Origin of the sequence: Streptomyces sp. NPDC018964 (assembly GCF_044390325.1) — a bacterium.
In the GTDB taxonomy this organism is placed as follows: domain Bacteria; phylum Actinomycetota; class Actinomycetes; order Streptomycetales; family Streptomycetaceae; genus Streptomyces.
In genome coordinates this window covers 168,775-399,460 of record NZ_JBIRYZ010000003.1, presented here as the reverse complement: position 1 = coordinate 399,460, position 230,686 = coordinate 168,775, and the positions used below count along the sequence as shown (strand labels likewise).

Annotated in this window: 195 protein-coding genes, 7 pseudogenes and 1 riboswitch (1 of these 203 cut by a window edge); of the genes and pseudogenes, 118 read left to right on the top strand and 84 right to left on the bottom strand. The window is 72.8% G+C overall.

The genetic code is table 11. From position 1 onward, the window contains the following. The 4 genes in view from ACH5AO_RS07205 to ACH5AO_RS07190 are tightly spaced (at most 54 nt apart) and all read left to right on the top strand, a layout consistent with a single transcriptional unit that may run on beyond the window. Positions 1–2,796, top strand: the 3' portion of a protein-coding gene (locus tag ACH5AO_RS07205; protein ID WP_398922676.1) for a sigma-70 family RNA polymerase sigma factor. The gene continues 981 nt to the left of window position 1, outside the view; 2,796 of the gene's 3,777 nt are visible here — the last part of the coding sequence; its start codon lies off the left edge, out of view; the stop codon is at positions 2,794–2,796. 54 nt (positions 2,797–2,850) lie between these two features. Beyond that, positions 2,851–5,979: a helicase-related protein gene (locus ACH5AO_RS07200; protein WP_398922674.1), complete on the top strand. Its 3,129-nt coding sequence runs from the start codon at positions 2,851–2,853 to the stop codon at positions 5,977–5,979. Further along, entirely contained in the window at positions 5,976–7,835 is a 1,860-nt protein-coding gene (gene drmB / locus ACH5AO_RS07195; RefSeq protein WP_398922672.1) for a DrmB family protein, read from the top strand. Before ACH5AO_RS07200 ends, drmB begins: the two co-directional genes overlap by 4 nt. Continuing rightward, positions 7,832–8,917 carry an AAA family ATPase gene (locus ACH5AO_RS07190; protein ID WP_398922669.1) on the top strand — a complete coding sequence of 362 codons (1,086 nt, stop codon included), beginning with the start codon at positions 7,832–7,834 and terminating at the stop codon, positions 8,915–8,917. The genes drmB and ACH5AO_RS07190 overlap by 4 nt, the downstream gene beginning before the upstream one ends. A gap of 241 nt (positions 8,918–9,158) precedes the next feature. On the opposite strand, the gene ACH5AO_RS07185 is transcribed toward ACH5AO_RS07190, so the two are convergent. Beyond that, the gene (locus tag ACH5AO_RS07185) at positions 9,159–10,130 is read right to left on the bottom strand and encodes a helix-turn-helix transcriptional regulator (RefSeq protein ID WP_398922667.1); all 972 of its coding nucleotides are present in this window, start codon (positions 10,128–10,130) and stop codon (positions 9,159–9,161) included. 132 nt (positions 10,131–10,262) lie between these two features. Here ACH5AO_RS07185 and ACH5AO_RS07180 point away from each other — a divergent pair, with 132 nt between their 5' ends. Then, positions 10,263–10,658: a RidA family protein gene (locus tag ACH5AO_RS07180; RefSeq protein WP_398922884.1), complete on the top strand. Its 396-nt coding sequence runs from the start codon at positions 10,263–10,265 to the stop codon at positions 10,656–10,658. A gap of 73 nt (positions 10,659–10,731) precedes the next feature. Here ACH5AO_RS07180 and ACH5AO_RS07175 read toward each other — a convergent pair whose 3' ends face one another. Then, a complete protein-coding gene (locus ACH5AO_RS07175; RefSeq protein WP_398922666.1) occupies positions 10,732–13,509 on the bottom strand; it encodes a glycosyl hydrolase in 2,778 nt (925 codons plus the stop codon). Between the two features lie 732 nt (positions 13,510–14,241). Here ACH5AO_RS07175 and ACH5AO_RS07170 point away from each other — a divergent pair. Beyond that, the gene (locus tag ACH5AO_RS07170) at positions 14,242–14,580 is read left to right on the top strand and encodes a hypothetical protein (RefSeq protein ID WP_398922663.1); all 339 of its coding nucleotides are present in this window, start codon (positions 14,242–14,244) and stop codon (positions 14,578–14,580) included. Positions 14,581–14,643: 63 nt separating this feature from the next. Here the strand turns inward: ACH5AO_RS07170 and ACH5AO_RS07165 are convergent, their stop codons facing one another. Then, complete coding sequence (locus ACH5AO_RS07165) at positions 14,644–15,696, bottom strand: CBS domain-containing protein (RefSeq protein WP_398922661.1); 1,053 nt, start codon at positions 15,694–15,696, stop codon at positions 14,644–14,646. Next, positions 15,693–17,510 (bottom strand): DUF262 domain-containing protein, encoded by a 1,818-nt coding sequence (locus tag ACH5AO_RS07160; RefSeq protein WP_398922659.1) that lies wholly within the window; start codon positions 17,508–17,510, stop codon positions 15,693–15,695. The genes ACH5AO_RS07165 and ACH5AO_RS07160 overlap by 4 nt, the downstream gene beginning before the upstream one ends. Positions 17,511–17,808: 298 nt before the next feature. On the opposite strand from ACH5AO_RS07160, the gene ACH5AO_RS07155 reads away from it, so the two are divergent. The 4 genes and pseudogenes from ACH5AO_RS07155 (at position 17,809) to ACH5AO_RS07140 (ending at position 22,163) form a co-directional block, all read left to right on the top strand. Then, the gene (locus ACH5AO_RS07155) at positions 17,809–18,459 is read left to right on the top strand and encodes an alpha/beta hydrolase family protein (RefSeq protein WP_398922657.1); all 651 of its coding nucleotides are present in this window, start codon (positions 17,809–17,811) and stop codon (positions 18,457–18,459) included. 67 nt (positions 18,460–18,526) lie between these two features. Then, positions 18,527–18,712, top strand: a pseudogene (locus ACH5AO_RS07150) (hypothetical protein); the annotation flags it as partial. A gap of 190 nt (positions 18,713–18,902) precedes the next feature. Then, positions 18,903–21,701, top strand: a complete 2,799-nt coding sequence (locus ACH5AO_RS07145; protein WP_398922655.1) for a hypothetical protein — start codon at positions 18,903–18,905, stop codon at positions 21,699–21,701. A gap of 45 nt (positions 21,702–21,746) precedes the next feature. Further along, entirely contained in the window at positions 21,747–22,163 is a 417-nt protein-coding gene (locus ACH5AO_RS07140; RefSeq protein WP_398922653.1) for a hypothetical protein, read from the top strand. A gap of 51 nt (positions 22,164–22,214) precedes the next feature. Here ACH5AO_RS07140 and ACH5AO_RS07135 read toward each other — a convergent pair whose 3' ends face one another. From ACH5AO_RS07135 to ACH5AO_RS07115, 5 genes are all read right to left on the bottom strand, one after another. Beyond that, complete coding sequence (locus ACH5AO_RS07135) at positions 22,215–22,421, bottom strand: hypothetical protein (RefSeq protein WP_398922651.1); 207 nt, start codon at positions 22,419–22,421, stop codon at positions 22,215–22,217. Between the two features lie 53 nt (positions 22,422–22,474). Continuing rightward, a complete protein-coding gene (locus ACH5AO_RS07130) occupies positions 22,475–22,840 on the bottom strand; it encodes a hypothetical protein (RefSeq protein WP_398922649.1) in 366 nt (121 codons plus the stop codon). 30 nt (positions 22,841–22,870) lie between these two features. Continuing rightward, positions 22,871–23,761, bottom strand: a complete 891-nt coding sequence (locus tag ACH5AO_RS07125; protein ID WP_398922647.1) for a hypothetical protein — start codon at positions 23,759–23,761, stop codon at positions 22,871–22,873. Positions 23,762–23,967: 206 nt separating this feature from the next. Continuing rightward, a complete protein-coding gene (locus tag ACH5AO_RS07120) occupies positions 23,968–24,189 on the bottom strand; it encodes a hypothetical protein (protein ID WP_398922646.1) in 222 nt (73 codons plus the stop codon). Beyond that, positions 24,186–24,521, bottom strand: coding sequence for a hypothetical protein (locus ACH5AO_RS07115; protein WP_398922644.1), 336 nt, complete (start codon positions 24,519–24,521; stop codon positions 24,186–24,188). The genes ACH5AO_RS07120 and ACH5AO_RS07115 overlap by 4 nt, the downstream gene beginning before the upstream one ends. A gap of 92 nt (positions 24,522–24,613) precedes the next feature. Here ACH5AO_RS07115 and ACH5AO_RS07110 point away from each other — a divergent pair, with 92 nt between their 5' ends. Continuing rightward, positions 24,614–25,054: a hypothetical protein gene (locus tag ACH5AO_RS07110; RefSeq protein ID WP_398922642.1), complete on the top strand. Its 441-nt coding sequence runs from the start codon at positions 24,614–24,616 to the stop codon at positions 25,052–25,054. Between the two features lie 45 nt (positions 25,055–25,099). Here ACH5AO_RS07110 and ACH5AO_RS07105 read toward each other — a convergent pair whose 3' ends face one another. Both ACH5AO_RS07105 and ACH5AO_RS07100 read right to left on the bottom strand, forming a co-directional pair. After that, complete coding sequence (locus tag ACH5AO_RS07105; RefSeq protein WP_398922640.1) at positions 25,100–26,014, bottom strand: YceI family protein; 915 nt, start codon at positions 26,012–26,014, stop codon at positions 25,100–25,102. Positions 26,015–26,478: 464 nt separating this feature from the next. Beyond that, complete coding sequence (locus tag ACH5AO_RS07100; RefSeq protein ID WP_398922638.1) at positions 26,479–27,078, bottom strand: HD domain-containing protein; 600 nt, start codon at positions 27,076–27,078, stop codon at positions 26,479–26,481. A gap of 303 nt (positions 27,079–27,381) precedes the next feature. On the opposite strand from ACH5AO_RS07100, the pseudogene ACH5AO_RS07095 reads away from it, so the two are divergent. Further along, positions 27,382–27,922: pseudogene (locus tag ACH5AO_RS07095) on the top strand (hypothetical protein). A gap of 264 nt (positions 27,923–28,186) precedes the next feature. Here ACH5AO_RS07095 and ACH5AO_RS07090 read toward each other — a convergent pair. Further along, positions 28,187–28,951, bottom strand: coding sequence for a CDP-alcohol phosphatidyltransferase family protein (locus tag ACH5AO_RS07090; RefSeq protein WP_398922636.1), 765 nt, complete (start codon positions 28,949–28,951; stop codon positions 28,187–28,189). Positions 28,952–29,059: 108 nt separating this feature from the next. On the opposite strand from ACH5AO_RS07090, the gene ACH5AO_RS07085 reads away from it, so the two are divergent. The 5 genes and pseudogenes from ACH5AO_RS07085 to ACH5AO_RS07065 form a co-directional block, all read left to right on the top strand. Further along, positions 29,060–30,037 carry a zinc-binding alcohol dehydrogenase gene (locus ACH5AO_RS07085; protein ID WP_398922633.1) on the top strand — a complete coding sequence of 326 codons (978 nt, stop codon included), beginning with the start codon at positions 29,060–29,062 and terminating at the stop codon, positions 30,035–30,037. Between the two features lie 132 nt (positions 30,038–30,169). After that, positions 30,170–30,568 (top strand): 6-pyruvoyl trahydropterin synthase family protein, encoded by a 399-nt coding sequence (locus ACH5AO_RS07080; protein ID WP_398922631.1) that lies wholly within the window; start codon positions 30,170–30,172, stop codon positions 30,566–30,568. A gap of 11 nt (positions 30,569–30,579) precedes the next feature. Further along, on the top strand, positions 30,580–31,782 hold the full coding sequence (locus ACH5AO_RS07075; protein ID WP_398922881.1) for a glycosyltransferase family 4 protein: 1,203 nt from the start codon (positions 30,580–30,582) through the stop codon (positions 31,780–31,782). Further along, the gene (locus ACH5AO_RS07070; RefSeq protein ID WP_398922628.1) at positions 31,779–32,753 is read left to right on the top strand and encodes a class I SAM-dependent methyltransferase; all 975 of its coding nucleotides are present in this window, start codon (positions 31,779–31,781) and stop codon (positions 32,751–32,753) included. Before ACH5AO_RS07075 ends, ACH5AO_RS07070 begins: the two co-directional genes overlap by 4 nt. Then, a pseudogene (locus ACH5AO_RS07065) lies at positions 32,750–33,598 on the top strand (lysylphosphatidylglycerol synthase transmembrane domain-containing protein); the annotation flags it as partial. The gene ACH5AO_RS07070 and the pseudogene ACH5AO_RS07065, both read left to right, overlap by 4 nt. Before the next feature lie 314 nt (positions 33,599–33,912). Here ACH5AO_RS07065 and ACH5AO_RS07060 read toward each other — a convergent pair. After that, the gene (locus tag ACH5AO_RS07060; RefSeq protein WP_398922626.1) at positions 33,913–34,698 is read right to left on the bottom strand and encodes a creatininase family protein; all 786 of its coding nucleotides are present in this window, start codon (positions 34,696–34,698) and stop codon (positions 33,913–33,915) included. A 41-nt stretch (positions 34,699–34,739) separates the two neighbouring features. Here ACH5AO_RS07060 and ribA point away from each other — a divergent pair, with 41 nt between their 5' ends. Continuing rightward, a complete protein-coding gene (gene ribA / locus ACH5AO_RS07055; RefSeq protein ID WP_398922624.1) occupies positions 34,740–35,399 on the top strand; it encodes a GTP cyclohydrolase II in 660 nt (219 codons plus the stop codon). A 13-nt stretch (positions 35,400–35,412) separates the two neighbouring features. Here ribA and ACH5AO_RS07050 read toward each other — a convergent pair whose 3' ends face one another. Beyond that, complete coding sequence (locus ACH5AO_RS07050; RefSeq protein ID WP_398922621.1) at positions 35,413–36,642, bottom strand: serine hydrolase domain-containing protein; 1,230 nt, start codon at positions 36,640–36,642, stop codon at positions 35,413–35,415. Between the two features lie 57 nt (positions 36,643–36,699). Here ACH5AO_RS07050 and ACH5AO_RS07045 point away from each other — a divergent pair, with 57 nt between their 5' ends. Then, positions 36,700–37,146, top strand: coding sequence for a TIGR03618 family F420-dependent PPOX class oxidoreductase (locus tag ACH5AO_RS07045; protein WP_398922619.1), 447 nt, complete (start codon positions 36,700–36,702; stop codon positions 37,144–37,146). A gap of 33 nt (positions 37,147–37,179) precedes the next feature. On the opposite strand, the gene ACH5AO_RS07040 is transcribed toward ACH5AO_RS07045, so the two are convergent. From ACH5AO_RS07040 to ACH5AO_RS06980, 13 genes and pseudogenes are all read right to left on the bottom strand, one after another. Further along, the gene (locus ACH5AO_RS07040; RefSeq protein WP_398922617.1) at positions 37,180–39,567 is read right to left on the bottom strand and encodes an ATP-binding cassette domain-containing protein; all 2,388 of its coding nucleotides are present in this window, start codon (positions 39,565–39,567) and stop codon (positions 37,180–37,182) included. A 147-nt stretch (positions 39,568–39,714) separates the two neighbouring features. Then, positions 39,715–39,922: pseudogene (locus tag ACH5AO_RS07035) on the bottom strand (MFS transporter); the annotation flags it as partial. A gap of 295 nt (positions 39,923–40,217) precedes the next feature. Then, positions 40,218–40,802 carry a histidine phosphatase family protein gene (locus ACH5AO_RS07030; RefSeq protein WP_398922615.1) on the bottom strand — a complete coding sequence of 195 codons (585 nt, stop codon included), beginning with the start codon at positions 40,800–40,802 and terminating at the stop codon, positions 40,218–40,220. Positions 40,803–40,807: 5 nt separating this feature from the next. Further along, complete coding sequence (gene gnd / locus ACH5AO_RS07025) at positions 40,808–41,692, bottom strand: phosphogluconate dehydrogenase (NAD(+)-dependent, decarboxylating) (protein WP_398922613.1); 885 nt, start codon at positions 41,690–41,692, stop codon at positions 40,808–40,810. Positions 41,693–41,698: 6 nt separating this feature from the next. Further along, the gene (gene pgi, locus ACH5AO_RS07020; RefSeq protein WP_398922611.1) at positions 41,699–43,345 is read right to left on the bottom strand and encodes a glucose-6-phosphate isomerase; all 1,647 of its coding nucleotides are present in this window, start codon (positions 43,343–43,345) and stop codon (positions 41,699–41,701) included. Then, a complete protein-coding gene (gene opcA, locus ACH5AO_RS07015) occupies positions 43,338–44,273 on the bottom strand; it encodes a glucose-6-phosphate dehydrogenase assembly protein OpcA (RefSeq protein ID WP_398922610.1) in 936 nt (311 codons plus the stop codon). The genes pgi and opcA overlap by 8 nt, the downstream gene beginning before the upstream one ends. Then, positions 44,270–45,886 (bottom strand): glucose-6-phosphate dehydrogenase, encoded by a 1,617-nt coding sequence (gene zwf / locus ACH5AO_RS07010; RefSeq protein ID WP_398922608.1) that lies wholly within the window; start codon positions 45,884–45,886, stop codon positions 44,270–44,272. The genes opcA and zwf overlap by 4 nt, the downstream gene beginning before the upstream one ends. Further along, entirely contained in the window at positions 45,883–46,071 is a 189-nt protein-coding gene (locus tag ACH5AO_RS07005) for a hypothetical protein (RefSeq protein WP_398922606.1), read from the bottom strand. Before ACH5AO_RS07005 ends, zwf begins: the two co-directional genes overlap by 4 nt. A 1,009-nt stretch (positions 46,072–47,080) precedes the next feature. Continuing rightward, positions 47,081–47,653, bottom strand: a pseudogene (locus tag ACH5AO_RS07000) (SDR family NAD(P)-dependent oxidoreductase); the annotation flags it as partial. A gap of 612 nt (positions 47,654–48,265) precedes the next feature. Beyond that, entirely contained in the window at positions 48,266–49,630 is a 1,365-nt protein-coding gene (locus ACH5AO_RS06995; protein ID WP_398922603.1) for a condensation domain-containing protein, read from the bottom strand. A 14-nt stretch (positions 49,631–49,644) separates the two neighbouring features. Further along, a complete protein-coding gene (locus ACH5AO_RS06990; RefSeq protein ID WP_398922879.1) occupies positions 49,645–50,853 on the bottom strand; it encodes an MFS transporter in 1,209 nt (402 codons plus the stop codon). 130 nt (positions 50,854–50,983) lie between these two features. Further along, complete coding sequence (locus ACH5AO_RS06985) at positions 50,984–51,412, bottom strand: hypothetical protein (RefSeq protein WP_398922602.1); 429 nt, start codon at positions 51,410–51,412, stop codon at positions 50,984–50,986. A 232-nt stretch (positions 51,413–51,644) separates the two neighbouring features. Then, positions 51,645–52,415 (bottom strand): IclR family transcriptional regulator, encoded by a 771-nt coding sequence (locus ACH5AO_RS06980; RefSeq protein WP_398922600.1) that lies wholly within the window; start codon positions 52,413–52,415, stop codon positions 51,645–51,647. 99 nt (positions 52,416–52,514) lie between these two features. Between ACH5AO_RS06980 and ACH5AO_RS06975 the strand changes: the two genes are divergently transcribed. Further along, complete coding sequence (locus ACH5AO_RS06975) at positions 52,515–53,852, top strand: 6-phospho-beta-glucosidase (protein WP_398922598.1); 1,338 nt, start codon at positions 52,515–52,517, stop codon at positions 53,850–53,852. A 174-nt stretch (positions 53,853–54,026) separates the two neighbouring features. Here ACH5AO_RS06975 and ACH5AO_RS06970 read toward each other — a convergent pair whose 3' ends face one another. After that, positions 54,027–55,154, bottom strand: coding sequence for an ATP-grasp domain-containing protein (locus tag ACH5AO_RS06970; RefSeq protein ID WP_398922596.1), 1,128 nt, complete (start codon positions 55,152–55,154; stop codon positions 54,027–54,029). A 232-nt stretch (positions 55,155–55,386) separates the two neighbouring features. Between ACH5AO_RS06970 and ACH5AO_RS06965 the strand changes: the two genes are divergently transcribed. Next, complete coding sequence (locus tag ACH5AO_RS06965; protein WP_398922594.1) at positions 55,387–56,247, top strand: metallophosphoesterase family protein; 861 nt, start codon at positions 55,387–55,389, stop codon at positions 56,245–56,247. After that, complete coding sequence (locus tag ACH5AO_RS06960) at positions 56,244–56,921, top strand: 4'-phosphopantetheinyl transferase (RefSeq protein ID WP_398922592.1); 678 nt, start codon at positions 56,244–56,246, stop codon at positions 56,919–56,921. Before ACH5AO_RS06965 ends, ACH5AO_RS06960 begins: the two co-directional genes overlap by 4 nt. A 34-nt stretch (positions 56,922–56,955) precedes the next feature. Here ACH5AO_RS06960 and ACH5AO_RS06955 read toward each other — a convergent pair whose 3' ends face one another. Both ACH5AO_RS06955 and ACH5AO_RS06950 read right to left on the bottom strand, forming a co-directional pair. Continuing rightward, a complete protein-coding gene (locus ACH5AO_RS06955) occupies positions 56,956–57,192 on the bottom strand; it encodes a hypothetical protein (protein WP_398922590.1) in 237 nt (78 codons plus the stop codon). A gap of 658 nt (positions 57,193–57,850) precedes the next feature. Continuing rightward, positions 57,851–58,501, bottom strand: a complete 651-nt coding sequence (locus ACH5AO_RS06950; RefSeq protein ID WP_398922588.1) for a helix-turn-helix domain-containing protein — start codon at positions 58,499–58,501, stop codon at positions 57,851–57,853. A 223-nt stretch (positions 58,502–58,724) separates the two neighbouring features. Between ACH5AO_RS06950 and ACH5AO_RS06945 the strand changes: the two genes are divergently transcribed. The 12 genes from ACH5AO_RS06945 (at position 58,725) to ACH5AO_RS06890 (ending at position 70,998) form a co-directional block, all read left to right on the top strand. Then, positions 58,725–59,384 carry a hypothetical protein gene (locus ACH5AO_RS06945; RefSeq protein ID WP_398922585.1) on the top strand — a complete coding sequence of 220 codons (660 nt, stop codon included), beginning with the start codon at positions 58,725–58,727 and terminating at the stop codon, positions 59,382–59,384. Between the two features lie 65 nt (positions 59,385–59,449). Further along, positions 59,450–60,613 (top strand): NAD(P)/FAD-dependent oxidoreductase, encoded by a 1,164-nt coding sequence (locus tag ACH5AO_RS06940; protein WP_398922583.1) that lies wholly within the window; start codon positions 59,450–59,452, stop codon positions 60,611–60,613. Beyond that, on the top strand, positions 60,610–60,909 hold the full coding sequence (locus tag ACH5AO_RS06935; protein ID WP_398922581.1) for a (2Fe-2S)-binding protein: 300 nt from the start codon (positions 60,610–60,612) through the stop codon (positions 60,907–60,909). The genes ACH5AO_RS06940 and ACH5AO_RS06935 overlap by 4 nt, the downstream gene beginning before the upstream one ends. Further along, the gene (locus ACH5AO_RS06930; protein WP_398922579.1) at positions 60,899–62,467 is read left to right on the top strand and encodes an FAD-dependent oxidoreductase; all 1,569 of its coding nucleotides are present in this window, start codon (positions 60,899–60,901) and stop codon (positions 62,465–62,467) included. Before ACH5AO_RS06935 ends, ACH5AO_RS06930 begins: the two co-directional genes overlap by 11 nt. Then, positions 62,464–63,354 carry a dihydrodipicolinate synthase family protein gene (locus tag ACH5AO_RS06925; RefSeq protein ID WP_398922577.1) on the top strand — a complete coding sequence of 297 codons (891 nt, stop codon included), beginning with the start codon at positions 62,464–62,466 and terminating at the stop codon, positions 63,352–63,354. The genes ACH5AO_RS06930 and ACH5AO_RS06925 overlap by 4 nt, the downstream gene beginning before the upstream one ends. Before the next feature lie 12 nt (positions 63,355–63,366). After that, the gene (locus ACH5AO_RS06920) at positions 63,367–64,368 is read left to right on the top strand and encodes a proline racemase family protein (RefSeq protein ID WP_398922575.1); all 1,002 of its coding nucleotides are present in this window, start codon (positions 63,367–63,369) and stop codon (positions 64,366–64,368) included. Beyond that, positions 64,365–65,024: a GntR family transcriptional regulator gene (locus ACH5AO_RS06915; RefSeq protein WP_398922573.1), complete on the top strand. Its 660-nt coding sequence runs from the start codon at positions 64,365–64,367 to the stop codon at positions 65,022–65,024. The genes ACH5AO_RS06920 and ACH5AO_RS06915 overlap by 4 nt, the downstream gene beginning before the upstream one ends. Positions 65,025–65,081: 57 nt before the next feature. Continuing rightward, a complete protein-coding gene (locus ACH5AO_RS06910) occupies positions 65,082–66,080 on the top strand; it encodes a LacI family DNA-binding transcriptional regulator (RefSeq protein ID WP_398922571.1) in 999 nt (332 codons plus the stop codon). A 136-nt stretch (positions 66,081–66,216) separates the two neighbouring features. Continuing rightward, complete coding sequence (locus ACH5AO_RS06905; protein ID WP_398922569.1) at positions 66,217–67,560, top strand: ABC transporter substrate-binding protein; 1,344 nt, start codon at positions 66,217–66,219, stop codon at positions 67,558–67,560. 3 nt (positions 67,561–67,563) lie between these two features. Beyond that, on the top strand, positions 67,564–68,517 hold the full coding sequence (locus ACH5AO_RS06900) for a carbohydrate ABC transporter permease (RefSeq protein WP_398922567.1): 954 nt from the start codon (positions 67,564–67,566) through the stop codon (positions 68,515–68,517). After that, complete coding sequence (locus ACH5AO_RS06895) at positions 68,514–69,380, top strand: carbohydrate ABC transporter permease (protein ID WP_398922565.1); 867 nt, start codon at positions 68,514–68,516, stop codon at positions 69,378–69,380. Before ACH5AO_RS06900 ends, ACH5AO_RS06895 begins: the two co-directional genes overlap by 4 nt. A 37-nt stretch (positions 69,381–69,417) precedes the next feature. Then, entirely contained in the window at positions 69,418–70,998 is a 1,581-nt protein-coding gene (locus ACH5AO_RS06890) for an alpha-amylase family glycosyl hydrolase (RefSeq protein WP_398922563.1), read from the top strand. Between the two features lie 31 nt (positions 70,999–71,029). Here ACH5AO_RS06890 and ACH5AO_RS06885 read toward each other — a convergent pair whose 3' ends face one another. The 15 genes and pseudogenes from ACH5AO_RS06885 to ACH5AO_RS06815 all read right to left on the bottom strand — a co-directional run bounded on the left by ACH5AO_RS06885 (position 71,030) and on the right by ACH5AO_RS06815 (position 84,386). Further along, positions 71,030–71,833, bottom strand: a complete 804-nt coding sequence (locus ACH5AO_RS06885) for an ABC transporter ATP-binding protein (protein WP_398922561.1) — start codon at positions 71,831–71,833, stop codon at positions 71,030–71,032. A 20-nt stretch (positions 71,834–71,853) separates the two neighbouring features. Next, positions 71,854–72,633: an ABC transporter permease gene (locus ACH5AO_RS06880; RefSeq protein ID WP_398922560.1), complete on the bottom strand. Its 780-nt coding sequence runs from the start codon at positions 72,631–72,633 to the stop codon at positions 71,854–71,856. Further along, a complete protein-coding gene (locus ACH5AO_RS06875) occupies positions 72,630–73,403 on the bottom strand; it encodes an ABC transporter permease (RefSeq protein WP_398922558.1) in 774 nt (257 codons plus the stop codon). Before ACH5AO_RS06875 ends, ACH5AO_RS06880 begins: the two co-directional genes overlap by 4 nt. Continuing rightward, a complete protein-coding gene (locus ACH5AO_RS06870) occupies positions 73,400–74,371 on the bottom strand; it encodes an ABC transporter substrate-binding protein (protein WP_398922556.1) in 972 nt (323 codons plus the stop codon). Before ACH5AO_RS06870 ends, ACH5AO_RS06875 begins: the two co-directional genes overlap by 4 nt. Before the next feature lie 144 nt (positions 74,372–74,515). Further along, positions 74,516–75,454: a PDR/VanB family oxidoreductase gene (locus tag ACH5AO_RS06865; RefSeq protein WP_398922554.1), complete on the bottom strand. Its 939-nt coding sequence runs from the start codon at positions 75,452–75,454 to the stop codon at positions 74,516–74,518. Continuing rightward, positions 75,451–75,624 (bottom strand): hypothetical protein, encoded by a 174-nt coding sequence (locus tag ACH5AO_RS06860; protein ID WP_398922552.1) that lies wholly within the window; start codon positions 75,622–75,624, stop codon positions 75,451–75,453. Before ACH5AO_RS06860 ends, ACH5AO_RS06865 begins: the two co-directional genes overlap by 4 nt. Beyond that, positions 75,621–76,691: a Rieske 2Fe-2S domain-containing protein gene (locus ACH5AO_RS06855; protein ID WP_398922549.1), complete on the bottom strand. Its 1,071-nt coding sequence runs from the start codon at positions 76,689–76,691 to the stop codon at positions 75,621–75,623. The genes ACH5AO_RS06860 and ACH5AO_RS06855 overlap by 4 nt, the downstream gene beginning before the upstream one ends. Positions 76,692–76,937: 246 nt before the next feature. Beyond that, positions 76,938–77,039, bottom strand: a pseudogene (locus ACH5AO_RS06850) (ABC transporter ATP-binding protein); the annotation flags it as partial. 51 nt (positions 77,040–77,090) lie between these two features. Beyond that, entirely contained in the window at positions 77,091–78,197 is a 1,107-nt protein-coding gene (locus tag ACH5AO_RS06845) for an ABC transporter substrate-binding protein (RefSeq protein ID WP_398922547.1), read from the bottom strand. A 178-nt stretch (positions 78,198–78,375) separates the two neighbouring features. Then, on the bottom strand, positions 78,376–78,477 hold the full coding sequence (locus ACH5AO_RS06840; protein WP_398922545.1) for a putative leader peptide: 102 nt from the start codon (positions 78,475–78,477) through the stop codon (positions 78,376–78,378). Positions 78,478–78,616: 139 nt separating this feature from the next. Continuing rightward, positions 78,617–79,075 (bottom strand): RrF2 family transcriptional regulator, encoded by a 459-nt coding sequence (locus tag ACH5AO_RS06835; RefSeq protein WP_398922543.1) that lies wholly within the window; start codon positions 79,073–79,075, stop codon positions 78,617–78,619. A gap of 264 nt (positions 79,076–79,339) precedes the next feature. Continuing rightward, positions 79,340–80,569, bottom strand: a complete 1,230-nt coding sequence (locus ACH5AO_RS06830) for an acyl-CoA dehydrogenase family protein (protein ID WP_398922541.1) — start codon at positions 80,567–80,569, stop codon at positions 79,340–79,342. Positions 80,570–80,582: 13 nt separating this feature from the next. Beyond that, positions 80,583–81,140, bottom strand: a complete 558-nt coding sequence (locus ACH5AO_RS06825) for a winged helix-turn-helix domain-containing protein (RefSeq protein ID WP_398922539.1) — start codon at positions 81,138–81,140, stop codon at positions 80,583–80,585. Positions 81,141–81,405: 265 nt separating this feature from the next. Then, entirely contained in the window at positions 81,406–83,382 is a 1,977-nt protein-coding gene (locus ACH5AO_RS06820) for an FAD/NAD(P)-binding protein (RefSeq protein ID WP_398922537.1), read from the bottom strand. Continuing rightward, positions 83,379–84,386, bottom strand: a complete 1,008-nt coding sequence (locus ACH5AO_RS06815) for an amino acid ABC transporter permease (RefSeq protein ID WP_398922535.1) — start codon at positions 84,384–84,386, stop codon at positions 83,379–83,381. Before ACH5AO_RS06815 ends, ACH5AO_RS06820 begins: the two co-directional genes overlap by 4 nt. Positions 84,387–84,979: 593 nt before the next feature. Here ACH5AO_RS06815 and ACH5AO_RS06810 point away from each other — a divergent pair. The 9 genes from ACH5AO_RS06810 (at position 84,980) to ACH5AO_RS06770 (ending at position 93,348) form a co-directional block, all read left to right on the top strand. Next, positions 84,980–85,156, top strand: coding sequence for a hypothetical protein (locus ACH5AO_RS06810; protein WP_398922533.1), 177 nt, complete (start codon positions 84,980–84,982; stop codon positions 85,154–85,156). Then, a complete protein-coding gene (locus ACH5AO_RS06805) occupies positions 85,153–85,674 on the top strand; it encodes a GNAT family N-acetyltransferase (RefSeq protein WP_398922531.1) in 522 nt (173 codons plus the stop codon). The genes ACH5AO_RS06810 and ACH5AO_RS06805 overlap by 4 nt, the downstream gene beginning before the upstream one ends. Further along, positions 85,671–86,630, top strand: coding sequence for an ABC transporter substrate-binding protein (locus tag ACH5AO_RS06800; RefSeq protein ID WP_398922529.1), 960 nt, complete (start codon positions 85,671–85,673; stop codon positions 86,628–86,630). The genes ACH5AO_RS06805 and ACH5AO_RS06800 overlap by 4 nt, the downstream gene beginning before the upstream one ends. A 21-nt stretch (positions 86,631–86,651) precedes the next feature. Next, entirely contained in the window at positions 86,652–87,674 is a 1,023-nt protein-coding gene (locus ACH5AO_RS06795; protein WP_398922527.1) for an amino acid ABC transporter permease, read from the top strand. Further along, a complete protein-coding gene (locus ACH5AO_RS06790; protein WP_398922525.1) occupies positions 87,671–88,435 on the top strand; it encodes an amino acid ABC transporter ATP-binding protein in 765 nt (254 codons plus the stop codon). Before ACH5AO_RS06795 ends, ACH5AO_RS06790 begins: the two co-directional genes overlap by 4 nt. Before the next feature lie 38 nt (positions 88,436–88,473). Next, a complete protein-coding gene (locus ACH5AO_RS06785) occupies positions 88,474–89,457 on the top strand; it encodes an ABC transporter substrate-binding protein (RefSeq protein ID WP_398922523.1) in 984 nt (327 codons plus the stop codon). Between the two features lie 145 nt (positions 89,458–89,602). Further along, entirely contained in the window at positions 89,603–90,811 is a 1,209-nt protein-coding gene (locus ACH5AO_RS06780) for an LLM class flavin-dependent oxidoreductase (protein ID WP_398922521.1), read from the top strand. A 21-nt stretch (positions 90,812–90,832) separates the two neighbouring features. Then, on the top strand, positions 90,833–92,206 hold the full coding sequence (locus ACH5AO_RS06775) for an NtaA/DmoA family FMN-dependent monooxygenase (RefSeq protein ID WP_398922519.1): 1,374 nt from the start codon (positions 90,833–90,835) through the stop codon (positions 92,204–92,206). Then, entirely contained in the window at positions 92,203–93,348 is a 1,146-nt protein-coding gene (locus ACH5AO_RS06770; protein ID WP_398922517.1) for an LLM class flavin-dependent oxidoreductase, read from the top strand. Before ACH5AO_RS06775 ends, ACH5AO_RS06770 begins: the two co-directional genes overlap by 4 nt. Before the next feature lie 168 nt (positions 93,349–93,516). Here the strand turns inward: ACH5AO_RS06770 and ACH5AO_RS06765 are convergent, their stop codons facing one another. Next, the gene (locus tag ACH5AO_RS06765) at positions 93,517–94,425 is read right to left on the bottom strand and encodes a LysR family transcriptional regulator (protein WP_398922514.1); all 909 of its coding nucleotides are present in this window, start codon (positions 94,423–94,425) and stop codon (positions 93,517–93,519) included. Positions 94,426–94,563: 138 nt separating this feature from the next. On the opposite strand from ACH5AO_RS06765, the gene ACH5AO_RS06760 reads away from it, so the two are divergent. From ACH5AO_RS06760 to ACH5AO_RS06735, 6 genes are all read left to right on the top strand, one after another. Further along, positions 94,564–94,644, top strand: a complete 81-nt coding sequence (locus tag ACH5AO_RS06760) for a putative leader peptide (RefSeq protein WP_398922877.1) — start codon at positions 94,564–94,566, stop codon at positions 94,642–94,644. Positions 94,645–94,832: 188 nt separating this feature from the next. Beyond that, a complete protein-coding gene (gene sfnG, locus ACH5AO_RS06755; RefSeq protein WP_398922511.1) occupies positions 94,833–95,960 on the top strand; it encodes a dimethylsulfone monooxygenase SfnG in 1,128 nt (375 codons plus the stop codon). 39 nt (positions 95,961–95,999) lie between these two features. Further along, positions 96,000–97,217 carry an acyl-CoA dehydrogenase family protein gene (locus ACH5AO_RS06750; protein WP_398922509.1) on the top strand — a complete coding sequence of 406 codons (1,218 nt, stop codon included), beginning with the start codon at positions 96,000–96,002 and terminating at the stop codon, positions 97,215–97,217. An 11-nt stretch (positions 97,218–97,228) separates the two neighbouring features. After that, positions 97,229–97,786 (top strand): NADPH-dependent FMN reductase, encoded by a 558-nt coding sequence (gene ssuE, locus ACH5AO_RS06745; RefSeq protein WP_398922507.1) that lies wholly within the window; start codon positions 97,229–97,231, stop codon positions 97,784–97,786. Beyond that, the gene (locus ACH5AO_RS06740; protein ID WP_398922505.1) at positions 97,783–98,970 is read left to right on the top strand and encodes an SfnB family sulfur acquisition oxidoreductase; all 1,188 of its coding nucleotides are present in this window, start codon (positions 97,783–97,785) and stop codon (positions 98,968–98,970) included. The genes ssuE and ACH5AO_RS06740 overlap by 4 nt, the downstream gene beginning before the upstream one ends. Positions 98,971–99,000: 30 nt before the next feature. Next, positions 99,001–100,173 carry an LLM class flavin-dependent oxidoreductase gene (locus ACH5AO_RS06735; protein WP_398922503.1) on the top strand — a complete coding sequence of 391 codons (1,173 nt, stop codon included), beginning with the start codon at positions 99,001–99,003 and terminating at the stop codon, positions 100,171–100,173. 59 nt (positions 100,174–100,232) lie between these two features. Here the strand turns inward: ACH5AO_RS06735 and ACH5AO_RS06730 are convergent, their stop codons facing one another. From ACH5AO_RS06730 to ACH5AO_RS06705, 6 genes are read right to left on the bottom strand one after another with little or no spacing between them, the layout of a single operon-like run. Continuing rightward, positions 100,233–102,956: a fumarate reductase/succinate dehydrogenase flavoprotein subunit gene (locus ACH5AO_RS06730; protein ID WP_398922875.1), complete on the bottom strand. Its 2,724-nt coding sequence runs from the start codon at positions 102,954–102,956 to the stop codon at positions 100,233–100,235. Positions 102,957–103,013: 57 nt separating this feature from the next. Continuing rightward, positions 103,014–103,781: an ABC transporter ATP-binding protein gene (locus tag ACH5AO_RS06725; RefSeq protein WP_398922501.1), complete on the bottom strand. Its 768-nt coding sequence runs from the start codon at positions 103,779–103,781 to the stop codon at positions 103,014–103,016. Next, the gene (locus ACH5AO_RS06720) at positions 103,765–104,628 is read right to left on the bottom strand and encodes an ABC transporter permease (RefSeq protein WP_398922499.1); all 864 of its coding nucleotides are present in this window, start codon (positions 104,626–104,628) and stop codon (positions 103,765–103,767) included. The genes ACH5AO_RS06725 and ACH5AO_RS06720 overlap by 17 nt, the downstream gene beginning before the upstream one ends. Continuing rightward, entirely contained in the window at positions 104,625–105,968 is a 1,344-nt protein-coding gene (locus ACH5AO_RS06715; protein ID WP_398922496.1) for an ABC transporter substrate-binding protein, read from the bottom strand. Before ACH5AO_RS06715 ends, ACH5AO_RS06720 begins: the two co-directional genes overlap by 4 nt. Positions 105,969–105,982: 14 nt before the next feature. Continuing rightward, complete coding sequence (locus ACH5AO_RS06710; RefSeq protein ID WP_003992261.1) at positions 105,983–106,210, bottom strand: ferredoxin family protein; 228 nt, start codon at positions 106,208–106,210, stop codon at positions 105,983–105,985. Between the two features lie 42 nt (positions 106,211–106,252). Continuing rightward, complete coding sequence (locus ACH5AO_RS06705; protein WP_398922494.1) at positions 106,253–107,041, bottom strand: GntR family transcriptional regulator; 789 nt, start codon at positions 107,039–107,041, stop codon at positions 106,253–106,255. Between the two features lie 352 nt (positions 107,042–107,393). Here ACH5AO_RS06705 and lanKC point away from each other — a divergent pair, with 352 nt between their 5' ends. The 4 genes from lanKC (at position 107,394) to ACH5AO_RS06685 (ending at position 114,121) form a co-directional block, all read left to right on the top strand. Next, positions 107,394–110,006, top strand: a complete 2,613-nt coding sequence (gene lanKC, locus ACH5AO_RS06700) for a class III lanthionine synthetase LanKC (protein WP_398922491.1) — start codon at positions 107,394–107,396, stop codon at positions 110,004–110,006. 37 nt (positions 110,007–110,043) lie between these two features. Further along, positions 110,044–110,172 carry a SapB/AmfS family lanthipeptide gene (locus ACH5AO_RS06695; RefSeq protein ID WP_030855946.1) on the top strand — a complete coding sequence of 43 codons (129 nt, stop codon included), beginning with the start codon at positions 110,044–110,046 and terminating at the stop codon, positions 110,170–110,172. Between the two features lie 165 nt (positions 110,173–110,337). Beyond that, a complete protein-coding gene (locus tag ACH5AO_RS06690; RefSeq protein ID WP_398922488.1) occupies positions 110,338–112,110 on the top strand; it encodes an ABC transporter transmembrane domain-containing protein in 1,773 nt (590 codons plus the stop codon). A 136-nt stretch (positions 112,111–112,246) separates the two neighbouring features. Next, positions 112,247–114,121: an ATP-binding cassette domain-containing protein gene (locus tag ACH5AO_RS06685; protein WP_398922485.1), complete on the top strand. Its 1,875-nt coding sequence runs from the start codon at positions 112,247–112,249 to the stop codon at positions 114,119–114,121. A gap of 42 nt (positions 114,122–114,163) precedes the next feature. On the opposite strand, the gene ACH5AO_RS06680 is transcribed toward ACH5AO_RS06685, so the two are convergent. Continuing rightward, on the bottom strand, positions 114,164–114,763 hold the full coding sequence (locus ACH5AO_RS06680; protein WP_398922483.1) for a LuxR C-terminal-related transcriptional regulator: 600 nt from the start codon (positions 114,761–114,763) through the stop codon (positions 114,164–114,166). Positions 114,764–115,347: 584 nt separating this feature from the next. On the opposite strand from ACH5AO_RS06680, the gene ACH5AO_RS06675 reads away from it, so the two are divergent. The 5 genes from ACH5AO_RS06675 to ACH5AO_RS06655 all read left to right on the top strand — a co-directional run bounded on the left by ACH5AO_RS06675 (position 115,348) and on the right by ACH5AO_RS06655 (position 129,366). After that, positions 115,348–116,217: a DUF4132 domain-containing protein gene (locus ACH5AO_RS06675; RefSeq protein WP_398922481.1), complete on the top strand. Its 870-nt coding sequence runs from the start codon at positions 115,348–115,350 to the stop codon at positions 116,215–116,217. 41 nt (positions 116,218–116,258) lie between these two features. Continuing rightward, the gene (locus ACH5AO_RS06670; protein ID WP_398922479.1) at positions 116,259–121,271 is read left to right on the top strand and encodes a DNA-binding protein; all 5,013 of its coding nucleotides are present in this window, start codon (positions 116,259–116,261) and stop codon (positions 121,269–121,271) included. A gap of 67 nt (positions 121,272–121,338) precedes the next feature. Beyond that, entirely contained in the window at positions 121,339–124,953 is a 3,615-nt protein-coding gene (locus ACH5AO_RS06665) for a DUF5682 family protein (protein WP_398922477.1), read from the top strand. Next, on the top strand, positions 124,950–127,160 hold the full coding sequence (locus ACH5AO_RS06660) for a hypothetical protein (RefSeq protein WP_398922475.1): 2,211 nt from the start codon (positions 124,950–124,952) through the stop codon (positions 127,158–127,160). The genes ACH5AO_RS06665 and ACH5AO_RS06660 overlap by 4 nt, the downstream gene beginning before the upstream one ends. 151 nt (positions 127,161–127,311) lie before the next feature. Next, positions 127,312–129,366, top strand: a complete 2,055-nt coding sequence (locus ACH5AO_RS06655) for a phosphocholine-specific phospholipase C (protein WP_398922472.1) — start codon at positions 127,312–127,314, stop codon at positions 129,364–129,366. A 27-nt stretch (positions 129,367–129,393) separates the two neighbouring features. Here the strand turns inward: ACH5AO_RS06655 and ACH5AO_RS06650 are convergent, their stop codons facing one another. Then, positions 129,394–130,374 (bottom strand): hypothetical protein, encoded by a 981-nt coding sequence (locus ACH5AO_RS06650; protein ID WP_398922469.1) that lies wholly within the window; start codon positions 130,372–130,374, stop codon positions 129,394–129,396. Beyond that, positions 130,371–131,174 carry a phosphatase PAP2 family protein gene (locus ACH5AO_RS06645; protein WP_398922467.1) on the bottom strand — a complete coding sequence of 268 codons (804 nt, stop codon included), beginning with the start codon at positions 131,172–131,174 and terminating at the stop codon, positions 130,371–130,373. The genes ACH5AO_RS06650 and ACH5AO_RS06645 overlap by 4 nt, the downstream gene beginning before the upstream one ends. A 176-nt stretch (positions 131,175–131,350) precedes the next feature. Between ACH5AO_RS06645 and ACH5AO_RS06640 the strand changes: the two genes are divergently transcribed. After that, positions 131,351–131,965, top strand: a complete 615-nt coding sequence (locus ACH5AO_RS06640) for a TetR/AcrR family transcriptional regulator (RefSeq protein ID WP_398922465.1) — start codon at positions 131,351–131,353, stop codon at positions 131,963–131,965. A 140-nt stretch (positions 131,966–132,105) separates the two neighbouring features. Here the strand turns inward: ACH5AO_RS06640 and ACH5AO_RS06635 are convergent, their stop codons facing one another. Then, positions 132,106–133,122: a DUF2510 domain-containing protein gene (locus tag ACH5AO_RS06635; protein ID WP_398922463.1), complete on the bottom strand. Its 1,017-nt coding sequence runs from the start codon at positions 133,120–133,122 to the stop codon at positions 132,106–132,108. Between the two features lie 264 nt (positions 133,123–133,386). On the opposite strand from ACH5AO_RS06635, the gene ACH5AO_RS06630 reads away from it, so the two are divergent. After that, complete coding sequence (locus ACH5AO_RS06630; protein ID WP_398922461.1) at positions 133,387–136,068, top strand: ATP-binding protein; 2,682 nt, start codon at positions 133,387–133,389, stop codon at positions 136,066–136,068. On the opposite strand, the gene pcaD is transcribed toward ACH5AO_RS06630, so the two are convergent. The 6 genes from pcaD to ACH5AO_RS06600 are packed head-to-tail and all read right to left on the bottom strand — an operon-like array spanning position 136,065 to position 141,328. Next, positions 136,065–137,216, bottom strand: coding sequence for a 3-oxoadipate enol-lactonase (pcaD, locus tag ACH5AO_RS06625; protein ID WP_398922459.1), 1,152 nt, complete (start codon positions 137,214–137,216; stop codon positions 136,065–136,067). The genes ACH5AO_RS06630 and pcaD overlap by 4 nt on opposite strands. Beyond that, entirely contained in the window at positions 137,213–138,544 is a 1,332-nt protein-coding gene (gene pcaB, locus ACH5AO_RS06620; protein ID WP_398922457.1) for a 3-carboxy-cis,cis-muconate cycloisomerase, read from the bottom strand. The genes pcaD and pcaB overlap by 4 nt, the downstream gene beginning before the upstream one ends. Continuing rightward, complete coding sequence (gene pcaG, locus ACH5AO_RS06615; protein ID WP_398922455.1) at positions 138,541–139,146, bottom strand: protocatechuate 3,4-dioxygenase subunit alpha; 606 nt, start codon at positions 139,144–139,146, stop codon at positions 138,541–138,543. Before pcaG ends, pcaB begins: the two co-directional genes overlap by 4 nt. Positions 139,147–139,152: 6 nt before the next feature. Beyond that, positions 139,153–139,932: a protocatechuate 3,4-dioxygenase subunit beta gene (gene pcaH, locus ACH5AO_RS06610; protein ID WP_398922453.1), complete on the bottom strand. Its 780-nt coding sequence runs from the start codon at positions 139,930–139,932 to the stop codon at positions 139,153–139,155. Continuing rightward, entirely contained in the window at positions 139,929–140,573 is a 645-nt protein-coding gene (locus ACH5AO_RS06605; RefSeq protein ID WP_398922452.1) for a CoA transferase subunit B, read from the bottom strand. Before ACH5AO_RS06605 ends, pcaH begins: the two co-directional genes overlap by 4 nt. Continuing rightward, positions 140,573–141,328, bottom strand: coding sequence for a CoA transferase subunit A (locus ACH5AO_RS06600; RefSeq protein ID WP_398922450.1), 756 nt, complete (start codon positions 141,326–141,328; stop codon positions 140,573–140,575). The genes ACH5AO_RS06605 and ACH5AO_RS06600 overlap by 1 nt, the downstream gene beginning before the upstream one ends. A gap of 207 nt (positions 141,329–141,535) precedes the next feature. On the opposite strand from ACH5AO_RS06600, the gene ACH5AO_RS06595 reads away from it, so the two are divergent. Beyond that, positions 141,536–142,000 carry a MarR family winged helix-turn-helix transcriptional regulator gene (locus ACH5AO_RS06595; RefSeq protein WP_398922448.1) on the top strand — a complete coding sequence of 155 codons (465 nt, stop codon included), beginning with the start codon at positions 141,536–141,538 and terminating at the stop codon, positions 141,998–142,000. Between the two features lie 3 nt (positions 142,001–142,003). Here the strand turns inward: ACH5AO_RS06595 and ACH5AO_RS06590 are convergent, their stop codons facing one another. Beyond that, positions 142,004–142,957 carry a DUF3048 domain-containing protein gene (locus ACH5AO_RS06590; protein WP_398922446.1) on the bottom strand — a complete coding sequence of 318 codons (954 nt, stop codon included), beginning with the start codon at positions 142,955–142,957 and terminating at the stop codon, positions 142,004–142,006. Between the two features lie 197 nt (positions 142,958–143,154). On the opposite strand from ACH5AO_RS06590, the gene ACH5AO_RS06585 reads away from it, so the two are divergent. Continuing rightward, positions 143,155–144,345: a zinc-dependent alcohol dehydrogenase gene (locus ACH5AO_RS06585; protein WP_398922444.1), complete on the top strand. Its 1,191-nt coding sequence runs from the start codon at positions 143,155–143,157 to the stop codon at positions 144,343–144,345. 104 nt (positions 144,346–144,449) lie between these two features. Here the strand turns inward: ACH5AO_RS06585 and ACH5AO_RS06580 are convergent, their stop codons facing one another. Together ACH5AO_RS06580 and ACH5AO_RS06575 are read right to left on the bottom strand one after the other, a co-directional pair. Further along, positions 144,450–146,642, bottom strand: coding sequence for an OmpL47-type beta-barrel domain-containing protein (locus tag ACH5AO_RS06580; protein ID WP_398922873.1), 2,193 nt, complete (start codon positions 146,640–146,642; stop codon positions 144,450–144,452). Between the two features lie 23 nt (positions 146,643–146,665). Beyond that, positions 146,666–149,095 (bottom strand): ThuA domain-containing protein, encoded by a 2,430-nt coding sequence (locus ACH5AO_RS06575; protein ID WP_398922442.1) that lies wholly within the window; start codon positions 149,093–149,095, stop codon positions 146,666–146,668. A 282-nt stretch (positions 149,096–149,377) separates the two neighbouring features. Here ACH5AO_RS06575 and ACH5AO_RS06570 point away from each other — a divergent pair, with 282 nt between their 5' ends. The 4 genes from ACH5AO_RS06570 to ACH5AO_RS06555 all read left to right on the top strand — a co-directional run bounded on the left by ACH5AO_RS06570 (position 149,378) and on the right by ACH5AO_RS06555 (position 152,846). Then, on the top strand, positions 149,378–150,370 hold the full coding sequence (locus ACH5AO_RS06570) for a multicopper oxidase domain-containing protein (protein WP_398922439.1): 993 nt from the start codon (positions 149,378–149,380) through the stop codon (positions 150,368–150,370). 86 nt (positions 150,371–150,456) lie between these two features. Further along, positions 150,457–151,488, top strand: a complete 1,032-nt coding sequence (locus tag ACH5AO_RS06565; protein ID WP_398922437.1) for a LacI family DNA-binding transcriptional regulator — start codon at positions 150,457–150,459, stop codon at positions 151,486–151,488. Positions 151,489–151,676: 188 nt separating this feature from the next. Further along, positions 151,677–152,471, top strand: a complete 795-nt coding sequence (locus ACH5AO_RS06560) for a VOC family protein (RefSeq protein ID WP_398922435.1) — start codon at positions 151,677–151,679, stop codon at positions 152,469–152,471. Positions 152,472–152,600: 129 nt separating this feature from the next. Beyond that, positions 152,601–152,846 (top strand): WhiB family transcriptional regulator, encoded by a 246-nt coding sequence (locus ACH5AO_RS06555; protein ID WP_398922433.1) that lies wholly within the window; start codon positions 152,601–152,603, stop codon positions 152,844–152,846. 60 nt (positions 152,847–152,906) lie between these two features. Here the strand turns inward: ACH5AO_RS06555 and ACH5AO_RS06550 are convergent, their stop codons facing one another. The 4 genes from ACH5AO_RS06550 to ACH5AO_RS06535 all read right to left on the bottom strand — a co-directional run bounded on the left by ACH5AO_RS06550 (position 152,907) and on the right by ACH5AO_RS06535 (position 158,917). Next, on the bottom strand, positions 152,907–153,884 hold the full coding sequence (locus tag ACH5AO_RS06550; protein WP_398922431.1) for an acyl-ACP desaturase: 978 nt from the start codon (positions 153,882–153,884) through the stop codon (positions 152,907–152,909). A 199-nt stretch (positions 153,885–154,083) separates the two neighbouring features. Beyond that, entirely contained in the window at positions 154,084–154,860 is a 777-nt protein-coding gene (gene ddaH / locus ACH5AO_RS06545) for a dimethylargininase (protein ID WP_398922429.1), read from the bottom strand. A 156-nt stretch (positions 154,861–155,016) separates the two neighbouring features. Then, entirely contained in the window at positions 155,017–157,281 is a 2,265-nt protein-coding gene (locus ACH5AO_RS06540) for an ATP-binding cassette domain-containing protein (RefSeq protein ID WP_398922426.1), read from the bottom strand. Between the two features lie 10 nt (positions 157,282–157,291). Then, positions 157,292–158,917 carry an ABC-F family ATP-binding cassette domain-containing protein gene (locus ACH5AO_RS06535; protein WP_398922425.1) on the bottom strand — a complete coding sequence of 542 codons (1,626 nt, stop codon included), beginning with the start codon at positions 158,915–158,917 and terminating at the stop codon, positions 157,292–157,294. Between the two features lie 314 nt (positions 158,918–159,231). Here ACH5AO_RS06535 and ACH5AO_RS06530 point away from each other — a divergent pair, with 314 nt between their 5' ends. Continuing rightward, positions 159,232–159,873: a GPP34 family phosphoprotein gene (locus ACH5AO_RS06530; RefSeq protein WP_398922422.1), complete on the top strand. Its 642-nt coding sequence runs from the start codon at positions 159,232–159,234 to the stop codon at positions 159,871–159,873. A gap of 329 nt (positions 159,874–160,202) precedes the next feature. On the opposite strand, the gene ACH5AO_RS06525 is transcribed toward ACH5AO_RS06530, so the two are convergent. After that, complete coding sequence (locus tag ACH5AO_RS06525) at positions 160,203–160,616, bottom strand: SsgA family sporulation/cell division regulator (RefSeq protein ID WP_085575809.1); 414 nt, start codon at positions 160,614–160,616, stop codon at positions 160,203–160,205. A 258-nt stretch (positions 160,617–160,874) separates the two neighbouring features. Between ACH5AO_RS06525 and ACH5AO_RS06520 the strand changes: the two genes are divergently transcribed. Together ACH5AO_RS06520 and ACH5AO_RS06515 are read left to right on the top strand one after the other, a co-directional pair. Continuing rightward, a complete protein-coding gene (locus ACH5AO_RS06520) occupies positions 160,875–161,198 on the top strand; it encodes a plasmid stabilization protein (protein WP_398922420.1) in 324 nt (107 codons plus the stop codon). Between the two features lie 68 nt (positions 161,199–161,266). Then, positions 161,267–162,010, top strand: a complete 744-nt coding sequence (locus ACH5AO_RS06515) for an endonuclease V (RefSeq protein ID WP_398922418.1) — start codon at positions 161,267–161,269, stop codon at positions 162,008–162,010. On the opposite strand, the gene ACH5AO_RS06510 is transcribed toward ACH5AO_RS06515, so the two are convergent. Continuing rightward, the gene (locus ACH5AO_RS06510) at positions 161,956–162,147 is read right to left on the bottom strand and encodes a hypothetical protein (protein ID WP_398922416.1); all 192 of its coding nucleotides are present in this window, start codon (positions 162,145–162,147) and stop codon (positions 161,956–161,958) included. The two genes, ACH5AO_RS06515 and ACH5AO_RS06510, sit on opposite strands and share 55 nt — an antisense overlap. Before the next feature lie 199 nt (positions 162,148–162,346). Between ACH5AO_RS06510 and mmpA the strand changes: the two genes are divergently transcribed. Next, positions 162,347–162,493, top strand: coding sequence for a morphogenic membrane protein MmpA (gene mmpA, locus ACH5AO_RS06505; RefSeq protein WP_398922414.1), 147 nt, complete (start codon positions 162,347–162,349; stop codon positions 162,491–162,493). A 15-nt stretch (positions 162,494–162,508) separates the two neighbouring features. On the opposite strand, the gene ACH5AO_RS06500 is transcribed toward mmpA, so the two are convergent. Then, positions 162,509–163,687, bottom strand: coding sequence for a saccharopine dehydrogenase family protein (locus ACH5AO_RS06500; protein ID WP_398922412.1), 1,179 nt, complete (start codon positions 163,685–163,687; stop codon positions 162,509–162,511). 274 nt (positions 163,688–163,961) lie between these two features. On the opposite strand from ACH5AO_RS06500, the gene ACH5AO_RS06495 reads away from it, so the two are divergent. The 3 genes from ACH5AO_RS06495 to ACH5AO_RS06485 are packed head-to-tail and all read left to right on the top strand — an operon-like array spanning position 163,962 to position 168,571. Next, a complete protein-coding gene (locus ACH5AO_RS06495) occupies positions 163,962–165,143 on the top strand; it encodes a CaiB/BaiF CoA transferase family protein (RefSeq protein ID WP_398922410.1) in 1,182 nt (393 codons plus the stop codon). After that, the gene (locus ACH5AO_RS06490) at positions 165,140–166,354 is read left to right on the top strand and encodes an acetyl-CoA C-acetyltransferase (RefSeq protein ID WP_398922408.1); all 1,215 of its coding nucleotides are present in this window, start codon (positions 165,140–165,142) and stop codon (positions 166,352–166,354) included. The genes ACH5AO_RS06495 and ACH5AO_RS06490 overlap by 4 nt, the downstream gene beginning before the upstream one ends. 39 nt (positions 166,355–166,393) lie before the next feature. Continuing rightward, complete coding sequence (locus ACH5AO_RS06485; RefSeq protein WP_398922407.1) at positions 166,394–168,571, top strand: 3-hydroxyacyl-CoA dehydrogenase NAD-binding domain-containing protein; 2,178 nt, start codon at positions 166,394–166,396, stop codon at positions 168,569–168,571. Positions 168,572–168,601: 30 nt separating this feature from the next. Here ACH5AO_RS06485 and ACH5AO_RS06480 read toward each other — a convergent pair whose 3' ends face one another. Continuing rightward, on the bottom strand, positions 168,602–169,297 hold the full coding sequence (locus ACH5AO_RS06480) for a MerR family transcriptional regulator (RefSeq protein ID WP_398922405.1): 696 nt from the start codon (positions 169,295–169,297) through the stop codon (positions 168,602–168,604). Between the two features lie 220 nt (positions 169,298–169,517). Between ACH5AO_RS06480 and ACH5AO_RS06475 the strand changes: the two genes are divergently transcribed. From ACH5AO_RS06475 to ACH5AO_RS06450, 6 genes are all read left to right on the top strand, one after another. After that, on the top strand, positions 169,518–170,984 hold the full coding sequence (locus ACH5AO_RS06475; protein ID WP_398922403.1) for an amino acid permease: 1,467 nt from the start codon (positions 169,518–169,520) through the stop codon (positions 170,982–170,984). 42 nt (positions 170,985–171,026) lie between these two features. Further along, positions 171,027–171,506, top strand: coding sequence for a macro domain-containing protein (locus tag ACH5AO_RS06470; protein ID WP_398922401.1), 480 nt, complete (start codon positions 171,027–171,029; stop codon positions 171,504–171,506). A 128-nt stretch (positions 171,507–171,634) separates the two neighbouring features. Further along, positions 171,635–173,602 carry a Xaa-Pro dipeptidyl-peptidase gene (locus ACH5AO_RS06465; RefSeq protein WP_398922399.1) on the top strand — a complete coding sequence of 656 codons (1,968 nt, stop codon included), beginning with the start codon at positions 171,635–171,637 and terminating at the stop codon, positions 173,600–173,602. 84 nt (positions 173,603–173,686) lie between these two features. Next, entirely contained in the window at positions 173,687–175,408 is a 1,722-nt protein-coding gene (locus ACH5AO_RS06460; RefSeq protein WP_398922397.1) for a BCCT family transporter, read from the top strand. A gap of 87 nt (positions 175,409–175,495) precedes the next feature. Further along, positions 175,496–176,518: an oxidoreductase gene (locus tag ACH5AO_RS06455; RefSeq protein ID WP_398922395.1), complete on the top strand. Its 1,023-nt coding sequence runs from the start codon at positions 175,496–175,498 to the stop codon at positions 176,516–176,518. Between the two features lie 48 nt (positions 176,519–176,566). Beyond that, on the top strand, positions 176,567–178,213 hold the full coding sequence (locus ACH5AO_RS06450) for an ABC-F family ATP-binding cassette domain-containing protein (RefSeq protein ID WP_398922393.1): 1,647 nt from the start codon (positions 176,567–176,569) through the stop codon (positions 178,211–178,213). Positions 178,214–178,420: 207 nt separating this feature from the next. On the opposite strand, the gene ACH5AO_RS06445 is transcribed toward ACH5AO_RS06450, so the two are convergent. Next, positions 178,421–180,784 (bottom strand): Tex family protein, encoded by a 2,364-nt coding sequence (locus tag ACH5AO_RS06445; protein ID WP_398922392.1) that lies wholly within the window; start codon positions 180,782–180,784, stop codon positions 178,421–178,423. A 105-nt stretch (positions 180,785–180,889) separates the two neighbouring features. Continuing rightward, complete coding sequence (locus tag ACH5AO_RS06440; protein ID WP_267883264.1) at positions 180,890–181,021, bottom strand: LPFR motif small protein; 132 nt, start codon at positions 181,019–181,021, stop codon at positions 180,890–180,892. Positions 181,022–181,113: 92 nt separating this feature from the next. On the opposite strand from ACH5AO_RS06440, the pseudogene ACH5AO_RS06435 reads away from it, so the two are divergent. After that, positions 181,114–181,434 (top strand): annotated as a pseudogene (locus ACH5AO_RS06435) (GlxA family transcriptional regulator); the annotation flags it as partial. 42 nt (positions 181,435–181,476) lie between these two features. Here the strand turns inward: ACH5AO_RS06435 and ACH5AO_RS06430 are convergent. Then, positions 181,477–182,232 (bottom strand): enoyl-CoA hydratase/isomerase family protein, encoded by a 756-nt coding sequence (locus ACH5AO_RS06430; RefSeq protein ID WP_398922389.1) that lies wholly within the window; start codon positions 182,230–182,232, stop codon positions 181,477–181,479. A 107-nt stretch (positions 182,233–182,339) separates the two neighbouring features. On the opposite strand from ACH5AO_RS06430, the gene ACH5AO_RS06425 reads away from it, so the two are divergent. Continuing rightward, positions 182,340–183,002, top strand: coding sequence for an HdeD family acid-resistance protein (locus tag ACH5AO_RS06425; protein WP_398922387.1), 663 nt, complete (start codon positions 182,340–182,342; stop codon positions 183,000–183,002). Positions 183,003–183,140: 138 nt separating this feature from the next. Then, a complete protein-coding gene (locus ACH5AO_RS06420; protein WP_398922385.1) occupies positions 183,141–183,602 on the top strand; it encodes an ATP-binding protein in 462 nt (153 codons plus the stop codon). A gap of 1 nt (position 183,603) precedes the next feature. On the opposite strand, the gene idi is transcribed toward ACH5AO_RS06420, so the two are convergent. The 3 genes from idi to galE form a co-directional block, all read right to left on the bottom strand. After that, complete coding sequence (idi, locus tag ACH5AO_RS06415) at positions 183,604–184,197, bottom strand: isopentenyl-diphosphate Delta-isomerase (RefSeq protein WP_398922382.1); 594 nt, start codon at positions 184,195–184,197, stop codon at positions 183,604–183,606. 157 nt (positions 184,198–184,354) lie between these two features. Beyond that, positions 184,355–185,293: a cation diffusion facilitator family transporter gene (locus tag ACH5AO_RS06410; protein WP_398922380.1), complete on the bottom strand. Its 939-nt coding sequence runs from the start codon at positions 185,291–185,293 to the stop codon at positions 184,355–184,357. Positions 185,294–185,439: 146 nt separating this feature from the next. Then, entirely contained in the window at positions 185,440–186,411 is a 972-nt protein-coding gene (gene galE, locus ACH5AO_RS06405; protein WP_398922378.1) for a UDP-glucose 4-epimerase GalE, read from the bottom strand. A 287-nt stretch (positions 186,412–186,698) separates the two neighbouring features. Here galE and ACH5AO_RS06400 point away from each other — a divergent pair, with 287 nt between their 5' ends. From ACH5AO_RS06400 to ACH5AO_RS06305, 20 genes are all read left to right on the top strand, one after another. Beyond that, positions 186,699–188,510 carry a DUF5941 domain-containing protein gene (locus ACH5AO_RS06400; protein WP_398922375.1) on the top strand — a complete coding sequence of 604 codons (1,812 nt, stop codon included), beginning with the start codon at positions 186,699–186,701 and terminating at the stop codon, positions 188,508–188,510. Continuing rightward, positions 188,507–189,259, top strand: coding sequence for a sugar phosphate nucleotidyltransferase (locus tag ACH5AO_RS06395; protein WP_398922373.1), 753 nt, complete (start codon positions 188,507–188,509; stop codon positions 189,257–189,259). Before ACH5AO_RS06400 ends, ACH5AO_RS06395 begins: the two co-directional genes overlap by 4 nt. Next, the gene (locus ACH5AO_RS06390; protein WP_398922371.1) at positions 189,247–190,308 is read left to right on the top strand and encodes an iron-containing alcohol dehydrogenase family protein; all 1,062 of its coding nucleotides are present in this window, start codon (positions 189,247–189,249) and stop codon (positions 190,306–190,308) included. Before ACH5AO_RS06395 ends, ACH5AO_RS06390 begins: the two co-directional genes overlap by 13 nt. Further along, a complete protein-coding gene (locus ACH5AO_RS06385; RefSeq protein WP_398922369.1) occupies positions 190,286–191,065 on the top strand; it encodes a CDP-alcohol phosphatidyltransferase family protein in 780 nt (259 codons plus the stop codon). The genes ACH5AO_RS06390 and ACH5AO_RS06385 overlap by 23 nt, the downstream gene beginning before the upstream one ends. An 8-nt stretch (positions 191,066–191,073) precedes the next feature. Next, positions 191,074–191,946: a glycosyltransferase family 2 protein gene (locus ACH5AO_RS06380; protein ID WP_398922871.1), complete on the top strand. Its 873-nt coding sequence runs from the start codon at positions 191,074–191,076 to the stop codon at positions 191,944–191,946. A 98-nt stretch (positions 191,947–192,044) separates the two neighbouring features. Further along, positions 192,045–192,980, top strand: a complete 936-nt coding sequence (locus tag ACH5AO_RS06375) for an ABC transporter permease (RefSeq protein WP_398922367.1) — start codon at positions 192,045–192,047, stop codon at positions 192,978–192,980. Further along, the gene (locus ACH5AO_RS06370; protein WP_398922365.1) at positions 192,973–193,749 is read left to right on the top strand and encodes an ABC transporter ATP-binding protein; all 777 of its coding nucleotides are present in this window, start codon (positions 192,973–192,975) and stop codon (positions 193,747–193,749) included. The genes ACH5AO_RS06375 and ACH5AO_RS06370 overlap by 8 nt, the downstream gene beginning before the upstream one ends. Before the next feature lie 359 nt (positions 193,750–194,108). Then, positions 194,109–195,020 carry a squalene synthase HpnC gene (hpnC, locus tag ACH5AO_RS06365; RefSeq protein ID WP_398922363.1) on the top strand — a complete coding sequence of 304 codons (912 nt, stop codon included), beginning with the start codon at positions 194,109–194,111 and terminating at the stop codon, positions 195,018–195,020. After that, on the top strand, positions 195,017–195,967 hold the full coding sequence (hpnD, locus tag ACH5AO_RS06360; RefSeq protein ID WP_398922361.1) for a presqualene diphosphate synthase HpnD: 951 nt from the start codon (positions 195,017–195,019) through the stop codon (positions 195,965–195,967). The genes hpnC and hpnD overlap by 4 nt, the downstream gene beginning before the upstream one ends. Then, positions 195,967–196,092 carry a DUF6380 family protein gene (locus ACH5AO_RS06355; RefSeq protein WP_384723679.1) on the top strand — a complete coding sequence of 42 codons (126 nt, stop codon included), beginning with the start codon at positions 195,967–195,969 and terminating at the stop codon, positions 196,090–196,092. The genes hpnD and ACH5AO_RS06355 overlap by 1 nt, the downstream gene beginning before the upstream one ends. Further along, positions 196,089–197,516: a hydroxysqualene dehydroxylase HpnE gene (hpnE, locus tag ACH5AO_RS06350; RefSeq protein WP_398922358.1), complete on the top strand. Its 1,428-nt coding sequence runs from the start codon at positions 196,089–196,091 to the stop codon at positions 197,514–197,516. Before ACH5AO_RS06355 ends, hpnE begins: the two co-directional genes overlap by 4 nt. Positions 197,517–197,587: 71 nt before the next feature. Beyond that, positions 197,588–198,652, top strand: a complete 1,065-nt coding sequence (locus tag ACH5AO_RS06345; protein ID WP_398922868.1) for a polyprenyl synthetase family protein — start codon at positions 197,588–197,590, stop codon at positions 198,650–198,652. A gap of 117 nt (positions 198,653–198,769) precedes the next feature. Beyond that, positions 198,770–200,815 (top strand): squalene--hopene cyclase, encoded by a 2,046-nt coding sequence (gene shc, locus ACH5AO_RS06340; protein WP_398922356.1) that lies wholly within the window; start codon positions 198,770–198,772, stop codon positions 200,813–200,815. Continuing rightward, positions 200,815–201,456: a 1-hydroxy-2-methyl-2-butenyl 4-diphosphate reductase gene (locus ACH5AO_RS06335; protein WP_398922354.1), complete on the top strand. Its 642-nt coding sequence runs from the start codon at positions 200,815–200,817 to the stop codon at positions 201,454–201,456. Before shc ends, ACH5AO_RS06335 begins: the two co-directional genes overlap by 1 nt. 5 nt (positions 201,457–201,461) lie before the next feature. Continuing rightward, positions 201,462–202,484 carry an adenosyl-hopene transferase HpnH gene (hpnH, locus tag ACH5AO_RS06330; protein ID WP_398922352.1) on the top strand — a complete coding sequence of 341 codons (1,023 nt, stop codon included), beginning with the start codon at positions 201,462–201,464 and terminating at the stop codon, positions 202,482–202,484. A gap of 4 nt (positions 202,485–202,488) precedes the next feature. Then, positions 202,489–203,646, top strand: coding sequence for a flavodoxin-dependent (E)-4-hydroxy-3-methylbut-2-enyl-diphosphate synthase (ispG, locus tag ACH5AO_RS06325; protein WP_398922350.1), 1,158 nt, complete (start codon positions 202,489–202,491; stop codon positions 203,644–203,646). 31 nt (positions 203,647–203,677) lie between these two features. Next, a complete protein-coding gene (gene dxs, locus ACH5AO_RS06320) occupies positions 203,678–205,591 on the top strand; it encodes a 1-deoxy-D-xylulose-5-phosphate synthase (RefSeq protein ID WP_398922348.1) in 1,914 nt (637 codons plus the stop codon). Continuing rightward, the gene (locus ACH5AO_RS06315) at positions 205,588–206,991 is read left to right on the top strand and encodes an aspartate aminotransferase family protein (protein WP_398922346.1); all 1,404 of its coding nucleotides are present in this window, start codon (positions 205,588–205,590) and stop codon (positions 206,989–206,991) included. The genes dxs and ACH5AO_RS06315 overlap by 4 nt, the downstream gene beginning before the upstream one ends. Before the next feature lie 75 nt (positions 206,992–207,066). Then, positions 207,067–207,690, top strand: coding sequence for a helix-turn-helix domain-containing protein (locus tag ACH5AO_RS06310; RefSeq protein WP_398922344.1), 624 nt, complete (start codon positions 207,067–207,069; stop codon positions 207,688–207,690). Beyond that, on the top strand, positions 207,687–207,815 hold the full coding sequence (locus ACH5AO_RS06305) for a DUF6126 family protein (RefSeq protein ID WP_391794542.1): 129 nt from the start codon (positions 207,687–207,689) through the stop codon (positions 207,813–207,815). The genes ACH5AO_RS06310 and ACH5AO_RS06305 overlap by 4 nt, the downstream gene beginning before the upstream one ends. Positions 207,816–207,834: 19 nt before the next feature. On the opposite strand, the gene ACH5AO_RS06300 is transcribed toward ACH5AO_RS06305, so the two are convergent. Then, positions 207,835–208,632, bottom strand: coding sequence for a tyrosine-protein phosphatase (locus tag ACH5AO_RS06300; RefSeq protein ID WP_398922342.1), 798 nt, complete (start codon positions 208,630–208,632; stop codon positions 207,835–207,837). A 171-nt stretch (positions 208,633–208,803) separates the two neighbouring features. Between ACH5AO_RS06300 and ACH5AO_RS06295 the strand changes: the two genes are divergently transcribed. The 5 genes from ACH5AO_RS06295 to ACH5AO_RS06275 all read left to right on the top strand — a co-directional run bounded on the left by ACH5AO_RS06295 (position 208,804) and on the right by ACH5AO_RS06275 (position 215,057). Beyond that, entirely contained in the window at positions 208,804–210,891 is a 2,088-nt protein-coding gene (locus ACH5AO_RS06295; RefSeq protein ID WP_398922340.1) for an alpha-galactosidase, read from the top strand. 320 nt (positions 210,892–211,211) lie between these two features. After that, a riboswitch (cyclic di-AMP (ydaO/yuaA leader) is annotated at positions 211,212–211,369 on the top strand. Between the two features lie 4 nt (positions 211,370–211,373). Next, a complete protein-coding gene (locus tag ACH5AO_RS06290; protein WP_398922338.1) occupies positions 211,374–212,315 on the top strand; it encodes a peptidoglycan DD-metalloendopeptidase family protein in 942 nt (313 codons plus the stop codon). 206 nt (positions 212,316–212,521) lie between these two features. Further along, positions 212,522–213,307, top strand: coding sequence for an SGNH/GDSL hydrolase family protein (locus ACH5AO_RS06285; RefSeq protein ID WP_398922866.1), 786 nt, complete (start codon positions 212,522–212,524; stop codon positions 213,305–213,307). Positions 213,308–213,332: 25 nt separating this feature from the next. Next, entirely contained in the window at positions 213,333–213,830 is a 498-nt protein-coding gene (locus ACH5AO_RS06280) for a GNAT family N-acetyltransferase (protein ID WP_398922336.1), read from the top strand. A 33-nt stretch (positions 213,831–213,863) separates the two neighbouring features. Beyond that, positions 213,864–215,057, top strand: coding sequence for an MBL fold metallo-hydrolase (locus ACH5AO_RS06275; protein ID WP_398922334.1), 1,194 nt, complete (start codon positions 213,864–213,866; stop codon positions 215,055–215,057). 75 nt (positions 215,058–215,132) lie between these two features. On the opposite strand, the gene ACH5AO_RS06270 is transcribed toward ACH5AO_RS06275, so the two are convergent. Further along, on the bottom strand, positions 215,133–216,098 hold the full coding sequence (locus tag ACH5AO_RS06270) for an NAD(P)-dependent alcohol dehydrogenase (RefSeq protein ID WP_398922332.1): 966 nt from the start codon (positions 216,096–216,098) through the stop codon (positions 215,133–215,135). A gap of 92 nt (positions 216,099–216,190) precedes the next feature. On the opposite strand from ACH5AO_RS06270, the gene ACH5AO_RS06265 reads away from it, so the two are divergent. Beyond that, positions 216,191–216,871, top strand: a complete 681-nt coding sequence (locus tag ACH5AO_RS06265; RefSeq protein WP_398922330.1) for a TetR/AcrR family transcriptional regulator — start codon at positions 216,191–216,193, stop codon at positions 216,869–216,871. A 411-nt stretch (positions 216,872–217,282) separates the two neighbouring features. Then, positions 217,283–218,284, top strand: a complete 1,002-nt coding sequence (locus ACH5AO_RS06260; RefSeq protein ID WP_398922328.1) for an NAD(P)H-dependent flavin oxidoreductase — start codon at positions 217,283–217,285, stop codon at positions 218,282–218,284. Between the two features lie 183 nt (positions 218,285–218,467). Here ACH5AO_RS06260 and ACH5AO_RS06255 read toward each other — a convergent pair whose 3' ends face one another. Then, on the bottom strand, positions 218,468–219,283 hold the full coding sequence (locus tag ACH5AO_RS06255; RefSeq protein WP_398922326.1) for a class I SAM-dependent methyltransferase: 816 nt from the start codon (positions 219,281–219,283) through the stop codon (positions 218,468–218,470). Positions 219,284–220,152: 869 nt separating this feature from the next. Between ACH5AO_RS06255 and ACH5AO_RS06250 the strand changes: the two genes are divergently transcribed. The 8 genes from ACH5AO_RS06250 to ACH5AO_RS06215 all read left to right on the top strand — a co-directional run bounded on the left by ACH5AO_RS06250 (position 220,153) and on the right by ACH5AO_RS06215 (position 227,497). Next, positions 220,153–221,994 (top strand): ATP-binding protein, encoded by a 1,842-nt coding sequence (locus tag ACH5AO_RS06250; protein ID WP_398922324.1) that lies wholly within the window; start codon positions 220,153–220,155, stop codon positions 221,992–221,994. A 56-nt stretch (positions 221,995–222,050) separates the two neighbouring features. Then, positions 222,051–222,485 (top strand): roadblock/LC7 domain-containing protein, encoded by a 435-nt coding sequence (locus ACH5AO_RS06245; protein WP_398922322.1) that lies wholly within the window; start codon positions 222,051–222,053, stop codon positions 222,483–222,485. Between the two features lie 2 nt (positions 222,486–222,487). Beyond that, the gene (locus ACH5AO_RS06240; protein ID WP_142191808.1) at positions 222,488–222,859 is read left to right on the top strand and encodes a DUF742 domain-containing protein; all 372 of its coding nucleotides are present in this window, start codon (positions 222,488–222,490) and stop codon (positions 222,857–222,859) included. Continuing rightward, entirely contained in the window at positions 222,837–223,466 is a 630-nt protein-coding gene (locus tag ACH5AO_RS06235) for a GTP-binding protein (RefSeq protein ID WP_398922320.1), read from the top strand. Before ACH5AO_RS06240 ends, ACH5AO_RS06235 begins: the two co-directional genes overlap by 23 nt. A 58-nt stretch (positions 223,467–223,524) precedes the next feature. Further along, positions 223,525–224,100 carry a GAF domain-containing protein gene (locus tag ACH5AO_RS06230; protein WP_398922318.1) on the top strand — a complete coding sequence of 192 codons (576 nt, stop codon included), beginning with the start codon at positions 223,525–223,527 and terminating at the stop codon, positions 224,098–224,100. Positions 224,101–224,268: 168 nt separating this feature from the next. Next, entirely contained in the window at positions 224,269–225,300 is a 1,032-nt protein-coding gene (gene tdh, locus ACH5AO_RS06225; protein WP_398922316.1) for an L-threonine 3-dehydrogenase, read from the top strand. 55 nt (positions 225,301–225,355) lie between these two features. Next, positions 225,356–226,555 (top strand): glycine C-acetyltransferase, encoded by a 1,200-nt coding sequence (locus ACH5AO_RS06220; protein ID WP_398922314.1) that lies wholly within the window; start codon positions 225,356–225,358, stop codon positions 226,553–226,555. A gap of 36 nt (positions 226,556–226,591) precedes the next feature. Then, complete coding sequence (locus ACH5AO_RS06215) at positions 226,592–227,497, top strand: LysR family transcriptional regulator (RefSeq protein WP_398922312.1); 906 nt, start codon at positions 226,592–226,594, stop codon at positions 227,495–227,497. A 360-nt stretch (positions 227,498–227,857) separates the two neighbouring features. Here the strand turns inward: ACH5AO_RS06215 and ACH5AO_RS06210 are convergent, their stop codons facing one another. After that, on the bottom strand, positions 227,858–229,027 hold the full coding sequence (locus ACH5AO_RS06210) for a 4-hydroxybenzoate 3-monooxygenase (RefSeq protein ID WP_398922310.1): 1,170 nt from the start codon (positions 229,025–229,027) through the stop codon (positions 227,858–227,860). A gap of 119 nt (positions 229,028–229,146) precedes the next feature. Continuing rightward, on the bottom strand, positions 229,147–229,902 hold the full coding sequence (locus tag ACH5AO_RS06205) for an IclR family transcriptional regulator (RefSeq protein WP_398922308.1): 756 nt from the start codon (positions 229,900–229,902) through the stop codon (positions 229,147–229,149). Between the two features lie 155 nt (positions 229,903–230,057). On the opposite strand from ACH5AO_RS06205, the gene ACH5AO_RS06200 reads away from it, so the two are divergent. Continuing rightward, positions 230,058–230,686 (top strand): TetR/AcrR family transcriptional regulator (locus tag ACH5AO_RS06200; protein WP_398922305.1); only part of this gene is annotated, 629 nt, incomplete at its 3' end.

Genomic DNA, 230,686 nt, shown 5'->3' with positions numbered 1-230,686 from the left:
CTCATCCGCGTCCCGGTGCACATGCACGAACAGATGCGGAAGGTGGCCAGGGCCGAACGCGCCCTCGCGGCCGAAGGGCGGCACGCGGGCGACGCCGACGTCGCGGTGAGGTGCGACATGACCCTGCAGAAGGTGCAGGAGATCCGGAAGCTCACCCGGCGCACCGATTCCCTGGACCGGGTCATCGGCGACGGTGCGACCCTGGCGGACTTCGTGGCGGAGACCCACGTCCTGCCGTCGGTGGAGCGGCAGGTGGTGGGCGCCCTGCACGCGGCGGAGATTCTGGCCGTGCTGGACACGTTCACCGAACGGGAGGCGCGCATCCTGGTGCGGCGGCTCGGACTCGACGGGGACGAACCCTCGACCCTGGACGAGCTCGGACGCGAGTTCGGCGTCACCCGGGAACGCATCCGGCAGATCGAGGGCAAGGTCCGGCCCGTACTGCGGGAGCGGGTGCGCGAGGCGGGACTGGTCGGCCTGGACGCCGTGTGCGAGAAGGCCGAGCGCGCGGCGGAACGCGCCGCCGAGGCCAAGCGGGCGGCCCGGATCGCCCGCGCCACCCACGCGGCCCGCACCGCCCGGGCCCGGATCGCCCTGCGCAAGGCCAGGGCGGAGCGCATCGCCCGGGCCGCCGGGGAGCGGGCGGCGGCTGTTGCGGCTGCGGCACCCGCCCCGGTGGTCGGGGAGACGGAGCCGAACGGCGACACGCCGACAGTCGAGGCGGGGAACGCGGTGCCCGCGATCCCCCGGGAAGACGCCCCCGCGGGAGAGCTCACGGACACCGGTGAGGCCGTGGACACCACGGCTCCGGACGCCGTCGCCGCCGACTGGGAGCGCGCCCGCCGGATGGCGGAGGAGCCCGTCGACCACCTCTGGTGGCTCGCCGACTACGCACGTACGGCACTGGGGGACGACGGCCTGACGGCGGTGCTGGGGCAGCCGGCCGCCGACGTGGTCGTGCGGGACGCCCACAGCGGCGGACGCCTCTCGCGTCCGGTGCTGACCGCACTGGAAGTGCTGCGCCGGGTCTTCGACGCCCTGGTGGCCGCCGGGCAGCGCCCGGAGGACTTCTTCGACCGCCCCGCCGAAGCGCTCGTCGGAGCGACGCCCCACGACTATCTCGTACGCAGACCCCTGGTCGAGCGCGAGTCGCGGCTGGCCGTACGGGACGCGCTGCGGGAGTTCCTCGCCGTGGTGACGAAACCGGCGGAGGCGGAGGGTGAGCGGGCAGCGGAGCCCGAGCGGGTACCGGAGGCCGAGAGTGAGCAGGCACCGGAACCTGAGAGCGAGCGGGTACCGGAACCCGAGGTCACACAGGTGCCCGACTCCGAACCGGCACCGGCACCGGAGACAGGGCGGTCGACGGAGACCACCGGCCCGGCCGATACGCCGCAGATCACCGCCGACTGGGACAAGGCCCTGACGCTGACGCGGTCGCCGATGGGTGGGGAAGTGGCCTGGCTCGCCGAGTACGCACTGCTGGCCCTGGGCCATCTGCAACTGTCCGTGCTGCTCGGCCCGTCCGCGGCGGACGCCGTGGTGCGCGCCGCGCGGGAACGGGGCATGCTCAACCGGCACGTCGTCCGGGCCCTGGAAGTACTCGAGAGCGTCTTCGACGCGCTCAGACGGTTGGAACTGCGCCCCGAGCACTTCTTCGAGTGGCCCGCCGGAGTGCTGGCCGGGGCGACTCCTTGCGCGTACCTGGCAGCGAAACCCCTGGTGGGCAATGATGCGCGCCTCGCTGTGCGGGACGCCCTGCGGGAGTTCGTCGCCGCGCACACCTCGCGCACCGAGCCCACGCCCGGAGACTTCGACGATGCCGCGAGCGAGCCGCCCGCACAGCCGCCGGTCGACACCGAGCGGCTCCTCGACGAGGCCCGGAAACGGTACGAGGCTGAGCTCGCCTCGCTGGAGCGAGAACACGAACGTCGGCTGAGCGAGGAGCGGAGCGCCGCCGACGAGCGTGTCGCGGCCGTCCGGGCCGAAGCCGAGCGACAGCTCGACGCGTGGGAAGAGGTGCTGCTGCACCGCGCGGACCGGTCCCGGGACCGGCGCGAGAAGCAGGTGCGGCGCCAGGCCGAGGAGCACCTCGCGCGTCTGAAGGAGCAGCACCGCGAGGCCTACGGGGCGGTGCTGCGCCGTGCCGAGCGTGCGGAGGAGGCCGCCCGGGAGACGGCCGGCACCGGGCAGCGGGCGGACGAGCTGGAGCAGAGGCTGCGCGACTACCGCGAAGGCGCCGAGGCACGCATCGGAGACCTCGAGGCACGACTGAGCGAGGCCCAGTCGGTGGCCGCCGAGCGTGAACGCGCCGCCGGGGCGTTGGTCGCCGAGCTGGAGACCCGTGCACGTAAGGCTGAGGCGACTGCCGCCGATCTGGAGGCCCGCGTACGGCAGGCCGAGACGACTGCCGCTGAACTGGAGGCCCGCGTACGGCAGGCCGAGACCACTGCCGCCGAGCGGGAGCGTGCCGCCGCCTCGGCGCGGGAGGAGTACCTCCAGGGTGCCCGACTGCGCGTCACCGAGGTGGAGGCACGTCTGCGGGAGGCCGAGGCGGCCGTCGCCCAGCGGGACCTGTTCGTCGAGGCGGCCCGGCGGCGCGCCGAGGAGGCCGAGCGGGAGGCGGCCCAGCGCATCGCCCGGAGCGAGCACGAGGCCTGGCTCCGCGTCACCGACCTGCAGACGCAACTCGGCGAGACACAGACGCGGCTCGGCGAAGCACAGGCGCAACTGGCCGCGGCCCAGGAAGCGGCCGACCGCGGTCGCGGCTCCCTCCGGGACCGCTGGCGCCGCTCCTGAGCCCACCGGCCACCCACCCGTCCCCTCCCCACCCCCATCAACACCAGGAATCCCATGGACCCCAGACAGGAACTCGTCTCCTACCTGCGGCGACAGCTCGTCGGTCCGGTCGGCGGCGACGACGAGACGCTCGACGCACCGCCCGACCGGCAGTACCTCATGGGCACCCTCTACCCGCAGGAAGCGGACTTGCAGGGGCAGTTGGACCTCGCCAAGGAGGAGTTCGACGGGGCCGGCACCGAGCGGGGGGCCGAGGACACCGCGCCGGCGGGCGACCCCGTGCCGGAGTCGAACTCCTGGCTGCCGTCGTCCCTCGGCTTCAGCTTCTACACCGACGCCGAGACCCTCGAGATCGAGTGCTCCGCCGCCCGTTACCGCACCCGGTCGCGCAGCGGTCAGCGCGGCCGGACGTGGCAGCGGATCGCGATACCGGCCGAGACGCACCTCCTCGGCCCGGACCGGGACCAGGTCCCCGTCCTGGACGCGCGAGCCGAACTGCGCGTCACGCGCCGCGACTTCGGCAACGGAAAGCTCGTCACCGTCGCCCTCGTCAACGCGGCCCGGTACGACTCCGCGCTCGGAAAAAGTGCCCACTGGGACGGAATGCTGTTCCAGGTGGAGCTGCGGGCCCGGCCCGCCGACGGGCAGGTGCTCCCGTACCCGAGCGTGCGCCTGGCCAGCAGGGACCCGGAGGAACAGGAACTGCGCCTGCAGTACCGGCACGTGCGCACCCACGCCGTCGGCCACGGGTGCGCCGTCGAGGAACTGTGGGACGGCGACGACCGGACGGTGACCGGACTCCGGGCGGCCGTCATGCCCGAGGCGGAGGTCACGGGCGTACGAGCCGCCGGACTCACCGACACCCCCGTGCTCAGCCTCACCCACCTCGCCGACCCGGCCGTCTCCACCGACCAACTCCGCGAAGAGCTCTTCGAGTTCGCCTCCGCCTACCGGGCCTGGTACGTCGGCCAGCTCAACACCGAGGTACCCGCATGGGGCCGTGAGGCGGCCGACCGCGTCCTCGGACGGATCGGCACCGCGGTCTCCCGCATCGAGTCCGGCGTCCGCACCCTCTGCGACCCCCGGCGCCCCGAACTGCTGCACGCCTTCCGGGCCGCCAACCACGCCATGGCGCTGCAGATGCGCCACTCCGCCGCCGACCTCGCCGGCACCCGGCGCCCCCGCCGCGACGACGGCGTACCGCCGGACCCGCGACCGTACGCGGACGCCACCTGGCGCCCCTTCCAGCTCGCGTTCTTCCTGCTGGCCGTCGACGGCGCCGTCGACCCCCGGCACCCGGACCGCGCCGTCACGGACCTCATCTGGTTCCCGACCGGTGGCGGCAAGACCGAGGCGTACCTGCTGCTGGCCGCGTTCGTGATGGTGCTGCGCCGGAGCGGACCCGACGGCGGGGGCACCGCCGTACTCAGCCGGTACACGCTCAGCCTGCTGACCACCCAGCAGTTCCAGCGCGCCGCGACGACCGTGTGCGCCCTGGAATCCATGCGCCGCGCCGACCCGGCCACCTACGGCGAGGAACCGTTCTCCATCGGGCTGTGGGTCGGTGAGACCACCACCGCGAACAGCTACGACAAGGCGCGCCGCGACTTCGAGGACGCGCGGGCGGCCGCCACCCCGGACGACGTGTTCATCCTGGACCGCTGCCCGTGGTGCGGCACCCGCGTCCTGCCCGCCCACAAGTCGCCCGACATCGGCGACTACGGGGTGCGGGCAGGCGCCGACTCCTTCGCCTTCTTCTGCCCCCGGGACGAGTGCCTCTTCCACGACGAGCTGCCCGTCGCCGTCGTGGACGACCACCTGTACGACCGTCCGCCCACCTTCGTCCTCGGCACCGTCGACAAGTTCGCCCGCCTCGCCTGGGAACCGCGTGCGGGACGGCTCTTCGGCGCCGGCACCGGGCACCGGCCGCCGTCCCTCGTCATCCAGGACGAACTGCACCTGCTCACCGGCCCGCTCGGCACCACCGTCGGCCTCTACGAGTCCGCCGTCCTCGGACTGTGCACCGGGCCGGACGGCACCGGGCCCAAGGTCGTGGCGTCCACCGCCACCATCCGCCGCTCCGGCGAGCAGGTCCGCGCCCTGTACGGGGGCGACGTCCAGCTCTTCCCGCCCGCCGGACTCGACGCCCGCCACTCCTACTTCGCCGAACCCGACACCTCCCGGCCGGGCCGCCGTTACGTCGGTGTCATGGCCCAGGGACACACCGCCGGCCGTGCCTCCGTCGCCACCGCCGCCGCCCTGCTCCAGGGCGCCTGGGAACTGCCCGAGGAACACCGGGACGCCTACTGGACGCTCGTCGCCTACCACCACAGCCTGCGCGAACTGGGCCGCACGGTCACCGCCGCCGCCGACGACATCCCCGCCCAGCTCGCCGGACTCGACTCCGGCAGCGGCGTACGCCCCCTGCCGGACCAGCAGGTCGAGGAACTCACCAGCAACCTGCCGCGCTCCGAGCAGCCCGTGCTCCTCGACCGGCTGGAGAAGAGCTGGGACGACACGGGATCGGTGTCCTTCCTGCCCTGCACCAACATGCTCTCCGTGGGCGTCGACGTGAAGCGGCTCGCCCTGATGCTGATGCAGGGACAACCGAAGACGACCGCCGAGTACATCCAGGCCACCAGCCGCGTCGGCCGCCACGCCGTGCCCGGACTCGTGGTGACCTTCTTCAACGCCACCCGCCCCAGGGACCGTTCGCACTACGAGACCTTCGACGTCTACCACCGCGCGCTCTACCGGCACGTCGAACCGACCAGCGTCACCCCCTGGTCCGTGCCCTCCCGCCGCCGCGCCCTGCACGCCGTGCTCGTCGTCCTCGTACGCCACCGGCTCGGGCTCGCGGCCGAGAACCAGGCCGGACTGATCCTCGACCGGATGCCCGAAGCGGAAGCGCTGGCCGAGGAGCTGGCACAGCGGGCGGAGACCGCCGAACCGGGGACCGGCGACGCGGTGCGCGAGGAACTCGACGGGCTGCTCGCCGAATGGGAGGACCTCGCGCGCCAGGCCCGCAAGGACGGACGCGAGCTGTACTACCGCAGCCAGGGCAAGGGCCAGTCCCACCTCATCAAGAGCTTCGAGCAGCTCCACGGCCTGTGGGAGACACCCAACTCGATGCGCAACGTCGACCGGGAATGCCAGGTGACAGTGAAGGGAGCCGACCTGTGAGCCGCACACTCCGGGTACGTCAGTCGCAGACCGTGGTGCCCTTCGGGGTCGGGGCCGTCTTCGACATCCAGGGCGAGTCGTTCGTCGCCACCGGCATCGGCGACTGGCCGGCCCGCGGCAGGCAGCCCGTCGACTCGCCCCGCCTCGCGGACCGCCTCGGCGTCTCCGGCTTCTACGCCGCGCCCGCCACCGCCAACGACCGCTTCGACGTCGCCGACGCGCCCGGAGCACCGTACATCCGCTTCCCCTCCTGGCTGTTCTGCGGCTCCTGCCGGCGGATGAAGCGGTGGCGGATCGCCGACGAGAAGCGCGGCCAGGCACCGCGCTGCCCCTCCTGCTCCCCGGCGCGGACGCTGGCGCCGATGCGGTTCGTGCAGATCTGCCAGGCCGGGCACCTCGGCGACGTCGACTGGTGGTTCTGGGCACACTCACGGCGCGACGGGGGCGAGCGGCGGCAGTGCGGGGAACGCGAGAAACTGCGCTTCCTCGTCTCCGAACGGGCCTCCGGCCTCGAAGCGCTCTCCGTCGCCTGCACCGCGAAGGGCTGCGGAGCCGTCCGGGACCTGCTCGACATCCTCGGCACCCACGGCATGCGCTGCCCGGGACGCAACCCCTGGCAGCGCGCAAGTGAAGCCGTCGAGTGCCCGCGCCCGGTGCAGATCGTGCAGCGGACCGCCGGCAACCTCTACTACCCGATCGTGCACTCCGCGCTCGACATCCCCGAGACCGACACCCCCGCCCACGCCGACGACGCGCTCGCGGACCAGGTGCGGGAACACCACCTGTGGGTGTCGCTGTGCCGCGACGCCTCCTCACCGCGTGCCGTCCTGTTCCGGCAGATGATCCAGGAGGACACGGGAGCCGACGACGGCCTGCTGGACGCACTCCTGGCCGAGGAGACGGGCGGCACGAGCCCGGACGCCACCACCGCCACCGCTGCCGCGTCCGACGGCCCCGCACGGCCCGACCTGAGCCGGGAGGAATGGGCAGCCTTCACGGCACCCGCCCCACCCGCCACCCGTGACTTCGCCCTGCGCGAGACCATGCTCGGCCTGGCCGGCGAGACCGCCGAACCCTGGGCCGGTCTCGCGAGCCGCTTCGGCCGCGTCGTCCTCGCCGACCGGCTCCGCGAGGTCCGCGCCCTGTCCGGCTTCACCCGGGTCTCCCCGGACGCCGCCGTCGTCCCCGCCGACACCTCGCGCCGGCTCAAGTGGCTGCCCGCCGTCGAGGTCTTCGGCGAGGGCATCCTCCTCACCCTCAACCACGGCGCGCTGAAGGACTGGGAGGAGGACCCGGACGTACGCGGACGCGTCGAGGGCATGCGGGCCGACCTCGACCGCTCCTTCCAGAAGGACCGCCTGCGGAACGTGACCGGTCCCGAACTCTCCCCGCGCTTCGTCCTGTTGCACACCCTGGCCCACCTCCTTATCCGCCAGCTGTCCTTCGAATCCGGCTACACCACGGCGAGCCTGCGCGAACGGATCTACGCCCGCCCCGAACAGGACCAGTACGGCATCCTCGTCTACACCGCCGCCGGGGACGCCGAAGGCACCCTCGGCGGACTCGTCCGCCAGGGCGAACCACCGCGGCTGGCCGAGACACTGCTGAGGATGACCGAGTCCGCCGCCTGGTGCTCCGCCGACCCGCTGTGCGCCGAACACCCCGGACAGGGCTTCGGCAACCTCAACCGGGCCGCCTGCCACGCCTGCGCCCTGCTCCCCGAGACCAGCTGCGAGACCGGCAACAGCCTCCTGGACCGGGCCCTCGTCGTCGGCGGCGAACGGGTCCCCGGCTACCTGCAGTCGATCATCACCGCGGCCCGCGCCGCCGCGGCGGGCGCCCTGGAGCAACAGTGACCGTCACCTACCTCGACCTCGACCCCGACCAGCGGTCCGGCGTCGACGGGCTCCCCTTCGACGGCAACCACCTGGTCAGCGGGCCCCCGGGCAGCGGCAAGAGCGTACTGGCCGCGCAGCGCGCCGCCATGCTCGCCCTCACCGGCACCCCGGTGGTCCTGCTGACCTACTCCAACCTGCTGCGCCAGTCGCTCGCCGGCACGGCGCACGCACTGGGCCCCGCGGACCGCTCGGTCCGCGTCATGACCGCACACCGCTGGCTCGCCGACTGGTACGGCACCACACCGCCCGGCGGCGGCGACGGCTGGTACGACTGGGACGCCCTCCACAACCGCGCCGCCGAGACCGCCCCGGCCGTCGGGCCCACCTTGGTCATCGACGAAGGCCAGGACCTGCCGCCCGAGTTCTACCTGCTCTGCCGCATGCTCAAGGCCCGTACGACCGTCTTCGCGGACCAGTGCCAGCGGCTCACCGACACCAACTCCACCCTCGACGAGATCGTCCGCAACCTCGGCCGGTGCACCCGGCACGAACTCGACGGCAACCACCGCAACACCGAGCAGATCGCGTCCTTCGCGGCCCACTTCCACACCGGTGCCGGCACGCCGGTCCTGCCCGGCCGCCAGGGACCGGTGCCGCGCCTGCACCGCTTCCACGAGCGGGGCGTCGTGGACCTGCTCGTCCTGCTCGCCGAGGCGCAGCCGGGGAAGAGCATCGGGGTGATCGCCGCCACCAAGCACACCCAGTTCTCCCTGCTCGGCAGCGTCCAGAACCGCGCGCCGCGCCTGAAGCCCCAGCTGTACACGTCCGAGTCCAAGGGCGGCCAGTACCGCAACCTCGACCTCGGCCGCCCCGGCATCGTGATCGTGCACCGCCGCAGCGCCAAGGGGCTGGGCTTCGACACCGTCGTCATCCCCGACACCCACGCGGACGCGGGCACGGACCCCACCTCCGCCGCACTGCGCATGTCGTACTACGTGATGGCCACGCGCGCCCGGCAGGAACTCCACCTCGGCTACGAAGGACAGTCGGAGCCGCCGCTCCTGGCCCCGATCGACCGCGGGGACCTGCAACGGGGCTGACATGCGGCGCGTGCGCCGTCACTCCTTTGACCGGGAAGAGCATCAGCAGCGAGGACGAGGACTTCGAGACCGTGGTGGAGCACGCGTCCACTCCGCCTCCCTGCCGCAGGCCTTGTCGCGCCCCGGAGGGCACGCCGTCGGCCGGCCGGTGAACGACCTGCCGGCGGCCGGTCGGAGCGGGCTCGAAGGCGGCGTGGCCGACGTCGCCGAGCCGGTTCCGGGCCGCGGACCCGGCCGACCCTCAGGACGAGTCCCCGTAGCGGGCGGCCAGCGCGGCGGCGCGGTCGCGCAGGGAGGCGCGCAACGACTCCGGGGCGAGGGCTTCCGCGTCCGTGCCGAGCTGCCACAGCGCCCACTCGGCGTGTCGCAGGTCCTGGAACGTCACCTCCAGACGCAGCCAGCCGTCCGCGTCCGGTTCCGCGGCGCGGACGGCCACCACGGTGCTCAGTAGGTCCTCCCGCCGCTCCGGGGTCACCCGTGCCAGCACGGTGATGTGGTCGCTGGACAGGAACCGCGCGCAGCGTTCCCGCCAGACCCGGTCCAGGTCGACCTGGTTCGGTCGCCGTGCCGGTTCGGGGAGTTCCTCGGCGGCCAGCACCCGCGACAGCCGGTAGGTGCGGTCCGCGCCAGATCTCGTGGCCAGCAGGTAGCCCCGGTCGCGTACGGTGACCAGGCCGATCGGGTCCACCGTGCGCCACCGCGGTGCCTGGTCCGTGGCCGCGTAGTGGATGCGCAGTCTGTGTCCGGTGAGCACCGCGCGCCGGATCTCGGTCATCGTCGTGCCGGACACCCCTTCGGTGACCGGCCGGCGGGGGAGCAGGTCGGTGTCGGGCTCGACGAGAATGCGCCGGGCCGCGTCGCTCGCGGTGGTCCGATGGTTCTCGGGCAGCGCGTCGACCACTTTGCGTACGGCCGAGGCGAGCGCCGGGCCGAGGCCGAACACCTGCTCGCCGCGCCCCGTTCCGGTGGTCAGCAGGGCGAGGGCCTCGTCGTGGTTCAGTCCGGTGAGCTCGGTCCGGAAGCCGGGCAGCAGCGCGAACCCGCCGTGTCGGCCGCGTTCGGCGTAGACCGGCACGCCGGCCGCGGACAGCGCCTCGACGTCGCGCAGCACGGTACGGGTGGACACCTCCAGCTCGCGGGCCAGTGTGTCCGCGGTCATCCGGCCGCGCTGACGCAGCAGCAGCACCAGCGAGACCAGCCGATCGGCGCGCATGCGGGAACCGTACCGAATACATGACCGAGGGTGTCGTGATTCGTTGGAAGGCTCGTGAGCAGCGACACCGACAGCGGTGGTCACCGCGCCGGTGGACGTGCTTCTCATGAACCGAAGGGAGCCGATGTGGCAGTGGAACGAACGGCGGTCAACCCCGTGACGTGGTCGGTGGAGATGGGGTTCAACCAGGGGGAGGTCGTCTCCGGGCACACCCGGACCCTGTACTGCTCCGGACAGACCGCGATGAGCGGCGACGGCGAGCCCCGGCACGACGGTGACATGGCCGCGCAGTTGGCGCTGAGCCTCGACAACCTGGAAGCCGTGCTCGGTGAGGCCGGCATGTCCCTCGCGAACCTCGTCCGGCTCAACGTCTACACCACCGACGTCGATCTGCTGTTCCCGCACTACGGGGTGCTGGCGTCGCGGCTGGGCGCCGCCGGGGTGGCGCCCACCACCACGATGCTCGGGGTGACACGGCTGGCGGTTCCCGGCCAGATGGTCGAGCTGGAGGGGACCGCCGTCGCGTGAGGCGATTCCGCCGCCTCCGCCGCTCGTGCCGGTCCGACCGGCACGAGCGGCGGGCGGAACGGCCTTCGCCGGTTCAGCCGTAGGGGATCACCAGCACGGACTTGTCCGTGCCCGTCTGGAGCTTCGCGGTGCCGTTGCCGATGGCGCTCCACACCTCGAGGCGTACGGTGCCGCCCTTGAGGTCACCCGGTGTGCCCGTGGTCGCCTTGAGGCCGCGTGCCTGCGAGTACTCCTCCCATCCGGCGACCGGGTCGGTCGCGAAGTAGTGGTACGTCTCGGTCCGGTCGAAGCTGCCGTCACCGGTGAGGTCGTAGCTGATCCGGGCCTGCTGGCCCAGCCCGACCGCGGTGCCCGCGTCCACCTGGAGCCGGAAGGCGGTCTGCGCGCCCGGGGCGAGCGTGCCGTTGACACCACGGACCTCGTAGACGAGGGGCCGGTACGGGGTGCCGTCGTGGTTGGCGCCGTCGGCGGAGGCGAGGGTGTCGCTGCCCGCCGTGCCACCGGTCGCCGTGGTCAGGGTGCCGCCGGAGCGCAGCTGGAAGGTGTTGCCGGTCGGCGGTTCCGGGTCGGGGTCGGGTTCTCCCGAACCGGTTCCGGTGCCGGTCGCGGTGGAACGGGCCGGCACGGACAGGGTCTTGCCGTCGGAGAAGGTCACGGTGCGGGCCGTGGAACCGTAGTTGTGGGCCGCGTAGGTGCGGGTCGTGCCCTTGGTGAAGACGGCGGAGGAGGGGATGTCACCGGTCACGGAGGCGTCCGGGGCGCCGAGGGTGTCGAGGGTGTTGATCCAGTGGTAGGTGTGCGCCTTCGACTCCCCCTGCTCGGGGGTGTAGCCGGCATGCCCCGCGTCCCACTTCGCCTTGGCCGTGCCCGGGTCGGCGAAGGACTGGAACTCCCAGAGGATGTCGCGCCATTCGACGGCCGGACCGCCGTTCTCCCGCTCCATCTCGGCGATGTTGCGCCGGATCGCGGCCTTCTCGCCGCCGAGGTGGAGCGAACCGCCGGTCACGGGCAGGACGTTGATGCCGTGGATCTCCTCCGGGTTGGCGGTCCACCAGGTGGAGTAGGCGGCGCCGCTGCCCCACACCATGCCGGCCGTGTCGTGGCCGAAGGAGGAGGGGAAGACCTGCTCGTCGGCGTCGAACCAGTACTGGGCGATCGACTCCGACTCGGTGGTCAGCAGGAAGGTGCCGAGGTCACGCAGCGAGGTGTCGCCGGTGGCGGAGCCCCACAGGACGAGGGCCGCGCTGAGGTTGGTGGACTCCGAGGAGGACTCCTGGTTGTTGCCGGCGGCGAAGCCCTGGTGGCCGGAGGCCCAGCTGTGGCCCGCGTAGACGTCGAAGCCGCGCAGGAAGGGGAAGGCGGAGTCGGTGCGGCTGGGGTTGGCGGTGTCCCGCACGAGCGTCTCGACCATGCCGCCCCAGGCGGAGTCGGCGGCCCACGCCGGGTCGTACTGGGCGACGATCGCCGCCGCGTAGACGTAGTAGCCGTAGTGGAAGTGGTGGTCGTTCAGCTCGGTGTCACTGCCGTAGGAGGCGGGGTAACCGGTGAGGGTCTTCCAGTCCTTGTCGTAGCTGAACTCGTTCGCGCCTCCCGCCGTGAACCAGTCCTGGAGCCTGCCCTTCATCAGGCCGAGCATCCGGTCGCGGGTGCCGGTCTCACCGATCTGGTCGGCCACCGGGACCAGCTGGGCGAGGCGGCCGAGGGCCTTGCCGGTCCAGTAGGTGTCGGAGGCCCCGGAGAAGGGGTCGGAGGCGTTCACGACCTCGTTCAGGTAGCCGCGCAGCCGGGCGGCGTCCACACCGCTCGACTTCGGCAGCGCGGGCAGCACCGCCGACGCCTTCTGGCTCGTGGTGAAGGAGGCCGACTCGCGGACCTTCATGGTGCCGCGCGGGGAGACGTAGGTGTAGGAAGTGAGGGGGTCCGTGGTGTGCAGCCACTGGTGGCGGTAGAGGGCCTGGAGCGTGCCGCGCTCGGTGCCCTCCTTCGCCTCGGTGGTGAGCGTGTAGGTGGCGCCGACGGTGCCCCCGCTGTAGTTCCAGGTGACCTTGGAACCGGTGACGAAGCTGTAGGCGTACTTCTTGAACGTCGCCAGCGCGCCGGTGGACGGCAGCACGGCGACGGAGAAGTAGTCCTTCGAGCCGAGGCCCGCGGTGACGGTGGAGCCGGAGACGTTCCAGTCGCTGCCGGTCGGGGCGAAGAGCGCGTAGTGGTGCCCGGCGACGGTGATGCCGAGGACGTTGCCCTGGTCGGCGAAGACGGCGGGCGCGCCGGCGGTGGTGATCTGGGCGTTGCCGCCGGAGCCCTTGGCGTAGACGAACGGGGAGCCGTGGCCGATGGTGGTGCGCAGGGTGCGGGTGCCGTCGGACCAGTAGGGGGTGACCGTCCAGTCGGACCAGTCGTCGGCCTTGGTGTCGGGGGAGTTGAGGCCGGTCAGCCCGATGGTGAGGTCGCGCTTGTGGGCGTACTCGTACTGGCGGCCGTCGCCGACGATCGAGGGGGTCGTCGGATAGCCGACGTCGAGCCCGCCGGCCGTGGCCTGGTAGGTGAGGGGGTGCCCGTACATGGGGGTCGAGTACGGGTTGTCGCCGTAGCGCTGGAAAGCGAGGGAGGACCACCAGTCGTTGGTGGGCACGGGCCGGTTCCTGGCGGCGGCGGTCACCTTGGGCGTGACCGGCGTTCCCGTGTTGGTGGTGGGGCTCGACGTGCCGGCGGGCCGGGTGTCGGAGTAACTGCCGGAGCCCACCGGGACGGTGGCGGCGGCCGCCGGCACGGCGGCCGGGCCCACGCCGACGGCGACGAGGGCTGAGGCCAGCAGCAGAACGGCTGCCGGTCTGGTGCGGGGGGATGGCATGTGACACCTCAAGTCATGACAGGAGGGGAGTCTGAGAGCGCTCTCAGGTGGCCGGAACGTAAAGCCTCTGTAATGCACGTGTCAATGCCTTGAACGCAGCGGATAGGTGTCGAGCCCGGGATCCGTCAGGTCTTCGCGTCGGCCGGTGACCACCGGGCGGCGTTGCGGAGGGCACTCCCGGCCGCGCGACGCACCGGCGGGGCCGTCCCCGTACGGCGCGGTTCGCGGCCCGTTCGGGGCCGGCGGTCGTCACCTCCTGGCGGTGCCGGCTCCCGCCCCGGCGGATCGGCCGCCCGGTCCCGGGGCCGACACCGCCGCCACGGTCAGGTGCGTCGGGGTGATGGCGGCCGTAGCACTCACGGCGGGACCGGAGCTGCCCGCACGGACGGACGGTGCGCTGGGGGATACGGCACGGGGCCGGTGGGAGTGCCGATGCAGGGCGCTGTGCGCAGGCCGTACGGGTGATGTTCGGTACGAGGGGGATGAAGAGTGCGGATGCCGCGAACCCGATCGACCTGAACCGGCCGACGCCGTGAGCGTCGTACCCGTCCGGTTGCCGTACGGCCGGATCCGTCCTGGTCACCGGCCGGGACAGCCGGTCCGCCGCCGCACCGGCCATCCGCACCCCTGAGCCCTGCCCCGCTCCTCGGACCGGCCCCGGGCCCCGGCGGCGGACCCGAAGCCCGGTTCACCGCTGTCGGCCGGGCCCTCGCGGCGGGTGACACGAGTGCGGTGGCGGACGCCGTCCGCCGCCTGGAGGACCACCGGCTCTCCGCCGAGCCGGAGGAGTCCGCCCGCATCGGACGCGCCCGCATGGGGCGGCGCCTCGCCCGCTGGCTGCCCACCGACCCGCCCACCGACGCCCCCACCGTCGCCGTACAGCGGCACGTCGCCGAGACCGGGTGGGCGGACCTCGCCCTGGGGCACATCGAGGCCGGACGGCCGCACCCTACGCCTCCACGAGGCACTGCTGAGCGAGCGGTTCGCCCTCGGAGCGGGATGAGGACACGGCCCGGGGTGCCTCAGACCTTGATCCCGAGGCACACCGAACGGTCCGTCGTCAGACGGTGATCTCACCCGCGCAGGCGGTGAACGCGGCCCACTGCTCCCGGGGACCGAACCTCCTCCGCCACGTCACGACGCGAACGCCCGCAGCACCTTCGCGAAGGTCGTCAGCTCGTCGATCATCTCCGGCGGGAGTGGCTTCTCGTCGAAGTGAGCGATCCGGTTGCGGATGTCCTTCACCCGCTTCAGCAGGCCGACGAACTGCTCCCGGGGCATGTTGGGCCACTTCAGCGCCTCCCAGTTGCGGTCGGCCCGCTCGGCGAAGGACTGCTTCGTCTGGTCGCCGTCCAGCAGCCTCAGGTAGTCGCCGAACATGAGGTCCGACACCTGGCCGGTGCGCTGCTCCGGCTTCTTGTTCGTCTGGACCGCCTTGATGGCCTCCGTGTCCAGGGCCGCGCCCAGGCAACGGCGCAGCAGCGACTCGATCTCGCCCACGATGAAGAAGGGGCGCGCCGCCCCCTCGAAGCGTTCCGTGACGTCCGCGGCGGTGACGAGGCCCGACAGGCAGCCGTCGTCGCCGCGGACGAGCAGGTAACCGTGCTCGCGGATGACCGGGAGGGCGGTGAAGAACTCCTGGCGGGCGTCGGCGACGGGCAGCGAGTCCTTCTCCATCGCGTTGTCGAGCGTGGCCTCCTTCCCCGCCTCGTACATCTTGGCCACGGACCCCCAGGTGACGACCCCGTGGACCTGCGCCATGCCGGTGGTCACCGGCACCTGGGAGAGGCCCTTCGTACGCATCAGGAAGGTCGTCTGGGACAGGGGCGTGCCGGGCCCCACGGACACCAGGCCGCGCCGCGCCGACGGCATGTCGCCGAGCAACAGCCGCTGCGGCAGGGCGTGCGAGGGCAAGGCCTCGTCCGCCTCATCGGCCTCACCCTCCGGTCCGGCGGGCGTGCGCTGTGCCGGAACGGCCGCCAGCGGCACGACGTCGACGGTGCTGCGCAGACCGCAGACGGCGAAGTCCGGCAGCGTGGTCAGCCCGGCGTCCGTGAACGCCTGCGAGATCCGGTGCACCGTCCGGTGGTCGCGGACCCTGACCTGGAACAGGTCGAGGATCTCCTGCACGGAAACGGTCCTGCCCTTGAGCGAGGTGACCTCCCGCTCGTGCGGCCTGGTCGTCATCGGGCGTCGCCCTCCGGCAGGTCACGGAGCATCGTCCTCTTGCCCATGGCGGAGTGCACCAGATCCTGCAACTGCTTGGAGCGGTCGCGGTAGAAGCGCTCGTAGTCGTTCTCGCGCAACGCGTCCGGATCGATCAGGTGGGTGGTCAGGAGGTCGTCGAACCACTCGGGACGCATGTCGGACGCGGCGATCATCGTGGACAGGTACGACGACGGCGCTCCCGTCATGTCCATCGACGCGCGGTAGGACAAGGGCGTCTTGTTCACGATCGAACTGGTGGGCAGACCGTTGCTGTTGCCCCGTCGGAACCACGTCTTGGGGAAGATCTGCCGCACGTCCACGCCGTACTCGTCCAGCCGGCCGGGACTGAGCGGGGTGCTCGTGTAGTGCCAGTCCACCGCGCCCTGCTTGATCAGCAGGGCGTAGATGCCCTTGTAGGCGGCGCTGTTGCGGGTGGTGAGGGTGTCGAGGCGGTCGGCGAAGAAGAACGCCTCCGTGACCGTCTCGGGCGCCCTCTCGTCCTGTGCGATCCAGGGGACGAGCTGCTCGACGTCCTTGGTGAAGCGTGTCTCCGTGGAGCCGCCGTACATCTCACCGAGCACCCCGCACCAGTACCACTGCTCGATCTTCTCCTCCGTCCCCGGACCGTCGGTCGCCGTGTCGAGGATGGCGCGAACGGCCGCGAGCGGGACGAGCTGCGTCTTGTACGGCAGATCGTTCGGGCGGACGATGCACTGCCGCTCCAGGAAGTCACCCACCCAGGCGAAGGCGTCGGCGAGCTTGGGCGCCAGGCGCACGAAGTCGGCCAGGGGGAGGTCCAGCAGGTCGCGGCGCTTGCAGGACACCGTGGTCCCGAGGCCCTCCTGCTTCCGCTCCCAGGTGCGCACCAGCGCGATGGCCTGCAGGAAGTCGATGCTGCTCAGCCCGTTCTCGAGGCCGCTCTCCAGACGGCCGAAGACCGGGTACTTGCCGGCCAGCTGCTGCTTGATCTCGCGCCAGACCTCGGGAAGCTGGTAGTAGTCCCCGGTCCGCTCCACGTAGTCGCGGTCCCCGGCGTAGGTCGCGGTGAGCAGCTCGAAGACGTTCAGGGGCACGCCGCCCGTGTTGACCCGCTCGAACACCGCGCAGACGGCGTCCATGGAGGTGGAGGCGGCCAGCCGGATCATCGGTACCTGGAAGGCGCGGACCTGCTGGAGGACCGCCTCGTCGAACTGGCCCCACAGGTCCCAGTTCCGGTCCTCGTCCGCCTTGATGTACGCCTTCTTCCACTCGTTGACGCGCTGGGCGTCGAAGACGAAGTGGAGGGGGAAGAGACCGGCCGCGCACTCGGCCTCGGTGGTGCTCAGGTCCAGCACCACGGTGCGGTTGAAGTCCGTCCGGAGCACCTTGTCGGCCGGGACGGACACGACGGCCTCGTCGCGGTCGGAGGACGGCCCGACGGCCTTCGCGATGTCGACGTAGTACCACCGCTGGATGGGCTTGCCCCGGGAGTCCGCCGTCTCCACCGGGGCGTCCAGCCACAAGGACTGGAAGAGCGAGGTGAGGCGCTGCTGCCCGTCCAGCAGCAGGAGGTCGGCCTCCGGGTCCCCGTCCGGCCGTGCGCCGGTGAGAGTCCGGGAACGGAACCGGGTGGCACCGCCGGTCTGCAGTGTCATCACGACGCCGAGCGGGTAGTCCAGCGTGACCGTCGCGATGATCGCCCGGATCCGGTCGTCGTCCCACTTCCAGTTCCGCTGGAAGTCGGGCAGTTGTAAGGAACCCGAGGCGACATCCGCCAGAACGTCCTTCAGCTTCACGTTGTCGAGCGCCGCCATGTGACTCCACTTCCCGCCCTGTTGTCTGTACGGAGAGTGATTCCAGCAGCGCTTTGTGGTGACGGTCAAGCCGGTTCGAAGATGAACGACACAACCCATAAGCGCCGGCCGACGGAGGAGGCGCATGGTGTCCCTGGCGGAGAAGGATGGCTACCGCCGCTTCAGAGGGCCTTGGCCCCTGCTGACGCAGGCGCCGTTCGGATGCCGCGATCTGCCGCGCGCTAACCTGAGGCCGTAAATGAGCGAGGCGTGACCCGCGGGCGGGTTTCGGGGAACGGCGCTGTGGTGAAGGAGCGAGATGCGGGCACTGACACTTGGTCCCACGAACCGTGAGCGTGTCGTGCTCTTCGCGACTGGAGCGGGCGGCGACCCGGAGCGTTACCGGCCCCTCCTGGAGCATCTGGCAGCCCATGACTGCCAGGTCATCGCGCCGTACTTCGAGCGTTTCGCCGCCCGGGAGGCGACCACCGCCGAGCTGCTCGCACGCCCGGCCGGGCTGGTCGAGGCCCTCCGCCGGTGGGCGTCCGAGGACGCGTCTGTCGTGGTGGTCGGCCACTCGATAGGTGGATGGGCCGGCCTCTGTCTCGCCGGTGCGACGCCCTGGGGGCGGGACGGCAGACCGCTGGATGTCCCACGCGAGCCACGTGTCGGCCGTCTCGTCCTGTACGCGCCCGCAGCCGGCTGGTTCGCCGCTCCGGGAGCCTTGGACGCGGTGAAAGCGCCGATGCTCGTTTACGCGGGAGAGACGGACACCATCACGCCCGTCGAGCAGGCCGTCCGTCTGAAGAGCGCATCGGCCCAGGTCGACCTTCGCGTCGTGCCGGGGGCCGGTCACTTCAGCTTCATGAACACCCCTCCGCCGGGCACGATCGAAAGCGAGGGCTTCGACCGTGCTCGGTTCCTCACCGACCTCGCGCAAGCGACCCTGGAGTTCGCCATCGTGCCCTGAGGAGACGTGACACGCCGTCCGGACGGCGCGATGGTGCCTGGCTGTGTGAGCGGCGGAACAAGCACAGGCCCGCGAGAACGTCGGCGAGAGCCTGGCCCTGCCCGACGTGGGCCCCCGGACCGTACGCGGCCTTAAGTTCTCCACCGCGCTCCCGGAACGCCTCGCCGTCGCCACGGTCGCGGTTCGCCTGGCCGACTTCGAGAGCGCCCGTGCGGTGCTCGACGGGCCCGTGCGCTTCCGGTACAGCGGCTGAACCGGACGATCCGGTGTGAACCGGGCCGTGACGCTGTGTCCACCGTGTACGCCCTCATGTACGGATGTGTTGCCCGTCACGGGCCATCGACATGATCCACGGATGGATGCGACACTTCGCCGCGAGTGGCCTCGAGGCGGTATCACCGCAGGTGGGAGGCTTCGCACGCGCAGCAAGGAGACGGCCTTCCATGACCCCGGCCATCCTGGGACTCGACGAAGAGGACACCCGCAAGGTCCAGACCGCCGTGCGGGGCGGCCCTGACGGCGACATCCCCGTGTTCCTTCCCTACGAGAAACAAGCCGCGAAACGACTCCGCGAGAACCACGGGCCCAACGCCTTCAGCTGCGGCGTCCTTCTCGGAGGGTGCGGCAAGCTGCTGACACTGCGTGCCTGCGATGACAAGAAGTCACACTTCGCCCACCGTCCACCCGTACGTTGCAACCGCATCGCGCGTGGCGAGAGCAGTGCCGACCACCTCTACATCGGTGAGGCCCTCAGCAGGTGGCTCCGCAAACAGGGGCAGCCGAACGTCGACGTGCAGTACGTCAAGCAGAGGAACGCCCCTAGCGACGCGATCGAGATCCGCTTCGGATCGAAGAAGAAGCGCCGCCTGATCCACGTGCAGATGGCCCGGCGATCGTTCAAGGAGTGGCAGGCGGACGGGGAACGGTTCGCCGCTTCGGCCGGGAAGCCGCCCACGGTCCGCATGTACGGTCCGGACAGCCAACTCGCCCCGTTCGAACTCGAAGTCACCGGGCACGCCCTGCGCTTCCGGTGCGAAACCGTGAACGGCACCCGCGTCGTGCACATCGGAACGCATCTTCCCGGCCACCAGGTCGAATGGACGACCCTCGACCAGTGCCGCCTCGTCCACGCCGGGATCGTCACTCCGTGGCTGCGGGAAACCCCACACGGGGTGCGGCCCAAGGGAATGGTGACGCCGCAGAGCTCCGCCCACTCCGCCACCGGCGAACGCAAACCGGCGTCGGCCAGTACCGCGCCCGCCCCGGCCGGGGACGTCGCCGGTCCGGCTCTTCCCCTCATGCCGGGGAAGGTCGCCTTCACCGGTGCCACGCCGTCGTCGGAGGAGAACGGCCGCCGCGTCTACGACGCGGACGCACAGCCCATCGGATCAGCCTTGTTCCGCGCCCGGATATCCCTGCCGGCCTCGGCCGCGGCCCCGGAACCCCACCATGTGTACGCACTGACCGAGCGGGCGGCAGTGCTCGGCGGCCCGCAGGGCACCGGTCCCGAGTCGCGGTGGACCCTGCGGGCCGAGGGGTTCATCCGCATCCCCGCCAAGAAGACGGCGGAGTGGGGGCTGCTCAAGCCGGCCGGCGTCGTGGCCGCACAGGACGGTTCACCGGCCGGTGAGGCCAGTGCTGCCTCACAGCGAAAGCCCGCACCGGCACCGGAGCCGGCCGTGGACGAACCACCGGCGGTATCCGATGCCGCATCCGCGGGCCCTGCAGCTTCCCCGGACGACCGTCTCGTCGCCGAACTGAACCGCGTCCTGCTGAAGACCGCCCGCGAAGGCGTCACCATCACCTGGCACGAGTTGCTCAAGCAGACCGGGACGCGTCCCCAGGACGTCAGCCCGGTGCGTCAGGTGCGTCTCCTCACCGCTGTCGACGCGCCCCACGCCAAGGCACGCAAGCCGCTGCTGTCCAGTCTGATCACCTCCTCCGGGCAGGCACAACCGAACGACGTACCGCCCCCTTTCTTCCGCCAGGTGCTCCTGGCTCTCGGCTGGCCCCATTGGACCGACGCGGTACGGGCGGCCGACATCTGGAGGGGGCACAGACAGCGTCTTCACCGGGCACACCGAGCCCTCCCCGCACAGCATGCGGAACCGGAGGGCAGGCCCGAGCCCATGGGGCCGCCGGAGGCACGAGCAGGAGAGAGGCCGCAAGCACGTCTCCTGGCCCTCCTCCGGCATCTCGACGAGGAGGGTGACGCACTCTCGTTCCTGGACCTCTACCGGGTTCTGGACGAGGCGGACGGTCTGGTGTCACGGATCGGGGAGCCCTTCCTGCCGGGTACGGCCAAGGAGCGGCTGTACCACTGGCGCACCGTCTTCCGCCGGCACAGGGGGACTCCACCCGTTCACGGGCAGGAGAACCAGGAGGGGGCCGAACCGACCGAGGCATCCGCCACCGCGGCACGCGAGGTCTTCGACCGGATGGCCGACGAGTTCCGTGCCGCCCGTGAGGCCGGTGACCTCGCGCGGGCGAAGCAGGTCCGGAGCGACATGGGACCCGTTTACGCCCTGCGCCTCTCGCCTCAGGACCGGGAGGCGGTCACCGGCCTGATGCGGGACTTCAAACAGTGGGTACGCGACCAGGAACCGAAGCCTTCGGTGGATCCCTTGCTGCGGGCCGTCCGGACCATCCTCCACGGCCTCGGAACACGCAGGGGCACAGTGGCCACGCCCGAACTCGCCTCCGCCCTCGCGGAGGCCGACCGACTGTGTCACCGCCTCTCCACCCCCTTGCCGGAGGCGGAGAGGAAAGCGCTGGAACGCTGGCGTGGAAACCTCCGAAGCCGACTGCGGACGGAGGGGAGCAGTGCCGCCGGTCTCCCGGCCGACAGCAAGCCCGCTTCCGCCGTTGACGCGGACCGGGCGACTGCTCGGCTGCCCATGGACGCCCTTCGTCCTCTCGCCGACCGGGTGCGCATCGTCCTCCAGGAGGTGGCACGTGCCGGGACCACGGTCACCTGGGGAGACCTGCGCCGTCGACTGGGCGGGAAACTGCCCTACCTTCATCCGGACGACCAGGGAGAGATCCTCGTGATGGTCGACGGCGACACCCCCGCGAACGAGCCGTTGCTGTCCGCGCTGGTCGCCGGTGCCGATCTGTCACCGCATGGCCTCTACCGGCACATCCGTCACAGCCTGGGCAGGGAGCGCGTGCCGGACGCGTCCCTCGAGATGCACTGGCGCATGGACGTCTTCCGGCTCCACCAGCTCTGGCGTCACCGCTGATCACGTATCCGCCGACAATCTCCGGTCCTCTGCGAGGAACTCATCGTGCCACCCCGCTTCGAGACAGTCCGCTTCCACGTCGAGTCCGGCCCCGACTCCCTCTTCACACGGGTCCGGCACATCCTGAGTGAACCGATGCGGCTGAAGGCCCACGGCACACACGTGACCGATCGACTGGAGCAGCGAGGTGCGCCCCTGGACACATTGACCCGCTTCGAACCGGAAAGCTGGGAGCTGGTCTCGGCCGAGGTGCGTACGGACACCGGGAAGTGGGTGAAGTCGACCTGGCGGGTATGGGCGGACGAGCGGTTCTGGTGGGTGGTGATCGGACTCGGTAACGCGCTCGTCACCGTGATCGACGTGGATCCGCGGCGTCGGGGCATGGGGGAGGGCATCGTCACCGGAGGGCCCCTGTACGCACGGGTCGATGCCGTCAACGCGGAACTCATGCGAACCGCATGACAGACGCCCGGAGAGACCTCCGTTCCCGCCCCCTTCGAAGGCGGGTGGAAATCAGAAGCGGACCTTGTGTTCGTCGCGCTCCAGGTGCTCCGTCACCGCCTGGTGCGCCCGCCACCCGTCCGGGGACTTCGGCGGTACGTCCAGGTGCACCGGGCCGCTGCGCGGGTGGCGGTCCAGCAGGTCGGTGATGCCGGCGCGGGCCATCACCACGTCGGCGAAGCGGTGGCGGGAGGGCAGGAGGCACAGGCGCTTCAGCAAGTGGCGGCTCCCGGTCGCCCGTCGGTTCCGAGAGGTGTCGCCGCCCACCTCGCTCAGGTCGTGAGGGTGGCCCCCACCACGGGGATGCCGAGCCGTTCACGGAGCAGCCGGATCGGTTCCGCGTAATCGCCCCACTTCACCAGTGTCTCGAACGTCTGCTCGCGCGCTGTGACGAAGGGGAACTGCCCGAAACGCGGTTCGTCCCCCGTGCGTTGGGCGAGTACGGCCTTGTCGACCCCGTCGGCGTCCAGCACGGCACGGCGGGAACGGGCCGGGTCGGCGGTGAGAGCGGTTGTTCCGCGCGCGGTGTACGGCTGAGGGGAGCGTGGTCCGCGCAGGGTGGCGAGTCGGCTGTCGGAGGGCTCAAGAGGGTGCTGCGGAGGCAGCTTCTCTTCTTGCCGGGTGGTGTGGCACGGCATGGTGCGGGGCGGGGCGGCCCCGGTCGCGCGTCAGCTGCTCGTACCGCCCGCGTCACGCGGTGCGTCGTGCGGCGGTGCGGCACCGAAAAGCCGCTGTACGTCGGTGAGCCGGGCCCGCGCACGGTCCGCGGCGGCACGTCGTTCGGCGGTGTCCGGCTCCTGGTGGACCGCCGCCTCGGCGCGGGCGGCGGAGATCACCCGGGCGGGATCGATGTCGTCGCTCTCGTACGCGCCGGGGATGTTGAGCGCGAAACGGCGCAGCAGTTGCCAGGCGGCGTCCGACGGGGGGTGGCCGGCCGTGGTGAGCCGCTGGATCTGCTCGGCGGTGCCGACGGCATGCGTGAGGAAGTCGGCGCGTGGGCTGAGCGGGGCGATGACGCGCCGCTCCAGCGGCCACACCGATACGGCCAGCAGGCCGCGCGCGGGCGTGAGCCGGTCGTGGGTGAGGGCCGCGCAGATGTAGTACGGGCGGGCGTACTCCTGCGCGCTGAACGAGCGTTCCTCGTCGCGGCGGAGCGAGGCCAGCTTGGTGGCGGCGAGCGGCTCGGCGAAGAAGGCCTCGTACACGGAGGAGATGAGCTTGGGGGCTGCCGGGGCGCCGAGCAGCGTGAGTGACTGATGGACCTGTTCCCGGACGGGGACGGCGCCTTGAGTGGAACGTTTCTTTCGTGAAGTCGACCGTGAGGGGCGCGCCGGAAGTGCCTCCTGGGGAGTGGTCACGTGGATCGGGGACCGCTGTTCGCCGGGGTCGGGCGCGGCTGCCTCCTCCTCGTCCAGTGCCCGTTCCCAAGCCTCCTCCACCACCCGCAGCTCACGTCGGAGGCCGGAAGCGGCCGAGGTGTCACGGGCGCGGCGTGCCTCACGCAGCCTGGCGCGCAACTCCGTCAGACGCTCCTCCAGTTCCTCCAGCGATGCGGTCACGCGGGCAGCGTATCGTCCCGGCCATTGAATTCCAAGGTGATCCAAACATTTCCAAGTTTATGGGCTGTGTTCGGTCCTGTATCACTGCCGAGGCGCCGGCTCGGCGTCAACGGGGGCGAAGCCGCCCACGCTGACGGGGGCGTCGTCACTGACGACGCCCCGGCCGGGATGACGGAAGGAACGGTGGTGATGCGGGCCGGCGTGCCTCAGCCGGTCCGCACCGCGATGTAGCGGACCGGCCGGTCCTCCACCTTCACCAGCAGGCCCTCGCTCGCGAGGTCGCGCAGGATCTGCCGGGTGTGCTTGTCCTGCGGGTCGTGCCCCGCGTCGCGCAGCGTGCGCAGGCCGCGTTCGGTGTCCCAGTGGCCGCCGTACGTGCGCACGGCCTTCTCGAGGTCGGCGCGCTGGCTGGAGTCCGGTCCGGTCAACGTCCTGCCTCCTGTGCCTGCTCGCCGGTGATGGCGGCGTGCGCCTTCTTCGTGTGGTGGGCGATGCTCGCCGGCGCGCCGACGTGGTCGCGGGCCGGGCACTTCCGCCGGACGCCCTCGGACACGGTACGCGCGCTCACCGAGCGTCCGGGGCCGTATCCGTGTCCGTGCGGCGACTGGGCGACGGAGGAGCCGTATTCGGCCGCGAGCAGCGCCGCCTCCGCCACCTTGTCGTGACCGGGAGCGAAGAACGATCCGGCTCCGACCTTCTTGGCGCAGCCGCACCAGCAGGTGCCGGTCGGGGTGAGATGGGGAAGGGACTTCGTCGTCATGAGGTCACGGTAGATCAACGGACGTGACGGTTCGGGGTCTTCGCCGGGTTGTGGGGAAGGGCACCGGTACCGGGACTCGTAGCCTTCGGATCATGGCCGACATCTACGAACTCCAGCTCACGCTCGACCTGCCGGGCTCGCTCCCGCCGCAGGACCTCGCCCTGCTCCGCTGGCACCTGGGAGAGGAGGGCGGCCGGCAGGACGACGGTTACGCGTACCCCCTCTGGGGAGACCGGGGGCCGGCGCTGCGGATCGGGGGCGCGCTGGTCGGGGAGCTGTGCTCCGACGGGCCTCAGTGGGCGCTGACCGTGCGGCAGGAGGCGCATCCCGACGAGTTCGACGACCTGCGCAGGATGGTGCTGTGGCTCGGCGCGCGCACGACGACCGTGGGCACCGTCGGGTACCTCCGCTTCTACGAGTCCCATGTCCCCGACGTGCTGGTCGCGGAGGCGGGAGCCGTCCGCAGCGCGGTGCTGCGGGTGGAGAAGGTCCTCGAGTCGGCGACCGAGGTGATCCCCGACCCCTGTGCGTGAATCGAGGGGCCGCCGCCCGCCGTCCGGCGGGCGGGCCGCGCCGGCCTACTCCGGGGGCGTGGGGGTCTCGGGGGTGCGGTACATCGCCTGGACGTCCAGCTCCAGTTGCACGGTCGGGCCGACGACCGCGATGCCGCGGGCCAGCATCGAGCGCCAGTTGAGGGTGAAGTCCTCGCGGTGCAGCTCAGCCTTGGCCAGGGCCGCGCAGCGCAGCTCCTGTTCGTAACCGCCGTTCACCGTGCCGAGGTACGTCGTGTCCAGCCCCACGGAGCGGCTGGTGCCGTGCATGGTGAGCGTGCCGTTCAGCGTCCACCGGGAGCCGCCCCGGTAGACGAACCGGGTGCTGGTGAAGTCGATGTACGGGTAGTGCTCGACGTCGAGGAAGTCGGCGGAACGCAGGTGGTTGTCACGGGTCCTGTTGCCCGTGGTGATGCTGGCGGCGTCGATGCGCACCGAGACCCGGGAGTCGCTCATGTCCGGCGTGATCTGGATGCCGCCGGTGAAGCGGGTGAAGCGCCCGTGGACGTGAGCCATGCCCACGTGCTTGGCGATGAAGCGGATCGCGGTGTGCGGCGGGTCGAACAGCCAGGTGCCGGGCGGCGGCAGTTCCAGCTGGCGCGCGGGCAGCAGCGCGACGCGTGCCGGGGGGAGGGCGGCACCGGCGGCTATGTCGACGTTGCTGCGGGCCGGGGTGAGGCCCTCCGCCGCGACCATCACGCTGTAGGAACCGGGCGGGAGCGCCGCCATGAACAGGCCGTACGGATCGGTGGTGCCGTGGGCGGCGACCCGGTGGCTGTCCAGGGCGGTCACCGTGACCTCGGCGCCGCCCAGGGGCTGTCCCATGGGGTCGACGACCTCGCAGCCGTACGCGCCGGCGCCGGCCGGCAGGGGCAGCGAGAGGTCCGGTGCGGCCCCGGGACCGTTGCGGGAACGTCGGCGCCGGAGCAGTCCGAGGGCCATGCGGTTCACCTTTCTTCCTGTGTGTCACCGCGGCGAGACTCGCACCGATGGATATGCCGGCGATCACCAGGAACCGTCGGAGAGGAGTTGCAAGCGCGATGAAGTCAACTATTAAACGATCATAGGGCAGGTGGGGTGGAGCGGTTCGCCATCGAGGGTGATGTGCGACGTGACTTGTGCGTGTGTTGAATTGATGTGAACCGCCGTCACTCCGGTCGTTCAGCGGGGTGTACCGGGTTCGTCGGTTGTGGTGCTTTGCTCCGGTGCTGTGGTGAACGCCACCCGGAGCCATGAAGGATTCACACGTGGCTCGCGGTCCCGTCACGTGGCCCACACATCGCGCGGGCCGCGCCGCCACGTCGGTCGGCTCCGTCCGTCCGCGCGGAAGGAGAAAGCCCGTACGCTGCGTGAGCGTACGGGCGAGGGCGAGGGCGACGTCGGTGTGGCCGTCGCCCGATGACGTTTCACGGGCGGACGGACGCGCCGCCCTCCGGTACCGGCCGGTCGAGGTCCGGGTCGCCGAACTCCGCGCGCAGGGCCTGGAAGGCGGTCACCTTCTCCTCGCCGAAGCGGCGGACGTGGGCGGCGTACGCGTCGGGGGAGAGGAACGCCGACGGCCGGGACTTGCTGTGGAACTTGTCCGCGTACATCACCAGCCGCTCCTCACGTGTCACCGCGAGGTAGTCGGCGGGCGGGATCGGAAGGCCCTGGCGCAGGACGTCGTCCTTCGTGACCCCCACCCCGGTGTGGTGGGAGCAGAACCGACACAGGGGCTCCGGAAGGCCCTCTCCGGCCAGGAGTTCGTGGCCGAGCAGGCCGTGGCGGACGTAGTTCGCGTGGTCCAGGCGGCCGCCGTCGCCGTAGAGGCGGTAGACGCCGATGTCGTGGAGGAGGCAGCCGGCGCGGACCAGTTCGGCGTCGACGTCGAGGCGCGAGGCCGAGATGAGCTGCTCGGCGACGCTCCAGACGATCTCGCAGTGTGTGTGGACGAGTTCGAACGCCTCGACGGTGGGCGCGTGCTTCTGGTGCAGCGCGCGGATCTCTTCGGGTCCCGGAATCCTCACTCAGGGAGCGTAACAACCGGTGCCCCGCCCACTCGATCGAGCATTCCCGCACGGTGGGCGGTTCGGTGCCGCCGGCGGTTCCGCTGCACAGGACCTCCGCCCTCGAGACGCCCTCGGCGGTTCCGCGGACGCACTCCGTGCCGCCGCCGGGCGCGGGACGCCGCTCGGTGTCGCCTTCGGTGGGCGGCGTCACACGATCGGGTGGTGCTGTGCGATGCGGGCACGTGTGGGGCGGGCGGTCCGTTCGATCCGGTGACGGGAACAACTCCCGTCCTCACACGACACGGACGACCGGAGCACATCATGAGCCTGCATCTCCACCGCAACCCCGACGGTACGACGACCGGGCGGAACGAGGCCACTGGCTTCACCGTGACACACATCGAAGAGGAGGAGGTGAAGCGGCAGTTGTACGAGGACGCGGGGTGGGCGTACACGCCGCCACCGCCTCCTGTCCCGCCGGGGTTCCACCGGTTCGCCCTGGTGCACGAAGAGTTCGAGCACACCGGGTTCGGGGACGAGCGGTACGCGGGGCTGAGGGCGCGTCCGCCGGAGGGGTGCGCGCCGGTCGACCGGGGTTGTTTCGCCCTGGAGTGCGAGCGGCCGGGGAAGACGCTGCTGGACGCGGTCGCCGGTACCGTCGCGGAGATCCGCCGTGAGCACGGGCTGGTGATGAACAGCCTGGGTGTCGAGAAGCCGGACGAGTGGTACGGGGTCGACCGGGACGGCCGTGCGGGGGTGGATCGCCGCTCACTTGATGCTGACGGCGATCCACCGGGCCCGTGTGCTCGGCTACGGGCGCAAGGACCTGGTCCGGCTCCTCGACGCGGCGGGTGTCGAGTAGCGAGCAGGCGGTGGGGTGAGGGGGCGGGGCTCCGAGGCCACACCGTGGGCTGCTGGGGATCCGGCCCGGCGACTCGGCTACCGGCGCCCTGCCGGACGCGGAGCGGCCGACCGCGGTGCGAGGCGGCAGCCGCCGGCCGGCTCGGGCCACCCGGTCGGCACGGAGGGCGGACCGGACCGCACCGCACCGCCACGGTCGCGCGGCACCCCCTCGTGGAGCGGAGCGCCCGCCCATGGAACACCGGGTCCGCACCCCGGCCGGCCGTCAGCTCGTGACCAGCTCCCGCCGTACCTCGGTCTCGGCGGGGGCCGTCTCCACCCGGGACGTCCGCCACAGCCACAGCACGTCCCGGCCGAACGACCACACCAGCAGCCCCAGCGCCAGCACCACCACACCGACATTGACCGCGTGCGGCAGCAGAGCCGCCCCGGCCAGCAGCAACAGCACGCCCTGGAGCGCGGCCACCGTCTTGCGGGCCGTGCTCGGCGGGAGCGGGGCGGTCAGCCAGGGCCAGACACGCGCGGCGGCCACGAAGACGTACCGCATGCCACCGATGAGGAGCACCCATGGACCCATCGCCATCGACACGTACACACTCAGCACCAGGATCAGGAACGCGTCCACCTCCATGTCGAAGCGGGCGCCCAGCGGAGTCGACGTCCCCGTCCTGCGGGCCACCTTGCCGTCCACACCGTCCAGGATCAGGGCCACGGAGGTCAGACCGACGAAGAGCGAGACGGGCGGTGAGTCCTGGAACGAGTCGGCTACCAGCGCGGTGACCCCGCCGACGAGGGTGGCGCGGCCGAGCGTGACCCGGTTGGCCGGGCCGAAGGAGCGGGGCCGGGACCGGTGCAGGGCCCGGGAGAGCACCGCCCAGGTGGCGATCGCGAACGCGAGGCCGGTCAGCCAGCCCGCGGGGCCCATGCCGATCGCCGTACCGATCAGGGCCAGCAACAGGACCTGCACGCCCGCCCCCACGGCGGTCTCCTGCTGTGCGGGCCTCGCGTCGTAACTGTTGTTCAGGGCCACCGAGCATCCTCCGGCCGTGTGACAGAGTCGATCAACGCCGCTACCTTGTGCGCGGCCTGTGCACCACTCGGTACGCGCGCGGCTTCCCGATCGTTCAGGAGGACTTCGATGAACCGCACCGCACGTGCGTTCTGGCTCGACTCGCCCGGCCGAGGGATGATCCGCGAGGCCGGCCTGCCCGCCCCCGGCGCGGACGAGGTGCTGGTGCGCTCGCTGTACTCCGGGGTGAGCAGGGGCACGGAGACGCTCGTCTTCCGTGGTGGAGTGCCGCAGAGCCAGCACGCCGTCATGCGGGCGCCGTTCCAGGAGGGCGACTTCCCGGCACCCGTGAAGTACGGCTACCTCAACGTGGGGGTGGTGGAGGAGGGACCGGGGGCGCTCGTCGGGCGGACCGTGTTCTGCCTGTACCCGCACCAGACGCGGTACGTCGTCCCGGCGAGCTCCGTCACACCCGTGCCCGACGGGGTGCCCGCAGGGCGGGCCGTGCTCGCCGGCACCGTGGAGACGGCCGTCAACGCGTTGTGGGACGCCGCGCCACTGGTCGGCGACCGGATAGCCGTCGTCGGCGGCGGGATGGTCGGCTGCTCGGTGGCCGCGCTGCTGGCCCGGTTCCCCGGCGTACGGGTACAGCTCGTCGACGCCGACCCGGCACGCGCGAAGACCGCGGCGGCGCTCGGCGTCGGGTTCGCGCTGCCCGGGGACGCGCTCGGCGAGTGCGACCTGGTCGTGCACGCCAGCGCCACCGAGCAGGGCCTCGGCCGGGCGCTCGAACTGCTCCGCCCCGAGGGCACCGTCGTCGAACTGAGCTGGTACGGCGACCGGAAGGTGAGCCTCCCGCTGGGGGAGGCCTTCCACTCCCGGCGGCTGACCGTCCGCGGCAGCCAGGTCGGCACCGTCTCCCCGGCCCGCGCGAACCGCAGCTACGCCGACCGGCTCGCCCTCGCCCTCGACCTGCTCGCCGACCCCGCCCTCGACGCCCTCGTCACCGGCGAGTCCGCCTTCGAGGAACTGCCCGACGTCATGCCCCGCCTCGCCTCCGGGGAGATCCCGGCCCTGTGCCACCGCGTGCGCTACGACACCCCGTAGCGGAACCGGCGCGCCTGACCTGAGAAAAGACGTGGCGGACGCTGAACAGGGGAAGGAGGTCGGCCGTACTACACGGCATCCCCGTCGGAGATCGGCCGGGGAGCAGACGCGCCGCACCTGGAGGGTCGTCCGTTGTTCAGCATCACCGTCCGCGATCACATCATGATCGCCCACAGCTTCCACGGCGAGGTCTTCGGACCGGCCCAGCGCCTGCACGGGGCCACGTTCCTCGTGGACGCCACCTTCCGGCGCGAACAGCTGGACGAGGACAACATCGTCGTCGACATCGGCCTGGCCACGCGGGAACTCGGAGCCGTCGTCGGCGAGCTGAACTACCGCAACCTCGACAACGAACCCGACTTCGCGGGGGTCAACACCTCCACGGAGTACCTGGCCAAGGTCATCGCCGACCGGATCGCCGAACGCATCCACAAAGGGGCGCTGGGCGAGGGCGCCAAGGGCATCGCGGGCATCACCGTCACCCTGCACGAGTCGCACATCGCCTGGGCGAGTTACGAGCGTGCGCTGTGACCGACACGACCATGGACGTGACCGGCACGGCCCCCGACCGGGCCGGCACCGCCCGCCTGGACTACGTCCCCCGGCAGGCGTCCTTCCCGAGGAACGGCGGGATCATCCCCATGTCCCTGCGCTCCGTGCACTTCGTGATGCCGGGCGGTGTCGACGACCCGGCCGCGCCCAGCGGCGGCAACGCCTACGACCGGCGCGTGTGCCTGGACCTGCCCGGCTTCGGCTGGCAGGTGCACCGGCACACCGTGGCCGGTGACTGGCCCCGGCCGGACGCCGCCGCCCGCGCCGAACTCGCCCGCACCCTGCGCGAACTGCCGGACGGCGCCGTCGTCCTGCTCGACGGGCTGGTCGCCTGCGGGGTGCCCGAGATCGTCGTCCCCCAGGCGGAGGAGGGCCGGCTGCGCATGGCCGTCCTCGTGCATCTGCCGCTCGGCGACGAGACCGGGCTCGACGCGGCCGTCGCCGCCGAACTGGACGCCCGCGAGCGCGCGGTCCTGCGGGCGGTACCCGCGGTGATCGCCACCAGCGACTGGGCCGTACGCCGTCTCGTCTCCCACCACGGCCTGGCCCCCGACCGGGTCCACGTCGCCGCCCCCGGCGCCGACATCGCGCCCCTCGCGCCCGGCACCGACGGCGTCTCCCGGCTGCTGTGCGTGGCCGCCGTGACCCCGCGCAAGGGACAGCACCGGCTCGTGGAGGCCCTGGCGGCGGTGGCCGACCTGCCATGGAGCTGCGCGCTCGTCGGCGGGCTCGGACACGACCCCGAGTACGTCACCCACCTGCGCGGACTCATCCGCGCACACGGCCTCGAGGACCGGCTGGAGCTGACCGGCCCGCAGGCCGGCGCCGCACTCGACGCCAGCTACGCCACCGCCGACCTCATGGTGCTCACCTCGTACGCGGAGACGTACGGCATGGCGGTCACCGAGGCGCTGGCGCGCGGCATCCCGGTGCTGGCGACCGACGTCGGCGGGCTGCCCGAGGCGGTCGGCCGCGCACCCGACGGGGGAGTGCCCGGCATCCTCGTCCCGCCGGAGAACCCCGCCGCCATCGCCGCCGAACTGCGCGGCTGGTTCGGCGAGGCGGACGTGAGGCGCCGGCTCAAGGCCGCCGCCCGCGGCCGGCGGGCCGCACTCGGCGGCTGGGCGAGCACCGCACAGAGCCTGGCGGCGGTACTGCGCCGGCTTCCCACCGAACCCCGGAGGGCCGCATGACCGAACAGGCGACCACCACCCCGTACGACGGGACGATCCCGGCCCCGCCCGGCACCCGGGAGGTCATCCCCGGGGCGGGCCCCGCACCCCGCCCCGCGGAGCGGGCCACCCTGCGACTGCGGGACACCGGCGACGACGAACCGGCCCGCTACGCGCCCGAGTGGCTGCGGCTGCGGGAACCCGCCGACGCCGCCGCCCGGTCGTACGACCTGCTGGATCCGCTGCGCATCCGGATCGCCAACCTGCCGCGCCGGGCGGACGGTCTCGTCATCCACGACATCGGCTGCGGCACCGGCTCGATGGGGCGCTGGCTCGCCCCCCGTCTCGACGGCGCCCAGCACTGGGTCCTGCACGACCGCGACCCCTACCTGCTGCACTTCGCCGCCGTCGCCTCCCCGCGCTCCGCAGCCGACGGCAGCCACGTCACCGTCGAGACCCGGCACGGTGACGTCGCCCGGCTCACCTCCGACGCGCTGGCCGGTGCCTCCCTGGTGACGGCGTCCGCGCTGCTCGACGTCCTCACCCGTGAGGACGTCGGCGCCCTCGCCGCCGCCTGCGCGGGAGCCGGCTGCCCGGCCCTGCTGACGTTGTCGGTGGCCGGACGGGTGGAGCTGACCGAGCCGCATCCGCTGGACCGGGAGATCACGGAGGCGTTCAACGCCCATCAGCGAAGGGGCGGGCTGCTTGGGCCGGACGCGGTCACGGCGGCCGCCGAGGCGTTCGCCGAGCACGGCGCGACGGTACGGATCACCCCGAGCCCCTGGCGGCTGGGCCCCGGAGAGGCCGCGCTGACCGAGCAGTGGCTGCGGGGGTGGGTCGGTGCGGCGGTGGAGGAGCGGCCGGAACTGGCGTCGCGCGCCGACGGTTATCTGGCCGAGCGGCTGGAGGCCTGTGCGGCGGGGGAGTTGCGGGTCGTCGTCCACCACAGTGATCTGCTCGCGCTGTGCCGGCCGGTGGACGGAGCGGCATGAGTGCCGGGTTCCGTGGCCTCGCGGCTCGGCTCAGCACCCCTGCCGTGCGCACCCGTCTCGGCACGCTCGGCGGTGTCGTGATCCTCGCGGTCCTGCTGTGGCGCGTCGACACAGGGGTCCTGATGGAGGGGCTGCGCCGCATCGACGGGCCGACGCTGCTCGCGGGGCTCGGGATCGGGCTGGTGACCACCGTGTTCAGCGCGTGGCGCTGGGCGCTGGTCGCCCGGGGCATCGGGATCCGGCTGCCGCTGGGGGCCGCCGTCGCCGATTACTACCGTGCCCTGTTCCTCAACGCGGCGCTGCCCGGGGGCGTGCTGGGCGACGTCCACCGGGCCGTGCGGCACGGGCAGGACGCCGGGGACATGGGGCGGGGGGTGCGGGCGGTGGTGCTGGAGCGGACCGCCGGGCAGCTCGCGCTGTTCGCCGTGGGGGCGGTGGTGCTGGTGAGCATGCCGTCGCCGGTGCTCGACGAAGTGCGGCAGGCCGCGCCGGTGGTGGGGCTCGGGGTGCTGGGGGCCTGCGCGGTGGTGCTGGCGGTGCGGATGAATCGGGCGCCGGGGCGGCGGAAGGGTGCTTCAGGGTTGCTCGCGGAGGCGCGCGAGGGGTTGTTCTCGCAGCGCAACGCGCCTGGTGTGCTTGTCTCCTCCGTCGTCGTACTGGCCGGGTACGTCGCCATGTTCGTCCTGGCCGCCGAGGTCGCCGGAGCGGACGCGTCCGTGGCGGAGCTGCTGCCGCTGGCCGTGCTGGCGTTGCTGGCGATGGGGCTGCCGCTGAACGTGGGCGGGTGGGGGCCCCGGGAGGGGGTCACCGCGTGGGCGTTCGGGGCGGCGGGGCTCGGGGCGGGGCGGGGGCTGACCGTCGCGGTCGTCTACGGGGTGCTCAGTCTGGTGGCCAGTCTGCCGGGTGCGGTGGTGCTGGTCGGCCGGTGGTACGCCGGGGTGCGGGGCGGTGGGCGTGGTGATGTCGCCCCCGCCGCCCCTTCCCTTCCCGTCCCCGGAGGCGCTGCCCCCGGACCCCCGGTCGGCCTTCGGCCTCGTCCTCAAACTCCCCCAGAGGGGGCACCCCCAGACGGGCTGGGACGTGTCCCTCGGCCTCGTCTTCAAACTCCCCCAGAGGGGGCACCTCCAGACGGGCTGGGACGTGTCCCTCGACCTCGTCCTCAAACTCCCCCGGACGGGCCGGGAGGTGACGTCAGCAGTGAGAAATACGCGGCGAACGAATCCGCCAGGCTTGCCAGGATTTCCCTGCCCTTTTCCGCAGTGCCCAGGGAAGGGCGGCCGATGACACCGGAATCGGTATAGGCGGACATGCCGGTGGTGAGGAGATGACGGCGGTCGTCCGCGATGTGATCGGAGGTCTCATAACCGGGGCGGAGCGATTCGGGATGCGTGTGGAGAAGAATGGAGGTCTCGATTTCGCCCGCGTGCATGTCGGTGAGGAGGGACGTGGCGACGCCGGCCCGCACCCGTGCCGTCTCCCAGTCCTCCGGGGCCGGGAACAGCGCCATCCGCTCACCGCGGGCGGAGGACTCCTGGACGACGTTGCCCAGGACGTAGTTCCCGCCGTGCCCGTTGACCAGCACCAGAGTGTCCGTGCCCGACCTGCGGAGCGAGTCGGCGATGTCCCGTATCACCGCGTGGAGCGTGACGGAGGAGAGGGAGACGGTCCCCGGCCAGGCCGCGTGCTCGTGGGAGCAGGAGATCGTCACCGGAGGGAGGAGGTGCACCGGAAAGGCGTCGGCGATCTCCCGCGCGATCGCACAGGCGACCAGCGTGTCGGTCGCCAACGGCAGGAACGGACCGTGCTGTTCGAAACTCCCGACCGGAAGTACCGCGATCTGCCGTGAGACGCCGGCTCCCCGCGTCCGTACATCCTCTGTAGTATCCGCCGGCAACAGACCGTGCACCGGGCCGTATGCCGCCGACCGCTTTTGTGAACCACCCATATCGTCACGGCCTTTCGTCTCTGCTTAGGAACTCGAGAATCATGACAGAAAAAGTAGGCGTACTCGGCAAGAAGTCCCCTCGGCGGACCGGCGTGGAACGCGTCGTGAACGCGCCGCTGCCCACCGTGTACGGCACGTTCCAGGCGGTCGGCTACCTGGACCACGACCGCGGTGACGAGCAGGTCGCCCTGGTGTACGGCGACATCGGCGCGGACGGAGTCCTCACCCGGCTGCACTCGGAGTGCCTGACCGGGGACGCCTTCGGCTCCCAGCACTGCGAGTGCGGCGACCAGCTCGCGTCGGCGCTGCGCGCGGTCGTCACCGAAGGGGCGGGCGTGGTCGTCTACTTGAGGGGCCACGAGGGCCGCGGCATCGGACTCCTCGGCAAGCTGCGGGCGATGGCCCTGCAGGCGGAGGGCCTGGACACCGTCGAGGCGAACCTGGCGCTCGGGTTCCCGGTGGACGCCCGCGACTACGGCGTAGCCGCCGGGATCCTCCAGGACCTGGGCGTGCGCTCGGTGCGGCTGATGTCCAACAACCCGCGCAAACGAGAGGCGTTGGTGCGGCACGGCGTCCAGGTCGCCGAACAGGTGCCGCTGCTGATACCACCGTGCGAGAACAACATCACCTATCTGCGCACCAAGCGGGAGCGGCTCGACCACCACCTGCCCCATCTGGACGCGGTGGCCCACCTGTCCTGACCCTGCCCCGCGGTCAGCCCGTCACCGCCTCGTGCACCAGCCGTTTGAGGTCCCGGAAAACGGTGTGGGACGACCTGGGCCGCACCTGCGTGTAGAACTGCACGGTCAGGTCACGGCCCGGGTCGACCCAGAACGTGGTCGTGGCCACCCCGCTCCAGCCGTAGCTGCCGAGGGCGGACGGGGCCTGCGTACGGGACGGGTCGACGACGACGGAGACGCCGAGGCCGAAGCCGACGCCCTCGTTGCCGGGCACGTCGTGTGCGGGACGGCTGCCGAAGGCGCGCAGGTCGGCGCCGCCGGGGAGGTGGTTGCGGGTCATCAGGTCCACGGTCGCCGGGGAGAGCAGGCGCACGCCGTCGAGTTCACCGCGGCGGCGCAACAGCTCCATGAAGCGGTGGAAGTCGTGGGCGGAGGCCACCATGCCGCCGCTGCCGGACAGGAACCGGGGCCGGCCCCGCAGCGGCAGCCCCTCGATCGGCTCGATGCCGCCGTCGTCGGACTCCCCGTACATCTCCGCGAGCCGCTCCGCCTGCGCGTCGGTGACCTCGAAACCGGCGTCCGTCATGCCGAGCGGCCGGAAGATCCGCTCGGCGAGGAACACGTCGAGCGGCCGGTCCGACACCACCTCGACGATCCGCCCCAGCACGTTCGAGGCGACCGAGTAGTTCCACTGCGTGCCCGGATCGAACTGCAGCGGCAGACGCGCGTACACCTCGGTCGTCCCCGCGAGGTCCGTCCCCGGCGCCACCGACGACTCCAGCCCGGCCTCGCGGTACAGCGCGTCGACGGGGTGGGAGTGGTAGAAGGCGAACGTCAGGCCGGCGGTGTGCGTCATCAGATGCCGTACGAGGAGGGGGCCGGCGGGAGGGCGGGTCCGCACCCCGTCACCCGACCCGCCCTCGTACACGCGCGGCCGCGCGAACGCCGGCAGATGGCGGCCGACCGGGTCGTCCAGCGACAGACGGCCCTCCTCCACCAGCATCAGCGCGGCGACGGCCGTCACCGGCTTGGTCATGGAGTAGATCCGCCACAGGGTGTCGCTCTCCACCGGCAGCCCCGCCGCGACGTCCCGCGCCCCGTACGCAGTGAGGTGGGCGACGCGCCCGCCCCGGGCGACGGCCACCAGGAACCCGGGCAGCCTCCCCTCGTCGACCCGGCGGGCGAAATGCCGGTCCAGGCGCTCCAGCGCCCCCGCGTCCAGCCCGGCCTCGGCGGGAGCGGCCTCTTGCCGCAGCACTGTCATCGTTCTCCTCGCTCCCCTCGGAGGAACACCGGCCCGGTGCGGGCCGTTGAACGAGTCATGACCCAGGACGCCGAACAGAACGCACTGCTCGCCCTGCTCTCCGAGCTGCACGACGGGGTGCTCGTCACCCTGAAACGCGACGGACGGCCCCAGCTGTCGAACGTCATGCACGCTTACTACCCCGACGAGCGGGTCATCCGCGTCTCGCTCACCGACGACCGGGCCAAGACCCGCAACCTGCGGCGCGACCTCCGCGCCTCCTACCACGTCACCACCGACGACCGGTGGGCCTACACGGTCGCCGAGGGCACCGCCGACCTGTCGCCCGTCGCCGGAAACCTCTACGACGAGACGGTGGAGGAACTGATCCGGCTGTACCGCGACGTCAACGGCGAGCACACCGACTGGGACGACTACCGCGCCGCGATGGTCCGCGACCGGCGCCTGGTGCTGCGCCTGCGCGTGGAACGGGCGTACGGCATCCCGCGCCGCGCCGGGGCGTGACCGAAGCACACCCCGGCGCGTACCGCGCGTGCCTCAGACGCCGACGTACTCCGCGAGGTGCTCGCCCGTGAGGCCGGCGCGGGCGGCGACCAGATCGGCGGGGGTGCCCTCGAAGACGATCCGGCCGCCGTTGTGACCGGCTCCGGGGCCGAGGTCGACGATCCAGTCGGCGTGCGCCATCACCGCCTGGTGGTGCTCGATGACGATGACCGACTTCCCGGAGTCCACGAGCCGGTCGAGCAGGCCGAGCAGCTGCTCCACGTCGGCCAGGTGCAGACCGGTGGTCGGCTCGTCGAGGACGTACACCCCGCCCTTGTCGGCCATGTGGACGGCGAGCTTCAGCCGCTGCCGCTCACCGCCGGAGAGCGTGGTGAGCGGTTGGCCGAGGGTGAGGTAGCCGAGCCCGACGTCCGCCATCCGCTCCACGATCCGGTGCGCGGCCGGGATGCGTGACGCGCCCTCGCGGAAGAACTCCTCGGCCTCGGTCACCGACATCGCGAGCACCTCGCTGATGTCCCGGCCGCCGAAGCGGTACTCGAGGACCGACGCGTCGAACCGCTTGCCCCCGCAGTCCTCGCAGGTCGTGGCCACGCTCTGCATGATCGCCAGGTCGGTGTAGATGACGCCGGCGCCGTTGCAGGTGGGGCAGGCGCCCTCGGAGTTGGCGCTGAACAGGGCCGGCTTGACGCCGTTGGCCTTGGCGAACGCCTTGCGGATCGGGTCGAGCAGCCCCGTGTACGTCGCCGGGTTGCTGCGGCGCGAGCCGCGGATCGGGGTCTGGTCCACCGAGACCACGCCCTCGGAGGCCGGTATGGAGCCGTGGACGAGGGAGCTCTTGCCGGAGCCGGCGACGCCGGTGACGACGCAGAGCACACCGAGCGGGATGTCGACGTCGACGTCCTGGAGGTTGTTGGCGTTCGCGCCGCGGATCTCCAGCGCGCCGGTGGCCTCGCGGACCTTCTCCTTCAGCCTGGCCCGGTCGTCGAGGTGGCGGCCGGTGACGGTGTCGCTCGCCCGCAGGCCGTCGACGGTGCCCTCGAAGCAGACGGTGCCGCCCGCCGTGCCGGCGCCGGGACCGAGGTCCACGACGTGGTCGGCGATGGCGATCGTCTCCGGCTTGTGCTCCACCACCAGTACCGTGTTGCCCTTGTCGCGCAGCCGCAGCAGCAGGTTGTTCATCCGCTGGATGTCGTGCGGGTGCAGGCCGATCGAGGGCTCGTCGAAGACGTAGGTGACGTCGGTGAGCGGGGAGCCGAGGTGGCGGATCATCTTGGTGCGCTGCGCCTCACCGCCGGAGAGCGTGCCCGAGGCGCGGTCGAGGGAGAGGTAGCCGAGGCCGATCTCCACGAACGAGTCGAGGGTGTGCTGGAGCTTGGCCAGCAGCGGCGCCACCGACGGCTCCGTCAGCCCGCGGACCCATGCGGCCAGGTCACGGATCTCCATGGCGCAGGCGTCGGCGATGTTGATCTCGCCGATCCTCGAGGAGCGGGCCAGTGCGCTGAGCCGGGTGCCGTCGCACTCGGGGCACTCGGTGAACGTGACCGCCCGGTCCACGAAGGCCCGGATGTGCGGCTGCATCGACTCGCGGTCCTTGGACAGGAACGACTTCTGCAGCTTCGGGATCAGTCCCTCGTAGGTGAGGTTGACCCCGTTGATCTTCACCTTGGTCGGCTCGCGGTACAGGAAGTCGTGCCGCTCCTTCTTGCCGTACTCGCGGATCGGCTTCTCCTTGTCGAAGAAGCCCGACTCGGCGATGACCCGCACCACCCAGCCGTCACCGGTGTAGCCGGGGATGGTGAAGGGGTCCTCGGAGAGCGACTTGGAGTCGTCGAACAGCTGTGTGAGGTCGATGTCGGAGACGGTGCCCCGGCCCTCGCAGCGCGTGCACATGCCGCCGGTGCGGCTGAAGCTGACCTTCTCGGTCTTCGTCTTCTCGGAACCGCGGTCCACGGTGAAACCGCCGGTCGCCGAGACCGAGGCGACGTTGAAGGAGTACGCGGCGGGCGGGCCGATGTGCGGCGTGCCGAGCCGGCTGAAGAGGATGCGCAGCATCGCGTTGGCGTCGGTGGCGGTGCCGACGGTGGAGCGGGGGTCGGAGCCCATCCGCTGCTGGTCGACGGTGATGGCGGTGGTCAGACCGTCGAGCACGTCGACCTCGGGGCGGGCCAGGTTCGGCATGAAACCCTGGAGGAAGGCGCTGTAGGTCTCGTTGATCAGCCGCTGCGACTCGGCGGCGATCGTGTCGAACACCAGGGAGCTCTTGCCCGAGCCCGAGACGCCGGTGAACACCGTCAGCCGGCGCTTGGGTATCTCGATGCTGACGTCCTTGAGGTTGTTCTCACGCGCCCCGTGCACGCGGATCAGATCGTGGCTGTCGGCGGCGTGCGGCCCGGCCGGCTGCTGCTCTGTCCTCGTGGTCATGCTCGTCGTTCCCCTCCGTCGGGCGGGGACCGCGTACGCGTTCCCCGCCGGCGTCCTCATCGCGGCAAGGCTAGGCTAGGCGGCCCGTTTCCACCTGCGCTTCTTGATTCCTGACCGGTCGGGGAACGCCTGTGACGCGGGTCGGACCGTCACCTTCGCGGGCCGCCCCGCGCCCTCCCCGGCGGCACGCCCGCCGAGCCGTCCGGTGGGGACGCGACGGATCTCGCGGGCCCGTGACCGCCGCGACGACCGGGGGCACGCGCGGGGCGGCCGTGAGGAGGGCCACCACGATCCGGTCGTCGCCGTGCGGCCCCGCGGCGAACGTGACCGCGAACCCGGCCACCGCGCTGCCGACGGCCCCGAGCGGACCGTCGGCAGCGTCTTCCTCGGACTCGTCCAGCGCGATGCCGGCCACGACGCCCCGGTCCGCCCGGCACGCGGCACGGACACGCGCGGGCGGCCGAGCGTCCGAGCTCCTACCGAGCCGTGGACGACCGCGGCACCGGTGTCCGCCACCGGCCGGCCTTCTCCCGGCCGCGACCGCCCGCACAGGCGACGGGCCGCACCCTGCCGGAGAACCGCCGGGTGGAACAGGGACCGGCCCCGGCCGCGACCGCCCAGGGCGGCCGCGGCCGGGGCCGGCCCGCGTATCACGGCCGCGTGTTCCACTCCGCGATCACCGGGCGGCCGTGCTCCAGCGACAGGCGGCTCAGGGTGCCCGTCTCCAGGCGGAACAGGCGTCCGGCGGACGGCGGCAGGCCCAGGCGGCGGGCCGTCAGCACGCGGAGCAGGTGACCGTGCGCCACCAGCATCACGTCCCCCTCCTCCAGCGCCCCGGCCACCCGGGACAGCACCCGGTCCGCGCGCTCACCGACCTGCTCCGGGGACTCACCGGGGAACTCCCGGCCGGACGGCACCCCGTCGGTCCACAGGTCCCAGCCGGGCCGGGTGCGGTGGATCTCCGCGGTGGTGATCCCCTCGTAGCCGCCGTAGTCCCACTCCCGCAGGTCCGGCTCCTCCACCACTCCGGTCAGCCCCGCCAGCTCGGCGGTGCGCCGGGCGCGGACCAGCGGACTGGCGAGGACCAGCCCGAAGGCCCGCCCCGCCAGCAGCGACGCGAGGGACTTGGCCTGGGCCTCGCCGGCCGGGGTCAGCGGAAGATCGGTCCGGCCGGTGTGCCGGCCCGCCCTGCTCCACTCCGTCTCACCGTGCCGCGCCAGCAGCAGATCCCCCACCGGCGTTACGCCTTCTCCGCCGACTCGACGGCATGGCCGCCGAACTGCTTGCGCAGCGCCGCGATCATCTTCATCTGCGGCGAGTCCTCCTGACGCGAGGTGAACCGCGCGAACAGCGACGCGGTGATCGCCGGCAGCGGCACCGCGTTGTCGATGGCCGCCTCCACGGTCCAGCGGCCCTCGCCCGAGTCCTCGGCGTACCCGCGCAGCCGCTCCAGGTGCTGGTCCTCGTCGAGGGCGTGCACCGCGAGGTCGAGCAGCCAGGAGCGGATGACGGTGCCCTCCTGCCAGGAGCGGAACACCTCGCGGACGTTGTCCACCGAGTCGACCTTCTCCAGGAGCTCCCAGCCCTCGGCGTAGGCCTGCATCATGGCGTACTCGATGCCGTTGTGGACCATCTTCGCGAAGTGCCCGGCGCCCACCTTGCCCGCGTGGACGTACCCGTACGGTCCCTCCGGCTTGAGCGCGTCGAAGATCGGCTTCAGCCGCTCCACGTGCTCCTCGTCGCCGCCGACCATCAGGGCGTAACCGTTCTTCAGGCCCCACACCCCGCCGGAGACACCCGCGTCGACGAAGCCGATGCCCCGGGCGCCCAGCTCCTTGGCGTGCTTCTCGTCGTCCGTCCAGCGGGAGTTGCCGCCGTCGACGACCGTGTCACCGGGTTTGAGCAGGCTTCCGAGCTGGTCGACGACCTGCTGGGTGATGGTGCCGGCCGGCACCATCACCCACACCGCGCGCGGCCTCTCGAGCCGGTCGACGAGGTCCGACAGGTGATCGACGTCGGAGAGCTCGGGATTGGTGTCGTACCCGATGACGGTGTGGCCGGCGTTGCGGAGGCGCTCGCGCATGTTGCCGCCCATCTTGCCGAGCCCAACAAGACCGATCTGCATGTCAGTTCACTTCCTGCGTTCGCGGTAGGCGGCCACCAGCGCGGCCGTGGACGGGTCGAGGCCGGGGACGTCCGCGCCTTCGGTGAGGGCGGGCTCGACGCGCTTGGCGAGCACCTTGCCGAGTTCGACGCCCCACTGGTCGAAGGAGTCGATGTCCCAGATCGCGCCCTGGACGAACACCTTGTGCTCGTACAGCGCGATCAGCTGACCGAGCACCGAGGGGGTCAGCTCGGTGGCCAGGATGGTGGTGGTGGGGTGGTTGCCCCGGAAGGTGCGGTGCGGCACCTGCTCCTCGGGCACCCCCTCCGCCCGCACCTCCTCGGCGGTCTTGCCGAACGCGAGGGCCTGGCCCTGCGCGAACAGGTTGGCCATCAACAGGTCATGCTGCGCCTCGAGTTCGCCGCTCAGCTCGGCGACCGGGCGGGCGAAGCCGATCAGGTCGGCCGGGACCAGCTTCGTCCCCTGGTGGATCAACTGGTAGTAGGCGTGCTGCCCGTTGGTGCCGGGCGTGCCCCACACCACCGGTCCCGTCTGCCAGCCGACGGGACGCCCCTGCCGGTCCACCGACTTGCCGTTGGACTCCATGTCGAGCTGCTGGAGGTAGGCGGTGAACTTCGACAGGTAGTGCGAGTACGGCAGCACCGCGTGCGACTGGGCGTCGAGGAAGTTGTTGTACCAGACGCCCAGCAGGCCCATCAGCAGCGGGGCGTTGGCCTCGGCGGGAGCGGTGCGGAAGTGCTCGTCGACGATCCGGAACCCGTCGAGCATCTCCCGGAAGCGGTCCGGGCCGATGGCGATCATCAGCGACAGGCCGATCGCGGAGTCGTAGGAGTAGCGTCCGCCGACCCAGTCCCAGAACTCGAACATGTTCGCCGTGTCGATGCCGAAGTCGGCGACCTTCCCGGCGTTGGTCGACAGCGCGACGAAATGCCGGGCCACCGCCTTCTCGTCGCCTCCCAGGCCGTTGAGCAGCCAGGTCCGGGCCGAGGTGGCGTTGGTGATCGTCTCGATCGTGGTGAAGGTCTTGGAGGCGACGATGAACAGCGTCTCCGCCGGGTCCAGGTCGCGGGTCGCCTCGTGCAGGTCGGCGCCGTCCACGTTCGACACGAACCGGAAGGTCAGCGAACGGTCGGTGTACGCGCGCAGTGCCTCGTACGCCATCGCCGGACCGAGGTCGGAGCCGCCGATGCCGATGTTGACGACGTTGCGGATGCGCTTGCCGGTGTGGCCCGTCCACTCGCCGGAGCGGACCCGGCCGGCGAAGTCGGCCATCCTGTCGAGCACGGCGTGCACGGCCGGGACCACGTTCTCCCCGTCGACCTCGATCACCGCGTCCCGCGGGGCGCGCAGCGCGGTGTGCAGCACGGCCCGGTCCTCGGTGACGTTGATCCGCTCACCGCGGAACATGGCGTCGCGCAGACCGGACACATCGGCGGCCTCGGCCAGTTCGCGCAGCAGGGCGAGCGTCTCGTCGTCGACCAGGTGCTTGGAGTAGTCGATGTGCAGGTCGCCCACGCGCACGACGTACCGCTGCGCGCGGGAGGGGTCGTCGGCGAACAGCGCGCGCAGGTCCGGCTGAGCCAGTACCTTCGCGCGGTGGTTCTCCAGGGCGGCCCACTGGGGGCGCCGGGTCGGCTCGGGGACGTCAGACATGGGCGGGGATCTCCTCGGTGGCCTCGCCGCGCAGGGCGACGGCGTACATCTCGTCCGCGTCGAGGCGCCTGAGCTCCTCGGCGATGAGTTCGGAGGTGGAACGGACCTTCAGCGCCAGCCGGCGCGGGGGCTGCCCCGGCAGGGTCAGCGTGGCCAGCGGGCCCTCGGGGCGGTCGATGACGACCTCGCCGTCCGCGGTGCCGAGGCGGACCGCCGTGACGACGGGCCCCGCGGTCACCACTCGGTCGACGGTCACCCGCAGCCGCGCCTCCAGCCAGCGCGCCAGCAGCTCGGCGGCCGGGTTGTCGGCCTCGGCCTCCACGGTCGCCGAGGTCACCGTCGCCCGCGCCTGGTCCAGCGCCGCCGCCAGCATGGAGCGCCACAGCGTCAGCCTGGTCCAGGCGAGGTCGGTGTCGCCGGGGGCGTAGGTGCGCCTGCGGGCCTCGAGCACCTCCATGGGGTTCTCGGCCGTGTACAGGTCGGTGATCCTGCGCTGGCCCAGCGCGCCCAGCGGGTCCTTCGCCGGGTTCTCGGGCGCGTCCGCCGGCCACCACACCACCACCGGCGCGTCCGGCAGCAGCAGCGGCAGCACCACCGAGTCGGCGTGCTCGGACACCTCGCCGTACGTCCGCAGCACCACCGTCTCCCCGGTGCCCGCCTCCGAGCCGACCCGGACCTCGGCGTCCAGCCGGGAGCGGGTGCGCTCGCGCGGGGTGCGGGTGTGCCGCTTGATCACGACCAGGGTGCGCGAGGGGTGCTCGTGCGAGGCCTCCTCGGCCGCCTTGATCGCGTCGTAGGCGTTCTCCTCGTCCGTGATGATCACCATCGTCAGGACCATGCCCACGGCCGGTGTGCCGATGGCGCGGCGGCCCTGCACCAGCGCCTTGTTGACCTTGCTTGCCGTGGTGTCGGTCAGGTCGATCTTCATGGCCTGCGCCAGCTCCGTCCGTCTCGTGCGAGCATCTCGTCGGCTTCCGCGGGTCCCCAGCTGCCCGAGGTGTACCGCGCCGGCCGGCCGTGCGACGCCCAGTACTCCTCGATCGGGTCGAGGATCTTCCAGGACTCTTCCACTTCCTGGTGACGGGGGAACAGGTTGGCGTCCCCCAGCAGCACGTCCAGGATGAGCCGCTCGTACGCCTCCGGGCTGGACTCGGTGAACGACTCGCCGTACGCGAAGTCCATGGTCACGTCCCGCAGCTCCATCGAGGTCCCCGGCACCTTGGAGCCGAACCGGACCGTCATGCCCTCGTCCGGCTGGACCCGGATGACGACCGCGTTCTGTCCCAGCTCCTCGGTGGCGGTGGCGTCGAAGGGGGAGTGCGGCGCGCGCTGGAACACCACCGCGATCTCGGTGACCCGGCGGCCCAGCCGCTTGCCGGTGCGCAGGTAGAAGGGGACGCCCGCCCAGCGCCGGTTGTCCACCCCGAGCTTGATCGCCGCGTAGGTATCGGTCTTCGAGGAGGGGTCGATGCCCTCCTCCTCCAGGTAGCCGCGCACCTTCGCGCCGCCCTGCCAGGCCCCCTCGTACTGCCCGCGCACCGTGTGCCGGCCCAGGTCGTCCGGGAGCTTCACGGCCCGGAACACCTTCAGCTTCTCGGTCAGCAGCGAGGCCGCGTCGAAGGAGACCGGTTCCTCCATCGCGGTGAGCGCCATGAGCTGGAGGAGGTGGTTCTGGATGACGTCACGGGCGGCGCCGATGCCGTCGTAGTAGCCCGCGCGGCCGCCGATGCCGATGTCCTCGGCCATGGTGATCTGCACGTGGTCCACGAAGGACCGGTTCCAGATCGGCTCGAACATCTGGTTGGCGAAGCGCAGCGCCAGGATGTTCTGGACGGTCTCCTTGCCGAGGTAGTGGTCGATCCGGAAGACCTGCTCCGGGTCGAACACCTCGTGGACGATCGCGTTCAGGTCCCGCGCCGACCTCAGGTCGTGCCCGAACGGCTTCTCGATCACCGCGCGCCGCCAGGACCCCTCGGGGGCGTCGGCCAGGCCGTGCTTCTTCAGCTGCTGGACGACCTTCGGGAAGAACTTCGGCGGTACGGAGAGGTAGAAGGCGTAGTTGCCGCTGGTGCCCCGGGAGGCGTCCAGCTCGTCGACGGCCTTGCGCAGCTGGTCGAACGCGTGGTCGTCGTCGAAGTCGCCCGGGACGAACCGCATGCCCTCGGCGAGCTGCTGCCAGACCTCCTCGCGGAACGGGGTGCGCGCGTGCTCCTTGACGGCGTCGTGCACGACCTGGGCGAAGTCCTGGTCCTCCCAGTCCCGGCGGGCGAACCCGAGCAGTGAGAAGCCCGGCGGCAGCAGACCCCGGTTGGCCAGGTCGTACACGGCTGGCATCAGCTTCTTGCGGGACAGGTCGCCGGTCACCCCGAAGATGACCAGGCCGGAGGGGCCCGCCACCCGGGGCAGACGCCGGTCCCGGGGGTCGCGCAGCGGGTTGGCCCAGTCGGCCGGGGGCGCGGGGAGGGCCGCGGGAGTCTCCTCCCGTTCCTCCGGCCGCTCCCGCGCGGCATCCGTCGTCGGTTCGGTCGTCTCGTCGGTCATTCCGCGTCAACTCCCTTGCGGTCGGGCGACTTCGTCACCGCGTCGCGCAGCGCCTGCCAGGCGTCCTCGGACTTCGCGACGCCCTCGTGGTCCAGGGTGTCCTTGTCCGCCGGGTCCTTCATCCCGGCGGAGGCCCGGCGCTCACCGGGAAAGACCCTCACGGCTGTTTCACTCACAGTGCTCATCTTCTTTCTCGCGATCATGGCAACCGTGTGGAGCGGTCGGTGATTCCCCGGCGGTCACGTCGCCGGGGGCGGGTAGTACGCCGTGTCACTTCAGGAAGTCCCCGGTTCAAGCAACATCGATGCCGTCATGTGTTCAAGTTTAAAAGTATGATCTTTTTGGTGGAGGTTTCCTTCCGGTCGGCGGGAAACTCTCGGTGTCGGCGGCCCTCCCCCGCTCCTCGTGCGGCGCCGGGTACCGCGGAACCGCCATGGCCATGCGGTCTCCGGCCGGAGGCATTCGGAAGAGGGCCTCGCGCGCACGCACGCGCGGGGCCCTCTTCCACTCCCGGCCGGGAGGGCCGGTGGGGATCGGTGGCCGAAGGTGAACCGGTTGACGTTCACGAAGTCCGACGGCCGGCCGCTTCCCACCCGAGCCGGATGAGCACACCACGCTCCTCGCGCACCGACTGCACGCACGCATCACCCACCCCGTCCACGCCGCAGCGCCGGCCCTGCGTATCCCCACCGGCCGCCCACAGGCTCAGCTGAACCATCCCGCCACGCCAGGGGCCGGCACCCGGCCATGGGACAGGCACACCGACGTGGGCCGCAGACCTCATCGAGGCAGGGGGCTGCTTCGGGAACCTGGACCGGCCGACCCGAGCCGGGGGCCGCTGCGTCTCAGCGGCTGAGGCCGGACGGCCGTGACCGAAGCAGCCCGCGCCTGTGCGCTGTACGAACTTCCGACGCCCGGCTCGCGGCGAGGGCGAACCTGCGGGCGGCTGGGCAGCACGCGGCCTGGCCGTTCCACCCCCCGCACCCCGCTGACCGGGACCAGGGAGCAGACGATGACCAAGCCGCCCCGCCGAACTCTTCGACGCGATCCGCCGAGATCACCACGCGGGCGAGGGACTGCCCAGGTCCCTGGCGGCCCGCCGCGGCGTCGACCACCGGACAGCCATGGAGGCGATCTCGACCGTACTGCCCATGGAGGCCGTCACCCGGCCGCAGCGCCGGCATCGCGATCACAGCGCGTGCCGTGCGGGGCGTAGTCGAGGGCGGCGGCGCGGGTCAGGCCGATCTGACCGTACTTCGCGACGGTCTACGCGGCGAGGCAGCGGTAACCGACCACGCCTGCCATAGAGGTCACGGTGACGCTGCCGGAGCGCTGGGAGATCATCGTGGGGATCACCTCGCGCAGGGCCCGCCACGACCCCGAAAGGTCGATGTCGAGCATCAAATCCCACTCCTCGTCGGCGATTTCGTGCACCGGGCGGCCCGAGGGAGCGGCGATGCCCGCGTTGTTGACCAGGACGTCGATGCCGCCGAAACGGTCGAGCGCGGTACGGGTCGCCGCCCGCAGCCGCTCACTGTCGCGTACGTCGCCGACGCACTCGGCCACGGACGCGCCGACCTCCCGGCATGAGTCGGCGGTCGCTGCCAACTGGCTTGTCGTGCCCAGGGGACAGGGGCAGCCCTTGATGTCGTCGGCCACGTCGAGGAGCACGAGGTCGGCGCCCTCCTTGGCGTAGGCGACGGCGATGGCGCGGCCGATGCCGCGCGCGGCGCCAGTGATCAGGGCTCGCTTGCCGGTCAGGCGCATGCGTACGTCTCTCTGTGTTCGGATCGGGATGGACGGCCGGAACCATGGGCGAAGTCCTCGCGGACAGCGCGGAACGTGGCCGACGGATCAGGGCAGTTCAGGCCGGCGCCCTCGGCGAGTGCATTCGCCGCGGACACCCTGACGGCCTCGCCCCGCGGCGAACATGATCGGGAACATCGGGTCCACCGGCGGTCTCCCGACCTCGCTCTGGACGTCCGACCCCATCGCGGGGCAGTGATATGCCTGGAAACCGAATGTCACGTCGAAGAGCGGCGTGCCCGCCCTTCCCGAGCCGGCCTCGGCGGCGACGCGCCCCACCGGCACGTCGCTCCGTATCGTCGCGTCCATGAGGGCCTGGGGTGTCTGGAGGGCCTGGGGTGTCTGACCGGTCATGCCGATCGGGTCGCCGGGGCGGGTGCGGCGGATTCGTACGCAGAGGGTGTTCATCAGCGGCGCACACACCGTCCGGGCGTGATCGTTGCGGAGGGACGGCATACGAGACGCCGACGGCCACGTCGTCCTGTCCGTTTCGGACGCGGAAGGCACCTGCGAGGGGACGTGGGCTTGCACCGCCCTCCGAAGGCCGCGCGCAGCCGGTCGAGCAGCGCAGGGTCAGTCATCCGCGTTCTCCTTGGCCCTCAGCGGGGAGTCGGGCCGGGTGGACAGACGCGTCAGCACGTCGGCCGTCGTGTGGGCGAGGCGTTCCGCGACCCGGCGGGGTACGCGCGCGGGGTCCAGATACATACGGCCCGTGACGGTGTCCCCGGCGAGCTCGGCCATGAGCGTCAGGTCGAAGCGCGCCGGCGGCAGGAACACCCAGGGATGCGGTGCCACTTCGGCGCCGTGCACGTCCCAGCGCTCATCGATCGCCTCCTCGACGGAGAACGCCACGTTGCACAGGGGTGGTGCCGCACCGCCGCCCCGGGCGGGGCCGAGCGCGCGTACCACGCGCTGGAAGGGGATCTCCTTGTTGACGAAGGCGTGCAGGGCCACGGTGCGTACGTGCTCGACGAACTCCCGGACGGTGGCGGACGGCTCGGGTGCGATCCGCAGCAGCACCGTGTTGTCGAAGGAGCCGATGACCCCCTCCAGGGCGGCCGTCGGCCGGTCGGTCACCGGAGTCCCGACGACGAACTCGTCCGTCCGCGCGACCTGGTACAGCGCCGCCGCGAACCCGGCGAGCACCACGACGAACGCCGTGGTCCCGTAAACGGGGCCGGCGTCACGAACCGCCTGGACGGCTGCGGGCGGCAGGGTGAACTCGACGACCTCGGTGGGCCGGGGCTCCGGCGCGGCGCCGGCTTCCGCCCGGAACGAGACGGTCTCCGGCGCCGGCGTCAGCCGCTCGCACCAGTATGAGAGCTGTTCCTCGGCCTCCTCGCTGTCCAGCCATGCCTGCTGCCACGCCACATAGTCGCCGTAGGCGGCGGTCAACTCCGGCAGCCGGGGCGTGCGGCCGCACGCGAAGGCGTCGTACAGCTCCCAGAACTCGCGCCGCAGGATCGCCCCCGACCAGCCGTCCACCGCCATGTGGTGCATCACGAGCAGCACCACGTACTGACTCCGCTTGCCTGACAGCCGGATGCTCGTCACCCGCAGCAGGGGCCCGTCCCACAGGTCGAACGGCCGCAGTGCGGCCGCCGTCAGGAGGTTCTCCAGCTCCTGTTCTCCGCGGGCCACGTGAGATGTGGCCTCGATCGACACCGCGTCAGGCGGCATGACCCGCCCCTGGGGCACCCCCGCCTCGTCGTCCACGCAGGTGCGCAGGGCGTCGTGCCGTGCCACCAGCGCCTGGGCGGCGCCGCGCAGTGCTGGTACGTCCAACGCCCCCGTCAGCCGGAAGCACTCGGTGACGTTGTAGGTGCCCTCGGGCACCATCTGGTCCAGGATCCACAGGCGCTCCTGTCCGGCGGACAGGGGCACCCGGTGGGCGGTGGGCTCGGTGGACGAGCCGGGCTGGGGCGGCAGGGGTGGCATGCGTCGTTTCCGTTCTAGGCCGGTTTCGGTGCCGGGTCGAGGCCGGTACGGGTGGTGCGCAGCGGGCGGGAGGCCAGGGCGAGCAGACCGGTCCCGGCAACCGCGACCGCGCATACGGTGACGGCGAGGGTGACGCCGGCCAGGCCTGAGAGATTGCCGAGGACGTTGTTCATGACCAGGAGCGGCAGGCTCTGCATGAGCGTCAACAGAGCCTGGATGCGGGAGAGATGGGACTCCGGTGTCACCGTCATGATCAGCGGGCCGATGTGCGAGGAGAACAGCCCGTTGCCGATCCCGACGACCAGTCCTGCCCCCAGTGCCGCGCCGATATGGGGTGCGAGGGCCAGCGCGAGCACGCCGAGCCCGGCCACCATCAGACCGCATGCGGCGAGCAGACCCGGCCGGCCCAGCGGACCGCGTCGTACGACACCGAGTGTGACGGCGACCATGCCGATGCCCTGGGCACCGACCACGAGGCCGGTGACGCCCGCGCTCCAGTGCTGGCCACGGGCGAGCAGGGGCAGCAGCAGCGGCATGACGGGCAACAGGAACCCGGCTGCCGCCCCCACGAGAAGCAGCGCCGGCCGCAGCACCGTGTGGCTGAAACCGACGCGTACGCCGTCGGCCGCCTCCCGCAGGACGTGCTGCTTGGCGCCGCCCGCCGACACCTCCTGACGTGGTTTGACCGCGATCAGGACGACGAGGACGAGAGCGAAGGTGACGGCGTCGACCAGCGCGGCCCCGGCCAGGCCCGCGAGTCCGACCAGGACACCGCCGAGCGGGCCGCCGCCCATCGTGATGAGCTGTGCTCCGATCTGGCGCAGCGCGAGCGCGCGAGGGAGGTGGTCCTTGCCGACGAGGCGGCGCGGCATCGATCCCGAGGCGGGCAGGTAGAAGGCGTCCACGACGCCGATCAGGACACCCGTGGTGATCAGCAACCAGGGCTCGGCGCCCAAGTGGTACGACAACGCGGCCAGCAGCAACGACACGACGAGCATCGCCGAGTCACCGGCGATCATCACGCGGCGCGCTCCGAGCCGATCACCGACCGCGCCGCCCACGAGGAGCAGTGCCACCCGGGGCAGGTTGACGGCGGTGAGCACCAGTCCCGCCACCGCGCCGCCGTGTGCGGTGGCGGCCCAGCCCAGCGCGAAGTACAGCATTGAGTCGCCGACGAGGGACGCGAGCGCGCCCGACAGCCAGACGAAATACGTGCGGGGCAGCCGGGGCGGCCCGGTCGAGACGTCGGAGCATGGCTCGGCGGTGGCCGCGGCCGAGCCCCCGCTTTCGTGTTCGGTGGTACTGATGGGACATCTCCGGTGGTCAGGACACGGACGCCAGGGCGCGCGCCGGTCAGGGGGCTGTCAGGGCGCGCGCGAGCTGGTGCACATGGGGCGCCCGGAGCATGGAGTAGTGCGTCCCGGCCACGGTAAGTATCCGGCTGCCCGCGGTACCGAATTCCGGCCAGGCGTCGAGCAGGGTGCCCGCGTCGGCCGCCCGGACCACGGTCAGCTCGCTGTCCACGCGTCGGGGCACGTATGTGTCGATCGCGCCCACGGTCGCCATGAAGACCGCCAGCCGATGCCGTACGTCGGCGATGTCGACGCCGTAGGGCAGCAGCCCGTACTCCTCGATCAGGGTGAGCAGGGACCCCTGGTCCCTCAGGCCGGGAGGGAGTCGGGGAGCGGCGCGTCCGGCGAGTCCGGCGAGGTCGTACGCGAACAGGTGGAGCATCCCCTCGGCGGTGACCGGATCGGCCCCGGGGAAGCTGCTGTCGAACATCACGACCGAGGGCACCTCGTGGCCCAGGCTACGAATCCGCCGTGCGCCGGCGGACGACGACCGGCGCGAAGGCGGACCGGAGGGACACGGGAAGCCCCTCGGGGCGGGGCCGTACCGGTACCACGAGGAGCCGGGAGCCCGGTCCTCACCGGTGCGGGGGATTTCACGGCGGCTGCGTGTCGGTGGTCCGCGGGCGGTGGGCCGGGCGTGGGGCGGGGAGGAAGCCGGCCCTTCAGGTGTCCCCGCCGTGCGACGGGGCGGCCGGCCGCCGGCCCAGGGCCCGGGAGATGCCGAGGGCCGCGAGGCGCAGGGCCGGGACCAGGGCGGGGATCCGCGCGTCGGAGCGGGGGACGACGACCGACACCGCGGCGGTCACCGTGCCGTCGGGGCCGCGCACGGGCGCCGCCACCGACAGCGCGTCCGGGGTGACCTGGCGGTCGCTCACCGCGACACCCGAGCGCCGCACCTCGGCCAGCACCCGCCGCAGCACCTCCGGTTCGGTGATCGTGTACGGGGTGAAGGCGGCGAGCGGGCCCGCGCAGTACTCCTCCTGGAAGCCGGAGCCGCTGTGCGCGAGCAGGACGAGACCGACCCCGGTGGCGTGCAGCGGCCAGCGGGCGCCGACCCGGATGCGCACACCGACCGCCGAGCGCCCCGACAGCCACTCGGTGTAGACGACCTCGCGCCCGTCGCGCACCGCCAGCTGCACGTTCTCGTGCGTCGCCTCGTACAGGTCCTCCAGGTACGGCAGGGCGACCTGCCGCAGCGCGAGCCCGCGCGGGGCCAGCGCGGCGACCTCCCACAGCCGCAGCCCCACGTGGTACGCCCCCGACGCGTCCCGCTCCAGCGCCCCCCACCGGGCGAGCTCGCCCACGAGCCGGTGCGCGGTGGTCAGCGGGAGCCCGGCCCGGCGGCTGATGTCCGTCAACGTCAGCGCCGGATGCGCGTGGTCGAAGGCGGCGAGCACGGACAGCAGACGGTCGGGCGCGGAGCGGCTGGTCATGGCCGGCTGTCCTCCAGCGGGTCGGGCGGCGGGGCGTACCCGGCGCGGTCGCGCCACGAGTAGGGTCGTCCCGGTACGTCGTGGCGGGAAGGTGCGGGTGTGAAGCTGACGATTCTGGGCGGTGGGGGATTCCGCGTGCCGCTGGTGTACGGGGCGCTGCTCGGGGACCGTGCCGAGGGCCGGGTGACCCGTGTCGTCCTGCACGACGTGGACGCCGGGCGGCTGCGCGCGATCGCCCGGGTGCTGGCCGAGCAGGCCGCCGGCGTGTCCGACGCGCCCGGGGTGACCGTCACCACCGACCTCGACGAGGCCCTGCGCGGCGCCGACTTCGTCTTCTCCGCGATCCGCGTCGGCGGCCTCGAGGGCAGGGCGCACGACGAACGGATCGCCCTCGCCGAGGGCGTGCTCGGCCAGGAGACGGTCGGCGCGGGCGGCATCGCCTACGGTCTGCGCACCGTGCCCGTCGCCGTCGACATCGCCCGGCGGGTGGCCCGCCTCGCCCCCGACGCCTGGGTCATCAACTTCACCAACCCCGCTGGCCTGGTCACCGAGGCCATGTCCCGCCACCTGGGCGACCGCGTCATCGGCATCTGCGACTCACCGGTCGGCCTCGGCCGCCGGGTCGCCCGGGCGCTCGGCGCGCGGCCGCGGGAGGCGTGGATCGACTACGTGGGCCTCAACCACCTCGGCTGGGTGCGCGGTCTGCGGATCGCCGGCCGCGACGAACTCCCGCGCCTGCTCGCCGACCCCGTCCTGCTCGGCTCCTTCGAGGAGGGCAGGCTCTTCGGCGCCGACTGGCTGCGGTCCCTGGGCGCGATCCCCAACGAGTACCTGCACTACTACTACTTCAACCGTGAGGCCGTACGCGCCTACCAGGAGGCGGAGCGGACCCGGGGCGCGTTCCTCCGCGACCAGCAGGCACGGTTCTACGCCGGGGTGGCCGACCCCGACGTCCCCGCCCTGGACCTGTGGAACCGCACCCGCGCCGAACGCGAGGCCACCTACATGGCCGAGAACCGGGAGGCGGCGGGCGCGGGCGAACGCGAGGCCGAGGACCTGTCCGGCGGCTACGAGGACGTGGCGCTCGCCCTGATGCGGGCGATCGCCCGCGACGAACGCGCCACCCTGATCCTCAACGTCCGCAACCGCGGCACCCTGTCCCCCCTGGACGCGGACGCCGTCATCGAGGTCCCCTGCCTGGTGGACGCCAGTGGCGCGCACCCCATCTCCGTCGACCCGCTGCCCGGCCACGCCACCGGTCTGGTCTGCGCCGTCAAGGCCGTCGAGCGCGAGGTGCTCGCCGCCGCCCGGTCGGGTTCCCGCGCGACGGCCGTCAAGGCGTTCGCGCTGCATCCGCTCGTGGACTCGGTGAACGTGGCCCGCCGTCTCGTCGACGGCTACACCGCCGTCCACCCCGGCCTCGCCTACCTCGGATAGCCGGCGGACACGGCTTCGGGTCGGCCGGTCGCCCCCCGTGACAGCGACCGACCGACCCGAGCCCCCCGTTCCCCCGTGCTTCCCCCCCGGCGGCTTCCCCAAGTCGCCGTCACCATCAAGAGCACGCGGACCGGCCCCTGATACACCCCCGGCGGAAGATTTCCCGGAAATTTTTTACGTGCGCGCTCCGGTCGCCGTCCGGGGCTCCACGGGCTGGGCCGGAGCCGGTACGGCCCCCAGCGCGGCCGCGGGCACGTCGGCGTGCTGCTGCGACAGCGTCACCGGCAGCAGCGGACGCGGACCCGACACCACCGTGTAGTCCTGGCCCAGGAACGGCGGCGTCAGCTCGCCCGGGTCCTCGCCGAGCGCCAGCCGCACGGCGGCCCACGGCACGTTCAGCCCGCACAGCGACAGTTGGTGCAGCCCGCCCGCCGGCCGGGTGTTGACGTCCATGAGCACGGGCCGCTCGCCCAGCATCCGGAACTGGATGTTGGACAGGTGGTGCAGTCCGAAGCCCTCCGCGATCCGCCGGGCCGGCTCCAGCCACTGCTCGTGCAGCGTGAAGCCCCTGCGCCGGCCGTTCTTGGTGCGTCCCACCGCCAGCCGGACCCGGTTGTCGGTCCCGGTGAGGCAGTCCACCGACACCTCGGGCTGCTCCAGCCGGGGCATCACCAGCCAGTCCACCGGCTCGTCGGCCTCCCGCAGGGCGTCCAGCACCAGGCCGAGCGGCACGTACGGGCTCGGGAAGCCGCTCAGCTGGGTGAGCGAGAAGGACGCGCGGGTGATCACGCGGAAGCCCACCCCGCCCGCGCCGGAGGCGGGCTTGAAACAGGCCCGGTACCCGCGCGCCTCCAACTCGTCCACCACCGCGACGAGTTCGTCCGCACCGCGGACCCGCCACCACGGCGGCACGGGCACCCCGATCGCCTGGACCGCCTCATAGGCGATCACCTTGTCGTGGAACACGGCCACCGCCTCGGGCGGCGGCGCCAGCAGCGCCGTACCGACCGCCTCGAACTCGGCGCGGTGCGCGACGATCGCCGCCTGGTGCAGCCGGGGCACGAACACGTCGATGCCGCGCCGCTCGCACTGGGCGAGCGCGTACTCGACGTACGCCGCCGGGGACAGCCCCTCGGGCTCCAGTTCGGCGGTGTCGGCGGCGGCCAGTACGGGGGAGTCGGGGTCGCCGTGGGTGGCGTGGATCTCGACGGCCCGGTCGCAGGGATTTCTCCGCAGCTGATCCATGAAGAACACGTTCTCCGCGTACGTGCGGTTGAGCCAGACGCGTACGCGAGAGATCATGCAGGCCGCCTTTCGGGGGTTGCGGGCAGGGCTCAGCGGCCCGTCGCCCGGGCAGGAGTGTGGAGGGTCACCAAACCGCCCTGTGCGAAGGGCGTTTCACGGCGGTGGTGTCGGGGCAGACTATACGGCTTCGGCGGCCGCTCCCGTACCACAGCCGGAGAGGGGGCGCGCTTGTCCCGGTGGCACGAATGTGATCTCGTGGTGGCGTTCGGGACGGCTGAAGGAGCGACGGGTGAGGTCGGGGACAGACGACGGCGGACAAGTGTGGGCCATCAGTGACCTGCACATCGGCTACGCCGAGAACCGCGAGCTGGTCGAAGGGATGCGACCCGAGTCGGACGAGGACTGGCTGCTCGTGGCCGGTGACGTCGCGGAGACCGTGGAGGACGTCCGCTGGGCCCTCAAGACCCTGGCCGGACGGTTCGCCAAGGTCGTCTGGGTGCCCGGCAACCACGAGCTGTGGACCCATCCGAGCGACCCGGTCACGCTGCGCGGCGTCGCCCGCTACGACCACCTGGTCGAACAGTGCCGCGACCTCGGGGTGATCACACCCGAGGACCCGTACCCCGTCTGGGACGGCCCCGGCGGCCCGGTCGCCGTCGCACCGTTGTTCCTGCTGTACGACTACTCGTTCCTGCCGCCCGGGTGCGCCACCAAGGCCGAGGGGCTGGAGTACGCGCACGGCACCGGGGTCGTCTGCACCGACGAGCAGCTGCTGCACCCCGACCCCTACCCGAGCCGGGAGGCCTGGTGCCGGGCCCGGGTCGCCGAGACCGAACGCAGGCTGGCCGAGGTGCCGGACGGGCTGCCGCTCGTCCTGGTCAACCACTGGCCGCTGCACCGCCATCCGACGGACGTCCTGTGGTACCCCGAGTTCGCCATGTGGTGCGGCACCGTGCTCACCGACGACTGGCACCGGCGGTTCCCCGTCCACACCATGGTCTACGGTCATCTGCACATCCCCCGGAGCACCCGGCAGGACGGGGTCCGCTTCGAGGAGGTGTCGGTGGGCTACCCGCGCGAATGGCGCAAGCGCCCACAGCCTCCGGGGCGACTGCGCCGGATCGTGCCGCGGACGGAGGAGGGGCGATGATCGAGGAGCTGCTGCCGCAGACGGTGGTCTCCGTCGAGGCCTACGGCGACGAGGGCGTCGACGCACCGCTGTATCCCGAGGAGGAGGCGCTGCTGGAGCGCGCCGTCCTCAAACGCCGCCGGGAGTTCACCGCCGTACGCGCCTGCGCCCGCCGCGCCATGGAGAAGCTGGGCGTGCCCGCGCGGCCGGTGCTCCCCGGCGAACGGGGCGCCCCCGTCTGGCCCGACGGGCTGACCGGCAGCATGACCCACTGCCAGGGCTACTGCGCCGCCGCCCTGGTCCGCGCCACCGACCTGGCGTCCCTCGGCATCGACGCGGAGCCCCACGCTCCGCTGCCCGAGGGTGTCCTGGCCTCCGTGGCGCTGCCGCAGGAGGTGGCGCGGATCGGCGCCCTGGCCGAGGAACTGCCCGCCGTGCACGGGGACCGGCTGCTGTTCAGCGCCAAGGAGTCCGTCTACAAGGCGTGGTTCCCGCTCACCGGGAAGTGGCTGGACTTCCTGGAGGCCGACCTCGACTTCTTCGCCGACCCCGGCGAGCACACCCGCGGCGGCTTCCGGGCCACCCTCCTCGTCCCCGGCCCGCGCGTGGGCACCCGAGTGGTCGACCACTTCACCGGCCGCTGGATCACCGGAGGAGGCCTGGTCGCGACGGCGGTCACCGTCCCGCACGGCTGAGCGGGACGGCGACCACCGCCCCCGGACCGGCCGGCTACGGTTCGGGGTGCCAGTCGCGCAGCATCCGGAAGAACACCTCCTCGTTGCCGGTCAGACCCGCCCGGGCCAGGGCGGTCTCCGCCTCGGCGAGCACGGAGGGCGGCACCATCGCGGGCCCCGCGGACCCCGGTGGACCCGGCCGGGTGTCGAGGGCGGCGCGCACCGTGTGCAGCAGTCGTAGGTAGGCCTGGACGGCGGTGCGCTCGCGGTCGGTCGGTACGGCGGTGGGCATCGCGCGGTTCTCCCCGTGTCGCGGTCGGTGACGATTCCCCTCCAGCTTGCCGCCCGCCACTGACAGCCGGGTCGCCCCGCGGCCCGGTTCCCCCACCCGGAGGGCTCGCGCGCCGGGGCGTGCCCGCTCGGCCCCGTGGCTTCGGGTGCCCCGGTGACGCCCCAGTCCGCCCTGTCGGCCGGTCCCGCTGTACCGGCCGGCCGGGTCCGGCACCTGCCGGTCGGCGGCAGGCCGAAGGCCCCGGTCTCCTTCTCCTCGGCCGGGTCGGACCGGGTGCGCGCGGCGACCTTCAGGACGGTCGCCCGCACGGTGCCCTCGTCGAGGGCGGGACCCGGCGGACGCGTAGCCACCTCGGCGTCCTGGACGGGAGGGCGACCGCGGTGCCCGCCCGCATGTGCCACGGCTCGTGACCCGGGACCACCAGCCGGTGGCCGGGCGCCGTGCGTGCGTTCCTCGGTCACGACGAGGTCCCGGTCCGCCCTGTCGGGCCGCGGCCCGCTCGCCGTCCCGGAAGGGAGGGGCGCCGTACGGAACAGCACGGGCCGGCCGCGGCGCCCGCCCATCGCCGCGTACGGACCGGCGGGGGAAGGGCGGCTCCACCGGCGACTCGCCGCACGGGCGGCGCGTTCCGCCGCCGGGGCCCGCGCTCCTCCCCGGCTCAGGCCTTGGGCCGCTGGACGCTCTCCAGGAGCATGTCCAGCCACTCCGCGACCTTGTCGCGGTGCTGGTCGGTGGGCAGCTGGGCGGCCCGCCAGGCGATCTGACGCACCCCGTGGTCCCGCAGCAGCCGCTCCAACGGGTCACCGGCCGCCGCCGCCCGCTCCTGGTCCGCGAGTTTCTGCAGCAGCTCCTGCTCGGTGTGCTGGAGCGCGCCCGCGAGCGCCTCGGGGTCCTCGGCGGTGAGAAAACCGGCGTGCACCCGGAAGAACCGCTGGATGGCGTCGCAGTGCTCCATGGTCGGACGCCGGTCGCCGTTGATCAGCGCGCCGGCCTGCTGCCGGGACATGCCCGCGCCGTCGGCGATCTCCTGCTGCGTGTACTTGCGGCCGTTCGGTTTCAGCCGGGTGCGGCGCAGCAGGTCCAGCCGCTGCACGAATCGCGCCTGCACATCGGGCTCGCCCGTGGACCGGCCGCTCAGCAGCGCCTTGACCACGGACTCCGGGACACCGGAGGCGGCGGACAGCCGGCCGGCGTCGAAGACCTCGGCGTGCGCCACACCGAGCCGGTCGGCGAGTGCGGTGACGCGGGCGACGACGGCCGGCAGCGCGGCCGTCGGCGTGGTGCCCGGACCCTCGAAGCCACCCGTCACCGAAAGATCTCCTACGTCTCTCACAGGCTTCTCACAAGCGATTGCCGTGAACCTCACGGAGACTAGCCGTTGTCTCGAACTCACATCCAGGTCTCGCCACGATTGTGGCCAATTTCAGCCGTCAATCGGCATGGAATGCCACGATAGTTGACATGCATCGCGTGCGGGCAGCAGGATCGGGGCGCCGCGTCAGGGCCGCACAGGCAAGAGGGGTGACCTCCCGATGGCACATCAGGCAGGAGGGCAGCGGCCGGCACCGCGGCCCGTCCCCGGGACTCCCGAGGCCCACGCCTATTTCCAGGACTACGCCGTACTCCTGGAGGCGACCGCCTTCCCCTCCTTGGTGGTCGACCACCGCTGGGACGTGCTGCTCACCAACGCCGCTTTCCGGACACTTTTCCAAAACGTCGAGCCGCACCCGACGGCCCTGCCCTCCGACAACTTCCTCCGGTTCGTCCTCTTCCACCCGGACGCGGCCACGGTGCTCGGCGACCACGAGTCGAGCTGGTGCCTGCCGATGCTGGCCCACTTCGCCGGGACCGTCGAGCGGTACGGCCACGACCACGGGCTGCAGGCCATCCGCCGCGACATCGCCCAGGACCCCATCATGGAGGCCGCCTATCGGCACGGACTGCCGCACTGGCTGCGGGCCGTCGGCGAGCAGGCCGCCGAACACGACGGCGCCGTACGGCCGCTGCTCCACCCCGACCCTCGCTGGGGCGCCACGGACTGCCGGATCGTCGCGGAGACGACCCCGGCCCTCCAGGACATGGACTGCACCCGGCTGACGCTGGTCCTGCGCGAGGTCCGCCGCACCCCGTCCGGGGACCGGGGCTCCCGCCGTGCCGCCTCCCACCTGAGAGTGGTCCGCTCCGCCGGCTGAGGCGGTCCTTCGCCGGCGACGTCCGCCCTCTTCCCCGCACCAGTGCTGTGTGACATATTACTGGCGTGAGCCAGCCGCTGACCTGCGATGTCGTGGTGGTGGGCGCCGGTATGACGGGCGCCGCCTGCGCCCTGTACGCGGCCCGGGCCGGCCTCGCCGTGACCGTGGTGGACCGGGGCTCCGTGGCCGGCGGCACGACCGGCGCGGGCGAGGGGAACCTCCTCGTCTCCGACAAGGCACCCGGCCCCGAACTCGAACTCGCCCTGCTGTCCCACCGGTTGTGGACGCGGGTGGCGCGGGAACTGGGCCGGCCGGTCGAGTACGAGGCCAAGGGCGGACTCGTCGTCGCCGAAACCCCCGAAACGCTCGACGGACTGCGGACGTTCGCGGACGGCCAGCGGGCCGCCGGGGTGACGGCCGACCCCGTCCCCGCCGACCGGCTCCACGACCTCGAACCGCGCCTGGCGCCCGGCCTCGCGGGCGGCGTGCGCTATTCGCAGGACGCCCAGGTGATGCCCGCCCTCGCCGCCGCCCACCTGCTGCGCGCCTCCGGGGCCCGGCTGATCACCGGCCGCGAGGTGACCCGGGTCCTGCGCGCCGCCGACGGCACGGTGCGCGGGGTGCGCACGGACCGCGGCGACCTCCACGCCCCCGCCGTCGTCAACGCGGCCGGCCCCTGGGGCGGCGAACTGGCCGCCCGCGCCGGGGTGTCCCTGCCCGTCCTGCCCCGCCGCGGCTTCGTCCTGGTCACCGAGCCGCTGCCGCCCCGCATCCGGCACAAGGTGTACGCCGCCGACTACGTCGCCGACGTCGCCAGCGACTCGGCGGCACTGCAGACCTCCCCGGTGGTGGAGGGAACGGCCGCCGGACCGGTGCTCATCGGCGCCAGCCGGGAACGGGTCGGCTTCGACCGGTCCCCGTCCCTCCCGGTGATGCGGGCCCTGGCGGCGGGAGCGACCCGCCTGTTCCCCTTCCTGACCGGCGTCCGGGCCCTGCGCGCGTACGCCGGCTTCCGGCCGTACCTGCCCGACCACCTGCCCGCGATCGGCCCCGACCCCCGGGCGCCCGGACTGTTCCACGCGTGCGGCCACGAGGGCGCGGGCATCGGACTGGCCACCGGCACCGGCCTGCTGATCGCCCGGGCCCTGACCGGAGGGACACCGGAACTGGACCTCACCCCGTTCCGGCCCGACCGCTTCCCCCCTACGGCGAAGGAGGCCGTGCGGTGAATCCGCTGGAGCTCGCCGGGGCACGCCCCGGATCCGCCTTCGAGGTCACCTTCGACGGACGGCGCATCGAGGCACTGCCCGGCCGGACGGTCGCCGCCGTGCTGTGGGCCGCGGGCGTCACCTCGTGGCGCACCACCCGCGGCGAGGGGCGCCCCCGCGGGGTGTTCTGCGGGATCGGGGTGTGCTTCGACTGCCTGGTCACCGTGAACGACCGCCCCGACCAGCGTGCCTGTCTGGTCCCGGCCCGGCCGGGCGACGTGATCCGCAGCCAGGAGGGGACGGGCCGTGCGGACTGACCTCGCGGTGATCGGCGCGGGACCGGCGGGACTCGCCGCGGCCCTCGCGGCAGACCGGCGCGGCCTGCGGGTCGCCCTGGTCGACGCGGCTCCCGAACCGGGCGGGCAGTTCTACCGGCAGCCCGCCGCCGGACTCCGCGCGGAACGCCCCCGGGTCCTGCACCACCGGTGGCGCACCTGGACCCGGCTGCGGGACCGGCTCGCCACGAGCTCCGTGCGCGTGCTGGGCGAACACCACGTGTGGTGCGTGGAACGGACGCCCGGCGGACCGACCGTGCACGCGCTGCTCGGACCGGAGCAGGAGGAGCCGGTGGAGGTGCGCGCCGACGCCGTGCTGCTGGCCACCGGCGGGTACGAGACGGTGCTGCCCTTCCCCGGCTGGACCCTCCCCGGGGTCGTCACCGCGGGCGGCGCCCAGGCCATGCTCAAGGGCGGGCTCGTCGTGCCGGGCCGGACCGCCGTCGTGGCCGGCACCGGTCCGCTGCTGCTGCCGGTGGCGGCCGGGCTCGCGGCGGCGGGCGTGCGGGTCGCCGCGCTGGTGGAGTCCGCGGACCCGGGCCGCCTGCCGCGGCACGCCGGAGCACTGGCCGGCAAGCTGCCCGAGGGCGCCGGGTACGCGGCCCGGCTGCTGCGCCACCGCGTGCCGTTCCTCGCCCGGCGCACCGTCGTCCGCGCCCACGGCGAGGACCGGCTGACCGGCGTCACCGTCGCCGCCCTCGACACGCACGGCCGTGTCCGGCCCGGCACCGAACGCCGGGTGCCCTGCGACACCCTCGCGGTGAGCCACGGCATGCTCCCGCACACCGACCTCGCCGAGAGCCTCGGCTGCCGCCTCGACGGACTCGCCGTGGCCGTCGACGCGGAACAGCGCACCGACGTCCCCGGTGTGTGGGCGGCGGGGGAGGCCACCGGCGTCGGCGGTGCCGCGCTCGCGCTCGCCGAGGGGCACATCGCCGGCCGCTCGATCGCCGCCCGGCTGCGGGGCACCGTGCCCGACCCCGGCGCATGGGCCCCGGTCGCCAGGGTCCGCGCCCGGCTGCGCGGATCCGCGGCCGCCCTCGACGCCGTGTACGCCCCGCCCGCCCACTGGGCCGACCGGGTCACCGACGACACCGTGGTCTGCCGCTGCGAGGAGGTCACGGCGGGCGAGGTCCGCGCGGGCCTCGCGCTCGGGGCCGGGGACGTCCGCACGGTCAAGCTGCTCACCCGGGCCGGCATGGGCTGGTGCCAGGGCCGGATGTGCGGACCGGCGGTGGCGGGTCTCGCCGGCTGCGAACCCGCCCCGTCCCGGCGGCCGTTCGCACGACCCGTACCCCTGGGCGTACTGGCCCGGCAGCACGAAGAGCACACCGGACCCGAACGACTCACCGAGCACGCCGGGCCCGAGCAGCCCGCGGGGTACGGCGGGTCCGGTCGGCTCGCTGGGACCGCCGGGCCTGAGCAGCCCGCTGAGCACGCCGGGCCTGAGCAGCTCGTTGGGACCGTTGGGCACGAACAGCCCGCGGCGACCGACGAACACCCACGGCACGACCCGCACCCCGAGAGAGGACCCTCATGACCGACCACCGTCCCTGGCGCGGCGTCCTCGTCGCCACCGCGCTCCCGCTCGACGACGACCTCTCCGTGGACCACGACCGCTACGCCGAGCACTGTGCCTGGCTCGTGGAGAACGGCTGCGACGGCGTCGTACCGAACGGATCCCTCGGCGAGTACCAGGTGCTCACCCCCGAGGAGCGCGCCCGGGTCGTCGAGACGGCCGTCGCCGCGGTCGGCGGGGAGCGCGTCATGCCCGGCGTCGCCGCCTACGGATCCGCCGAGGCCCGCCGCTGGACCGAGCAGGCCGCCGAGGCCGGCTGCCGGGCCGTGATGCTGCTGCCGCCCAACGGCTACCGCGCCGACGAGCGTTCCGTCCTCGCCCACTACGCCGAGGCCGCAGCCGCCGGGCTCCCCGTCGTCGCCTACAACAACCCCGTCGACACCAAGGTCGACCTGGTGCCGGAACTCCTCGCCCGGCTGCACGGCGAGGGGTACGTCCACGCCGTCAAGGAGTTCTCCGGGGACGTCCGCCGCGCCTACCGGATCGCCGAACTCGCCCCCGAACTGGACCTCCTGATCGGCGCGGACGACGTCCTGCTGGAACTCGCCGTCGCCGGCGCCAAGGGCTGGGTGGCCGGCTACCCGAACGCGCTGCCCCGCTCCTGCGTCGAGCTCTACCGCGCCGCCACCGGCGGCGACCTCGACACCGCGCTGCCGCTCTACCGGCAACTGCACCCCCTGCTCCGCTGGGACTCGCGGGTGGAGTTCGTGCAGGCCATCAAGCTCTCCATGGACCTCGTCGGCCGGCACGGCGGCCCCTGCCGCCCGCCCCGCGTACCGCTGGACCCCGCTCAGGAGGCGGCCGTCCGCGCGGCCACCGAGAAGGCCGTCGCGGCCGGACTCGCGTAGGGAGGGCCGGACATGCGCAGCGAACTCGTCCTGCACGCCGTCGACTCGCACACCGAGGGCATGCCCACCCGTGTGATCACCGGCGGCATCGGCACCATCCCCGGCGCGACGATGAACGAACGGCGCCTGCACTTCCGCGAACACCGCGACGACGTCAAGCGGTTGCTGATGAACGAGCCGCGCGGGCACTCCGCGATGAGCGGCGCGATCCTCCAGCCGCCCACCCGGCCCGACTGCGACTGGGGCGTCGTCTACATCGAGGTCTCCGGCTACCTCCCGATGTGCGGACACGGCACGATCGGTGTCGCGACGGTGCTCGTCGAGACCGGCATGGTCGAGGCCACCGAACCGGTCACCACCATCCGCCTGGACACCCCCGCCGGGGTCGTCGTCGCCGAGGTGGCGGTCGAGGACGGCGCCGCCACCGCCGTGACCCTGCGCAACGTGCCGTCCTTCGCCGTCGCCCTCGACCGGAAGGCCACCCTGCCCGACGGACGCACGGTGACGTACGACCTCGCCTTCGGCGGCAACTTCTACGCCATCCTGCCCCTGGACCGGCTCGGACTGCCCTTCGACCGGTCCCGCAAGGACGACATCCTCGCCGCCGGACTGTCCCTGATGGAGGCGATCAACGCCGAGGGGGAGCCCGTCCACCCCGAGGACCCGTCCATCCACGGCTGTCACCATGTGCAGGTGACCGCTCCCGACGCCACCGCCCGCCACTCCCGGCACGCCATGGTGATCCACCCCGGCTGGTTCGACCGCTCGCCCTGCGGCACCGGCACCAGCGCCCGCATGGCCCAGCTGCACGCGCGCGGCGAACTCCCGCTGCACACCGAGTTCGTGAACGAGTCCTTCATCGGCACCCGGTTCACCGGCAGGCTGCTCGGCACCACCGAGGTGGCCGGCCGCCCGGCGGTGCTGCCCAGCTTCACCGGCCGGGCCTGGATCACCGGCACCGCCCAGTACCTGCTGGACCCGCGCGACCCGTTCCCGGCGGGGTTCGTCCTGTGAACACCGCCCTCTCCGATCTGGGCGGCCGCAGGCCCAGCTACCGCGAACGGGTCGCGGACGCGCTGCGGGCCGCGCTGATCGCCGGGGAACTGCGCCCCGGAGAGGTGTACTCGGCCCCCGGCCTCGCCGCCCGCTTCGGGGTCTCCGCCACTCCCGTGCGCGAGGCCATGCTCGACCTCGCCAAGGAGGGGCTGGTCGACACCGTGCCCAACAAGGGCTTCCGGGTCACCGCCGTCTCCGACCGGCAGCTCGACGAGTACACCCACGTCCGCGCGCTCATCGAGATCCCCACGACGGCCCGCCTGGCCACCACCGCGGACCCGGTGGCCCTGGAGGCGCTGCGCCCGGTCGCCGAGGAGATCGTCACCGCCGCCGCGGCCGGCGACCTCATCGCGTACATCGAGGCCGACCAGCGCTTCCACCTGGGACTGCTGGCGCTCGCCGGCAACGGCCACCTGGTCGAGGTGGTCCGGGACCTGCGGCGGCGCGCCCGGCTGTACGGGCTGACCGCGCTGGTGGAGCAGGGGCGGCTGGAGGCGTCGGCCGAGGAGCACCTGGAGCTGCTCGACGCGCTGCTCGCCCGGGACACGGAGGCCGTACGGGCCGTGATGACCCGCCACCTCGGGCACGTCCGAGGGCTCTGGGCGGCGCCTTGACGACGAGTTTGCGCGGCGACGCAAGAGACTTGCGTTTCTTGCGTTATTCTTGCGCGCATGACACGACGACTTGCTGTGGTGGCGAAGAAGGTCGGGGTCAGCGAGGCCACGGTCAGCCGGGTGCTCAACGGCAAGCCGGGGGTCTCCGAGGCCACCCGGCAGGCCGTGCTCTCCGCCCTGGACGTGCTCGGCTACGAGCGGCCCACCCAGCTGCGCGGTGAGCGCGCCCGGCTGGTCGGCCTGGTCCTGCCCGAGCTGCAGAACCCGATCTTCCCGGCCTTCGCCGAGGTCATCGGCGGCGCGCTGGCCCAGCTCGGCCTCACGCCGGTGCTGTGCACCCAGACCCGCGGCGGCGTCTCCGAGGCGGACTACGTGGACCTGCTGCTCCAGCAGCAGGTCTCCGGCGTGGTGTTCGCCGGCGGCCTGTACGCCCAGGCCGACGCGCCCCACGACCACTACCGGCGGCTCGCCGAGCGCAACATCCCGGTCGTCCTCGTCAACGCGGCCATAGAACACCTCGGCTTCCCCGCCGTGTCGTGCGACGACGCCGTGGCCGTGGAGCAGGCCTGGCGGCACCTGGCTTCGCTCGGCCACGAGCGCATCGGGCTGGTGCTCGGCCCCGGCGACCACGTGCCCTCGGCCCGCAAGCTGGCCGCCGCCCGCGCGGTCGCCGGTGAGGTGCCCGAGGAGCACGTCGCCCGCGCCATGTTCTCCATCGAGGGCGGTCACGCCGCCGCCTCCCGGCTCATCGAGCGGGGCGTCACCGGCTTCATCTGCGCCAGTGACCCCCTCGCCCTCGGCGTCGTACGGGCCGCCCGCCGCAAGGGACTCGACGTCCCGGGACGGATATCCGTCGTCGGTTACGACGACTCGGCGCTGATGAACTGCACCGAGCCCCCGCTGACCACCGTCCGGCAGCCCATCGAGGCCATGGGCAAGGCGGTGGTGGAACTGCTGAACGCGCAGATCAGCGGCAGCGTGGTGGCCCCCGAGGAGTTGCTGTTCGAACCCGAGCTGGTGGTACGGGGGTCGACCGCCCAGGCGCCCCGTCCCTGAGCCCCGCTCCACTGTCGAATAATTTCAGATTCTGCGCGACATCTTGCGGACCGATGTCGTCGGTGCTTGAGTGTGCCCCGCCCACCGCTCCTGTTCCGAGGGGTTCACTCGCTCCTGTCCCGTAAGGGGTCCACCGATGAGAAGCACCGGGATCCGTCGTACCCTCGTCGCGCTAGGCGTCGGCGCGCTCACGCTCACCGCCTGCGGCTCGGACGGCGACGAAGCCGCCGGCGGCAAGACCCGCATCACGGTCAACTGCATGCCGCCCAAGAGCGCCAAGGTCGACCGCCAATTCTTCGAGGAGGACGTCGCCGCCTTCGAGAAGGAGAACCCGGACATCGACGTCGTCCCGCACGACGCGTTCCCCTGCCAGGACCCGAAGACGTTCGACGCCAAACTCGCCGGCGGACAGATGGAGGACGTCTTCTACACCTACTTCACCGACGCCAAGCACGTCGTCGACATCGACCAGGCCGCCGATCTCACCCCGTACGTCAAGGAGTTGAAGAGCTACGACACCATCCAGCAGCAGCTCCGCGACATCTACACCGTCGACGGCAAGGTCTACGGCATCCCGCGCACCGGTTACTCCATGGGCCTGATCTACAACCGGGAACTCTTCGAGAAGGCCGGCCTCGACCCGGACCGGCCGCCCACCACCTGGGCCGAGGTCCGCACCGCCGCCAAGAAGATCGCCGCACTCGGCGACGGCACCGTCGGCTACGCCGACTACAGCGCCCAGAACCAGGGCGGCTGGCACTTCACCGCCGAGCTCTACTCCCAGGGCGGCGACGTGGTCAGCGCCGACGGCGAGAAGGCCACCATCGACACCCCCGAGGGCCGTGCCGTGCTCCGAACCCTCCACGACATGCGGTGGAAGGACGAGTCGATGGGCAGCAAGCAACTGCTCGTCATCAACGACGTCCAGCAGATGATGGGCGCCGGCAAACTCGGCATGTACCTCGCAGCCCCCGACAACATCCCCATCCTCGTCAAGGAGAAGGGCGCCGCGTACGAGAACATCGCCCTCGCCCCCATGCCCGGCGGTGAAGGCACCCTCATCGGCGGCGACGGCTACATGTTCCACAAGAACGCCTCACCCGAACAGATCCGCGCCGGCCTCAAGTGGCTCGACCACATGTTCCTCACCCCCGGCGACGGATTCCTCGGCGACTACGCCCGCGCCAAGAAGAACGACGCCCCCGTCGGCCTGCCCGAACCCCGCCTCTTCACCGGCGCCGCCGACGAGAAGGACCAGCAGGTCAAGAAGGCCAACGCCAACGTCCCGGTGGAGAACTACCAGGCCTTCCTCGACGGCAACCAGCGGCTGGAGATGAAGATCGAGCCGCCGCACGCCCAGCAGCTCTACTCCATCCTCGACGGAGTCGTCTCCGCCGTCCTCACCCAGGAGGACGCGGACATCGACCGGCTCCTCAAGGACGCCTCCGGCAAGATCGACGGCATCCTGGCCCGGAGCTGACCGGTGACGAAGACGGTTGAACGGCCGCCCACGGCCCCGCGGACCCGACCGGTGAAGGCGCCGTCCCCGGCAGGGGACCGGAGACGGCGCCGCCTCACCGACCACCTGCGCGCCTACGGCTTCCTCGCCGGCGGACTCGTCTGCTTCGCCCTGTTCTCCTGGTACCCGGCGGTCCGCGCCGTCGTGATCGCCTTCCAGAAGTACACGCCGGGCTCCGACCCCGAATGGGTCGGCACCGCCAACTTCACCCGGGTCCTGAACGACCCCGAGTTCGGCGCCGCCTGGCGCAACACACTCACCTTCACCCTGCTCGCCCTGCTGATCGGCTTCGCGATCCCCTTCGTCCTCGCCCTCGTGCTCAACGAACTGCGGCACGCCAAGGCCTTCTTCCGGGTCGTCGTCTACCTGCCGGTGATGATCCCGCCGGTGGTCAGCGCCCTGCTGTGGAAGTGGTTCTACGACCCCGGCGCCGGCCTCGCCAACGAGGCGCTGCGCTTCCTCCACCTGCCCACCTCGAACTGGTCCAACGGCGCCGACACCGCACTGGTCTCCCTCGTCATCGTCGCCACCTGGGCCAACATGGGCGGCACCGTCCTCATCTACCTCGCCGCCCTGCAGTCCATCCCCGGCGAGCTGTACGAGGCCGCCGAACTCGACGGCGCGAACCTCCTCCAGCGCATCCGCCACGTGACGGTCCCGCAGACCAGGTTCGTCATCCTCATGCTGATACTGCTCCAGATCATCGCCACCATGCAGGTGTTCACCGAACCCTTCGTGATCACCGGCGGCGGCCCCGAGAACGCCACCGTGACCGTCCTCTACCTCATCTACAAGTACGCCTTCCTCTACAACGACTTCGGCGGCGCCTGCGCGCTGAGCGTGATGCTCCTCGCCCTGCTCGGGCTGTTCTCCGCCGTCTACCTCCGCCTCACCCGCTCCGGAGAGGAGGCCGCATGAGCAGCACCACCCGCACCCTCGTCTCCCCGGCCGTGCTGGCCCGCTCGCGCGGCAGGGCCGTCTACTGGACCGTGTTCACCGGCGTCGTCGTGCTGTTCGCGCTCGCCTTCCTCTTCCCCGTCTACTGGATGGCGAGCGGCGCGATGAAGTCACCGGACGAGGTGGCGCGCACCCCGCCCACCCTCGTCCCGGAGAGCTGGAGCACCAGCGGCTACACCGACGCCTGGGAGCTGATGGAGCTGCCCACCCACCTGTGGAACACGGTGGTGCAGGCGGCCGGCGCCTGGCTGTTCCAACTGGTGTTCTGCACGGCCGCCGCCTACGCCCTGTCCAAGCTCCGGCCCGCCTTCGGCACGCTGGTCCTCGGAGGCATCCTCGCCACCCTGATGGTCCCCGCCCAGGCCCTCGTCGTACCGAAGTACCTGACCGTGGCCGACCTCGGCCTGCTCAACGACCCCCTCGCCATCTGGCTGCCGGCCGTCGCCAACGCCTTCAACCTCTACCTGCTCAAGCGGTTCTTCGACCAACTGCCCAGGGACGTGCTCGAAGCCGCCGAGATGGACGGCGCCGGGAAGCTGCGCACCCTGTGGTCGGTCGTGCTGCCCATGTCACGGCCCGTGCTCGGCGTGGTGTCGATCTTCGCGCTGGTCGCCGTGTGGCAGGACTTCCTGTGGCCGCTGATGGTCTTCTCCGACACCGGCAAGCAGCCGATCAGCGTGGCCCTCGTGCAGTTGTCGCAGAACATCCAGCTCACCGTGCTCATCGCCGCGATGGTGATCGCCAGCATCCCCATGGTCGCGCTGTTCCTCGTCTTCCAGCGGCACATCATCGCCGGAATCAGCGCGGGCAGCACCAAGGGCTGACACCGCACATCGTCCACAGAAGAGAAAGGCACGCACCGTGGGACAGCCCACCCCCGCCCCGAACGACGACTGGTGGCGCTCCGCCGTCATCTACCAGGTGTACGTCCGCAGCTTCGCCGACGGCGACGGCGACGGCACCGGCGACCTCGCCGGCGTCCGCGCCAGGCTGCCGTACCTCGCCGAACTCGGCGTGGACGCCCTGTGGTTCAACCCCTGGTACCTGTCCCCGATGAAGGACGGCGGCTACGACGTCGCCGACTACCGGACGATCGACCCGGCCTTCGGCACCCTCGCCGAGGCGGAGAAACTCATCGCCGAGGCACGGCACCTGGGCATCCGCACGATCGTCGACATCGTGCCGAACCACGTCTCCGACCAGCACCCTTGGTTCCGGGCCGCGCTCGCCGGCGGCCCCGAGCGGGAACTGTTCCACTTCCGCCCCGGCCGCGGCGCGCACGGCGAACTCCCCCCGAACGACTGGCGGTCGGAGTTCGGCGGTCCCGCCTGGAGCAGGCTGGACGACGGCGACTGGTACCTCCACCTGTTCGCCCCCGAGCAGCCCGACCTCAACTGGGCCCATCCCGCCGTCCGCCAGGAGCACGAGGACGTCCTGCGCTTCTGGTTCGAGCGGGGCGTGGCCGGCGTCCGCATCGACTCCGCCGCCCTGCTGGTGAAGGACCCCCGGCTGCCGGACTTCGTGGCCGGACGCGACCCGCACCCCTACGTCGACCGCGACGAACTCCACGACGTCTACCGCGCCTGGCGGGCCGTCGCCGACGAGTACGGCGCCGTCTTCGTCGGCGAGGTCTGGCTCCCCGACACCGAACGCTTCACCCGCTACCTGCGCCCCGACGAACTGCACACCGCGTTCAACTTCTCCTTCATGACCTGCCCCTGGGACGCGGCCCGCCTGCGCACCTCCATCGAGGACACCCTCGCCGAACACGCGCCGGTCGGCGCCCCCGCCACCTGGGTGCTGTGCAACCACGACGTCACCCGCACCGTCACCCGCTACGGCCGCGCCGACACCGGCTTCGACTTCGCCACCAAGGCCTTCGGCACCCCCACCGACCTCGCCCTCGGCACCCGCCGGGCCCGCGCCGCCGCCCTGCTCTCCCTCGCCCTGCCCGGCACGGTCTACGTCTACCAGGGCGAGGAACTCGGCCTGCCCGAGGCCGACATCCCCCTCGACCGCATCGAGGACCCCATGCACGCCCGCTCCGGCGGCACCGACCCCGGCCGCGACGGGTGCAGGGTGCCGCTGCCGTGGACGGCCGGCGCGCCGCACGCCGGGTTCGGCGGCGAACCGTGGCTGCCGCAGCCCGCCGGTTGGGCGTCGTACGCGGCCGACCGGCAGACGCGGGACCCCGGCTCGATGCTCGCCCTCTACCGCGAGGCGATCCGCCTGCGCCCGGTCTTCGGCGACGGCCCGCTCACCTGGCTCCCCACCACCGACGGCGTGCTCGCCTTCACCCGCGACGGGGGCACACACTGCCTGGTGAACCTCGCCGACACCCCCGCCGGACTGCCCGGGCACGCCGAGGTCCTCCTCGCCAGCGGCCCCCTGGACACCGACGGACGGCTGCCGAAGGACACCGCGGTGTGGCTCCGCGTCTGAGCCCGGTGGCCCGACGACCGCACCGCGTCGTTCAGTGAAGCGGGGGCGTGTCCGTCTCGACCGGGGTGCCCCCGCGCTTCGCCGCCTGGATCTGCTCGTACACATGGGTCCGCAGTTCGGCGAAGCGCGGGGACACGCGGGTGCCCAACTGGTCCCGCCCGGCGGGCAGGTCGATCCTCAGCTGCTCCCGTACGACGGTGGGGGAGGCCGACAGCACGATCACCCGCTCGCCGAGGTACACCGCCTCGTCGATGTCATGGGTGACGAACAGGACCGTGATCCCGCGCTCCCGCCACAGCCGCCGCACCAGGTCCTCCAGATCGGCGCGGGTCTGCGCGTCCACCGCCGCGAACGGCTCGTCCATCAGCAGCACCTCGGGCTCGTACGCCAGCGCCCGCGCGATCGCCACCCGCTGCTGCATACCGCCCGAGAGCTGCCACGGGTACGCCCCGGCCGCGTCCGCGAGCCCCACCGAGGCGAGGGCGTCCGCGACCAGCTCGCGGCGCCGCGCCTTGCCCAGGTCCTTCTGCTTCAGCGGGAGTTCGACGTTCTGCCCGACCCGCATCCACGGGAACAGGCTGCGCCCGTACTCCTGGAACACGAACGCCATCCCGGGCGGCGGGCCGTCCACCCTCCGCCCGGCCAGGAACACCTCACCGGCCGTCGGTTCCAGCAGCCCGCCCACGCACTTCAGCAGCGTCGTCTTGCCGCAGCCCGACGGGCCGACCAGACAGACCAGTTCACCGGCCTCCACCGTGAAGGTCAGGTCGCGTACCGCCTCGACGTGCCGCCCCGCACCCTCGTACACCTTCCGCAGACCGCGTACGTCGAGCATCGACCGCCCTTTCGCGAGATTCACCGGGACCGCCGGGCGGCGGCGCGCAGACCGTGGTACCAGCCGAGCGCCCGCCGCTCGACCAGCTGGAAGAGGACCGAGAGGACGAAGCCGAGCAGACCGAGCAGCAGGATGCCGGTCCACATGTCGGGGATCGCGAAGGAGCGCTGGAACTGCACGACGGTGAAGCCGAGACCGTTGCTGGCGGCGAACATCTCGCTGATCACCATCAGGATGATCCCGATCGACAGCGCCTGCCGCAGCCCCGCGAAGATCTGCGGGCTCGCCGAGGGCAGCACCACCTCCTTGAGGCGGGCGGCGCCCGTGATGCCGTAGGAGCGGGCCGTCTCGGTCATCACGGCGTCGACCGCGCGCACCCCCTCGACCGTGTTGAGCAGCACCGGCCAGAGACAGCCGCTCGCGATGACGACGACCTTCATCATGTCGCCGATGCCCGCGAACAGCATGATCACCGGCACCAACACCGGCGGCGGCACCGCCCGCAGGAACTCCAGGACCGGCTCGCACACCGCCCGCACCCTCCGGTACGAGCCGATCAGCGTGCCGAGCGCGACACCGGCGACGGCCGCCAGGGCGTAGCCCGCCGCCAGCCGCAGCACGCTGGGCAGCACGTCACCGCGCCACCGCTCACCGGTCCACACCTCCGGGAAGGTCTCCAGGATCGTGCGCAGCGGCGGCCAGTACACGTCCTCGCTGCCGGCCGAGGACACCCACCACACCGCCACCAGCACCAGCGGCAGCGCGAGCACGAACACCAGCCGCAGCAGCAGCCGCCTCACACCGCCACCTCCCCGCGCACCGACTGGTGCCAGGCCAGCGCCCGCCGCTCCACCGACCGGGCCCCGACGTTGATCAGCAGCCCGAGCAGTCCGGTGACGACGATCAGCGCGTACATCTCGGGCACCGCCTGCGAGGTCTGCGCCACCGCGATCCGCGCGCCCAGGCCCGGTGCCCCGATGACGAGTTCGGCGGTGACGGCGAGGATCAGCGCGACCGCCGCCGCCAGCCGCACCCCGGTCATCACGTACGGCAGCGCGGTCGGCCACAGCACGTGCCGGACCCTGGCCCAGGTGCCGAGCCCGTACGACCGTGCCGTCTCCTCGGCGACCGGGTCGACGTCCCGGACGCCGTACAGGACCTGGATCAGCACCTGCCAGAAGGAGGCGTACACGACGAGGAGCAGCACCGACTCCAGTCCGGTGCCGTACAGCAGCACCGCCAGCGGGATCAGCGCGACCGACGGGATGGGGCGCAGGAACTCGATCGTGGACGCCGTCGCCTCGCGCAGGTACGGCACCACCGACAGGACCACCCCGGCGACGATCCCCGAGACGGCCGCGATCGCCAGGCCCAGCGCCCAGCCGGTGAGGGTGTCGCCGAGCGCGGTCCAGAAGGCGCCGTCCGCGAGTTCCGTGCCGAGGGCGTCGGCGATCCGGGTGACCGGCGGGAAGTACTCCTCCTCGACCAGGCCGAGCCGCGGCACCGCCTCCGCGAGGAGGAGGAAGGCCGCGAGCCCGGCCGCGCCGAGAGCGGCGTCGGCTCCCCTCACGGCAGCAGCTCGTCCAGGTCCGGGGTCTGCTTGAACAGCCCGTCCTCGGCGCCCAGTTCCGCCAGTTCCTCGATGGAGGCGCGGTTCGGCTCGGCCGGCCACTTCGGCAGGGTCACCTTCGCCAGCACGTCGGCCGGGATCTTCGTGTACGTGGTGACGATCTCGCGCACCTCGTCGGGGTGGGAGTCGGCGTAGGCCAGGGACTCGGCGGTGGCCTCCTGGAACTTCTTCACCACCTCCGGATTCTCCTGCGCGTACTTGACGGAGGTGAAGTACATGGCGACGGTGAGCTCCGGCGCGACGTCGATCATGGGGGAGGCGATCTCGCGGCCGCCCTGGCTCTTGATCGTGGCCAGCGCCGGCTCCACCACCATTGCCGCGTCGATCCGCCCGCCGTCGAGCGCGGCCGGCATCTGGTCGAAGGCCAGCTCGACCAGCTCCACCTCGTCGGGGTCGCCGCCCGCCTTGCGCACCGAGGCGCGTACCGCGGTCTCGTTGATGTTCTTCAGGGTGTTGATGGCGACCTTCTTGCCCTCCAGGTCCTTCGCCGACCTGATGGGGCTGTCGCCCTTGACGGTGAGCGCCTCGAAGTCCTTGCCCACCACACCGGTCGAGGCGATACCGTTCGCCACCGCCTTCACCGGCACGTCGTTGGACCGGGCGATCATCAGCGAGGTCATGTTGGAGAACCCGAACGCGAACTGGCCGCTGGCCACGCCGGGCACGATGGCGGCGCCGCCCTGCGCGCTGGAGAATTCGAGCTTCAGCCCGCGTTCGCTGAAGAAGCCCTTCTTCTGGCCCAGGTACAGGGGCGCCACGTCGACGATGGGGATGAGTCCCACCGTCACGCTGGTGGTGCCGCCGGACGAGCCGGCTCCGTCCGACCCGTCGGAGTCGGAGGAGCCGCAGGCCGTCGCGGCGATCAGGACGGATGCGGCCGTGAGGCCGATGAGCAGACGACGACGCATGACTGTGACTCCCGCGGTGGGACCGGACCGGATGCTCCGACAGGCTGTGCGCAGAGAGAACGAACGTGCCGATCGGGAACGTATGGCCCGTGCCGAGACAAGGTCAATCCCCGTACGCGGTCCAATAGTTGACAACCCCGCGGATCACAGGTCCAGTACGAGCCGCCGCCCACGGCACCGGGACACACAGATGAGCATCGTCTCCCCGGCCGCCCGCTCCGCCTCGGTGAGCACCGAGTCACGGTGGTCCGGCTCGCCCTCCAGCACCTCGGTCTCACAGGTGCCGCAGGTGCCCTCGGTACAGGAGTGGAGCACCTCGACCCCGGCCCCGCGCACCGCGTCCAGGACGGAGACGTCCGGCGCGACGGTGAGCGTCCGGCCGCTGCGGGCCAGGACGACCTCGAACGCGCGGTCCACGCCGGTGTCCCGCTCCCGCGGCCGGAACCGCTCCACGCGCAGTGCTCCGGCCGGGCACCGCTCCTCGACCGCGTCGAGCAGCGGACCGGGACCGCAGCAGTAGACGAGGGCGTCCTCCGGAAGACCGTCCAGCACCGGGGCGAGGTCCAGCAACCCGGCCTCGTCCTCGGGGACGAGCGTGACCCGCTCCCCGTACCGGGCCAGTTCCCCGGTGAACGCCATGGAGGCGCGGGTGCGCCCGCCGTACAGCAGCGTCCAGTCGACGCCCGCCGCCTCGGCCGCGGCCAGCATCGGCAGGACGGGGGTGATGCCGATGCCGCCCGCGACGAAGCGGTAACGCCCGGCCGGCTCCAGCCGGAAGTGGTTGCGGGGCCCGCGCGCCCGTACCCTGTCGCCCGGCCGCACCCGCTCGTGCACGTACGCGGAGCCGCCCCTGCCGTCCTTCTCGCGCAGGACGGCGATCCGCCAGCGGTCCCGGTCGGCCGGGTCCCCGCACAGCGAGTACTGCCGCTCCAGTTCCGGTCCGAGGAGCAGGTCGATGTGCGCGCCCGGCTCCCAGCCGGGCAGCTCCGCGCCCGACGGGTGCCGCAGGGTGAGGACGAGCACGCCCTCGGCCGCCGGCTCCCGCCGCTCCACGACGAGTCCGACGTCGTCGTACGAGGTCATGCACCGGCTCCCCGCGGCTCGTGCCCCCACGGGTGCGCGAGCATCCACTCCCACATCTCGACCGGGTCCTGCGCGGTGTGCTCGCGCCCGCAGTGACAGGTGCCGTGCAGCAGATCGGTGCCCGGCAGCCAGTCGACGCGGTAGACCTCGCCGGTGCCGCGCCCGCTCATCGGGCCCTCTCCACGGGCTTGTTCCCCTCCTCCACCAGCCGGGCGAGGATGCGGCGGGCGGCCAGACCGCCGGTGTCGATGTTGATGCTCAGCTCCTGGTAGCCGGCGCGTTCGGTGCCGAGGGAGCGCTGGAGCAGGTTGAGCGCGTCGACGTCCTGCATGACGACCGTGTGGTTGTTGCTCCGCAGGAACTCGCTCACCTCGGTGTCGTCGGTGGCCCAGTCCCGCGAGACCGCCCAGAAGTCGTACACCTTGCCGTCGGCGGACGGCGTGATGGCGTACGTGATCTCGGTGTGGAAGCCGCCCGGGTCGCTGCCGTCCGGCTCGGGCAGCACACCCACCGGCGCGATCCTGCTGTGCAGCAGGTACAGGCACGGCGCGTGGTACTCGATGTCCTGCCAGCGGGTGATCCGCCCCTCGATCCCGGTCGACCGGGCGTAGAACGGCGGACACGCGGCGTCGTCCATGTGCCGGCTCACCCGTACGATCCCGGCGCCCTCGTCGACCTCGGTGGTGATCGGCGTCTCCGCGACCTCGGGGGTGCCGATGTGGCCGCCGTGCAGATAGGTCTCGTGGGAGAGGTCGAGGAGGTTGTCGACGAGCAGCCCGTGGTCGCAGTCGACGGGCTCCATGCCCCGTACGGTCACCCAGCCGGGGGAGTCCAGGTGCCGGGCCCTCGGAATGCTTTCCGCGTCGGCGAGCGCCGGGTCGCCGATCCACACCCAGACCAGCGAGTCCTGCTCGACGACGGGGTAGGAGGCGACGCGCGCGGTGCGCGGCACCCGCTTCTGCCCCGGCACGTACACGCACGTGCCGGTCGTGTCGTAGGTGAACCCGTGGTACCCGCACACGATCCGGTCGCCGTCGAGCCGCGTCGGCGCCTCGGAGAGCGGGTAACGACGGTGCACGCAACGGTCGTTGAGCACGACCGGACTTCCGTCGCCCTCGGTGCGGTAGAGCACGAGCGGCTCCCCGAGCACCGTCCGGCCGAGCAGCTCCCGGCCCACCTCGTGACTGTGGGCGGCGACGTACCACTGGTTCCTGGCGAAGGCGGTGATGTGCGGCATGACGGCCCCGTCCCTGTCGGCGGGGCGTCGCCGCCCCGCGTTCCACGGTCGGGGTCAGGGTCCTGTCGACCGTGACCGCCGGACAAGGAGGCTTCCGCCAGGCGGAAGCGCTCCGGTGAGAGGGCCGGCCGGCCCGGCGGTGTCCACCGGCGCGGACGCACGCGACCGGCAGACCCCGGCCGCGCGGCACGCGCCGCCCCGGCGGGACGAAACCGGCGGGCCGACGCCGATCCCGACGAGCGGACTCGGCGATCCCCCGAGCCCCGGCGCGAGTCCGGCGTCCCCGCCCGCGGTCGGCCGCGGGAACAGCGCGTGCTCCTGGAACACCGGGGCGGGCCGGCCGTCCGTGCCGTCGTCGTGGCCGTCATCTCCCAAGGAGCGCTTCGGGCGCGGTGGCCGTCACTCGGTGCCGAGACCGGCGTCGTCGACCTCCTCCTTGCCTTCGGCCTTAAGGACCTTGTTGAGCGGCCCGAGGTCGTAGATGCCCTTCAGGTCGGGCTTCTCCAGCAGGCCGGCCTTGACCGCGTGGTCCGCCTGGGCGTCGAGGGTCGAGGCCAGCGGGTCGTCGAGGAAGGTGATCGACTTCCAGGCCGGGTCGATGACGTCGGCGGGCAGTTCCTTGCCCGACAGCTCCTTCAGCGCCGCGTTGGCGGACGCCTTGGCCTCGTCCGGGTTGGCGTTGATCCACTCGTTGGTGTTCACCGAACCGCGCAGCACGGCCTCGACGACATCCGGGTGCTCCTTCAGGAACTTCTGCGACACGATGATGTTCGTGATCACGAACTTCTTGTCCGGCCACAGGTCGGCCTCGTCGAGGAGCACCTCGGCACCCTGGGAGACCAGCTTGGACGCGGTCGGCTCGGGTACCCAGGCGCCGTCGATGGAGCCGGACTTGTAGGCGTCCGGTGTGACCTTGTTGTCCGTGCGGACGACGGAGACGTCGCCGGCGCCGCTCGCCGCGTCGACCTTCCAGCCCTTCTCCGCGATCCAGTTGAGGAACGCCACGTCCTGGGTGTTGCCGAGCTGGGGCGTGGCGATCTTCTTGCCCTTGAGGTCGTCCAGGGTCTTGATCTTGTCCGGGTCGACCACGAGCTTCACGCCGCCGGAGGCCGAACCGCCGATGATGCGCAGGTTCTTGCCGTTCGACTTGGCGTAGCCGTTGATGGCGGGGGAGGGGCCGATCCAGCCGATGTCGATGGACCCGGCGTTGAGCGCCTCGATCTCGGAGGGTCCGGCGTTGAAGGTCGAGGCCTTGATCTCGGTGCCGCCGAGCTCCTTCTGGAGCAGACCCTCCTGGACGCCCACCAGGGCGGTGGCGTGCGTGAGGTTGGGGAAGTAGCCGATCCTCACCTCGTCGGCGGAGAGCTTCTCGGCGCCCGCCGCGACCTCGGCCCGCTTGTCGTCGTCAGCGGCGTCGGAACCGTAGCCGCAGGCGGTGAGCAGGAGGGGGAACGCCGCTACGGCGGCGAGGGTGCGCAGGGCGGTGAGCGGTCTTGCGGCAGACACGGAGGTGTCCTCTCGGGGAAGAAGCCGGTCGGGGAGGTGAGGAAAGCGCGAGGTGAGAGCGCGTGGACGTGCGCGGGCGCCCCGTTCGAAGGCCGTTCGGCGGCGGGAACGCCGTCGCGGGTCCGGGAGCGGAGGCGTACGCGGGCGGGGAGCGCCGTCGGGCGCTCCGCGGGCGGTCTCAGACGGGCCGACAGAGGGCGCTGGACGTGCGGCCGAGGTCGATGTGGCGGCGCGAGGTCAGCAGGAAGAGCGACAGGTCCGCGCGGCTGAGCGTTCGCATGGCCACCCCCACGGATTCCTAGTTTTCCTACCTGGTTGATAGGGATCGTGGCAGAAGGAGGCGCCCGTCCCAAGGGGGTGCTCACATGGCGGACGCGCTCATCTCGCCTGTCGGGATACCGGGTTGGCGGCCCGGCGCGTCAGGGATTCACCCAGGCCTTCGGGGCGTCGGTCAGCGCGGCCACGTCGTCGGGCAGCCGGGCCGACGCGACGTCGGCGAGCGAGACGCCCTCGAGGATCTCGCGCACATTGGACCGCAGCGCGATCCACAGGGGGAGCAGGGACTCGGCGGGGCCGGTGTAGGACAGGTCCGGCGGGCGGACCCCCCGCACCGAGACCAGCGGTCCGTCCACGGCGCGGATGACGTCGGCGATGCTGATGGACTCGGCGGGCCTGGCCAGCCGGTAGCCGCCGTTGCCGCCGCGCTGGCTGAGCACGAGACCGCCCCGGCGCATGTCGTTCAGGATGCTCTCGAGGAACTTGTGCGGGATGTCCTGGGCGACGGCGATGGCCTCGGCCTTCAGTGGCCCGTCGTCCCGTGACGCGGCGAGCTGCAGCGCGGCACGTACCGCGTAGTCCGCCCTGGCTGAGATCCGCATGCGTCCCATTATCCCGTACGGCTCCGGCCGTCCTCCACGGGTGACCGCCGTCCGTGCCGGTTCCGGCGGCCGGCGCGGTGACCGCGCGGCACGGAGGGCGCCGAGGGCGGTGGCCGGGGTCCCGGCGGGAGGCGCGGAGCGGTCCCGGGCAGGCGGGGCCGCGGACGTGCCCCGCGACGGCCGCCGGTGAACCCACCGGGACCGCGGGCCGACAGGCCCGGACGCGCGGGGTGCGGATCCGGGCCCGGACGTACCGCCGCGGGGTCAGGAGGGCAGGACGAACGGAGGGTGGGCGCCGTTGAGGAAGTAGTCCCCGACCTCGCGGAGCCGTTGGGCGACGGGCTCGTACAGGGTGTGGGTCCGGGCATCGCGCCAGAAGCGGTCCAGGCCCAGCCGCGCGGAGGCGGAGTGGGGGCCGATGATGTCGAGGGCGCGGGTGGTGGACTCCCGCGCGGCTCTGGAGGCGGCGGCCTCGGCCATGGCCACGAGGGCGGAGGTGCCCGCGTACGCGTCGTAGGTGAGGTCCTCGCCGAGTGCCAGCGCGCCCTGTACGGCCTCCACCGCCTGATCGGCGAGTGCGGACGCGGAGCGGGTGAGGACGGTGAGTTCCCCGTAGGCGGTCAGCACCTCCGGGTCGTGGGGGGTACCGGCCGACCAGGGGAGGTGCCAGGGCGCCCGGCCCGTCCCGCCGTACTCACGGGTCTCGGCGAGCACTCCCTCGGCCAGGCCCAGAAGGAGCTGGACGGAGACGAGGTGCCCGGCCGGTGACGCCAGGGCGGCCCGGGGTGACGGGAAGTCCTCGTCCGCGGGAAGGGGACCGAGCACGTCGCCGTCGGTGACCGGTACGCCGTCGAACTCCACACTGCCGCCGGCCGCGAGCCGTTGCCCGAAGGTGTCGATGTCGGCGTCGACCCGGACGCCGTGCCGGGTGGGATCCACCACGACGGCGAGTGGTTCACCCGTGTCCTCCCGTACGGCGCGCACGGCGAGGCGGTCGGCGACCAGGACCCCGGTGGTGTAGCTCTGCCGGCCGCCGAGCACCAGGCCGCGGGAGGTCCTGGTCAGCGTCAGGGGAGGCTCCTGACGGGCGAAACCGCCGCCCCAGCACCACCCCTCGGCCGCGGACCGCTCCTCCGTGCGTGCCGCCAGGGCGGGCACGGCGAAGAACCGGGCGCTCCACGACAGGAAGTAGTGACAGCCGAGCAGTTGCCCGATCGCGCCGTCGGCCGCGGCCACCTCCCGGACGACCGCGTAGGCCGTGGGCCAGTCCGCGCCTCCTCCTCCGGATCCGGCCGGCGCCAGGAGCGTCAGCAGCCCCGCCTCGCGCAGCCGGGACACCTCGTCGAACGGGGGCTTGCCCGCCTGTTCCCTGGCCACCGTGTCCGTGGCCAGGTCGTCGGCCGCCTCGCGGGCCACCCGCAGCCAGTGCGCGTGGCCGGGCCCGGTCGGGCCGGCCGGCGAGGGGGGAGGGGGCGGCGCTGAGACGGCCTTCACGGGCGTGGTCTCCTCAAGGTCGGCCGCGGAGCGCGGCGTCGGGGCCGGGCACGTACTTGTAGCCCACGCGCCGCACGGTGACGATCCGGTGCCGGTGGGCCTCGCCGAGCTTGCGGCGCAGGCGGGCGATGTGGACGTCCACGGTGCGGCCGTCGCCGACGTGGGCGTAGCCCCAGACGGCGGACACCAGCCGATCGCGCGCGTGCACGTGGTGGGGATGACGGACGAGATGCGCCAGCAGCGCGAACTCCAGGTAGGTGAGGTCGAGTTCGCGTCCGTCGACCTCGGCGGAACGGCGTGCGGTGTCGATGCGGACGACATCGTCCCCCGCCTGCCGGACGGGGTTCGGGTCCACGGCGGTGACCGGCCGGATCTCGGGGCGCGGCCTGTCCTTGACGAAGAGTTCGGCGGGATCGGTGCCCTCGGGGACGAGCAGGAGGTAACCGACGAGCGGCGCGGGCGTGTGTTCCCCGGTGCCGTTCCGTGCGGCGTCGCCCACCAGGCGAAGACGGCGCGCGTCGGGAAGGAGCCGGTCGTCCGGGGCGGTCGGGGTCGGAAGTGCCGTGGTCATGGCGGTTGTCCCTCGGATGTGTGTCGGGCCGTCAGGCGCCGTGAGCGGCTTGCCTGATCACCTGCGAAACGGGGTGCGGAGCGGCACGGGCGAGCGGGCCGTGCCTTACGCGCGACAGCAGGCGGCGCTGACGACGTGACCGAAGTCGACGTGCCGACGACGAACGAGTCGTTGCTGCGTACGGGACATGCTCATCATGCTGTGCGCCCGCGCCGGACACCGTCAATGCTTCCCTAGTAATTCGATAGGAAAAGTGGGGAAGGTCTCACACGGTGAGAGGGCGTCCGTCCCCCGGACGCGCCGCCGTCCCGGCCCCGGCGGTGCCCAGGGCGCGCAGGAGCGCGCGGGCGACCGCGTCGTTCTGGCGGAACCCGGGGGAATCGGTGCGGGGGCGGGCGAAGGCCGCGACGGCCCGGCTGTTGGTGGGGGCGCCGAGGGCGACGCGGCGGGGGTGGGGGCCGCCGAGGGCGGGGTCGACGAGGCGGCCGTCGGCAGGGGAGACGGTCAGCAGGCCGGAGCGGTGGGTGTGGGCGGGGTCGGCGACGACCTCCTCGGCGAGCGCGCCCCGACGGTACAGGTCGCGCAGGAGCGGGTCCTCGGTGCGGTCGAGGGAGGCGCCGGGCAGGTACGCCTCGATCAGGGCCGTGGCGTGAAAGGAACGGCCGGGGACGGTGGGGCTGGTGGCGGTGAACGTGCCCGTGGACTCGTCGGTGCCGATCCGGATGTCCGCGCCGACGAAGCGGACGACGCCGGCCCGGGACAGCGCGAGGAGCTGGCGCAGGCGGAAGCCGGGCGGGCCGGAGGCGAGGAAGCTGAAGAAGCCGTGCCACCAGCCGTCGAGGCCGTCGGCCGTGGAACGGGCGGTGAGCCGGCCGGCGGCGACGAGGCGCGGCAGCTGGCCGTAGACGGAGAGCAGGGCGAGGAACGCCCCGAGGTCGGCGCTGAACTCCGGGTCCTCGCGGCGGGCGACGTCCTGGGCGATGTGGTGGCGCAGATGCTCCTGGAAGGCGTCCGGCGTGGGGAAGGACAGGCCGTCCAGGGGGCGGTCGAGGGCCTCGAAGTCCAGCCGGTCCGCCGGGTCGGGCACGGCCTCGGTGACGAGGGCGGCCATGGCGTCGGAGTACCAGTCGAGGTGTTCGTAGGCGGCGGCGAAGTCGGGCCAGGACAGGACCGTGCGTTCGGGGTGCGCGTGGAACAGCTCGTGGTAGTGGCCGAAGCCGATCTCCTTGGCCATCAGCGGCCACACGTCGCGGCGCAGGTCCAGCGGGCGGGCCCCGGCGAGCAGGGCGTCGACCGCGTCGGGGCCGAAGTAGCGCGGCAGGGCGGGCCGGGGGCCCTGGAGGCGGTAGCGGGTTTTCGAGTGGTACGGCACTCCGCGTCGGGACCCGACGTGCAGGACGGGCTCGCGGCCGGAAGGCAGGTAGGTGAGGGTGCCGTCGGGCTCGGTGCGGTAGGAGCCGCCGCGGCCCTCGGTGAGCAGGGTCACCAGGTCGACGAAGGCCAGCCCGAAGCCGCGCAGGATCACGTGCTCGCCGGGCCGCAGCCCGGACAGGTCGGTGTCGGCGGAGAAGTCCGGCGGGAGGTGGAAGCGGCCGTGGCGGCGGGCGAAGGCGGCGTGGCCGCGGTGCTCGGCGGCGGGGGCCGAGCCGAGGTGTCCCTGGGCGAGGACCACCAGGTCGGCGGTGAGCGGTGTGGCGCGGCCGGCCAGGCGCACGCGCTGCGGGCCGTCCGGCGGGCCGGTGACGGCGGTCGCCGTGGCGCGGTGCCACTCGACGGTGACGGAGGGCGGCAGTTCGGTCAGCACCCTGCGGAACACCCAGTCCAGGTAGGCGCTCTGGGCGCGGCGGGTGGGGAAGTCGGTCCCGTCCAGGGCGCGCAGTTCGGCGAGCACGCCGGGATCCGCGGGCTCGGTGTACGGCGCGTGACGCGGCCCCCTGCCGGAGAACTGGGCGGCCCACTCGGCGAGGGAAGGACCCGGCCGTACGGGGCCGTCGATCGTGGAGGACTCGTCGGTGAACATGGTGACGTCCTCGGCCATGGAGTTCATCCGCAGCAGCGGTGACTGCGCGTGCCGCCAGATCCGGCCGGGACCGGGCGGGTGCGGATCCACCAGGTGGATGTGCAACTGCCTTTCCTCGTCCCAGAGTTCGGGGGCGTTGGCCGCGATGCGCTCCAGCAGGCCGGTGGCACGCGGACCCGCCCCGACGACGACCAGGACGGCTGCGGAGGGGGTGCTGCTCACCGGTCACCGCCGATCACGGGACGGGCGTCGGCGGCCGCCGACGCGCTCAACCGGGCGCGTACGGCGGACAGGTGACCGCGCAGCCGCCGCAGCGGGGTGGGCGGCAGCTCACGGGAGCCGCCCCGCGCGTAGTACCGCTCGACGTAGTACTGACCCACGCCGAGCACGCTGGTGACCGCGACGTACCAGAGCGTCGCGACCATCAGCAGCGGGATGACCTGGTAGGTCTGGTTGTAGACCAGCTGCACCGAGTACAGCAGGTCGTGCACGGCCAGCACGCTGACGATGCTGGTGCCCTTGAGGGTGCCGATCAGCATGTTCCCGGCGGTCGGCACGATGGAGCGCATCGCCTGGGGGATGACGACCCGGCGCAGGGTGCGGCGCCTGCTCAGCCCGAGCGCCTGGGCGGCCTCGGTCTGGCCGGCGTCGACGGAGAGGATGCCGCCGCGCACCACCTCGGCGGCGTAGGCGGTCTCGTGCAGGGTGAGGCCGATGACGGCGGTGAGGGTGGGACCGAGCAGGTTCACCGTCTTGACGGTGACGAACTCCGGGCCGAACGGGATGCCGAAGCCGAGCGTCGGGTACAGGGCGCCGATGTTGAACCAGAACAGCAGTTGCACCAGCAGCGGCGTGGACCGGAAGACCCACACGTAGCCCCAGCTCAGCGTGCGCAGCACCGGGTTGCCCGACAGCCGCATCACCGCGAGCCCGGTGCCGAGCAGGAAACCGAGCACCATCACCGCTCCGGTCAGCCACAGGGTGAGCGCCAGCCCGTCGAGCACGGCGGGGGTGGTGAAGTACCGCCCCACCACGCCCCATTGGAAAGCCTGGTTGCGGACGACCGAGTTGAGCACCATGGCGAACACCAGCAGCGCGGCCGCGGCGGTCACCCACCGGCCGATGTGCCGGCGCGGCACGATCCGCGGCAGGCCGGGCCCGGGGGCGCCCACTGGTTCCGGGGGGTGCGAGGCAGGGAGGGACGTGACGTCGGAAGGTGTGACCATCGGGAGGCTCTCCGGGGGAGGGAATCGCAGGCGTGGGTGACCACCCGGTGACAGCCGTGGGAGAACGCGACGGCGCGGGCGCTGCGCGGACACGGGGCGGCCGGGGTTCGACGACGTCACATGCGCCGCGTCCCTCAACGCGGCCGGAAGGGCCGCCGCGCGGGGCGGGGCCGGTCCGTCGTCGATCGTATGTGCCCCTGGCACGGATGTGTCAACAACGCCGGGGGAGAGAAAGGCCGATGAGGTGCCCGGCATCCGGGCACCGCTTGACGAACAGCGGGATGTCCTGCTCAATTGACCGCATGACCGCCCACCAGCGCTTGGTTTCGCGCCACCACATCGACTTCGGTCGCGTGTGGTCCGCCGCGTGTTGCGTCTGATCCGGCAGCGGGCCCTCTGACCGGCCCTTCCCTCCCTCGGTGACCCCGTCGCGGGCCGAGTCCTCCGCACGCGCGCTGCCGCGGCTCCGTTCCTCCTGACGCCCGACGTCGTCACGCCCACATCCGCCCACCTGCCTGATGGGCCGTCACCCGTGCTGCGGCGCGGGGCGATTCGCCCTGCCCGCGTGCGGCCGCTTCCGAAAGGCCACTGCCATGCCCGTGGAACTCCCCGGCACCGCCGCCAACCACGACGGATCCGACACCACCCCCTGCTCCGGTGCCGCCGGCTCCGGCCGCCACGCGATCCCGACCGTCCGCGAGGAGGCCGCCCGGCGCGACGCCGGACGCGCGGCACACGGCGCGCGGGACCTCGCGGCGGTGGGCGCATGAGTTCCGCGACCCGGACGACGGACCTGACGGTCGTTCACACGGAGGTGTCCGACCCGCGGGTGAGACCCCTGCTGTGCGAATTGGGACACGAGTACACGACGCGCTACGGCAAGGACGCGCACGCCGAGATCTCCCGCTACCCCGACGAGGAGTTCACCGAACCGCACGGCGGTCTGATCCTGCTGCTGGAGAACGGTGATCCCGTCGCGGGCGGTGCCTTCCGCCGTCACGACGCGACCACCGCCGAACTGAAACGGATCTGGACCCACTCCGCCCACCGCCGCCGCGGCCTCGCCCGCCGCGTGCTCGCCGAGCTGGAACGCGAGGCGGGCGCACGCGGCTACCGGCGGATCCACCTGACCACCGGGCCGCGCCAGCCGGAGGCCCGCGGTCTGTACCTGGCCACCGGGTACACGCCGCTGTTCGACACCGGGGCCGACCCGGAGACCATCGGCCCGCTGCCGTTCGAGAAGCACCTCGCCGTCACCCCGTACCCAGGAAAGGCCACCGACCTGTGAATCTCCCCGGGATCAGAAGCCGTGCGCGCGGCGCGGTCACCGTCCTCGCGCTGCTGCCGCTGCTCGCGCTGACCGCCTGCGGTTCCGGTGACACCGACGGCACTGCGGCGGTGGGCGCCCAGGCCTCCCCCGCCCCGACCGACGACCCGGTCGCCGCCGTGCGCGAGGTGCCCTCCGTCGCCGCCCTGCTGCCGGCCGACGTCCGCGAGGCGGGCACGCTGAAGGTAGGCAGCTCGGTCGGGTTCCCGCCGGGGGCCTACTACCCGAACGGCACGGACAAGGCACCCGAGGGCCAGGACATCGACCTCGCCGACGCCGTGGCCAAGGTGCTCGGCGTCAGGCTGGAGCGGCAGGACGCGTCCTTCGAGACGATCCTGCCCGCCCTCGGCAGCGGCAAGTACGACTTCGGCACCGGAAACTTCGGGGTCACCGGCGAACGCCTGAGGACCATCGACTTCGTCACCTACATCAACGACGGCCAGGGCTTCGCGGTGAGGAAGGGCAACACCGAACTGACGACGGAGGTCACCGACCTCGTCCAGCTGTGCGGACTGACCATCGGCACCGGCGCCGGCACCACCTTCGAGGCGACCCTCACCGCGCGGAAGGACGTGTGCGCGAAGGCCGGCAGGAAGCCCTACGACGTGAAGGTCTACTCGGAGAACGCGGCGACCCTCACCGCGCTCCAGCAGGGCCGCATCGACGTGATCATGTCGACCATCAACGGGCTGCGCCACCAGGCGGCCCAGCCCGCCTCGCGGACCGCCTTCCTCGGCGAGTTCCACCGCCTCGACGTCGGCTTCGCCTTCAAGAAGGGCTCCCCCCTGACCAAGGCCTTCCAGGCCGCCGTCAACGAGCTGATCGAGGACGGCACGTACGGCCGGATCCTCGAGAAGTGGGGCACGTCCGCCTCCGCGATCGACACGTCGCGGATCAACCCGCCCGAGCACACCTGAGAGTCGAGCAGGTACACCACGATGGCATCCACCACCGACGTCGCGTCGCCCGGCGCGGCCACCCCGGGCACCGGCCCCGGGGCCCCGCCCGCTCCGGACGATCCGGCCTCCCTCAAGGTCGTCCCCGCCCGCCATTACGCCCGCTGGGTGGCGGCCGTCACCGTGATCGTGCCGGCCGCCCAGTTCGCGCACGGTCTGGCCACCAACCCGGTCTGGGAGTGGGGTGTCTTCAGTGACTACGTGCTGTCCGAGACGATCGTCCAGGCGGTGTGGGTGACCCTCCAGCTCACCGCCTACGCCACCGTGCTCGGCTTCCTCCTCGGCACCGTGCTGGCCTTCATGCGGCTGTCGCGCGGTCCGGTGCTGCAGACCGTCGCCTGGACCTACATCTGGATCTTCCGGTCCATCCCGATGATCGTCCAGCTGGTGTTCTGGTTCAACCTGAGCGCGCTGTACGAGGAGTTGGGTTTCGGTATCCCCTTCGGCCCGGTGTTCTGGTCCGTCGACAGCAACAGCATCATCGGCACCATGGGCGCGGCCGTCATCGGGCTGACGCTGCACCAGGCCGCCTACGCCGCCGAGATCGTGCGCGGTGGTGTCATCGCCGTCGACCACGGGCAGCTGGAGGCGGCCGCCGCGCTGGGCATCCCCCGGCTGCGGCAGATCCGCCGGATCGTGCTGCCGCAGGCGATGCGCGCGATCCTGCCCACCGCCGGCAACGAGATCATCGGCCTGCTCAAGGGCACCTCGGTGGTCTACGTGATGTCCATCGGTGAGCTCTTCTACCAGACGCAGGTGATCTACGGCCGCAACGGCCGGGTGATCCCCCTGCTGCTGGTCGCCACCGCCTGGTACGTCGTCCTCACCTCCCTGCTGTCGGTCGCCCAGTACTACGTCGAGCGCCACTACGCCCGCGGCGCCGACCGCACCCCGCCGCCCACCCCGCTCCAGCGCGCCCGCCGCTTCCTGCGCGACCTCCGGGCCGCGGCGGCCCGGCCCGCCCGGCCCGTCGTACCCCTCGAGCCCCTGGGAGACCGCCGATGAGTGAGGTGATGGTGGACGTCCACGGCGTCCACAAGAGCTTCGGCCCGCTGGAGGTGCTGCGCGGCGTCGACCTGAAGGTCCGGGCCGGCGAAGTCACCGTGATCCTCGGCCCGTCCGGCTCGGGGAAGTCCACCCTGCTGCGCACCATCAACCACCTGGAGAAAGTCAACCGCGGCTGGATCAGCATCGACGGCGAACTCATCGGGTACCGCCGTTCCGGGAGCAAGCTGCACGAGCTGAGGGAGAAGGACGTACTGAAGCAGCGCACCCACATCGGGTTCGTCTTCCAGAACTTCAACCTCTTCCCGCACCTGACCGTGCTGGACAACCTGATCGAGGCCCCCGTCTCCGCACTGCGTCGTCCGCGCAGGACAGCGGAGGAGACCGCCCGCCGGCTCCTCGACCGGGTCGGCCTCGCCGACAAGGCCGGCGCCTACCCCCGGCAGCTCTCCGGCGGCCAACAGCAGCGCGTGGCCATCGCCCGCGCACTCGCCCTCGAACCGAAGGTGCTGCTCTTCGACGAGCCCACCTCGGCGCTCGACCCGGAACTGGTCGGCGAGGTCCTCGACGTCATCAAGGACCTGGCCCGCACCGGAACCACCATGATCGTCGTGACCCACGAGATCGGCTTCGCCCGCGAGGTCGCCGACACCGTGGTGTTCATGGACGGCGGCGTCGTCGTGGAACAGGGCCCGCCCGCGGCCGTCCTGGACGACCCGCGGCACGAGCGCACCCGCGCCTTCCTCTCCAAGGTCCTCTGACCGGTCCTCACCCCTTTTCGCAGGCAAGGAGCACGATCATGTCCACCTCGATCCCCCGCCGCACCGCCGCAGCCGCGCTCGGACTCGCCACCGCCCTCGTCCTCGCCGCGTGCAGCAACCCCGACGACGGCGGCACGACCGAGGTCGCGGCCACGTCGGGCGGCAAGACGAAGATCAACATCAGCCCCGACCAGAACCGCGTCACCACCGGCAAGGTCGACTCCATCGCCGCCGAGGTCCCGGAGGAGATCCGCAGGAGAGGAACGCTGAAACTCGTCCAGTCCTCCGGGAGCGCGGCACCGCTGAACTTCCACGCCACCGACAACAAGACCCTCATCGGCGTCGAGCCCGACATCGCCCACCTCGTCGCCGACGTGCTCGGCCTCGAACCGGAGTTCCACGCCGTCTCCTGGGAGAACATCTTCGTCGGCCTCGACAGCGCCAAGTACGACGCCGGCTTCAGCAACATCACCGTCACCGAGGAGCGCAAGGAGAAGTACGACTTCGCCACCTACCGCGAGGACAACCTGGGCTTCGAGGCGAAGAAGGGCAGCGGTCTGAAGGTCACCGGACCCGAGGACGTGGCCGGGAGGACCGTCGCCGTCCAGAGCGGCACCAACCAGGAGAAGCTGCTCATCGAGTGGAGCAGGGAGAACGAGAAGGCCGGCCGCGAGCCGGTGGACATCAAGTACTACCAGAACGACAGCGACACCTACCTCGCCCTCCGGTCCGGCCGGATCGACCTCTACCTCGGCCCCAACCCGACCGCCGCCTACCACGCGGCCACCACCGGGAAGACGGAAGTGGTCGGCACGTACTCCGGCGCCGGCTCCACCCTCCAGGGCCTCATCGCGGCCACCACCAAGAAGGACAGCGGCCTGGCCGAGCCGCTCACCGACGCCCTCAACCACGTCATCGACAACGGCACCTACGCGAAGGTGCTCGAGCGCTGGGGCCTGTCCGACGAGGCCGTGACCAGGTCCGAGACCAACCCGCCCGGCCTGCCCAGGACCGACGGGTAGCCGATCCGGGGCGTGCGGGCGACGGCGTCCTCCCGGCCGGATCCGCGAGCGGCCGCCGTCCCCGCCCCGTTCCCTCACCGCCGTCGCCCTCCTCCCTCCGGTGCGAGGGCGGCGTTCCCGTCACGGACCTCCAGGAAGGCACCCCATGTCCCCGACACCCCCTTCTCCCCTGCACCTTGCCGTCGCCCTGGACGGCACCGGCTGGCATCCCGCCTCCTGGCGCGAGCCGGTGGCCCGCCCGCGCGACCTGTTCACCGCCGGATACTGGGCCGATCTGGTCGCCGAGGCCGAGCGCGGCCTGCTCGACTTCGTGACCGTCGAGGACGGTCTCGGCCCGCAGTCCTCGCACTTCCTGGACCCGGACGAACGGACCGACCAGGTCCGCGGCCGCCTCGACGCCGTCCTCATCGCCTCCCGCGTCGCACCGCTGACCCGGCACATAGGCCTGGTGCCGACGGTGGTCGCCACCCACACGGAGCCGTTCCACATCTCCAAGGCCATCGCCACCCTCGACTACGTCAGCAAGGGCCGCGCCGGCCTGCGCGTGCAGATCACCGCCCGCCCGAACGAGGCCGCGCACTTCGGCCGCCGCACCGTCCCGCGCATCGAGGCCTACGACCACCCGGACACCCAGGAGCTGGTCGCCGGCCTCTTCGACGAGGCCGCCGACCACGTGGAGGTCGTGCGCCGCCTGTGGGACAGCTGGGAGGACGACGCCGAGATCCGGGACGCCGCCACCGGCCGCTTCATCGACCGCGACAAGCTGCACCACATCGACTTCGAGGGCCGGTTCTTCAGCGTCAGGGGCCCCTCCATCACACCCCGCCCACCACAGGGCCAGCCGATCGTCACCGCCCTCGCCCACCAGACCGTTCCGTACCGGCTCGTGGCCCGCGCCGCCGACATCGGCTACGTCACCCCGCACGACGCCGAGCAGGCCCGCGCGATCGTCGCCGAGATCCGCGCCGAGCAGGAGACGGCCGGGCGAGCGGGCGAACCCCTGCATGTCTTCGGTGACGTGGTGGTCTTCCTGGACGACGACCAGGCTGCCGCGGAGGACCGGCGCGCGCGCCTCGACGCCCTCGCGGGGGAGCCGTACACCAGCGACGCCCGGATCTTCACCGGCACGCCCGCCGGACTCGCCGACCTGCTGCAGGAGTTGCACGCCGCCGGGCTGACCGGCTTCCGGCTGCGCCCCGCCGTCGCCGGCCACGACCTCCCGGCGATCACCCGGGGGCTGGTCCCCGAACTGCAGCGCCGGGGCGCCTTCCGCCGCGCCTACGAGGCCGGCACCCTGCGCGGCCTGCTGGGCCTGGCCCGCCCCGCCAACCGTTACGCCACCGTCACCGCCTGAGCCGGAGGAACGACCGCGACCATGAACAAGCCGCTGAAGCAGATCCACCTGGCCGCCCACTTCCCCGGCGTCAACAACACCACCGTGTGGAGCGACCCGAACGCCGGCAGCCACATCGAGTTCAGCTCCTTCGTCCACTTCGCGCAAACCGCCGAACGCGCCAAGTTCGACTTCCTGTTCCTCGCCGAAGGGCTGCGGCTGCGCGAACAGGGCGGGCAGATCTACGACCTGGACGTCGTCGGCCGCCCCGACACCTTCACCGTCCTGGCCGCGCTCGCCGCCGTCACCGAGCACCTCGGCCTGACCGGCACCATCAACTCCACCTTCAACGAGCCCTACGAGGTCGCCCGCCAGTTCGCCAGCCTCGACCACCTCTCCGGCGGGCGCTCCGCCTGGAACGTCGTGACGTCCTGGGACGCCTTCACCGGCGAGAACTTCCGCCGCGGCGGCTTCCTGCCGCAGGAGGAGCGCTACTCCCGCGCGAAGGAGTTCCTGGCCACGGCGAACGAACTCTTCGACTCCTGGCACGGCGACGAGATCCTCGCCGACCAGGAGACCGGCACCTTCCTGCGGGACGCCAAGGCCGGCGCCTTCGTCCACACCGGACAGCACTTCGACATCCACGGGCGGTTCAACGTGCCGCGCTCCCCGCAGGGCCGCCCGGTGATCTTCCAGGCCGGCGACTCCGACGAAGGCCGCGAGTTCGCCGCGTCGAGCGCCGACGCGATCTTCAGCCGGTACGCCACCCTCGAGGAGGGACGGGCCTTCTACACCGACGTCAAGAACCGCCTCGCCACGTACGGCCGCCACCCCGGCCAGCTGCTGATCCTGCCCGCCGCCACCTTCACGCTCGCCGACACCGACGCCGAGGCGGAGGAACTCGCCAAGGAGGTGCGCCGGCAGCAGGTCAGCGGCGCCACCGCCCTCAAGCACCTGGAGTTCGTCTGGAACCGGGACCTGTCCTCCTACGACCCGGACGGGCCGCTCCCCGACATCGACCCCGACGTCGGCGGCGACCACATCGCCAAGGGCCGTGCCCAGGTCCGCATGTACCGCGACCCGCTGGCCACCGCCCGCGAGTGGCGCGAGCTCGCCGCCGCGCACAACTGGTCCATCCGCGACCTGGTCATCGAGACGGGCAGCCGGCAGAACTTCATCGGTTCGGCGGAGACGATCGCCCGCACCATCAACGAGTTCGTCCAGGCCGACGCCAGCGACGGCTTCATCCTCGTCCCGCACGTCACCCCCACCGGCCTCGACGAGTTCGCCGACAAGGTCGTCCCGCTCCTGCAGGAACAGAGCGTGTTCCGCACGGAGTACGAGGGCCCGACCCTGCGCGACCACCTCGGCCTGCCCCACCCGGACGACGTCCACGACGAACGGGCGGCGTCGTGAAGTTCCTCGCCATCACCCTGATCGTGCACCGGCCGGACCCGGTCACCGGAGTGCACAAGCCGACCCACGACCGCTTCCGCGAGGTCCTCGACAACGCCCTGCTCGCCGAGGAACTCGGCTTCGACGGCTTCGGAGTGGGGGAGCGGCACGAGCGGCCCTTCATCTCCTCCTCGCCGGCCGTCGTCCTCAGCCACATCGCGGCACTGACCCGGCGCATCCGGCTGTTCACCGCCGTGACCACGCTCAGCCTCCTCGACCCGGTGCGCGCCTACGAGGACTACGCCACCCTCGACCACCTCTCCGGCGGACGACTGGAGCTGATCATCGGCAAGGGCAACGGCGCCGCCCAGCGCGAGCTGTTCCACGTCACACCCGAGGACCAGTGGGACCGCAACGCCGAGAGCTACGAGGTGTTCCGGCAGATCTGGCGACAGGACAAAGTGACCGCGGCGACGCGCTTCCGCCCTCCGCTGACGGACGCCGAGGTGTGGCCGCGGCCCTACCAGCGGCCCGTCCGGGTCTGGCACGGCAGCGCCACCAGCAAGGAGTCGGTGGACCTGGCCGCCCGCCACGGCGACCCGCTGTTCTCGGCGAACGTCACCCACCCCATCGAGCCGTACGCCGAGTTGATCAGGTACTACCGCGAGCGCTGGGAGTTCCACGGCCACGACCCGGCGAAGATCGCGGTCGGCGCCGGCACGGCCGGGCTCCTCGTGACCCGCACCTCCCAGGAAGCGATCGAGGTCTACCGGCCGGTCTTCGAGTCGACGCTCGCGTTCCAGAGGCAGTTCGGCCTGCCGGTGGTCTTCGAGACCGTGGAGGACTTCGTCGAGCGCAGCTCCGCCCTGATCGGCAGCCCGCAGCAGATCATCGACAAGGTGCACCGCTACCACGAGCAGTTCGGGCACACGGTGCTCCATCTGCACGCGGACGCGAACGGGTTGACGGATGCCCGGCACCGCGCCTCGCTCCAGCTCTTCCAGTCCGATGTCGCCCCGGTACTGCGCCGCGACATCCCGGACCCGCCTTTCGTCTGGGGACCGGTCCTGCCCGTCACCGAGGAGGAGCCCGTCGCGTACGGCGAGGACCCGCCGGTACGGCAGCGGGCAGCCTCCGGCGGCGGTCGGCGCGATACGGCGTGAAAGGGCTTGTCGGGCGCCGGAGGACGGAGTCGGCTCACGAGCACGGTCCTGGGGCCAGGTGACCACACAGGGACGTGCGCGCACCAGGCCGATGGGGGTGTCCCACCGGTCGGGACCCATAGCGGCCCGATCGAACCGAGGCAGGCTCGTCCAGGCGCGACGTCTGGTTCACGAAGGGACGCGGTACGCACGGGCGTTGCGCACGAACAGCCCGTGCAGATCGCGGACGGCCCGGGGGACCCGGCCGAAAGGGCGGCTCTGCAGGACCAGCAGCACGCCGGTCGCGTCGTGCGCGAGCGGCCGTACCGTGATCGCGCCCCGCCGCTCCAGCGGGTCGCCGATGACGCTGAAGTCGGGCAGCACCGTCGCCCCCAGGCCCTCGGCGACCATCAGCTTGCCCATCTCGGCGCCGTCCGTGGAGTACGAGAAGGACGGTGTACGGCCGTCGAGCAGCCGGTGCAGGAAGCGGTGCATGACGTAGCCGGACCGCATCACGACCAGCGGCTCGGCCAGGAGACTGTCCGCGTCCACCGTCTTCAGGGCCGCCAGCGGACTGTCCGGGCGCACGCACACCACCGGCCGGCCGTGCAGCAACTCGGTGGTCTCGAAGCCGGGCGGCAGGTCGTCGCCCTCGAGGTAGTTCACCAGCCCCAGATCGAAAGCGCCCTCAAGCAGCCCGCGATGGATCTCGGACTGCTGCGCGCCGACCAGCTCGACCTGGGTGTGCGGGTGCGCGGCCCGGAACTCCCGCACGGTCGGGATCACCAGGGGGACGGTGGCCGTGTTGACCGTGCCGAGCCGGACCATACGGCTGACGCGATGCTGGTCGCCGGCCGCGCTGCGCAGCCGGTCGACCGCGTCCAGTACGCCCATGATGTGCGGCAGCAGCTCCCGGCCCTCGTCGCTGACCTTCGCCCCGGACCGCTTGCGCTCCAGCAGGTCCACGCCCAGCTCGCGCTCCAGATTGCGCACGGTCTCGCTGAGCGCCGGCTGGGACAGGTGCAGTTCCTCCGCGGCCCGCCGCAGTGAACCCGACCGGGTGACGGCCGCGAGGTATTCGAGCTGCTCTATACGCACGACAACGAGGCTGCCCATCGCCGCCGACCGGGTTCAAGGGAACCCCTGTCACAACCTCGTGAATTCCTGCTCCCCGCATGTGGAATCAACTCCGGGCATTCTTGACCGGCCGGACTCCCTGCTGCTTTGATCGAAGGCATGAAGCGACAGGACCTCACGCGGCGACGCCACGTCGACCTTGCGCGTGTCTCCAGCTCCTGCTGTCACTGTCAGGTCTGAGCGCACCCGAGGGAAACCCTCGCACTCGCGCTGATCTCCCTGTGTGAATTCCCCAGCCGGCCGCTTTCCACGGCGATTTCGGCTTTCCCGGGAACGGCGTCCCCGCACGCTCGAATCCCGATCACCCCACGCCTCTCCCTGTCATCGCACGCGCCTTTTCGCATGCGCATTCCCGTCAGGAGCCCTTCATGCCCGTCCCGCCCGGACCCGACCCCGCCCGCTTCGCCTACTGGGTGCCGAACGTCAGCGGCGGCCTGGTCACCAGCACCATCGAGCAGCGCACCGACTGGGGCTATGACTACAACCGCGAACTGGCCGTCCTCGCCGAGAACAACGGCTTCGACTACGCCCTCAGCCAGGTCCGCTACATGGCCAGTTACGGTGCCGAGTACCAGCACGAGTCGACCAGCTTCAGCCTCGCCCTGCTGCTCGCCACCGAGCGGCTGAAGGTCATCGCCGCGGTCCACCCCGGCCTCTGGCACCCGGGCGTCCTCGCCAAGCTCGGCGCCACCGCCGACCACCTGTCGGGCGGCCGCTTCGCCGTCAACGTCGTCAGCGGCTGGTTCAAGGGCGAGTTCACCGCCCTCGGCGAGCCCTGGCTGGAGCACGACGAACGCTACCGGCGCGCGGAGGAGTTCATCACCGCCCTGCGGACGATCTGGACCGAGGACCACGCCGAACTCGCCGGTGACTTCTACCGGGTGCGCGACTTCTCCCTCAAGCCCAAGCCGCTGAACACCGCCGAACGTCCGCACCCGGAGATCTTCCAGGGCGGCAACTCCACCGCCGCCCGGGCCATGGCGGGCCGCGTCTCCGACTGGTACTTCAGCAACGGCAAGGACTTCGACGGCGTCACCGAGCAGATCGCCGACGTCCGCGCCTCCGCCGCCCGAGCGGGCCGCACGCCGCCGAAGTTCGGCCTCAACGGCTTCCTCGTCGCCCGCGACACCGAGGCCGAGGCCCGCGACACGCTCCGCGAGATCGTCGCCAAGGCCGACACCCCGGCCGTGCACGGCTTCCGGGACGCCGTCCGGCAGGCCGGGCAGTCCACCGCCGACGGCAAGGGCATGTGGCAGGACTCGGACTTCGAGGACCTCGTCCAGTACAACGACGGCTTCCGCACGGGCCTGATCGGCACCCCCGAGCAGATCGCCGAGCGGATCGTCGCCTACAAGCGGCTCGGCGTCGACCTCTTCCTCCTCGGCTTCCTGCACTACCTGGAGGAGGTCGAGTACTTCGGCAAGCGGGTGCTGCCCCTCGTACGCGAACTGGAGGCCCGGCAGCCCGAGTCCGAGACCGTCGCCGCCCGCGCCTGACCACCCGTGACCGGCACCGACAGTGAAAGAGGTATCCCCATGAGCACCGCCGCACCGACCGACTGGAAGACCGCCCCCGCCCCGACCGGCGCCGCCGGCTGGATCGCCCGCGCCGCCGAGGTCGCCGCCGTCCTCGCCTCCGACGCCGCCGCCCGGGACAAGGCCGCCGCCACCCCGTACGCCGAGGTCCGGCTGCTGAAGGAGTCCGGCCTGGTCACCCTCCTCGGCCCCGTCGAGCACGGGGGCGGGGGCCAGGACTGGCCCACGGCCTACCGTGTCGTACGCGAGGTCGCCAAGGCGGACGGCTCCATCGGCCAGCTGCTCGGCTACCACTACCTGTGGAACTGGGCCGCCCGGCTGGTCGGCACCCGCGAGCAGTGGGAGCACGTGGAGGCCGAGGCCGCCCGCAACCAGTGGTTCTTCGGCGGTGCGGTCAACCCGCGCGACGAGGACGTGGTGGTGAGGGACGAGGGCGACACGCTCACCTTCACCGGCCGCAAGTCCTTCTCCACCGGCAGCAAGGTCTCCGACGTCACCGTGCTGGAAGGCGTCCTGGCCGGCACCGACGACCACGTCTTCGCCATCGTCCCGTCCGACAGCGAGGGCCTGACCTTCCACGACGACTGGGACAACATCGGCCAGCGCCTCACCGAGAGCGGCGGCGTCACCCTCGACGCCGTACGCGTCCCCTGGTCGGCCGCGGCGGGCTACGTCGACAAGCGGTTCCAGCCGCGTGTCTACAACACCCTCAACGTGCCCGCCATCCAGCTCGTCTTCGTCAACTTCTACCTCGGCATCGCCGCCGGCGCGCTGGAGACCGCCGCCACCTACACCCGGACCAAGTCACGGCCCTGGCTGCACGGCGGCCATGAGCACGCCGTCGACGAGCCGTACGTCATCGACATCTACGGCGACCTCACCGCCAAGCTGTGGGCCGTCGAGGCCCTGGCCGACGCCGTGGCCGCCGAGGGTCAGAGGCTGCACGACGACCCGGACGCGGTCACCGAACAGGCCCGGGGCGAGTTCGAGGTCCGGGTGGCCGCGGTGAAGGCCCGCGCCACCGACGTGGCCCTGGACGTCACCCATCGCATCTTCGAGGTGACCGGAGCGCGTGCCACCGCCTCCGCGGAGGGCCTCGACCGCTTCTGGCGCAACGTCCGCACCCACTCGCTCCACGACCCGGTCGCCTACAAGCGCCGCGAGGTCGGCCGCCACGTCCTCACCGGCGAACTGCCGCAGCCCACCTGGTACTCCTGAAAGGTCCTCCCATGGCCACCGTTCTCTCCCTCTCCGGCAGTCCGTCCGCCACCTCCCGCACCGCCCGGCTGCTGCGCCACCTGGACGACCGGCTCACCGCGCAGGGCCACGAGGTGATCCCGTTCGACGTCCGGACCCTGCCCGCCGAGGCCCTGCTCGGGGCGGACTTCCGGCACCCGGAGATCGTCCGGGCCACCGCCCTGGTCGAGCGGGCCGACGGGCTCGTGGTCGGTACCCCCGTCTACAAGGCCGCCTACTCCGGGCTGCTGAAGTCCCTGCTGGACCTGCTCCCGCAGTACGCGCTGGCCGGCAAGACGGTGCTGCCGCTGGCCACGGGCGGCTCCACCGCCCACGTCCTGGCCATCGACTACGCCCTGCGCCCCGTGCTGAGTTCCATGGGTGCCGCGCACATCGTCCCGGGCTGGTTCACCCTCGACAAGGACCTCACCGTGGGCGACGACGGCTCGCTGATCGTCGCGCCGGGCTCGGCCGAGGCGCTGGCCCAGGTCACGGACCAGTTCTCGCTCGCGCTGGGCGGCCGCACGGCACTACTGGCGGCCACCGGATGAGCGCCCCGGTCGTGATCGGCGGCGACGACGAGGCCCTCGCCGTCGCCGCCGGCCTGGCCGCGGACTTCCGCAAGGACGCCGCGGAGCGGGACGCGGTACGCCGGCTGCCGCACGCGGAGCTGGAACGGCTCTCCGCCTCCGGGCTGCTGGCCGTGAGCGTCCCGGCCGAGTTCGGCGGCGCGGACGTCCGTGCGGAGACGCTCGCCGAGGTCTTCCGGCTGCTGGCCGCCGCCGACGCCAGCCTCGCCCAGATCCCGCAGAGCCACTTCGTCTACGTCAACGTGCTGCGCCGGCAGGGGACACACGAGCAGCAGGAGTTCTTCTTCGGTGAGGTGCTGCGCGGCAAGCGATTCGGCAACGCCCAGTCCGAGGCGGGCACCAAGCACGTGCAGGACATCCGTACCGGGCTCGCCCGGCGCCCGGACGGGTCGTACGTCCTCGACGGCGTGAAGCACTACTGCACGGGCGCGCTGTTCGCCCACTGGATCCCCGTCCTCGCCCGCGCCGACGACGACACCCCGCACGTGGCGTACGTACCACACGACGCGCCCGGCCTCACGGTCGTGGACGACTGGGACGGCATGGGACAGCGCACCACCGCCAGTGGAACCGTCCGCCTGGAGTCGGTGCCCATCCCCGCCGACCGGGTCGTGCCGCACCACCTCACCTTCCGGGGTCCCCAGCTCCACGGGGCCGTCGCCCAGTTGCTGCACGCCGCCATCGACGCGGGCATCGCCTCCGGCGCGCTCGCGGAGGCCGTGGACTTCGTCCGCACGAAGAGCCGGCCGTGGTTCGAGAGCGGGTTCGAGACGGCCGCGGAGGACCCGCTGCTCGTCCAGCGGTTCGGCGAGCTCGGCCTCAGGGTCAGGGCGGCGCAGGCACTGCTGCGCGAGGCCGCCCGGACGGTCGACGCCGCCCGGGACGACCTGACCGACGACTCCGCCGCCGAGGCGTCGATCGCGGTCGCCGCGGCCAAGGTGACCGCGGCGGAGGCCGCCGTGGAGGTCGGCAGCGCTCTCTTCGAGGTCGCCGGCACCCGCGCCGCCCTCGACTCCCTGGGCCTGCACCGCCACTGGCGTGACGCCCGCACGCACACCCTGCACGATCCGGTCCGCTGGAAGGTCCAGCACATCGGCCGCTACATCCTGAGCGGCACCCGGCCGCCCCGGCACGGACTGCTGTAGACCGGCGCCCCCTCGAACGGAGACCCCCACGTGTCCCTCACCTTCCACTGGTTCCTGCCCACCAACGGCGACAGCCGCCACGTCGTCGGCGGCGGCCACGGCACCCCCGCCACCGCGTCCGGCCGCGACCGGCCACCGACGGTCGCCTACCTGAGCCAGATCGCCCGCGCCGCCGAGGACCTCGGCTTCGTCGGCGCGCTCACCCCCACCGGTGCCTGGTGCGAGGACGCGTGGCTCACCACCGCGATGGTCAGCCAGAACACCGAGCGGCTGAAGTTCCTGGTCGCCTTCCGGCCCGGCTTCGTCTCACCCACGCTCGCCGCGCAGATGGCGTCCACCTTCCAGCGGCAGACCGGCGGACGGCTGCTGCTCAACGTCGTCACCGGCGGCGAGAGCCACGAACAGCGCGCCTACGGCGACTTCCTCGACAAGGACGACCGGTACCGCCGCACCGGCGAATTCCTCCAGATCGTCCGGGGGTTGTGGGAGGGCAAGACCGTCGATCTGGCCGGCGAGCACCTCCGGGTCGAGGACGCCGCGCTGGCCCGCGTACCCGACCCGGTCCCGGAGGTGTACTTCGGCGGCTCCTCACCGATCGCCGGCGAGATCGCCGCCCGCCACGCGGACGTCTACCTCACCTGGGGCGAGCCGCCCGCCGCAGTCGCCGAGAAGATCGCCTGGATCCGGAGGCTGGCGGCAGAGCAGGGACGCACCCTCCGGTTCGGCATCCGGCTGCACGTCATCACGCGCGACACGTCCGAGCAGGCCTGGGCGGAGGCGAACCGGCTCGTGGACGGCTTCGATCCCGAGGCCGTCAAGGCGGTCCAGGCGGGCCTGGCCCGCAGCGAGTCCGAGGGGCAGCGGCGCATGCTCGCCCTGCACGGCGGCAGCCGGGACGCCCTGGAGATCCACCCGAACCTGTGGGCCGGCATCGGGCTGGTCCGGGGCGGCGCGGGCACAGCGCTGGTCGGCAGCCACGAGGAGGTCGCCGAGCGGATCAGAGAGTACGCGGCCCTGGGCATCGAGGAGTTCGTGCTCTCCGGCTACCCGCACCTGGAGGAGGCGTACTGGTTCGGCGAGGGCGTCCTGCCCGAGCTCGCGGCCCAAGGGGTGTGGACCCACCCCTTCCGCACCGTGACGGACGCGGGGCCCACCGCCCAGGTCCCCTTCGCCGGCGCCGCGAGCGCACCACGGCCCAGGTGATCGCTGACGACGTGGGGCGGCGGCCGGGCCCCGGGACGTCACCACCCGCGGCGGTGCCGTCACAGGGCCCGGGCCGCGTAGGCCCTGACGTCCGCGTCCGGGTCGGTCACCGCCGTGGCCAGGGCCGTTCGGGCGTCCTCGGTGGCCCGGTGCCGGGTCAGCGCCACCGCGGCGGCCTTGCGGACGTCGGCGTTCGGGTCGGTGAGGGCCCCGGCGAGGGCGGGGACCGCGAGGCCGGGATCCGCGAGGGACAGGGCGGCGGCGGCGCCGGCCCGCACCTGCCAGGCCGGGTCGGACAGGGCCGCCCGCGCGCGTGCGGCCAGGGGAGCGGGGCAGCCGGCCGTGCCCAGCGCCTCGTAGGCGGCCGCGCGCACCAGGGCGTCGGGATCGTCGATGAGCCCGGCCAGGGCGGAGTGCACCGGGCCGGGACCGGCCGGGGCGGTGTCGTCGAGCCGTCCCGCGGTCACACCGGCCAGGGCCTTGGCGATGGCGACGCGGACCTCGCGGGACGGGTCGGCGGCCGCCGCGCGGGCCAGCTCGCCGGCGGCGTCGGCCGACGCCAGCGCCCGCACCGCCGCGACACGGACGGCGACGTCGGAGTCGGACAGGGAGTCCGCGAACAGTCCGGTGTCACCGAGGCGCAGGACGCGCAGGGCGTCCAGGGCGGTGGCGCGGGCGACGGGGTCCGCCTGGGACAGGGCGGCGGTCAGGCCGTCGCGCAGGGCCGGTTCGGGAGGCAGCGTCCCGACCAGTTCGCTCAGTGAGGCGGCCGCGGCGGCGCGGACACCGGCGTCGGTGTCGGCGAGCGCGGCGGCCAGGGCCGGTCCGGTGCCGGGCGGCACCGTCTCCGTCAGGACGGTGACGGCCGTCCGGCGGACGGTGGGATCGGGGTCGGTCAGGTAGGGGACGAGGGCGGAGAGCGGGGGTTCGTCCTCCGCGAGGGAGAGGAGTCCGAGGAGGCGCGGCGTGGCCGGCGCGTCCGGGCCGGTGACGGGGCGGGCGGGCGCGCCGGTGACGTCGGGTTCCCGCCGCATCGCCACCGGCGCCGCCTCCCGGACCCCCGCGACCGCCACCTGCTCCGGGTGGACCTCGCCGAGATGGCGGGAGACTCCGCCGACCGGCCTGAACTCGTCGACCGGAACCAGATAGGGAGCCACGGGACGTGCCGTGAACTCCATCGCCCCCGTGGGGGACTTGCGCAGGTCGAGGTGGTGGAACCAGGACGCGTCGTCACGCCGCGGATGGTCGAGACGGTCGTGGTAGAGGCCCCAGCGGGACTCCGTGCGGGCCAGGGAGGCCCGGGCGGCCATCTCCGCGCAGTCGCGGATGAAGCTCACCTCCGCGCAGCGCATCAGCTCGTGCGGGGTGCGGGCGCCCATCGCGGCGATGTCGGCGCGCATCCGCTCGAACGCCTCCAGGGCCAGGGAGAGCCGGGCGCCGGACTTCGGCGGGGCCACGTAGTCGTTCACGAAGCGGCGGAGCTTGTACTCGACCTGGGGCTGCGGCGGACCGTCGGGGTTGCGCAGGGGGCGGTAGACCAGCTCGTGCGCCTCCTGGAGCTGGTCGAGGGGCAGCTCCCCCTCGTACGGCGTGTACCGGGACGCGTCCACGCCCGCCAGGTCCCCGAAGACGAACGCGCCGATCATGTAGTTGTGCGGGACACAGGCCAGGTCGCCGGCCGCGTACAGACGGGGGACGGTCGTCCGGGCGTGGTCGTCGACCCGTACGCCCGAGGCCGAGTGGCCGCCGCACAGTCCGATCTCGGAGATGTGCATCTCGACGTCGTGGGTGCGGTAGTCGTGGCCGCGGCCCGCGTGGAAGGTGCCGCGGGTCGGGCGCTCGGTGGAGTGCAGGATCGACTCCAGGGCCGAGACCGACTCCTCCGGCAGATGGCTCAGCTTCAGGTAGACCGGACCCCGGTCGCTCGCCACCTCGGCCGCGAACTCGGCCATCATCCGGCCCGACCAGTAGTCGGAGTCGACGAAGCGCTCGCCGTGCCGGTTGACCTGGTAGCCGCCGAAGGGATTGGCGACGTACGCGCAGGCGGGACCGTTGTAGTCCTTGATCAGCGGGTTGATCTGGAAGCACTCGATGCCGGTCAGCTCGGCGCCCGCGTGGTACGCCATCGCGTAGCCGTCACCCGCGTTCGTCGGGTTCTCGTACGTGCCGTACAGGTAGCCGGACGCCGGCAGGCCGAGGCGGCCGCAGGCGCCGGTCGCCAGGATCACGGCGCCCGCGCGGACGGTGACGAAGGCGCCCGTGCGGGTGTCGAAGCCGGCCGCGCCCACGGCCCGCCCCTCCGCCGTGAGGACGCGCACCGGCATCACCCGGTTCTCGATCCGGATCCGCTCGCGCATCTCGCGCCGGCGCAGCTGCCGGTACAGGACCTTCTTGACGTCCTTGCCCTCCGGCATCGGCAGCACGTACGAGCCGGAGCGGTGGACCTGGCGGACCGCGTACTCGCCGTGCTCGTCCTTCTCGAACTTCACGCCGTACGACTCCAGCCGCCGCACCATGGCGAAGCCGCGGGTGGCGGTCTGGCGGACGGTGGACTGGTCGACGATGCCGTCGTTGGCGCGGGTGATCTCGGCGACGTAGTCGTCAGGTTCGGCGCGGCCCGGGATGACCGCGTTGTTGACGCCGTCCATGCCCATGGCGAGCGCGCCGGAGTGGCGGACGTGCGCCTTCTCCAGCAGCAGCACGTCCGCGCCGTGCTCGGCGGCGGTCAGGGCGGCCATGGTGCCGGCGGTGCCGCCGCCGATCACGAGCACGTCGCAGCTCATCTCGTTCGCGTCGGTGAGGGCCGGGATCTGCAGGGGGGTGTCCACCGGGAGTGCCTTTCAGGAACCGAGTGAGGTGAGGACGTCGCGCCGCAGGGCGACACGCGCGGGATCGTCGTGGGCGGCGCGCTCGCGCGGGCGCGGCACGTCCCGTACGGCGACGAGGCGGCCCGCGCCGAGCAGGGCCACGCGGTCGCCGAGGAACAGGGCCTCGTCCACGTCGTGGGTGACGAAGACGACGGTGGCGCCCGTGCCGTGCAGCACCTCCACCAGCAGGTCCTGCATGCCGGCGCGGGTCTGCGCGTCGAGGGCGCCGAACGGTTCGTCCATCAGGACGGCACGGGGCGCTCCCGCCAGGGCCCGGGCCAGCTGGGCGCGCTGGCGCTGCCCGCCGGAGACGCGGTGCGGCAGCTGCCGGGACTGTTCGGCCAGCCCGGTGCGGGCGAGCCAGGAGTCGGCCTGCGCACGGCGTTCGGAGCGGGACAACCCCTTGATGGCGAGCGGCAGTTCGACGTTCGCGCGCAGGGTGCGCCAGGGCAGGAGGGAGTCCTCCTGGAAGACCAGCGCACGGTCGGCGGAGGGCCCCGTCAGCGGGCCCGCGTCCTGGGTGACCTCTCCGGCCAGGGGCGGCAGCAGTCCGGCCAGCGTGCGCAGCAGCGTCGACTTGCCGCAGCCGGAGGGGCCGACGACGGTGAGGATCTCACCGGCGGCCACACAAAGGTCCACCCCGTCGAGCACGGGCGCGCCGGGCCGTCCGAGGACGGCACCGCGCAGGGCCATCCCCGCGCCGGCGCGGGCGGTGGACCGCACGTCAGACGAGCTGGTCATGGGGCACGTTCTCCTTGGTCCCGGGTCCGGCCGGGGTGAGGGCCGCGGCGGCGCGCGCCCGGCGTGGGGCACGCCCGCCGGGGACGTACGACGTACGCGGCAGCCAGTGGGTCAGCCGGCGGCCCAGCAGCTCGACGGCCGTGGAGGTGAGCCAGCCGAGCACGCCGATCGTGACCATGCCGACGAACACCCCGGGGTAGTCGACGACCGTGTAGTCCTGCCAGGTGCGGTAGCCGACCCCGTACTGGCCGGAGATCATCTCGGCCGAGATCACGCAGATCCACGCCACGCCGATGCCGACCGACAGGCCGCCGAAGACGCCGGGCAGCGCGCCCGGCAGGACGACCGAGCCGAGGATCCGCCACCGGCCGCCGCCCATGGTGCGCACCGCCTCCTCCCACACGGGGGTCAGTGCGCGCACCGCGTGCCGGGTGGAGACCAGGACCGGGAAGTAGGCGGCGGTGAAGGTGATGAAGACGATGCCCTGTTCGTTGGAGGGGAACAGCAGGATCGCCACGGGGACCAGGGCGATGGCCGGGACGGGGCGGACGACTTCCAGCAGCGGGCCGAGCAGGTCCCCGGCGAGCCGCGAGCGGGCCACGAGCACGCCCGTGGCCACCCCCACCACCGTGGCCAGCAGGAAACCGGTGAGGATACGGGTGAGGCTGTCGGTCAGATCCGTCCAGTAGTCGGGTCCGGACAGCCGGTCGGCGAAGGCCCGGCCCACGTCGGTGACCGTGGGGAACTGCGAGAAGCGCAGCCAGAGGTCGACGTCCAGGGCGGTCAGCAGCTGCCAGAGGCCGAGTCCCGCGGCCAGGGACAGCCCGCGCAGCGCGTACCGGGTCACGACGCCCGCTCCAGGGCCTCGGCGTAGGTGACGACGCGCGCGCCGCCGTGGCCGTCGACGTACTCCCGCGCGGTCTCCGGCGTGACGAAGGGCAGCAGCTTCCTCCCGTCGGCCACCCACACCGCCTTGTCGGCGAACCACGGGGTGCCGGTGGTGGCGTCGGGGACGTAGGCGGCGCGGACGGTGTCGCGGTGGGCGGCCACGTGACCCAGCAGTCCGGCGGGCGACCCGAAGGTCCGCGTCCGCGCGGAGCCCTTCGGCCACACCTCGCTCGCGGCGGCCGGGGGCGTGGCGGCGAGCCGCTCGGCGTACGCCGTCCCCAGCGCCCTCCTCACGTACCGGTCGTCGACGAAGGAGTCCACGTCCACGTCACCGGTCAGCTTCGCGGACTTCAGGACCGACACGTCCTGCTTCAGGGCGGAGACGAGCCGGGGCCTGATCGCCGGGTCGAAGGTGGCGATGCCGTGGGCACCGTTGTAGAGGTAGACGACCTCGGCGGGCAGACCGGTGATCTCCGCGACCTTCTCGGCGGCGGTGACGGGATGGTCGTTCAGGTGGTCGGTGGCCTGCGCCTGGGCCTTGAGGAACGCCTCCAGCACGGCCGGCCGCTCCTTCGCGAAGTCCTCGCGGGCGGCGACGCCGTGGAAGGTGGGCAGGTCCAGCCGCGCGCCGTCGTACAGGGCCTTCGCCTTGCCCTGGTGGGCGAGCAGGCCGGGCCAGGCGACGAACTGCGACAGCGCGTCCGCGCTGCCCGCGGCGAGGGCCGAAGCGCCCACCGCGGGCTGCTGGTTGAGCTTCTCGATGTCCTCGGCGGGGTCGATGCCGGCGCGTTGCAGGGCCCGTACGAGCGTGCCGTCGGCGGCGGAGCCGACGCTCGTGGAGACCTTCCTCCCCTTCAGGTCCTTCAGGGAGGTGAGCCCGGAGCCGGGCGCCGTGACGATGGTGTTCAGGCCGCCGCGCGGATTGTAGCCGGTGACCGAGACCAGACGGGTGGGGCGGCCGAGCTGCTCGCCGCGGGCCGCGTTGATGAGCAGCGGGAAGTCACCCATCGAGCCGATGTCGATCTTCCCGGCGGTCATCTGGGCGGTGATGGGGGCACCGGTGGCGTAGTCCTGCCAGACGACCTTGTAGGTGACGCCGTCGCCGAGCGCGTCCAGTTGCTTCTCGAAGTAGCCGAGGGAGCGGAGCAGGGTGCCGGCCGTGACCGTGTTGATGGTCCTGGACTGGTAGCCGACGGTGACGGTGACCGTGGAGCCGTCACCGGCCCCGGCGTCACCGCCGCAGGCGGTGAGCGGGAAGAGGAGGACGGCCGCGGACACCGCGGCTGCCGTGCGTTTCATGGGGGCGGGACCTTTCACCGGAGCAGGTAGGGCATGTTGACCGTGACGGCTCCGGTGGGGCAGCGGGCCGCGCACGGGCCGCAGTACCAGCACTCGTCGACGTGCATGTACGCCTTGCCGTTCCGCTCGTCGATGGCGAGGGAGTCCAGCGGGCACATGTCCACGCAGAGCGTGCAGCCGTCGATGCACTTCGACTCGTCGATGGTCACGGGCACATCGGCCCGCTGGGGCGCCAAGGGCATGGCTGTCTCCGGGAAGGTCGCGCTGAAGGGAGCGGGTGGTGTCTACAGGGAGCGGTGCAGCAGGCCGCTCATGGTGATGCGGTCGCCGCGGAAGCGGATGAACTCCAGGTCGACCGGGCGGCCGTCCGCGAGATGGGTGAGGCGTTCCAGCATCAGGACGGCCGTGCCGCGCGGGGCCTCGAGGACGGCGGCGGAGTGGGCGTCCGCGCTGACCGCCTCCAGGGTGATCTCGGCGTGGCCGAGCCGTTGGCCGGTGACGGTTTCCAGGAGGCGGAAGACGTCGGTGTTCTCCAGGTCGGCGCCGAGCAGGGCGGTGCCGATGTCGAGGGGGAGGTACGTGAGGTCGAGGGAGAGGGGGAGACCGTTCAGGCGGCGCAGGCGTTCGACGCAGAGGATGTCGGTGCCGGGCGGGACGTGGAGGCGTTCGGCGACGGGGGCGGGTGCGGGTGCGGGGGCCATGGTGCGGATCTCGTTGGTGACGTGGCCGTGTTCGCGCAGGGTTTCCGCGAGGCCCATCAGACGGTCGAGGCCATGGGGGTACTTCCGGGCGACGACCACCGTGCCGACGCCGGGGAGGCGGTCCACGAGGCCCTCGGCGCGGAGGAGGTCGAGGGCCTGACGGACGGTGTTGCGGGAGGTCCGATAGTCGGTGGCGAGGGTCGACTCGTGCGGGAGGGTGCCGGCCGGGAAGCCCCTGGTGAGGAGCTGGCGGCGCAGGAGGTCGGCGAGCTGGCGTGCCCGGTCCGCGCGCAGCCGGCGCCGCGTGCGCTGGGCGGCGACGGTGGGCGCGCCCTGGCCGGCGTGGTCTCGGACGCGGTCGGTGGGCGGCATGGCCGGAACCCTACCGATCCAGTAGGGATAGTGGTGTTGCTGAAGTGTTGCGCCACTTGACGCATCATCGGACGCGCCGCTGACCTGGTCCTTCGTCGACCGGGAGGGAAGATCTGCCAGGGCCCGCCGACGTGGGGGATGCCGGGCGGGGCCGCGGGATCCCCTGCGTACGGAACCTCCGTCGTCGGGCGCCGGACACCGGCCGCCCGCGGGGGAAGCGGGCCCCGTCCCGCCCGGTCCGCGAAGTTACCCGTGCGTTCCGCACGTCGGAGTGATGACAGCGGTGACTGTGCGAGGCGGTACGCCGCGTGACAGCGTCATGCCCGTCAGCGATCGGCGGGAAGGAGCCGGCGTGAACAAGGGCTATGCCGTGTACTGCGACGCGGACCCGTACTTCTACGACGCTCCGCACCGCACCGCCTCCCCGGCCGGCACCGGGCGCTCCCGGTACGCCGCGGCCTCGTGGCCCGTACCGCCCGGATGGCAGAGCAACGAGAGCGGGGACTGGCTCGCCCTGCGTCCGGCCGGCGCCGAACTGCCCGACCAGGGGTGGAAGATCCACGTCTCCGCCTGTCTCGACAACGCCGAGTCCGTGCTCGAACGCGTGTGGCGGCACTGCGTCGCCGGCGGCACGGCCTTCAAGTTCGTCCCCAGCCGCTATCTGCTGCACCAGCGCAACGCCAAGTACGCGGACCGGGCGGGCAGCGGCAAGTTCATCACCGTGTACCCGGCGGACGAGACGCGGTTCGAACGGCTCGCGGGCGAGCTGTCGGAGCTGCTGGCGGGCGAACCCGGACCGTACATCCTGAGCGATCTGCGGCTCGGCGAAGGACCCGTGCACGTCCGGTACGGAGGTTTCACCCGGCGCGACTGCCATGACGCGCAAGGGGAGTTGCGGCCGGCCGTGACAGGGCCCGACGGCGTGCTGGTGCCCGACCTGCGCGGCCCCGTCTTCCGGGTGCCGGACTGGGTCGATCCGCCGGCCTTCCTGCGCCCGCACCTGAAGGCCCGGGACGCGCTGACCGTGGGCGGCCTGCCCTACGCCGTCGAGTCGGCGCTGCACTTCTCCAACGGCGGCGGTGTCTACCTCGCCCGCGACTCCCGCACCGGGGAGCGGGTCGTCCTCAAGGAGGCCCGGCCGCACGCCGGTCTGGCGGCCGACGGCGCGGACGCCGTGACCCGGCTGCACCGCGAACGCCGGGCGCTGGAGCGGCTGTCCGGCCTCGACTGCACACCCGAGGTGCTCGACCACCTGACGGTCGGGGAGCACCACTTCCTGGTGCTGGAGTACATCGACGGCAAGCCGCTCAACACCTTCTTCGCCCGCCGCCACCCGCTCATCGAGGCCGACCCCGGCAAGGAGCGGCTGGCCGAGTACACGACCTGGGCCCTCGACGTCCACGCTCGGGTGGAACGCGCCGTCGAGGACGTCCACGCCCGGGGCGTGGTCTTCAACGACCTGCACCTGTTCAACATCATGATCCGCGAGGACGGCGGCGTCGTCCTGCTGGACTTCGAGGCGGCGCACCGGGTCGGCGAAGCCGGCCGGCAGACCGTCGCCAACCCGGGGTTCGTGGCGCCGTCCGACCGGCGGGGCGTCGCGGTGGACCGCTACGCGCTGGCCTGTCTGCGGCTCGCGCTGTTCCTCCCGCTCACCAGCCTGCTGGCGCTGGACCGGGGCAAGGCGGCCCATCTCGCCGAGGTGGTGGCGGAGCGGTTCCCGGTGGACCGGGCCTTCCTGGACGCGGCGGTCGACGAGATCACGGGCGACGCCACCGCCGGCGCCCGGCCGGCGCGCCGGACGGCCGGGCCGGTGGTGCCGGTCCGGCCGGACGACTGGCCCCGCAGCCGGGACTCGATGGCCGCCGCCATCCGCGCGTCGGCGACACCGTCCCGTACCGACCGCCTCTTCCCCGGCGACATCGCGCAGTTCGCCACCGCCGGCGGCGGACTGGCCTTCGGCCACGGCGCGGCGGGAGTGCTGTACGCCCTGGCCGGGAGCGGGGCGGGCAGGGACGAGGACGGGGAGCAGTGGCTGCTGGAGCGGACCGAGCGGCTGCCGTCGGGCATGCCGCCCGGCTTCCACGACGGGCTCGCCGGCCTCGCCTGGACGTTGGAGTACCTCGGCCACCGCGACCGCGCCCTCGACCTCGCCGGCCTCCTCCTCGACCAGCCCTTCGACCACCTGGCCCCGGACCTGCACAGCGGCACCGCCGGAGTGGGCCTGGCCCTGGACGCGCTGGCCGCGGCCACCGGGGAGACCGCCCTGCACGCGGCGGCCCGGCGCTGCGCCGAGCTGACCGCCCGGGGCGGGCCGGCCGGGGACGGGAGCACCGGCCGGGGCCGCGCGGGACTGCTGTACGGGGCCGCGGGACGCGCCCTGCTCTTCCTGCGGCTGTACGAACGCGACCGGGACCCCGCCCTGCTCGACCTCGCGCGGGACGCGCTGCGCCGGGACCTCGCCCGCTGCGTCCGCGGCGCGGGCGGCGCCCTGCAGGTGGACGAGGGCTGGCGCACCATGCCCTACCTGGGCGCGGGCAGCGTGGGCATCGGCATGGTGCTCGACGACTACCTGGCGCACCGGGACGACGAGGAGTTCGCGCGGGCGAGAGGCGAGATCGTGGCCGCGGCGCAGGCCATGTTCTACGCCCAGCCGGGCCTGTACCGGGGTGTGGCCGGGATGGTGCTGTACCTCGGCCGCACGACGGCCGAAGTGCCCGGCACCGGTCCGGAGGCCGTCCGGCGCCAGCTCGACGCGCTGTCCTGGCACGCCATGTCCTACCACGGCCGGCTCGCCTTCCCCGGTGAGCAGATGATGCGTCTGTCCATGGACCTGTCCACCGGCACGGCGGGGTGCCTGCTGGCCGTCGCCTCCGTCCACGGCGCCCCGTCCGCCGGGCTGCCGTTCCTTCCGCCGCCGCACACGCGGGGCGGCCCCATGACTCGGCCCCTCCCGGGGTCGTGATGCAAGAGAATCCGTTGTCCTACGAAGGGAAGATGTCATGAACCTGCTCGACCTGCAGTCGATGGAGACCCCCAAGGAAGAGGCCATGGGCGACGTCGAGACCGGCAGCCGCGCGAGCCTGCTGCTCTGCGGCGACAGCAGCCTGAGCGTCACCACCTGTAACTGACGCGGAGGTCGACCGCCGCGGCGACGCGGCGCGTCACGTCGCTCGGTTCCGGCGCCCCGGGTTCTCGCCCGGGGCGCCGGTGCCCGCTTCGGAGGACACCGGCCACCCGGCACGCCGGGACGGCCGGTGTCCGGTCACGGTGGACGGACGGAAGGAGGCCGGCTGGTGCCGACGACCGGGTTCCGGGTGCGGCGGACGGGCAGGGCGCGGGACGGAGCCGACGGCGCGACGCCGGGGCGCGCGCCCGAAGCGCTGGTCCTGCTGTGCTCGGTGGGAGCGGCCGCGGCGACGGTGGCCCAGCCCTTCGCCCTCGGCCGCACACTGGATCTGCTCCTGCGCGACGGCGGAGCCGACGGCGCCGCGGGACGCTGGCTGGCGCTCAGTGCCGCACTGCTCCTCGGCGAACTGCTCCTCGACAGCCTCACCTCCCTGTTCACCGGCCGCTGCAACGCCGTGTGGACGGCGTCCGTCCGCTCCCGCGCCTTCGACGGCCTGCTGCGCGCCGTACCGGACCACGCGCGGCCCTTCACCCCGGGGGACGTCGGGACCCGCCTGACCCTCAACGCCGCCGACGCGGGCGGCGCCCCGGCGGCCCGGGCGGCGCTGGCGGCCTCGATGGTCACGCCGGTGGGCGCGCTCGCGGCGCTGGCCGTCGTCGACGTGTGGGTGGCGGCCTGCGTACTGGCCGGGCTGCCCGCCCTGGCGCTGGTGCTGCGGACCTTCGCCCGCGACACCGGTGCCTCGGTGGCCGCCTACCAGAACGCGCAGTCGCAGCTCGCCTCCCGGCTGCTGGAGGCCCTGGAGGGCGCGGCGACGATCGCCGCCGCGGGAACCCGGGCCCGTGAACGGGCGCGCGTGCTCGAGCCGTTGACGCGACTCGACGCCCTGGGCCGGCGCATGTGGACGCTGCACGGACGGGCCCTGGGCCGAAGCGGTGTCCTGGTGCCCCTGCTCACCCTGGCCGCCACGGCCGTCGGCGGCCTGCGCCTCACGTCGGGCGCCCTGAGCGTGGGCGAACTGCTCGCCGTGTGCCGGTACGCGCAGCTGACGGCCGGCGTCGGCGGCGCCGCGTCCCTGCTGGGCGCGGTGGTACGGGGCCGCGAGGCGCGGAACCGGACCCTGGCACTGGCGGACATGCCCGCGCTGGAACACGGGACGCGACGTCTTCCCCCGGCCGGACCGGGCGATCTCGAACTACGCGGCGTGCGGGTGGTGCGCGACGGCAGGCAGGTCCTGCGTGCCGACGGTGTGCGGGTGCCGGGCGGCACCACCGCCGCGGTGGTCGGCCGCAGCGGAGCGGGGAAGTCCGTCCTGGCCGCCGTGGCGGGGCGGCTGATCGACCCCGACGAGGGGCATGTGCTGCTGGACGGCGTCCGCCTCGACCGGCTGACCCGGGAGGCGCTGCGCACCGAGGTCGCCTACGCCTTCGAGCGCCCGGCACCGGTCGGGGGCACGGTCGCCGAGGCGGTCGCCGCCGGCCCCCGGCGGGTGTCGCCCGAGCAGGTCAGGGAAGCCTGCCGTGCCGCGGGCGCCGACGGCTTCGTCCGCCGGCTGCCGAGCGGTTACGACACCCCGCTGTCCGCGGCGCCGCTCTCGGGCGGCGAGTACCAGCGCCTCGGGCTCGCCCGGGCGTTCGCGCACGCCGGACGGCTGCTGATCATGGACGACGCGACGTCCAGTCTGGACACCGCCACGGAGCACGAGGTGGACCGGGCGCTGCGCCACTCGGTGCGGCCCGGAACCAGACTGGTCGTCGCGCACCGCCCGTCGGTGGCGGCCCGGGCGGATCTGGTGATCTGGCTGGAGGACGGGGGAGTGCGGGCCGTCGCACCCCATCGCGAACTGTGGGACGTGGCCGGCTACCGGGCGGTCTTCGGCGCCGGGGCACCGCGTACGGGCACCACGCCCCGGCCCCGGTCCGAGGGGGTGCGGCGGTGACGCGGGGTGCGGGTGTCGGGTTCGGGGTGTCGTGCCGCGCCGCGCCTCCCGCCCGTCGTTTTCTCACTGTGGACGCCGGGGCTGTGGCACCGGGTGTGAGCGTCGTGGGCCGGCCCCGGTCCGAGGGGGTGCGGCGGTGACGCGGGGTGCGGGCGACGGGTCCGGGGCGCTGCGCCGCGTCACGCCGCCCGCCCGCCGTTTCCTCGCCCGCCGCACAGGGGTGCTGGCGCGGCTCGCGCTCTGGTCGCTGGCCGAGACCGGGCAGGCGTTCCTCGTGGGCTACGGCGTCGCCCGCGCCGTCGACCAGGGGTTTCTCGCCGGTGACGCACCCCGGGGGCTGCTGTGGCTCGCGATCGCGCTGGTCGCCGTACTGTTCGGTGCCCCGGTGATCCGGGGCGTCTTCGCCCAGCTGGCCGGATTGACGGAGCCGCTGCGCGACGGCCTGGTGCGGCGCGCGGTCGACCGGTCCTTCGCCCGGGCCCTCCCGGGCGGGGCCGGCGGGACGGACCGGGCGGCCGTCTCCCGGCTGACGAATCAGGTCGAGATCGCCCGGGACAGCTTCGCCGGTCTCGTCCTGACGCTGCGTTCCTTCGTCTTCACCGCCGCCGGAGCGCTGCTGGGGCTGCTGTCGCTGCACCCCGCCCTCCTCGTGGTGGTGCTGCCGCCGCTGACGGCCGGCCTGGCGCTGTTCCTGGCGACGCTGCGGCCCATGGCGGCGGCTCAGCGACGCGCTCTGGCGGCCGACGAGGCGCTGGGCGATCACGCGGCCCGGTCACGGGCGGCGCTGCGCGACCTGACGGCCCACGGAACCACGCCCGGGGCGGCGCGGCGCGGCGCGGAGCTGGTCGACGGGGCCGCCGCGGCGGCCCGTGTCCTGGCCGGCTGGGCGGCGGTGCGCACGGCGGCGCTCGGTGTCGCGGGTCAGCTGCCCGTCCTCGCGCTGCTGCTGGCGGTGCCGTGGCTGCGCGGACGAGGAGTGACGGCGGGCGCACTGCTGGGCGCCTTCACCTATCTCGTCCAGTCGCTGCTGCCCGCCCTGCACACGCTGATGACCGCGCTCGGTGCGGCGGGGGCCCGGCTGCTGGTCGTCCTCGACCGGATCATCGGCCCGGAGCCGGAGCCGGAGCCGGAGCCGGAGCCGGCGGGGGCGGGGGCGCCGACGGTCGGGCACCACGCGTGGCCGCGGCCCGCGCGCCCGGCCGCGTGCCGTCCGGCCACCGGCCCCAAGGACGCCGGCGCCCCGCCACCGGCTCGCGGGGGACGTCCGGCGCGCGGCGGACCGACCGCGGCGGTGGAGCTGCGGTCCGTGACCCTGTCCTACGGCGCCCGCGCGGAACCGGTCCTCGACTCGCTCGACCTGCGCGTCGCCCCGGGTGAGCACCTCGCGGTCGTCGGACCGAGCGGCATCGGCAAGTCGACGCTCACCCGCCTGGTCGCGGGGACACTCGCGCCGAGCGGCGGCGAGGTACGGGTGTCCGGCCGGGAGGTGACCGGGCGCGACCCCGCCGAACTCGCCGCGCTGCGCGTGCTGGTGCCCCAGGAGGCGTACGTCTTCTCCGGGACCGTGGGCGACAACCTCGCGTACCTGCGCCCGGACGCGGACCGCGCCGACCTCGCCGCCGCCGTCGGGGCCCTCGGCCTGCGGCCGCTGGTCGAGCGCCTGGGCGGGCTCGACGCACCGGTGCGGCCCGCCGGACTGTCCCCGGGCGAACGGCAGCTCGTCGCGCTCGCACGCGCCTACCTGTCCCCCGCGCCCCTGCTGCTGCTCGACGAGGCCACCTGCCACCTCGATCCGGCGTCCGAGGCGCGCGCGGAGGAGGCCCTCGCGCGACGCCCGGGAACGCTGCTGGTGGTGGCACACCGCCTGTCGTCGGCCGTCCGCGCCGACCGGGTGCTGGTGCTGGACGGGACGGAGGCGGTGTGCGGCACGCACGAGGAGGCGCTGGAACGCTCGCCGCTCTACCGTGACCTGACGGGCCACTGGAACGGCGGCCCGGCCCGGGAGCCCTGACCGGGGCCGGCCCCGGTCAGGGCGGGATCACCGCACGGCCCGTCACGTCCATCCGGCGCTCTGGACGATGCGTATCGCGTCGACCCGGTTGCGGGCGCCCACCTTCCGGATCGCCGTGGCCATGTAGTTGCGGACGGTGCCCCGGGACAGGTGCAGCCGGGCCGCGATCTCGGCCATCGGCGCCCCCTGGGAGGCGAGCGACAGCACGCTCAGCTCGCGGGTGGTCAGCGGCATCTCCGCGCCCTCCAGCAGGGCGACCGTGAGCGTCTGGTCGAGAAAACGTTTCCCCTCGGCGACCGTGTGCACCGCCGTGATCAGTCGGTGCGCCGGGGCGTTCTTGTCGACCAGCCCGAGGGCGCCGCCGTCGAACGCCCGACGGAGGATCCCCGGCCGCTTGGCGGTCGTCAGGACGACGAGCCGGTCCCCGCACCGCGCGCGGAAGGGCGCGTCGTGCGCCTGCCCCGGCCCCCGCAGGCAGTCACCGTCCACGACCCACACGTCCGCCGGCGACGGCATGTCGCGGTCCGGCGGTCCGGCGCCGGGTGACATGGACGAGACCTCCAGCGCGGCATCGGACCTGAGCAGTTGCACCAACGCCGACCGCAGTAATTCCTCGTCGTGCACCACGACAGTACGAACCATCTCCCCCACCTCTTGTCAGCGGCTGCGCCCGCGGCAGCCGGCCACACCCCTCCCGGGCCACGAGCCGTGTGCCCTGATCCACCCGAAACAACACGACACGTACGCACGTGCGAACCGCACCGGACGTAATCCGCCGTCCCCGGTGCCCCTCGCGGAGGCGGACGGCCGTGCCCGCCCGGCCGAAAACGACGGAACCGCACGCCCTCCGGCGGGAGGTGCCGGCCCCCGCGGAACGCGGCGGCCGGCCGTCACGCCCGCGCCGACGGTCCCGTTGCCCTGGTTACGACGGCACATCGCCGGACGGAGCGGACCCGCCACGCCGGACGAGAGGGACCGGGCGGCGAGTCCGCCCCGTCCGGGGTTCGGCCGGAAACGGTCACCGTCCAATCTGGCGCGAATCCCACCGCCCTTCCGGACGGGCGACGTCGCCCGGGCCGTCCCGCCGACTCTGGTCGGAGCGGGCGCCGGTGGACTGTCGGTGGGTGCCTCTAGTCTTTCGACCGTCGTCACAGCGGGGCACGCCGACCGGGCCGTTGCCGGATGCGCTGTGCCGGATTCCGAGTGGCGGGAGAGGCGAGCGATCCATGGGCTGGCTGGCAGCGGGCGACACGTACGAAGTCGCCCTGGTGGAGGGCAGGGTGGTGGCACGGTCCACATCGGGACCGTCCCCGGCGGAGCAGGCGGGAACCCTGCCGGAGGAGATACGGGACCGCCCCGAGGTGCGAGAACTCCAGCGGTTCGCCGAGTGGCTGGAGCGGCACGCGGCCGAGTGCGCCGCGCAGGTCGGCACCTGGATGGTGTCCTCGCTGCCGGTGCCGGTCGGTCTGCTGGCCCGGCTCTGGCCCGACGAGGCGTGGCGGTCCGCGCTGCGCGACATCGTCGTCGTCGGTGACGGCCCCGACGAGACCGGCTTCCTGCGCGACGCGGACGACTCGGGCGAGCTGCGGGTGGTCACCCTCGACGGAGAGACCGTCCGCCTGACGTCCCGCACGGTGACCATGCCCCACCCCGTCCTCCTCCCGGACCTGGAGGAACTCCGCACGTTCGCCGCCGAGTTGGGGGTGACGCAGGGCGTCGAGCAGATCCACCGCGCCACCTGGCACAAGCCCGCGGGCCTCGACGGGTCCGCCGACTCGGTCCGCGAGTTCGCCGGCGCCGAGTACCGCTCGTGGTTCCACCTCTCCTCCCGCATCACCTCCCTCGGCTACAAGGTCTCCGGCAGCAGCGCCGTCGACCGGATCCTGGACGGCGGGCATGTCGTCACCGCCTCGGTCGGCATGAGCGACCCCTACACCGAGGAGAAGGCCTGGACCGGTGACCTCAGCTGGAACGACGAGGACGGCTACCGCCGCCTGCCGCTGACCGAGGTCGGCCCCGTCGCCTGGTCCGAGGGCATGCGCATGGCCGCGGCCCTGCACGCCGGCCGCACCGTGACCGAGGACGGCGCCGCGTGAACGACACCACGGCAGCACACGCCCGGGAAAGGCACACCCTCATGAACGACCCGACGATCCGCGGCGGCGCGCCGGCGGACCCGGAGGAACTGCTGCGCGCCGGCGCGGTACTGCCGCCGGGCACCGGCGGGGCGGGCGACCGGGCCGTGCCCGTGTACACCCAGGCCTACCGCCATCCGGGCCTGGACGGCAGGATCGTCGTACGCCTCACCACCGAGGAGCGGACCGGCGGCCCGCGCACCGGTTTCCTCGGCCTCGAACCCGAGGGCGAGCCGGTGGAGGTCGGTCTCGGCCGGCCCCGGGCCCTGGGCTTCCCCGACTGGGTGCTGGTCCACCACCCCTCGGACGGCCACCTCGCCATGTCCCTGGTCGAGGAGATGAACAAGGTGGCGCGGAAGGCGAGATCGAGCCCGAAGCGGGCCCGCGCCGCCTACGAGTCGATCGGCGAACGGCTCGCCGGCTCCGTACCGCACTTCCTGCCGACCTTCTACGAGCAGGCCGGCCGGGTCTTCCTGGCCGCCGGCGAGACGGCGTACGCGTCCCAGATGTTCGTCAACGCGCGCAAGGCCGAGACGGCCCACGCGCTGCCGTTCGACGAGGCGCGCATGGACTCCGTGTTCCTGGAGTTCGCCCTCGCCGGCGCCATGCCGACGAAGGTCCTCTCCAGCTACGCCAAGGGACTGGCCTCCCGGGTCCCGGCCGCGACGGCCTTCCGGCACCTGCGCGGACTGTTCGTCCGGCTCGCGGCGCACGGACTGGCTCCGTCGAGCCCGGGCGCGGCCGAACTGCGCAAGCTGGCGAAGGCGGTCGCGGGCAGGGACGCGCGGACGGAGGAGATCGCCCACCTGCGCGAGATGCTGACGCTGCCCGGCACCCTCAAGGCACCGCCCGCCTGGTGGAAGGCGCACCGGCAGGCCCTGCTGGAACTGACCCGGCGGGAGCCCGCCGTCCGCGGCACCCTGCTGGGCCTCATGCCCGAGGAGTGGGAGGGCGGGGACCTGTCCCAGTGGCTGGACCTGCTGGAGAAGTCCGGCGCCACCGCCGGACTGTGCGATCCCGCGCTGCCAGCCGAGGTACGGTCCCCCGACGGCACGGCCGGGTGGACCCGCAGATTCCTCGACCTGTGCGAGGTCGACCGCCGGCGTCTCGCCCCGCCGGAGCTCGCTCCGCTCGTCGACCGCATGGCCGACGCGCTGCGTGCCGAACTGCACGCCACCGGCGGCACGTTGCCGCCCCCGGCCGGTGACGTGAACCTCCTCGACCAGCTCCTGTCGCTGCGCATACCGGTGGCGGACCCGTGGGACGGCCAGAGCCTCGGCCTGACCGACTGGGCCGCCCTCGACAACCGGCGCGACCTCCTCGCGCTGGAGGCCGACACCCGCTTCCGCCCCGCGTTCCGGGGCGGCTGCCCCGAGGACGGCCGGGACAACCACAAGGAGACCCTCCTCACCCTGGCGAAGTCCCCCGGCGGGCGGCCCATGCTCGCCGAATGGGTGGGCGAGGTCAGCCGGAGGTACCTCACCGCCGAACTGCCCGCGTTCTCCGGCTACTCCGGCGTGCTGAGCACCCTGGACCGGCTGCCCGGAGAAGTGCTGGCGGTCGCCGAGGAGGCGGTACGGGACGCACTGAGCACCGGGACCGCCCCCGCGCTCGCCCGCGCACTGCGCAACGGCGTCCTCGACGAACTGGGCTGGCCCGCCTGGGAGGAGGCGCTCCCGCCCTGCGAACCGGGGCAGCGTGTCCCGGAGGTCCGGGTCGTCGACGCCTGGCCGTATCTCGTCGTCATGACCGGCACCCAGGTCCGGGTGATCGGCGCGGAAGGCACGGTACTCACCCACGAACTGCGGCTCCCGCCGGACATGGCGGACCGGCTGTGGCGCGTCAGCTGCCAGTACGTGGACGGCGAACTGTTCGTCCGGTGGCACTCGTACTCCACCGGCACCGAGGGCTACTGGAGCCACACCCCTGAGCCGTCACCGGTGCCCGTCGAGGGCTACCTGGACAGCGCCGACGAGGCGGGCGGACGCGACGCGGACCGGCTCCTCGTCTCCCTCCCGCTGCCCGGGGGCGGACGGACCACCGGCCACGGCGTGCTGCGCCGGGGGGACACCCTGGTCCCGGCGAGGCGGCCGGTGATCGGCGACGGGACGTCGTACTGGGTGTGGGCCGGCCAGGGGGCAGAGGACGGGCAGCACACCTGGCGCGCGTACGACCCGGCCGGCGGCACCGTGGGCGAGCCCGGTGCGCCGGAGTGGTTCGGCGGGGGAGCGGGCACCGGCTCCGAGGACCACCTGTCGCGGAACTCCTGGCTGCGGCCGGACCCCACCGCCGTACCGGGTCCCCTGTGCGCCCCCGTGGACGGTCTCCTCGGCTGGCGCCTGACGAGGCTGCCGGACGGCCGGGTGCGGGGCGAGGACCTCGCCGGACGCTCGGTCGTCGTACCGGACGACGGCGAGGACACCTTCCCCCGGCACGCGCTGCGCTTCCCCGGCACCGGACAGACGCCGGCCGTGATCCGGCACTGGCACGGCGTCCGGCTGCTCGGCCCGGACGGCACGGTGCTCGCCGAGGTCCCGGAGCACCGGACGCACGGGCACTTCAGCGCGGGCACCGCGCTGCTGCCGCCCCTGAGCCACTGGCACCTGCTCCGGCCCCGCGACCCGCAGGGCTCCGCGGCGCTCCGCCGGATCGACGAGGACACCGCGCGGGCACTGCTGACCGGGGCCGTGGCGGAGCGGCCGCGGAACACCGGGAACCCGGACGCGCCGGCCGGGGACGACCAGGACCTGGTGCCCGGACTGGTCCGGAAGCTGCTGCCGGAGGTCGGCCACGAGGCGCTGCGGGCGGGCATCACCGGCATCGTGCGGTACGCCGCCGAGCAGCAGCGCGTCCTGGACGCGGCGCTGGCCCGGCTCGACTCCGCGGTCACCGGGGAGGTGTCGCGGGAGCCACGGCCCAAGGTGGGCGACGGCGTGCTCGGTGCGGCGCTGAACGGCGTCGGACTCACCATCGGCTGGCGCCGCCGGTTCTACGACTTCCACCACCACCTCTACGATCTGCCGGCCCTGCTGGGCCGCTCCCTGCGGGGTCTGGCCGAACCGGCTCCCACGGGCCGGACCCACCTCGATGCGGCCAGGCAGGAGTCCCTGGAGTGCCTGCACGTCCCGGCGCTGCCCTTGCTGCCCGCGATCCTGGCGCTGCGGGCCGGCTCGGAGGCCGTCGTGGAGGAGCACCGGAAGGCGCTGGACGCCTACCTCGAGGAGTTCGACGCGCAGGGGCTCACGGACCTGGACCCCGGGCACTGGCGGGGGGTCCGGCTGCGGCTGGACCAGAGCCTGTTCGAGGGACCCGACGCCATCCAGGGGTACCGGGACGCGACCGTGCTCGACCTCGGCGACGGCGCGTTCCTGGTCTTCCCCGAGCATGCGTTCCGCTTCCTCCAGGACCGGGACCCCGGTGGCGATTCCACCGGCCGGCACTACGGTGCGCTCTTCCACGACCCGTCCGGCCGGTTCGAGACACCCGCGCCGTACACCCTGATCGCCGCCGGACCGCTGGTGCCGGAGCCGACGCGGCCGCCCGGCTGGGCCGCGGCGTTCCGCGCCGAACTCGCCGGACGCGGACCGGCGCCCTGGTTCCCGGCGGCCGCCGAGGAGTTCGCGCGGCTCACCGGCGTCACCCCGACCATGGCCCGGCTGGTGGTCGCAGGCCTGCCCATGATCGACGACGAGCGCGTGGCGGTGCCCTCGGCGACGCTGAGGACGATCGGCGTGAAGTCGGCCGACGCGCGCGTGGCCAAGGACGAGCTGAGGAACCTCGACGCGGACGCCCGGCAGGCCGTGGTGGCGGCGCTGCTGCCCGCCGATCCGTCCCGGCTGTGGACGGACGGCCCCGACGCCGCCCGCGCGGCCGAGGTGTGGAACGAGCGGCTCGGCCGGCGCGCGCCCCTCCCCGAGGACCTGCTCCACGACGCGGTCCGCGGTGTGGTCTCCCCGGGCTGGGCACCGGCCGAGGCACTGCGCGGCTTCCTCGACGTGACCGCCGAACCCCGGCTGTCCCGGGACCTGACCTGGAGGATCGGCCCCTACCGCCCGGAGAGCACCGAGAGCGCACCCGGCTTCGACGGCGCCGTCCTGAAGGGCTCGGTGGCCCTGGCCGCGTGGCTCGCCCACCGTCTCCCGGCCGGCGACCCGATCCGCGCCACCCTGCCCGGCGTCCTCACCGCGCTGCGCGAACGGCTGTCCCACCCCGGCCTGCTGATCGAGGTCGACCGGCGGACCGACTGGGAGGAGTTCCGGCGTGCCGCCGGAGAACCCACCGAGACCGGCGACGACTTCGTACGCCACGGCGCGGTCGTGCTGGGCACCGGGAGGTCCGGACCCGTCCCCGCCATCCGTCCCGCGCTGCTGGACGCGACCGGCAACGACCCGCACCTGACGGCCCTGTTCACCGGCGAGCGGCCCAACGCCCAGGAGACGGCGCTGCGTCTGGTTCACGACCGGCGGTTCGCCGAACTGCTCGCCGACCCCGGCAACCCGGTGGCGGGTGAGCGCGACGCGGACGGGACGTGGTGGCCGCAGGATCCCGCCCGGTCCGTACCCGACCTCGTCACGGAGGTCGCCGAACGGTGCGGCATCGGCGAGGACGCCGCCGTCCTCCATCTGATGCTGCTCGCCCTGCCGGACCCCACCGACCGCAACACCGCCCGCTGGACCGGCTGGGGCGGACAGCGCGGCGGAACGGCCAGGCTGCGGGCCGCCCGCGCCGAACTCGCCGCCACCGGCCTCGTCATCGAGGGCAACCGCTCCAAGGCCGGACGCTCCCTGTTCCTGCCCGGCGGCTGGACCCGGCTCACCACCCCGCACCTCCCGCTGGAGCGGTGGAAGCTGCCGATGTACGGCCTGCCGGACGGCGAGGAGCCCGTCCTGGGCGCCGTGGTGCCCCTCCAGCCCGTCGCCGCCCTCTACCGCGAGGCCTGGCGGCGGGTCCAGGACGGGGACGGGCCCCAGCTGGAGGAACTGGAGGTGCCGCGACCGCGGAAGCGCCGCCGCTGAGTTCCGCCACGCAAGGGGGGACGGCCGTCCCGTACGGCCGTCCCCGCCGAACCGCCCACCTGGACCCATGACCGCGAGAGCAGAGGCGGCCGCACTGGCGGCCCGCACGGAGCCGTACCTGATCGGCGTACGGCACCACAGTCCCGCACTGGCCGTCGCCGTGCCCCGGCTGCTGGACGCCGCGGACGCCGAGGCCGTCTGCGTCGAACTGCCGGCCGACTTCCAGCCCTGGCTGCCGTACCTCTCCGATCCGCGCACCACGGCACCGGTGGCCCTGGCCGGCGCGTACGAGGACGGACGGCTGCGCCTGTACCCCCTCGCCGACTTCTCCCCGGAACTGGCGGCGATCCGCTGGGCGCGGGACCGGGGCGCGGAGGTGATCTGCTGCGACCTGCCCCTCACGGCACCGGAGTGGACGACCGGCCCGGAAGCGTCCGGGCCGGAGGCGGCGGGGCCGGACACGGACGACCTGTGGGACCGCACCGTGGAGGCGCTCGCACCCGGCAGCGCACCCGACGCCGTGCGCCGCGCCGCCCTCGCCTTCGGCCTCGCCGTGCGCCGGGACCGGGAGGCCCGCGGCGGCATCGCGGCCCTCGACCTCGCCCGGGAGGCACACATGCGCCGGGCCGTCACCGCGGCCGGAGCCGGCGGACGCCGGGTCGCCGCGGTGACCGGCGCCTTCCACGCGCCCGGACTGACCGACGGGGGCGGGGACACGGTCCCGGGGGAGGCGGCCGGCGCGGGCTCCCCGGTCGTCACCTCCCTCGTGCCGTACGCCTTCGCCCTGCTGGACCCCCGCTCCGGATACCCGGCCGGCATCCGCGACCCGCGCTGGCAGCAGGCGGTGCTCGACGCCGGCGGCGACCCCGGCCGGATACGCGACGACGCCGCCCGCCTCCTCACCGAACTGTGCCGGGAGATCCGCGCGGCCGGCCGCACCGCGGGCACCGGCGAGGCGATCGAGGCCCTACGACTGGCCTGCGACCTCGGCACCCTGCGCGGCCTGGCGGCACCCGGCCGGGACGAACTGCTGGAAGCGGTGACGTCCGTACTGGGCCAGGGCGGACCACCACCCGGCCGGGTCCTGGAGACGGTGCTGGTCGGCACGGACCGCGGCCGGCTCGCCCCCGGCACACCCCGGTCCGGTCTCGGCCCCTGGGTGGAGGCGGAACTCGCCTCGCTCCGGCTGCCGGGGCCGGGCAGCACCGGCCACCGGGAGGTCCGGCTCTCGCCGCTGCGCTCCGCCCTCGACGCCCGGCGCGAGATCCTGCTCCAGCGGCTCAAAGAGTGCGGGGTGGGCTACGCGGAACCGGTCGAGGTGTCCGCCGTAGGGGAGGGGAGCGCCCTCACCACGCGCTGGCGGGCGGCCTGGACCCCGGCGGTCGCGGCCCGGCTCGACCTGGTGGGCGTCCGAGGGGTCACCGCCGCCCAGGCGGCCGAGGGCACCCTGCGCGCGCACCACCGCCGGGCGACGGAGTCCGGCGGAGTCACCCCGGCACGGGTCGTCGACCTGCTGGGGGCCGCGGCCCGGTGCGCCCTGCCGGACCTGGTCGGCGACTGCCTCACGCAGGCCGCACGGGTCCTGCCCGCGGTGGCCACGCTTCCCGAACTGCTGCGGTGCATGGACCTGTTGGAGGCGATACGCCGGGAGCACCTGCCCGGCACCACCGGGCGGACACGCCTCCGGGCGACGGCGCTCCACGACGTCCTGCTGGAAGCCGCCGTCCGCACCCTGCCCGGGCTGGCCGGCAGCGACGAGACGGAGGACGCCGTCGCCCTCGTGACCCTGGCCGTCCGCAGCGGTGAGGAACGGCTCGGTCTGCGCCTGGACGGCGAGTTGTCCGCGCTCGCGCGCACCGGTTCCCCGCTCGTCCAGGGAGCGGCCCTGGCCGCCCGGGTCCTGCTCGACCTCGACGGACCGGAGCCGCTGGGCAGGAGACTCGCCGACTGGATCGACTCGGCGACGGCACCGGACACCCGGCACCGGCTGGAGCGCCGGCTCACCGGCCTGCTCGTTGCCGCCGGACCGCTGATCGCGTCCCTGCCCACCTCCCTCGACCCGCTGCTGGAGCGCGTCGAGACCCTGGACGACCGGGGCTTCCTCGACCGGCTTCCCGCGCTGCGCGGCGGTTTCCGGGCGCTCACCCCGGACGGGCGCGGGCGACTGCTGGCGGCCGTGACCGACCGGCTCGGCGCCCGGCCCGGCCTCCGGCTCACCGCGCCCGCCGAGACGGCCGGCCGGTGGGCCGGGGCGGACAACGAGGGGCTCGCCCTGCTGAACGAACTGGGCCTGGCGGACCTGGTGAACCCTCCGCCCACGGGCGGTCCTGCCCCGGACGGTCCGGTCCTGGGCGGTCCGGCTCTGGGCGGTCTTGCCTCGGACGGTCTGACCTCGGACGGCCTTGCCCCGGACGGTTCGCCCACGGGCGGTCCTGCCCCGGAGGCCCTCGCCCCGGACGGGCGGACGTCCACGGCGAGCGGCCGGCGGCCCGTCCAGGACACGGAGCCCGATGCCTCACGCCTCGGCCCCGCCGACCGCTGGCGGCTGCTGCTCGGCCGCGACACGGCGAAACTCCCCCCGGAGCTGGTCCCGTACGCCCGGGCCCTGGACGAACTGTTCGGAGCGGAGGAGACGACCGAGGACGAGGGCACGGACGGCGGCGCGGAGGAGGCGGGGGAGACGGTTCCGGGCCGCGGCGGTGACACGGACGAGCCCACCGCCGGCCAGGGCCCGGGTTACCCCAGCGTCCGGCACTGGGCCGAGGACCTCGAAGCACTCTTCGGCCCGGACATCCGGGAGGAAGTCCTGGGACGCGCCGCGGCCAAGGGCCGTACGGACGTGATCGACCACCTCGACCCGGACTCGGTACGCCCTTCCGTGGAGCTGCTGTCCGCCGTGCTGTCGCTCGCCAGGGGAATGCCCGAACAGCGGATCGCCCGCCTCCGTCCCCTGGTCAAACGACTGGTCGAGGAACTCACCCGGGAACTCGCCACCCGGCTGCGCCCCGCACTGACCGGCCTCACCACCCCGCACCCCACCCGGCGCCCCGGCGGCCGGCTCGACCTGCCCCGTACCCTGCGGGCCAACCTCGTCCACAGCCGCCGCCTGGAGGACGGCACCGTCCGGATCGTCCCCGAGCGGCCGGTCTTCAGGACCCGTGCCGCCCGGCAGAGCGACTGGCGGCTGATCCTCGTCGTCGACGTCTCCGCGTCCATGGAGTCCTCGGTCGTCTGGTCGGCGCTGACCGCCGCCGTGCTCGGCGGCGCGCCCATGCTCTCCGCCCACTTCCTCACCTTCAGCACGCGGGTCGTCGACCTCACCGACCGGATCGACGACCCGCTCTCCCTGCTGCTGGAGGTGAGGGTCGGCGGCGGCACGCACATCGCGGCCGGTCTCGCGCACGCCCGCACCCTGGTGACGGTGCCGCACCGCACCCTGATGGTGGTCGTCAGCGACTTCGAGGAGGGCGGCGCGGTCGACGGTCTGCTGACCGAGGTCGAGTCCCTGGTCTCCTCCGGCGTCCACCTGCTGGGCTGCGCCGCCCTGAACGGCGACGGAGCCCCTCGCTACTCGGTACCGGTCGCGCGGCGACTCGTCGCGGCCGGAATGCCGGTGGCCGCCCTCAGCCCCCTCTCGCTCGCCCGCTGGGTGGGCGAGCGCGTCCGCGGAGCGACCCGATGAGCCCTTCCCTCCCGCCCGTCGCACCGGAGGTGTTCGCCTCCGCGGTGGAGCACCTCACCACACGGCTCCGCGGCAGACTGGACGCGGCCGTCGAGGCCCTGGCCGGCACACCGGTCACCACCGAGGACGGCACCGTCCGCGTCCGCTGCGGCGAGGACGCCCGGGTGACCCTGACCCCCGGCCCGTCCGGCACCGTCACCGAACCCGGCCAGGCCCACTGCACCTGCCTCCTGGCCCCCCGCTGCCTGCATTTGGCGGCGGTCCTGGGCGCCTGCCCGGTCGCCGACGCGACGCCCGCGACCGACACGACGCCCGCGACCGAAGCGGACCGTCCGGCGGCTCCGGTCCGGTCCACCGGGCGGGGCCGGTCGGCGGGTGCGGACCGGGCGCCGGCTCCGGACCCGGCCGCCGACACGACGCCCGCGGCCGGCGCGGACCGTCCGGCGGTTCCGGTCCGGCCTGCCGGGCGGGGCCGGGGCGCGGGTCCGGGCCAGGGTCCTGCCGAGGCCGGCGGTCCGCACGGGGTGCCGGGCCAGGGCCGGGGCGCCGGCGACGGTCGCCGTACCGGCCCCGATCACCGGGCCGCCCCCGCCCGTCCTGCCGACGTGGACCGTCCGGCGGTTCCGGTCCGGTCCACCGGGCGGGGCCGGTCGGCGGGTGCGGGCCAGGGCCGGGGTGCCGGCGACGGTCGCCGTACCGGCCCGGACCGCCCGGCCGACACCGGCCGTCCCGTTGACGACGGCCGCCGGGCCGCCCCCGGCCGTCCCGACGCGGGGAAGGAGCCGCCCGCCGGTCCGGGGCGCCGGGCCGCCCCTGTCCTCTCCGCCGACCGGACACGGGCGGCCTCCGGGCTCTGGACGGCGGCGGCAGCCGTGCTGTCCGCCGGAACCGCCGGGGCCGGGGCGATCCTTCAGGCGGAGTTGCTGCGCGCCGCCCACACCGCCCGCCTCGCGGGTCTCCACCGTGCCGAGGCCGCCGCCCTGGACGTCGTACGCCACCTGCGCGACGAGCGCGACCCGCACGGTCCTCGCACCCTCACCGCACTGGTCGACGCCCTGCGCGAACTCCTCCTCGTCACGCACCGGTTGCGGTCCGCCGACCCCGACCCGGCGCTCATCGGCGCCGTCCGCCCCCACCACCGCCCCGACGGACCGCTGCGGCTGTACGGCGTCTGCCGCGAACCGGTGATCGGGCCGGGCGGCCTCGGCGGGGTGGTCACCCACCTCGTCGACGACGACGGCCACGCGTACACGCTCCCCGACGTCAAGCCCGGCGGCCCCGCCCGCGCCCGCCGGGCCGGCACCGCCCACGTCGCCCTCCGGTCCTTCCTGAGCGACCACTTCCGGGTGTCGCGCGGCGGCCTGATCGTCACCGGAGCGGTCGTCGCCCCGGACGGCCGCCTGCTGCCGGAACCGGGCGTCCGCGCCACCTTCGCCGCCGGACGGCCCTGGCCCCCGCCGGACCCGGACCCCGACGGGGCCGGGCCCACCGGGCCACTGATCCTCCGCGACGTGGAGATCGCCGCCACCGACGGCGAGGACCTCCTGGTCCGCGTCCTGCCGAGGCGGGGGGACGGGCCGGTCCGGCTGGCCCCCGCGCACCGTCATCCCGCCCTCGCCCACACCGCGAACCTGCGGCGCCTGAGCGAGCACCCCGGGCTGCGGATCCGGGTCGTCGGACGCCCCGACCCCGACCGGGTCACCACCCTCCGCCCGCTCGCCGTCGCCCCGGTACCCGGCACTGAAGCGACCCTGCGCCTGCCGGACGACTGGCAGGGCCGCGCCGACCTCGGCTACGACCGCCTCCGGGACGACCACTTCCCGGCGGACCCGCCCTCCCCGCCCGAACCGGCCTCCGTCGGCCCCGTGGACGACGCACCGCTCTGGCGCGTCCGCCGGCTGGTCGAACTGGCCGTCGCCGGAGGACGCCGGGCCGCCGCCGAATCCGCGCGCGGCGTCGACCTGCGCGGCCACGTCGCCGCCCTGCGCCGCGACGGGTTCGCCACCGGCGCGGCCCTGGCCGCCGCGCTCGGCGCGGTGGCCGCCGACCGCACCCGTGACGCGTTCGGCCGCCTCGACGAGGGCGACCCCGACCGGTACACGGCCCAGTGGCTCGCCACGGCCGTGTACCTCACCGGCACCGAGGCGGCGCTGCGCCGGGACAACCGGCTCGGCCACGCACCGGGCCCGGCCGGGTCCGCACGGTGACCGGTACGGTCCACGGCGCGTCGCCGCACCTCACGTACCGACGACCTTCACGTCCGCGCCACGGCGCCCTTCCCCCACGTTCGCTGCTCCTGGAACACTCCTTTCGCGCGCACCCCCTCAGCATCCCGCACCGCACGAGAGGCCCTCGTCCATGCCCGAAGTCAACCGGCGCCGATTCCTCCAACTCGCGGGCGCCACCACGGCGTTCAGCGCGCTGTCCGCGAGCATCGAGCGGGCCGCCGCGATCCCGGCCCACCACCGCTCGGGGTCGATCGAGGACGTTGAGCACATCGTCGTCCTGATGCAGGAGAACCGCTCCTTCGACCACTACTTCGGCAGGCTGCGCGGCGTCCGCGGCTTCGGCGACCCGCACCCGGTGACCCTGGACGGCGGCAGGTCGGTGTGGCACCAGACCAAGGCCGACGGCACGGAGGTCCTGCCCTTCCACCCGGAGGCCGACGACCTCGGCATGCAGTTCCTGGAGGGGCTGCCGCACAGCTGGCCCGACGGCCAGGAGGCCTACCACAACGGCAAGTACGACCGCTGGCTGCCCGCCAAGGGCACCACCACCATGGCGTACCTGACCCGCGAGGACATCCCCTTCCACTACGCGCTCGCCGACACCTTCACCGTCTGCGACGCCTACCACTGCTCCTTCATCGGCTCCACCGACCCCAACCGCTACTACCTGTGGTCGGGCCACACCGGCAACGACGGCGAGGGCGGCGGCCCGGTCCTCGGCAACGACGAACTCGGCTACGACTGGACGACGTACCCCGAGCGCCTGGAGGAGGCCGGGATCTCCTGGAAGATCTACCAGGACATCGGCGACGGCCTGGACGCGGCCGGCCACTGGGGCTGGATCCCCGACGCCTACCGCGGCAACTACGGCGACAACTCCCTGCTGTACTTCAACAAGTACCGCGACGCCCGGCCGGGCGACCCCCTGTACGACAAGGCCCGCACCGGCACCGACGTCAAGAACGGCGACGGCTACTTCGACCGGCTGCGCGCCGACGTCAAGGCCGGCCGGCTGCCGCAGATCTCCTGGATCGCCGCCCCCGAGGCCTTCTCCGAACACTCCAACTGGCCGTCCAACTACGGCGCCTGGTACATCTCCCAGGTCCTGGACGCGCTCACCTCCAACCCGGCCGTCTGGGCGAAGACCGCCCTGTTCATCACGTACGACGAGAACGACGGCTTCTTCGACCACCTGGTGCCGCCGCTGCCGCCGAAGTCGGCCGCCCAGGGCCGGTCCACCGTCGACGTCTCCCTGGACGTCTTCGAGGGCAGCGCGACCCACCGCGAGGGCTTCTACGGGCTCGGCCCGCGCGTGCCGATGCTGGTCGTCTCACCGTGGAGCAAGGGCGGTTACGTCTGCTCGGAGACCTTCGACCACACCTCGGTCATCCGGTTCATGGAGCGCCGCTTCGGCGTGCGCGAACCGGGCATCTCGCCGTGGCGGCGCGCGATCTGTGGCGATCTGACCAGTGCCTTCGACTTCTCCCGCAAGGACAGCCGGCCGGCCCGCCTGCCGGACACCGACGCCTACGAGCCGCAGGACCGCGACCGGCACCCCGACTACCGGCCCACGCCCCCGGCCGACGCCGGCATGCCCCGCCAGGAACGCGGGCTGCGCCCGGCCCGCCCGCTGAAGTACGCCCCGGCGGTGGACGGTTCCGCCGACCCGGCGACCGGGAAGTTCACGCTGACCTTCGCCTCCGGTGCCCGGGCGGGCGCCGCCTTCCTGGTCACGTCCGGCAACCGCGCCGACGGCCCCTGGACCTACACGACCGAGGCCGGCAAGGAGATCTCGGACACCTGGAACTCCGCGTACTCCGAGGGCTCGTACGACCTGACCGTGCACGGCCCGAACGGGTTCCTCCGCGTCTTCCGTGGCCCGAACGGGACCGCCGGCTGCGAGGTCACCGCCCGCCACACCGGCGACGACGTCCGGCTGACGTTCGTCAACGAGGGCTCCGGCACGGCCCGGCTGCGGCTGGCCGACGGGTACGGGGGCCGCCCCGTGACCGTCACCGTCCGCCCCGGTGCCACCGTGCACCGCACCGTCGACCTGCGCGGGAGCCACCGCTGGTACGACCTGACGGTCACCTCCGCGGCCGAGCCGGCGTACCTGCGCCGCTTCGTGGGGCACGTCGAGAACGGCCGGCCGGGCGTCAGCGACCCGGCGATCATCACGGACTGACTGTCGCCCGGGGCCGGGCGGGGGGTGTCACGCAGCCCGGCGTTCGCGGGGTGCCGCCGCGCCCACCCGTGCCGCCCCAGCGGCACGACTGCCCGCGGTGACGGCCTCCTCTGCGGAGGCCCGTTGCCGCACCGTGGGAGCGCTCATGCGAGGCAGGGGTGCCGGGGCGGCCGGTGTCTGTGGGGCCGGGCGGGGCGCCGCCCGGCTCAGCAGCAGTACGCCCCAGGAGGCGAGCCCCGCGCCGGTCAGGGCGAGCAGGACGCCCGCCGGGCCGTCGCGGAGGCGTTCGCCCAGGAGGGAGAGGCCGATCACCGCGGCCGCCACCGGGTTCGCCAGGGTGACCACCGCGAGCGGGGCGCCCAGGCCGCCCCGGTAGGCGGTCTGCGACAGCAGCAGCCCGCCGGCCGCGAAGGCGGCCACCAGCAGCGCCACCACGGCCACCTGGACGCCGGGCAGCGGACCGGACCGGTCCGTCACCGCGACCGTCACGGTCTGGGTGAGCGCCGAGGCCACCCCGGAGGCGATGCCAGAGGCGGACGCGTGCCGCAGACCGGGCCGGGCCCCCGGCCACGCGAGCAGGCCGATCAGGGCCGCCGTACCGCCCGCGACGGCCAGCGCCTCGGGGACGCCCAGCACGTCGTCGGGCGCCGGCCCGGACGCCGTGGCCAGCACCGCCGCCAGACCGGCGAGGGTGAGCGCCGTACCCCGCCACTCGACCGCGCTCACCGGCCGCCCCGCGAGCCGCGCCCCCAGGGGCACCGCCGCGACCAGGGTGAGGGCGCCCAGCGGCTGGACCACGGTGAGTGGGCCGTATTTGAGCGCCACCACGTGGAGCAGCGCGGCCGAGGCGTTCAGCGTGACCGCCCCCCGCCAGGCGCCGTCGGCCAGCAGCCGCAGCGCGCCGGTGCCGGGGGACCGGGAGGCCAGCCGTTCCTGGGCCACCGCCGCGGCGGCGTAGGCGACGGCGGAGACGAGGGACAGCAGGACGGCGACGACGACGGCGCTCACCGTGCCGCCCCCGCGAGCGCCCGGTCCCGCACCGGCACGTGACGGGTCCGTGTCCGTCCCGCCCCCGCCCCCGTCGTCGTGTGCCGCGGCGGGCGCAGCACCACGGGCGCCAGGCCCAGCAGCGCCGCCGCCACGAGCGCGTCCAGCCAGAAGTGGTTCGCCGTCCCCACGATCACCAGCAGCGTCACCAGCGGGTGCAGCAGCCACAGCCACCGCCACCGCGCGCGCGTGGCGACGACCAGGCCGACCGCCACCATCAGCGCCCACCCGAAGTGCAGCGAGGGCATCGCCGCGAACTGGTTCGACAGCCGGTCGGCCTCCGGCGGGCCGTACACCGACGGCCCGTACGCCCGCGCGGTGTCCACCAGGCCCGTGACGGCGAGCATCCGCGGCGGGGCGAGCGGGAACGCCAGGTGCAGCACCAGCGCGGCGGCGGTGACCGCCGCCAGGGTCCGGCGCGCCCAGACGTAGTGGGCCGGGCGGCGCAGGTGGAGCCAGACCAGGAAGGCCGCGGTGGCCGGGAAGTGGACGACCGCGTAGTAGGTGTTCGCGAGGTGCGCGAGCCCGTCGCCGTGCAGCAGCAGGGACTGCACCGCGCCCTCGCCGGGCAGGCGGAGCGCGCGCTCCAGGTCCCACACCTCGTGTCCGTTGCGGTACGCCTCGCCGGTGTGGCCGGCCGCCAGCCGCCGGCCGAGTTTGTAGACGAGGAAGAGCCCCGCCACCAGCAGGAGTTCACGTACGAGCGGCGGGCGCGCCGGCGCGTCGGACCCCGCGGGTCCAGGCTCCTCGCGGCCATTCATCCCCGGCCCTTTCTGTCGTGGTGCAGACGGTGCGCGCGGGTACCGACTCTCATCGATACGGGTTCGTACCGATACGCCAGTGTACCGATACGGTTCAGTACCGGTACGGCCGCGTACCGGTACACTGGTGCATCGACACGACGCACGCCTCACGCGAGGGACAAGGAGCCCAGCCGATGACGTCGCAGGACGCGGACCGCCCCGGGCCGGCCGGGACCTCGCGCCGCTCCAAGATCACGCCGGAGCGTGAGCGGGAGTTCTTCGACGCCGTGCTGGACCAGATCCGCGAGTGCGGCTACGACGCCGTCACCATGGAGGGCGTCGCCGCCAGCACGCGGTGCAGCAAGTCCACGCTGTACCGGCAGTGGCGGACCAAGCCGCAGTTCGTCGCCGCCGCCCTGCGCTCCAGCCGGCAGGCGCGGTTCGCCCGCGTCGACACCGGCACCCTCGCCGGGGACCTGCGCGAGGTCGCGCGGTGCGCGGGGGAGTGGTCACCGAAGGACACCACGCTGCTCCAGGCGCTCGGGCACGCGGTCCTCCAGGACCGGGAACTGGCGCAGGCGCTGCGCGAGGCACTGGTCGACCCGGAGATCGGCGCGCTGGAGGAGATCCTGCGGCGCGGCGTCGAGCGCGGGGAGGTCGCCGCCGGGAACCCGGCGCTGGAGTACGTTCCGGCGCAGATCTTCGGTGTGCTGCGGGTCCGGCCCATACTGGAAGGCCGCAACGCGGACCCGGACTACCTGCTCCGGTTCGTCGAGGCCGCCGTACTGCCGGCCCTCGGCCTTCCCTGAGACGCAGGCCGCCGTCGACGGGATGACCGTACGGCGGCCTGACCGCGCCGCACCGTGGGGACGGGGGCGGCGCCCATCCCGGCCGGGTGGGACACCCCTTGAGCGGAGGGGTGTCCCACCCGGCCGTCGAGTACGGGGTGTCAGACGTCCTGGCCGTTGCCGCCGCCGCCCGACGACACCTCGATGCCCTCGGTGATCTCGTCGAGCACGGCCTGCTTCTGATCGGTGTCCACCCCGAAGCGGACCACGACGATCTGCTGCGGCCGCGCGGGGGACGGGAAGGCCAGCGACTGGACGTACCCGTCGGAGCCCTTGCTGGTCACCGCCTTCCAGCGCACCAGATAGCCCTTCTGCCCGGCCACGGTCACGGCCCTGGACGCGAGGACGTCGTGCGAGGTGATCTTCCCGTAGGCCTCACCGCCGTAGCTCTCCTCGGCGTTGGCGGAGATGTCCGCCTTGGCGACCTCCTCGGCGGTGGAGCCGCGGGTGCCGAGCGCCAGGGCCGGCGCCGAGTACGCCCCGCCCTTGGTGCACGTCTTGGAGGTGTCGCCGGGACAGTCGTACGACTCCTCCGACGTCACCGAGGCACCCACCTGCAGCTCCTGGCCGTACCAGCCGTCCAGGACGGGCAGGCTGATCCCGCTCACTCCGTCGGTCACCGACCCGCTCTCCACCCGCGGCGCCTCGGACCCGTCCGGCGCGGACTCCTCGCCACCGGAGCCACCGGAGCCGCCGGAACCACCGGAGTCCCCGCCCGACCCGCCGGAGCCCCCGTCCCGCCCGTCCGGGTCGCCGAACGGCCCGCCGTCCCGCCAGCCCGGCCCCTGCGAGGCCGCGGTACCGCCGCCCCCGCCGTCGTCCGTCAGCGCGTACACACCCACACCGATGCTCGCCAGGACGGCGACGGCCAACGCCACGGCCATCCCGTTGCGCACCCGCCGGCCCCGCCCGGACGGAGCCGGCACGGGATACGCCGGGTGGGCCGGATACGCCGGCCCGCCCGCGCCGCCCGGCACCGGGGGACCCCAGGCGGCGGCCTGCCCCACCGGACGGACCTGCTCCGTCCAGGCGTCGCCGTCCCACCAGCGCTCGGTGGCCGGCCCCTCATTCGTCTGCCCGGGGTCGGGGTACCACCCGGGAGGAGTCACCTGCGTCATGCCCCCACCGTATGAGGCCTCGGTGAAAGCCGGATGAGAGAGCCCCGTCACACCCCCCGCACGGACCGCCCGGTGATCGCCATCTCCCCACCCCTTGACAGCAGTTGACCATCAGGACCCCTGGTGAGGGGTGGTACGCGTCGATCCCGTACGGCCGTGTCACCCGTCACGGCAACACGTGACGCGAGCGGGCACCGCTCGGACGGCAGGAGGACTAGGCTCGAGGTCTGTACGTCATTCGAGCGACTCAGGGGAGGTAGCGGGATGACGGAGGTACGGCCCCCGGCCGTCCCCTCGGCTGCGCTGTGGGAGCGCGACGAGGAAGTCGCCGCGATCACGGAGGCCGTCGACACCCTGTGCGCGGACCGTTCCTCGCCGGGCGGCCTGCTGGTGCTCCGGGGCGAGGCCGGCTTCGGCAAGACCGCGCTGCTGGCCGAGACCCGCCGCATCGCCGAACAGCGCGGCTGCACCGTGTGGTCGGCCCGCGGCGGCGAGACCCTGCGCTCCGTCCCCTTCAACGTCGTGCGCCAGCTCCTCCAGCCCGCACTGGTGTCGATGCTGCCGGAGGAGGCACGCGAGTACCTCGGCGACTGGTACGGCATCGCCGGACCCGCCCTCGGCATCGCCGACCCCGGCGAGGGGCACGCCGACCCGTGGGGCGTGTGCGAGGGACTGGTCACCGCCGTGCGCCGGCTGGCCCGCAGGGACTGGCCGCTGGTCCTGCTGATCGACGACGCGCACTGGGCCGACCAGGAGACCCTGCACTGGCTCGCCTCCTTCGCCGAACGCCTGGCGGACCTGTCCGTCCTCGTCGTGGTCGCCCGCCGGCCCGGCGAGATCTCCGGAGCGGGCGCCCGGTACCTGGACGCCGTCGCCGCCGACCGGCCCGTCACCACCCTCAGCGCCCTCACTCCGGAGGCCACGGCCGGACTCACCCGCGCCGCCCTGGGCGAGAACGCCGACGCCGCGTTCTGCCGCGAGGTCTGGGCCGTCACCGCCGGCAACCCCTACGAGACCGTCGAACTCCTCGCCAAGGTCCAGGACAGCGAACTCCAACCCGTCGAGGCCCACGCCGGCGAACTGCGCGACCTGAACCGCTCCGCCCGCGGCGGCGGACTCGTCGCCCGCCTGGAGGAACTCGGCATAGACGCCACCCGGTTCGCCTGGGCCGCCGCCATCCTCGGCAGCGGCATCACCGTCGGCCTGGTGGCCAGGCTCGCCACCCTGGACGCCGACGCCGCCGCCCGCTGCGCCGAACTCCTGCGCAGCGCCCGCATCCTCGCCGCCCCGGACCCGTCCACCACGGGCCGCACCGCACCCACCGACCTCGAGTTCGCCCACCCCCTGATCGCCACCGCCGTCTACGACTCCATCCCCGACGCGCTGCGCCGCGCCATGCACGGCATAGCCGCCCGGATCGTCACCGACTCCGGACACGGCGCCGCCGCGGCGGCCCGCCACCTCCTCGAAGTGCACCCGGACGACGACGAGGAACTCGTCCGGCAACTGCGCGAGGCCGCCCGCGAGCACCTCGCCGTCGGCGCCCCGGACGCCGCCCGCCGCTGCCTGGAACGCGCCCTGGAGGAACCGCCCCGCCCCGAGGTCCACGCGCAGGTCCTCTACGAACTGGGCTGCGCCACCTTCCTCACCGCGCCCGCCCGCACCATCGGCCATCTGCGGGCCGCCCTCGGCATGCCCGGCCTCGACGGCGACCGACGGGTGGACGCGGTGGTCCGCCTCTCCCAGGCGTTGCTGCACAACGACCAGATGGAGGAGGCCGTCCGCACCGTCGAGGCGGAGGCCGCCCGGCTCGAACCCGGCCCCGCGCAGATGCGGCTGCGCACCGTGCAGTTCATGTGGGAGTGCGTCCACGCCGGCGAGGCCGCCTCCCCCGGCCGCTCCGAACGGCTGGCCGAACTCGCCGCCACCTGCACCGGCCGGGACAACTCCGAACGCGCGCTGCTCATCGTGCGCGGCTTCGACGCCATGATGCGCGGCGAGAACGCCGAGGAGATCGTCGAGATCTGCGACCGCGCCCTCGTCAACGGCCGCCTCGCCCCCGGCCTCGGCTGGACCGACTCCGAGTGGGGCGTCGAACTGCTGCTGATGCTGGCCGACGCCTACGCCTACACCGACCGCCTCGACCGCGCCGAGAGCCTCTACAACGAGGCCCTGCACGCCTACGACACGGCAGGCTGGAGCGGCGGCCACCTCGCCCTGGCCCACGCCTACGTGGGTCTCGCGCACCGCAGGCGGGGCCGGCTGGAGGCGGCGGAGGCGGAACTGCGCGAATCCCTGCGCCTGGCCGAACGCGTCGGCCGCGGACTGCCCCTGTACTGGACGGCCACCTGCAACCTCGTCGACACCCTGCTCGCCCGCGGTCACGTCGACGAGGCCTGGGCGGTGGCCGAACAGCACGACTTCGCACCGCCCTACCCGTCCACCATCGTGCTGCCCGACCCGCGCTCCGTGCGGGGCCGGCTGCTGCTCGCCGTCGGCCGCGTCCAGGAGGGCGTCAACGAACTGGAGGAGGCCCAGAAGGCGGCGGCCGCACGCGGCCACCACAATCCGGTGCACGTCTTCTGGGCCGCCGACCTCGCCCGCGCCCTCGCCGGCGAGGACCCCGCCAGGGCCGCCCGGCTCGCCCTCGACGTACGCCGACAGGCCGAACGCTTCGGCACGGACACCGCCATAGGAGAGGCCCTGCGCGTCGCCGCCGCCCTGGAGACCGGCCAGCGCGCGGTCCGCCTCGCCGCCCAGGCGGTCACCTTCCTGGAGTCCTCCCCCTGCCAGTACGAACACGCCGTGGCCCGCGTCGAGTACGGCATCCTCGCCCGTTCCGCGCCCGACCTCGAACGCGGCCTCGCCCTGGCCCGCTCCTGCGGCGCGGACGGCCTGGTGAAGCGGGCCCGGGAGGAGCTCGGGGCGGGCGTGGGACCGCGCTAGCCGTTCCGTCCCGGACGGGACACTCCCGGCGGCTCGTCCTCCTCCGCCAGCACCCGCTGGGCCGTCGCGAACGCCGAGTTCGCCGCCGGGACCCCGCAGTACACGGCCGTCTGGAGCAGCACCGCCCCGATCTCCTCGGGGGTCAGCCCGTTGCGGCGCGCCGCCCGGACGTGCAGGGCGAGCTCGTCGTAGTGGCCGTGCGCGACCAGCGCCGTGAGCGTGATCATGCTGCGTTCACGGCGGGTGAGGGTCGGGTCGGTCCAGACTTCGCCCCAGGCGTAGCGCGAGATGAAGTCCTGGAAGCGTGCCGTGAACGGCGTCTGCCGGGCCTGCGCCCGGTCCACGTGCGCGTCGCCCAGCACCTCCCGGCGCACCTCCATGCCGCGCCGGGCCGTCCCGTCGAAGTGCGCCCGCAACGCGGCCAGCACCGCCTCCGGGCGCTGGGCCGGCGCCAGGTGCGAGGCACCCGGGATCTCCACGAGCGCGGCGTCCGGCACCGCGTCCGCGATCTCCCGCAGATGCTCGGGCGGCGTCGCCGGGTCCTCCCGGCCGGCCACCAGCAGCGTCGGCACGGGCACCTCCGCCAGCCGGTCCCGCAGATCGAACGCGGCCAGCGCGTCACAGCAGGCGGCGTACGCCTCCGGGTCGGCCTCCCGGTGGTCCCGGACCAGTCTCGGCACGGTGAACCCGGACGTGAACCAGCGGGCGTCCGCGCCCTGAGCGAGTTCGGCGAGCCCTTCGCTCCGCACCCGCGCAGCCCGCTCCTCCCACGGCCTCGCGCCGTTGAAGTGTGCCGAGGAACAGATCACGGCCAGCGACGACAACCGGTCCGGACGGTGCACGGCCAGGTGCAGCCCCACCGCACCGCCCAGCGAGACGCCCGCGTACGCGAACCGCTCGATGCCGAGCGCGTCGGCGAGCGCGAGCACCAGAGCGGCGAGGTCGCCGACGGTCGCACCGGCACCGATCAGTCCCGCAGCCGAACCGCCGTGCCCCGGCAGGTCCCAGCGGACCACGCGGTGCGCGGCCGACAGCTCGGGCGCCACCTCGTCCCACAGGGCGTACGACGTGCCCAGCGAGGGGCCGAGCAGCAGCGGGGGAGCGGAAGGGGAGCCCTCTTCGCGGTAATTGAGCAGTTTGTTCGTCAACGTCGCTCCAGAGCACGGTCGGTGAGGGATCCGGCGGAGCCGGTGTAACGGGCGGGGTCGGTCGCCCCGGTGAGGTCGACCTCCCGCAACTCGGATTCCGCGGCGAGCAGTTCGCCGAGATCGCGGCCCTCCCGGTACGCCCGCCGGGCCAGTTCCGTCAGCAGCTCCTTCGCGCGGGCGCGGCCGAGGAGCGGCGCCAGCTCGGCGGAGAGCCGCTCGGAGACGATCAGCCCGTGGGTGAGCCGGAGGTGCTCGGCCATGACCTCCGGACGCACCCGCAGCCCCTCGGTCAGTTCGGCGGCGTCCCGGGCGGCACCGCCCACCAGGCGGAGCAGGTCCCTCAGCGGTTCCCACTCGGCGTGCCAGGCCCCGGCCGGCCGCTCGTCCTCGGCCACCAGCGAGCCGTACAGCGTCGCCGCGAGCTGCGGCGCCCGCCGTGCCGCCGCCGCGATCAGCGTCGAGCGGACCGGATTGGCCTTGTGCGGCATGGCCGAGGAGCCGCCGCCGCTGCCCTCGGCGACCTCGGCGATCTCCGTGCGGGAGAGGGTGAGGACGTCCGCCGCGAGCTTGCCCAGCGCGCCGGCGGTGAAGGCGAGACAGCCGGCGAGATCGGCGACCGGCGTGCGGAGCGTGTGCCAGGGCAACAGGGGTTCGGCGAGACCGAGTTCACGGGCGTACGCGCCCGGCAGCGCGGTGGCGTCCTCGGCCCCGTACGCGGAGAACGCCGCCAGTGTTCCGGCCGCGCCGCCGAGCTGGGCGGGCAGCGAGCCGCGTACCGCCGTCACCCGGTCCCGCGCGTCCAGCACCAGCGACCGCCACCCGGCCGCCTTCAGCCCGAACGTCGTCGGTACGGCGTGCTGGGTCAGCGTCCGGCCCGGCATCGGCGTGTCACGGTGCGCGGCGGCCAGTCGGGCCAGCGCCCGCCGGCAGCGGTCGAGGTCGGCGAGGACCGGGCCCAGGGCGCGGTGGGCGACCAGCATCATGGCGGTGTCCATGATGTCCTGGCTGGTCGCACCCCGGTGCACGTACGGGCCGTACTCCTCGCCGACCGCCCGGGTCAGCTCCGCGACCAGCGGGATCACCGGATTCCCGCCATCCCGCGCCCGTACGGCGAGGGACGCGACGTCGAACCGGCCGGGCTCGGCTGCCTCCGTCACCGCCGTCGCCGCCCGTGCCGGGGCGAGCCCCAGTGCGGCCTGGGCGCGGGTCAGCGCGGTCTCCGCGTCGAGCAGCGCCCGCAGGAACGCCGCGTCCGCCGTCTCGGCGGCGGCCGGGGAACCGGCCCACCCGGGGGCGAGCAGACCGGTGTCGGTGTCGGCTGATGTCACTGGAACTCCAGGAAGACCGTCTCGCCCTCGCCCTGAAGGCGGATGTCGAAACGGTACGCGCCGACGCCCTCCTCGCCCGCGACCAGCGTGTCGCGGCGTCCGGCGTCGAGCCGGGACAGCAGCGGGTCCGCCGCCAGTGCCGCCTCGTCGCCGGGCAGGTAGATCCGGGTGAACAGGTGCACCAGCAGACCCCGCGCGAACACGCACACACTGAGGTACGGCGCGTTCCCCCCGCGTGCTCCGGGGCGCAGCGTACGGGCGTACCAGTGACCGTTCGCGTCGGTCTGTATCCGGCCCCAGCCGGTGAACTCCACGCCGTTGCGGCCGAGGAAGCCGCCCGTCGCCGGGTCGCGCCGCATCGAGCCGTCGACCCGGGGCACGTCGCCGTCCGGGTCCGGGCCCCACAGCTCCAGGAAGGCGTCCGGCAGTGGGGCGCCGTCACCGTCGTACACGTACCCCTGGAGGGTGATGGTGTCCGGGTGGCCGACGGGCGCGATGTCGCCGCCGCCGGGGAAGGGCAGGGCGTGGCCGTAGAAGGGGCCGACCGTGTGGGAGGGGGTGGGCGGCACGGTGTCCGGACGCGTGGTGTCGATCTTCGTCATGGCGGGTCAGCGTCCCTCTTCCATCCAGGTGGCCTGCGGTCCGTCGAGCACGATGTCCCAGTGGTAGCCCATCGAGAACTCCGGCACCGACAGGTCGTGGTCGTACGTCGCGATCAGCCGCTGCCGTGCGGCGTCGTCCGTCACCGACTGGATGATCGGGTCGTACGGGAGGAGCGGATCGCCGGGGAAGTACATCTGTGTCACCAGCCGCTGGGTGAACGACGTGCCGAAGACCGAGAAGTGGATGTGGGCGGGCCGCCAGGCGTTGAGGTGCTGGCGCCAGGGGTACGGGCCCGGCTGGACGGTGGTGAAGTGGTAGCGGCCCTCGTCGTCGCTGAGGGTGCGGCCCACACCGGTGAAGTTCGGGTCCAGCGGGGCGTCGTGCTGCTCGCGCCGGTGGGCGTAGCGGCCCGCCGAGTTGGCCTGCCAGATCTCGACGAGCTGGCCGCGGACCGGGCGCCCGGCGCGGTCCAGCAGCCGGCCGGAGACGGTGATGCGCTCGCCGATCGGCTCGCCGGTGTGCTGCCGGGTCAGGTCGTTGTCGGTCTCCGTGATGTCCCGCTCCCCGAACGCGGGGGAGGACAGCTCCACCAGCTCCGGGTCCTTGGTGACGTCGATGGCGACCGGGGGTTGCTTCGGGTGGCGCAGCACCGAGGAGCGGTACGGCGCGTAGTCGCGGCGCGGCTGGTGCTCGACGGGCGCGCCGTCGGCGACCCGCTTCCGGTACGCGGCGCGCTCGGCCGCGATCTCCCGGTCGATGTCGGCTTGAGTGAGTACGTCGGTCACGACAGGCCCTCCCCGAGGGTGAGTCCGGCTCCGGTCTTGGCGGTGATCTCCCCGGCGGTGACACCGGGAGCGGTCTCGACGAGGACGAGTCCGTCGTCGGTGACGTCGAGGACGCCGAGGTCGGTGATGATCCGGTCCACGCACGCCCTGCCGGTCAGCGGCAGCGTGCACTCCGTCACGATCTTCGGCGAGCCGTCCTTCGCGGTGTGGGTCATCACCACGATCACCGTGCGGGCGCCGTGGACCAGGTCCATCGCGCCGCCGATGCCGGTGACGAGCTTGCCGGGCACGGCCCAGTTCGCCAGGTCGCCCCGCGCGGAGACCTGCATCGCGCCCAGCACCGCGACGTCGATGTGCCCGCCCCGGATCATCCCGAAGGAGAGCGCCGAGTCGAAGAAGGAGGCGCCCGGAAGGACGGTGACGGTCTCCTTGCCCGCGTTGATCAGGTCCGGGTCGACGGCGTCCTCGGCGGGGTACGGGCCGGTGCCCAGGATGCCGTTCTCGCTCTCCAGCACCACCTCGACACCGGCTGGGAGGTGGTTGGGGATCAGCGTGGGCAGGCCGATGCCGAGGTTGACGTACTGGCCGTCGCGCAGCTCCCGGGCCGCCCGCGCGGCCATCCCTTCCCGTGTCCAGGCCATCAGCCGCTCACCGTCCGCCGCTCGATCCTCTTGTCCGCCGCCTGCTCGGGCGTGAGGGCGACCACCCGCTGCACGAAGACGCCCGGCAGGTGCACGGCGTCCGGCTCGATCTCCCCGGGCTCGACCAGTTCCTCCACCTCGGCGACGGTGACCCTGCCCGCCGTCGCCGCGAGGGGGTTGAAGTTGCGGGCGGACTTGTTGAACACCAGGTTCCCGTGCCGGTCGCCCTTCGCCGCCCGCACCAGCGCGTAGTCGGTGCGGATGCCGCGCTCCAGCACGTACCGAGTGCCGTCGAACTCCCGGACCTCCTTGGGCGGCGAGGCGAGGGCCACCCCGCCGGAGCCGTCGTAGCGCCAGGGCAGTCCGCCCTCGGCGACCTGCGTGCCCACACCCGCCGGGGTGTAGAACGCGGGGATGCCGGCGCCCCCGGCGCGCAGCCTTTCGGCGAGCGTGCCCTGCGGGATCAGCTCCACCTCCAGCTCGCCGGCCAGGTACTGCCGCGCGAACTCCTTGTTCGCGCCGATGTAGGAGCCGGTCACCCGGGCGATCCGGCCCGCCGCCAGCAGCACCGCGAGCCCGGACTCCATCGCCCCGCAGTTGTTCGAGACGACCGACAGACCGCCGGTCCCCCGCTCGTACAGCGCCTGGATCAGTACGTTCGGCACGCCGCTGAGGCCGAAGCCGCCCACCGCCAGTGACGCGCCGTCCGGCACGTCAGCCACCGCCTCCGCAGCCGAGGCGACCACCTTGTCCATCCGAGGAATCCCGTCCCTTCGAGGCGGCCCGACCGAGTTAGTCAGGGCACTGAGCATTTCCGCGAGGTCGGCCTCACGCTGCCATCGAGGGGGTCGGAGCGTCAATAGCCTGTCCGTCTCCGCATCGAACGGCGCGCGAGGTCGCGGCGAAGGCGCACTCGTGCGGGTATTGTTCAGTGCACCAACGAAAACGACCGGGGAGCGCACATGGCCGCGGTGGACCTCACCACCCATCCCGGGCACCTCGCCCGGCGGCTCCAGCAGGCGCACCACCTGCTGTGGAACACGATGGTCTCCGAGGAGATCACCTCACCGCAGTTCGCGGTCCTCAACGCGCTCGTCGCCGAGCCGGGCCTGGACCAGCGCACCGTGGGGGAGCGGGTCGGCCTCGACCGGTCCACCATCGCCGAGGTGATCGGCCGGCTCATCCGGCGCGGACTGCTGGACAAGGTCCGCGACCCGCAGGACGGCCGCCGCTTCCTGCTGCGCCTCACCGACGACGGCGTGCGCGCCCACCGCAGACTGACGGTGCGCACCGCGCGGATGAACCAGGTCTTCCTGGCCCCGCTCGACGCCGACGAGCAGGCGCTCTTCATCGGCCTGATCCGGCGGGTGGCGGACGCGGCCGAAGGACTGCGCGATCCGGCCCCCTCCCTGACCGCACCGCGCTGAGACTCACGGCGTCCGCGCGTACACCACCCAGACCTGGCCGCGCGCGAAGGTCATCCGCTCGCCCGCCCCGGTGGTGAACGAGGTGCCGTCCTCGGCGGCCGGACGGCTCCAGTCCACCTCGTACGCGCGTCCGTCGCGCAGCACGGTGGCCTCCCCGGAGCCCACCGTCTCGGTGTACGGGGTGGTGTTGCCGAGGAAGTCCCGGAACCCTGAGGGACGCACGGTCACGTACTGCACGACCACCGTCGCGGGCGCCAGCCGCTCGCCCTCCGCGGTGAGCGCCGGGGCGCCGTCCATCGAGACCAGCCAGCGGTCGCGGGCACCGGACCAGGTGAAGGTGAAACGGGTGGCCGGGTAGCGCACCGTGAGTTCGCTCCGGGGCTCGCCGTCCGCCGGGGACCGGCCGAAGCGGAAACCGGTGGTCAGGGCGGCCTCGCCGGGCCGCTCGTCCATGAGCCGCTCCGGTCGCAGGTACAGGTTGTGGGGAGCGGGCCGGCCGGGGGCCCGGGTGTAGGCCCCGGGCTCCGACCCGGGAGTCACCGACTCGAGCGGTGCCCGCTCGATCCGCGGCAGCAGCTTGCTCTGCGCCCCGGAGTGGGCCAGCACCGGCCGGTCGAACTGGCGAAGCAGCTCCAGATCCGACTCCCGGGCGCTGCGCACCGGACCGACGGACTCCGGCAGCTCGGTGGCGTACACGGCGATCAGCCTGCTGGTCCCGCCCTCGACCTGTTCGGTGTACACCACGTCGGCGGCGTCCACGCCGGTCTGGGGCCGGGCCGCGGGGGCGTTGTCGATCTTCACGGCGAGTACCGGCGGGCCGCCCCGCCCGTCGTCGCGCGGCCCGTCCGACGCCGTGCAGCCCGCCACCGGCCCGGCCGCGAGCGCCGCGGCCACCAGCAGCCCCACCCCCGTGCCGCGCCGTCGGCGCGCCCCTCGCTCCCTGCCCACCGTTGCCACCGCATTCGCCCCATATCGTCCGTTGTCCCGATTATGCGCTTTCCGGTCGTCGTGACCCATGGCCGATCGGAGGCGCTCCCGCGCGGCGGCTTCCGCCGATCGGCCCGACGGCCGGCGGTTCGGCACGCGGCCGCTCGGGTACCCGGACGCCCACCGCACGAGCGACACACCGGCCAGCACGGAGGGAGCGGGCGGAAATGAGGGCACTGACCTGGCAGGGAAAGCGGGACGTGAGGGTGGAGAACGTACCCGATCCCCGGATCGAGGAGCCGACGGACGCGGTCATCCGCATCACCTCCACCGGACTGTGCGGATCCGATCTGCACCTGTACGAGGTCCTCACCCCGTTCATGACCCCGGGCGACATCCTCGGCCACGAGCCGATGGGCGTCGTCGAGGAGGTCGGCGCGGCGGTGCCCGACCTCCAGGTCGGCGACCGGGTCGTGGTGCCGTTCCAGATCGCCTGCGGCAACTGCTGGATGTGCCTCACCGGACTGCCCACCCAGTGCGAGACCACCCAGGTCAGTGCCGAGGGCATGGGCGCGGCCCTGTTCGGCTACACCCGGCTGTACGGCGCGGTGCCGGGCGCCCAGGCCGAGTACCTGAGGGTCCCGCAGGCCCAGTACGGCCCGATCAAGGTGCCCGAGGGACCGTCCGACGACCGGTTCGTCTACCTCTCCGACGTCCTGCCCACCGCCTGGCAGGCGGTCGCCTACGCCGGTGTCCCGCAGGGCGGCAGCGTCGCCGTGCTCGGACTCGGCCCCATCGGCGACATGGCCTGCCGGATCGCCCAGGTCAAGGGCGCCGGGCGGGTGTTCGGCGTGGACCTGGTCCCCGAGCGGCTGAGCCGGGCGCGCGAGCGGGGGGTGGAGACCTTCGACCTGCGCTCCTTCGACGACGAGAAGGAGCTCGTCGCCGCGATCCGCGACCAGACCGACGGCCGCGGCCCCGACGCCGTGATCGACGCCGTCGGCACCGAGGCGCACGGCAGCGCGGCGGCCCGCATGGTGCAGAACGCCTCGGCGCTGCTGCCCCGCAAACTCAGCGGCCCGATGGCGGAACGCTTCAGCGTCGACCGGCTCGCCGCCCTGTACACCGCGATCGAACTGGTGCGGCGCGGCGGCACCATCTCGATCAGCGGCGTCTACGGCGGCATGGCCGACCCGATGCCCATGCTCACCCTGTTCGACAAGCAGATCCAGATGCGCATGGGCCAGGCGAACGTACGCCGCTGGAGCGACGAGATCATCCCCTACCTCACCGACGAGGACCCGCTCGGCGTCGACGACTTCGCCACCCACCGCGTGTCGCTCGACGAGGCACCGCAGGCCTACGACATGTTCCAGAAGAAGCGGGACGGCGCGGTCAAGGTGCTGATCAAGCCCTGACCCGGGAGCCGGAGGGCCCGGCCGGGTGCGGCCGGGCCAGGTCGGGCAAGGTCGGGCAGGGTCGGGAGACCGGAACGAACTCCCGGTCTCCCGACCCGCCGTGACTACAGCTCCCTGATCCGGACGTCCCGGTAGGAGATGACGTCCGTCGTGCCGTGCACCTGCAGCCCGATGTAGCCGGAGGCGAACCGCCGCCCGTCCGTGCCCGGGTCGTCCGAGCGCGGCGGGGTGAACTCCTGGCCGCCGGTGTTGTCGAACTCGTTGATCAGCACACCGTTGCGGTAGACCGAGTAGTGCTGGTCCACCACGCGGATCTCGTAGTCGTTCCAGGTGCCCTTCTGCGTCACGCCCGCGCCGGCCAGGCCGACCCGGTCGAAGCCGTAGACCGAGCCCGTCTTGTACATGTCGCCGGTGGGCGAGTCGAACACCTGGATCTCGTGGCCGTACTTGATCGCCGCCCACTCCGGCCGGGGCTCCTCCGGGTGGTCGTGGATCTGCGGGAACCGCACGAACACACCGCCGTTGGCGTTGACGGTGCCCGGGGCGTCGTCACGCCACTGGAGCTTCAGCGAAAAGTCGCCGTATTTGCGCTCGGGGAACCACAGCATGCCCAGTCCGCCACGGCTGGTGCCGGAGGTGATCGACCCGTCCGGGTTCAGCGCGAACGAACCACCGCCCACCTGCTCCCACTTGGCGAACGACTCCTCGCTGCCGTCCAGGATCTTCCGGTAGCCCTCGTTCTGGCCGGGCTCACCGATGCCGGACTGCCGGGCCGCCTTGTTGATCGCCCGGTACTCCCGCTTGTCGACGACCCCTTCCTTCCGCAGCTTGTCCAGCACGCTCTTCACGTGCTTCAGGAACAGCGCCTGCGAGGTCCACTCCTTCTCGTCCTCGATCAGCTCGCCGATCCGGCACCGGTTGTTGGTGACCCGGTTCGGCACGCCCGAGTCGACCGTGCCGACGATCACCGTCAACCGTTCGTCGTACTCGGGGCAGTTGGGCGCGGGCACCCCGCCGTCCGCCACGACCGTGAAGCTCACCGTGAGCGGCTCGGAGGTGTTGCCGGCGTTGTCGCTCGCCCGGTACGCGACCGTGTGCCGGCCCGCCCGGTCCACGACCACCGGCTCGGTGTACGCCAGGTAGGGCCCGCCGTCGAGCGAGTACTCGATGCCGGCCACGCCGGAACCCCCGTGCCCGTCGTCGGCGCTGACGGTCACGGTGGCGTCACCCACGTAGGCGCCGTCGGAGTTCCTGGTGCCCGCCACGGTCACGCCGGTCGCCGGCGGGGTGGTGTCCTGCGGGGGAGCGGCGACGACCGTGAACTCCACGCTCTTGACCGCCGCGGTGTTGCCCGCCCTGTCGGTGGCGCGGTAGCGCACCGTGTGCGTGCCCACCTCGTGCACCATCACCGGACCGGTGTACGCCCGCCAGGCACCGTCGGGGCCGACCGCGTACTCGATGGTGTTGACGCCGGTGCCGGTGTCCGACGCGGTGACGGTGACCGTCGCCATGTCGATGTAGGCACCGTCGGCGTTCTTCTCGCCGGCCACCGTCGCCGAGGTCTCCGGCGGGGTGGTGTCGTCCGACTGGGGGGCGACGACGGTGAACCCGACGCTCTGCTCGGCCGACACGTTGCCGGCCTTGTCCAGGGCGCGGTAGCGCACCGTGTGCGTGCCGACCTGGTCGACGACGACCGGGGCGGTGTACGGCTGCCAGGCGCCGTCGGCGCCGATCGCGTACTCGATCCGCTCCACGCCCGAGCCCTCGTCGGTGGCCGCGAGCGCGACGCTCGCCGAACCGACGTACTCGCCGTCGGCGTTCTGCGAGCCGGTCACCTTCGCCGTGGCCTCGGGCGCCGTGGTGTCCTCACCGCCGCCGCCCTCGGTCACCGTCAGGATGCCCTGCATCTCCCCGTGGCCGGGAATGGTGCAGTGGTAGAAGTAGCGGCCCGGGGTGAGCGTGACCTCCGCGGTGTACTTGCCGCCCTGGGCGTCGTTCGGATTGGCCATGATGTTCAGCTGGACGTCGCTGTTGAACTCCGGGTCGGAGGTCACGAACGTCAGCGTGTGCGGCATCCCGGTGGTGTTGCCGGTCGCCGCGCTGTTCTCGAACACGATGGTCGCCGGACCGGCCACCGCGGTCGTCGGCGCGGACGTGTACGCGGTGATGCCGTCACCGGCGGTCCAGGTGAGCACCTGCTCCGCCGCCTCGACGTCGGTGGACCCGGTCTCGCCGGCCGAGGAGGCCGTCTGCAGGCCGAGCACCATGAGCAGGGCGGCCAGCAGGCCGGCCCACATTCTTCGTTGCCGTGTCACTGGTTTCACTCGGTTCCCCTCGCCAGCTGACCGGCGGCCGGGGTCGGCCCGCCGCCCGTGTAGGTGACCCGCCACAGCGCGGACTTGGCGTCGGAGGTGAAGAAGCCGCGCCCGTAGTCGAGGACGTACAGCGAGCCGTCCGGACCGAACTTCCAGTCCATCAGGTTCTTGATGCCGTCGTTGCCGACCGGCACGATCTTCTTCAGGGACTCCGAGTGCACCGGAAGACCGCCGTCACCTTGCGTCTTCGGGTCCATCAGCACCGCGTTGCGCGGCTGGTCGGCGTCGTAGAAGTCACCGACGAACCACTTGCCGTCCCAGTACGCTGGCCACTTGACCTCACTGGCGCTGTCGGCGTCGTAGCGGTAGACCGGGCCGTTCATCGCGGCCTGGCCGCCACCCTTGAGCCAGGGCAGCCGGTAGGTGACCTCGTCCTGCTCGTACGACGGGACACCGTTCTCGTCACGCGGGTAGTCAGGGCCGCCGCCCTGCGGCGAGTACCAGATGTTGTTGCCGGTCACCGGCGGCAGGTTGACCAGACCGTCGTTGTTCGGCGACTCGTTCTTCGGGGCGTCGCAGTCGTACCAGCCCAGCGGCTTCGACGGATCGGGCAGGTTGCGGTCCCGGTAGGGCTGCTTGTTGCCCATGCAGTACGGCCAGCCCCGGTTGGACGCCTCGGTGATCACGGCGAACGTGTCGTACTTCGCCGGACCCCAGGTCGGCGACGGGGAACCGGCGTCCGGGCCGACCCAGCCCGCGTACAGGGTGTCGGTCTCCTTGTCGACGGAGATGCGCGCCGGGTTGCGCACACCCATCACGTAGATCTCGCCGCGCGTCTTGCCGCCGCCCTCGGCGGTCTCCTTCCCGGTGAACAGGTTGCCCTCGGGGAGGGTGTACGTGCCGTCCGGCTCGGGGTGGATGCGCAGGATCTTGCCGTTGAGGTTGTTGGTGTTGCCCGCGGTGCGGCGCGCGTCCGCGAAGGACACGCCCTTGAAGTTGGGCTGCGGGTTGTTGCCCGAGTAACCGTCGCTGAAGCCGCTGGAGTTGTTGTCACCGGTGGCGATGTACAGGTTGCCCTTGGAGTCCCAGGCCATCCCGCCGCCCGCGTGGCAGCAGCTGTGGATCTGCACCGGCCACTTCAGCAGCACCTTCTCGCTGGCCATGTCCAGCTTGTCGGTCGCCCGGTCGAGGGTGAAGCGGGAGACCCGCCGCTCGGCCATGTGCGTGTCCCGGTTGATCTCGGAGTGGGGCGTGTAGTGCAGGTACACCCACCCGTTCTCCTCGAACCGCGGGTCCAGTTCGATGCCGAGCAGGCCCTCCTCGACCTTGCGCAGCTCGTCGCCGCCGCCCTTGTTGCCGAAGACGGTGAGCGCCCCGGCGAGGGTGACCTTCTTGGTCTTCGGGTCGTAGACGTGGATCTCGCCCGTGCCCTTGCCGATGTCCGGGTCGTTCCAGTCGGTGACGACGGGCCGGGAGGAGTCGGCGCCTCCGCGCCCGATGTAGAAGACGCGGCCGTCGGGGGCGGTGACCAGGCCGTGCGGCTCACCGATCTGGTCGTTTTGGCCCGGCTGGTTGGGCTGGGTCAGCCGCTCCGCCTTGTAGTTGCCGGTGATCGTCGCCTTGCAGTCGGCCTGCACCAGGCGGGTGGTCCACAGCAGGGCGCCGCGCAGGTGGTCGCGGAAGTCGGTCTCGTCGTACGACGACACCGTGCCGCCCATCCCGGTGTAGAAGGACCGGCCGCCGTCGTAGTCGCGGCACCAGCTGACCGGGTGGTCCCAGCCGTTGGCGCTCGCGCCGGGCGCGTACGTCGACTCGCGGACCCTGGCGACCGTGTGCACGTCGCCGGACGGGTTCTCCACCCAGTTCAGCCACTTGTCGGGCCGCTTCCACTGCGTGGGCAGGCTCTTGGTCGCCGGATGCTTCCGGTCGCCGACCTCGACCGTCGCCCGCTGCACCTTGTCGGGGCTGGACGCCGCCGGGCGGGCGCCGATCAGACCGGTGAACCAGTCCGAGTACGGCTCCGCGCGGGCCGCGTCGTGCAGGCCGACGAAACCGCCGCCGGCCTCCATGTACGCCTCCAGGCCCGCCTCCTGGTCCGGGTCGAGGACGTCCCCGCCGCCGGTCAGGAACACGACGGTGTTGAACCGGCCCAGTTTCTTGGCGTCGGTGAAGACCGAGGCGTCGTCGGTGGCGGTGACCTTGAACCGCTGGTCCTCGGGGCCGGACAGCCCGATCCTCTCGATCGCCGCGATCCCGGCGTTCACGAGCGGCGACTCGTCACCGGCGGCCGCGGAGCCGTGGAACAGCAGCACGCGTACGTTCGCGCCGCCCGGGGGCGACTTGATGGACATCGTTGTCAGGGACGGATCCGGGGCCGGACGCGCGCTGGCGGCGGGACCCGACAGCAGCCCGGCGGCGACGACACCGGCGGTCACGGTGGCCGCCCAGACGCGTCGTCTCGTTCTCGTCCTTCGTGCGCTCGTGGCGCTCGACGTGCTCAACCCTCGTAAGCGCATGGGTTCTTGATGCGATGTGGACCGCACGTGGCCACCCACCCCTCCTCGGTCGCAGCAACAGCGTCAAGGAAGCTAGACCTCTTTGCGCCAGACGCCAATACCTATCGCAGAGATGGGCCGAACTTTGTCCTGAGTGTGGATAAACAGCGGGGCGGCCGCTACGGTTTCACAGGTTCATGACAGCCACGTGGGGAGTTCGGCATGGACAGACGCGGTTTCAACCGGCGGGTACTGCTGGGCGGCGCTGCCGTCGCGACATCGTTGTCCATCGCGCCCGAGGCCGTGAGCGCGGCCACGCCGGCGAAGACCGCGCCCGCCGGGGGCGAGGTGCGGCGCGTCAAGATGTACGCCGAGCGGCTGCCCGGCGGACAGATGGGCTACGGCTTCGAGAAGGGCAAGGCGTCCATTCCCGGCCCGCTGATCGAGCTCAACGAGGGCGACACCCTGCACGTCGAGTTCGAGAACACCATGGACGTGCCCGTGAGCCTGCACGTCCACGGCCTGGACTACGAGATCTCCAGCGACGGCACCCAGCAGAACAAGAGCGACGTCGAGCCCGGCGGCACCCGCACCTACACCTGGCGCACCCACAAACCCGGCCGGCGCTCCGACGGCACCTGGCGCGCCGGCAGCGCGGGCTACTGGCACTACCACGACCACGTCGTCGGCACCGTGCACGGCACCGGAGGCATCCGCAACGGCCTGTACGGGCCGGTGATCGTGCGCCGCAAGGGCGACGTCCTGCCCGACGCGACCCACACCATCGTCTTCAACGACATGTCGATCAACAACAAGCCGGCCCACACCGGCCCGAACTTCGAGGCCACGGTGGGCGACCGCGTCGAGATCGTCATGATCACGCACGGCGAGTACTACCACACCTTCCACATGCACGGTCACCGCTGGGCCGACAACCGCACCGGCATGCTCACCGGCCCCGACGACCCCAGCCAGGTCATCGACACCAAGATCTGCGGCCCGGCCGACTCCTTCGGCTTCCAGATCATCGCGGGCGAGGGCGTAGGAGCGGGCGCCTGGATGTACCACTGCCACGTCCAGAGCCACTCCGACATGGGCATGGTCGGCCTGTTCCTGGTGAAGAAACCGGACGGCACCATCCCGGGCTACGACCCGGACGCGCACGAGCACGCTCACGGGGCCGCCGCCGAGGAGGAGCCGACGCACGAGCACTGACGACGCCGGACGTGATCCGAGAGCGCTCTCGCCCGTGGCCGGGCCGGGGCTATCCTTTCCCGCAGCCGCAGGTGAGGAGCCCCGAAGTGACCGACACAGCGCCACGCCCCACGCTGGAGGCCGTGGCCGCGCGGGCCGGTGTCTCCCGGGCCACGGTCTCCCGCGTGGTCAACGGCTCCCACGGGGTGCGGGAGCGCCTGGCCGAACGGGTGAGGCGGGCGGTGGAGGAACTCGGGTACGTGCCGAACCAGGCCGCCCGCAGCCTGGTGACGAAGCGGCACGACGCCGTCGCCGTCATCGTCGCCGAACCGGAGACCCGGGTCTTCGCCGACCCCTTCTTCGCCCGGCAGCTGCGCGGCATCAGCAAGGAGCTGACGGCCCACGACAACCAGCTCGTCCTGCTGCTCACCGAGGACCGCGACGACCACGTCCGCGTCGGCCGCTATCTCGCCGGCGGGCACGTCGACGGCGCCCTGGTGTTCTCCCTGCACATCGACGACCCGCTGCCCCAGCTGATCCAGCGGGCCGGTCTGCCCACCGTGTACGGCGGCCGGCCCGACTGGAACGGCGGCCAGGGCGGCGTCTCCTACGTCGACAGCGACAACCGGGGCGGCGCCCGCGACGCCGTACGCCATCTGCTCGGCCTCGGCCGCGCTCGTATCGCCCACATCACCGGCGCTCTGGACCAGACCGCGGCGGTGGACCGCCTCGACGGCTTCCGGGACGTCACGGCCGGCGCCGATCCCCGGCTGGTCGCGGAGGGCGACTTCACCCCGGCCGGGGGCGAGCGGGCGATGCGTCGGCTCCTCGACCGCTGCCCGGACCTGGACGCGGTGTTCGCGGCCAACGACCTCATGGCGGCGGGCGCCCTGCGGGTGCTGCGCGAGCACGGGCGGCGGGTGCCGGACGACGTGGCGGTGGTCGGCTTCGACGACATGCTCCCGATCGCGGAACAGACGGACCCCCCTTTGACGACGGTCCGTCAGGACATAGAGGAGATGGGCCGCCTGATGACCCGGCGCCTCCTGCGCGAACTCGACGGCACCGGCACGCCGTCGGAGGGCGGCTCCGACGGCGTGATCCTTCCGACGACACTGATCCGCCGCGCCTCCGCCTGACCCGCCGGGATGTCGCCCCCGCCGCCCCTTCCCGTTCCCGTCCCCGGGGGCAGCGCCCCCAGGTTCGGGACGGGAAGGGGCGGCGGGGCGAGAAAACCCCACGCCCGTCCGGGTGCTCCGGCGGTGAGCGCCGGCAGGCGGTGGAAGACTCGGCAGAGCAGGCGACGGGACGTCTCACAGGAGGCAGCATGCTCACCACCCACTTCGTCGACGGCGCCCCGAACTGGATCGACGTCGGCACCCCCGACATGGAGGGCACCGCCGCCTTCTACGGCGGCCTCTTCGGCTGGGAGTTCCGCTCGGCAGGACCCGACGCCGGCGGCTACGGGTTCTTCGAGCGGGCCGGGCGGATCGTCGCGGGAGGCATGCGGACCACCCCCGAGCAGGGCGAGCCCGCCTGGACCGTCTACTTCCAGAGCCCCGACGCGGACGCCACCACCCGGGCCGCCCTGCACGCCCGCGGCAGCGCCCCCGTCTCACCGACGGGCGTGCTGGAACAGGGCCGCACGGCGATCCTCGCCGACCAGGCCGGCGTCCCCTTCGGCATCTGGGAACCGGCGCTGCGCAAGGGCGTCGAGGCGGCCGGCGAGGTCGGCACCCTGTGCTGGGTCGAGCTGCACGTCCCGGACATCGCCCGCGCCGCCGCGTTCTACCGCTCCGTCCTCGGCTGGGAGACCTCGGCGGTGACCTTCCCCGACGGCGTCTACACCTCCGTCAACCCCGCCGGGGCGGGCGAGGAGGGCATGTTCGGCGGACTGGTCCCGCCGGCCGACGACCTCGCCGGGGCGGAGCCCGGCCGGCCCCACTGGCTGCCCTACTTCGGGGTGGACGACACGGACGCCGCCGTCGCCAGGGCCGTCGAGCTGGGCGGCAGGGTACGGCTGCCCGCCACCTCCCTCGCCGGCGTCGGCCGGCTGGCCCGCCTGGAGGACCCGTACGGCGCACGGTTCGCCGTTCTCAGGGGCGATCCGCGCGAGACCTGACCCACCCGGCGCGCCGCCGTGCGCGCCGGGTGCCCCGGCGCCATCATCATGCGGTCACGGAAGACCCCTCGGCCCTCCGTTGATCCCGCGTTGATCGAACGTTTTTCGCCGCACGGCACGCTTCCGGTCATGCACACCGAAACGATCCCGTCGCCCGACCTCACCTGGCAGGAGCAGGCGCTGTGCGCGCAGACCGGGGGAGACTTCTTCTTCCCCGAGCCGGGCAGCTCGGTCCGCGACGCCAAGCGGATCTGCGGCCTCTGCCCGATCCGCGCGACGTGCCTCGAGTACGCGCTGGCCAACGACATGCGCTTCGGCGTCTGGGGAGGCATGTCCGAGAAGGAACGCCTGGCACTGCGCCGCACGAGCCGTTAGGCCCGAAGACCCGAAGCTCGGACCCCGGCTGTCAGCACCCAGGCCCCCGGGCCCCAGCCGTCAGGCGCGTTCCGCGCGGGCCGCCATACGGGCCTTGCGGGCCGCCAGCTTCTCGTCGAACTTCGACGCCTCCGCGTCCAGGCCGCCCATGAACAGGCCCAGTTCCTCCTGCGCCTTGAGGCCCTCGGGGCCCAGCCCGTCGATCTGCATGATCTTCAGGTAGCGCAGCACCGGCTGGAGCACGTCGTCGTGGTGGATGCGCAGGTTGTAGACCTCGCCGATCGCCATCTGCGCCGCGGCCCGCTCGAAGCCGGGGATGCCGTGGCCGGGCATCCGGAAGTTCACGACGACGTCGCGGACCGCCTGCATGGTCAGGTCGGGCGCGATCTCGAAGGCCGCCTTGAGCAGGTTGCGGTAGAACACCATGTGCAGGTTCTCGTCGGTCGCGATGCGCGCCAGCATGCGGTCGCAGACCGGGTCACCGGACTGGTGGCCGGTGTTGCGGTGCGAGACGCGGGTGGCCAGCTCCTGGAAGGCGACGTAGGCGACCGAGTGGAGCATCGAGTGCCGGTTGTCCGACTCGAAGCCCTCGCTCATGTGGGCCATGCGGAACTGCTCCAGCTTGTCCGGGTCGACCGCCCGCGAGGCGAGCAGGTAGTCCCGCATCACGATGCCGTGCCGGCCCTCCTCGGCCGTCCAGCGGTGCACCCAGGTGCCCCAGGCGCCGTCCCGGCCGAACAGCGTGGCGATCTCGTGGTGGTAGCTGGGGAGGTTGTCCTCGGTCAGCAGGTTCACCACCAGCGCGATCCGGCCGACCTCGGTGACCTTCGACTGCTCCTTGTCCCAGGCCTCGCCGTCCTCGAAGAAGCCGGGGAAGTTGCGGCCGTCGCTCCACGGCACGTACTCGTGCGGCATCCAGTCCTTGGTGACCTTCAGATGCCGGTTGAGCTCCTTCTCGACCACTTCCTCCAGCGCGTACAACAGCCGGGCGTCGGTCCAGACCGAAGGGCTGCCCAGGTGGGGAGAAGTGATCGACACAGGTGACTCCAGGGGACGGTGACATGGGGGATACCGGCGAGCGGTGCCGGGAACCTACGGAATCGTAGGCTACGAACCCGTAGGTTACGTACCCGTAGGTTAAGGGCACCGTAAAGAACCCTGATCAGCGGGGTTCCCATGGAGCGCCGTCCGGCGTGGAGTCGTAGGCCGCCGTGGGCGCGGAGGACGGTGTCACCCGTCAGGCGTACAGCTCCCGCAGCCGCACCGAGAGGCAGGTCGCGCAGCCCTCGAGCTTCTCGAACTCGCCGATGTCCACCGGGACCGGCTCGTAGCCGAGGTCCGCGAACAGCTCCGCGGTCCTCGGCGCGCTCGACGCCATCAGCAGCCTGTCCCCGCCGAGCAGCACCACGTGCGCCCCGGCCGCCTCAGGCACCGGGAGGAAGCGCGGGAACAGCGACGGCGCGTCCATGTTCGGGACGTACCCGACGACCGTCCCGTCCGGCAGCGCCGTGACCGTAGACTTCAGATGCAGCACCTTCGCGACCGGCACCGCGACGACCCGCGCGCCCAATGGCTCGAACGCGGCCCGCACCTGCCGCACCCCGGCCGCGTTGGTGCGCCCGCCCCGGCCCACGTACACCGTGTCGCCGACCTTCAGCACATCGCCGCCGTCCAGGGTGCCCGGCTCCCGGACCCAGTTCACCGAACAGCCCAGCGACGCCACGGCCTCCTCGACGCCGGGGGTCTCCGCGCGGCGGAACTCGGCACCGGAACGGGCGATCAGCGCCACGTTCCGGTACATCACCACCGTGTCCTCCACGAACACGGAGCCCGGGCAGTCGTCGGCCGGGTCCACCTCGATCGTCTCCCAGCCGTGGGCGCGCAGCGTCTCCGTGTACGCCTCCCACTGCTCCACCGCGCGGTCGACGTCGACGGCCTCCCGCTCGACGTGCGTCGCCCGCCCCTCGGCCAGACGGGGAGCCGGGCGGCGGACGAGGGCCTTCTTGCTGGGCACGAGCGTGACTCCGTACGGGAGTGGGACAGGTTCCGGCCGCACCGAGGGCGTCCGTGGGCCGGCCCGGTTCCCCCGGACGTCGGCGCAGCCATCATGGAGCGGGAATCCCGGCCGGGCCACCCCGGCGGCCAAGAAATGGCCCACCGGTAACCTGCCTCACCGGCAGGCCCGCCGCAGATGCTCCCCCGTGAAGGACCCCTCGGCGACGAGCAACTCGGCCGGCGTGCCCTCGAACACCACCCGGCCGCCGTCCCGTCCGCCGTCCGGACCGAGGTCGATCACCCAGTCGGCGCGTGCGATGACATCGAGGTTGTGCTCCACGACGACGACGGTGTTGCCCGCGTCCACCAACCGGTCCAGGAGGCCGACGAGACCGTCCACGTCCGCCATGTGCAGTCCGGTCGTCGGCTCGTCAAGGACGTACACCACCCCCTCGCGGTGCAGCCGGGTGGCCAGCTTGATCCGCTGCCGCTCACCACCGGAGAGGGTGGACAGCGGCTGGCCCAGCGTGAGGTAGGTGAGGCCGACGTCCCGCAGCGCGCGCAGCCGGCGCCGTATGCCGGTGTCGTGGAAGAAGCCGAGCGCCTGCTCGGCCGTCATCGCCAGCACATCGGCGACGGAGCGGCCGTCGACGGTCAGCCGCAGCACCTCGTCCTTGAACCGCCGCCCCTCGCAGGTGGGGCACGTCGTCGTCACCGGATCCATGAAGGCCAGGTCGGTGTACATGATCCCGCGGCCCCCGCAGGTCCCGCAGGCGCCGTCGGAGTTGAAGCTGAACAGTCCGGGTGCGGCGCCGGTCTCCCGCGCGAAGATCTTCCGCACCGGGTCCATGATCCCCAGATACGTCGCGGGGGTGGACCGCGCGGAGATGCCGATCGAGGACTGGTCGACCACCACGGCGTCGTCGTGGGCGTCGGTGAACTCGGCGACCAGCGTGCTCTTGCCCGAACCCGCCACCCCGGTCACCGCGGTGAGCACACCGGCAGGGAACCGCACGGTGATCTCGCGCAGATTGTGCCGGTCGGCCCCCTTCACCCACAGCTCGCCCGTCGGCCTGCGCACCGTCTCCTTGACCGCGGTACGCCGTCCCAGGCACCGCCCCGTCAGGGTGCCCGAGGCGGCCAGCTCCCGCGGCGTGCCCTCGAACACCACCGTGCCGCCCTCGGAACCCGCCCCCGGCCCCATGTCGACGACGTGGTCGGCCAGGGTGATGACGTCCGGGTCGTGCTCCACGACCAGCACGGTGTTGCCCTTGTCGCGCAGCCGGAGCAGCAGTTCCCCGAGCCGGTGGACGTCGCGCGGGTGCAGTCCGACGCTGGGCTCGTCGAAGATGTACGTCATCCCGGTCAGGCTGGACCCGAGGTGCCGGACCGTCTTCAGCCGCTGCCCCTCGCCGCCGGAGAGGGTGGACGTCTCCCGGTCGAGGCTCAGGTAGCCGAGGCCGATCGTCTCGATCCGCTCCAGCGCGGCGACGGCGGCCCCGGCGATCGGCCCGGCCACCGGGTCGTCGATCCCGCGCAGCACCGTGATGAGATCGGTGACCTGCATCGCGGCGCAGTCGGCGATGGACCGGCCGTCGATCCTCGACGCCAGCGCCGCCTCGTTCAGCCTGGCCCCCCGGCAGGCGGGGCAGACGCCCTCGGCCAGGAACTCCCGCACCATGTCCTGGGTCTTCTGGCTCATCCCCGCCAGGTCCCGCTTCAGGTAGAGCCGTTCGAAGCGGTCGGCGAGCCCTTCGTAGTCGGTGGTCCACGCGCCGCCCGAGCTGTTCACGGTGACCTTGCTGCCCGGGCGCCCCCGCATCAGGAACTCCCGTTCGGCGGCGGTGAACTCCCGCACCGGCTTGTCCGGGTCCAGGTCGTCGCTGTTGGTGTACGTCTGCCCCTGCCAGGTCCCCGCGGCGAACGGCGGGAAGCGGACCGCGCCCTCGGCGAGGGAGCGGTCCGCGTCCAGGACGCGGTCCCAGTCGGGGCGTACGGTCCGGCCCAGGCCGTCGCACTCGGGGCACATGCCCGACGGGTCGTTGAACGAGTACGCCGTCGCCGGACCGGCGCTCGGCGTGCCGTGCCGGGAGAACAGCACCCGCAGCACCGAGTAGACGTCCGTCATCGTGCCCACCGTCGACCGGGAGTGGCCGCCGACGGGCCGCTGGTCGACGACGATCGCGGGCGTCAGGTCCTCCATGGTCTCCGCGTGCGGCCGCTCGTACTTCGGCAGCCGGTTGCGGACGAACCAGGTGAACGTCTCGTTCAGTTGCCGCTGCGACTCGACCGCGATCGTGTCGAAGACGACCGACGACTTCCCCGACCCCGAGACGCCGGTGAACACGGTCAGCCGGCCCTTCGGGATGCGGAGCGTGACGTCCTTGAGGTTGTTCTCCCCGGCTCCGGTGAGGGTGATGTACTCGCTGGAGTGGCTCATACCGCCGACGCTAGGCGGGATACCCGACAGCTTCTGTCGTGATTTCCTTCAGCTCTCCCTCCTCCATCAGCAGCCACCGGGTGATGCCGACCGACTCCAGGAACGGCAGATCATGGCTGGCCACGATCAGTGCTCCCTCGTACGACTCCAGCGCGGTGGTGAGCTGCCGGACGCTCGCCATGTCGAGGTTGTTGGTCGGCTCGTCCAGCATCAGCAGCTGCGGCGCGGGCTCCGCCAGCATCAGCGCGGCCAGCGCCGCCCGGAAGCGTTCGCCGCCGGACAGGGTCTCCGCCCTCTGGTCGGCGCGGGCGCCCCGGAACAGGAACCGGGCGAGCCGGGCCCGGACCCGGTTGTTGGTGGCGCCCGGGGCGAACCGGGCCACGTTCTCTGCGACGGTCAGCTCCGGGTCGAGGACGTCGAGGCGCTGCGGCAGGAACCGCAGGGGCACATGGGCCCTCACCTCGCCGGAGACCGGCTCCAGCTCACCGGCGATCGTGCGCAGCAGCGTCGTCTTGCCCGCGCCGTTGCGCCCGATCAGCGCCACCCGCTCCGGCCCGCGCAGATCGAAGCCGCCCCGCACCCGGGCGCCGTACGCCAGTTCCAGGTCCATGAGCGTGAGGACGTCACGGCCCGGCGGCACGGCCGTGTACGGCAGGTCGACGCGGATCTCGTCGTCGTCCCGTACGGCCTCCACCGCGTCGTCGAGGCGTTCCCTGGCTTCGGCGAGCTTCTCCTCGTGCATGATGCGGTGCTTGCCCGCGGACTCCTGCGCCGCGCGCTTGCGCGCCCCCATGACGATCTTCGGCTCACGCTTGCTGTCCCACATCTTCTGGCCGTACCGCTTGCGGCGGGCCAGTTTGACCTGGGCGTCGGCCAGTTCCCGCTTCTGCTTGCGGAGGTCCGCCTCGGCGACGCGCACCATCCGCTCGGCGGCCTCCTGCTCGACGGCCAGGGCCTCCTCGTACGCCGAGAAGTTGCCGCCGTACCAGGTGACCTCCCCGGAGCGCAGATCAGCGATCTGGTCCACCAGTTCCAGCAGTTCACGGTCGTGACTGACCACGACCATGACACCCGGCCAGCCCGCGACGGCCGCGTACAGCCGTCTGCGGGCGTACAGGTCGAGGTTGTTGGTGGGCTCGTCGAGCAGCAGCACGTCCGGGCGCCGCAGCAGCAGCGCCGCCAGCCGCAGCAGCACCGACTCGCCGCCCGACACCTCGCCGACGGTGCGGTCGAGCCCGATGTGCCCGAGGCCGAGCTCGCCGAGCGTGGCCAGGGCGCGCTCCTCGACGTCCCAGTCGTCGCCGACGGTCTCGAAGTGCTCCTCGGCCACGTCGCCCGTCTCGATGGCGTACAGCGCGGTCCGCCGGGCGGCGATGCCGAGCGCCTCGTCGACCCTCAGCGCGGTGTCGAGCGTCACGTTCTGCGGCAGGTAGCCCACCTCGCCGGTGACGCGGACGGCGCCGTCGGCCGGCCGGAGCTCACCGGCGATCAGCTTCAACAGGGTGGATTTCCCCGACCCGTTGACGCCGACGAGCCCGGTGCGGCCGGGGCCGAAGGCGACGTCGAGGCCCTCGAGGACGGCGGTGCCGTCGGGCCAGGTGAAGGCGAGGGACGTACAGGTGATGGATGGTGACATGCGGGCCTCCGCGGTTGCTCGGGGCGATCAGGGGCAAACGCGTATCGAGACACCGCGGGACGACGACCGGCAGCCGGGAGGGAAGGCCTGGGCATGAGAAGAGCCCTGTTCCGCAAGGACCGCAAGGACGGCTCGAACGCCGAGGTCGCACGCGACGTACACACACGTGTGGTGTGACGCGGTGTCTCAGAACCTCAGACGAGCAACGTCCTTCTCCAATCGACGGCAACAGGACCGCTGTACACCGTAGGAGTGCCCGGAACGGCTGTCAACGGCTTTTCGGAGCACGACGTCACCGCCCCCGAGGAGGCCCCGTGCCCGACGGCCCGCTCTCGCTGCCGGCCCGCCTGTCCCTGCTGGTCTGGGACGCCGACCCGTCCCGGCAGGCCCCCGTGGTGCGGGCCGGGGCCCTCGCCGAGCTGGCCCGGCGGGGCCTGCTGGTCGACGACGACGGGATCGCCGCACCCCGTGACCTCGACTCCCGGACCGGTGACCCGGTGCTGGACGGCCTTCTGGAACTGGTCAGCGAGTCCTTCCCGCACCGCTGGCGCGTCTGGGTGACGCTGCGCGCGCGGTACACCCTGGACGCGGTCCGGGAGCAACTGGTGGCCCAGGGAGTGCTGCGCGCCGAGAAGCACCGGGTCCTCGGGGTGTTCCCGTCGGTGGAGCACGTCCTGGCCGACGCGGACCGGGTACGGGCCCTGCGGCGGCAGGCACGGCAGATCCTCGACGGACCGGCACCGTCCGAGGACGTCCCCGAGCAGACGGCGACGGCCCTCGTCCTCGCACGGGCGTCGGGCCTGCTGCCGGGCCCGGAGGGCTCCTCCCACGGCCGGCGCGCCGAGGCACTGGCGCACCGCGCCGCGGCGACGCCCGCCCTCGGCGCCGTCCTGTGCGAGCTGCGCGCGGGGCTGGCCGGCACCGCGCCGCTGCCCACGCTCACACGGGGGCGGTGACCCGGGGGCCGCGGGGCCCACGGGCCACGAGCCGGCGCTACGGATGCTCCGCCGGTCGGGCGACACCCACGTCCGCGCCTACGCCCACGCCTCTGCCTTCACCTTCGCCGGACTCCGCGCTCCGTGACCACGCGCGGTGCCGGGGGAGTGGACGCGGCAGCCCGGAGCGTGCCACCGCCGGCCCCGCCCGAGTGCCGACGCGGCGGGATCCTCGTCCCCGGGGCCGTCGACCCGGGGACCGTGGAGGAAGCCGCCCATGGAGCCGGTGCGCCGGGCGCCGCCCGCGCGCTCGACACCCCGACGGGCGGCGGGCGTCGGCCCGGGGCCCCTCACGCGTCGCGCATCAGCTCCGCGAGATCGTGGTCCAGGTCGAGCCGGAGGTGCTCCAGACCGGTCGGCACCAGCTCGCCGGTGGCCTCCAGGAACCGGCGCAGCTCACCCGAGCGGACGTGCACGACGGCGGTCCCCTCGGGGGCGTGGAACTCCAGCACGGTGCGGTCGTAGCCGTACGGCCGCACCCGTACGTCGCCGTCGCCCTCGGGCTCTTGCATCCCCGCGGCGAGCAGATCGCGGGCGAAGGTCCAGCAGACCTCGACGCCCTCCAGGGTGGCGGGCGCGGGGAAGGTCATGTGGACGGCGAACGGGTCGTCGCGGTCGTAGTGCAGGGTGGCGGGAATGCTCGGCATCCGCGGCGCGGCGGCGACGAGACGGGCCTCGACGGTCTGCTCGATGACGGTGGACAACGCCTTGCTCCCTCGTGACGGCTGGACAGGCTTCCGGGGCGGATCGGGTCGGCTACTGGATGAGACGACGGAATCGGCCAATCCGTGCACACGAGAAGCGAGTGACCTCTGTCACCGCCTTCATGCACCCGAGTGACAGGGCTCTCCCGGACGGCCTCCGGGACGCCCTCGCCGACTGGAGCACCGATGCGTGCGACGTGCCCTGATCGCCGCCGGCGTGGGTACCCGTGTGCCGTACCCGAGAGGAAGTGAGCGGACATGCCACGCGGTTCCAGCCCCAAACGGGAACGGCAGTACGAGCACATCAAGGAGAGCGCCGAGGACCGGGGCGAGAGCACCGGGCGCGCCGAGGAGATCGCCGCCCGGACGGTGAACAAGGAGCGCGCCCGGTCCGGCGAGTCGAAGACGGCCAGCCGCACCTCCACGCAGGACATGTCGTCCGGCAGGCGGGGCGGCCAGCGGTCCGGCAAGGGCTCCCAGGGGCCCACCCGCGACCAGCTGTACGAGGAGGCCAGGAAGAAGGGCGTGGAAGGCCGTTCGAGCATGAACAAGAGTCAGCTCCAGCGGGCGCTCGGCAAGTGAGCCGCCTCCGCGCGGAGGGGGAGCGCCCTCCGCGCGGAGCGCACCCGCCGCGTAGGCTCAGGGCCACCATGACGACCGTACGCACACCGGCCGACTGGCCCGTGACCGAGGAAGAGGCCCGCGCGGTCCAGGACGCCCTGCGCGCGCGGGTGGTGCTCGACGAACCGGGCCCGCCGCCCGGGACGGGCCACGTCACCGGGGTCGACGTGGCGTACGACGACGAGCGGGACGTCGTCGCCGCCGCGGCCGTCGTCCTGGACGCCGCCACCCTCGACGTCGTCGCCGAGTCCACGGCCGTCGGCCGGATCTCCTTCCCGTACGTCCCCGGCCTGCTCGCCTTCCGCGAGATCCCCACCGTGCTGGCCGCCCTCGACGCCCTGCCGTGCCCGCCCGGCCTCGTGGTCTGCGACGGCTACGGCCTCGCCCACCCCCGCCGCTTCGGCCTCGCCAGCCACCTCGGCGTCCTCACCGGCCTGCCGACGATCGGCGTCGCCAAGAACCCCTTCACCTTCACCCACGACGAACCGGACACCCCGCGCGGCAGCACCTCACCGCTGCTGGCCGGCCACGAGGAGGTCGGCCGCGCCCTGCGCACCAGGGACGCCGTCAAGCCGGTCTTCGTCTCGGTCGGCCACCGCGTGAGCCTGGACAACGCCTGCGCCCACACCCTCGCCCTGGCCCCCGCCTACCGCCTGCCGGAAACCACCCGCAGAGCCGACGCCCTGTGCCGCCGGGCCCTCGCCGGGGCCGCTTCCGTTCAGGACACGTCCTCGACCTTCCACCGCCCCACCTCGCGGTACTCCGAGTCGTAGACCACCGCCCCGTCCCCGGGCTCCATCGCGTAGTGCCGCAGGTTCCCGCCCCAGTACCGCAGGATCCGTCCCAGCTCGCCCGCCGGGTCCTTCGTCAGCGCGTCGTCGTCCATGGCCACTTCGAGGAGAAATCGCATGCCTTCGAGTGTTTCATTGAACCGCGCTGTGAAAGTCGGGCCCGTGGCGGGCCGCGACATCCTCATGTTTTGCGGGGTGCGGGGCGCGGAAGTCTCAAACGGGCGGTTCACCCGCGCGGCGTCCGCCCGTCGTTCTGAGTACCGCTCCTGAGTACCTGTACGGATGCCGGTGCCCGACCGCCCCGGCAGGCTGGCACGCATGACGACGCACCGCGCACCCAAGCCCGTTGCCGCCGACGGACGGCCCGCCGAGCGGGCCGTCACCGTCGGGCTCGCCCTCGCCGTACTCGCCGGGCTGGGCTGGATCGCCGGAATGATCTACACGTTGGTCCAGTGGCCGCTGTAGCCGGCCTCCGGCTCCTCAGCGTGTCGCGGCGACGCGGAAGCGGATGCCCGCCGCGCGGAGGCGGCCGATCAGCGCGTCGCCCATCGCCACCGCCGTCGTGACCTGGCCGGCCGTCGGCGGGAGGTCGTCGAAGGCCAGGCAGAGCGCCCCCTCGGCCAGCATCTTCGCCGTCTCGTCGTAACCGGGGTCGCCGCCCGCGACCTCCGTGTACACCCGGCGTCCGCCGCCCGCGCCGACGAAGCGGACGGAGAACCAGCTCCGGGCGCGCTTTTCGGGGCCCGGCCCCTCACCGGGCCCGAGCCGGTCGGAGAGCCGGCGCCGCAGCGGCGGGAACTGGGCCGCCGCCACCAGCGCGCCCACGGCCGCCACCCCGCCCACCGCCACCGGGAGCCGCCGCACGGCCGCGTGGTGCCGGTAGCGGAAGTCGGGGCCGTACCGGTCGAGCGACCTGGCCGAACGGCGCACGATCTGCGCGTCGAGGGTCGGCAGGGGCAGGGCCCAGGCGCCGGCCTCCGGCGCGTAGCGCGGCGCGCCGGCCGAAGCGGACACCCGGCGGCCCATCAGCCGCGGCTCGTGGCGCCGGCGGTCCAGGGCCGCCGCGCGGAGCCCGCGGTGGCGGGCGAACTGGTTCAGCGCCGAGGCGAGGGTCCCGCCCGAGAAGGCCGCGTCGACGGTCACGAAGCCGTCCACGGTCAGCGGCACCCCCTCCGGGAGCTGCCGCACGGTGAAGTACGCGCCCAGGTCGTGCGGCACCGAGTCGAAGCCGCAGGCGTGCACCAGCCGTGCCCCGGTCTCCCGCGCGCGGGCGTCGTGCCGGACGTACACCAGGTCCACGAACTCCGGCTCACCCGTGAGGTCGACGTAGTCCGTCCCGGCGTCCGCGCAGGCGGCGACGAGTCCCTCGCCGTACTCCACGTAGGGGCCGACGGTGGTGACGACCACGCGCGCCTGTCCGGCGAGGGCGCGCAGCGAGGCCGGGTCGGACACGTCCGCCCGCAGCAGCCCGATCCCCGCCCCGCCGGGCAGCCGCTCCCGCAGCCGCTCCAGCTTCTCCGTGCCGCGGCCGGCGATCGCCCAGCGCAGCCCGGCGGGAGCACGGCCGGCGAGGTACTCCGCGGTCAGCGTTCCGACGAAGCCGGTCGCTCCGAAGAGAACGATGTCGTACGGACGGTCCGTCCTGTTCAGCCTGCTCATGACACCCCTTGGTCGTGCAGCCGCGCCGCTGTCGGTGGCCGAGGCTAGCGTGAGGGGTGCGGGGCCCGACGGCGAGCCCGTGAGGAGACCGGCGGCCGTGCCCCGAACGCCCCGAAGAAGCGGGAAAAGGCGCGACAGCGCGTGGACCGGCGCGGGAGACGGGCACCGCGCCGTACAGTGGCCAAGCGCTTGCTCGCCCGGTCTTGTGCCGGGCGGGACACGTTCCTAACATCGCAGGTGTTACACCAGTAGTGTCACAGCCGATGGAGGCTCGATGACGGAGGCGAGGACGTTGGGACGCGGTCCGCTCGACGGCGTGCGCGTGGTCGAGCTGGCCGGGATCGGGCCCGGCCCGTTCGCCGCCATGCTCCTCGCCGACCTGGGCGCCGACGTCGTACGCGTGGACCGCCCCGGGGGGACTGCGCTCGGGATCGACCCCGCCCTCGACGTGACCAACCGCAACAAGCGTTCCGTGATCGTCGACCTGAAGGCCCCCGACGGCCCCGCGCGCGTCCTCGACCTGGCCGGACGCGCCGACGTCCTCATCGAGGGCTACCGCCCCGGAGTCGCCGAACGGCTCGGCGTCGGCCCCGGGGACTGCCACGCCCGCAACCCCCGCCTGGTCTACGGCCGGATGACCGGATGGGGCCAGCAAGGGCCCCTCGCCGACCGCGCGGGCCACGACATCGCCTACATCGCCCTCACCGGCACCCTCGGCATGATCGGCGCCCCGGACGGACCCCCGGCCGTCCCGGCCAACCTGCTCGGTGACTACGCGGGCGGCTCCCTCTACCTCGTCGTCGGCGTCCTCGCCGCGCTGCACCACGCGCGCGCGACCGGCACCGGCCAGGTCGTCGACGCCGCCATCGTGGACGGCGCCGCCCACCTCTCCACGATGATCCACGGCATGCTCGCCGCCGGCGCCTGGCAGGACCGGCGCGGCGCCAACCTCCTCGACGGCGGCTGCCCCTACTACGGCACCTACGAGACCGCCGACGGCGGGCACATGGCGGTGGGCGCGCTGGAACCCCGGTTCTACGCCGAGTTCCTGAGCCTGCTCGGCCTGGACGACCAGGCCGGGGCGCACACCGACGTCACCCGCTGGCCGGAGCTGCGCGCACGGGTCACCGCCCGCTTCAGGACCCGCACCCGCGACGAGTGGACGGCCCGTTTCGACGGCTCCGACGCGTGCGTGGCGCCGGTGCTGTCGCTGCGCGAGGCCCCGCACCACCCGCACCTCGCCGCCCGCTCCACCTTCACCGACCACGCGGGCATCACCCAGCCCGCACCGGCCCCGCGGTTCTCCGCGACCCCCACCACCGTTCGCACCGGCCCCGCCCGGCCGGGCGCCGACACCGACGACGTGGCCCGCGACTGGGACGTACCCGGACTGACGGCCCCGGCCCCCTCGCACTCCTCCAAGCCCTCGAACCCCCAGCGAAAGGCCCCCTCGTGAGCACCGAAGCGTACGTGTACGACGCGATCCGCACCCCGCGCGGGCGCGGCAAGGCGAACGGCGCCCTGCACGGGACCAAGCCCGTCGACCTGGTCGTCGGCCTCATCCACGAGCTCCGCGACCGCTTCCCCGGCCTCGACCCGGCGGCCGTCGACGACATCGTGCTCGGCGTCGTCGGCCCGGTCGGCGACCAGGGCTCCGACATCGCCCGCATCGCCGCCATCGCGGCCGGACTGCCCGACACGGTGGCGGGCGTGCAGGAGAACCGCTTCTGCGCCTCGGGCCTGGAGGCCGTCAACCTGGCCGCCGCCAAGGTCCGCTCCGGCTGGGAGGACCTGATCCTCGCGGGCGGCGTCGAGTCCATGTCCCGCGTCCCCATGGCCTCGGACGGCGGCGCCTGGTTCAACGACCCGATGACCAACCTCGCCACCGGCTTCGTCCCGCAGGGCATCGGCGCCGACCTGATCGCCACCATCGAGGGCTTCTCCCGGCGGGACGTCGACGAGTACGCCGCCCTGTCGCAGGAACGCGCGGCCACCGCCTGGAAGGAGAACCGCTTCGAGCGGTCCGTCGTCCCGGTGAAGGACCGCAGCGGCCTCACCGTCCTCGACCACGACGAACACCTGCGCCCCGGCACCACCGCCGACTCGCTGGCCAAGCTGAAGCCGTCCTTCGCCGACATCGGCGAACTGGGCGGCTTCGACGCCGTCGCCCTGCAGAAGTACCACTGGGTGGAGAAGATCGACCACGTCCACCACGCGGGCAACTCCTCCGGCATCGTCGACGGAGCCGCCCTCGTCGCCATCGGCTCCAAGGAGGTAGGCGACCGCCACGGACTCACCCCGCGCGCCCGGATCGTCTCCGCCGCCGTCTCCGGCTCCGAGCCCACCATCATGCTCACCGGCCCCGCCCCCGCCACCCGCAAGGCCCTCGCCAAGGCCGGCCTGACCATCGACGACATCGACCTCGTCGAGATCAACGAGGCGTTCGCCGCGGTCGTCCTGCGCTTCGTACGGGACATGGGCCTGTCGCTGGACAAGGTCAACGTCAACGGCGGCGCCATCGCCCTGGGCCACCCCCTCGGCGCCACCGGCGCGATGATCCTCGGCACCCTCGTCGACGAACTCGAGCGCCAGGACAAGCGCTACGGCCTCGCCACCCTGTGCGTGGGCGGCGGCATGGGCATCGCCACCGTCGTCGAACGCCTCTGAACCCCAGCGACCCGCCACCTCACTCACGGAGACACCCTCATGACCGAGAGCACCACCATCCGCTGGGAACAGGACCGCACCGGCGTCGTCACCCTCGTCATCGACGACCCGAACCAGTCCGCGAACACCATGAACCAGGCGTTCCGCGACTCCCTCGCCGTGATCGCCGACCGTCTGGAGGCCGAGAAGGACTCCCTCCGCGGCGTCATCGTCACCTCCGCCAAGAAGACCTTCTTCGCCGGCGGCGACCTGCGCGACCTCATCCGGGTCACCCCCGAGACGGCGCAGGACCTCTTCGACGGCGGCATGGCCCTCAAGCGGCACCTGCGCCGCATCGAGACCCTCGGCAAGCCCGTCGTCGCGGCGATCAACGGCGCCGCCCTCGGCGGCGGCTACGAACTCGCCCTCGCCTGCCACCACCGGATCGCCCTCGACGCCCCCGGCTCCAAGATCGGCTGCCCCGAGGTCACCCTCGGCCTGCTCCCCGGCGGCGGCGGTGTCGTCCGCACCGTGCGCATGCTCGGCATCACCGACGCGCTGCTGAAGGTGCTCCTCCAGGGCACCCAGTACAGCCCGCGCCGCGCCCTGGAGAACGGCCTGGTCGACGAGATCGCCGACACGCGCGAGGACATGCTCGCCAAGGCCCGCGCCTTCATCGACGCCCACCCCGAGTCCGCCCAGCCCTGGGACAAGCCGGGTCACCGCATCCCCGGCGGTACCCCCGCCCACCCGAAGTTCGCCGCCAATCTCCCCGCCTTCCCGGCCAACCTGCGCAAGCAGACGGGCGGCGCCCCCTACCCGGCCCCGCGCAACATCATGGCCGCCGCCGTCGAGGGCTCCCAGGTCGACTTCGAGACCGCCCAGGTCATCGAGGCCCGCTACTTCGTCGAGCTGGCCGCCGGACAGACCTCGAAGAACATGATCCAGGCGTTCTTCTTCGACCTCCAGGCGGTCAACTCCGGCGCCAGCCGGCCGAAGGGCGTCGAACCGCGCGAGGTGACCAAGGTGGCCGTCCTCGGCGCCGGGATGATGGGCGCCGGCATCGCCTACTCGTGCGCCCGCGCGGGCATCGAGGTCGTCCTGAAGGACGTCTCCCTGGAGGCCGCCGTCAAGGGCAAGGGCTACTCCGAGAAGCTGTGCGCCAAGGCCGTCGCCAAGGGCCGTACCAGCCGGGAGAAGGCCGACGCGCTGCTCGCGCGGATCACGCCCACCGCCGAGGCCGCCGACCTCGCCGGCTGCGACGCGGTCATCGAGGCCGTCTTCGAGGACACCGCCCTCAAGCACAAGGTGTTCCAGGAGATCCAGGACGTCGTCGCCCCCGACGCGCTGCTGTGCTCCAACACCTCCACCCTGCCCATCACCGCCCTCGCCGAGGGCGTCGAGCGCCAGGCCGACTTCATCGGGCTGCACTTCTTCTCACCCGTCGACAAGATGCCGCTGGTCGAGATCATCAAGGGGGAGCGCACCGGCGACGAGGCGCTGGCCCGCGCCTTCGACCTGGTCCGCCGGATCAACAAGACCCCGATCGTCGTCAACGACTCGCGCGGCTTCTTCACCTCGCGCGTCATCGGCCACTTCATCAACGAGGGCGTCGCCATGGTCGGCGAGGGCATCGAGCCCGCGTCGGTCGAACAGGCCGCCGCCCAGGCGGGCTACCCGGCCAAGGTGCTCTCCCTGGTGGACGAGCTGACCCTCACCCTCCCGCGCAAGATCCGCAAAGAGACGAAGCGGGCCGTCGAGGAGGCCGGCGGCACCTGGACCGCGCACCCCGCCGAGGCCGTCATCGACCGCATGGTCGACGAGTTCGAGCGCCCCGGCCGCAGCGGCGGCGCCGGCTTCTACGAGTACGGCGAGGACGGCAGGCGCGGCGGCCTGTGGCCCGGACTGCGCGAGCACTTCACGAAGGCCGGACATCGGATCCCGTTCCGCGACATGCAGGAACGGATGCTGTTCGCCGAGGCGCTGGACACCGTCCGGCTCCTCGAGGAGGGCGTGCTCACGTCTGTCGCCGACGCCAACATCGGCTCGATCCTCGGCATCGGCTTCCCCGGCTGGACCGGCGGCGTCCTCCAGTACATCAACGGCTACGAGGGCGGCCTGCCCGGATTCACGGCCCGCGCGCGCGAGCTCGCCGAGCGCTACGGCGAGCGCTTCACCCCGCCGGCGCTGCTGGTGGCGAAGGCGGAGCGGGGAGAGGTCTTCACGGACGCCCGCTGACCCGCCGCGAGGGGTGACGGGCCCGTCCCGTCACTCCTCCTCGTCGAGCCACTCCCGCAGCTCCTCCCGCAGCGACCGCTGGAACGTGGTCAGCAGCGCCTGCACCACCAGCGGGTGCATCCGGGCGGACAGGGACCGCACGTCCCGCGCGTCCCGCTCCGCGACCGCGTCGCGCAGCAGCCGCGACAGCTCGCGGGCGGCCGCGCGGGAGTGCTCGGTGAGCGCGGTGCGCGCGGCGAGGACCGTCTCGTGGGACAGCGGCACGTCCAGCAGCTCCACCCCGAGCCGCAGCAGCCCGGGGTCGACCCGCAGCACCTCGCGGTCCCGCTCGACGACGCCCATCGCCGTCAGCCGCCGGAGGTCCTCCTCGTCCAGCGCCCGCCCCGCCCGGCGCTCCAGCTCCCCGCGCGGCACCGTCTCCACCGCCTCGGGCGCCCAGGAGGCCACCACCGCCCGCTGGACCGCCAGGTCCCGGGCGCTCAGATCCGGCGGCAACTGCCCCAGGTACCGCTCGATCGCCGCCAGCGTCATGCCCAGGTGCTGCAACTCCTCGATGAGTTCCAGCCGGGCCAGGTGCTCCCGCCCGTAGTGACCGACCCGCCGGGGGCCGATCACCGGCGGCGGCAGCAGCCCCTTGGTGCCGTAGAAGCGGACCGTGCGCACGGTGACACCGGCCCGCGCCGCCAGTTCGTCGATCGTGAGCGGCTGCTCGGTCTCGGTCGTCATGCGCAGCAGTATCGCTGTCCCACCACCGCTGTGACACCTCGGCCGTCACCCCGCGCGGGCGTGTGAGATGTCCCGCGGTGTGACGTGCGCCATCGCGTGAGACACCGCACTTCGGGAAAGGTGCCCCCTCGGTCTGTGCCTTGATCCGAGCGCGCCGGCCGAGGCAATCCGGACACCCGGGCGCGACCCGCCCGAGCGCACCAGAGAGTGGAACCACTTCGTGAGCAAGGACGCCGTCACCACGGCAACGGCCGCAGAGCGCACCGCCGCGGCCCCGACGCCCGCGGACGCGGGCGACGCCGGTTACAGCAAGGACCTCAAGGCCCGCCACGTCAACATGATCGCCATCGGCGGCGCGATCGGCACCGGACTCTTCCTGGGCGCCGGAGGACGCCTGCACGACGCGGGCCCGGCGCTCGCGATCGCCTACCTGGTCTGCGGCGTCTTCGCCTTCTTCGTCGTCCGCGCCCTGGGCGAGCTGGTCCTGTACCGGCCGTCGTCAGGGTCCTTCGTGTCGTACGCGCGCGAGTTCCTCGGCGAGAAGGGCGCGTACGTCGCCGGCTGGATGTACTTCCTCAACTGGTCGACCACCGGCATCGCCGACATCACCGCGATCGCCCTCTACACGCACTACTGGAGCGCGTTCACCGACATCCCGCAGTGGGTGCTCGCGCTGATCGCCCTCGCCGTGGTCCTCGCGGTGAACCTGATCTCGGTGAAGATCTTCGGCGAGATGGAGTTCTGGTTCGCGATCGTCAAGGTCGCCACCCTCGTCGCCTTCATGCTCATCGGCGTCTTCCTGCTCGCCACTCAGCGCGAGGTGGGCGGCGGCACCCCCGGCCTGAGCATGATCACCGACAACGGCGGCATCCTTCCGCACGGCGTGCTGCCCGTCGTCCTCGTCATGCAGGGCGTGATCTTCGCGTACGCGGCGCTGGAACTGGTCGGCGTCGCCGCGGGCGAGACCGCCGAACCGGAGAAGGTCGTCCCCCGCGCGGTGAACTCCATCATGTGGCGCGTCGGCCTCTTCTACGTCGGCTCCGTCGTCCTGCTCGCCCTCCTGCTCCCCGGCTCGGTGTACTCGGCCGACGAGAGCCCCTTCGTCACGGTCCTGTCGAAGATCGGCGTCCCGGCCGCCGGCGACGTGATGAACCTCGTCGTCCTCACGGCCGCGATGTCGTCCCTGAACTCCGGCCTGTACTCCACCGGCCGCATCCTGCGCTCCATGGCCATGGCGGGCTCCGCCCCGAAGTTCACCGCCCGCATGAACCGCAGCCAGGTGCCCTACGGCGGCATCCTGCTGACCTGCGGCGTGTGCGTCCTCGGCGTCGGCCTGAACTTCCTCATGCCGGCCCAGGCCTTCGAGATCGTGCTGAACGTCGCCTCCCTCGGCATCGTCAGCACCTGGGTGATCATCATGATCTGCCACCTGGTCTTCGTCCGCCGCGCCCGTGCCGGGCTCCTCACCCGCCCGTCCTTCCGGCTCCCCGGCAGCCCGGTCACCGAGATCGCCACCATCGCCTTCCTGGTCTCCGTCCTCGGCCTGATGTGGAACGACCCGGAGGTCGGCCGCAAGACCCTGCTGCTCGTCCCGGTGATCGCCGCGATGCTGGTCGGCGGCTGGTACGGCGTCCGCCGCCGGGTGGCGCGGAACACCGGCCAGGAGCTCTCGCGGCCGGCGAAGTAGCAGGCCGGAGCCACTGTCAGTGGCAACGCCTACGGTGGCGTCATGTCGGAGATCACGTACGTCCGGGGTGACGCCACCGTTCCGTCGGTGAAGGGCGTCAAGGTCATCGCCCACGTCTGCAACGACATCGGCGGGTGGGGGAAGGGCTTCGTCCTGGCCGTGTCGCGCCGCTGGCCCGAACCGGAGGTCGCCTACCGCGCCTGGCACCGCGACCGCGCCGCGAACGACTTCGCTCTGGGCGCGGTCCAGCTGGTCCAGGTCGAGCGGTACGTCTGGGTGGCCAACATGATCGGCCAGAGGGGCACAAGGACGGGCAGCAAGGGCGTCCCCGTCCGCTACGAGGCGATCGACACCGCCCTCGGCCGCCTCGCCGACAGGGCGACGGAGCTGGACGCCTCCGTGCACATGCCCCGCATCGGCTGCGGCCTGGCCGGCGGCACGTGGTCCCGCATCGAACCCCTGATCACCCAGCGGCTGGTACGGCGCGGGATACCGGTGACGGTGTACGACCACGGCGACTGAGCGGACCCGTCACCGCTCCCACCCGTGGACCGGCGCGTCCCACCAGGTGTGGTTTCGGCCGCCGGTGACGTCATGAGGCACCAACCGCCCTCTTCTGCACCCGAGTTCACCCCTGTACCGTCCCGCGCATGCCGAAACGCACGCGCTTCACGACCTGGAGACCGCTCGCGGCGGTGGCCACTGCCGCCCTGACGGCCACGCTCCTCACCCCCGTGGCGGCACACGCCGCGCCGCCGCGCGAGAGCCTGCCCGTCCACTCCTACGACGACGCCGTCCGCGAGGCCGTCTGGGTGGACACCGGACTCGACGAGGACCGGGACGGCCGCACCGACCGGGTCGCCGTCGACATCGTCCGCCCCCGCGAACCCGCGCAGCGGGGCCGGAAGGTCCCCGTCATCATGGACGCCAGCCCGTACTACTCCTGCTGCGGGCGCGGCAACGAGAACCAGAGGAAGACCTACGACGCGAACGGCGACGTCGTCCGGATGCCGCTGTTCTACGACAACTACTTCGTGCCGCGTGGCTACGCCGTCGTCGGCGTCGACCTGGCCGGAACCAACCGGTCCGACGGCTGTGTGGACGTCGGGGGCCGCTCCGACATCCAGTCCGCGAAGGCCGTCGTCGACTGGCTGAACGGCCGCGGCAAGGCCTACACCAGCCGCACCGGCACCGAACGGGCCAGGGCCGACTGGACCGACGGCCGCACCGGCATGATCGGCAAGAGCTGGGACGGCACCATCGCCAACGGCGTCGCCGCCACCGGCGTCGAGGGCCTGGAGACCATCGTCCCGATCGCCGCGATCTCCTCCTGGTACGACTACTACTTCACCCAGGGCGCCCCGCTCTACGACTCCGGCCCCGACTGGCTGTCCCAGTACGTCGAGAGCCCCGAGGCCCGCGACCGGTGCGACGCCGTCCAGCGTGAACTCGTCGAGGGCGCCCCGCGCACCGGCGACCTGACCCCCCTGTGGACCGAACGCGACTACACGCGCGCCGCGAAGAAGGTGAAGGCCAGCGTCTTCCTGGTGCACGGCATGCAGGACCTCAACGTACGGATGCGGCACGTCGGCCCCTGGTGGGACGCCCTCGCGAAGAACGGCGTCGAACGCAAGATCTGGCTCTCCCGGACCGGCCACGTCGACCCCTTCGACTTCCGCCGCGCCGAGTGGGTCGACACCCTGCACCGCTGGTTCGACCACGAACTCCTCGGCTACGACAACGGCATCGACCGCGAGCCCATGGCCGACATCGAACGCCACCCCGACCAGTGGGTGACCTCGAAGAGCTGGCCGCCGCGCGGCACGCACACCACGACCCTGCGCCCCGCACAGGGCACCGAGGCCGGCGTCGGCACCCTCGGCCTGCGCAAGGGCAGGGGGACCGAGGCCTTCACCGACGACCCGCGGCTGAGCGAGACCGACTGGGCCGCCCGCGTCGACACCCCGACCCCGGACAAGGCCGGCTTCGTCACCGGCCCGCTCACCCGCGACCTGCGCCTGTCCGGCGCCTCCCGGGTCACCGTCACCGCCACCCCCAGCACACCCACGGCCCACCTCTCCGCCGTACTCGTGGACCTCGGCCCCGACACCGTCCGCGACTACGCCGCCGACGGGGAAGGCGTCACCACCCTCCCCGAACGCACCTGCTGGGGCGCGAGCACCGCGGGCGACAGCTCCTGCTTCCAGGAGACCCGCGCCACGACCACCGACGTCGAGCACACGATCGTCAGCCGTGGCTGGGCCGACCTCGGCCACCACGCAGGCGACGGCGAGGGCGAGCCGCTCACCCCCGGCAAGCGGTACACCCTCACCCTCGACCTGGCGGCCACCGACCACGTCGTCCCCGAGGGCCACCGCCTGGCACTGATCGTCGCCGGCACCGACCGGGGCCTGATCGATCCCCCGGCCGACACCCCGACGCTCACCCTCGACCTGGCCCGTACCTCCGCGCGGGTGCCGTTCGTCGGCGGGACGGCCGCCTTCGCCCGCGCCACGGCGGGCTCGCCCGCCACGGCCCCGGACGCCGTCCTGGACGGCGTGGACCGACCGGACGGCACCGCCCACCGCGTCCCCGGGGAGGCAGGCACATCACGCTGAGGAGGTGAGTTTTGCGCCAAAGGTGGTAGGGGCGTAGCGGGAGGAGCGTTCTCCGCCCAACGGCTCTGAGGAAAGGTGCCGCCTGTGACGCAGAACCAGCACAGCGACAAGGACGACACGGCGGGCCCGCTGCCGGGATCCGAAGCGGGCCTGCCGGGCCGGGACCGTCCGCGGACCGACCGGGTGGTGTTCGGCGTCACGGCCGTGCTCACCCTCGCGTTCGTGCTGTGGGGCGCCATCGGGACGGACTCGCTCGAGGACGCCTCCACCACCCTGCTCGGCGGGCTGATGCACAACGGTGGCTGGGCGTTCATGCTGGCCGCCTCCGGCTTCGTCGTCTTCGCCCTCTGGCTGGCGGCCAGCCGCTACGGCCGGATCCACCTCGGCGCCGAGGGCGAGGAACCGGAGTTCCGCACGGTGTCGTGGATCGCCATGATGTTCAGCGCCGGCATGGGCATCGGCCTGATGTTCTGGGGAGTGAGCGAACCGCTCGCGCACTACACGACACCCCCGCCGGGCACCAGCCCGGCCGACTCGGGTGACCGCATGGAGACGGCCATGGCGACCACCCTCTTCCACTGGACGCTCCACCCGTGGGCGATCTACGCGGTCGTCGGCCTCGCCATCGCCTACAGCACCTTCCGCAGGCGCCGCCGGCAGACCATCAGCGCCGTGTTCACCCCGCTCATCGGGGAGCGGCACGCGAACGGCGTCGGCGGCCGGGTCATCGACGTGCTCGCCATCATCGCGACGGTCTTCGGCTCCGCGGCCTCGCTCGGCCTCGGCGCGCTGCAGATCGGCTCCGGTGTGGAGAAGCTCGACTGGATGGGCAAGGTCAGCACCGGACTGCTGGTCGGCATCATCGCGGTGCTGACCGTGGCGTTCGTGGCCTCCGCGGTCTCCGGTGTGGAGAAGGGCATCCAGTGGCTGTCCAACACCAACATGGTGCTGGCGCTGATCCTCGCCGTGTTCGTGTTCGTCGCGGGCCCGACCATCCTCGTCCTGGACCTGCTGCCGACCTCGGTCTTCGCCTACCTCGGCGACCTGCCCGAGCTGGCCGGCCGCACCGAGATCAGCGGGGGAGAGGGCGTCGCCGACTGGCTGGGCAGCTGGACCGTCTTCTACTGGGCCTGGTGGATCTCCTGGACGCCCTTCGTCGGCATGTTCATCGCCCGCATCAGCCGGGGCCGGACCATCCGCCAGTTCATCGGCGGAGTCATCCTGGTGCCCAGCACGGTCAGCCTGGTCTGGTTCGCGATCTTCGGCGGTTCGGCGATGAGGCTCCAGGAACAGAACCGGCTCGGCGACGAGACCACCCCCGAGGGCCGGCTCTTCGCCGTGCTCCAGGAGTACCCCGTCGCCACCGTCACCAGCCTGCTGGTGATGATCCTCGTCGGCATCTTCTTCGTCTCGGGAGCCGACGCGGCCTCCATCGTGATGGGCACCCTCTCGCAGAAGGGCGCGCTCGAACCCAGCCGCTGGGTGGTGGTGTTCTGGGGCGTGGTCACCGGCGCGGTGGCGGCGATCATGCTGCTGGTCGGCAGCGGCCAGGGCGACGCGCTGACCGGCCTGCAGAACCTCACGATCCTCGCGGCGGCCCCGTTCGTCATCGTGATGATCTTCATGTGCGTGGCCCTCATGCGCGACCTGCGCCGCGACCCGCTCATCGTGCGGGGCGAGATGGGCTCGGAAGCGGTGGAACTCGCGGTCATCCAGGGCCACAAGAAGTACGACGGCGAATTCGAGCTCCGCGTGGGCCCGGGCCGCGGCCCGGACGTGGAGGGCGACCCCATCGGCAAACACTGACCCGATCCCCGCCCCCTCGCGCGACCGGCACGAAGCGGAATAACTCATGCCGCGCTCAGGTCACCCCCGGATGGGAATACTCACCACATGTCTGCCGAGTACGCGACCTTCGGCCTGGCACCGGCGACGAGAGCCGGTGGACTCCTCGAAGGCGGTGACTACCAGGTTCACCGGGACTTCGTCGACTTCGTCGTCGACGGCCGCCCGCTGCTCTTCCGCCTCTCCGACCTGGACGCCGTCTCCCCGCTCGCCTCCGACGTCCCGCCCTCCCTCTTCACCGCCCAGATCCACAGCCTGCTGCTGGAGACCGAGGCACCACTGCCCGCCGGCCGGTACGTCGTCTACGGCTGCCCCGAGTGCGAGGACCTCGCCTGCGGCGCGGTGACCGCGGTCATCGAACAAGACGGCGAGGACGTCGTCTGGCGCGACTTCGCCTGGCAGACCGACGAGCACGCAGACCTGGACCTCAACGGCTACCACGGCATAGGCCCGTTCCGCTTCCGCGGCACCGAGTACCGTACGGCCCTCACCGCCCTCCTCGACGGCGAAGCCCCCGGCGCCCGCCGCCGCGTCCTGCTGATCGGCGCCCGGGCCGCCCTGCTCGCCCGGCTCGCCGCGGCCCTGCGCACCATCGGCATCGGCGCCGACATCGCCCCCGACGCCGACGGCGTCCCCGCCGACGAACTGCGCGGCTACGGCGCCGTGGTCTTCGGCCGGTCGGTGAGCGTCGGCGAACGCGACGCCGTCCGCCGCGCCTTCGCCGACGCCGGTGTCGACGTGCCCTGCGTCGACGGCTTCGCCCCCGTCGTCCCGCTCCTCGTCGCCCAGACCGAACAGGCCCTGGAACGCGGCGCGCGCGACCGGCGCCGCCTGACGGAACTCACCGCCACCGGCGACACGGCGGAGCTGGAGATCACCTCGTCCTGCCGGGTCAAGCTCACCGCGTACCGGATCGACCGCCTCTCCCGCACCCACGTCCAGGACCTCTTCGACGGCGTACTCGAACCCGGCCGCCACCGGGTCCCGCTGGACGGCAGGGCGGTGAAGGGCGAGGCGTACCTCGTCGCGCGCGCCGGCGGGACGGTACGCGTGACGGAGGTGGGGCGGTGAGAACCGGGGAGCGTCCGGCCGCGCCCGGCCGTTAGGATCGGCGGTCTGATGACTGCCACCCTCGTCGCCAAGAACCTCGCCGCCGGGCACGGCGACCGCTCCTTGTTCACCGGCCTCGACCTCGTCGTCGCGCCCGGCGACGTGATCGGTCTGGTCGGTGCCAACGGCGCGGGCAAGTCCACGCTGCTGCGCCTGCTCGCCGGCCTCACCGCACCGGAACAGGGCGAGCTGCGCCTCTCCCCGCCCACCGCGACCGTCGGGCACCTCCCGCAGGAGCCGGAGCGCCGGCCCGGCGAGAGCGTACGGGCGTTCCTGGCCCGCCGCACCGGTGTCGCCGAGGCCCAGCGGACCATGGACGAGGCGACCCAGGCCCTGGTCGACGGCGCGCCGGGCGCGGACGACGCGTACGCCACCAGCCTGGAGCGCTGGCTGTCCCTGGGCGGCGCCGACCTCGACGAGCGCGCCGAGGAGGTCGCCGACTCCCTCGGCCTGGCCGTCGGCCTGGACCAGCCGATGACCTCGCTCTCCGGCGGCCAGGCGGCCCGCGCCGGGCTCGCCTCCCTCCTCCTCTCCCGCTACGACGTCTTCCTCCTCGACGAGCCGACCAACGACCTCGACCTGGACGGCCTGGAACGCCTCGAACGCTTCGTGACCGGCCTGCGCGCCGGCACGGTCGTCGTCAGCCACGACCGCGAGTTCCTCACCCGCACGGTCACCAAGGTCCTCGAACTCGACCTGGCCCAGCGGCAGGTCAACCTCTACGGCGGTGGCTACGAGGCCTACCTGGAGGAGCGGGACGTGGCCCGCCGGCACGCCCGCGACGAGTACGAGGAGTACGCCGACAAGAAGGCCGCGCTCCAGGACCGGGCGCAGACGCAGCGGGCCTGGATGGACAAGGGCGTGAAGAACGCGCGCCGCAAGGCGGGCAACGACAACGACAAGATCGGCCGCAAGTTCCGCAGCGAGGCCAGCGAGAAGCAGGCCGCGAAGGCGCGTCAGACGCAGCGCATGATCGAACGCCTGGAGGTGGTCGAGGAGCCGCGCAAGGAGTGGGAGCTGCGCATGGAGATCGCGTCGGCGCCCCGCTCCGGCGCGGTGGTGGCGACGCTGCGGGACGCCGAGGTACGGCGCGGCGACTTCACCCTCGGCCCGGTGTCCCTGCAGATCGACTGGGCGGACCGGGTGGCGGTGACGGGCGCGAACGGCGCCGGCAAGTCCACCCTGCTCGGCGCCCTCCTGGGCCGCGTCCCGCTCGACGCCGGACACGCCTCCCTGGGCTCGGGCGTACTCCTCGGCGAGGTCGACCAGGCCCGCGCGCTGTTCCACGGCCCCGAAGCCCTGCTCGACGCGTTCCGCCCGGCGGTCCCCGACCTGGAGCCGGCCGACATCCGCACGCTGCTGGCCAAGTTCGGCCTCAAGGCGGACCACGTCATGCGCCCGGCGGCCACCCTCTCCCCGGGTGAACGCACGAGGGCCGCCCTGGCCCTCCTCCAGGGCAGGGGCGTCAACCTCCTGATCCTCGACGAGCCGACCAACCACCTGGACCTGCCGGCCATCGAACAACTCGAATCAGCCCTCAACACCTACCAGGGCACCCTCCTCCTGATCACCCACGACCGCCGCATGCTCGACGCGGTGAGGGTGACCAGACGCCTGGAGGTAACGGACGGCAAGGTAACGGAGACCCCCGCGTAACTGCGGGCAGTCGTGCCTCCCCCAGTGCCTTAAAGGCCTGGGAGGTACCCCCAGGGCGATGGGGGTCCCCCGCCCGAGCGCAGCCGAGGGTGGGGGAGGGTGGGCGGTGGGGGTACCTCCCGCTCGAGCGAAGTCGAGAGTGGGGGAGGCACCCGGCAAGCGCCGGCCCGCGAAACCCACCCCCGCCCAGCCACAGCACCGGCGCGCCTACGCCAACCCGGCCCGCCGCAACGCATCGGCCATCGCCCCGTTCGCCGGAGCAGGCGCGGCCGCGGACCGCCCCTTCCCTCCGCCCCCGGAACCGGACCGCCCCTGCTGCTGCCGCTGCTTGGGAGGGCGCCCCCCTTGCCGCTGCTCCCCGCGCTGCCCCCGTTGCTCCCCCTGAGGCGCGGCCTCGTCGTCCAGCCGCAGCGTCAGCGCGATCCTCTTCCGCGGAAGATCGACGTCAAGCACCTTCACCTTGACGATGTCCCCAGGCTTCACCACGTCCCGGGGATCCTTCACGAACGTCTTCGACATGGCCGACACGTGCACCAGCCCGTCCTGGTGCACACCGACGTCCACGAACGCCCCGAACGCGGCCACGTTCGTCACGACGCCCTCCAGCACCATCCCGGAGGCCAGGTCGGAGATCTTCTCCACCCCCTCCTTGAAGACGGCGGTCCTGAACGCCGGCCGCGGGTCCCGCCCCGGCTTCTCCAGCTCCTTCAGGATGTCGCCCACGGTCGGCAGACCGAACTTCTCGTCCACGAAGTCCTCGGCCCGCAACGACCGCAGCACCGCCGTGTTCCCGATCAGCGCGGCGACCTCCGCCCCGGAGGACTTCACCATCCGCCGCACCACCGGATACGCCTCCGGGTGCACGCTGGACGCGTCCAGCGGATCGTCACCACCGCGGATCCGCAGGAAGCCCGCGCACTGCTCGTACGCCTTCGGGCCGAGCCGCGCCACCTTCTTCAGCTCGCTCCGCGACCGGAACGGCCCGTTGGAGTCCCGGTGCGCCACGATGTTCTCGGCGAGCCCGGAGGTGATGCCGGAGACCCGCGCGAGCAGCGGCGCCGACGCGGTGTTGACGTCCACGCCCACCCCGTTCACACAGTCCTCCACGACCGCGTCCAGCGAACGCGACAGCTTCACCTCGGACAGGTCGTGCTGGTACTGGCCGACCCCGATCGACTTCGGGTCGATCTTCACCAGCTCGGCCAGCGGGTCCTGGAGCCGGCGCGCGATCGACACCGCGCCGCGCAGCGACACGTCCATGTCGGGCAGCTCCTGGGAGGCGAAGGCGGAGGCCGAGTACACGGAGGCACCCGCCTCGGACACCATCACCTTGGTCAGCTTCAGCTCGGGATGCCGGGTGATGAGCTCACCGGCGAGCTTGTCGGTCTCACGGGACGCCGTGCCGTTGCCGATCGCGATCAGCTCGACCGCGTGCTCCTTCGCCAGCCGCGCCAGCTTCGCGATCGCCTCGTCCCACCGGTTGGCCGGGACGTGCGGATGGATGACGTCCGTGGCGACGACCTTGCCGGTCGCGTCCACCACGGCGACCTTCACACCCGTACGGAAACCGGGGTCGAGGCCCAGCGTCGCACGCGTACCGGCCGGGGCGGCGAGCAGCAGGTCGCGCAGGTTGGCCGCGAAGACCCGCACCGCCTCGTCCTCGGCCGCCGTCCGCAGCCGCAGCCTCAGGTCGATGCCGAGGTGCACCAGGATGCGCGTGCGCCAGGCCCAGCGGACCGTGTCGCCCAGCCACTTGTCGGCCGGGCGCCCCTGCTGGGAGATCCCGAACCGGCCGGCGATGATCCCCTCGTACGACGACGGGCCGTCCACCGGCTCCTCCGGCTCCAGGACGAGGTCGAGGACCTCCTCCTTCTCGCCGCGCAGCATCGCCAGGACCCGGTGTGAGGGCAGCTCGGTGAACGGCTCGGCGAAGTCGAAGTAGTCGGAGAACTTCGCCCCCGCCTCCTCCTTGCCGTCGCGCACCTTCGCGGCCAGCCGCCCGCGCACCCACATGCGCTCGCGCAGCTCACCGATCAGGTCGGCGTCCTCGGAGAACCGCTCGGTGAGGATGGCCCGCGCACCGTCCAGGGCGGTCTGCGGATCGGCGACGCCCTTGTCGGCGTCCACGAACGCGGCGGCCGCGGCGAGGGGCTCGACGCCCGGATCGGCGAGCAGCCCCTCCGCCAGCGGCTCGAGCCCCGCCTCACGCGCCATCTGCGCCTTGGTGCGCCGCTTGGGCTTGTACGGCAGGTAGATGTCCTCCAGCCGCGCCTTGGTCTCCGCGCCCCGGATCCGCGCCTCGAGCTCGTCCGTCAGCTTGCCCTGCTCGCGCACCGACTCCAGGATCGCCGTCCGGCGCTCCTCCAGCTCCCGCAGATAGCGCAGCCGCTCCTCGAGCGTGCGCAGCTGCGCGTCGTCGAGCATCTCGGTCGCTTCCTTGCGGTAGCGGGCGATGAAGGGCACCGTCGAACCGCCGTCGAGCAGTTCGACGGCAGCCCTGACCTGCCGCTCCCGTACGCCGAGCTCTTCGGCGATCCTGCCTTCGATGGACCCTGCGAGGGGTGTCGTCACGTTCCCGTACCGCCTTCTCCACTGAGGTTGCGCGGCAATTGTGGCAGGTGGCGCCGACAATCGTGGATCAGGGCGGCGATTCGCCCGGGGACCGCGCGGGCGGCGTCAGGCGCGGCGGCCCCGGGCGGTGGACGAGGCCCCGCCGAACAGCCGGGCGAGCGCCCGGAACGGCAGGGTCACTACGGTGGCGATGGCTCCGCCGATCTGGCGCAGGACATCCGCGATGGCACGCAGCACGTGTCTCTCCTTCCGTCTCCCGGCTCCGTCGGCCGGGTCCGACTGCGTGTACCTCGTCAACGCTTCACCATGCACGCCGTCCCGGTCCGGGCATGGCGGGAAAGGCGGGGAACCCGTCGTCGCGGCCAGGGCGGGCGCCGCCAAGAACCGACGGCACGGGGCGGCGAACCGTTCCCGTCGTCCTCCTCGACGGCGTGCGGAGCCTCGATGTCACCGGCCCCGTGGAGGTCTTCGCGGGTGCCGAGCAGCACACCCCGGGGACGTACCGGCTGAGCAGCGCCTCGCTGGACAGCGCTCCCGTACGTACGACCAGCGGGCCGACCGTCGTACCGGACGGGGCGCCGACGGACGCGCCGGAGCCGCGCACGCCGCTCGTGCCCGGCGCCACTTCGCCCGCGCCTTCCGCACCGAGACCGGTGTGACGCCGGGCCGCCACGTCGAGTCGGAGAGCCGCTTCACCCTGACGTGGGCACGCTCCAGGTGAAGCGCGGGGCCCGGCGCTCCAGGAACGCGGCGACGCCCTCCGCGGCGTCGCAGCTCTCCGCGGCCCGCTCACCCCAGTACGCGTCCCGGTCGGTGCGGCCGTCCGCGAACTCCTTCGCCGCCGCCTGCGTCAACCGCGACCGGGACGCCAGGATCCGGGTGAACTCCGCGACCCGCCCGTCCAGTTCGTCCTCGGGCAGCACCTCGTCCACCAGGCCGGTGCGCAGCGCCCGCCCGGCGTCGATCAACTCGCCCGAGAACAGCAGGTACTTGGCGGTGGCCGGGCCGACCAGGGAGACCAGCCGCCGGGTCGCGGAGGCCGGGTAGACGATGCCGAGCTTCGCCGGGGTCACCCCGAACAGCGCCCCCTCCTCGGCGAACCGCAGGTCACAGGCGGCCGCGAGCTGTGCCCCGCCGCCCACGCAGTGTCCGCGGACCGCCGCCAGGGTCGGCTTGGGGAAGGCGGCGAGCGCCTCCTCCGCCGCCACGGCCAGCCGCTGCGCCTCGAGCGGCGACCCGCGGAGCGTGGAGATGTCGGCACCGGCGCAGAACGTCCCGCCCTCACCGGTGAGCACCAGCACCCGTACGTCCGGATCGGCCGCCAGCGTTTCCAGCAGCGGCGGCAGGGAACCCCACATCGTGGCCGTCATGGCGTTGCGCTTCGCGGGATTGCGGATGACGACCGTGGCGACGTGCCCGGTGACGCCGTGCAGCAGCTGGGGCTCCATGCGCCGGATGCTATCCGCCCCGGCCGGAGCCCCGGCCGACAGGGCTCCGCCCGGCGGGCGGACGGCGGAGACCGGGACGAGGGGAAAGCGGGAGCGAGGAGGCAGCCATGGCCGATTCCACCAAGCCCCGGGGCGAGGCCGCGAAACTGAGCCGAGGCTTCGGCTGGCTCGCCGTCCTCGGCGTGATCCTGGTCGTCGCGGGCCTGGTCGGCCTGGCCTACACCGGCCTCGCCACCCTGACCTCGATGGTGCTGTTCGGCTGGCTGCTGCTGATCGGCGGCCTGGTCGGACTGCTGCACGCCGTCCAGGCACGGCACACCAACTTCTTCTGGCTCGGCGTGGTCGTCGCGGCCCTGAACATCGCGGCCGGCGTGGTCGTCCTGAGGACACCGGAGGCCGCGGCCGAGGCGCTCACCATGTTCGCCGCGCTGCTGTTCCTCACCGGCGGGGTGTTCCGCCTCGTCGGCAGCCTGGTGGTGCGCGGGCCGCAGTTCGGCTGGACGCTGGTGCAGGGCGCCTTCGGGCTGCTCCTCGGCGTCCTGGTGCTGGCCACCTGGCCCAGCAGCAGCCAGTACGTCATCGGTACGTTCTTCTCCCTCTCCCTGCTCTTCGACGGGCTCGGCCTGATCGCCACCGGCTACGGCGGACGCCGGATCGTCGGTATGGTCTCCGGCCGGCTGGCCGGCGAGGAGACCGCGCGGCCGCCGGAGAAGGAGAAGGGGCCGCACGGCGGCGATCACGGGACCGCCGAACCCGTACAACCCGAATAGTTCGCCGATCCGGCACGGGGCGGACCGGAACGGTCCCGCAAGCGACCTCGTCATGCGCGGGCGGTCGAAAACGCTCGATATCCGCTGACTTCTGTTCAGGCTCGAGGTACGGAGCCGGTCGGTGCCAACACTCGACGTGTGGTGACAAGCGAGCGTGAGAGCGGCGATCCGCTGCCGTACGAAGGTGTCTGGCGGTTCACCGCCCCGACGGTCGACGCCTCGGTGCCGCAGGCCCGCCACGCCGTGCGGGACCTCCTGCTGCGCCAAGGGGTGCCGGTCGCGGACGACGTCGTGCAGGGACTGCTGCTGATCGTCTCCGAGCTGGTCACCAACGCCGTACGGCACGCGGCTCTGCTGTCCCCGACGCTGGCCGTCGAGGTCGCCGTCGGCGCCGAGTGGGTCCGGGTGGCCGTGGAGGACAACCACCCCTACCGGCCCACCGCCCTGGAGACCGACCACGGCCGAACCGGCGGCCGCGGACTGCTCCTGGTGCGGGAGATCACCCGCGAGGCGGGAGGGGTGTGCGAGGTCGAGCACACCGCCACCGGCGGCAAGGTGATCTGGGCCGCCCTGCCGCTCAAGCCCACGGAGAGCTCCTAGGTCACCAGCCCGCCGACGGTCCCGTCAGTTCGCGGACCGCCGGGCGGGCCGCGTCCAGGACGGTCGGGAACCAGGCGGAGAAGGTGTCCCGCGCGTGCCGTTCCGCCAGTTCCGCCGGGGTCACGAACGCGGTGGTCGTCACCTCCCGCGGGTCCGGCCGCGGCGGCGACTGCACCATGCCGACGAAGAGGTGGTTGTACTCCTGCTCCACCAGGCCCGAGGCCGGGTCCGGGTGGTTGTAGCGGACCGTCCCGGCCTCGGCGAGCAGCGACGGGGAGACGCCCAGCTCCTCGAAGGTCCGCCGGGCCGCCGCCGCGAACGGCGCCTCACCGGGGTAGGGGTGACCGCAGCAGGTGTTGGACCACACACCGGGGGAGTGGTACTTGCCCAGCGCCCGCTGCTGCAGCAGCAGCCGCCCGCGCTCGTCGAACAGGAACACCGAGAACGCCCGGTGCAGCAGCCCCGGCGGCTGATGGGCGGCGAGCTTCTCCGCCGTGCCGGTCGTCACACCGTCCTCGTCGACCAGTTCCAGCAGGATCGGCTCGGCGGCGCCGTTCGACGGGCTGTTCGTCGCGGTGGCAGGTGTGATCGGCATACCCATCCTTCACTCGGTCTTCGCGCCCCAGTCTGCCGCACGAATCCGGCACTCCCGGCACTCCCGGACGCGCCCGCATGTCCCCGGGGCGCCCGTACGGGGGCGGAAGGCCGCGTACTCCGGCGCGGCGGCGCGCGGCGGCGCGCGCGGACCGGCCCTAATGGCACAGGCGCGCCTCGTGCTCCGCGTGCCCGCCGGGCTCCAGCTGGAAGGTGCAGTGCTCCACGTCGAAGTGGGCGCCCAGGCAGTTCTGCAGCTCGTGCAGCATCTTCTCGTGCCCGATGGTGTTCAGGACGTCGGAGCCGACGACGACGTGCGCGGAGAGCACCGGCATCCCCGAGGTGATCGTCCAGGCGTGCAGGTCGTGCACGTCCTCCACACCGTCGGTGGCGAGGATGTGCTTCCGCACCTGAGCCATGTCCACGCCCTTGGGCGCCGCCTCCAGCAGGACGTCGAGCGTCTCCCGCAGCAGCTTCACGGCGCGGGGCACGATCATCAGCGCGATCAGCAGCGAGGCGACCGGGTCGGCGGCCGTCCAGCCGGTGGCCAGGATCACCAGCGCGGACAGCATCACCGCGACCGAGCCGAGCGCGTCCGCCGCCACCTCCAGGAAGGCGCCGCGCACGTTCAGGCTCTCCTTCCGCCCGCGCATCAGCAGGGACAGCGACACCAGGTTCGCGACCAGGCCGATCGCGCCGAACACCAGCGCCAGACCGCCCTTGGTGTCGGCCGGGGTGACGAACCGCTCGATCGCCTCGTACAGCACGTAGCCGCCGACGCCGAGCAGCAGCACGCAGTTGGCCAGGGCGGCGAGGATCTCCGCGCGGGCCAGGCCGAAGGTGCGGTGCTCGCTCGGCGGGTGGCTCGCGAAGTGGATCGCCAGCAACGCCATGCCCAGGCCCACGGCGTCCGTCGCCATGTGGGCCGCGTCCGTGACCAGCGCGAGCGAGTCGGCCAGCACACCGCCGACGATCTGGACCACCATGACACCGAGCGTGATCGCCAACGCCACCCGCAGCCTGCCGCGGTACGCCGCACTCGCGGTACCGTCGGCGGGCGCGCCGTGCGCATGCCCGTGATCGTGCCCAGCCCCCATCGAAACGCCCCTTCCCGTGGCCCCGTCCGGATCACAGTGAACTACGGGGAGGGGGTATCCGCAACGCGGCACTGAACACCGTTGTCATATGCTCTGACCTGCGTAAACGATCCGCAGGTCAGGCGGTGGACGGCGCCGTCGGCCGCTCAGCCGCCGTGGTGCAGCAGCCACCCCCGCCACGCCGACTCGATCATCTCGCGCACCGAGTGCCGGGCGGTCCAGCCGAGCCGCTCGGCCGCGAGGGCGGCCGACGCCACCGCGCGGGGCGCGTCGCCGGGGCGGCGGCCCTCGACGAGCGGGGCCCGGGTGTCCCCGGTGACCTCGCCGATGACCGTGATCAGCTCGCGCACCGAGACGCCCTCGCCGCGGCCGATGTTCACCGTCAGGTCTCCCGTGAGCTTCCCCTCGGACAACCCCCGGGCCGCCGCCAGGTGCGCCTGGGCCAGATCGGCCACGTGGATGTAGTCACGGACGCACGTGCCGTCCGGCGTCGGGTAGTCGTCGCCGAAGACGCGCGGGGCCTCGTCACGCGTGAGCCGGTCGAAGACCATCGGCACGATGTTGAAGACACCGGTGTCGGCCAGCTCCGGCGCCGCCGCCCCCGCCACGTTGAAGTAGCGCAGGCACACCGTGTCGATGCCGTGCGCCCGGCCCGCCGCCCGGACCAGCCACTCGCCGGCGAGCTTGGTCTCGCCGTAGGGGTTCACCGGGGCGCAGGGCGTGTCCTCCGTGATGAGGTCCACACCGGGGTCGCCGTACACGGCCGCGGACGAGGAGAAGACGAAGCGCTCGATCCCGGCGTCGGCGACGGCGTCCAGGAGCGTCGCGAGACCGCCCACGTTCTCCCGGTAGTACCGGGTCGGCTGCGCCACGGACTCACCGGCCTGCTTGCGCGCGGCGAGGTGCACCACGCCCGTCACCCCGTGCTCCGCGCACACCCGCCCCAGCAGCGCGCCGTCCAGCGACGAGCCCCTGACCAGCGGGACGTCGGCGGGCAACCGCGCCGGCACTCCGGCCGAGAGGTCGTCCAGCGCCACGACCCGTTCCCCGGCACCGGTCATGGCCCGCGCCACGTGTGCCCCGATGTAACCGGCCCCGCCGGTGATCAGCCATGTCATGGTCGTCCACCCTATGCCGAGCGGATGCGACGGTCCCCGATGTGTCGATCCGGGCCGTATGCCCGTTCTGGTGGAGCGGTTTGTGGGCCGGGCCCCGCATCACCGATGATGATCGCGGCAGAGGCGCGCGGGCGAACCATGCCGGTCCAACCGTCGAACGGGCGGTGAACGCGGGCTTCCGGGTATCCGATAGCCTCTGCCGACATGCCGCCCGGGGGTCCGCGCGGGCACCTCAATCGTGTACATGACCGGCGTCGACGCGTCGGCACCCAGGGAGTGAGATTCGGTTGTCGACCGCCATCCTGACCGGTCAACCGGTCCCCGGTTCGTCACTCGAGAGCGATCTGCGCTCCCTCGGATTCGACGTGCGGACCGCGTCCGGCACCGCGGAGGCCGAGACCCTGCTCGCCGGGGTACCCGCCGGACAGCGGGTCGCCGTGGTCGACGCCCGCTTCGTGGGCCACGTGCACGCGCTGCGCCTCGGCCTCACCGACCCCCGCTTCCCGCTCTCCGCGATCCCCGGCGCCGTCACCGCCCAGCCGGCCGGCCGCCAGGCCCTGACCCGCGCGATGACCCGCGAGGACTCCACGGAGCGGGCCGGCGGCGCCACCCTGGTCGACAGCCTCGCCGACCGCGTCGTCGCGGCCCTCGACGCCGACGGCGCCGACGTGCACCGCCCCGAGCTCGGCAGCCTCGTCGCCACCGTCCCCGGCGACCCCCAGACCCGCAACGAGGCCCGGCAGGCCGTCGCCGCCGTCGACGACGAGGCCGTACGCCTGAAGTCGGCCGTCAAGGCCCGCGACGGCTTCTTCACCACCTACTTCATCAGCCCGTACTCGCGCTACATCGCCCGCTGGTGCGCCCGCCGCGGACTGACCCCCAACCAGGTCACCACCGCCTCCCTGCTCACCGCGCTCATAGCCGCCGCCTGCGCCGCCACCGGCACCCGCGGCGGCTTCGTCGCCGCCGGCGTGCTGCTCATCGCCTCCTTCGTGCTGGACTGCACCGACGGCCAGCTCGCCCGCTACTCCCTGCGGTACTCCACCCTCGGCGCCTGGCTCGACGCCACCTTCGACCGGGCCAAGGAGTACGCCTACTACGCCGGCCTCGCCCTCGGAGCCGCCCGCGGCGGCGACGACGTGTGGGCCCTCGCGCTCGGCGCGATGATCCTGCAGACCTGCCGGCACGTCGTGGACTTCTCCTTCAACGAGGCCAACCACGACGCCACCGCCAACACGAGCCCCACCGCAGCCCTCTCCGACAGGCTCGACAGCGTCGGCTGGACGGTCTGGCTGCGCCGCATGATCGTCCTGCCGATCGGCGAACGCTGGGCGATGATCGCCGTCCTCACGGCCGTCACCACCCCCCGGATCACCTTCTACGCCCTGCTCGTCGGCTGCGCCTTCGCCGCGACGTACACCACCGCCGGCCGGGTCCTGCGCTCGTTGACCCGCAAGGCGAAGCGGACCGACCGGGCGGCACAGGCACTGGCGGACCTCGCCGACTCCGGCCCGCTCGCCCAGGCCCTCGCCGGCCCGCTGAAGCGCCCCGCGCGGCGCCTGCCCGGCTTCACCGCCCCCGCCGCCGCCCTGCTCGGCGGCCTCGCCGTCGTCGCCACGGCCCTGCTCACCGGCTTCGGCGGCCCCTGGACGACCGTCGCGGCCTGCGGCTACGCCCTGACCTCCGCCCTCGCCGTGGCCCGCCCCCTCAAGGGCGCCCTCGACTGGCTGGTCCCGCCGTTCCTCCGCGCCGCCGAGTACGGCACCGTCCTGGCACTGGCGGCCGACGCGGACGTGAACGGAGCCCTTCCGGCGGCCTACGGGCTGGTGGCCGCGGTCGCCTACCATCACTACGACACGGTCTACCGCATCCGCGGCAACGCGGGCGCGTCCCCGCGCTGGCTGGTGCGGGCGATCGGGGGACACGAGGGCCGCACCCTGGTGGTCGCCGCCCTGGCGGCACTGCTCACCGCCTCGCAGTTCACGCTCGCGCTCACGGTCCTCGCCGTGGCCGTGGCCCTGCTGGTGCTCGTCGAGAGCATCCGCTTCTGGGCGTCCTCCGGGGCACCCGCCGTACACGATGAAGGAGAAACCGCATGATCGGCCTCGTGCTGGCGGCCGGCGCCGGACGGCGTCTGCGCCCCTACACCGACAGCCTTCCCAAGGCGCTGGTGCCGGTGGGGCCCGCGGGCATAGAGGGCGAACCGACGGTCCTGGACCTCACCCTCGGCAACTTCGCCGAGATCGGCCTCACCGAGGTCGGCATCATCGTCGGCTACCGCAAGGAGGCCGTCTACGAGCGCAAGGCGGCCCTGGAGGCGAAGTACGGCCTCAAGCTCACCCTCATCGACAACGACAAGGCCGAGGAGTGGAACAACGCCTACTCCCTGTGGTGCGGCCGTGACGCCCTCAAGGACGGCGTGATCCTCGCCAACGGCGACACCGTGCACCCGGTCTCCGTCGAGAGGACCCTGCTCGCCGCCCGCGGCGAGGGCAAGAAGATCATCCTCGCCCTGGACACGGTGAAGTCGCTGGCCGACGAGGAGATGAAGGTCGTCGTCGACCCCGCCAAGGGCATGACGAAGATCACCAAGCTGATGGACCCCGCCGAGGCCACCGGCGAGTACATCGGCGTCACCCTCATCGAGGGCGACGCCGCCCCCGAGCTGGCCGACGCCCTGAAGACCGTGTGGGAGACCGACCCGCAGCAGTTCTACGAGCACGGCTACCAGGAACTGGTGAACCGCGGCTTCCGGATCGATGTGGCGCCGATCGGCGACGTCGCGTGGGTGGAGATCGACAACCACGACGACCTCGCCCGCGGACGGGAGATCGCGTGCCAGTACTGACCCGGCTGATCCCCTCGCCGGTCGTCGTGGACATCCGCCCGGGGGCCCTCGACGACCTGGCCTGCGTCCTCGCCGACGAGCGCATCTCGCAGTCCGGCCGGCTCGCCGTCGCCGTCAGCGGCGGTTCGGGCGCCCGGCTGCGCGAGCGGCTCGCGCCCTCGCTGCCCGGCGCCGACTGGTACGAGGTCGGCGGCGGCACCATCGACGACGCGGTCCGGCTGGCGAGCGACATAAAGGGCGGCCACTACGACGCGGTCGTCGGCCTCGGCGGCGGGAAGATCATCGACTGCGCCAAGTTCGCGTCGGCGCGCGTCGGCCTGCCCCTGGTCGCCGTCGCCACCAACCTCGCGCACGACGGCCTCTGCTCGCCGGTCGCCACCCTCGACAACGACGCGGGCCGCGGCTCCTACGGCGTACCCAACCCGATCGCGGTCGTCATCGACCTCAACGTCATCCGTGAGGCCCCGGTCCGCTTCGTGCGGTCCGGGATCGGCGACGCCGTCTCCAACATCTCCGCGGTCGCCGACTGGGAACTCGCCCACCGCGTCAACGGGGAGAAGATCGACGGCCTGGCCGCCGCCATGGCCCGGCAGGCCGGCGAGGCGGTGCTGCGGCACCCGGGCGGGGTCGGCGACGACGGCTTCCTCCAGGTGCTGGCCGAGGCACTGGTCCTCACCGGCATCGCCATGTCCGTCTCGGGCGACTCCCGCCCCTCCTCCGGCGCCTGCCACGAGATCAACCACGCCTTCGACCTGCTCCACCCCAAGCGGGCAGCCGCCCACGGCGAGCAGTGCGGACTGGGCGCCGCCTTCGCGATGTACCTGCGTGGAGCCCACGAGGAATCGGCCGCCATGGCCGAGGTGCTCCGCCGCCACGGCCTCCCGGTGCTGCCGGAGGAGATCGGATTCACCGTGGACGAGTTCGTCCGGGTCGTCGAGTTCGCCCCGGAGACCCGTCCCGGCCGCTTCACCATCCTCGAACATCTCGACCTGAAGACCGAACAGATCAAGGACGTCTACGCCGACTATGTCAAGGCCATCGGTAGCTGAACTCCGTCCGGTCGTCCACCCCCCGGGGGTCAAGGACCGGCGCAGCGGTGAGCACTGGATGGGGCGCCTCTACATGCGCGAGGTGTCCCTGCGGGTGGACCGCTACCTGGTGAACACCAGGGTCACGCCCAACCAGCTCACGTACCTGATGACCGTCTGCGGTGTCCTCGCGGCCCCGGCGCTGCTGGTGCCGGGGATCACGGGGGCCGTCCTCGGCGTGGTCGCCGTCCAGCTCTACCTGCTGCTGGACTGCGTCGACGGCGAGATAGCGCGCTGGCGGAAGCAGTACTCGCTCGGCGGGGTCTACCTGGACCGGGTCGGCGCCTACCTCACCGACGCCGCCGTCCTGGTCGGCCTCGGCCTGCGCGCCGCCGACCTGTGGGGTCCCGGCCGGATCGACTGGCTCTGGGCCTTCCTCGGCACCCTGGCCGCCCTCGGCGCGGTCCTGATCAAGGCCGAGACCGACCTCGTCGGCGTCGCCCGCCACCAGAACGGGCTGCCGCCGGTGAAGGAGGCCGCCGCCGAGATGCGCTCCTCCGGCATGGCGCTGGCCCGCCGGGCCGCCGCCGCGTTCAAGTTCCACCGCCTCATCCTCGGCATCGAGGCGTCCCTGCTGATCCTGGTCCTCGCGATCGCGGACGCGGTCCAGGGCGACCTGTTCTTCACCCGTCTGGGCACCGCGGTCCTCGCCGGCATCGCCCTGCTGCAGACCCTGCTGCACCTGGTGTCCGTCCTCGCCTCCAGCAGGCTGAAGTGAGCGCCGGCATGAAGGTCGGCGCGGTGATCATCACCATGGGCAACCGCCCCGACGAACTGCGGGCCCTGCTGGACTCGGTCGCCAAACAGGACGGCGACCCGGTCCAGGTGGTCGTCGTCGGCAACGGTTCGCCCGTCCCCGAGGTCCCCGAGGGCGTCCGCACCGTCGAACTGCCGGAGAACCTCGGCATACCCGGCGGCCGCAACGTCGGCATCGAGGCCTTCGGGCCCGGCGGCACCGACGTCGACATCCTGCTCTTCCTCGACGACGACGGCCTGCTCGCCGGCCACGACACCGCCGAGCTGTGCCGCGAGGCCTTCGCGGACGACCCGGCGCTCGGCATCATCAGCTTCCGCATCGCCGACCCGGAGACCGGGGTCACCCAGCGCCGCCACGTGCCCCGGCTGCGCGCCTCCGACCCGATGCGCTCCTCCCGCGTGACCACCTTCCTGGGCGGCGCCAACGCCGTACGCACCAAGGTCCTCGCCGAGGTCGGCGGGCTGCCGGACGAGTTCTTCTACGCCCATGAGGAGACCGACCTGGCCTGGCGGGCCCTCGACGCCGGCTGGCTGATCGACTACCGGTCCGACATGGTGCTGTACCACCCGACCACCGCCCCCTCGCGGCACGCGGTCTACCACCGCATGGTCGCCCGCAACCGCGTCTGGCTGGCCCGCCGCAACCTCCCCGCGCTCCTGGTCCCGGTCTACCTGGGCGTCTGGATGCTCCTCACCCTGCTGCGCCGGCCCTCGCGCCCCGCGCTGAAGGCGTGGTTCGGCGGTTTCCGGGAGGGCTGGGCCACCCCCTGCGGGCCCCGCCGGCCCATGAAGTGGCGTACGGTGTGGCGGCTGACCCGACTGGGCCGGCCCCCCGTCATCTGACAAGCTCGTATCCGGGAACATCGGGGCCGTACCCAGGCTCCCCGGCTCATGCCAGGCCCCCGCGGGCCGCGCATCTCGAGGACGAAAGTTTTCCACCAGTGAGTGAGACCACGCACGACGGCACGGTCGCGGTCACCGCGACCGTGCCGCCCGACGAGGGCCTGACGGCGGACCGGCTCGCCGCCAAGTACGGGCTCTCCGTCAGCGGTGCCCGGCCGTCCCTCGGCGAGTACGTCCGTCAGCTCTGGGACCGGCGGCACTTCATCCTCGCCTTCTCCCGGGCGAAGCTGACCGCCCAGTACAGCCAGGCCAAGCTCGGCCAGCTGTGGCAGGTGGCGACCCCGCTGCTGAACGCGGCCGTGTACTTCTTCATCTTCGGCCTGCTGCTGGGCGCCAACCGGGGCATCCCGAAGGACGTGTACGTGCCGTTCCTGGTGACGGGCGTGTTCGTGTTCACCTTCACCCAGAGCTCGGTGCTGGCCGGGGTGCGGGCCATCTCCGGGAACCTGGGACTGGTGCGGGCGCTGCACTTCCCGCGCGCCTCGCTGCCCATCTCCTTCGCGCTCCAGCAGCTCCAGCAACTGCTGGCCTCGATGATCGTGCTGGTCGTCGTGATGCTGGGGTTCGGCAGTTTCCCCGACCTGTCGTGGCTGCTGGTGGTCCCGGCGCTGCTGCTGCAGTTCGTGTTCAACACCGGGCTGGCGCTGATCTTCGCGCGGATGGGCAGCAAGACGCCCGACCTGGCCCAGCTGATGCCGTTCGTGCTGCGCACCTGGATGTACGCGTCCGGCGTGATGTTCAGCATCCCGGCGATGCTGCACGACAAGGACGTGCCGAGCTGGCTCGCCGACGTGCTCCAGTGGAACCCGGCGGCGATCTACATGGACCTGGTCCGCTTCGCGCTGATCGACGAGTACGGCTCCTCCTACCTGCCCCCGCACGTGTGGGCGTTCGCGCTGGGCTGGGCGCTGCTGGCCGGCGTGATCGGGTTCGTCTACTTCTGGAAGGCTGAGGAGAGGTACGGCCGTGGCTGACACCACCGACGAGAAGATCCCCACGGTCATCGCCGACGACCTGCACATCGTCTACCGCGTCAACGGCGCGAAGACCGGCAAGGGCAGCGCCACGGCGGCGCTCAGCCGCATCGTCAAGCGGGGCGAGGAGCGGGGCGTGCGCAAGGTGCACGCCGTGCGCGGGGTCTCCTTCGTGGCGTACCGGGGCGAGGCGATCGGGCTCATCGGCTCCAACGGCTCGGGCAAGTCGACCCTGCTGCGGGCCATCGCCGGACTGCTGCCCGCCGAGCGGGGCAAGGTCTACACCGACGGCCAGCCCTCCCTGCTCGGCGTCAACGCCGCCCTGATGAACGACCTGACCGGCGAACGCAACGTCATATTGGGCGGGCTCGCCATGGGCATGTCCCGCGAGCAGATCCGGGAGCGCTACCAGGAGATCGTCGACTTCTCCGGGATCAACGAGAAGGGCGACTTCATCACCCTGCCGATGCGCACCTACTCCTCCGGCATGGCGGCCCGGCTGCGCTTCTCCATCGCCGCCGCCAAGGACCACGACGTCCTGATGATCGACGAGGCGCTGGCCACCGGCGACCGCAAGTTCCAGAAGCGCTCCGAGGCCCGCATCCGGGAGCTGCGCAAGCAGGCCGGCACGGTGTTCCTGGTCAGCCACAACAACAAGTCGATCCGCGACACCTGCGACCGCGTGCTCTGGCTGGAGCGCGGTGAGCTGCGCATGGACGGGCCCACCGACGAGGTGCTCCGGGAGTACGAGAAGTTCACGGGCAAGTAGCCCGGTGCCACGCGGGCCTCGCCGGAACTGTCCGGCGGGGCCCGGTGTCTGTGAAGGAGGCGTCAACTCCGGCCGCTCGGCGGAATCTTGACGCCGATCGGTGTGTTGTCGTGTTGCGCGGAGACCCCCGTCGTCGTGCGCCGCGTTGTACAACGTAAGCTGTACCGGTCCCGAAAGACGGCAATCAGGGCCATAATGCCCGACACCATTCAACGATGCCGCCCGGTGGAAGCCTGGGTGGCGTGTCCGAAATAGTGCGTATTGGGTCAACAGTGTAGAACGGGAGATGTGACGGCGATGGCTATGGAAACTCCCCTGCTGAGCGCAGTATGTGCCGTCCCCGCCCATGGCAGTCCGCGATGACGCCCGTGGCCGCGGCGCGCGCCGCCGACCCCGGACGCGCCACCCTCGACAAGGCCGCCGCCGAGAACTTCCCCGTGGCCCCCTTCTTCCTGCCCAGACCCTGGCGCGACGACCTCATGGCGGTGTACGGGTTCGCCCGTCTGGTCGACGACATCGGCGACGGTGACCTGGCCCCCGGCGGCGCCGACGCCCGCCTCCTCGGAGTGCCCGAGGACGCCGCCGAGGACCGGTCCGCACTGCTGGACGCCTTCGAGGCGGACCTGCGCCGGGTGTTCGAGCCGGCGGGCCCCGAGCCGGGCCATCCGCTGCTGCGCCGGCTCCGGCCGACGGTCCGCCGCCACGCGCTGACCCCCGAGCCCTTCCTCGGCCTGATCGCCGCCAACCGCCAGGACCAGCTCGTCAAGCGGTACGAGACCTACGACGACCTGCTCGCCTACTGCGAACTGTCGGCCAACCCCGTCGGCCGCCTCGTCCTCGCCGTCACCGGCACCTCGACGCCCGAGCGCGTCCGCCGCTCCGACGCGGTCTGCACCGCCCTCCAGATCGTCGAGCACCTCCAGGACGTCGCCGAGGACCTCGGCCGCGACCGCGTCTACCTGCCCGCCGCGGACATGAGGCGCTTCCACGTCCAGGAGGCGGACCTCGCCGTGCCCACCGCGGGCGCGTCGGTGCGCGCACTCGTCGCGTACCAGGCGCAACGCGCCCGGGAGCTGCTGAATGAGGGCACCCTCCTCGTGGGTAGCGTCCACGGCAGGCTCAGACTGCTGCTCGCGGGGTTCGTGGCGGGAGGAAGGGCGGCCCTCCGCGCGATCGCCGCCGCCGAATACGACGTACTTCCCGGCCCGCCCAAGCCCGGCAAGGTCCAGTTGCTGCGCGAGGCGGGCGCGACTCTGCGAGGAAAGGGGTGATCCGGACCGTGGAGCCGCAACCGCCCGCGTCAGCACCGGTACTCGCCGCCTACAGCTACTGCGAGGCCGTCACCGGACAGCAGGCACGCAACTTCGCCTACGGCATCCGGCTGCTGCCGGTGCCCAAGCGGCGCGCGATGTCGGCGCTGTACGCGTTCTCCCGGCGCGTCGACGACATCGGCGACGGCCCGCTGGCGAACGACGTCAAGGTGACCCGGCTGGAGGACACCAGGGCGTTGCTCACCCGGATCCGCGACGGCGCGGTCGACGAGGACGACACCGACCCGGTCGCGGTCGCCCTCGCCCACGCCGCCGCACACTTCCCGATCCCGCTCGGCGGCCTGGACGAACTCATCGACGGCGTCCAGATGGACGTACGCGGCGAGACCTACGAGACCTGGGACGACCTCAAGGTCTACTGCCGCTGCGTCGCGGGTGCCATCGGGCGGCTCTCGCTCGGGGTGTTCGGCACGGAAAGAGGGGCGCGCGGCGTCGAACGCGCATCCGAGTACGCCGACACGCTCGGCCTCGCCCTCCAGCTCACCAACATCCTCCGCGACGTCCGCGAGGACGCCGAGGGCGGGCGCACCTACCTGCCCGCCGACGACCTCGCCAAGTTCGGCTGCTCGGCCGGATTCGACGGGCCGACACCACCGGAAGGCGCCGATTTCGCGGGCCTGGTGCACTTCGAGGTGCGCAGGGCCCGTGCCCTTTTCGCCGAGGGCTACCGGCTGCTCCCCCTGCTCGACCGGCGCAGCGGCGCCTGCGTCGCCGCCATGGCCGGCATCTACCGCCGGCTCCTGGACCGCATCGAGCGCGACCCCGGGGCGGTGCTGCGCGGCCGGGTCTCCCTGCCCGGACGCGAGAAGGCGTACGTCGCGGTACGCGGCCTGTCCGGCCTGGACACCCGGCACGTGACCCGGCGCACCGTCAGGAGGCGCGCCTGATGGACGCCCCGCACCCCGGCGGAAAACGGCGGGCAACCCTCCGCCGCGACGCCGCGTCCCAGACTGAGACGGCCGGCTCCGCACCGTTCGAGCAGCGCACCGGCCGGACAGGGGAGGGCGCATGAGCCACGGCACACGCTCAGCGGGGCCGCACACGGACGATCCCGCTCCGGCAGGACGGCACGCCGTGGTCGTCGGCGGCGGGCTCGCCGGCGTCACCGCCGCGCTCGCCCTCGCCGACGCCGGGGTGGGCGTCACCCTGCTCGAAGGCCGGCCGCGCCTGGGCGGGCTCGCCTTCTCCTTCCAGCGCGGCGACCTGACCGTCGACAACGGCCAGCACGTGTACCTGCGCTGCTGCACCGCCTACCGCTGGTTCCTCGACCGGATCGGCGGAGCGGCGCTGGCACCGCTGCAGGACCGTCTCGACGTGCCCGTGCTCGACGTCACGCGCCCCGAGGGGCGGCGGCTCGGCAGGCTGCGGCGCGACGCGCTGCCCGTGCCCCTGCACCTGGGGCGCAGCCTCGCCACGTATCCGCACCTGTCGCTGGCCGACCGGGCCAGGGTCGGCCGGGCCGCGCTCGCGCTGAAGGGGCTCGACCTCGCCGATCCGGCCCTGGACACCCAGGACTTCGGCAGCTGGCTGGCCGCGCACGGCCAGTCGGCGCGCGCCGTCGAGGCCCTGTGGGACCTGGTCGGGGTCGCCACCCTCAACGCGGTCGCGGGCGACACGTCCCTGTCGCTCGCCGCGATGGTGTTCAAGACCGGTCTGCTGTCCGACCCCGCGGCGGCCGACATCGGCTGGGCCCGGGTGCCGCTGGGTGAACTGCACGACCGGCTCGCCCGCAAGGCGCTCGACTCCGCGGGCGTGCGTACCGAGGTCCGTACACGGGTCACCTCCGTCTCCGTGAAGGGGAACGGAGGATGGAGCGTCCAGGTTCCCGGCGAGACGGTCCACGCCGACGCGGTCGTCCTCGCCGTACCCCAGCGCGAGGCGCACGACCTGCTGCCCGAGGGCGCGCTCGACGCCCCCGAACGGCTGCTCGCCCTCGGCACCGCCCCGATCCTCAACGTGCACGTCGTCTACGACCGCAAGGTGCTCGGGCGCCCCTTCTTCGCCGCCCTCGGCACCCCCGTGCAGTGGGTCTTCGACCGCACCGACGCGTCCGGGCTGAAGCGCGGCCAGTACCTGGCACTCTCCCAGTCCGTCGCCCGGGACGACATCGACGAGCCGGTCGCCGCGCTGCGCGAGCGGTATCTGCCCGAACTGGAACGGCTGCTGCCGCGCACGCGCGGCGCCCGGGTCGAGGACTTCTTCGTCACCCGGGAGCGCACCGCCACCTTCGCGCCCGCCCCCGGCGTCGGACGCCTCAGGCCCGGCGCCCGCACCAAGGCACCCGGCCTGTACCTGGCCGGAGCGTGGACCGCCACCGGGTGGCCCGCGACCATGGAGAGTGCGGTCCGCAGCGGCGTCGGCGCGGCGGACGCCGCGCTGAGCGCCCTCGGCCGGCCCCGCCCCCGCCACCTCTTCGCGATCGAGGAGGCGGCCTGATGCTGCAACAGAGCGGCGCGGCAGGTTCCCGCACCCCCGGTACCGCAACAAGAGGAGAGACTGTGCCCCCTGTGCCCCCGGCCTCGCAGGCCGCTCGAAGGACCGCGGTGGACGTGTCCGCGCTCCTGGAGCGCGGCCGGACCCTGGCCACGCCGGTACTGCGGGCGGCCGTCGACCGCCTGGCACCTCCCATGGACACGGTCGCCGCCTACCACTTCGGCTGGATCGACGCCCACGGCCGGCCCGCGGACGGCGACGGCGGTAAGGCGGTGCGCCCCGCCCTCGCCGTGCTCTCCGCCGAGGTCACCGGGGCCGCCCCCGAGACCGGCGTCCCCGGCGCGGTCGCCGTCGAACTGGTCCACAACTTCTCCCTCCTGCACGACGACCTGATGGACGGCGACGAACAGCGCCGGCACCGCGACACCGTCTGGAAGGTGCACGGCCCCGCCCAGGCCATCCTGGTCGGCGACGCCCTGTTCGCCCTGGCCAACGAGGTGCTGCTGGAGCTCGGCACGGTGGAGGCGGGCCGCGCCACCCGCCGGCTGACCGCGGCGAGCCGTGCGCTCATCGACGGCCAGGCACAGGACATCTCCTACGAGCACCGCGACCGCGTCAGCGTCGAGGAGTGCCTGGAGATGGAGGGCAACAAGACCGGCGCCCTGCTCGCCTGCGCCAGCTCCATCGGCGCGGTGCTCGGCGGCGCGGACGACCGCACCGCCGACGCGCTGGAGAGGTACGGCTACCACCTCGGCCTGGCCTTCCAGGCCGTCGACGACCTCCTCGGCATCTGGGGCGACCCGGAGGCCACCGGCAAGCAGACCTGGAGCGACCTGCGCCAGCGCAAGAAGTCCCTCCCGGTCGTGGCCGCGCTCGCGGCGGGCGGCCCCGCCTCCGAGCGGCTCGGCGAGATCCTCGCCGCCGACGCCAAGAGCAGCGACTTCGCGAACTTCTCCGAGGAGGAGTTCGCGGCCCGTGCCGCCCTCATCGAGGAGGCCGGCGGCCGCGACTGGACCGCCGAAGAGGCACGCCGTCAGCACACCGTCGCCATCGAGGCCCTCGACGCCGTGGACATGCCCCACCCGGTGCGGGAGCGGTTCACGGCGCTCGCGGACTTCGTCGTCGTACGAAAGAGATGATCACTATCGGTCGAATAGCCCTCGCGTAGTCGCCGGCCGGTGCTGCGGGGAGAACGGCACCGGCCGACGGCGGACCCACAGCAGACACCACTCGCAGGACTGCACGAAGGGGAAGCCATGACAGCGACGACCGACGGAAGCACCGGGGCGGCGTGGCCGTCCCGAACGTCCGCGGCCAGCGAAAACGACACCGACATCCCCGAGGCGGCCGGGGTTCCCGACATCGCCGCCCGCGCCGTGCGGCGGGCCACCGACTTCCTGCTGTCCCGGCAGGACGACCAGGGCTGGTGGAAGGGCGACCTCGAGACCAACGTCACGATGGACGCCGAGGACCTGCTGCTGCGTCAGTTCCTCGGCATCCGCGACGAGGACACCACCCGCGCCGCCGCCCTGTTCGTCCGCGGCGAGCAGCGCGAGGACGGCACCTGGGCCACCTTCCACGGCGGACCCGGCGACCTCTCCGCCACCATCGAGGCGTACGTCGCCCTGCGGCTGGCCGGAGATCCGCCCGACGCACCGCACATGGCGAGAGCCTCCGCCTGGATCCGCGAACGGGGCGGCATCGCCGCCTCCCGCGTCTTCACCCGGATCTGGCTGGCCCTGTTCGGCTGGTGGAAGTGGGAGGACCTGCCCGAACTCCCGCCCGAGCTGATCTGGTTCCCGTCCTGGGTGCCGCTCAACATCTACGACTTCGGCTGCTGGGCCCGGCAGACCATCGTGCCGCTGACCATCGTCTCCGCCGAGCGGCCGGTGCGCCCCGCCCCGTTCCCGCTGGACGAGCTGCACACCGACCCGCACCGCCCCAACCCTCCCCTGCCGCTCGCCCCGCCGAACACCTGGGACGGCGCCTTCCAGCGGCTGGACAGGGTCCTGCACACGCTGCGCGGAGCCGTCCCGCGCCGGCTGCGCAGGGCGGCCATGAACACCGCCGCCCGCTGGATCATCGAACGGCAGGAGAACGACGGCTGCTGGGGCGGCATCCAGCCCCCGGCGGTGTACTCGATCATCGCGCTGCACCTGCTCGGCTACGACCTGAACCACCCGGTGATGCGCGCGGGCCTGAAGTCGCTGGACCGGTTCGCCGTGTGGCGCGAGGACGGGGCCCGGATGATCGAGGCCTGCCAGTCCCCGGTGTGGGACACCTGCCTCGCCACCATCGCGCTGGCCGACGCGGGCCTGCCCGCCGACCATCCGCAACTGGTCAAGGCCGCCGACTGGATGCTCGGCGAGCAGGTCGTGCGGCCCGGCGACTGGTCCGTGCGCCGGCCCCATCTGCCGCCCGGCGGCTGGGCGTTCGAGTTCCACAACGACAACTACCCCGACATCGACGACACCGCCGAGGTGGTCCTCGCGCTGCGCCGGGTCAAGCACCACGACCCCGAACGGCTGGACAACGCGATCGGACGCGGGGTCCGCTGGAACCTCGGCATGCAGTCGAAGAACGGCGCCTGGGGCGCCTTCGACGTCGACAACACCAGCCCGTTCCCCAACCGGCTGCCGTTCTGCGACTTCGGCGAGGTCATCGACCCGCCGTCGGCCGACGTCACCGCGCACGTCGTGGAGATGCTCGCCGTCGAAGGACTCGCCCACGACCCGCGCACCCGGCGCGGCATCCAGTGGCTGCTCGCCGAACAGGAGCCCGACGGCTCCTGGTTCGGCCGCTGGGGCGTCAACTACCTCTACGGCACCGGCTCCGTCGTCCCCGCGCTGACCGCCGCCGGCATCCCCGCCTCGCACCCGGCGATCCGGCGGGCCGTGGCCTGGCTGGAGAAGGTGCAGAACGACGACGGCGGCTGGGGCGAGGACCTGCGCTCCTACCGCCACGCCCGGGAATGGGCCGGCCGCGGCGCCTCCACCGCCTCCCAGACCGCCTGGGCGCTGATGGCGCTGCTGGCGGCGGGCGAGCGGGACTCCAGGGCCGTCGAACGCGGCATCGCATGGCTGGCGGCCACCCAGCGCGAGGACGGCTCCTGGGACGAGCCGTACTTCACCGGCACCGGCTTCCCCTGGGACTTCTCCATCAACTACCACCTCTACCGGCAGGTCTTCCCGCTCACCGCGCTCGGCCGGTACGTGCACGGGGAACCGTTCACCGGGAAACCGGCCGCGGCGAGGACCGGGGCCGGGCCCGGACAGCCGCTCGCCGAGGCGAAGGGAAGCTGATGAGCCCCCGGCCCGCCCCGGCCCCGCTGCTGATCGCCTGCGCGCTCGGCATCGAGCGGTTCGCCCTGCGCGGACGCGACCGGGGCACGTGGGGCGGGCCGGTCACCGTCCTGCGCACGGGCATGGGGCCGACGGCGGCCGAACGCTCCGTCACCCGGATGCTCGCCGGCCCGGAGATGGGCGGGGCGGCCGTCCTCGCCACGGGCTTCTGTGCCGGGCTCGCCCCCGGCATGCACCCCGGCGACCTGGTCGTCGCAGGGGAGACCCGGGACCCGCGCGGCAGCGTTCCGTGCGTGGGCACCGAACTGCTGGTGAAGGAGCTGGGGCGTGCGGTGCCCGGGCGCACCGTCCACACCGGTCCGCTCACCGGCTCCGACCACGTCGTCCGCGGTCACGAACGGTCCGCTCTGCTCGCGACCGGCGCGATCGCGGCCGACATGGAATCCGCCGCCACGCTCCTGAGCGCCGTCCGCACGGGCGAGCGCCCGGTTGCGGCCGTCCGGGTGATCGTGGACGCTCCTGAACACGAACTCGTCCGGATCGGCACGGTGCGCGGTGGAATATCGGCTTTCCGCGTCCTCCGGTCCGTACTCCCGGCTTTCCAAGAATGGCACCGTTCCTTGCCGCTCCCCAGGAGGTGAGCCAGATGGCCATGCCGCTGCGTCAGTCCATCAAGGTCGCTACATACTTGGCCGAACAGAAGCTCCGAGGGCGGGACAAGTTCCCGCTGATCGTCGAACTGGAACCGCTCTTCGCCTGCAATCTCAAGTGCGAGGGGTGCGGCAAGATCCAGCACCCGGCCGGGGTGCTCAAGCAGCGGATGCCCGTCGCCCAGGCCGTCGGCGCGGTACTGGAGTCCGGGGCGCCCATGGTGTCGATCGCCGGCGGCGAGCCCCTGATGCACCCGCAGATCGACGAGATCGTGCGCCAGCTGGTGGCCCGCCGGAAGTACGTCTTCCTGTGCACCAACGCCATGCTGCTGCGCAAGAAGATGGACAGGTTCACCCCGTCGCCGTACTTCGCGTTCGCCGTGCACATCGACGGGCTGCGCGAGCGCCACGACGAGTCCGTGGCGAAGGAGGGCGTGTTCGACGAGGCCGTGGCGGCCATCAAGGAGGCCAAGCGGCGCGGCTTCCGGGTCACCACCAACTCGACCTTCTTCAACACCGACACCCCGCAGACCGTCGTCGAGGTGCTCGACTTCCTCAACGACGACCTCGAGGTCGACGAGATGATGATCTCGCCCGCCTACGCCTACGAGAAGGCCCCCGACCAGGAGCACTTCCTGGGCGTGGAGCAGACCCGGGAGCTGTTCAGGAAGGCCTTCGCGGGCGGCAACCGGCGCCGCTGGCGGCTGAACCACTCCCCGCTCTTCCTGGACTTCCTCGAGGGCAAGGTCGACTTCCCGTGCACCGCGTGGGCGATCCCGAACTACTCCCTGTTCGGCTGGCAGCGCCCCTGCTACCTGATGAGCGACGGCTATGTGCCGACGTACCGGGAGCTCATCGAGGACACCGACTGGGACAAGTACGGCCGCGGCAAGGACCCGCGCTGCGCCAACTGCATGGCGCACTGCGGCTACGAGCCCACCGCCGTCCTCGCCACCATGGGGTCCCTGAAGGAGTCGCTGCGCGCCATGCGCGAGACGGTCTCCGGGAACCGGGGGTGAGGCCATGACCGCCGTCCCGCTCGGGATGCCCGAGGCGCCGCTGCCGCCGCTCGCCGAGCGGCGTGCCTCGCGACGGATCCAGGTCGGTCCGGTGCCGGTCGGCGGCGGCGCCCCGGTGTCCGTGCAGTCGATGACGACCACGCGCACGTCCGACATCGGCGCCACCCTCCAGCAGATCGCCGAGCTCACCGCCGCCGGCTGCCAGATCGTCCGCGTGGCCTGCCCCACCCAGGACGACGCCGACGCCCTCCCGGTGATCGCGAAGAAGTCGCAGATCCCGGTGATCGCCGACATCCACTTCCAGCCCAAGTACGTCTTCGCCGCGATCGAGGCCGGCTGCGCGGCGGTCCGCGTGAACCCGGGCAACATCAAGCAGTTCGACGACCGGGTGAAGGAGATCGCGCGCGCCGCCCGGGACCACGGCACCCCCATCCGGATCGGCGTCAACGCCGGCTCGCTGGACCGGCGCCTGCTGCGGAAGTACGGCAGGGCGACCCCGGAGGCGCTCGTCGAGTCCGCCCTGTGGGAGGCGTCCCTCTTCGAGGAGCACGACTTCCGGGACATCAAGATCTCCGTCAAGCACAACGATCCGGTGGTGATGATCAACGCCTACCGGCTGCTCGCCGAGCGGTGCGACTACCCGCTGCACCTCGGCGTCACCGAGGCCGGGCCCGCCTTCCAGGGCACCGTCAAGTCGGCCGTCGCCTTCGGGGCGCTGCTCAGCGAGGGCATCGGCGACACCATCCGCGTCTCGCTGTCGGCCCCGCCGGTCGAGGAGATCAAGGTCGGCATCCAGATCCTGGAGTCGCTCAACCTCAGGCAGCGGCGGCTGGAGATCGTCTCCTGCCCGTCCTGCGGCCGCGCCCAGGTCGACGTGTACAAGCTTGCCGACGAGGTGACCGCGGGTCTTGAGGGCATGGAGGTGCCGCTGCGGGTAGCCGTCATGGGGTGTGTCGTCAACGGTCCCGGCGAGGCCCGCGAGGCCGACCTGGGTGTCGCCTCCGGCAACGGCAAGGGCCAGATCTTCGTGAAGGGCGAGGTCATCAAGACCGTGCCCGAGTCGAAGATCGTTCAGACGCTGATCGAGGAGGCCATGAAGATCGCCGAGGAGATGGAGAAGGACGGCATCGCGTCGGGGGAGCCGGCCGTCACCGTGAGCTGAACAGCACGGAACTTTCGAAGGGGGCCCGAGCGTGACGATTCTGGAGAGCATCCGGCAACCACGTGACCTGAAGGCGCTGTCCGAGGCGGAACTCGGCGAACTGTCCCACGAGATCCGGGAGTTCCTGGTGCACGCGGTCGCCAGGACCGGCGGGCACCTCGGACCCAACCTCGGGGTGGTGGAACTCACCGTCGCCCTGCACCGGGTCTTCGAGTCGCCCGTGGACCGCATCCTGTGGGACACCGGCCACCAGAGCTACGTCCACAAACTCCTGACCGGACGTCAGGACTTCTCCAAGCTGCGCGGCAAGGGCGGCCTGTCCGGCTACCCCTCCCGCGAGGAGTCCGAGCACGACGTCATCGAGAACAGCCACGCCTCCACGGCCCTCGGCTGGGCCGACGGACTCGCCAAGGCCCGCCAGGTGCGGGGCGAGAGGGGCCACGTCGTCGCGGTGGTCGGCGACGGCGCCCTCACCGGCGGCATGGCCTGGGAGGCGCTCAACAACATCGCCGCCGCCAAGGACCGGCCGCTGATCGTCGTCGTCAACGACAACGAACGCTCCTACGCCCCCACCATCGGCGGCCTCGCCAACCACCTCGCCGCCCTGCGCACCACCGACGGCTACGAACGCGTGCTGGCCTGGGGCAAGGACGTGCTCCAGCGCACCCCCCTGGTCGGCCCCACCGTCTACGAGGCACTGCACGGCGCCAAGAAGGGCTTCAAGGACGCCTTCGCCCCCCAGGGCCTCTTCGAGGACCTGGGCCTGAAGTACGTCGGCCCCATCGACGGGCACGACATCAGGGCCGTGGAGTCCGCGCTGCGCCGCGCCAAACGCTTCCACGGGCCCGTCCTGGTCCACTGCCTCACCGAGAAGGGCCGCGGCTACGAACCCGCCCTCGCCCACGAGGAGGACCACTTCCACACCGTCGGCGTGATGGATCCGCTGACCTGCGCGCCCCTCGTCCCGTCCGGCGGCCCGTCCTGGACCGCCGTCTTCGGCGAGGAGATCGTCCGCATCGGCGAGGAACGCGAGGACGTGGTGGCGATCACCGCCGCCATGCTGCGCCCGGTCGGCCTCGGCGCCTTCGCCGAACGGTTCCCGGACCGGGTGTGGGACGTCGGCATCGCCGAGCAGCACGCGGCCGTCTCCGCGGCGGGCCTGGCGACCGGCGGCCTGCACCCGGTCGTCGCCGTCTACGCCACCTTCCTCAACCGCGCCTTCGACCAGCTGCTGATGGACGTGGCGCTGCACCGCTGCGGGGTGACCTTCGTGCTGGACCGGGCCGGTGTCACCGGCGTCGACGGGCCCTCGCACAACGGCATGTGGGACATGTCCGTCCTCCAGGTCGTCCCCGGCCTGCGCATCGCCGCGCCCCGCGACGCCGGCCAGCTCCGCGCCCAGCTGCGCGAGGCGGTCGCCGTCGACGACGCGCCCACCCTGCTCAGGTTCCCCAAGGAGTCCGTGGGCCCGGAGATCCCCGCGCTGGACCGCGTCGGCGGCATGGACGTGCTCCACCGGGCGGACGCCCCCGAGGTGCTCCTGGTGGCCGTGGGAGTGATGGCGCCGGTCTGTCTCCAGGCCGCCGAACTGCTCGAAGCGCGGGGAACAGGATGCACCGTGGTCGACCCCCGCTGGGTCAAGCCCGTGGACCCGGCCCTGCCCCGACTGGCCGCAGGACACCGCATGGTGGCCGTTGTCGAGGACAACAGCCGTGCGGCCGGGGTCGGTTCGGCGGTCGCGCTGGCGCTGGGCGACGCCGGGGTCGACGTGCCCGTGCGGCGGTTCGGGATCCCGGAGCAGTTCCTCGCCCACGCCAAACGCGCTGAGGTGCTCGCCGACATCGGCCTCACCCCGGTCGAGATCGCCGGCCGGATCAGCGCGGGCCTCGCCGTCGGCGAAGAGCCCGGGAAACAGTCACCTGACCCACGGGAGCCCCAGGCATGACCACCGCGGAGTCGTCGCAGACCGGGGGGTTCGACCTCGGCGCGTTGCTGGCCGAGCGCGGAGCCGAGCGCTACGAGCTGCACACCCGGTACCTCAACCACCAGCTCCCGCGCATGCTGCACACCATCGGCTTCGACAAGGTCTACGAGCGCGCCGAGGGCGCCCACTTCTGGGACGCCGACGGCAACGACCACCTGGACATGCTCGCCGGGTTCGGGGTGATGGGCCTGGGCCGCCACCACCCCGTGGTCCGCAAGGCGCTGCACGACGTCCTGGACGCCTCCCTCGCCGACCTCACCCGCTTCGACTGCCAGCCGCTGCCCGGCCTGCTGGCCGAGAAGCTGCTCGCGTACAGCCCCCACCTGGACCGGGTGTTCTTCGGCAACAGCGGCACGGAGGCGGTCGAGACCGCCCTGAAGTTCGCCCGGTACGCGACCGGCAGGCCGCGCGTGCTGTACTGCGAGCACGCCTTCCACGGCCTGACCACCGGCTCGCTCTCCGTCAACGGCGAGATCGGCTTCCGGGACGGCTTCGCCCCGCTGCTGCCCGACACGGCCGTCCCCCTCGGCGACCTCGGCGCGCTGGAGCGGGAGCTGCGCGAGGGGGACGTGGCCGCCCTGATCGTGGAGCCGATCCAGGGCAAGGGCGTCCACGAGGCGCCGCCCGGCTATCTGCGGGCCGCGCAGGAGCTGCTGCACCGGCACAAGGCGCTGCTGATCGCCGACGAGGTGCAGACCGGACTGGGCCGGACCGGCGACTTCTACGCCCACCAGCACGAGGCGGGGGTCGAGCCGGACCTGGTGTGCGTGGCCAAGGCGCTCTCCGGCGGCTACGTACCGGTGGGCGCCACCCTCGGCAAGGACTGGATCTTCAAGAAGGTCTACTCGTCGATGGACCGGGTGCTGGTCCACTCGGCCAGCTTCGGGGCCAACGCCCAGGCCATGGCGGCGGGCCTCGCGGTGCTGTCGGTCATGGAGGACGAGCGGATCGTCGCGAACGTCCGGCGCACCGGCGAGCTGCTGCGGACCCGGCTGGCCGCACTGACCGACAAGTACGAGCTGCTCGCCGACGTCCGCGGCCGGGGCCTGATGATCGGCATCGAGTTCGGCCGGCCCCGGTCGCTGAAGCTGCGCTCGCGCTGGGCCGTGCTCCAGGCCGCCCGCAAGGGACTCTTCGCGCAGATGGTGGTCGTGCCGCTGCTGCGGCGGCACCACATCCTCACCCAGGTCTCCGGCGACCATCTGGAGGTGATCAAACTGATCCCGCCGCTGGTCATCGACGAGCGGGACGTGCACCGGTTCGTGGACGCCTTCACCGCGGTGATGGACGACGCGCACGACGGCGGCCTGATGTGGGAGTTCGGCAGGACGCTGGTGAAACAGGCCGTCGCCGACCGCTGAGACCCGCGCCGCGCCAGGATTTGCCCCTCAGGCAAGAAAATTGCCCACGGGGCAAATCCGGTGCTCAATGGAGGCATGAGCTCCTTCGAGGCCGGGCCGCCGGCCGAACCGGCCGACGCGCTCTGTGCGGTCGCGCCGCAGCTGCGTGCCCTGCGGCGACGGGCCTCCCTCACCCTGGAGGCCGCCGCCCGTGACGCGGGTCTGTCGCCCGCGCACCTCTCCCGGCTGGAGACCGGACAGCGCCAGCCCTCGCTGCCGATGCTGCTCTCCCTCGCCCGCACCTACGGTACGACGGTCTCCGAGCTGCTCGGCGAGTCGGGCACCGACCGGGACGCCGTGGTGCGCGCCGCCGACATGGAGTCCACGGCGGCGGGCGGCTGGACGTACTGGCAGGCCGGCGCCGCCGGGCGCGGCATGCAGGCCCTGCGGGTCCGTGTGCCGCACGGCTCCCAGGGCGACATCGTGCGCGTCCACCCCGGCGAGGAATGGCTGTACGTCCTCAAGGGGCGGCTGCGGCTGCGCCTCGGGGACACCCTGCACCGGCTCGCCCCGGGCGACAGCGCGCACTTCGACTCGCTGACCCCGCACCGCATCGCCGCCGCCGACCCCGACGGGGTCGAGCTGCTGTTCGTCCATACCCTGCTGCAGAGTCCCACGGCCGCGCTGTGCCTGGGCCCGATCCACGGAGAAGCGACATGACCGGCAAAGACATGGAAGAGAAGTTCCCCCGGGCCCTGTGGGTGCGGCTGTTCATCTACATCGTGGTGGGACACCTCTTCGCAGCCTTCATCTACTTCCTCTTCGAGATCGCTCCGAAGAAGTAGGCGCCCGCCCGGGCCCGCCTCAGTCGAGCAGGCGCTCGCGCAGCCGCTCCCGGGCCTCGGGCGTGAGCCCGAGCGCCTGCTCCAGGTACGGCTCCACACCGCCCCAGGTCTCCTCGATGGTCTCGAAGGCCGCCGACAGGTACTCCTCGCGCGCGTCGAACAGCGGGCTGAGCAGCTCCATGACCTCGGGGGAGTAGGCCGAGGCGGAGCTGCCGCTGCGCTGCACCTTGTAGCGGCGGTGCTTGGCGTTGGACTTGAGGTAGTCCTCGAGGATCGCGTCGCGCTCGACACCCAGCGCGAGCAGCGTCACCGCCACCGACAGCCCCGCGCGGTCCTTGCCCGCCGCGCAGTGCATCAGCACGGGGACGCTGTCCTCGGCGAGCGAGCGCAGCACCCGGGAGTGCTCGGCGGTGCGCTCCTTGATGATCAGCCGGTAGGAGCTGATCATCCGGTCCGCGCCCTTGCCGTCCGCGAGGATCGAGCGCAGCTGTTCCAGATCGCCGTCGCGGACCATCTTCCAGAACTCGGCGCCGTCGGCCGGGTCGCTGAGCGGCAGGTTCACGTTGCGCACGCCCGGCAGGGCGACGTCCGGCCCCTCCAGCCTCTGGTCGGCCGCGTTGCGGAAGTCGAAGACCGTGTGCAGCCCGAGCGAGGAGAGGAAGGCGGCGTCCTCGGCGGTCGCGTGGGCGAGATGGCCGCTGCGGAAGAGCACTCCGTACCGCACCCGTCGGCCGTCGACGGTCGGTAGTCCGCCCACGTCGCGGAAGTTGCGTACTCCGGTCAGCTCGGGTTCGGTCGACGGGATCTGCTGCGTCACGAAGGACTCCTCCCACTCGGCGCCGCCGACGGCGCTCGCCGACGGGCACCACTTGACGATACGACATGCCTGCCTGGGGCAATGAGTTCTCCACAGGCATTGCCCGGACGCCCCCGTGCCCCCGATGATGTTGGTGTCTGATCGCACTTGTTCGAGTCTGTTGGAGGTTCGGTGGCGCAGGTCTCCCGAGACGGTCGTACGTGGCTCCTGTCGGGGCCGGCCAGCGGCTACGCGCTCCATGTCACGGACCGCGACGAACTGGTGCACCTGCACTGGGGCCCGAGGATCGCGCTCGCCGACGCGGAGGCCCTCGCCGCGCGCCCGCTGCCGGACGACTGGCCGTTCGAGTCCCGCCTGGACGGACGCGAGGAGTACCCGGTCGAGGGCGGCCCCCGCTTCGCGAGGCCCGCCCTGTCCGTACGCACCGCCGACGGACGGCGCGGCACCGAATGGGCCTTCGACGGCCACGAGACGGACGACGGCGAGACCGGCGACGGCGAACTCCGCCTCCGCTTCCGCGACGGCGGGCTGACCGTGACCCTGCACTACCGGATGCGTGACGACGTGGTCGAACGCTGGGTGACCCTGCACAACCGGGGACCCGCGGTCGAACTCCTGCGCGCCGACTCCGCGACCTGGACCCTGCCCGAGCGCGAGCACTGGCGGCTCTCCCAGCTCCACGGCCGCTGGGCCGCCGAGTCCCGGCTGACCCGCGCCCCGCTCACCTACGGCGAGAAGGTCATCGGCAGCCGCCGCGGCCACACCGGGCACCAGCACCTGCCCTGGGTCGCGCTCGACACCGACGCGACCGAGGAACGCGGCGAGGTCTACGGCTGCGCCCTCGGCTGGTCCGGGTCCTGGCGCGTCTCGGTCGCCCAACTTCCCGACGCGCGCGTGCAGATCACCGGAGGCGCGGGACACGACGACTCCGGCCTGCTGATGCTGGACACGGGGGAGACGTACGTCACGCCGGTCTTCGCCGGTCTGTGGAGCGACGGCGGCTTCGGCGGCGCCAGCCGCGCCTGGCACGCCTACCAGCGGACGTACGTCGTCCCGGACGCGGACCGGGACCGGCCCGTGCTGTTCAACTCCTGGGAGGCCACCGGGTTCGACATCTCGGAGGAGCGGCAGCGGGGGCTCGCGGAGCGGGCCGCCGCGATGGGCGTCGAACTGTTCGTGGTCGACGACGGCTGGTTCGGGGCGCGGACGAGCGACCGGGCCGGGCTCGGCGACTGGACGCCCAACCCCGACCGCTTCCCCGGCGGCCTGAAACCCCTCGCCGACCATGTGCACGGGCTCGGGATGCAGTTCGGCATCTGGGTCGAGCCGGAGATGGTCAACCCCGACAGCGACCTGTACCGCGCGCACCCCGACTGGGTGCAGTTCCAGCCGGGCCGCCGGCGCACGGAGTACCGCAACCAGCTCGTGCTCAACCTCGCGCGCGACGACGTGCGGGAGTACCTCTGGGAGCGGCTCGACGCACTGCTCTCCAGCGCTCCCGTCGACTACGTGAAGTGGGACTTCAACCGCTCCTCCACCGACGCCGGATGGCCGGACGACCCGTACCCGCAGCGGCTGTGGACCGACCATGTGCGCGGCCTGTACGCGCTGCTGGACCGGCTGCGGGCGGCCCATCCGGGCGTGGCCTTCGAGTCCTGCTCGGGCGGCGGCGGCCGGATCGACCTGGGGGTCCTCTCCCGTACCGACCAGGTGTGGACCTCGGACAACACCGACCCGCTCGACCGGCTCGCGATCCAGCACGGCTTCAGCCAGATCCACCCGGCCCGGGTGATGGCCGCCTGGGTCACCGACAGTCCGAACGCGATGCTCAACGGGCGGGTCAGCTCGCTGCGCTTCCGGTTCGTCAGCGCCATGGCCGGGGTGCTCGGCGTCGGCGGCGACCTCGCGCGGTGGACCGGGGAGGAGCTCGCCGAGGCGCGGGAGTGGGTCGCGCTCTACAAGGAGATCCGGCCCGTCGTCCAGCGCGGTGACCTGTACCGGCTGCGCCCTCCGGAGGGCGGGCTGAGCGCGGTGCAGTACGTCCTCGGCGACGAGACCGTCGTCCTCGCCTGCCTCCAGGCGCAGCACCACGGAGAGCCCGTCCCGGCCCTCCGGCTGCGCGGCCTCGACCCGGAGGCGTCGTACGAATGCCGCGAAACCGGCGAAACGTACCGAGGTGCCCTCCTGCTGCATCACGGGCTGCGCACCGGTCTGCGAGGAGATCTGGACGCCTCGGTGGTGCGGCTGCGGCGCCTGTGATCCGACGATTAGGGCGTTCTGTCCGATTAGGGTGGTTCGACATAACGTGCCCCGAAAGGAAGGGAGATGGGGAAGGGGTGCGTGAGCAGCGTCATATCCGTGACGATGCGTTGTCGCCATGCTCACGTAATTCCGTGGAACGACAAGGGAATTCACGGGGGAAAAGGAATCCCGGCTGACGCTCGGTGACGTCAATTCCCCTTTTGGATCACGGAAAAGCGCGTGCGCGGTGAACCTCGCGCTTGTCCCCTCGCGTCCGGGTCGCTTACGTTCGCCACCGATCCGGACGGACGCCCAATCCTGCCGCCGCCCGGAGCCCGTAACCACACCCACCCGTGCACGGCAGGAGCGGGGGACCCACAGGTACCACTGCCTGTTCCGGTTCCCGGAACGGCTCGGGGTGAAGCCGCGCGACAACGCGGCCGGGCATCTCCAGCCCGAACCCGACAGCTCACCTCGCAGGCGCCGGAGAGGAATTCGACATGCCCGCGAAGGGTAAGCACCGCCGTACCAAGACCCAGCGCCTCACCCGCTCCATCGCCGTCGCCGGAACCGGCGGCGCCGCACTCGCCCTGCCGCTTCTCGGCGCCACCGGCGCGCACGCCGCCACGCCGCAGACCGCCCCCGAAAAGGCCGTCCAGTCCCTTTCCGTCGCCGGCCAGAAGACCGTCGCCGAAAAGGGCGACGAGGCCCGCACGTACACCGTGAAGGCCGGCGACTACCTCGCCAAGATCGCCGAGACGGAGCACGTCGACGGTGGCTGGAAGCAGCTCTACACGGACAACCGTCAGGCCATCGGCGACGACCCGGCGCTCATCCACCCCGGTCTGAAGCTCTCGGTCGACGGTGGAGCCGCCGCGAGCACGCCGCAGGAGCCGTCCTCCGCCGAGGCCCCGCAGGCCCCGGAGCAGAAGGCCGAGCAGCCCGCCGAGCAGCCGGTGGAACAGCCCGCCGAGCAGCCCTCCTCGGAGACCTCCACCCAGACCACGGACGCCGACCAGGCCGCGAGCACCTCCGGTTACAGCTCCCCGGTGCCCGGCGCCGGGCTCGGCACCGCCTACAAGGTGGCCGGCAGCATGTGGTCCAGCGGCTACCACACCGGCGTCGACTTCGCCGTCCCGACCGGCACCTCCCTGAAGGCCGTCGGCGCGGGCACCGTCGTCTCCTCGGGCTGGGCCGGCGCGTACGGCAACCAGGTCGTCATCAAGCTCGACGACGGCCACTACGCCCAGTACGCCCACCTGTCCTCGCTCTCCGTCTCGGCCGGCCAGACCGTGACCGGCGGCCAGCAGGTCGGCCTCTCCGGCGCGACCGGCAACGTGACCGGCCCCCACCTGCACTTCGAGATCCGCACCACCCCGGACTACGGCTCGGACGTGGACCCGATCGCCTACCTCCGCTCCAAGGGCGTCTCCATCGGCTGACCCCCCGCGGCGACCTTCCTGACACGCGCGCCGAAGGCCGGACCCCGATCCCCGGGTCCGGCCTTCGGCGTATTCCTGAATTGGCCAACATTTTGAGAGTGGCTTATCTCACCGCCCGTCAACCCTTCCTTACGGTCGCGTAGGTCACATTCGAAGGTGAATCATGAGTGGTTGTGGCAGACGATTCGAAGAGTGACAGCAGAGCAGTGATCGGGTCGTACGTGGCGGTGGGGGACAGCTTCACCGAGGGCGTCGGCGACCCCGGCCCCGACGGGGCGTTCGTCGGCTGGGCCGACCGGTTCGCCGTGCTCCTCGCGGACCTGAGGCCCGAGGGCGACTTCGCGTACACCAACCTCGCCGTACGCGGAAAACTCCTGGACCAGATCGTGGCGGACCAGCTTCCGAGGGCGGTCGAACTCGCCCCCGACCTGGTCTCGTTCTGCGCGGGCGGCAACGACATCCTCCGCCCCGGCAGCGACCCGGACGAGGTGGCCGAGCGGTTCGAGCGGGCGATCGCCGCGCTCACGGCCGTATCCGGGACAGTGATGGTGACGACCGGGTTCGACACCCGCGGCGTCCCCCTGCTGAAGCATCTGCGCGGCAAGATCGCGACGTACAACATGCACGTACGGGCCGTCGCCGACCGCTACGGCTGTCCCGTGCTCGACCTGTGGTCCCTCAGGAGCGTCCAGGACCGCAGGGCCTGGGACGCCGACCGGCTGCACCTGTCGCCGGAGGGACACACCCGCGTCGCGCTCCGCGCCGGGCAGACCCTCGGCCTGGACGTCCCCGCCGACCCGGAACAGCCCTGGCCGCCCCTGCCGCCCCGCGGCACCCTCGAGATCCGGCGGGACGACGTCCACTGGGCCCGCGAGTACCTGGTGCCGTGGATCGGCCGCCGACTGCGCGGGGAGTCCTCCGGCGACCACGTGATCGCCAAGGGGACGCTGTCGCCGGACGACATCAAGGTACGGATCGCCGCGGTGGCGTGAGCGCCCGCGCGGTAGCGTAGTGATCATGGGGGACTGGGGTCTGCGGCAGGCGACCGCGACGGACGTCGAGGCGGTGGCGGAACTGCGCGCCGTGGTGCTGCGGGCCGATCTGGAACGGCTCGGGCGCTACGACGCACAGCGGGTGCGGCAGCGGCTGCGCGACGGGTTCGACCCGGCCCACACCTGGGTGATCGAGACGGGTGGCACCTTCGCCGGCTGTGTGGCGCTGCGCCCCGCCGGGGACTCCCACTGGCTGGAGCACTTCTATCTGGCCCCGCACCTCCAGGGCGCCGGCATCGGCTCGGGCGTGCTGCGCGAACTGCTGCGGCGGTCCGACCGCGACGCCGCCGTCGTACGGCTGAACGTACTGCGGGGCAGCCCGGCCCGCCGCCTCTACGCACGGCACGGGTTCACCGTGGAGACGGAGGACCCGGTGGACGTGTTCATGGTGCGGCGGCCGCCCCGCCCCTTCGATCCGCCCCGGTCGTACCCGGCACCGCACAGCCGGTCCGGCCGCCCATAATGGAATGTCTGACCGACTCCACCTGGAGGTACCGTGGCCGGTTCCCCATCCCACAGCTCCGGGCTGCGCGCCCTGCGGCCCGAGGCCTTCGGCGCGGACCCCAGTGGCGAACGCATGGCACGCATCCGCAGATCCCCGCACTTCAAGAACGGCGTGTTCCAGAACCCCGGCGGCACCGCCCGGATCCGCCCGTCGGGGTCGACGCGGGACCTGGCGAAGCTCTACCTCGACAAGGACTCCCGGTCCCGCCGCGCCCCGAAGGGCACCATCCCGGTGCACCCCACCACCCTGGCCGACATCTCCCGCCCGCCGGCCACCGGACTGCGCCTGACCTGGATGGGCCACTCCAGCGTGCTCGCGGAGATCGACGGGCACCGGGTCCTGTTCGACCCCGTGTGGGGTGAGCGCTGCTCGCCGTTCCCCTTCGCCGGGCCCAAGCGGCTGCACCCCGTCCCGCTGCCGCTGGCCGCGCTCGGCCCGGTCGACGTCGTCGTGATCTCCCACGACCACTACGACCACCTGGACCTGCCCACGATCAAGGCGCTGGCCGGCACGGACACCCTGTTCGCCGTGCCCCTCGGCGTCGGCGCGCACCTGGAGCGCTGGGGCGTGTCCGCCGGACGGCTGCGCGAGCTGGACTGGCACGAGGCGACGAAGGTCGGCGGGCTCACCCTCACCGCCACCCCGGCCCGCCACTTCTGCGGCCGGGGCCTGCGCAACACCCAGCACACCCTGTGGGCCTCCTGGGTGGCGGCGGGCGAGCGGCACCGGATCTACCACAGTGGCGACACCGGCTACTTCGAGGGCTTCAGGGACATCGGCGCCGAGCACGGCCCGTTCGACGCCACGATGATCCAGGTCGGCGCGTACTCGGACTTCTGGCCCGACATCCACATGACGCCCGAGGAAGGCGTCCGGGCCCATCTCGACCTCCAGGGCGGCGACGCGGCCGGCGTGCTGCTGCCCATCCACTGGGGCACCTTCAACCTGGCCCCGCACGCGTGGGCGGAGCCGGGGGAGTGGATGAAGGACGCGGCCGGGGAGGCGGACCAGTCGGTGGCGTTCCCGCGGCCGGGCGAGCCGTTCGAACCGGCGGGGAAGGTGCCGGTGGAGGCGTGGTGGCGGGCGATCTCCGGCCCGATCGCCCGTCCGTGGCGGCGCCCCCGGATCGCCGAGGGCGCGGGCGAGACGAGCAAGGGGGATCTCGACCTCGCCGGTGAGCGGTGAGGTCATCAGCCGCACCGTCCAGGCCATCCACGCTGCCGTCGACGAGCGGCTGTGATCAGCGCCTTCACAGGGGGCCTACGCGACCTTGACCACGTACTTGCCCCGGACGCCGCCCGCCTCCAGCGCCTGGTGTGCCGCTGCTGTCTCCTCCAGGGGGAAGACCGTGTCCACCGCGGGGCTCAGTTTGCCCTCGACCACATGGCGGGCGAGGTCGTCGAAGTCCGCCCGTGTGGGGTTGCCGCTGAAGAAGCGCACCCGGCCGCGTCCGTGGACCGTGCCGGCCGCGAGGTAGCCGAGAGACGCCACGGGCCGGTTCAGGTCGAAGGCGATGGTGACCATGCGTCCGCCGGGATTCAGCAGGCGCCTGAAGGCCCGCAGATCGGTGCCCACGGTGTCCAGGACCACGTCGAAGCGGCCCAGTTCCGTCGGCCGCACGGTCCGGTGGTCGACGGCCCGGCGAGCGCCGAGTCCGCGCACGAAGTCGAGGTTGGCGGCGCGGGCGAGGGCCGTGACCTCGGCGCCGTACGCCCGTCCGAGCTGGACGGCGGCGTTGCCGACGCCGCCCGCCGCGCCCCGGACGAGGAGTCGTTCGCCGGGGCGCAGCCCGGCCTTGTCCCGCAGCGCGGTGACGGCCGTGGTGGCCACCGGCAGTGCGGCGGCGTCCACCAGGTCAAGGCCGTCGGGGAGCCGGCCGATCCGCTCGGCGGGTACGGTCACGTACTCGGCGGCGCTGCCGAATCCGGAGGTGCGGCCCAGAACTCCCCATACGCGGTCGCCGGCCGTGAACCGTGTGACTCCGGCACCCGGCGCGGCGACCTCGCCGGTGAAGTCCAGGCCGACGCGCTTGGGGAACTTCCGGCCGGTCAGGAGGCGGAGGCGGCCGGCACGGGCCGCCAGCTCGCCGCCGTTGACGCTGAACGCGCGCACCCGCACAAGGACCTCGCCGGGGGCCGGCTCGGGGCGTGGCACGCGGCCCGTGTAGAGCACATCGGGGCCGCCGTAGCGGTCGTAGAGCACTGCCTTCATCATGCGGTCGTCCATCGTTCCGCCTTTGCCGCCGGAGGGATCTGGCGTCGACCGTAAGCTTTTAAGCGGACGAGATCGTCCACTTGGACCGGAAGCGAGAGACAGTGATGGCGCAATCCTCTCGGATCACAGCCCGGGACGGGATGCGGGCGGACGCCCGGCGCAATCGGGAGCGCGTCCTCGTCGCCGCCCGCGCGGTCTTCGCGGAGCGCGGGATCGACGCCCCGATGGCGACCGTGGCCCGTCGGGCCGGGGTCGGCGTGGCGACGCTGTACCGGCACTTCCCGACCCGGGACGCCCTGGTGCGGGGCGCGTTCGCGCAGCAGATGGAGACCTGCGCGCGGGCGCTCACCGAGGCTCTGGCCGACCCCGACCCATGGCGGGGCTTCCAGCAGCTGGTCGAGACGGTCTGCGCTCTGCAACGGGAGGAACGCGGGTTCCCGGCCGCGTTCGTCGCGGCCTTCCCGGACAGCACCTCGGAGCACGCGCAGTCCCGGCAGCGAGCCGAGCGGGACCTCGCGACCCTGGTGCGCAGGGCCCAGGCGACGGGCGCGCTACGGGCCGACTTCCACCCTTCCGACCTCGTCGTGGTCCTGTTGGCGCACTGTGCCCTGGTGACCGCCCTGCCGGATGACGGTGCGGCGTCCCGGCGCCTGGTGGCCTATCTGCTCCAGTCGTTCCGCGCCGACAAGGCCGGCGAACCGTTGCCCCCGCCGACCGCGCTGACACTGCGCGGCCTCCCGATCGCGACCGACGATCCGCGGAGGCGGCGGCTCCCCAGAACCTGACGTGAAACGGTACCGGCCGCGGGGCACGACCAGTCCGACGACTCCGCTTCCACGACAGGCCCTATGAGCTCGTGCGTCTCCTCGTACCGGTCGGGGAAGCTCACTGCCGCACTCGACCGGGGTGATGGTGTGCGGTGGGAGCGGGCGCTGATCCGACGCGCACGTCCGCGTCCTGGTCCGTTGGCCTCGATGTCCAACGCGGTGGTGTGCAGGCCTCGGTGGCCGGATACGCGCTCCCGCCCGGCCCGGGTTCCAGATGCCCCGGTCAGGGCCCGGCACGATCCGGAAGGTGATTCCCTTCGACGCCGGTGCGGTCTCCGTTCGTACGGTTCGACAGGTGGCCGGGAACCGTCGCGCCTACGCTTGATGTCCGGAAGATCCCCGTATCGGGTCCCGCGGGAGGGAGGCGCGATGCTGCGGACACGGGTGTGCGGAGTCCTGGGCATCGAGGTGCCGATCGTGCAAGGGCCGCTCGGAGGGCCCTGGCAGCAGGGCGTGCGGCTTGCCGCGGCGGTCAGTGACGCCGGGGCGCTGGGCAGCGTCCCCACCACGCTGCGCACGCCGGCGCAGGTCCGTGACGACGCGCGCCGGCTGCGCGATCTCACCGACCGGCCGTTCGCGCTGAACATGACCCGGCGGCCGTTCGACCCCGAGGTCTTCGACGCGGTGATCGCCGAGGCCCCACCGGTGTTCTCCTTCGCGCTCGGCGAGCCGGGTGACCTGGTGACCCGCGTCCACGACGCCGGCGCGGTCTTTCTGCAGCAGGTGACGACGGTCGAGCAGGCGGTGCGCGCGGCCGAGGCCGGCGTCGACGTGATCAGCGCGCAGGGCACCGAATCCGGCGGGTTCTGCGGCGACGTCAGCACGATGGCGCTGGTGCCGCAGGTCGTCGACGCCGTCCGGCCGCTGCCGGTACTCGCCTCCGGCGGCGTCGCCGACGGGCGGGGCATCGCCGCGGCACTGGCCCTGGGGGCACAGGGCGTGAACATCGGCACCCGGTTCCTGGCCTCGGCCGAATGCGGGGTCAGCGACGACTGGAAGGCGGCCGTCGTCTCCGCCGCCAGCCAGGACGCCGTCAAGGTGGCGTTCGTCGAGCACATCCTGCCCCCACCGACCGAGGGCGGGTACACGACCGTCCCCCGGTCGCTGCGCACCCGGTTCGTCGAGGAGGGGAACGCCGGCCCCGCAGCGGCCGCCGACCGGGCCGAGGCGCTGCGCGGCGAGATGATGACGTCGATGCGCGACGGTACGGCGCACGAGCTGATCCCGCTGACGGGCCAGACCGCCGGCCTCGTCCGCGACATCGCCCCGGCCGCCGAACTCGTCCACCGGCTGATCACCGAGGCGGAGGCGACGCTGCGCGCCCTCGCCGGCCTGGCGCCGGCGAGGAACGGCGCCGATCAGCCCGGGTAGGAACGGCTGACGGCGGCGTCCCGCGGCAGGATACCGACCCGAGCCCGCTGATCCCGTCGCGGCAATGAGCCGAACGCCTCGGCGACGAACTCCGGCCACCGACACCGAAGCGGTCCCACCTCCCCGCCTCGTACCCGGCCGACGCCCGTTGCCGGGCCGGGACCGCCCGGCACGACGAGGCGACTACGGAGCAGCCCGGTGGCTCCTGCGGCCCCGTACCGCCCACGCCAGGGCCGTGAGCGCGACGGAGCCGTCCGCCTTCCGGGGGACCTTCGCGCTCAGCGCGTCCCGTACCCGCTCCCGGTGGGCCGGGGTGAGGGCGGCGAGGTAACCGGGAGCGGGACCCTGGCCCGCCAGGAAGGGGTCCCACAGGTCGGCGAAGCCGGTGAAGACCGTGGGCACCTCGACCGGGACGACGGACACGTCCGCGAGTCCCGCCCCGGCCCAGGCCGCGCGCAACGCCTCCGGGCGGCAGACCGGGAACCGGCGGCCCTCGTCCAGCGTGGCCGCGGCCGGGTCCACCTCGACGGCGGCGTCCCAGAAACGCCGCAGGAGGCCCATGCCCTCGGCGTAGTCCCACACGTACGCGGCGACCAGGCCGCCCGGCCGGGTCGCCCGCACCATCCGGGCGACCGCCGCGGCGGGGGAGGGCAGGAAGTTCAGGACCAGGCCGCTGACGACCACGTCGCACGCCTCGTCGCGTACGGGCAGCGCCATCGCATCGGCCACGACGAAGTGCGCGGGCGAGGAGACGGAAGCCCGTGCCTGGGCGACGAACCCCTCCGAGCGGTCGACCCCCACCACCGTGCGGGGGCGGCAGCGGGCCGCCACCACAGCCGTCAGACCGCCCGTACCACAGCCCACGTCCAGCCACCGCAGACCGTCGGCGGCGCCGAGCCAGGCGCCGAACCGCTCGGCGACGCGGCGGCTCCAACGGCCCATGTACCGCTCGTAGGCGGCCCCGGCCGACCACACGTCGTACCGCTGCTGCTCTCGCACGCGTTCAGGATTCCGGCCCCGCGGCCCCACCGTCCGCAGCCGCGCCGACGCCGTTCGACGACTCCTGGTTCTCCGCCGCCTGGCAGAGCGTCATGGCGCCCGGGAGCCACACGGCCTGTACGCCGCTGCAGGGCGGACCTCCCGGCGTTCCGCCGCCGCGCCGTTTCCGGAAGCGTCCGGGGCGGCGGTCGAACTGCTCGCGGTCCGCGACCTGCGGTGACGGTGTGCGGCGTCAGGGAAGGCCTGGGCCCGCGTGAAAGGCGGGAATCGAGGGCTTCGGCGCGGCCCGGGACAGGGGCGTCCGCGCCGGCCGTCCGGGCACCGTACGGCGTGGCGCGCCCTCCCCGTCCCGGCCGGATGGTCACGGTGGGTGATGTTCTGGCCGGAGGGGTGGGGTGCGGCGACGGCGGTCGAAAGCGCTTGACCCGCCGGCCCCGGACGGTCGGCGGGCGCGCCGACGGGGCTCGGGCGGCCAGGGGCCTCTCTCTTCACGGATTCGCGGCGACCGCTTGTGACCAGCCCTGATCGCTCCTTGTTCACTCCCGATCCCTTCCTCGGGAGGGTTATCGGTCTGTCGTACGAAGCCTCATACCAGAGCGCGATGCTGCCCGCATGAGTTTGTCAACTGCCCACCGCACATGATGCGGTGGCGACTACGGTGAGTGTCGGTCGGGCGGCACCGCGGCACCTCATGCCGTAGGGCGCTTCTGCGTCAGGGGCCGCGTCCAACAGTCGGATCAGGGAGCGGGGACCGGTACGTGCAGCCACAAGGCGGACGAGGGAGCGGACGGGGCGAAGGGCCCCGACGCCCGGGCCCGGCCGGCGTCCCGGGTCCGGCCGGAGTACGGGGCACCGGCGGCACCACGGCCGTGGCCCGCGAGCCGGATCGCACCGGTGCGCACCCCGCCGACGCCCGCGCCCGCCGGACCGGTCCGGCCCCCCGGGCGGACCGCCGCGAAGGCGGACGGCACGGGCGGCCGTCCTCCCGGACCGCTCCCGCGCTTCCCGAGACACCGATACGGTCCCAACTGCTGCGCCTCGCCGTGCTCCCGCCCGTGGCGGTGGCCCTCAGCGCCTGCGCGGCCGTGCTCTTCACCGTCCGCTCCACCGGGATCCGGCCGAGCCTCACCCTGTGGGCCGTCCTGGGCGGCGCCACCTCGGTGACGTGCGCCGGCGTCGTCATCGCCGCCGTGGCCGCCGACCGCGCCGCCCGGTCCGTGCACGACCGCATCGGCGCGCTGCGCCGGAGCACCGCCCGGCACGAGGCCGACCTGCGCGCCCTGGTCGAGACGCTGCGCCGCGGCGACGCCCCGCCCCCGCGCGAGCGGCGGGGCGAACGGGCCGAGGCCCTCGGTGACGACGCCGACTTCGACCTGCTCGCCGCCGACCTCACCCGCGCGCACGACGGGGCCGTCCACGCCGTCGTGCAGGCGTCCCAGCTCTCCAGCCAGACCGGCAGCGAACAGAAGCTCGAGGTGTTCGTCAACCTCGCCCGGCGCCTGCAGTCCCTGGTGCACCGCGAGATCTCCATCCTCGACGAGCTGGAGAACGAGATGGAGGACCCCGACCTGCTCAAGGGGCTCTTCCACGTCGACCACCTCGCCACCCGCATCCGCCGCCACGCCGAGAACCTCGCCGTGCTCGGCGGGGCCGTCTCCCGGCGGCAGTGGAGCAACCCGGTCCCCATGACCGAGGTGCTGCGCTCGGCGATCGCCGAGGTCGAACAGTACTCGCGGGTCAAGCTCGTGCCGCCCGTCGACGGCACCCTGCGCGGGCACGCCGTCGCCGACGTCATCCACCTGCTCGCCGAACTCGTCGAGAACGCCACGGTGTTCTCCGCCCCGCACACCCAGGTACTGCTGCGGGCCGGCCTCGTCACCTCCGGGCTCGCCGTCGAGGTCGAGGACCGCGGACTCGGCATGCCCGCCGGCGAGCAGGACCGGATGAACGCGCTGCTCACCGACCCCGACCAGGTCCACGTCGCCAGCCTGCTGGCCGACGGCCGGATCGGCCTGTTCGTGGTCTCCCAGCTCGCCAAGCGGCACGGCATCCACGTCCGGCTCCAGAACAACATCTACGGCGGGGTCCAGGCCGTGCTCGTGGTGCCGCAGGCCCTGCTCGGCACGGAGCCCGGGGCCACCGTCGGCGGGCCGGGCGCGGCACCGCAGCCGTACGGCACCGGCGCCGTCCCCACGGCCCGTCCCGCGCAGGCCGTCCCGACTCCCGTGGACGCGCCACCCGCACCCGTCGTGCCCCTCACGCACGTGCCCCCGCAGCCCCGTCCCCACGCCCCGGCCCCCTCCGGCGACACGCTCGCCCCGCCGCTGCCCCTGCGCGGTGCCCGTGAGGCGCGCCCCCACCCCGCCGAGGCCGTACCGGGCGTCCACCACGGAGACCGGGACGCCCCCACGGACCACGGGACCACGTCCCCCGCCCCGCCCGGCGGCACGGTGCGCGGCACCATGAGCAAACCCCGGCTGCCCCGCCGCCGCGCCCAGGAGCACATCGCCCCGCAACTCCGCGACGGCCCCGCCCCCCGCCAGGACACCGAGCACGTCGCCGGGCACGACCCCAACCTGATGGCCGCCTTCCAACGCGGCGTCAGCCTCGCGGAGTCCCGGCAGGAGCCCCCCGCCGCACCGCGGCCCGCCGTACCCGTACCCCCCACCGACCACCCCGCCCGGCACGACGGGAGCACCCCCGCCGGATGACCGGCACCACCCTCAGTGCTCCCGCAGACCTTCGTACCCCAAGGAGTCGATCCACCATGGCGAGCGATGCGCCGACCGTCCAGGTATCCGACCTCGACTGGCTGATGAGCGGCCTCGTGCAACGCGTACCGCACACCAACAGCGCCGTACTGCTGTCCTGCGACGGACTGGTGAAGTCCGTGCACGGACTCGACCCGGACGCCGCCGACCACATGGCCGCCCTGGCCTCCGGCCTGTACTCCCTCGGCCGCAGCGCCGGCATCCGCTTCGGCGACGGCGGCGACGTCCGCCAGGTCGTCGTCGAGCTCGACTCGACCCTGCTGTTCGTCACCACCGCCGGCTCCGGCACCTGCCTCGCCGTCATGGCCGGCCGCGAGGCCGACGCGGCGGTGCTCGGCTACGAGATGGCGATGCTGGTCAAGTCCGTACGGCCGTACCTGATGACCGCTCCCCGCCAGCAGGGCGTCGAAGCGTCGGCGATGAGGCCTTGAGCGTGACGGCAGCCGGTGACGGGCCCTGGCTCGACGACGCGGCCGGACGGCTGGTGCGCCCCTTCACGGTCAGCAACGGCCGTACCCGTCCCACCGTCGCCCTCGACCTCATGTCGCAGGTCAGAGCCACCGGCGCCACCCCCCTCGGCTATCTCGGCCCCGAGCACGCACAGGCCCTCGACCTGTGCCGCGCCCCCGTCCCGGTCGCCGAGGTAGCCGCCCATCTCAGGCTGCCGGTGGCCGTCACCAAGGTGCTGCTGGCGGACCTCGTCGAATGCGGGGCGCTGACCGACAAGCCCCCCGCGTTCCACCACAACCCGACGGACCGGGCCCTTCTGGAGGCAGTGCTCGATGGACTACGACGACAGCTCTGACCACGCCGGCGGCGCGGACCACGACGACGACCCGTTCCCCACCGCACTCAAGATCCTGGTGGCGGGCGGGTTCGGCGTGGGCAAGACGACCTTCGTCGGCGCGGTCAGCGAGATCGCGCCCCTCAGCACGGAGGAACTCCTCACCACGGTCAGCGCCGGCACCGACAGCCTCGACGGCATCGAGAACAAGGTCGAGACGACCGTGGCCATGGACTTCGGCCGCATCACCCTCGACGCGGAACACGTGCTGTACCTGTTCGGCACCCCCGGCCAGGAACGGTTCTGGTTCATGTGGGACGAACTGTGCGAGGGCGCGCTCGGCGCGGTCATCCTCGCCGACACCCGGCGCCTGGCGGAGTGCTTCGCGGCGGTCGACTTCTTCGAACAGCGCGGCCTCGGATTCATCGTCGCCGTCAACGAGTTCGACGGCGCCTTCCGCTACGACCCCGAGGAGGTGCGCGCCGCCCTCGACCTCCCCGCGGAGATCCCCGTCGTCCGCTGCGACGCCCGGATCTCCAGCTCCGGGGTCCAGACCCTGCTGACCCTGGTCCGCCACCTCATCGCCCACACCCCGGCCACCGCGACGGGGTATGGCGCCCACATGTGATCCCCGCACACCCTCGGAGCCCATACATGACCTTCCCCCATGACCCGGGAGCCCGTCCATGAGCTACGACCCGCCCCGCCCGGCTGGTCGTCTGCTGCTCACCCCCGAGGACAAGGAGGCCCCGGAACGCGCCCGCCGCCTGCGCCGGCTGGGACTGGGGGAGCACCCCGAGCCCACGCTCGACGCCTTCGCGTACGGCCTCGCCGAACTCACCGGAGCGCCGTACGCCATGGTCAACCTGCCCGGTGAGAACGGGCAGTTCTTCGCGGGCCTGCACACCCCGCCCGTCGCGCCCGTCGTGCGGAGCGACGGCACCGGCGCCCTGTTGGGCCGGGTGCTGCCCCGCGACCACGGCTTCTGCCTCCATGTGGTGGCCCGGCGCAAGGCGCTGGTCCTGGAGGACGTGAGCGACTACCCGCGGTTCGCGGGCAACCCGGTGGTGGACGAGTTCGGCATCCGCTCCTACCTGGGCGCGCCGCTCATCGACAGCACCGGCATGGTGCTCGGCACCGTGTCGGTCACCGACATCCAGCCACGTGCCTGGGGACAGCCGGGGCTCGCCGCCATCAAGGAGCGGGCCGCGGACCTCGTCGTACGGCTGGAGCGCCGGGAGGAGGACGGACTGCCGCTGTGAGGCCGGACGGGTGACGGTGTGAAGGAAAGCTGTGGCCGCGCTTAAGAAAACCTCGATGGACCGGTGAGGGTGGCGTACGGCAGATTGCAGTGCGATTCCACTCCTCTTCCCGGAACGGGGCCGCTCCGGCGTGCCCGCGGGCCGGGACTCACCCTCAGGAGCCGTAGCGTGAAGGCGCTGGTCAAGCAGAAGGCGGAGCCCGGGCTGTGGCTCGCGGACGTCCCGGAGCCCGCCGTCGGACCCGGCGACGTGCTGATCAAGGTGCTGCGCACCGGTATCTGCGGCACCGACCTGCACATCCGGTCCTGGGACGGCTGGGCGCGGCAGACGATCAGCACCCCGCTGGTCCTCGGGCACGAGTTCGTCGGCGAGGTCGTGGAGACCGGCCGGGACGTCCCCGACGACATCAAGGCCGGCGACCGGGTCAGCGGCGAGGGCCACCTGGTGTGCGGCAAGTGCCGCAACTGCCTGGCCGGACGCCGCCACCTGTGCCGGGCCACGGTCGGCCTCGGCGTCGGACGCGACGGCGCCTTCGCCGAGTACGTCGTGCTCCCCGCCACCAACGTGTGGGTGCACCGGGTCCCCGTCGACCTCGACGTCGCCGCGATCTTCGACCCGTTCGGCAACGCCGTGCACACCGCGCTGTCCTTCCCGCTCGTCGGCGAGGACGTCCTGATCACCGGCGCCGGACCGATCGGCCTGATGGCCGCCGCCGTCGCCCGGCACGCGGGCGCCCGCAACGTCGTGATCACCGACGTCAGCGAGGAGCGCCTGGAGCTCGCCCGCAAGATCGGCGCGACCCTGGCGCTCAACGTCGCCGAGTCCACCATCGCAGACGGGCAGCACGCCCTCGGCCTGCGCGAGGGCTTCGACATCGGCCTGGAGATGTCCGGCCGCCCCGAGGCCATGCGCGACATGATCGCCAACATGACGCACGGCGGCCGGATCGCCGTGCTCGGCCTGCCGGCCGAGGAGTTCCCCGTCGACTGGGCCCGGATCGTCACCTCGATGATCACCATCAAGGGCATCTACGGCCGTGAGATGTTCGAGACCTGGTACGCCATGTCGGTGCTGCTGGAGGGCGGCCTGGACCTCGCCCCCGTGATCACCGGCCGCTACGACTACCGCGACTTCGACGCCGCCTTCGAGGACGCGGCCGGCGGCAAGGGCGGCAAGGTCATCCTCGACTGGACCGTGTGAGCCAACCGCGTAAGCCAACCGCGTAAGTCATCTTCCTCTCCAGGAGCTTCCCGACATGTTCGACTCCGTGCGCGACGACCTGCGCGCCACCCTCGACGAGATCCGCGCCGCCGGACTGCACAAGCCCGAGCGCGTCATCGGCACCCCCCAGTCCGCCACCGTGAACGTCACCGCCGGCGGCCGCCCCGGCGAGGTCCTCAACTTCTGCGCCAACAACTACCTCGGCCTCGCCGACCACCCCGAGGTGATCGCCGCCGCCCACGAGGCCCTGGACCGCTGGGGCTACGGCATGGCCTCCGTGCGCTTCATCTGCGGCACCCAGGAGGTGCACAAGGAGCTGGAGGCGCGCCTTTCGGCGTTCCTCGGCCAGGAGGACACGATCCTCTACTCCTCCTGCTTCGACGCCAACGGCGGCGTCTTCGAGACGCTGCTCGGCCCCGAGGACGCGGTGATCTCCGACGCCCTGAACCACGCGTCGATCATCGACGGCATCCGCCTGTCCAAGGCCCGCCGCCTCCGCTACGCCAACCGCGACATGGCCGACCTGGAGCGGCAGCTCAAGGAGGCCGCGGAGGGCGGCGCGCGCCGCACGCTGATCGTCACCGACGGCGTCTTCTCCATGGACGGCTACGTGGCCCCGCTGGACGAGATCTGCGACCTCGCCGACCGGCACGGCGCCATGGTCATGGTCGACGACTCGCACGCCGTCGGCTTCGTCGGCCCCGGCGGGCGCGGCACCCCCGAGCTGCACGGGGTGATGGACCGGGTCGACATCATCACCGGCACCCTCGGCAAGGCGCTCGGCGGCGCGTCCGGCGGCTACGTCGCCGCCCGCGCGGAGATCGTCGCCCTGCTGCGCCAGCGCTCCCGCCCGTACCTGTTCTCCAATACGCTCGCCCCGGTGATCGCCGCCGCCTCGCTGAAGGTCCTCGACCTGCTGGAGTCGGCCGACGACCTGCGCGTCCGGCTGGCCGGCAACACCGCCCTGTTCCGCCGCCGGATGACCGAGGAGGGCTTCGACGTCCTCCCCGGCGACCACGCCATCGCCCCGGTGATGATCGGCGACGCCGCCCGCGCGGGACGCCTGGCGGAGCTGCTGCTGGAGCGCGGGGTGTACGTGATCGGCTTCTCCTACCCGGTGGTGCCGCAGGGCCAGGCCCGCATCCGCGTCCAGCTCTCCGCCGCCCACTCCACCGAGGACGTGAACCGCGCGGTGGACGCCTTCGTGGCGGCCCGGGCGGAGCTCGACGCCTGAGCGGAGCGCACCGAGCGATTTGAGACAATCACATCCATGATCGAGGCGCGGCGGCTCCACATCCTCCGTGCGGTGGCCGACCACCGCACGGTCACGGCGGCGGCCGCCGCGCTCTACCTGACCCCCTCGGCCGTCTCCCAGCAGCTCGCCGCCCTCGAGCAGGAGACCGGCCACCGTCTCGTCGAGCGCGGCGCCAAGGGCGTACGGCTCACCCCGGCCGGCGAGATCCTGCTCGGCCACACCAACGCCGTCCTCGCCCAGCTGGAGCGGGCCGAGGCCGAACTGGCCGCCTACGGGGCGGGGGAGGCCGGCACGGTCACGGTCGCCGCCTTCGCCACCGGGATCGCCCAGGTCGTCGCGCCCGCGGTGGCCCGCCTCGCCGGGTCGGCGCCCGGCATTCGCATCCGGGTCCAGGACGCCGAGGGGGATGCCAGTCTCCTGATGGTCCTCGACCGGCAGGTCGACGTCGCCGTGGCGGTCGAGTACCGCGGGGCGCCGCCCGCCGACGACCCGCGGCTGACCCACGTACCGCTGTACGCCGAGCCCTTCGACGCGGTCGTCCCGGTCACCCACCGCCTGGCCGACACCGCCGAGGTGCCGCTCGCCGAGCTGGCCAAGGACCCGTGGATCGGCCCGTACCCCGGCAACCCGTGCCACGACGTGGTCGTGCTGGCCTGCGAGAACGCCGGGTTCCAGCCCCGTCTGGAGCACTCCTCGGACGACTTCCGCGCGGTGGTCGCCCTCGCCTCGGCGGACGTCGGCGTCGCCCTGGTGCCCCGCTCGGCGCTGCGCGGCATGGACCTCACGGGTGTGGTCGTCCGCCCGGTCGACGGGGTGGCCCCGACCCGCCGCGTCTTCGCCGCCGTGCGCCGCGGCGCCGAGGAGCACCCGCTGATCCGCCCGGTCCTGGACGCCCTCCGCGCGGCGGCCGGGGAGGCGTAGGCCGGTGCGGGGGTCACCCCGCCGGCCGGCCGTCGTCCGCCGGAACCGTCGTCCCGTCCCAAGATCCCGGCGGTCCGACGGCCTGTCCGCACGGCGCCCACGCCTTCCACGGCCCCCTGCGCCGCCGGCGGGAGGAGCCCGTGGACGAGGCGCTCGCCCGACGCCCGACGGACGCACGGGCGCGGCCGGTGGATCAGGCGTCCGGGCCGGTTCCAGCGGTCCCGGCGCCCTGCCCGCCGACGCGCACGGCCGCGCGGTGGGGTACGGCGCGCCGATCGCCGTACGGCCTGGCGGGGGAGCCGTCCACGACCCGTGACCGGCGGGTTCGCGGTCACCCGCCCGCGCCGGCCGCCCCCGCGGTCACCCGAGCGGCCGGCCGGTGTAGCCCTCGGCGAGGTACGCGCGGCCGGCCTCGGACTCGACGACCGAGCGCAGCTCGCCGATCTGGCGCATGCGGTCGAAGTCGCTCGCCCTGGGCCGCAGGTGCAGCATGTTCGTCATCCACCAGGAGAAGTGCTGCGCCTTCCAGACGCGCTTGCGGGCGGTGTCGGGGAAGGCGTCGAACAGGGACCCGTCCCCCTCGAGCAGCAGCGCGCGCAGCGCCTCGGCGAGGACGACGACGTCGGCGACGGCGAGGTTCATGCCCTTGGCGCCGGTGGGCGGCACGGTGTGGGCCGCGTCGCCGACGAGCACCACCCGGCCCCGGCGCATCTCGTGCGCGACGAAGCTGCGGAAACGGAGCACGTCCCGCTGGAAGATTGGGCCCTCGTTGAGGGTGATGCCGGGAACGCGCGACCGCAGGATCTCCCACAGCCGCTCCTCGGTGTACGCCCCGGTGCCGGTCGCCGGGTCGCACTGGAAGTACATGCGCTGCACACCGGGACCGCGCCGGCTGATGAGGGCGAAGCCGTCCGGGGAGTTGCTGTAGATCAGCTCCTCGGCGCTGGGCGGCGCCTCGCACAGGATGCCGAACCAGGCGAAGGGGTACTCCCGGAAGTAGCCGCCGTGCGGGCCCGTGACGGCCTCGCGGGTCACCCCGCGGGAGCCGTCCGCGCCGACGACGACATCGGCCTCGATCTCCACGGCGTCGCCCTCGGCGTCCTTGGCCACGACGCGCGGCCGGTCCGTCTCCACGTCCTCCACGCGCTCGGCGGTCACCCCGAAGCGGAGGTCCTGGCCCGCGGCGAGGCGCGCGGCGACCAGGTCCTTCAGCACCTCGTGCTGCGGATAGAGCCACACCGCCCGGCCGACGGCCGCGGCGAAGTCGATCCGGTGGCCCTCGCCGTCGAAGCGCAGCTCTATGCCCTCGTGCCGCTGCCCGGCCGTGAGGACCCGGTCCGAGGCCCCCGTCCGGCTGAGGATCTCGACGGTGCCCTGCTCCAGGATGCCGGCCCGGACGGTGGTCTCGATCTCCTCGCGGCCGCGGGAGTCGATGACGACCGACTCGATGCCGTGGCGGCCGAGCAGATGGGACAGCAGCAGACCGGCGGGACCTGCTCCGATGACGGCGACTCGGGTGCGTACGGGCATGTCGTCTCCTTCGACGGCCGACGGGTGGGACGGAGTCTGGCGCCGGTCCGTCCCCGTTGACGACGGTCCTTCCCGATGAACGGGAACCGGATCCCCGGGCTCTCCGGTCGGACCGCCGGCTACGGGCGGTGCGCGCCGAGCGTCGCCGAGATGCCCGCGGCGGCGGAGCGCAACACCTCGGCCGCGGGGCCGGTCGGCGCGGAGCGGGGGAGGACGACCGACAGCGCGGCGACCACCCGCCCGCGTCCCTCGCGCACCGGCACGGCGATGCCCGTGGAGACGGCCTCGACCGTCCCCGGAGCCACGACGACGCCGTCCCGCCGGGCGCCGGCCAGGACGCGGCGCAGCAGCACGGGGTCGGTCACGGTCTCCGGCGAGACCGCCTCGAGCGGCCCGGCGAGGACCCGCTCGCGCAGCTCCTGAGGACCGTGGGCGAGCAGGACCAGCCCCGACGACGAGGCGTGCGGGGGGAGGCGCCCGGCGATCCGGGTGATGTTCGCGCCCGCGCGCGGATGGGACAGGCGCTCCACGAAGAGGGTCTCGCCGTTCTCCACCACCGCGAGCCGGGTGTGCTCCCGGACCCGGGCCTGCACCCGCTCCATGAACGGCAGGGCCGCCTGCCGCAGGCGCAGGGCGTGGGAGCCGCGCAGCGCCGGCTCCCACAGCCGCATGCCCAGCCGCACCCGCTGCTCCTCGTCCCGTTCCAGCAGCCCGCACTCCACGAGATCGGCCACGATCCGGTGCGCCGTGGACGACGGCAGCCTCGCGCGCCGTCCGATCTCCGCCGCCGTCTGCACGGTCCTGTCGGTGTCGAACGTCTCCAGGACGCGGACGATCCGCTCGATGACCGTCTCCCCGGACCGTGAGTTCGCCATCGTCCGTCCTTCCGGGCTGGTTCGCGGTACCCCGCCGTGACGAGTATCGGGGCGGCGTTCCCCCACGCGGGGCACCGGGGACGGACTTCACGCCGTCGTGCGCCGGGCAGGAGCCGACCGGAGCTAATTTTGCACGGCGTGCATCTTTGCATAGCATGCAAGGTATGTCGGAGAAGGGTGCCGCGCAGGGCGGACTGCGGGAGCGGAAGAAGCGGGCGACGCGCGCCGCTCTCGCCGAGGCCGCCGTGCGGCTGGCCGCCGAACACGGTGCGGAGAAGGTCACCGTCGAGGCGATCAGCGCGGCGGCCGGGGTGTCCGTGCGGACCTTCTTCAACTACTTCGACACCCGCGACGACGCCTTCGTCGTGATCGACGCGGACGCGGGCGCGCGGATGCGGCAGGCCGTGCTCGACGCGCCGGCCGAGCTCTCCCCGCTGCAGGCCCTGCGCGAGGCCCTGGTCGCGGAACTCGCCGAGGCGGAGCAGCAGCACGAGCTGTGGCGGCTGCACGCCCAGGTGGTGCACGCCTCGCCGCACCTGCTGGTCCGCACGCTCGGCGCGCACATGGCGGACGAGACCGGACTGGCCGAGGCCATCGCCGCGCGCATCCGCGCCGGCGGGCCGACGCCGTCCGCGTCCCCGCCCGCCCCCGCGACCGACGAGGAACGGCGCGGCGCGCTCGACCTCTACCCGCGGCTGCTGGCCGCGGTGGGGGGCACCGCGGTGCGGGCCCCGGGGGGGCCCAGGGGCGCCCCGCCGGGGGCAGCCCCCCTCCACCCCGGCGT

Excerpts from the sequence above, each read along its gene's own strand:
- ACH5AO_RS07200 (WP_398922674.1), top strand. The coding sequence starts at position 2,851 with ATGGACCCCAGACAGGAACTCGTCTCCTACCTGCGGCGACAGCTCGTC.
- ACH5AO_RS07185 (WP_398922667.1), bottom strand. The coding sequence starts at position 10,130 with ATGCGCGCCGATCGGCTGGTCTCGCTGGTGCTGCTGCTGCGTCAGCGC.
- ACH5AO_RS07175 (WP_398922666.1), bottom strand. The coding sequence starts at position 13,509 with ATGCCATCCCCCCGCACCAGACCGGCAGCCGTTCTGCTGCTGGCCTCA.
- ACH5AO_RS07165 (WP_398922661.1), bottom strand. The coding sequence starts at position 15,696 with ATGACGACCAGGCCGCACGAGCGGGAGGTCACCTCGCTCAAGGGCAGG.
- ACH5AO_RS07160 (WP_398922659.1), bottom strand. The coding sequence starts at position 17,510 with ATGGCGGCGCTCGACAACGTGAAGCTGAAGGACGTTCTGGCGGATGTC.
- ACH5AO_RS07155 (WP_398922657.1), top strand. The coding sequence starts at position 17,809 with ATGCGGGCACTGACACTTGGTCCCACGAACCGTGAGCGTGTCGTGCTC.
- ACH5AO_RS07145 (WP_398922655.1), top strand. The coding sequence starts at position 18,903 with ATGACCCCGGCCATCCTGGGACTCGACGAAGAGGACACCCGCAAGGTC.
- ACH5AO_RS07130 (WP_398922649.1), bottom strand. The coding sequence starts at position 22,840 with ATGCCGTGCCACACCACCCGGCAAGAAGAGAAGCTGCCTCCGCAGCAC.
- ACH5AO_RS07115 (WP_398922644.1), bottom strand. The coding sequence starts at position 24,521 with ATGACGACGAAGTCCCTTCCCCATCTCACCCCGACCGGCACCTGCTGG.
- ACH5AO_RS07110 (WP_398922642.1), top strand. The coding sequence starts at position 24,614 with ATGGCCGACATCTACGAACTCCAGCTCACGCTCGACCTGCCGGGCTCG.
- ACH5AO_RS07105 (WP_398922640.1), bottom strand. The coding sequence starts at position 26,014 with ATGGCCCTCGGACTGCTCCGGCGCCGACGTTCCCGCAACGGTCCCGGG.
- ACH5AO_RS07085 (WP_398922633.1), top strand. The coding sequence starts at position 29,060 with ATGAACCGCACCGCACGTGCGTTCTGGCTCGACTCGCCCGGCCGAGGG.
- ACH5AO_RS07075 (WP_398922881.1), top strand. The coding sequence starts at position 30,580 with ATGGACGTGACCGGCACGGCCCCCGACCGGGCCGGCACCGCCCGCCTG.
- ACH5AO_RS07070 (WP_398922628.1), top strand. The coding sequence starts at position 31,779 with ATGACCGAACAGGCGACCACCACCCCGTACGACGGGACGATCCCGGCC.
- ACH5AO_RS07060 (WP_398922626.1), bottom strand. The coding sequence starts at position 34,698 with ATGGGTGGTTCACAAAAGCGGTCGGCGGCATACGGCCCGGTGCACGGT.
- ribA (WP_398922624.1), top strand. The coding sequence starts at position 34,740 with ATGACAGAAAAAGTAGGCGTACTCGGCAAGAAGTCCCCTCGGCGGACC.
- ACH5AO_RS07050 (WP_398922621.1), bottom strand. The coding sequence starts at position 36,642 with ATGACAGTGCTGCGGCAAGAGGCCGCTCCCGCCGAGGCCGGGCTGGAC.
- ACH5AO_RS07045 (WP_398922619.1), top strand. The coding sequence starts at position 36,700 with ATGACCCAGGACGCCGAACAGAACGCACTGCTCGCCCTGCTCTCCGAG.
- ACH5AO_RS07040 (WP_398922617.1), bottom strand. The coding sequence starts at position 39,567 with ATGACCACGAGGACAGAGCAGCAGCCGGCCGGGCCGCACGCCGCCGAC.
- gnd (WP_398922613.1), bottom strand. The coding sequence starts at position 41,692 with ATGCAGATCGGTCTTGTTGGGCTCGGCAAGATGGGCGGCAACATGCGC.
- pgi (WP_398922611.1), bottom strand. The coding sequence starts at position 43,345 with ATGTCTGACGTCCCCGAGCCGACCCGGCGCCCCCAGTGGGCCGCCCTG.
- opcA (WP_398922610.1), bottom strand. The coding sequence starts at position 44,273 with ATGAAGATCGACCTGACCGACACCACGGCAAGCAAGGTCAACAAGGCG.
- zwf (WP_398922608.1), bottom strand. The coding sequence starts at position 45,886 with ATGACCGACGAGACGACCGAACCGACGACGGATGCCGCGCGGGAGCGG.
- ACH5AO_RS07005 (WP_398922606.1), bottom strand. The coding sequence starts at position 46,071 with ATGAGCACTGTGAGTGAAACAGCCGTGAGGGTCTTTCCCGGTGAGCGC.
- ACH5AO_RS06995 (WP_398922603.1), bottom strand. The coding sequence starts at position 49,630 with ATGCCACCCCTGCCGCCCCAGCCCGGCTCGTCCACCGAGCCCACCGCC.
- ACH5AO_RS06985 (WP_398922602.1), bottom strand. The coding sequence starts at position 51,412 with ATGTTCGACAGCAGCTTCCCCGGGGCCGATCCGGTCACCGCCGAGGGG.
- ACH5AO_RS06980 (WP_398922600.1), bottom strand. The coding sequence starts at position 52,415 with ATGACCAGCCGCTCCGCGCCCGACCGTCTGCTGTCCGTGCTCGCCGCC.
- ACH5AO_RS06970 (WP_398922596.1), bottom strand. The coding sequence starts at position 55,154 with ATGATCTCTCGCGTACGCGTCTGGCTCAACCGCACGTACGCGGAGAAC.
- ACH5AO_RS06960 (WP_398922592.1), top strand. The coding sequence starts at position 56,244 with ATGATCGAGGAGCTGCTGCCGCAGACGGTGGTCTCCGTCGAGGCCTAC.
- ACH5AO_RS06955 (WP_398922590.1), bottom strand. The coding sequence starts at position 57,192 with ATGCCCACCGCCGTACCGACCGACCGCGAGCGCACCGCCGTCCAGGCC.
- ACH5AO_RS06945 (WP_398922585.1), top strand. The coding sequence starts at position 58,725 with ATGGCACATCAGGCAGGAGGGCAGCGGCCGGCACCGCGGCCCGTCCCC.
- ACH5AO_RS06925 (WP_398922577.1), top strand. The coding sequence starts at position 62,464 with ATGACCGACCACCGTCCCTGGCGCGGCGTCCTCGTCGCCACCGCGCTC.
- ACH5AO_RS06920 (WP_398922575.1), top strand. The coding sequence starts at position 63,367 with ATGCGCAGCGAACTCGTCCTGCACGCCGTCGACTCGCACACCGAGGGC.
- ACH5AO_RS06910 (WP_398922571.1), top strand. The coding sequence starts at position 65,082 with ATGACACGACGACTTGCTGTGGTGGCGAAGAAGGTCGGGGTCAGCGAG.
- ACH5AO_RS06905 (WP_398922569.1), top strand. The coding sequence starts at position 66,217 with ATGAGAAGCACCGGGATCCGTCGTACCCTCGTCGCGCTAGGCGTCGGC.
- ACH5AO_RS06895 (WP_398922565.1), top strand. The coding sequence starts at position 68,514 with ATGAGCAGCACCACCCGCACCCTCGTCTCCCCGGCCGTGCTGGCCCGC.
- ACH5AO_RS06885 (WP_398922561.1), bottom strand. The coding sequence starts at position 71,833 with ATGCTCGACGTACGCGGTCTGCGGAAGGTGTACGAGGGTGCGGGGCGG.
- ACH5AO_RS06870 (WP_398922556.1), bottom strand. The coding sequence starts at position 74,371 with ATGCGTCGTCGTCTGCTCATCGGCCTCACGGCCGCATCCGTCCTGATC.
- ACH5AO_RS06865 (WP_398922554.1), bottom strand. The coding sequence starts at position 75,454 with ATGACCTCGTACGACGACGTCGGACTCGTCGTGGAGCGGCGGGAGCCG.
- ACH5AO_RS06860 (WP_398922552.1), bottom strand. The coding sequence starts at position 75,624 with ATGAGCGGGCGCGGCACCGGCGAGGTCTACCGCGTCGACTGGCTGCCG.
- ACH5AO_RS06855 (WP_398922549.1), bottom strand. The coding sequence starts at position 76,691 with ATGCCGCACATCACCGCCTTCGCCAGGAACCAGTGGTACGTCGCCGCC.
- ACH5AO_RS06840 (WP_398922545.1), bottom strand. The coding sequence starts at position 78,477 with ATGCGAACGCTCAGCCGCGCGGACCTGTCGCTCTTCCTGCTGACCTCG.
- ACH5AO_RS06835 (WP_398922543.1), bottom strand. The coding sequence starts at position 79,075 with ATGCGGATCTCAGCCAGGGCGGACTACGCGGTACGTGCCGCGCTGCAG.
- ACH5AO_RS06825 (WP_398922539.1), bottom strand. The coding sequence starts at position 81,140 with ATGACCACGGCACTTCCGACCCCGACCGCCCCGGACGACCGGCTCCTT.
- ACH5AO_RS06815 (WP_398922535.1), bottom strand. The coding sequence starts at position 84,386 with ATGGTCACACCTTCCGACGTCACGTCCCTCCCTGCCTCGCACCCCCCG.
- ACH5AO_RS06810 (WP_398922533.1), top strand. The coding sequence starts at position 84,980 with ATGCCCGTGGAACTCCCCGGCACCGCCGCCAACCACGACGGATCCGAC.
- ACH5AO_RS06805 (WP_398922531.1), top strand. The coding sequence starts at position 85,153 with ATGAGTTCCGCGACCCGGACGACGGACCTGACGGTCGTTCACACGGAG.
- ACH5AO_RS06795 (WP_398922527.1), top strand. The coding sequence starts at position 86,652 with ATGGCATCCACCACCGACGTCGCGTCGCCCGGCGCGGCCACCCCGGGC.
- ACH5AO_RS06790 (WP_398922525.1), top strand. The coding sequence starts at position 87,671 with ATGAGTGAGGTGATGGTGGACGTCCACGGCGTCCACAAGAGCTTCGGC.
- ACH5AO_RS06785 (WP_398922523.1), top strand. The coding sequence starts at position 88,474 with ATGTCCACCTCGATCCCCCGCCGCACCGCCGCAGCCGCGCTCGGACTC.
- ACH5AO_RS06780 (WP_398922521.1), top strand. The coding sequence starts at position 89,603 with ATGTCCCCGACACCCCCTTCTCCCCTGCACCTTGCCGTCGCCCTGGAC.
- ACH5AO_RS06775 (WP_398922519.1), top strand. The coding sequence starts at position 90,833 with ATGAACAAGCCGCTGAAGCAGATCCACCTGGCCGCCCACTTCCCCGGC.
- ACH5AO_RS06760 (WP_398922877.1), top strand. The coding sequence starts at position 94,564 with ATGAAGCGACAGGACCTCACGCGGCGACGCCACGTCGACCTTGCGCGT.
- sfnG (WP_398922511.1), top strand. The coding sequence starts at position 94,833 with ATGCCCGTCCCGCCCGGACCCGACCCCGCCCGCTTCGCCTACTGGGTG.
- ACH5AO_RS06750 (WP_398922509.1), top strand. The coding sequence starts at position 96,000 with ATGAGCACCGCCGCACCGACCGACTGGAAGACCGCCCCCGCCCCGACC.
- ssuE (WP_398922507.1), top strand. The coding sequence starts at position 97,229 with ATGGCCACCGTTCTCTCCCTCTCCGGCAGTCCGTCCGCCACCTCCCGC.
- ACH5AO_RS06740 (WP_398922505.1), top strand. The coding sequence starts at position 97,783 with ATGAGCGCCCCGGTCGTGATCGGCGGCGACGACGAGGCCCTCGCCGTC.
- ACH5AO_RS06730 (WP_398922875.1), bottom strand. The coding sequence starts at position 102,956 with ATGAGCTGCGACGTGCTCGTGATCGGCGGCGGCACCGCCGGCACCATG.
- ACH5AO_RS06725 (WP_398922501.1), bottom strand. The coding sequence starts at position 103,781 with ATGACCAGCTCGTCTGACGTGCGGTCCACCGCCCGCGCCGGCGCGGGG.
- ACH5AO_RS06715 (WP_398922496.1), bottom strand. The coding sequence starts at position 105,968 with ATGAAACGCACGGCAGCCGCGGTGTCCGCGGCCGTCCTCCTCTTCCCG.
- ACH5AO_RS06710 (WP_003992261.1), bottom strand. The coding sequence starts at position 106,210 with ATGCCCTTGGCGCCCCAGCGGGCCGATGTGCCCGTGACCATCGACGAG.
- ACH5AO_RS06705 (WP_398922494.1), bottom strand. The coding sequence starts at position 107,041 with ATGCCGCCCACCGACCGCGTCCGAGACCACGCCGGCCAGGGCGCGCCC.
- ACH5AO_RS06695 (WP_030855946.1), top strand. The coding sequence starts at position 110,044 with ATGAACCTGCTCGACCTGCAGTCGATGGAGACCCCCAAGGAAGAGGCC.
- ACH5AO_RS06680 (WP_398922483.1), bottom strand. The coding sequence starts at position 114,763 with ATGGTTCGTACTGTCGTGGTGCACGACGAGGAATTACTGCGGTCGGCG.
- ACH5AO_RS06675 (WP_398922481.1), top strand. The coding sequence starts at position 115,348 with ATGGGCTGGCTGGCAGCGGGCGACACGTACGAAGTCGCCCTGGTGGAG.
- ACH5AO_RS06670 (WP_398922479.1), top strand. The coding sequence starts at position 116,259 with ATGAACGACCCGACGATCCGCGGCGGCGCGCCGGCGGACCCGGAGGAA.
- ACH5AO_RS06665 (WP_398922477.1), top strand. The coding sequence starts at position 121,339 with ATGACCGCGAGAGCAGAGGCGGCCGCACTGGCGGCCCGCACGGAGCCG.
- ACH5AO_RS06660 (WP_398922475.1), top strand. The coding sequence starts at position 124,950 with ATGAGCCCTTCCCTCCCGCCCGTCGCACCGGAGGTGTTCGCCTCCGCG.
- ACH5AO_RS06655 (WP_398922472.1), top strand. The coding sequence starts at position 127,312 with ATGCCCGAAGTCAACCGGCGCCGATTCCTCCAACTCGCGGGCGCCACC.
- ACH5AO_RS06645 (WP_398922467.1), bottom strand. The coding sequence starts at position 131,174 with ATGAATGGCCGCGAGGAGCCTGGACCCGCGGGGTCCGACGCGCCGGCG.
- ACH5AO_RS06640 (WP_398922465.1), top strand. The coding sequence starts at position 131,351 with ATGACGTCGCAGGACGCGGACCGCCCCGGGCCGGCCGGGACCTCGCGC.
- ACH5AO_RS06635 (WP_398922463.1), bottom strand. The coding sequence starts at position 133,122 with ATGACGCAGGTGACTCCTCCCGGGTGGTACCCCGACCCCGGGCAGACG.
- ACH5AO_RS06630 (WP_398922461.1), top strand. The coding sequence starts at position 133,387 with ATGACGGAGGTACGGCCCCCGGCCGTCCCCTCGGCTGCGCTGTGGGAG.
- pcaG (WP_398922455.1), bottom strand. The coding sequence starts at position 139,146 with ATGACGAAGATCGACACCACGCGTCCGGACACCGTGCCGCCCACCCCC.
- ACH5AO_RS06605 (WP_398922452.1), bottom strand. The coding sequence starts at position 140,573 with ATGGCCTGGACACGGGAAGGGATGGCCGCGCGGGCGGCCCGGGAGCTG.
- ACH5AO_RS06600 (WP_398922450.1), bottom strand. The coding sequence starts at position 141,328 with ATGGACAAGGTGGTCGCCTCGGCTGCGGAGGCGGTGGCTGACGTGCCG.
- ACH5AO_RS06595 (WP_398922448.1), top strand. The coding sequence starts at position 141,536 with ATGGCCGCGGTGGACCTCACCACCCATCCCGGGCACCTCGCCCGGCGG.
- ACH5AO_RS06585 (WP_398922444.1), top strand. The coding sequence starts at position 143,155 with ATGAGGGCACTGACCTGGCAGGGAAAGCGGGACGTGAGGGTGGAGAAC.
- ACH5AO_RS06580 (WP_398922873.1), bottom strand. The coding sequence starts at position 146,642 with ATGTGGGCCGGCCTGCTGGCCGCCCTGCTCATGGTGCTCGGCCTGCAG.
- ACH5AO_RS06570 (WP_398922439.1), top strand. The coding sequence starts at position 149,378 with ATGGACAGACGCGGTTTCAACCGGCGGGTACTGCTGGGCGGCGCTGCC.
- ACH5AO_RS06560 (WP_398922435.1), top strand. The coding sequence starts at position 151,677 with ATGCTCACCACCCACTTCGTCGACGGCGCCCCGAACTGGATCGACGTC.
- ACH5AO_RS06555 (WP_398922433.1), top strand. The coding sequence starts at position 152,601 with ATGCACACCGAAACGATCCCGTCGCCCGACCTCACCTGGCAGGAGCAG.
- ACH5AO_RS06540 (WP_398922426.1), bottom strand. The coding sequence starts at position 157,281 with ATGAGCCACTCCAGCGAGTACATCACCCTCACCGGAGCCGGGGAGAAC.
- ACH5AO_RS06535 (WP_398922425.1), bottom strand. The coding sequence starts at position 158,917 with ATGTCACCATCCATCACCTGTACGTCCCTCGCCTTCACCTGGCCCGAC.
- ACH5AO_RS06520 (WP_398922420.1), top strand. The coding sequence starts at position 160,875 with ATGCCACGCGGTTCCAGCCCCAAACGGGAACGGCAGTACGAGCACATC.
- ACH5AO_RS06515 (WP_398922418.1), top strand. The coding sequence starts at position 161,267 with ATGACGACCGTACGCACACCGGCCGACTGGCCCGTGACCGAGGAAGAG.
- ACH5AO_RS06510 (WP_398922416.1), bottom strand. The coding sequence starts at position 162,147 with ATGCGATTTCTCCTCGAAGTGGCCATGGACGACGACGCGCTGACGAAG.
- mmpA (WP_398922414.1), top strand. The coding sequence starts at position 162,347 with ATGACGACGCACCGCGCACCCAAGCCCGTTGCCGCCGACGGACGGCCC.
- ACH5AO_RS06500 (WP_398922412.1), bottom strand. The coding sequence starts at position 163,687 with ATGAGCAGGCTGAACAGGACGGACCGTCCGTACGACATCGTTCTCTTC.
- ACH5AO_RS06495 (WP_398922410.1), top strand. The coding sequence starts at position 163,962 with ATGACGGAGGCGAGGACGTTGGGACGCGGTCCGCTCGACGGCGTGCGC.
- ACH5AO_RS06485 (WP_398922407.1), top strand. The coding sequence starts at position 166,394 with ATGACCGAGAGCACCACCATCCGCTGGGAACAGGACCGCACCGGCGTC.
- ACH5AO_RS06480 (WP_398922405.1), bottom strand. The coding sequence starts at position 169,297 with ATGACGACCGAGACCGAGCAGCCGCTCACGATCGACGAACTGGCGGCG.
- ACH5AO_RS06470 (WP_398922401.1), top strand. The coding sequence starts at position 171,027 with ATGTCGGAGATCACGTACGTCCGGGGTGACGCCACCGTTCCGTCGGTG.
- ACH5AO_RS06465 (WP_398922399.1), top strand. The coding sequence starts at position 171,635 with ATGCCGAAACGCACGCGCTTCACGACCTGGAGACCGCTCGCGGCGGTG.
- ACH5AO_RS06455 (WP_398922395.1), top strand. The coding sequence starts at position 175,496 with ATGTCTGCCGAGTACGCGACCTTCGGCCTGGCACCGGCGACGAGAGCC.
- ACH5AO_RS06450 (WP_398922393.1), top strand. The coding sequence starts at position 176,567 with ATGACTGCCACCCTCGTCGCCAAGAACCTCGCCGCCGGGCACGGCGAC.
- ACH5AO_RS06430 (WP_398922389.1), bottom strand. The coding sequence starts at position 182,232 with ATGGAGCCCCAGCTGCTGCACGGCGTCACCGGGCACGTCGCCACGGTC.
- ACH5AO_RS06425 (WP_398922387.1), top strand. The coding sequence starts at position 182,340 with ATGGCCGATTCCACCAAGCCCCGGGGCGAGGCCGCGAAACTGAGCCGA.
- idi (WP_398922382.1), bottom strand. The coding sequence starts at position 184,197 with ATGCCGATCACACCTGCCACCGCGACGAACAGCCCGTCGAACGGCGCC.
- ACH5AO_RS06410 (WP_398922380.1), bottom strand. The coding sequence starts at position 185,293 with ATGGGGGCTGGGCACGATCACGGGCATGCGCACGGCGCGCCCGCCGAC.
- galE (WP_398922378.1), bottom strand. The coding sequence starts at position 186,411 with ATGACATGGCTGATCACCGGCGGGGCCGGTTACATCGGGGCACACGTG.
- ACH5AO_RS06395 (WP_398922373.1), top strand. The coding sequence starts at position 188,507 with ATGATCGGCCTCGTGCTGGCGGCCGGCGCCGGACGGCGTCTGCGCCCC.
- ACH5AO_RS06385 (WP_398922369.1), top strand. The coding sequence starts at position 190,286 with ATGTCAAGGCCATCGGTAGCTGAACTCCGTCCGGTCGTCCACCCCCCG.
- ACH5AO_RS06380 (WP_398922871.1), top strand. The coding sequence starts at position 191,074 with ATGAAGGTCGGCGCGGTGATCATCACCATGGGCAACCGCCCCGACGAA.
- hpnC (WP_398922363.1), top strand. The coding sequence starts at position 194,109 with ATGACGCCCGTGGCCGCGGCGCGCGCCGCCGACCCCGGACGCGCCACC.
- ACH5AO_RS06355 (WP_384723679.1), top strand. The coding sequence starts at position 195,967 with ATGGACGCCCCGCACCCCGGCGGAAAACGGCGGGCAACCCTCCGCCGC.
- hpnE (WP_398922358.1), top strand. The coding sequence starts at position 196,089 with ATGAGCCACGGCACACGCTCAGCGGGGCCGCACACGGACGATCCCGCT.
- shc (WP_398922356.1), top strand. The coding sequence starts at position 198,770 with ATGACAGCGACGACCGACGGAAGCACCGGGGCGGCGTGGCCGTCCCGA.
- ACH5AO_RS06335 (WP_398922354.1), top strand. The coding sequence starts at position 200,815 with ATGAGCCCCCGGCCCGCCCCGGCCCCGCTGCTGATCGCCTGCGCGCTC.
- hpnH (WP_398922352.1), top strand. The coding sequence starts at position 201,462 with ATGGCCATGCCGCTGCGTCAGTCCATCAAGGTCGCTACATACTTGGCC.
- ispG (WP_398922350.1), top strand. The coding sequence starts at position 202,489 with ATGACCGCCGTCCCGCTCGGGATGCCCGAGGCGCCGCTGCCGCCGCTC.
- ACH5AO_RS06315 (WP_398922346.1), top strand. The coding sequence starts at position 205,588 with ATGACCACCGCGGAGTCGTCGCAGACCGGGGGGTTCGACCTCGGCGCG.
- ACH5AO_RS06310 (WP_398922344.1), top strand. The coding sequence starts at position 207,067 with ATGAGCTCCTTCGAGGCCGGGCCGCCGGCCGAACCGGCCGACGCGCTC.
- ACH5AO_RS06305 (WP_391794542.1), top strand. The coding sequence starts at position 207,687 with ATGACCGGCAAAGACATGGAAGAGAAGTTCCCCCGGGCCCTGTGGGTG.
- ACH5AO_RS06290 (WP_398922338.1), top strand. The coding sequence starts at position 211,374 with ATGCCCGCGAAGGGTAAGCACCGCCGTACCAAGACCCAGCGCCTCACC.
- ACH5AO_RS06280 (WP_398922336.1), top strand. The coding sequence starts at position 213,333 with ATGGGGGACTGGGGTCTGCGGCAGGCGACCGCGACGGACGTCGAGGCG.
- ACH5AO_RS06270 (WP_398922332.1), bottom strand. The coding sequence starts at position 216,098 with ATGGACGACCGCATGATGAAGGCAGTGCTCTACGACCGCTACGGCGGC.
- ACH5AO_RS06265 (WP_398922330.1), top strand. The coding sequence starts at position 216,191 with ATGGCGCAATCCTCTCGGATCACAGCCCGGGACGGGATGCGGGCGGAC.
- ACH5AO_RS06260 (WP_398922328.1), top strand. The coding sequence starts at position 217,283 with ATGCTGCGGACACGGGTGTGCGGAGTCCTGGGCATCGAGGTGCCGATC.
- ACH5AO_RS06245 (WP_398922322.1), top strand. The coding sequence starts at position 222,051 with ATGGCGAGCGATGCGCCGACCGTCCAGGTATCCGACCTCGACTGGCTG.
- ACH5AO_RS06235 (WP_398922320.1), top strand. The coding sequence starts at position 222,837 with ATGGACTACGACGACAGCTCTGACCACGCCGGCGGCGCGGACCACGAC.
- ACH5AO_RS06230 (WP_398922318.1), top strand. The coding sequence starts at position 223,525 with ATGAGCTACGACCCGCCCCGCCCGGCTGGTCGTCTGCTGCTCACCCCC.
- ACH5AO_RS06220 (WP_398922314.1), top strand. The coding sequence starts at position 225,356 with ATGTTCGACTCCGTGCGCGACGACCTGCGCGCCACCCTCGACGAGATC.
- ACH5AO_RS06215 (WP_398922312.1), top strand. The coding sequence starts at position 226,592 with ATGATCGAGGCGCGGCGGCTCCACATCCTCCGTGCGGTGGCCGACCAC.
- ACH5AO_RS06210 (WP_398922310.1), bottom strand. The coding sequence starts at position 229,027 with ATGCCCGTACGCACCCGAGTCGCCGTCATCGGAGCAGGTCCCGCCGGT.
- ACH5AO_RS06205 (WP_398922308.1), bottom strand. The coding sequence starts at position 229,902 with ATGGCGAACTCACGGTCCGGGGAGACGGTCATCGAGCGGATCGTCCGC.